Below are 229,207 nucleotides of genomic sequence, written 5' to 3'. Positions count from 1 at the left end.
ACGGGCCTGGCCTACACGGAGGCGAATCCGGCGGCCGTGCGCATGGCGAATATTTCCTACGTGGGTCCGGGCCGGCTGCGCGTGCGCCCGGAGCACGAGCCGTGCTGGCTGGAGGCCTGCGCCGAGGTCGTGCACACGGGCACGAGCAGCCGCTCGCAGTGCTATGCACCGGGCGTGCAGGGCTGGTACGACTTCTTCGTCTTCCCCGTCGGCGGACGCGAGAGCCCGCGCGTGGCGATCCTGTTCTACGACATCACGCTGCGCAAGCGGGCCGAGGATGCGTTGCGCGAAAGCGAAGGGCGGTTCCGCGCGCTGGCCGACGCCTCGCCGGCGCTGGTCTACCAGTTCGACGTGGACGGGCGCGTGATCTACCTGAACGAGCGCTGCACGACCGGCGGCTGCGCATTCGGCCCGAACGCCCAGGCCGCGCAGGGCGGGCGCGGCTGGAACGGCATCGTGCCGCCGGCCGACATGGACGGCTACCTGCGCGCCGTGTTCGACGGCGTGCGTGCCGACGGCGGTTTCACGCGCCGCATCGAGACCCCGGTGGCGGGCGGCGCCGGCCACTGGTTCGAGTCGCATGTCTCGCCATGGTTCTCGGGCGAGGGGGTGCAGCGCGGCTACGTCGGCATCTCGCTCGACATCACGGGCGCCGTGCAGGCCGAGGAAGCGCTGAAGGACGCCGACCGCCGCAAGGACGAGTTCCTGGCCACCCTGGCGCACGAGCTGCGCAACCCGCTGGCGCCGATCAGCAATGCCGTGCAATTGATGCGCCGTCCCGACGGCCGGCGCCAGTCCGACCGCGTGGTCGAGATGGTGGGGCGCCAGGTGCGCCAGATCGTGCGCCTGGTCGACGACTTGATGGAAGTGTCGCGCATCACGCGCGGCAAGATCGACCTGAAGCTGGAACGGGTGGCCTTCGCCGAGATCGTGCAGGCGGCCGTCGAGACCAGCCAGCCGGCCATCGACCGCTGCGGCCACCAGCTGTCCGTGGCGCTGCCGCAGGAGCCGCTGGTGCTGGAGGCCGACCGCGTGCGCCTGACCCAGGTGTTCGCCAATCTGCTCAACAACGCGGCCAAGTATACGGATGCGGGCGGACGGATCTGGTTCGACGCGCGGCGCGTGGACGGGATGGTGGTGGCGTCCGTGCGCGACACGGGCATCGGCATCCCCGCCGAGGCCCTGCCGCGCGTGTTCGACATGTTCGCCCAGGCGCACCGCAACGTCGGGCGCGGGCAGGGCGGCCTGGGCATCGGCCTGACGATGGTGCACAGTCTCGTCGAGATGCACCACGGCACGGTCGAGGCGAAGAGCGCGGGCAGCGGCCTGGGAAGCGAGTTCATCGTGCACCTGCCGCTGGCCGATCCCGCGGACGATTGGGAGCCCGCCGAGCCGTTCGGGCAGGCGCGCCCCACCGCGCCGCTGCACGGCCAGCGCATCCTGGTGGTCGACGACAACCGCGACGCGGCCGATACCCTGGGCCTGCTGCTGGAAGCGGACGGCGCCGAGGTCCGGATCGCCTACGACGGCCGCGGCGCGCTGGCGACGGCCGACAGTTTCCTGCCGCACAGCGTGTTGCTCGACATCGGCATGCCCGGCATGGATGGCTACGAGGTGGCTCGCCGCCTGCGCCAGGAAGGGCGCTTCGCCGCGACGCGCATCATCGCCCTGACGGGCTGGGGCCAGGACGCGGACCGGCGCCAGACCCGCAACCGCGGCTTCTCCCACCATCTGACCAAGCCTGTCAGCCTGGAAGACCTGCACCGGATCCTGGCGGACGTCCAGCGCTGATACAGCTTGATACAAATTCCTGACCGGCCGTTCACTGATTTGTTCCGCTGCGTGCGCCAGCTAACGTCAATGCATAAATCCCGCTGATAGAGTGAAATCACGTCTACCACTGTTGGGGGGCAGCCATGGCGTGGATTACGCATTTCGTGCGGTACTTGGGTGTGCTGGGAGAGCCCAGGCTGGAACCCGAAACGATCGAGGGTTTGCCCCCGTTCGCCCTGCGCCAGGCGCAGGGCGCGCTGGTCCGCCAGGGCTGGGTGACGACTTACGAGTACGTGGGGGAGGACGCCTGGGTCGACTATGCGCGCGTCGACCTGCGCAAGGGACGTTCCAAGCTGAAACTGGAATGGGACCAGGAAAGCGGTGGCAGCGTGGCCGGGCCCCGGGCGGTACTCGACGAACTACGCGTGCTCGATCCGTGGACCGATATGCAGATCAAGCACGGCCCTCATTGAGGGGCGTGCAGTAGGGTGGACGGCTTCGCCGTCCACGCGGCGATCGATAGCGGCGTCGATGTCCGGCACCGTCACGAAGCCGGAGGGTCGGACACCACGTGTCCACCGCACCTCAGAATACCTCGTCGGCCCCCAGGTAACGCCACTGTCCCGGCGGCAATTCGCCCAGCTTTACCCGCCCGATCCGCACCCGCTTCAGCCCGATCACTTTCAAGCCGACCATATCGCACATGCGCCGGATCTGGCGCTTGCGGCCTTCCTTCAAGGTAAAGCTGAGCTGGTCCTCGTTCTGCCAGCGCACCTTGGCCGGTAGCAGCGGCTTGCCGTCCATCCACAGGCCGTGGTTCAGCTTCTTGAGGTCGGCGTCCGGCAGGCGGCCCGGCTTCGTGTACTGCACGCGCACCAGGTATTCCTTCTCGATCGACGTGTCCTGCCCGATCAGCTGCTTGGCGATGCGGCCGTCCTGGGTCAGCACGAGCAGGCCGACGGAATCGATGTCCAGGCGGCCGGCCGGCACGAGCGAGCGCAGCTGGGTAGGGTGGAACAGTTCCGGCGACGGGTCGTCGGCCCAGCGGTTCTCCGGCTTGACCAGCACGACGGCCGGCTTGTAGCCGTCCTCGGCCTGGCCGCTGACGTAACCGACGGGCTTGTGGATCAGCACGGTCACGCGCTTGGACTGCTCGGCCGAGGCCTGGCGCTCGACGGTGATCTTCTGGTGCGGCAGCACCTTGCTGCCGAGTTCCGAGACGACTTTCCCATCGACGCGGACCCAGCCGCGGGCGATCCATTCATCGGCTTCGCGGCGGGAGGAGAGTCCCAGTTCGGACATGCGTTTGGACAGGCGTACGGGTTCGGTCATGGTAATGTTGAGGAACAATTAAATACGTCGTCCCTGCGCAGGCAGGGACCCATACTGAGCAACGGAACGCCGTATATCGAATACGCCGCGACAGTGCGACGCAGCGACTTCGGCGCTTCAGTATGGGTCCCCGCCTTCGCGGGGACGACGTGTTGGTGTTAACGATAGTAATTAAATCTTCAACGCATCCAGCAACTCGGTCTCCAGCTGCACCTGCACGCGCTGGTTGGCGAGCGCCGCCCCGTCGATGAGGAACACGTCTTCCACGCGCTCGCCCAGCGTCATGACCTTGGCCGTGTGCAGGTTGATGCGGTAGCGCGCCAGCACGCTGGCGATCGCGTACAGCAGGCCGTTGCGGTCGTTGGCGGCGATGGACAGCAGCCAGAACTGGCCGCGCTCGTCCGGGCGCAGGTCCACCGTCGGGGTGACGGGGAAGTTGCGCGACATGCGCGACAGGCGCGCGCGCAGCGGCGGCGACAAGGGTTCCTGGCGCGTCAGCACGTCGCACAGCTCGTGCTCGATCAGGTTGATGATGTCGCGGTAGTTGCCGGCGAAGTGTTCGTCCGTGATGAGGAAGGTGTCGAGCGCGTAGCCGCCCTTCGTCGTGTGGATCTTGGCGTCGAGGATGGAAAAGTTCTTGCGGTCGAAATAGCTGCAGATCCGGGCGAACAGGTCCGGCTGGTCCTTCACGTAGACGGTCACCTGCAGGCCTTCGCCGATCGGCGCCAGGCGCGATTTCACCACCGGCTTGTCGCGGCCCAGCTTGTCGTGCAGGCAGCGCGTCTGCCAGGCGATGTCGGACGCGTCGTGGCGCAGGAAATAGGCCATGTCGAGCTGCTTCCACAGCGCCTCGTGCTCGGTCGGGCCCAGGCCGAACAGGCGCAGCGTGGCCAGCGCCTCCTGCTGGCGCGCGCGCAGCTCGCGGTCGGCCGACGGCGGCTCGCCGCCCAGCACGCGCAGCGTGACCTTGTACAGGTCTTCCAGCAGCTTGGCCTTCCAGGCGTTCCACACCTTCGGGCTGGTGCCGCGGATGTCGGCCACGGTCAGCAGGTACAGGGCCGTCAGGTGGCGCTCGTCCTTGACCAGCCGGGAGAAGGCGGCGATGACATCCGGGTCGGACAGGTCCTGCTTCTGCGCCACCTGCGACATGGTCAGGTGCTGCTCGACGAGGAACACGACCAGTTCCGTGTCTTCCCCGGACAAGGCGTGGTCGCGGCAGAACTGCAGCGCGTCTTCCTTGCCCAGTTCTGAATGGTCGCCGCCGCGGCCCTTGGCGATGTCGTGGAACAGGGCGGCCACGTACAGCAGCCAGCGGTCGCGGAAGTTGGCGATCAGCTGGCTGCAGAACGGGTATTCGTGCGCGTGTTCCGTCATCGTGAAGCGGCGCATATTGCGCACCACCATCATGATGTGCTGGTCGACGGTGTACACGTGGAACAAATCGTGCTGCATCTGGCCGATGATGCGGCGGAAGTTGGGCAGGTAGCGGCCCAGGATGCCCAGGTCGTTCATGCGGCGCAGCGCGTGCACGAGTCCCACGGGCGCCTGCAGGATGCGCAGGAACAGGGCGCGGTTGGCGGGGCGCGCGCGGAATTCGTCGTCGATCAGCTTGCGCGCATGCCACAGCGCGCGCATGGTGCGCGCCGTCATGCCCTTGATGTCGGGGCGCTCCGTCATCAGCACGAAGATCTCGAGCACGGCCGACGGGTTGCGCTCGAAGGTGTCGTCGGCGGCGATGTCGATGAAGCCGCCGACCTCGTTGAAGCGCGGATTGATCGCGATGGGCTTGGACGGCGTGGGGAACAGCTGGGCCTCGATGTTCTGCAGCAGCATCGTGTTCAGCTGCGTCACCGTCTTGGCGGCCCAGTAGTAGCGCTGCATCAGGAATTCGCTGACGCGGCGCTCGGGCGTGCCTTCCAGGCCCAGGTTCTCGGCGATGGCCGTCTGCACGTCGAACACGAAGCGGTCCTCGCGCCGCTTCGTCTGCAGGTGCAGGCGGATGCGGATGTCCTTGAAGGCGCGTTCCTTTTCCATCAGCTGGCGCGCTTCCTCGCGCGTGATCAGGCCGCGCATCGCCAGCTGGCTCCAGGAATTGGCCAGGCCGGCCGCCTTGGCCACCCACAGGATCACCTGCAGGTCGCGCAGCGCGCCCGGGCTTTCCTTGACGTTCGGCTCCAGCGAGAACGGGGTGAACTCGTACTTGGCGTGGCGCAGGCGCATCTCGGCCGTCTTGGCGTGGAAGAAGGCTTGCGCGTCCATCGCCGCGTCGTAGCGGAACTGCAGCGTCTCGAACAGCGGCTGGCTTCCCGTCACGAGGCGCGCTTCCAGCAGGCTGGTCTGCACCGTGATGTCGGCCTTCGACTCGACCAGGCATTCGTCGACGGTGCGGATGCTGTGGCCGATCTCGAGCCCGAGGTCCCACAGCAGCTGCACGAAATTTTCCAGTCTGGCCTGGGTCAGCGCGTCGGCCGGCTGGCCCAGCAGGATCAGCAGGTCGACGTCGGAATAGGGGAACAGCTCGCCGCGCCCGTAGCCGCCCACGCCCACCAGCGCCGTGTCCTCGGGCAGGGCGGCCGTGCGCCAGGCGTCTTCCAGCACGCCGTCGACGCTCTGGCGCAGCCCGCGCAGCAGCTTCTCGGGCTTGCCGCATTCCTGGAATTCGGCGATCACGAGCTGGCGCTCGGCCTTCAGGCGCTGCTTGAGCTGCTGCTGCAGGCTGGGTTGCTGGTCGAGCTGGGAATCGGCGACGGTGCTGTTCATGGAGGCTGGCTTCGGTCAGGCGGCGACGGCGTCGTTCTGCTGGACGATGGCCGGCGGCGCCGGGGCACCGGCCGACGTGGTCAGGACCTCGTAGCCCGTCTCCGTCACGAGGATCATGTGTTCCCACTGGGCCGACAGGCTGCGGTCCTTCGTCTTGATGGTCCAGCCGTCCGGCATTTCGCGGATCTCGCGGCGGCCCGCGTTGATCATGGGCTCGATCGTGAAGATCATGCCGGCCTTCAGCTCCTCGCCGGTGCCGGGGCGGCCGTAGTGCAGCACCTGCGGCTCTTCGTGGAACACGCGGCCGATGCCGTGGCCGCAGAATTCGCGCACCACCGAGAAGCCGTTCTTTTCGGCGTGCTGCTGGATCACGGCGCCGATGTCGCCCAGGTGGGCGCCCGGCTTGACCTTGCTGATGCCCAGCCACATGCATTCGTAGGTGATCTCGGACAGGCGCCTGGCCTGGATCGACGGTTCGCCGATCAGGAACATGCGGCTGTTGTCGCCGTGGAAACCGTCCTTGGTGATCACGGTAACGTCGATATTGACGGAATCGCCGTTCTTCAAGACCTTGTCGCCCGGGATGCCGTGGCAGATCACGTCGTTGACGGAGGTGCACACGGCCTTGGGGAAGGGCGGATAGCCCGGCGGCGCGTAGTTCAGCGGGGCCGGCACGGTGCCTTGCACGTTGACCATGTATTCGTGGCACAGACGGTCGAGTTCGCCGGTGGTGACGCCCGCCTTGACGAAGGGGGTGATGTAGTCGAGCACTTCGGCGCCCAGGCGGCCGGCGATGCGCATGCCTTCGATTTCTTCCTGGGTCTTGATGGAGATGGACATGATTTTACGGTTCTGCAATCTTCGATCCGTCCATTATATGTGATCCGGCAGTGGCGCGGGACGGCGGCCGCCACCGCTGGCGACGCGCCTCCAAGAGCGAAATGACATGGGTTTCGGTTGCGCGGTGACGTAAATCCCGCTAGAATCTCGGGTTGCTCGTGTTCGTATCGAGCGATGCGGTAAAAACGTAGCAAACAAGCCTTTTTTAAATCGCGAATGCGGCCGACAAGGGTGCCCCGAAGGGGTGTACCGGCCGTCGTTCAAGAAACCAACCCTGGAGAATTACATGTCTGTCACTATGCGCGAAATGCTGGAAGCCGGTGTTCACTTCGGCCACCAGACCCGTTTCTGGAACCCGAAAATGGCCCCGTTCATCTTCGGTCATCGCAACAAGATCCACATCATCAACCTGGAAAAGACCATGGCGATGTACCAGGATGCGATGAAGACCATCAAGCAGATCGCCGCCAACCGCGGCACCATCCTGCTGGTGGGCACCAAGCGCCAGGCCCGCGACATCATCGCCGCCGAAGCGCAGCGCGCAGGCGTGCCGTACGTCGACCAGCGCTGGCTGGGCGGCATGCTGACCAACTTCAAGACCATCAAGACCTCGATCAAGCGCCTGAAGGACATGGAAGCCGCCATCGAGTCGGGTGAAGTCGAGAAGATGAGCAAGAAAGAAGCGCTGATGTTCTCGCGCGAACTGGAAAAGCTGCAGAAGTCGATCGGCGGCATCAAGGACCTGCAAGGCGTGCCGGACGCGATCTTCGTCGTCGACGTCGGCTACCACAAGGGCGCCGTCACCGAAGCCGGCAAGCTGGGCATCCCGGTCATCGGCGTGGTCGACACCAACCACTCGCCGGAAGGCGTCACCCACGTGATCCCGGGTAACGACGACTCGTCGAAGGCCATCACCCTGTACGCACGCGGCGTCGCCGATGCGATCCTGGAAGGCCGTGCCAACTCGACCGCCGAAATCGTCGAAATGGCCAAGTCGGCCGACGACTTCGTCGAAGTCAACGAGCAAGCGTAATTGAATGACGGCGGGCGTGCGTCCGCCGCTGGAAGAAGGGGCGCCGGGCGCCCCTTTTTTCAAACGGATTCGAATTCGGTAGTTTTCAGATACCAGATTAAAACTTAGGAGAATACACATGGCAGCGATTACTGCAGCGATGGTCGGCGAACTGCGCGCCAAGACCGATGCCCCGATGATGGAATGCAAGAAGGCACTGAATGAAGCCGAAGGCGACATGGCACGTGCCGAAGAGATCCTGCGCGTCAAGCTGGGCGGCAAGGCATCGAAGGCATCGTCGCGCGTGACCGCCGAAGGCGTGGTCTCGGCTTACATCAACGGCAACATCGGCGCGCTCGTCGAAATCAACAGCGAAACCGACTTCGTCGCCAAGAACGACGACTTCCTGGCCATGGCCAACCTGGCCGCCAAGCTGGTCGCCGAGCAGAACCCGGCCGACGTCGCCGCCCTGGCAGCCCTGCCGGTCGACGGCAAGACCTTCGACGACATCCGTACCGCACTGATCGGCAAGATCGGCGAGAATATGACCGTGCGCCGCTTCCAGCGCTTCGAAACCACCGGCAAGCTGGCATCGTACCTGCACGGCGCCCGCATCGGCGTGATCGTCGACTACGACGGCGCCGACGAGCAAGTCGGCAAGGACGTCGCGATGCACATCGCCGCCATGAAGCCGGTCGCCTTGTCGTCGGAGCAAGTGCCGGCCGACCTGATCGAGAAAGAGCGTTCGGTTGCTCAGCTGAAAGCCCAGGAAGACGCCGACAAGGCCGTCGCCGAAGGCAAGCAGCCGCAATCGGCCGACATCGTCGCCAAGCGTATCGACGGTTCGGTGCAGAAGTACCTGAAGGAAGTGTCGCTGTTCAACCAGGCATTCGTGAAGAACGACAAGCAGAGCATCGAGCAGATGCTGAAGGCCGCCAACACCACCGTGAAAGCGTTCACGATGTACGTGGTCGGCGAAGGCATCGAGAAGAAGGTCGACGACTTCGCAGCCGAAGTCGCAGCCCAGATGGCTGCCGTCAAGCAGTAATAAAGAAAACGGGCCGCAAGGCCCGTTTTTGCAGGAGCCCGCGATTGCGGGCTCCGGTAGGGTGGGCGGCTATGCCGCCCACGCAGTGATAGTTTGCAGCGTCGCCGTCGAGTGCGCGAGCGAAGGAAAGCGGCTTCGTGTTCGTGCCCGACAAGGCGGTCCCGGCTATCACCGCGTGGACGGCGGAGCCGTCCACCCTACGTCCCGGCGGCGACGCCAGGGGCGAAAACCGGATTCGAAACACATCACCATACAGGAGCCCCATTCATGACAAAACCAGCCTACCAACGAGTCCTCCTCAAACTGTCTGGCGAAGCGCTGATGGGTGACGATCCGTTCGGCATCAACCGCGCCACCATCGAGCGCATGGTCGCCGACGTGGCGGAGGTGTCGAAGCTGGGCGTGGAGCTGGCGGTGGTGATCGGCGGCGGCAACATCTTCCGCGGCGTGGCGCCGGGCGCGCAGGGCATGGACCGCGCGACCGCCGACTACATGGGCATGCTGGCAACCGTCATGAACGCATTGGCGCTGGCCGACGCGATGCGCCAGCAGGGCATCACCGCGCGCGTGATGTCGGCGATCGGCATCGAGCAGGTGGTCGAGCCCTACGTGCGCCCGAAGGCGCTGCAGTACCTGGAGGAAGGCAAGGTCGTCGTGTTCGCCGCCGGCACCGGCAACCCCTTCTTCACCACCGACACGGCCGCCGCGCTGCGCGGCTCCGAGATCTCGGCCGAGATTGTTTTGAAGGCAACCAAGGTCGATGGCGTCTATACTGCCGATCCGAAGAAGGATCCGCACGCGACCCGCTACGAGTCGATCTCGTTCGACGAGGCGATCGCCAAGCACCTGCAGGTGATGGACGCCACCGCGTTCGCCCTGTGCCGCGACCAGAAGCTGCCGATCAAGGTGTTCTCCATCGTCAAGCCGGGCGCGCTCAAGCGCGTGATCATGGGCGAAGACGAAGGTACACTCGTACACGTTTAACATCATTTGAAATACAGGAGAGCAGCATGTCTGTAGCTGACGTCAAGAAAAATGCCCAGGACAAGATGGCGAAGTCCATCGAGACCCTGCGCGCCAACCTGGCCAAGGTCCGCACCGGCCGCGCCCACGTTGGCATCCTCGACTCCGTCATGGTCGATTACTACGGTTCGCCGACCCAGTTGTCCCAGGTCGCCAACCTGACCCTGATCGACGCCCGCACGATCGGTGTCCAGCCCTATGAAAAGAAGATGCTGAACACCGTCGAGAAAGCCATCCGCGACTCCGACCTGGGCCTGAACCCGTCCTCGTTCGGCGAAATGATCCGCGTGCCGACCCCGCCGCTGACCGAAGAGCGCCGCAAGGAAATGGTCAAGCTGTGCAAGTCGGAAGCGGAAGACGCGAAGATCGCCGTGCGCAACGTGCGCCGCGACGGCAACGAACAGCTCAAGAAGCTGGTCAAGGACAAGGCGATCTCGGAAGACGAGGAGCGCCGCGCCCAGGACGACATCCAGAAGATGACCGACAAGGCCGTCGTCGACATCGACAAGCTGGTCGCCGAGAAGGAAAAGGAAGTCATGACGGTGTGACGCCGCCGCCGGCCCCTTGCGGCCGGCAATTCGTCATGGAAGGGCGGACCGGCTTTGCCGCTCCGCTCCCGTTGTTTTTGCGGTAAGGTAAAATTGCGATCTTTATTGCATTGTTGACGCCGCATCCGCGTGACCGACCCGGCTGGACCGGTCGGCCGCCTCTGGCCTGATTTATGATTTTCAAAAGCTCGACCGCCGCCGTACCCGACGCGCCCACGGTGCCCCGCCATATCGCCATCATCATGGACGGCAATGGCCGTTGGGCCACCAAGCGCCTGCTGCCGCGCGTGGCCGGCCACGTCAAGGGCGTGGATGCCGTGCGCAAGATCGTCGAGGCCTGCGTGGAGCGCGGTGTCGAATACCTGACGCTGTTCGCCTTTTCTTCGGAAAACTGGCGCCGCCCGGCCGACGAAGTGTCCTACCTGATGGGCCTGTTCGTCACCGCGCTCGAGCGTGAAGTGTCGAAGATGCACGCGAATAACATCCGCCTGAAGGTGGTGGGCGACCTGTCGCGCTTCGACCCGAAGCTGCAGGACATGATCGCCAATGCCGAGCGCCGCACGGCCAACAACAGCCGCCTCACCGTGACCGTGTGCGCCAACTATGGCGGCCGCTGGGATATCATGCAGGCGACGAGCAAGATGGTCGCGGCCAACCCCGGCACCACGGACTATACCGAAGAGATGCTGGCGCCGCACCTGGCGATGGCCTATGCGCCCGAGCCGGACCTGTTCATCCGCACCGGCGGGGAAGAGCGCATCTCGAACTTCCTGCTGTGGCAGCTCGCGTATTCCGAGCTGTATTTCACCGATACCTTCTGGCCGGATTTCTCGCCCGAATCGCTGGACACGGCGATCGCGTCCTACCAGAGCCGGGAACGCCGCTTCGGCCGTACCGGAGAGCAAGTAGCTAACAAGGCCAAGTAAAACGCATGCTGAAAACCCGTGTCATCACCGCCGTCGTGCTGTTGGCAGTCCTGCTGCCCATTCTTTACTTCAACAACTTCACGGCCTTCGCGGTGGTGGCAACCGTGTTCTTCGGCGCCGCGATCTGGGAATGCTTCCGGCTGTTCAATCCGGGCACCCAGAACGCCCACGTCATCGCCCTGTTGTGGACGGCCGCGTTCGCCGTCGCGGTCTTTACCGACCGCATCAATCCCTCGTTCTGGGCGGCGCTCAGCGTGGCCCTCTGGATCGCCCGCTTCGCCCCGTCGCTGAAGACGGGCCTGCCGCCGCTGGGCACGACGCCCAACACGATCCTGAGCCTCGTCTACGGCTTCGGCATCGTCGGCTGCTTCACGGCCATCGTCGCGCTGTACTCGTATTCGCCGCTGTTCCTGCTGTCCGTGCTGGCGATCGTCTGGGTCGCCGATATCGGCGCCTATTTCGCCGGCAAGGCCTTCGGCAAGCGCAAGCTGGCCCCGTCCATTTCCCCGGGCAAGTCCTGGGAAGGGGCGATCGGCGGCGGCATCGCCGTGCTCGTGCTGGCCTCGCTGTCGGTCGCCTTCGGCGGCCCGGCCTTCGCCAACACCTTCGCCGCCCGCGTGCAGGCCGCGTTCGGCTGGCCGGCGCTGCTGGCCATCCTGGTCCTGATGGTCGCCGCCAGCATCGTCGGCGACCTGTTCGAATCCCAGCTCAAGCGCCGTGCCGGCATGAAGGACAGCAGCAACCTGCTGCCCGGCCACGGCGGCGTGCTCGACCGGATCGATGCCCTGATTCCGGTTCTTCCGCTTGCCGCACTGATCGGCTCGCGCCTTTGAGCGGTCGGTTAAACATGGCCATGGCGTCGTTGCAGCTCCTTGCCGTGCAACAGCACTGTCTTCGTCGCTGCGCCTAGCCATGACCATGTTGAACCGACCTTATATGGAACTCACCATGCAACGCATCACCATCCTGGGCGCCACCGGTTCGATCGGCGCCTCGACCCTGGACGTCCTCGCGCGTCATCCCGACAAATACGCCGTCCACGCCCTGAGCGCGCATTCCCGCGTCGAGGAACTGGCGGCCCAGTGCCGCCGGCACCGTCCGCAGCGCGCCGTGGTCGGCACCCCGGAAGCGGCGGCGCGCCTGCGCGAACTGCTGGCGGGCCTGGACGTCGACGTCGCCCACGGCGAAGCCGCGCTGTGCGAGATCGCCGCCAGCAGCGAGACCGATACCGTGATGGCCGCCATCGTGGGCGCCGCCGGCCTCGCGCCGACGCTGGCCGCGGCCCGCGCCGGCAAGAAGGTGCTGCTGGCGAACAAGGAAGCCCTCGTCATGTCCGGCCAGCTGTTCATGGACGCCGTCAAGGAGCACGAGGCGACCCTGCTGCCCATCGACAGCGAGCACAACGCGATCTTCCAGTCGCTGCCGGCGCACTACGACCGTGACCCGGACGCCGCCGGCGTGGCCAAGATCGTCCTGACCGCGTCCGGCGGCCCGTTCCTGCATCGCGCCGTCGAGACGCTGGAAGCCGTCACGCCGGAAGAGGCATGCAAGCATCCGAACTGGTCGATGGGCCGCAAGATCTCGGTCGACTCGGCCACGATGATGAACAAGGGCCTCGAGGTGATCGAGGCGCACTGGCTGTTCGGCGCGCCGGCCGAGCGCATCGAGGTCCTGATCCATCCGCAGAGCGTCATCCACTCGATGGTGTCCTACGCGGACGGCTCCGTGCTGGCCCAGCTCGGCAATCCGGACATGCGCACCCCGATCGCCCACGCGCTCGCCTACCCGCAGCGCATCGCGTCCGGCGTGGCCCAGCTGGACCTGACCCAGTGGGCGGCGCTGCAGTTCCACCATCCCGACTTCGACCGCTTCCCCTGCCTGGCGCTGGCCTTCGACGCGCTGCGCGCGGGCGGTACCGCGCCGGCGCTGCTGAACGCGGCCAACGAAGTCGCGGTCCAAGCCTTCCTGGACCGCCATATCGGCTTCCGCGACATCGACCGCGTGGTGCGCCAGGTGATGGACGACAATCCGTGCGGCGCCGCCTCGAGCATCGACGCCGTGCTGGCCCAGGACGCGTGCGCCCGCGACGCGGCCTCGCGCATCGTGGGCGGGCTCCGACGAGGAGGTTGATATGAGCCTGATCACCACCGTGCTGGCCTTCCTGCTGGCGCTCGGTCCATTGATCGTCTTCCACGAGCTGGGCCACTACTGGGTCGCGCGCCTGTGCGGCGTGAAGGTGCTGCGCTTCTCGGTCGGCATGGGCCGCGTCGTCTGGTCGCGCCGCTTCGGCCCGGACCAGACCGAATGGGCGATCTCCGCGCTGCCGCTGGGCGGCTACGTCAAGATGCTGGATGCGCGCGATCCGACCACGGCACCGGCCAGCGAGAAGGACCTGGAACGGGAATTCACCCGCCAGAGCGTGTGGAAACGCATCGCCATCGTGGCCGCCGGCCCGCTCGCCAACTTCATCCTGGCCATCGTCGTCATGGCCGCGATCTACATGGGCGGCAAGGAAGAGCCGGGCACGCGCCTGCGCGGCATGGCCGAGACCTCGGCCGTGTACCAGGCCGGCATGCGCGGCGGCGACGCCGTCACGGCGGTCGACGGCCGTCCCGTGCAATCGTGGACCGAGCTGCGCTGGGAAATCGTGCGCGCCGTCCTGGACAAGCGCGCCGCCGAGCTGGAGCTGCGCGCCGCCGACGGCAGCAGCTACCGCGCCGTCATCCCGCAGCAGAAGATGGCGGCCCTGGACGTCGACGGCGACGTGATGGGCGCGCTGGGCATGCATATGTGGCGCCCGCGCGCGATCGTCGAGCGGGTGCTGCCGGGCGGCCCGGCCGAAAGGGCAGGGCTGCGCGCGGGCGACGTGGTGACGCACATCGACGGCAAACCCGTCGTGGACGGCATCGGCTTCATCGAGGCCGTGCGCGGCGCCGCCGGCCGCACGCTGCAGCTGGGCGTGACGCGCGACGGCCGGGAAGTGCCGCTGGCGCTGGCGCCGGAGCGCGCCCCGGCCACCGGCAACGGCATCGTCAAGCTGTACGTGGCCCAGTTGCCCGAGATGGTCGAGGTGAAATCGGGCCCGCTGGAGGCGCTGGCGCGCGGCGCGCACCGCACCTGGGAGACGGCGTCGATGACCGTCAAGATGGTCGGCAAGATGATCGTCGGCGAAGTCTCGCTGAAGAACGTGAGCGGCCCGATCACCATCGCCGACGTGGCCGGACAGACCGCCAGGGCGGGCGCGCAGCCCTTCCTGGAGTTCATCGCCTTCATCTCCATCACCCTGGGAGTAATGAATCTGTTACCAATTCCCGTTCTGGATGGGGGCCATTTGCTGTATTATTCGCTGGAAGTTTTGACCGGGCGTCCCGTATCGGCGCGCATCAACGAGATCGCGCAACGTGCCGGGGTAGGCCTGCTGTTCATGCTGATGGCGCTTGCCGTCTTCAACGACCTGGTGCGGCTGCTTTGAAGGGACTTCGCGCGAGGTCTTTTCTTCGAAGCGGCATAAGTACGGGCTGAGAACACGAAACGTTGTCCAATGACTGACCTGAATTAATCGATGAAATTACAACCTGATCGTCTTGCCCTGCCCAGCTTTGTCCTGTCTTCCCGACGCAGCCTGATCGGCGCCGCCGTGCTGGCCCTGTGCGCCGGCCATGCGGCCGCCGTCACGCCCTTCGTCGTGAAGGATATCCGGGTCGAAGGCATCCAGCGGACCGAGGCGGGCACGGTGTTCAGCTACCTGCCGGTGCGCGTGGGCGAGACCTTCGACGACGACAAGGGCACCGCCGCGATCAAGGCCCTGTATGCGACGGGCTTCTTCAAGGACATCCGCCTGGAAGAGGAAAACGGCGTGCTGGTGGTGCTGGTCGAGGAACGTCCGGCCATCGCCTCGGTGGATTTCACGGGCACCAAGGAATTCGAGAAGGACATGCTGGTCAAGGCCCTGCGCGAGATCGGCGTGGGCGAGACCAAGATCTTCGACAAGGCATCGGTCGACCGCGCCGAGCAGGAACTGAAGCGCCAGTACCTGTCGCACGGCCTGTACGGCGTCAAGATCACCACCACCGTCACCCCGATCGAGCGTAACCGCGTGAACGTCATGTTCAACGTGGACGAGGGCGACGTCGCCAAGATCCGCCAGATCAACATCGTCGGCAACAAGGCGTTCTCCGACAAGGAGCTGCGCGGCCTGCTGCAGCTGTCGACCTCGGGCTGGTTCACCTGGTACTCGAAGGCCGACCAGTACTCCAAGCAGAAGCTGACGGGCGACCTGGAAAACATCAAGTCGTGGTACCTGAACCATGGCTACCTCGAGGTGAACGTGGAATCGACCCAGGTGTCGATCACCCCGGACAAGAAGGACATCTACCTGACCATCAACATCACCGAGGGCGACAAGTACACCGTCACCGGCGTCAAGATGGACGGCGAGATGTTCGGCCGCGAGGAAGAGCTCAAGAGCCTGGTGCTGCTGAAACCCGGCCAGACCTACTCGGGCGACCTGCAGGAAGCGTCGAACAAGCGCATCGCCGACCGCCTGGCGAGCTTCGGCTACGCCTTCGCCAACGTCACCGCCAACCCGGAGATCAACCGCGAGAAGCGCGAAGTCGCTTTCACCTTCTTCGTCGACCCGGGCAAGCGCGCCTACGTGCGCCACATGACCATCTCGGGCAACACCATCACCCGCGACGAAGTCATCCGCCGCGAATTCCGCCAGTTCGAGAGCTCGTGGTACGACCCGAACCGCGTGAAGCTGTCGCGCGACCGCGTCGACCGCCTCGGCTACTTCAAGGACGTCACCGTCGAGACGCCGGAATCGCAGGGCACCACCGACCAGGTCGACGTGAACATCGCCGTGGTCGAGAAGCCGACCGGTAACTTCATGATCGGCGGCGCGTTCTCGCAGGCCGAGAAGTTCACCTTCACGGCCTCGGTCACCCAGGCCAACTTCGCCGGCTCGGGCAATACCGTCGGCATCGAACTGAACACCAGCAAGTACAACCGCACGATCTCGTTCGCGCAGACCAACCCGTACTTCACCGACGAAGGCGTCTCGCGCGCCTTCCAGGTCTACCTGCGCACCTCGCGTCCGCCGGCGATCAACCTGGGTTCCTACTCGGTGCGCCAGCTGGGCAGCAACATGACCTTCGGCGTGCCGTTCTCCGAGATCGACACCGTCTACTTCGGCGCCGGCGTGGAACGCACGGAACTGGAAACGGACGAGAGCTCCCCGACGCTGTACAAGCAGTTCGTGATGCAGAACGGCGGCCCGGCGAGCGGCGTGGGCACGGCGACCACCAACTCGATCCCGCTGACCGTGGCCTGGGGCCGCGACTCGCGCGACAGCGCGGTCACCCCGACCCGCGGCCGCTACCAGCGCGCCAACCTGGAAGTCGACTTCTTCGGCGACGCCAAGTACTACCGCGCGATCTACGAACACCAGTGGTACCGTCCGATCACGCGCTGGATGACGCTGGCGCTGAAGGGCGAGCTCGATTACGGCAAGGGCATGCAGGGCCACGCCTACCCGGTCTTCAAGAACTTCTACGGCGGCGGCATCGGTTCGGTGCGCGGCTACGAAAGCTCGTCGCTGGGCATCGTCGACCCGTACACCTACGACGCGCTGGGCGGCTCCAAGCGCATCATCGGCAATGCCGAGCTGCAGTTCCCGTTCCCGGGCAGCGGCCAGGACCGCTCGCTGCGCTGGTTCACCTTCGCCGACGCGGGCCAGATCTACCAGGAAAACCAGAAGATCCGACCGTCCGAGCTGCGTACCTCGGCCGGTATCGGCCTGTCGTGGATTTCGCCCGTGGGTCCGCTCAAGTTGAGTTATGCTAAGCCCTTGAACTCCAAGCCGGGCGACCGCCTGGAACGCTTCCAGTTCCAGATGGGTACCGGCTTCTGATCGGGTGCGCCGGCCGCGGCCGGCGCGCCAACCATAAGGAATGCGGAGAACTATGTTGAAAAATGTGATTGCCTCGCTGCCCAGGAATCTGGTGTTGGCCGCCGCGTGCGCCGGTGCGATGGCAAGCGCGCAGGCGCAGAACGCGCCCAGCCGCATCGGCTTCGTCTATACGGAACGCCTGATGACCGAGTCCAAGCTCGCCAAGGTGGCCGACGAAAAGATCCAGGGCGAATTCTCCAAGCGCCAGAAGCAGGTCGACGAGATGATCAAGCGCTACAAGTCGAGCCGCGAGAAGTTCGACGAGGACGCGCCCAAGCTCTCCGACGCCGACCGCGTGCGCCGCACGCGCGAGCTGCTCGACATGGAGAAGGACGTGCAGCGCATGCAGCGCGAGTTCAACGAAGACCTGATCCAGCGGAAGAACGAGGAACGCACGGCGATCGCCCAGAAGGCGTTCAAGCTGATCGAGCAGGTCGCCGAGCAGGAACACCTGGACGTCGTGCTGCAGGAGTCCATCTGGACCAGCCCGCGCATCGACATCACCGACAAGATCCTCAAACTGCTCGACAAATAATCGATCCGGCAGCTTGTCACGGGAAGCCGGCCCGCGAGGCCGGCATTTCTTTTTTCTTACTTTGATTGGACGACCAAGATGGCCACTCGACTGGGTGATTTGGTCGAACGCTTCGGCGGACAGCTGATCGGCGACCCGGACCTCGAGGTCCAGGGTATCGCGCCGCTGGACAGCGCCGATGCTTCGCACATCAGCTTTCTCAGCAATAGCAAACTGCGCGCCCTGGCGGCGCAAAGCCGCGCGGCGGCGTTGATCGTCGCGCCGCTGGACGACGCCACGGTCGGCGCCACCTACGAAGGCGCGCGCATCGTCACCACCAACCCGTACGCCTATTTCGCGCGCGCGGCCCAGTACTTCGTGTCGCTGGAGGAAACGGTGCCGGCACCCGGCATCCATCCGAGCGCCGTCGTGCACGAGACGGCGACGGTCGACCCGACCGCCCACGTCGGCCCCAACGTCACCATCGAGGCCGGCGCCGTCATCGGCGCCCACGCGGTGATCGACGCCGGCTGCTACGTCGGCCGCGAGGCCGAGATCGGCGCGGGCAGCCACCTGTTCGCCAACGTGACCTTCCATGCGCGCTGCAAGATTGGCCAGCGCGGCATCCTGCATTCGGGCGCCGTGATCGGCACCGACGGCTTCGGCTTCGCGCGCGAGAACGGCGTCTACATCAAGATCCCGCAGACCGGCCGCGTGCTGCTGGGCGACGACGTCGACGTCGGCGCCAACACGACCATCGACCGCGGCGCGCTGGCCGACACCATCATCGAGGACGGCGTCAAGCTGGACAACCAGATCCAGATCGGCCACAACTGCCACATCGGCGCCAACACGGCGATGGCCGGCTGCGTCGGCGTCGCCGGCAGCGCCAGGATCGGCAAGAACTGCACCTTCGGCGGCGCCGCCATGGTGCTGGGCCACCTGGAAATCGCCGACAACGTCCATATTTCATCGGGCAGCATGGTGTCGCGTTCGGTGCTCGAGCCGGGGCAGTACACCGGCTTCTACCCGCTGGCCAAGAATGCCGAGTGGGAAAAGAGCGCCGCAATCGTGCGCAACCTGTCCTCGATGCGCGAGAAAATCCGCGCGCTGGAAAAACAGATTAGAAACCTGACGGAAGTACACAACAAAAATGACTGACACCACCATCGACACCAACGCCGCCAAAGTCCTGGGCATCAACGAGATCAAGAGCTACCTGCCGCACCGCTACCCGCTGCTGCTGGTGGACCGCGTCGTCGACTACGAACTGGGCAAGACCATCACCGCCATCAAGAACGTCACCGTCAACGAAGAGTTCTTCAACGGCCACTTCCCGCACCAGCCGGTGATGCCGGGCGTGCTGATGATCGAAGCGCTGGCCCAGACCGCCGCGATCCTGTCGTTCATGACCATGGGCGTCAAGCCGGACGAGAATTCGGTCGTGTACTTCGTCGGCATCGACAACGCGCGCTTCAAGCGTCCGGTCGGCCCCGGCGACCAGCTCAAGATGGACGTCGAGATCCTGCGCACCTCGCGCGGCATCTGGAAATACAAGGCCCAGGCCAGCGTCGACGGCAAGGTCGCCGTCGAGGCGGAACTGATGTGCACCATCCGCGCCAACGAATCGGCGACCAACAGCGCAGGGCAGTAACATGAGCAAGATCCACGCGACCGCCATCGTCGATCCGCAGGCCGAGCTGGACAGCTCGGTCGAGGTCGGCCCGTACTCGATCGTCGGTCCCAACGTGCGCATCGGCGCCGGCACCGTGGTCGGTCCGCACGTCGTCATCGAGGGCCACACGACGATCGGCCGCGACAACCGCATCTTCCAGTTCGCGTCGCTGGGCGCGGCGCCGCAGGACAAGAAGTGGGCCGGCGAGCCGACCCGCCTGGAAATCGGCGACCGCAACACCATCCGCGAGTTCTGCACCTTCAACCTGGGCACCGTCCAGGACGAGGGCGTCACGCGCCTGGGAGACGACAACTGGATGTCGGCCTACACCCACCTGGCGCACGACTGCCGCGTGGGCAGCAACACGATCTTCTCGAACAATGCGCAGCTGGCCGGCCACGTGCACGTGGGCGACTGGGCGATCCTGTCGGGCTACTGCGGCGTGCACCAGTTCTGCAAGATCGGCGACCATGCCTTCATCGGCATGTACACGAGCCTCACGCAGGACGTGCCGCCCTTCGTGCTCGTCTCGGGCAACCCGGCCGAGGCCCACGGCATCAATATCGAGGGCCTGAAGCGCCGCGGTTTCACGCGCGAGCAGATCAACGGCCTGCGCGCCTCGTACAAGCACCTGTACCGTTCCGGCCTGACGCTGGAAGAAGCCAAGGCCAAGCTGGCCGAGGAAGAAGCCGCATCCGCCGAGGCGGCGCCGCACATCCGTGCGATGCGCGCATTCCTCGACACCAGCACCCGTGGCATCGTCCGCTGAGATGCGCGGACAGGCATCGTCCGGCACCACCCTGGCCCTCGTCGCCGGCGAGGTCTCGGGCGACCTGCTGGCGTCGCGCCTGATGGCGGGCTTGAAGCCCCGCCTGCCGGACGTGCGCTTCACGGGCATCGGCGGGCCGCGCATGCTGGAGCAGGGCCTGGCGTCCGACGTGCCGATGGACACGCTGACGGTACGGGGCCTGCTGCCCGTGCTGCTGCGCTACCGCGAGCTGAAGGGCATCCAGAACCAGCTGCGCGACCGCCTGATCGCCGAGCGGCCGGCCGCCTTCATCGGCGCCGACTACCCGGGCTTCAACCTGGGACTGGAAGAGCAGCTGCGCGCGGCCGGCATCCCGACCGTGCACTTCGTCGGGCCGCAGATCTGGGCCTGGCGCGGCGGCCGGATCAAGAAGATCCAGCGCGCCGTGTCGCACATGCTGGTCATCTTCCCGTTCGAGCAGGAACTCTACGAGCAGGCCGGCGTGCCCGTGACCTATATCGGGCACCCGCTGGCCGAGACCATCCCGATGGTGCCCGACGTGGCGGGCGGGCGCCGCGCGCTGGGCCTGCCGGAGGAGGCGACAGTCGTCACCGTCATGCCGGGCAGCCGCATGTCGGAGATCAAGTACCTGACCGAGCCCTACCTGGCCACGGTGAAGCTGCTGGCGGCGCGCGACCCTTTGCTCCACTTCGTCGCGCCGATGGCGGGAGAACGCCAGAAGGCGGCGTTCCGGCAGATCGCCGCCAGGGCCGGTCTGCAGGACGTGCCCTTGACGCTGGTGGACGGCCGGTCGCATGATTGCATCGCGGCGGCCGACGCCGTGCTGGCCGCGTCCGGCACGGCGACGCTGGAGGTGGCGCTGTTCAAGAAACCCATGGTGATCGCGTACAAGGTGATGCAGGCCGAATGGCTGTTGATCCGCAATATGGGATACCTGCCGTGGATCGGGCTGCCGAACATCCTCGCGCGCGAGTTCGTGGTGCCGGAATTCCTGCAGCACGCGGCCACGCCCCAGGTGCTGGCCGATGCCGTATGGTTCCAGCTGACGGACGAGAACAACCGCAAGCGGCTGCGGCAGCGCTTCACGGACATGCATCACGGCCTGCTGCGCGACAGCGCGTCGAAGAGCGCCGACGCCGTATTGCAGGTGATAGGTAAGTAAGTAAATGAGAAAGAAGAAGTTCGATTTCTATCCCGGCCTGCCGGCCAGGAACCGCCCGTTCACGATCGAGGACATCGTGTGCGGCGTCGACGAGGCGGGCCGTGGCCCGCTGGCCGGCCCCGTGTACGCGGCCGCGGTCATCCTCGACCCGGCGCGCCCCATCGAGGGCCTGCGCGATTCCAAGAAGCTGACCGAGGCGCGCCGCGACGAGCTGGCGCCCATCATCAAGGAACAGGCGCTGGCCTGGGCCATCGCCGAGTGTTCGCACGAAGAGATCGACACGCTGAACATCCTGCAGGCCACGATGCTGGCGATGCGCCGCGCCGTGGAAGCCCTGGCGACGGCGCCGACCATCGCCCTGATCGACGGCAACCGCTGCCCGCAATTCACGACGTCCGTGCGCGCCCATGCGGTGGTGGAGGGCGACGACAAGGTCCACGCGATCTCGGCCGCCTCGATCCTGGCCAAGACGGCGCGCGACGCGGCGCTGGTGGCATTGCACGAAGCGTATCCGCAGTATGCGTTCGACCAGCACAAGGGCTATTCGACGGCGCTGCACCTGGCGCGCCTGCGCGAGCACGGCCCGTGCCCCGTGCACCGGCGCAGCTTCGCTCCCGTGCGCGCCCTTATCGAACAACCGGACCTGTTCGCCGGGATGCCGGCATGAAGACGATCACCTCGCGCGACAACGCCTTCTATAAAGAACTGAAACAACTGGCCGGCAGCGCCCAGGCGCTGCGCAAGGCCGGCAAGTCACTGCTGGACGGCGTGCACCTGTGCCAGACTTACTTGGACCTGATCGGCCAGCCCGCCCACTGCATCGTCTCGGAAGGCGCGCTGGGCAATCCGGAAGTGGCGGCCATCGTCGGCCGTGTCGAAGCGGCCCAGGCCCACGTGACTGCGCTGCCGGACGCGCTGTTCGGCGCCCTGAGCCAGGTCGAGCACGGCGTGCACCTGCTGTTCCTAGTCGAGACGCCGCGCCCGGCGTCGGTGCCGGCGTTGACGACGTCGGCCGTGCTGCTGGACGGCGTGCAGGACCCCGGCAACGCCGGCTCGATCCTGCGCAGCGCCGGCGCGGCCGGCATCCGGCAGGTCTATTGCAGCCCCGGCACGGCATCGATCTGGTCGCCCAAGGTGTTGCGCGCGGCGATGGGCGCCCACTTCGTGCTGGAGATCTTCGAGCACGCCGACCTCGCCGCGCTGGTGCGCGCCGCCGCCGTGCCCGTGCTGGCGACCAGCGGCTACGCGGCCGAACGGCTGTACGACGTCGACCTGGTCCAACCGGTCGCCTGGATCCTCGGCCACGAGGGGCAGGGCGTCTCCGACGAATTGCTGGCGCTGGCCACGCGCCGCGTCGCCGTGCCGCATGCGGGCCAGGTGGAGTCGCTGAACGTGGCCGCCTGCGCCGCCGTCTGCTTCTTCGAACAGCTCAGGCAACAACAGTCGCCGCCCCGCTGACGAGGCTGTCGCAAAAGGTGCACGGCGAAGTAGCGACGCCTCTGACCCGGGAGGCATGGACGTGGCTCCGTTCCCGGGTTACGCTTCGGGCATGAATCATGGAGCCGCCCCGATGGACACCGCCCAGCAGTTACACAGCCTGCATTTCCTCGTCGCCGAGGCCGATCCGGTCCAGCGCCGCGCCCTCATCGAGGCGCTCGGCCACGCCGGCGCCTCCCGCGTCACCGACGTGCCCGACGGCCCGACGGCCCTGCGCACGCTGCAGGGCGGCTTCACGCCCAGGGTCGACGTCGCCGTCATCGACCTGGCGCTGGGCGGCATGGACGGCCTGGAACTGCTGCGCGCGATCGCCGCGCTGAAGTCGGCCGTGCGCCTGATCGTGGTCGGCGCCCAGCCGGCCGGCGTGCTGTTCTCCGTCGAGACGCTGGCCCAGGCGCACGGCGTCGACCTGCTGGGCACCATCGCCAAGCCCGTCACGACGGCGAAACTGAAGGCGCTGCTCGACCATTACCAGGCGCCGCGCCAGGCCGCCGCCCGCCCGGCCGTGCGCCGGTTCAGCTTCGCGGAAGTGGGCCTGGGCCTGCAGAAGCGCCAGTTCGAACCCTTCTTCCAGCCCAAGATCGAACTGGCCACCGGCCAGGTGAAGGGGCTGGAGACGTTCGCGCGCTGGCGCCATCCCGAGCACGGCGTGCTGGGCCCGGGTTCCTTCATCGACGCGCTGGAGCAGAACGGCCGCGTCGACTTCCTCGACTGGACCATGATCGAGACCTCGGTCGAGCGCTGCCGCCGCTACCACGACCAGGGCATCCCGATCTCGATCTCGCTGAACTTGTCGCCGGCGACGCTGGCGCACCCGAACTTCCTGCGCCAGGTAACGTCCTGCATGCAGCGCCACGGCGTGCTGCCCGACTACCTGACCTTCGAGATGACGGAGTCGTCGATCCTGGACTTCGACGCCGACTTCATCGAGCGCCTGGTGCGCCTGCGCATGTTGGGCTTCGGCCTCGCGATCGACGACTACGGCACGGGACGCTCGAACCTGCAACTGCTGGCCCGCATCCCGTTCTCGGAACTGAAGATCGACCGCTCCTTCGTCGACGGCGCCTCGAAGAAGCGCCCGCTCGGCACCGTGCTGAAATCCTGCCTGGGCCTGGCGCACAGCCTGGACCGCATGTCGGTGGCCGTGGGCGTCGAGACGCGCCAGGACTGGGATTTCCTGCAGGGCCTGGGCTGCACCTATGCCCAGGGCTACCACATCGCCAATCCGATGGCGGCCGACGCCTTCCCGGGCTGGCTCGAAGACTGGCGGCAGTTCTTCTGACCCCGCCTGTCCGCGCCGTCAGTACTCGCGTCGGTCCGGCTTGATCTCCTGCAGGATGGTGGTCGAGATCTCCTCGATCGACTTGGTCGTCGAGGACAGCCAGCGGATGCCTTCGCGGCGCATCAGCGCTTCCGCCTCGTTGACCTCGTAGCGGCAATTCTCCAGCGCCGCGTACTTGCTGCCGGCGCGCCGCTCGTTGCGGATCTGGGACAGGCGCTCGGGCGTGATCGTCAGTCCGAACAGCTTGTGCTTGAACTCGGGCAAGGCCGAGGGCAGGCGGCCGCGTTCGAAATCGTCCGGAATCAAGGGGTAGTTGGCCGCCTTGATGCCATATTGCATCGCAAGATAAAGACTCGTCGGCGTCTTGCCGGAGCGCGAGACGCCGACGAGGATCACGTCCGCCTCGGCCAGGTTCTTGTGCGACTGGCCGTCGTCGTGCGCCAGCGAGAAGTTGATGGCTTCGATGCGGTTCTTGTACTCCTCGGTATCGACCGTGTTGTGGATGCGGCCGATCGTGTGCGTCGACTTCACGCCCAGTTCCTGCTCCAGCGGCGCGACGAAGGTCTGGAACAGGTCCATGTGCATGCCTTGCGCCGCGCGGATGATGCTCGACAGGTCGTGCTTGACGAGGGTCGAAAACACGATGGGGCGCTGGCCGTCGCCGGCGGCCGCTTCATTGATGCGGCGCGCCGCCTCGTAGGCCTTCTCGATGGTATCGATGAAGGGCAGGCGGATCTGGCGGAAGCGCATCTCGAACTGGCTCAGCACCGCATGGCCGAATGTTTCCGCAGTGATACCCGTGCCGTCGGATACGAAGAACACGGTACGCGCGGCGCTCGGATTGGATGGGGTGCTTACTGGAGTCATGGTCTCTTTTCAATCATCAGATAACAAAGTTGCAGCAACCGCGCTGTCAGAATCAGGCGTACGGGGTAGAATGCTCTGCAACAGATTTCGGGTTGTGCCGTGCAGCATTTCAGAAGAATAACAAGAAACGCCGCTGTGCCGCCGACCGCACAGATTTCCATCATCAAAAAGGTGTTTTACCATGACTAACCTGTCTACTGCAGCATTGAAGGTAGCCGATCCAGCGGCGGGCGGCGCCGGCAACGGCGTCTACGTCGCTCCGTTCGAGCAATTGCGCATGACCGACGTCGAGTCGGTCGGCGGCAAGAACGCCTCGCTCGGCGAGATGATCAGCCAGCTGGCCGAGGCCGGCGTGCGCGTGCCGGGCGGCTTTGCCACCACGGCCGAGGCTTTCCGCGACTTCCTGCGCCACAGCGCGGACGGCGGCCCTTCGCTCGGCGACCGCATCGCCAAGCGCCTGGAAAGCCTGGACGTGGACGACGTGCGCGCCCTGGCCGCCGCCGGCGCCGAAATCCGCCAGTGGATCGTCGACACCCCGTTCCAGCCGCGCCTGGAGCAGGAAATCCGCGACTATTACGAACGCCTGGTCGCCGACAGCAGTACGGAAGTGTCGTTCGCCGTGCGTTCCTCGGCCACCGCGGAAGACTTGCCGGACGCCTCGTTCGCGGGCCAGCAGGAAACCTTCCTGAACGTGGTCGGCATCGACAACGTGCTGGAAGCGATGAAGCACGTGTTCGCCTCGCTGTACAACGACCGCGCGATCTCCTACCGCGTCCATAAAGGCTTCACCCACGCCGAAGTGGCGCTGTCGGCCGGCGTGCAGCGCATGGTGCGTTCCGACCTGGGCGCGGCCGGCGTCATGTTCACCATCGACACGGAATCGGGCTTCAAGGACGTCGTGTTCGTCACCTCGAGCTACGGCCTGGGCGAGACCGTCGTGCAGGGCGCCGTCAACCCGGACGAGTTCTACGTCCACAAGCCGATGCTGGAGCAGGGCAAGAAGCCCGTCATCCGCCGCAACATCGGCTCGAAACTGATCAAGATGGAATTCGCGCCGGAAGCCAAGGCGGGCCGCTCGGTGCAGACCGTGGACGTGCCGGTCGAGCTGCGCAACCGCTACTCGCTGACCGACGACGAGGTCGTCGAGCTGGCCAAGTATGCCGTCATCATCGAGAAGCATTACGGCCGCCCGATGGACATCGAGTGGGGCAAGGACGGCCGCGACGGCAAGCTGTACATCCTGCAGGCGCGTCCGGAAACCGTGAAGTCGCAGCAGAAGGCGACCGACACCCAGCAGCGCTTCCAGCTGAAGGGCACGGGCACCGTGCTGACTTCGGGCCGCGCCATCGGCCAGAAGATCGGCGCCGGCCCCGTGCGCGTGATCAACGACCCGTCCGAGATGGAACGCGTGCAGCCGGGCGACGTGCTGGTGGCCGACATGACCGACCCGAACTGGGAACCCGTCATGAAGCGCGCCTCGGCGATCGTCACCAATCGCGGCGGCCGCACCTGCCACGCGGCGATCATCGCCCGTGAACTGGGCGTGCCGGCCGTCGTCGGCTGCGGCGACGCCACCGAGGCGCTGAAGGACGGCACCTTCGTCACCGTCTCGTGCGCCGAGGGCGACGAAGGCAAGATCTACGACGGCCTGCTGGAAACGGAAATCTCCGAGGTCAAGAGCGGCGACCTGCCTAAGATCGCCACCAAGATCATGATGAACGTGGGTAACCCGCAACTGGCCTTCGACTTCCAGTCGATCCCGAACGGCGGCGTCGGCCTGGCGCGCCTGGAGTTCATCATCAACAACAATATCGGCGTGCACCCGAAGGCCATCCTCGAGTACCCGAACATCGACAACGACCTCAAGAAGGCCGTGGAATCGGTGGCCCGCGGCCACGCCTCGCCGCGCGCGTTCTACGTCGACAAGCTGGCCGAAGGCGTGGCGACCATCGCCGCCGCGTTCTGGCCGAAGCCCGTCATCGTGCGCCTGTCCGACTTCAAGTCGAACGAGTACAAGAAGCTGATCGGCGGTTCGCGCTACGAGCCGGACGAGGAAAACCCGATGCTGGGCTTCCGCGGCGCCGCCCGCTACATCTCCGACGACTTCGCCGAGTCCTTCGAGATGGAATGCATGGCCATGAAGCGCGTGCGCGAGGAAATGGGCCTGACCAACGTCGAGATCATGATCCCGTTCGTGCGCACGCTGGGCCAGGCCGAGAAGGTCATCGGGCTGCTGGCGAAATACGGCCTGAAGCGCGGAGAAAACGGCCTGCGCGTCATCATGATGTGCGAAGTCCCGTCGAACGCCATCCTGGCCGAGCAGTTCCTGGACTACTTCGACGGCTTCTCGATCGGCTCGAACGACCTCACCCAGCTGACCCTGGGCCTGGACCGCGACTCCGGCATGGAGCTGCTGGCCAAGGACTTCGACGAGCGCGACCCGGCCGTGAAAGCCATGCTGTCGCTGGCGATCAAGGCCTGCCAGAAGCAGGGCAAGTACGTGGGCATCTGCGGCCAGGGGCCGTCGGACAACCCGGACTTCGCGGAATGGCTGATGGAGCAGGGCATCGAGTCGATGTCGCTGAACCCGGATTCGGTGATCGAGACGTGGCAGAAGCTGGCGAAGCTGTAAGCGTCTGATGGACGCTGGCCGAGCGCGGCCGGTGTCATGCATTGTAAAGACCCCGGTGCCGATGGCCCGGGGTTTTTTATGGGAAAGCGCGGTTATCGAAATGCGCTCCGTATCGCCCCAAGCTCGGCAAACTTGGTTTTTAGATCTTCGACTTGCTTCGGGCCAAGCCCGACTTTGAGGTTCGTCCACGTCCCGTCGAAATTACTGACGTAGCTCCAAAGCCGCTTCACGATGAGCGTGGACCCGTCGAGTGTCGCATCGAGCAAGCTGATTTCGGTGGATCCGTTATCTTGAAACGCATATGTAGCGCTCGGTTCTCGTCGCGCGGCCGTTTGCCATTCCTGTGCTTGTCGCGATGACTCCGGGCAAATTTTCGTGACGAAAAAGGGATAGATGCTTTTGCTTACTTCCCTCACCTCATTCAAGAGAGCGTGGACCCGCTCATCTCCCGTGTCACGAAGTTCCTTGGAGTTCGCGGCATAGTCGAATGCCAGAATTGCGTCAAACAGCTCTTCCAGCGATCCTTGTCGATTGATGCGCTCGTGATAAGGATTTGACGAGATGTCATCAAGTGCCTTCGATAAACTCCGGAGTTCGAAAAGGGCATCGGCGAACTGGTTTTGACTGGTCATCTTTTTCCTTGCCGGATATAAGGCCTGCTGTGAAGATTGGTTTCCAGGCCATGATGCATTATGCTTAAAACAAGTCGGCGCTGCCGCTGAATCGATTATTGGAGTCCATATGCATCGCCTTGTCGTCATGATGGTCCTGCTCGGCATCGGGAGCGCCAGCTTCGCCAAAGAGCCTGCGTTCTGCAAATCCGTGTGCGGCTCAGAGAGGAACACCTGCCGTGCCAATGCGCAGGCCAGCGAAAAGTCGGAGGGCCTGTTGCCGACGAGTGTGCCGGAAAAAAATCCGTTTGCGCGGACGGCGCAGCTCCAGATGAGGTCCGACGACGGTGGCGCGCTGGAGAAGGCGGGGAACGACCAGCGCAGGATGTCGCGGGTCGGGCAGTGCGAACAGACCTACCAGCGCTGTACGCGCGGGTGCAGCAAGCCTGCCGAGCCCAAGGCAGGGTGAGCTCAGGCTGGCGGCATCACTGGGGAATCCGTTCCGTGACACGTTGGAGCAACTGAGCCGCTAATGCAAGGATTGGTCCAGCCGTATTATCCTCCTGGAGCGCCAAAAAAGGGCCTTCACCGAAGTACAGGCCATCCGACACGAGAAATGTAAGGCGAACGTTTCCTACTCTCGGCGGCGGCAATCGCTGTTCTTCCCACGGACCGATCTTCTCGATAACTGGTTGAGCGGCCGATATCAAACCCTTCGCCAAGTGCGCAACCGGATGTGCGTCACCCTCGAACACAGCCACTTTGCCCGACTGATTCAAATAGCGCACTCCGCCTTCATTGAATGCGGCGAGCACGTCCAAGCCCTGTGCGAAGCGAACCTCGACGATTACGCCCAGCAGGTTCTTCGCCGGGAGCACTTCACCGCGGGCGCGTAAGCGGTTAAAGGCAAGCGCACGTACCCTACCTTCATTGCTAATGTTGTTTGCGATCTCCAAAAGCGCGGCGCTATCCGCTTGAGCAGCCAACAACACTGGCCACAGACCATCGTCCGGCTCGTTCGTCCGGCTCTTGAACAGGTCCAGGTCGTCGCAGAAAAGCAGGTTGTATAAAAGATTGACGTGCGGCTCCGCATAAGGGGCGTGAAGTCCTGTCGTCTCTACTGCGCCGCTGGAACCCGAATTTTTGCCAAAAGCAGAAAATAATTTTTTGAGCATATCGATAACCCGCACACGGGATCTGTCAATGGAGAACCGTGAAACCATATCAAGAAAATCCAACACATTAGATCTGCAAAAGGACATCGCAGATCTGCATCAAAGTGACATCTTCACTTTACGTGTGGAGGATTGTCGTTGAAGTCATGAGTGACAAGACGTCAATGGTTGCAGAGCGATGACCGCCATCCCGACCAGCGCGATGCCGGCGCCCGCCACATCCCAGCGTGTCAATGCAACCCCATCCACGAACCGCAGCCACAGCAGCGCAACGGCGATATACATGCCGCCGTATGCCGCATACGTGCGTCCGGCTGCTGCGGGATGCAGCGTCAGCAACCAGGCGAACAGCGCCAGCGACAAGGCGGCAGGCAGCAGCATCCATGGCGTGCGGCCGCCTTTGACGACGAGCCACGGCAGGTAGCAGCCGACGATCTCGGCGACGGCGGTCACGGCGAACAGGGCGGCAAGCTTGGCGAAGGCAAACACGGGCGATCCGGCGAGGCAAAGCGGCCACCATACACGGCGCTTGAGCGAACGGCAATCTTGCAGAAAAGAATGTAACAAAAGGGATTGGCAGATTGACACACCGTACCGACGCGGTAGACTGGCCGTGTAGACCGACATAGATCACCTACAAACAATAAAAATCGCCATCGACGCACGGGAAACCCACGCAGAACCCTCGTTACCCGGGCCGGGCAGCGAGGGTTTTATCTTTTGAAACGCCTACATGGAGGAGACCGCCATGGCTGACTGGATGGGCTGGCTCGTAGCGGCCGGCTTGCTCGTGATCCTGGAATTGTTCACCGGGACCTTTTATCTCCTGATGATCGCCATCGGCCTGGCGCTGGGCGGCATCGTCGCGCTCGCCGGGGCCGGGCCGTCCGTGCAGGCGATCGTGGCGGGCATCGCCGGCGTGCTGGCGACGGGGCTGCTGCATCGATCGCGCTTCGGTCGCCGGCAACGGCATGACCCCAGCCGCGACCGCAACGTCAACCTGGACATCGGCCAGCGCGTCACCGTGCCCGCCTGGGACAACGGCCGCGCGCGCGTGATGTACCGCGGTGCGCTGTGGGACGTCGAGCTGGGCCACGGCGCTACGCCGCACGCGGGCGACTTCCGCATCGTCGAAGTCCATGGGAGCCGCCTCGTCGTGGCGAATCACTTATAGCAAGCAAGCGAGGATGAGCATGACGCACGCACATGGCATGGCAACGCCCGATCAACCGGCGGGGGAACGTCCCGCACTGACGCAGCGGCAGGTGCTCGGCCTGCTGCTGGCGCTGGCCCTGGCGGCCGGCCTGGCCGATCCGAGGACGATGGGACAGGTGTCGCACCTCGTCTCGGACATGGTCGTCGAGCTGTCGTTCAGCTTCCTGGCCTTCTACTGGTATCGCCTGGACAGCGACGCGCGCCAGTACCGGCGCTCGCTGCTGTTGAATGCCGCCGTGATCGGCCTGGGCACCGTCGCGGTGCCGTACTACCTGCTGCGCAGCCGCCCATGGGGCCAGAAGTGGCGTGCGGTGCTGCGCGCCTTCGGCTTCATGCTGTTGCTGTCGGCGACGCTGGCCGCGGGCCTGCTGATCCACGCCGCGCTGGCCTGAGCGGCGCGACCGGTTTCCACGATTTCCATCATCGACAACAGAAGGGATGTCCATGCAATTCTCGTTCGGTACGTTCGCGCTGGTGATCTTCATCATCGCGCTGGTGTTCGTCTTCAAGACCATCAACGTGGTGCCGCAGCAGCATGCCTGGGTCGTCGAGCGCCTCGGCAAATACCATGCGACGCTGGCGCCGGGCCTGAACATCGTCGTGCCCTTCATCGACCGCATCGCCTATAAACACAGCCTGAAGGAGATCCCGCTCGACGTGCCGCCGCAGGTCTGCATCACGCGCGACAACACGCAGCTGCAGGTGGACGGCATCCTGTACTTCCAGGTGACGGACGCGATGCGCGCGTCCTACGGCTCCTCCAACTACATCGCCGCCATCACGCAGCTGGCCCAGACCACGCTGCGTTCCGTGATCGGCAAGATGGAGCTCGACAAGACCTTCGAGGAGCGCGACCACATCAACACGACCATCGTCAACGCCATCGACGAGTCGGCCGCCAACTGGGGCGTGAAGGTGCTGCGCTACGAGATCAAGGACCTCACGCCGCCGGCCGAGATCCTGCATGCGATGCAGCGCCAGATCACGGCGGAGCGCGAGAAGCGCGCGCTGATCGCCGCGTCCGAAGGCCGGCGCCAGGAGGCGATCAATATCGCCAGCGGCGAGCGGGAAGCGCAGATCGCGCGGTCGGAAGGAGAGAAGCAGGCGGCGATCAACCGCGCGCAGGGCGAGGCGACGGCCATCGTGGCGCTGGCCGAAGCCAGTTCCTCGGCGCTGCGCCAGGTGGGGGATGCGATCCGTTCGCCGGGCGGCATCGATGCCGTCAACCTGCGCGTGGCGGAACACTACGTCGATGCGTTCGGCAAGCTGGCCAAGACGAACAATTCGATCATCGTGCCGGCGGACCTGGGGGACATGAGCGGCTTGATTGCCAGTGCGCTGCAGATCGTGAAGTCGCAGCGCTAAGCGGCGCGGGTGTGCGCGCGATGGTGGGCACGTGGTGCCCACCCTACGTGGATTCACAGGGTGATTGCACGCGTGGACGGGGGACTCGTCCACCCTACGGTTGCGGTAGGGTGGACGGCTTGCCGTCCACGCGTTCAACGGCGGTCGATCAGAAGTCGACCGTCGCCGACACCGTGAAGGTACGCGGCGCCGCCAGCACCAGGTAGCTGGAGCCCGGATAGCCGCCCGTCGAGGCCCAGTAGTCGCGGTCGAACGCATTGTCGACGCGGGCGCGGAAGGTCACGTCGCGGTCCATGATGCGGGTCGCGTAGTTGGCGCCCAGGTCCACGCGCGTCCACGACGGCAGGCGCTGCGTGTTGGCGGCGTCGGCGTACTGCTTCGACGTGTACACGGTGCGCGCGTTCAGCGACAGGCCCGGCACCTGGCGGACGTCCCACTCGGCGCCCAGGTTCAGCTGCGTTTCCGGCACGCCGATCGCGTCGTTGCCGGCGTTGATGCCGCCCTGGGTGCGGCGCTGTTCTGCGTCGAGCAGGGTCAGGCCGCCCAGCACGCGCACGCCCGGCGCGGCGATGCCGAACACGGACAGCTCGGCGCCGCGGTTGCGCTGCTCGCCGTTCAGGCCGAAGATGCGGTCCTGCACGAAACCCATCGGCTGCGAGGTGGTGAAGAAGGACAGGCTGGCGCCCAGCTTGCCGCTGTCGACCTTCACGCCTACTTCCTTCTGGCGCGAGGTGTACGGGGCGAAGATCTGGCCCTGGTTGACGACGTCCGGACCCGATGCCGTCGGGCCCTGCTGCAGCGCCTCGATGTAGTTGGCGTAGACCGAGACGTTCTTCAGCGGCTTGTAGACGAGGCCCAGCACCGGCGTGTTGGCGCTCTGGTCGTAGCCGGCATTCTGCGCGCCCGTGTTGTAGTCGTAGCCGTAGGCCTTGATGGTCTGGCGGCGGATGCCGACCGTGGCCAGGAAGCGGTCGTCGAACATCGACATGGTGTCGGCCACCGCGTAGCTGCTCAGGATCGTCTTCGCGGTCAGCAGCGGGTTGCTCATCGAGCCGCCGGTGAAGGCGGTGTTCGACGGCGCCGCGACGTCGACCGGGTTGTACAGATTCGACGTCCAGCCGGAGAAGTCGCCCAGCGCGTAGGCGTTGCGCGACTTCAGCTCCAGCCACGAGGCGGTGGTGCTGATCGTGTGCCAGACCGGGCCCGTGGTGAAGGCGCCGCGCAGGCCGATCTCGCCGGTGCGGTTCTGGTCCTTGCGGAAGTTGTCGAAGCGCGTCATCAGCAGGCCGCCGCTGGTGTTGGTGTTCGTCGCCTGGCCCAGCACATTGTATTCCTCGCCGTTGCGCGCGCCCGCCGCGGCCCAGGCCACGGCGTCCGGTCCCAGGTCGACTTCGGCGCGCACGTTGCCGAAGGTGTCGCGCTCGTTGGACTTGGTCCACGGCTGGGCGAAGTTCTTGTCGGCGTCCGGGGCGCTCGGCAGCGGCACGCCGGCGCTCGGCGTCACGCTCGGGCGCGGAGCGTCCAGGTTGTGCTCCTGGAAGCCGATGTCGGCCGACAGGCGGTAGTTGTCGCCGCGGTAGTCCAGGCCGATGGAGAGCACGTTCAGCTCGCGCTTCTCGCGGTCGACCGAGGTGTCGCCGTCGCGGCGCACGCCGTTGATGCGGATGCCGCCGCGGCCGTCGTCGAAGCGGCGCGCGACGTCGAAGGCGCCGTAGCCCTGGCCGCCGGATTCGACGCCCAGCGTGACCTGGTTCAGGTCCTTGTTCGGGGCGCGCTTGGGCACCAGGTTGATCATGCCGCCGATGCCGCCGCCGCCCGGGCCGACGCCGTTGACGAAGGTGTTCGCGCCATGGAAGACCTCCACGCGCTCGAGCAGTTCGGAGGCGACGAACTGGCGCGGCAGCAGGCCGTACAGGCCGTTGTAGGACAGGTCGTCCGAGTTGACCGGAAAGCCGCGGATCACGTACAGCTCCTGGTAGTTGCCGAAGCCGCGCGCCACGCGTACCGACGGGTCGTTCTGCACGACGTCGCCCACGCTGCGGGCCTGCTGGTCCTGGATCAGCGCGAGCGTGTAGTTGGTGGTGTTGAACGGGGTGTTCATGATGTCGACGTTGCCCAGCAGGCCCAGGCGGCCGCCGCGCGCCACCTGGCCGCCGGCGTAGGCGCCAGGCAGGCCCTGCGCCGAGGCGTCGGCCGAGGCGGTGACGACCACGGTCGACATCTTCTGGTCGGCCGGCGGCTGGCCGGCGTCGGCCGGCTGCGATTGCGCGAACGCGGCGCCGCTCGTCATGAGCAGGGCGGCCAGGGCGCACGGTGTCAACTTCGGCGTCAGGGGCAGGGTGGAGCGTACTGTCGTCTTCATGGAAACTCTTGTTGTTGGATGAGAATAATTATCATTATAGCGGCCGTCCTTGCCTTCGTAAATGAGAACCATTATTATCTGGTCTCGTTCGCAACGTAGGCCTGCTCCTGCCCGCTTTTCCATGTCGAATTCAACCCTGCGCGCGTGGTCCTGGATCCACAAGTGGAGCAGCCTGGTCTGCACCGTCTTCATGCTGCTGCTGTGCCTGACGGGCCTGCCGCTGATCTACCACCACGAAATCGGCCACCTGCTCGGCAACGAGATCGAGGCGCCCGCCGTCTCGCCGGAGCAGGCGCAGCAGCGCGCGAACCTGGACACCGTGATCGCCGCCGGCAAGGCGCGCTATCCGGACAAGGTCATGATGTACATGTCGCAGGACGCCGAGGAGCCCGCGTTCTGGTTCCTGACGATGGGCGCCCATGCGAACGACGAGAAATTCGTGTCGCTGGCCGTGGACGCGCGCACCGGCAAGTACGTGGCCGAACCGCCGATCGAGGGCGGCGGCTTCATGTCCATCATGTTCCACCTGCACGTCGACCTGTTCGCCGGCCTGTGGGGCAAGCTGTTCCTCGGTTTCATGGGCCTGCTGCTCGTCGTCGCCATCGTTTCCGGCGTCGTGCTGTACGCGCCGTTCATGCGCAAGCTCGATTTCGGCGCCGTGCGCCACGGCCGCACGGCGCGCCTGAAGTGGCTGGACCTGCACAACCTGCTGGGCATCGTCACGCTCGTGTGGGCGCTGGTCGTCGGCTGCACGGGCGTGATCAACACCCTGGCGGACGTGCTGCTGAAGGTATGGCAGGCCACCGAGATCGCCGAGATGACCAAGCCCTACCAGGGCCAGCCCATCCCGACCACGTTGGCGTCGATGGAGACCTCGGTGAAGCGCGCGGAAAGCGCGGAGCCGGGCATGAAGGTCGGCTTCATCGCCTTCCCGGGCACGCCGTTCGCCACGCCGCACCACTACGGCGTCTACATGCACGGCGACCAGGCCCTGACGTCGCGCCTGTACAAGCCCGTGCTGGTCGACGCGACCAATGCGCAGATCACCGACCGCCGCAACCTGCCGTGGTACCTGACGGCGCTGCTGGTCTCGCAGCCGCTGCACTTCGGCGACTACGGCGGGGCCGGCATGCAGTTCCTGTGGGCGCTGCTGGACGTCGCCACCATCATCGTGCTGGGCAGCGGCTTGTACCTGTGGGTCAAGCGCGGTCGCGCGGCGCAGAAGGCGGAGAAGGAGGCACGCCGCGCCGCTGGCCTGCGCGCGCCGGCGCTGGTGCGCGAAGGGGATGCGCGATGAAGACGGCAAGGCAGATCTGGCTGGCACCGGTCCTGCTGGGCATCGTGACGGTCGTGGGCCTGCTGTCGGCGCTGCTGGGCGACGGCGTGTGGGACATGGTGTCCGTCGTCGCGCTGGCCATTCCCGTGCTCACGATCGGCTGGTACTGGTCGCGGCCCCTGAAGTCACCGCACGAGCACGCGAAATAGCGTGCGAGACGGGCAGGGTGGACGGCTTGCCGTCCACGCGTCCAACAGGAGTCCGAATCGACGTTGCGGTCGCGCAGGGGACGGTCGGACGCGTGGACAGCGGAGCTGTCCACCCTACCGCATCGCCGACACCGACGTATGTATTGGTGCTTTAATCTTCTGTTAAGCATCGTCCCGCCCAACCCGCGTATAAATCCTGTTGAACCATAACGACAACAAGGAGTGCGCGGTGAAGAACCTGATCCGGAATAACAAAGGCTTTCTGGCGTTTCTCGTCCTGTTCGGCGTGTTCCGCACCGCGGTGGCCGACTGGAATCCGATCCCGTCCTCGTCCATGCATCCGAACCTGCTGGAAGGCGACGTGGTGCTGGTCAACCGCGTGGCCTTCGACCTGAAGGTGCCGCTCACCGACGTCGTGCTGGCCCGCCTGGGCGAACCGCAGCGCGGCGACATCGTCACCTTCCGCTCGCCGCGCGACGGCGAACTCCTGATCAAGCGCCTCGTCGCGCTGCCCGGCGACGTGGTCGAGATGCGCAACGAGCGCCTCTACATCAACGGCCGCGGCGCCGACTACCACGTCGTCGAGCACTCGATGGATTCCGTGGGCGGATCCGCCGTGCGCGCCGTGCAGCTGGCGGAATCGTTCAACGGCGCGCGCCGCCACATCCAGCTGATCCCGGACGTGATGGCGCCGCGCACCTTCGGTCCCGTCACCATCCCGCAAGGGCAGTACCTGATGCTGGGCGATAACCGCGACAACAGCGCCGACTCGCGCGTGATCGGCCTGGTGCCGCGCAAGCTGATCGTGGGCCGCGCCGAACGCGTGCTCGTATCGGCCGACTACCAGGGCAACTGGATGCCGCGCACGGAGCGTTTTGGCATGTCGCTGTACCGGCCGAATTGACCGCGAACGCGTGCGCCGTCGTCCCTGCGCAGGCAGGGACCCAATAGCGCGAATGCTGCCGTGGCGCCAATCGATTGGACCCCTGCCAGCGCAGGGGCGACGCGGTAGAATGCTGCCTTTCGGACTTGCATGGTGCAGTGCCGAGTTTTGAAAGGCATTCCTATGCAACGACTACTGACCGCCATCCTCGCCTGCCTCAGCATGGTGGGCCCGCTGGCGATCGATACCTACCTGCCGTCGATTCCCGCAATCGGCCAGGAATTCGGCGTCGGCGCCGTCGCCGTGCAGCAGACGCTGTCCGTGTTCCTGTTCACCTTCGCCTTCATGATGCTGTTCTACGGGACGCTGTCCGATTCCTTCGGCCGCCGTCCCGTGATCCTCGTCGCGCTGGCCGTCTATGTCGGCGCCTCGGCCGGCGCCGTGCTGGCGCCGTCGTTCGGCTGGCTGCTCGTGTGCCGCGCGCTGCAGGGCCTGTCGGCGGGCGCCGGTTCCGTCGTCGGCCAGGCTATCGTCCAGGACCGCTTCAACGGCGCCGACGCGCAGCGCGTCATGTCCCACATCCTGATGGTGTTCGGCCTGGCGCCGGCCATCGCGCCCGTGCTGGGCGGCTGGCTGCACGTGACCTTCGGCTGGCGCGCGACCTTCGTGTTCCTGTCGCTGTTCGCGCTCTTGATGATGCTGGTGGTGTGGAAGCTGCTGCCGGAAAGCCTGCCGCGCGAAAAGCGCCACGCCTTCCACGGCATGGCGATCCTGGCCAACTACGGCAAGGTGCTGCGCCATCCGCAGTTCCTGCTGCTGTCGCTGTCGGTGGGCCTGGCGTTCGCCGGCATCGCCATCTACATCGGCGCCGCCGCCAACTTCGTCATGGAGATCCTGGGCCTGCCGGAGACGGCGTTCGGCTGGATGTTCTTCCCGCTCGTGGGCGGCATGGTGGCCGGTTCGGCCTGGGGCGGCAAGCGCGCCACGAAGGTGCCGCCGGCGCGCCTGCGCCGCATCGGCTACGGCCTGATGGCGCTGGCCTGCGTGGCCAACCTGGGCTATGCGGCGGCCGTGTCGGACCGCGTGGCGGTGCCCTGGGCAGTGCTGCCCCTGATGGTGTTCACGTTCGGCCTGACGGTGGCGATGCCGGCGATCCAGGTGACGGCGCTGGGCCTGTTCCCGCACAATCGCGGCCTCGCGTCCTCGTTGCTGTCGTTCATCCAGATGATGTCGTTCGCGCTGGTGTCCGGGCTCGTGACGCCGCTGCTGTTCGGCAGTGCGACCAGGCTGGCGGCGGGACTGGCGGTGATGGTGGCGGCCAGCTTCGTGGCCTCGCTGCTGGCGGGAGCGGTGGAGCGCAAGGTGGACGGCTCGGCCACCGCGGCGTGATCCGGAGGCGGCCCGTGGCCGTCCGCACGTTTGCCGGCGCCCGCGTGACCGCGGCGCCGGTACAGTCCGTCAACGACGGTTGTTCTTCATCGCCTTTTCGATCTCGCGCTTGGCATCGCGATCGCGCTCGGTGTCGCGCTTGTCGTGCTGCTTCTTGCCCTTGGCCAGGCCCACTTCGCATTTCACGCGGCCAGCCTTGAAGTGCAGGTTCAGGGGCACCAGCGTGTAGCCGGAGCGCTCCACCTTGCCGACCAGCTTGTCGATCTCGGCCTTGTGCAGCAGCAGCTTGCGGGTGCGGATGGCTTCCGGATGGCTCCAGGCGGAGGCGGAAGAGAGCGCGCTGATGTGGGCGCCGAACAAGTACAGCTCGCCGTTGCGCACGACGACATAGGCCTCCTTGATCTGCACGCGTCCCTCGCGGATCGCCTTCACTTCCCAGCCTTCCAGCACCAGGCCGGCCTCGTAGCGGTCCTCGATGAAGTAGTCGAAAAAGGCTTTCTTATTATCAATAATACTCATGAAATAGCTAAAATGCGCGCGTCGGTTAAACTACGGTTGTCGCCCTCGCAGGGCAAACCACACCAACATCATAACAAACGGTTGACCAATGGCAGTAGTGCACAAATCAGTTTTCTTAGGCTATAGCGCCGAGCAGATGTTCGACCTGGTCGCAAAGGTCGAGGATTATCCCAAGTTCCTGCCCTGGTGCAGCGGCGTGAAAGTGATCGAACGCAGCGACGAGAAATTGACCGCCTGCCTGCAGATCAACTTCCATGGCGTGAAGCAGAGCTTCACGACGGCGAACCACAACCAGCGTCCGGCCCAGATGAAGATGCATCTCGTCGACGGACCTTTCAAGATGCTGGAAGCGACGTGGAGCTTCAAGTCGCTGCGCGAGGACGCCTGCAAGATCGACTTCGACATGCAGTACGAGTTCTCCAGCATCATCCTGGAACAGATCGTCGGCCCCGTGTTCGGCATGATCGCCAACACGATGGTCGATTCCTTCTGCAAGCGGGCCGAGGTCGTGTATGGCTGATACGGCCGGCGTCCAGGTCTGGGTGTCGTACGCAGCCGGCACGTTCGAATACCTGGAAGGCATGCAGGTGGCGCCCGGCACGACCATCGGCCAGGCCATCGAGCAGAGCGGGGTGCTGCAGGCCCATCCGGAGATCAACCTGGTGACGCAGCCCGTGGGCATCTACGCGAAGAAGAAGACGCTCGACACGGTGCTGCGCGAGCGCGACCGCATCGAGGTCTACCGGCCGCTGGTGGCGGATCCGAAGGATTCGCGCCGCAAGCGGGCGGCGAAGAAGGAAGCGGCGAAGTAACGCTGCCGTCGCTCCGGCGAAGGCCGGAGCCCATGCCGAAGCACCGAAGTCGCAACGTCGATAGCGTGCCGGAGTGTTTCAGGGATACGGGGTTCCGATGCTCGGCTTGGGTTCCCGCCTTCGCGGGAACGACCGTTGGTCTTGTTTTACGGGGTTACTGGCACTCGGCTCCCTGCATCCTGCGCGTCTCCGCCAGCCTGCGCGCCCGCTCTTCGTCCGAGACAAAACTCCGCTGTCCCTTTTCGTCGTACTCCGACAGGCGCGTTCCCGCCGTCAGCGTCATCTCGCGCCGCTTGAGGCTCTTGCAGCGCTCCATCTGCATCGTCTGCTTGTGCGCCGCCAGCTGCTCCTTCGTTTCCGCTTCGGCCTGCTGCGCCTGGCGTTTGCGGTAGTCCGCTTCGCGCTCGGCCAGCGTCGGCGCCGCCTTGGCGGGCTCGGCCGGGGCAGAAGCAGGGGCAGGGGCAGTGGCAGGTGCGGCGGACGGCGCCAACGCATCGAGCGTCCGAGGCTTTTTCAGGATGCGCGCCTCGGGCGTGCCGGCCGGGGGCGGGCGGTCGGAGAACACGCGTGTGCCCTTGTCGTCGATCCAGGAGTACTGTGCGAAGGCGGGGGCCGCCATCAGAACCAGCAGGAGAGGTAGGCCGGCACGCAGCCGCGGGAAAGTCGTCGGGGTCATCGAATTGTCGGTCAGTATTTCCTTGGATCACATACGCGATTTCGCCATGGTTGACCGGGCCTGTCAATTCATGGCTTTTTGCTATTTATGGCCTTTTTTGGCAATGTTGCGACGTTTTCCTGGAGTTTCTGTATAATTCGCTTTTGCGCCTATAGGAAATAAACTATGCGTCTCCTCCAGAAAGCACTCACGTTCGATGACGTGCTGCTCGTCCCGGCCTACTCCAACGTCCTCCCGGCCAACACGTCCCTGCGTACCAAGCTGACCCGGAATATCTCGCTGAACATTCCGCTGCTCTCCGCGGCCATGGACACCGTGACCGAAGCCCGCCTTGCAATCGCAATGGCGCAAGAGGGCGGCATCGGCATCATCCACAAGAACCTGCGCCCGGTCGACCAGGCCCGTGAAGTGGCCCGCGTCAAGCGTTTCGAAGCCGGCGTGTTGCGCGATCCGATCACCGTCCCGCCGACGATGAAGATCCGCGACGTCATCGCCCTGCAGCACCAGCACGGCTTCAGCGGCTTCCCGGTGGTCGAGGGCAAGCAGGTGGTGGGCATCATCACGAACCGTGACCTGCGCTTTGAAGAAGACCTGGATGCGGAAACGCGCACCAAGATGACCCCGCGCGAAGAGCTCGTGTACGTCAACGAAGACGCCGACACGGCCGAGGCGAAGCGCCTGATGAACAAGCACCGCCTGGAGCGCGTGCTGGTCGTCAACGACGCGTTCGAGCTGCGCGGCCTGATCACCGTGAAGGACATCCTGAAGTCGCACGAGCACCCGAACGCATCCAAGGACGCGCAGGGCAAGCTGCTGGTGGGCGCCGCAGTGGGCGTGGGCGAGAAGGACAAGGAACGCGTGGACCTGCTGGTCAAGGCCGGCGTGGACGTGCTGGTGGTCGACACCGCCCACGGCCACTCGCAAGGCATCCTGGACCGCGTGAAATGGATCAAAGAGAACTACCCTGAAGTCGACGTCATCGGTGGCAACATCGCCACCGCCGCCGCGGCCCGCGCACTGGTCGAGGCCGGCGCGGATGCGGTCAAGGTCGGCATCGGCCCGGGCTCGATCTGCACCACCCGTATCGTCGCCGGCGTCGGCGTGCCGCAGATCTACGCGATCTCGAGCGTGGCCGAAGCGCTGGAAGGCACGGGCGTGCCCTGCATCGCCGACGGCGGCATCCGCTACTCGGGCGACATCTCGAAGGCACTGGCGGCAGGCGCGCACACCGTCATGATGGGTTCGATGTTCGCCGGCACGGACGAGGCGCCGGGCGAAGTGATCCTGTACCAGGGCCGTTCGTACAAGTCCTACCGCGGCATGGGTTCGCTGGGCGCGATGGCGGAAGGCTCGGCTGACCGCTACTTCCAGGAATCGCAGTCGAAGGCCGAGAAGTTCGTGCCGGAAGGTATCGAAGGCCGCGTCGCCTACAAGGGCAGCGTGCTGGCGATCATCTACCAGCTGGTCGGCGGCGTGCGCCAGTCGCTGGGCTACTGCGGCTGCGCGACCATCGAGGAACTGCGTGCGAAAGCCGAGTTCGTCGAGATCACCTCGGCCGGCATGCGTGAATCGCACGTCCACGACGTGCAGATCACCAAAGAAGCGCCGAACTACCGTACCGAGTAAGCCACGAGACGCGGCCTGGTCGGCCGCGTTTTCGTATCGTAGGGTGGGCACCCCGTGCCCACCATGACGCGTGAATCATGTTGGCGCCAACGGGCGCCGACGAACATCCATTTCGCTCCATACATGCACTCCAAAATCCTCATCCTCGACTTCGGTTCCCAGGTCACGCAACTGATCGCCCGCCGCGTCCGCGACGCCGGCGTGTTCTCCGAGGTCTATCCGTACGACATCGGCGACGAGTTCGTCCGCAACTATGGCGCGTCCGGCGTGATCCTGTCCGGCAGCCACAACTCGACGCTGGAAGGCGACTCCCCGCGCGCCCCGCAAGCCGTGTTCGAGCTGGGCGTGCCCGTGCTGGGCATCTGCTACGGCATGCAGACCATGGCGGCCCAGCTGGGCGGCAAGGTCGAGAACGGTAAAGTGCGCGAATTCGGCTACGCCGAAGTGCGCGCCCGCGGCCATACCAAGCTGCTGAACGGCATCAACGACTTCGTCACCGACGAAGGCCACGGCATGCTGAAGGTCTGGATGAGCCACGGCGACAAGGTCCTGGAAATGCCGGAAGGCTTCAAGCTGATGGGCTCGACCCCGTCCTGCCCGGTCGCCGCGATGGCCGACGAAGAGCGCGGCTTCTACGCGCTGCAGTTCCACCCGGAAGTCACGCACACGACCCAGGGCGAAGCCATCATCGGCCGCTTCGTGCACGATATCTGCGGCTGCAAGAGCGACTGGAACATGCCGGACTACATCGGCGAAGCCGTCGAGAAGATCCGCGCGCAAGTGGGCACCGACGAAGTCATCCTCGGCCTGTCCGGCGGCGTCGACTCGAGCGTGGCCGCCGCCCTGATCCACCGCGCCATCGGCGACCAGCTGACCTGCGTCTTCGTCGACCACGGCCTGCTGCGCAAGGACGAGGGCAAGATGGTCATGGACATGTTCTCGAAGAACCTCGGCGTGAAAGTGCTGCGCATCGATGCGTCCGACCAGTTCATGGGCCACCTGGCCGGCGTGACCGACCCGGAACAGAAGCGCAAGATCATCGGCCGCGAATTCGTCGAAGTGTTCCAGGAACAAGCCAAGCAGCTGACCAGCGCGCGCTGGCTGGCGCAGGGCACCATCTACCCGGACGTGATCGAGTCGGCCGGCAAGGGCAAGAAGGGCCAGACCATCAAGAGCCACCACAACGTGGGCGGCCTGCCGGAAACCCTGAACCTGAAACTGCTGGAACCGCTGCGCGAACTGTTCAAGGACGAAGTGCGCAAGCTGGGCGTGGCCCTGGGCCTGCCGCACGACATGGTCTACCGCCACCCGTTCCCGGGCCCGGGCCTGGGCGTGCGCATCCTCGGCGAAGTGAAACGCGAATACGCCGACCTGCTGCGCGAAGCGGACGCCATCTTCATCGAAGAACTGCGCAACACCCCGTTCGTGGCGCCGATGGTGCCGGGCATCGACGCCGGCAAGGCGCCGGTGAACTGGTACGAAGCGACGTCGCAGGCGTTCGCCGTCTTCCTGCCGGTGAAATCGGTGGGCGTGATGGGCGACGGCCGCACCTACGAATACGTCGTCGCGCTGCGCGCCGTGCAGACGCTGGACTTCATGACGGCGCAGTGGGCGCACCTGCCGCACGATCTGCTGGGAAGGGTGTCGAACCGGATCATCAACGAGGTGCGTGGGTTGAATCGCGTTGTGTATGATATTTCGGGGAAACCGCCGGCGACGATTGAGTGGGAGTAGGGTTTCTAGGTGGAAATTCCGCTTGTGCGATTTTAAAAGGCTCGCTTCGGCGAGCTTTTTCATAGGCATCGACGTCCCAGGGACGGGTCAACTTGTGTCGGTTCAAAAATTGGCGCTCAACTCGGCTGGGGTTGGACGGTTGCCGTGGACCTCTGCGTTTGCCGGCCGCAAGAAAAGGTGCATCAGTGCAATTTAATGTTATCGATGTTATAGTTTTGCAATTGCCGTAGGCGAAATGCACTACTCCTTCAATACCACAAGGTTTTACATGACAGTGGCGCAGCAACCAGTCGACATCTCCGAATTTACACTCAATGACATCCATGTAGGCACCCGTCTGTACACGGCGCTCGTCGCGCATGCGCTTGTGACCCAAGGCGCTGCAGTGTTTTATTCGGACATTCTGGCGCAGGCGAAGGCACTAGATCCGCATGACGAAGAACTTCAACATGCCGTTCCGATCGGGATCGGCATGAAGCTATTGTTCGTTGAGAGTTTCTGCGTCGCGAGCGGATATCCGAATCTTGCCTGCCTGGCCGTAAGCAGGAGCACGGGCCGGCCAAGCGAAGGCTACAAGGGTGACTGGGAAACGGACCGGCGCTCCGTCGCAGCGTTCGACTGGTCGATCGCGCGGGCGAAGCTGGACGCTTATGTTCACGATGCGAAGCTCGTGGCCGCCCCGAAAAAGCGCCGCAGCTATCAAGAGGCGAAAGAAATGCGCTGGGAACATTATTCGGCCAATCGACCGACTTACGCGGACCTCAGCAACGATGAGAAGAGCGAAATCCTCAATCTCCTGATTGAAGGGTTTCAGCCAGAGCTTGCCTTGCAACGCGTTGTCGAGGCACGTAACTCGGTGTTGGGAGGGCAATGACCATGGCTGAAGCATCGATGGAGGCACGAGACGGCGACGCAGCGAGCCGCGACACCTTGCGGCGCGATTGGCACGAATTCAAGGGTAAGCGGCTGGATGAACGCGTCGCCGAGGAGTGGCGCTTGTTCCTCGACTGGAAGCGAAGCGATCCGGTAGACACCCTGGCGCTCGAGCGCTATACCAACCTGCTCCGGGACGGGGGCGGCATCTACTTCACCAATCTCATCGAACGCCGGACCACGCGTTGTGGGCGATTCCGGCCGGCCAGCAGCGCGGGCTATGGAATCTACCGCATCAAGCCTGAGAACGGCCAGCCGAACGAGGCGCTACGATTCTCGATCCCCGGGCCGAACAACGGCCGCGCAGCCCGGGCCGAGGTGGGGCTTCCGACGGCGAACGATTTCTTCGAAAAAAATGTCCGCCCTGTCCTGGTGGCCCTTGCGAACTACGACTCACGCCCGGACCTGCGGCCGCTCGAGACCAACTTCGCGCGCAAAGTCGCTTACATGTACAACCCTGGCCAGCTGCTGGCGCTGTACAAGAATGAAGTGATTGCCCGCATTGGCACCTTCCTGGGCATCCGCGACAAGTTGAAGGGCTACCGGGCGACCCAGGCGATCAAGGAACAGCTTACGGCAGAATGGAGCGTGAGTATCGAGGACGCGTGCTCCTGGAGCATCGACGAGCTTCGCGAATGGACCCTGGCCGATGGACGCAAGCTTGACGACGACGAGATTCGTCTGACTCGTGAGTTTGAGGTGAGCCAGAAGATGACTGGCTTTCTTTACCAGCGTTTCGGTCTCTCGCTCGACTTCGAGCAGAAGAACGTGGTGTACTACGGGCCGCCCGGAACCGGCAAGACGCACCGGGTCAACGAAGCGATCGAGCAACGCATACTAGCCGACGGCCACAAGTTCGACGATATGTGCGAGATCGTGCAGTTCCACCCGAGCTATTCGTATGAGGACTTTATCGAAGGCCTCAAGCCGGTCAATGTGGCGGGCGGTGGGATCGCACTGGTAGTCATGCCCGGCGTGTTCAGGCGCTTCTGCAAGAGGGCTACGGATGCTTTGCGCGAAGACCGGATGCGTGGGGAAAAGGAGCCGCGTACCTACTACTTCGTGGCGGACGAGATCAACCGTGCAGAACTGTCACGGGTGCTGGGGGAAGTCCTGGTATGTCTCGAGGAATCGAAACGCATCGATTTCGACTTGGAAGGCAACGAAACCGGCCTGCGCGTGACCACCCAATACGGCTACATGGCGGGCGAGGGGGAGGGAAGATTCGGCGTTCCGGCCAATCTGTACTTCATCGGCACCATGAATGACATTGACCGCAGCGTCGACAGTTTCGACATGGCCTTGAGGCGGCGCTTCGCCTGGGTCAGGACCGGCTGCGACTACGAGGTGATCCGCGAAGCGGTTGCCGGTGATAAGCATGCTTCCGCGTACGTGGCCATCTGCGAACAGCTGAACAAGTTCATACGCTTCACGTTGAAACTGGGGCAGGACTATGAAATCGGTCACGCCTACTTCATGACGATTGCGGGCCGCGGCGTCAGCGATACGTCGATGCGGCAGCTGTTCGACACGCGGATCGAGCCACTATTGTCCGAATACCTTCGCGCCGAATACAGTCCAGAGCAGATTGCAGCCCGGGTAAAAGAGGCGCGCAAGATCTTCTCGCTGAGCTCGGCTGCAAAGAAGGATGAGCCAGTGGCCGACGAATGATTGCATTGCACGACAATTGCCGCTCGCATCCGCTGGGCGGCCAAGTCAAGGTAAGAGATTTTCCAAAGAAGCCGGGCGTGTTGCCGCCCCTCACACTCGGCGGCTACCAGGCGGCCGGCAATTATCTGTTTTCGTTCCATGACGGGGATGAGGAAAAGCGCGGCAAGCGTAATCAGGACGACGCGTTGATCCTGGCCTTGACGGAGGAGGCCGAAGCCGGATGGGTGGCTCAGACCGGCAATTACGTCGGCAGTGTCACATACCACAAGCACCGGTTCGAGATCCGTTCGCGGTTCGGCGATGCATTCGTGCAGCGCATGCTGAATTTTTCGAACGATATCTACGTCGACGATTGGACCTCGCCAGCCGAACGAATCGACGCCAGCAAGCCGGATTACGCACGCGCCCTGATCTTCATGATGTTCGTGCAGGCGCTGGAAAAGGCCCACCTGCTCGGCTTGCCCAAAGCTTACCGCAGTATTCGGCATCACGAACATGTGGTCCGCGGACGAATCGACATTCCACGTTTTATCCGGGAGGACTTGCCGTTTGCGGGCCGGGTAGCGAGTGTGGCGCGCGAACAGCTGCCGAGCCAGTCTATCATCGACGTACTGGCCAAGGCGATCCAGGTCATCGACCGAAGCGGAGGCGCCGGGATGCTGCTGCGTATTGCTCATGTACGTATGAAACTGGTCAGCCTGCGTCGGAACAAGGCGGTCGATGCCGCCACCATTCGCCAAGCCAAAACAGAGAAAGCGTTGGCCAACCCGATCTTCGCACCGTACCGGAAAGTGCTCCGTCTTGCGGAGGTGATCATCCAGCTCGATAGCGCGCGCGACGCGCCCGACGGGAGCACGGGCATGGCGGGACTGCTGGTCAACGTCGCCGAGCTGTTCGAAATCTACGTGGGCAAGCTTCTGGCGCTGCATTTTCCTGAATGGAGCGTGTCCTCGCCTGCGATCCGGCTGCATGCGGGCCGCTTCTACGAGCGCAGCATCATTCCCGACATCGTCATGGCGCACGAGGACGGGCGCCGTGTCGTGGTTCTGGACACGAAATACAAGCGCATGAACTTTCTGGGGAGCGGTCGGTACGGCATGGGCGATGTGGACCGCGAGGACTTCTTCCAGATTGCGACCTACATGAGCCATTTCGAACACCGGCCCGGCAAGCAGCTGGTGGTGGGCGGGCTACTTTATCCGCTGGCTGAAGAGCCGGATATACAGCGCTGCCACGATCGTTGGATGGGGGACGAGACGCCCAAATTCATTGTCGACGGGATTGCGGTGCCGAAGGACGATGCCGGCGGGGCCGCCGATGTTCTCGCCAGCGAAGTGCGCTTCGTGGCTCGACTGGCGGCCCTGCTGGACATTCACTCGTGACTGCGTAATCCCTGCTTCCTGCTCGCAGGTCAGTGTTGCGCGACCCGCTACCGACCTGCCGAACCGCGCCGGCCTGAAGCCGCGGACAGGATTGCGGCGCGCTGCGCGGGTGGCGAAATGCGAAGTGGACCGCTTGAAGACCGTGGCGTCGCGCAGAACGACCAGCCCCGCCTTCGCTTCCATCAATGGCTTCGCACCGTATGGCGCCCGCACGATGATGTCGATTTCGCCGTGGGTGGAGCGTCCGCCGCGTAGCGTGTATCGCGAGATGTTGTGGACGGCGTCGAAGCCGTGCGGCGGTCAGCCGCGCAAGCGTTCGAGGATGTCGAGCTCGCGATATTGGCCACCGTCCCGGCAGAGCGGAGGAAGGGGGGGGGGAGGATCTCAGACTTGGAACATCGTTGCACGATGATATGCATTACTGCTTCAAGAGCAACCGCGACAGCAGGTTTACCTTGCGCATTTGTGCCGGATTGGCGACCTTGGTCGTGGCCAGCGCCGGATGCATGACGACCACGGCGAGGCTTTGCGCGCGCGACACTGCCACGTTCAAGCGCCGCTCGTCGAACAGGAAGTCCATGCCACGCGGCGCATCGTTGGCGTCGCTGCTGCACATCGACACGAACACGACGGGCGCCTCCTGGCCCTGGAACCGGTCCACCGTGCCGACCATGGCAGCAGCGCCGCCGGGTAGGCGGGACAAGCGGGCCCTGAGCTTATTGACTTGAAAGTTATAGGGCGCGACGAACAGCATGTCGTCCCAGCCGACCCGGCGTTCGTCCCCGCGCTTGTCGACCAGCGTACGCGTCAGCAGTTCGGCGGCCATGAGGGCGATTTCCTCGGTTTCTTCATCGCTGGCCTGGCTGTTGCCCGCGTGCCGTACCGGAACCACGACGATACCCGCCGGCTGGTCCAGGGGACCGGCATATCCCTCCGGCACGCGCACCACCTGGCGCTCATTGCCGTCGGCGGCTTGCAGGCGGCCGTCGTAAATCGCACTGGAGATAAATTTATTTACGGCCGGGTGCATGCGTACCGTGGTGTCCAGGAAGATGCCGCGATCGTTGGCAATCGTGGCCTGCTCACCCATCAGGTAGTCGAGCGCGGACTTGCCGCTGTCGCCCGGGTGCGTGCCTTGCATCGGCTGGCCCAATTGCATCTGGTCGCCGATCAGCACGATGTTTTGTGCAGCGTTGCTCATGCCGACCAGATTGGCGACGCTGACCTGGCCTGCTTCGTCGACGAACAAATAGTCGAATTGTTGTTCGAGCTCAGGACGGCAAAAACCCCATGCCGTCGTGCCGATCACACACCCGGGCTGGAGCCGACCAATCAGATCCTTGTTGGCGATGACCGCCACGCCGAGCTGCTGGATTTTGGGATCGGTGTCTTTTGTGCATGCAAACGTCGCTGCGATATTCTCTTCGGCACACACTTCCGCTGTTCGCAACACCAGATTGTTGATGGCTTTATGGCTGTTGCTGCTGATGCCGACCTTTTTCCCTTGACGCATCAGTTCGGCGATGACACGCGACGCCGTGTACGTTTTCCCGGTCCCTGGCGGTCCTTGAATGGTGAGGCAAGACTGCTGCAAGCCACTGACGGCAGCGATGATTTCCTTCAGCCGTTCGGCACCCGTGCTGGCGGTGACGAGTGCTTGCCCGGCGGTGATATGGCGGATGCGCGGCGGTCGGCGTAGCAGGAAGTCCCGGATGGCCGAGTCGCCGGTCCCGGCTGTGGCCACATAATGCGTCAGCACCGTCTCGATGGCGGCTGGGATAGGGTGCGGATTCACGAATTCGTCGGGGACCAGCGTCATGCGCGCGGGTGGCTCCGCCCTGGCTTTCACGAGTAGCAGTCCCCGGGCTGAATCCAGCAGTGCAACATCGACTTTGTCGCCGGCATCGAGCACGTGATATTTGCCGGACAGTCCCTTGCATTCCTGGTCGGGATCGAACTGGTACTCATAAACCAGATTCCTGTCCTTCGGTGCCAATTTGAATGGTGCGCGCCCGGTACGCAGGCATCCGGCAATGCAATCGAGGTCGTCGAACAACTCGGTTTCGGATTGGCCCATCCGGTCGAACAGGCGCCAGAACAGGGGCTTGCTTTCGCGCCGGTGGAATTCGACCAGCCACGCCAAGGTCTCGGCCAGCGGGACGTCGGTGGCATCGGCATCGGCAGCGCCCGCGCCCGCGGCCCGTTCGCGCATGGCCATCGCGAGCAGATCGACATGGACGCGGGGGGTGTCGTGCACCGGCTGCGCTTCCTCGCCCGCCGCGTCATCGTGCGGCGTCCGGTAGACGATGCCATGCACGTGCTGCTGCTGGCGCAACCAATCCACCAGTTCTTGCGTCGAGTCGCAGTCGTCCTTGTTGTAAGCGCGAATGTTGGCCAGTATGTCGTACTGTCGCCATGCATCCCGTGCGGGTGGAATGCCCGGGTGATCGAGCGCGAATCGTGTCCGCCACGCTTCGTAGGCGACGACCGAATCGCCGCCATTGGCAACTTCCGTGCTGCGCCGTTCGCGGTAAAGGTGCTCGACGTTCTTGATCGAATAGCGCGGCTCGCCGAGCAGCAAGCAGCCTTTGACGACCTTGTAGAGGTCGACGAAGACGTTGTTACGCAGCAGCTCATCGACTTCCATTTCGCAGATGCCGTACTGCCCCATCAGTTTGCGGCAGGCAGTGATTTCATAACTCGCGTAATGGTAGATGTGCATGGACGGATCCTGCTGCCAGCGCGCATACGCCCATCCGATAAAATCGGCGAAACACTGTTTCTCTTGTTCGGCGTTGTGCGCCCAGAAATCGATGAATTGCCGCTGTCGAGCGTCATCGAAAAAGGTGCAGCCCCAGAGATATTCCAGGCCGCCCCGTTCGAGCGGAAAGCCTTCGATATCGAAGAACACGTCCAGCGCCGACGGCGGCGGCAGCAATTCCAACCCTTGGTTCGGCGCCGTCAGGATTTCGAAAAGCGGCGTTGCGCGATCCGCACTGTCGCGCTGGATGCGGGCTTGTGCCCGCAGCTTCGCCAAGACTTGCGGATTGATGCCCCTTATCTCGGCCGTGGGCGATACATCCGCCAATTGGCTCATCGTCGTGATACCTGCAGCCGTCAAGCGTGCAATCTGGCTCTTACGAATATTTGCCACTTGAATCAGGTGGTCGCGTTCCAGTAACAAGCTATTCGCATGGTCCGACCAGCGCCCCCACGCATCGGAATCGGCTGGATCCGGTTGCGCAGCGCAGTCGAAATCGGCTTGTGCTTGCAAAAAGTCGGCTTTGATGCAGCGGTAGTAGGAAAAATAGTCAGCGGTCTTGAATGATACGTCCTTGCCGTTGCCAAGGGCCACGGTCAGCGTACCCGGCATACGCTGCTGGATCGATTCCAGCATCTCGGCGTAGCAGCACATCTGCAACAAATAATCGGGCTTGACGGTGGACGACAGCTTGGTGTCCCACACGACATAATGCCAATCGCCTAGCGCGGAAGAGCCCGGTACCTTGATCAGGAAATCCGCCACGCCGGCGAATGGCGCCAGCGCCAGGTAGGCCTGATAAACGACGTCGGCGCCCGATTGCAGGGCTTCGAGCGTCGCCGCAGCGCGGGCAGTGCGCGAACCGCTCGTCGCGATCTCGACGATGTTCAGTTCTTTTGCGCGCAAGAGCGACAGCTTGCTCTTCTCGTGCGCGAGGCCGCGTTCGGCGAGCAGTGTCATCAAGGCGTCCGGAGCGTCTTCCGGCGGCAGTTCGTCCTTATGTTCAAGCGCGAAGCGCGCCATCCAGCTGGCAAACGGACTGGCGACGAAGGTGGTCAAGTCGCTGGGAGAGTAAAGGAGTTCGGGACCGTTCTTTTGCATGACAGGCGCTGGCCGTAGGAGATGTTGAACACGCAATAGATTGAAGTATCAAGGATAGGCCGTCAACATGCAATTCCTTTATGGAAATGTTCATACGAGCAGTGTGGCTTCGGCGCCTTTCCGATGGCTCGTTGGTGGCAAGGGGGCCGTGACAGACGGGGAACGAGAAAGAAGAAACTGGCGCAAGGCTGCATGCACCCGATTCAGTTTGGCTTGCACGTCCCGGCGCGTTAACTCCAGCGGCGCGCGTGACTGCATCGGCAAGAGACGGAACCTCTGGCGCTGCAACAGATTCTTTCCCTGGATGTCGGCTACGCGATCGACCGGATAACGATCGATGAGCAAGGCCGTGCGATCCATTACGAGGCCATCGGGCGCGATGTGGCCGGCGCAAAATTGCACTTGGCACATTTGGTACCACGCACTGCCGGCGAAAAAATGCGCCTGAATGACGTCCTGCAACGCAGGATTTCCGTAGATGACCAGGCGATGCTGCTCGATGCGGCCAAGCAGGTCGACGATGACGCGGACATGCCGGCCGATCCGCGCCAGGCAAGCGTTGGCCGTAACGATGCGCGGCGTGTCGATCTTGCCGTTGACGTCGATGAAAGGACGCCCAAGGTGGCCAGTCGCTTGGCCGAGGTCGCGGCACAGCCGCCCGACTTGCACGTACACCATGTCGTACGCCGACCACTGCCTGACAGCCACGTCCGGTCCGGTCAGCATGTCGAATATCACGTCGGCCAGTTCGACCAATTCGTAAAACAGCGTCTGCGGCGCGGTCGCCGTCTCCAGCGCTGTCATGCCGGCAGCATCGCATCGATGGCGGTCAACGCCTGCAGCGCCCCGCCGGCGATCCCGACGCCGAGCAAGTGGCTGACATGCGGCTCGCGCGGGTTGATGCGGACGAGGGGCCCCTTATGCTGAAGCACGATCCGGTGCGCAAAGTGGCGGACCGTCGCGATATTGACGCCTGCGCCGATCTCGATGACGACCGGCCGTCGCACCTGCTCGAGCCAGCACTGGCGTCGCGCGGCTTGCGCTTCGCGCCTGGCGTCCACCCAGGCCCAGTCGTCGAACATGAGGATGTTCGGGCGCGCCAGGCCGCCGCAGTGTGGACACGTCGGCAACGCACCGAGCAATTCGCAGCGCGCCGCGTCGACCGTTGGCGTAAAACCGGTCGCCGGCCATGTCGCCTGGGAACATGGCGCCAGGCACTGCATGTGGTGGATCGAACCATGGCATTCATCGATGCGTAGCGGATCGAATCCAGCTTCCTGGAATTGACCGTCGACGTTGCTGGTGAACACAAAGCTGCCTCGCGCCATCGCATCGCCCCATTTGCGCAACAGTCCGAATCCGGCGTGCGGGATGGTGGCGCGATACAGCGCCAGCCGGTGTGCATAGAAGCCCCAGGCGCGGCGTGGCGTACGCTGGAACGCGGCCGGCGACGCGATATCCATGAAGGCAGTGCCTTCGGCCGCGAGCGCCGGGTACGCTTTCCAGAAGCCGGCGTTGCCGCGGAAATCGGGCAGGCCGGAATCGACCCCGATGCCCGCGCCGGCGGCGATTACAAGTGCATCAGCGCTGGAGATCAATGCGGCGGCCTGTTCGATGGCTTCGTGATCGAGAGGCACGGCGTCCATGTTCTGGCTGTGCCCGTCCCTGAGGGTCTGCTGGTTCATGCGTGTTCCTGTACGGGTTGGATGTATCCATCCTGCACTGGGCTGCGACAAGCGTCGTCGCACATAGTATGCAGTCCGGGGTTCGCGCCGGAACGGCCGTCCTCGACGTTCTGGCTCAGGAAAGGCTGCGTCGATCAGGCCTGCTGCCGTAACGACGCTTGGCCCTTACCCTGCGACATGAAATGTCGCAAGCGTCCTTATGATGAATTTCTCCAAGGAGATGTCTCATGAAAACCCAACGCCACCGTCCTTCCAAGCCTTCGCCAGTCCAGCAGATCGAGTCCATTTACCAGCTCTGGATGTTGCGCATCCTGGTCCCGTTGGCAGGTCATAAAGTCTTTGTCCTGCGTAACGGGTTTTCCGAAGATACGGTCGCCCGTTTTGTCGGTGTCGGCGACTGGATCGATAACGATGAACTCGACTTCGACAACGCGACCGTCCGCAGCCAGTTGCGCGAACTGCACGTCGCCGCCGAGGCCAGTGCGGCCAGGCTGGCGCCGCCATCCGGCCTGCGGGCCAATATGACGCGGCTTGCCCAGCTCGTGGGACTGTCGGACACCGACTGCCGGATCCTCGAGTTCGCCGCGCTGATCCACCATGACCGGGTCCTGGACGATTGCGCGGACACCCTCGGCCAGCTCAATTCGGTGAAAGTCGTCGATGTACTGGCAACCGTGCTGGACCTCGACCGCCGCTGCGTACAGACCGCCCTCGGCGCCCATGGGGTGCTTGCCCGCTCCGGCCTCCTGACGGTCGACCGCGGCGGCAGCGGCTACCTGCGCGGCAAGCTCGACCTGCTGTCCGACAGTTTCGCGGACCTGATCCTGGGCGCGGAAGCGGACGCGATGACGCTGCTGAGGGATACCGTCAGCCCCAGCGCGCCGGCGCTTCTCGAGCTGTCCGACTACGGGCATATCGACGATTCTCTTGCCTTGCTGACGCCTTACCTCGAGCAGGCGCTGACGACTGGCCGCGTGGGCGTCAACGTTTTCCTGCATGGCGCACCGGGCACGGGGAAAAGCGAGCTGGCGCGTGCGCTCGCCAAGGCACTGGGCTGCGAACTGTTCGACGTCGCCAGCGAGGACGCCGACGGCGATCCGGTCCTGGGCGAACGCCGACTGCGGGCTTTCCGCGCCGCGCAGAGTTTTTTTGGCCAGCGCAAGGCCATGATCCTGTTCGACGAGGTGGAAGACGTCTTCAACGACGGCGACCGCCTGTTCGGCCGCATGAGTACGGCGCAAAAGCGCAAGGCCTGGCTCAACCGCACGCTGGAACAGAATACCGTCCCGACCCTGTGGCTGTCGAACACGATCGAGAACATCGATCCGGCTTTCTTGCGCCGCTTCGACATGGTCATCGAAATGCCGGTGCCGCCGCGCAGGCAGCGCGAGCGGATGGTGCGCGAAACCTGCGCCGGCGTGCTCGACGAGGATGCAGTCCGGCGTGTCGCATCCTCGCCGCAACTGGCTCCCGCAGTGGTCAGCCGTGCAGCCGACGTGGTGCGTACCATCGGAGCCAGGCTCGACCCGGCACACGCCGCCCGCGCACTCGAATTCCTGCTCGACCGGTCGCTCGAAGCCCAGGGTCACGCGCCCTTGCGGCAAGGCGAGGCCGCGCGCCTGCCGCCCGAATACGATGCCGCGCTGGTGAATGCGGACACCCACTTGCTGGAGCTTGCCGACGGCATCGCCGCAAGCCGCTGTGCCAGGCTGTGTCTGTATGGTCCCCCCGGTACCGGGAAGACCGGCTACGGACGTTGGCTGGCCGAGCGGCTGGACATGCCGCTCCTGGTTTACAGGGTGTCCGATCTGGTCTCGAAGTGGGTGGGCGAAAGCGAAAAGAACATCGCCGCCGCATTCCAGCGGGCCGAAAGCGAAAACGGCTTGCTGCTGATCGACGAGGTGGACAGCTTCTTGCAGGACCGTGGACGCGCACGACAGTCCTGGGAAGTCACGATGGTCAACGAGATGCTGACCCGGATGGAGGTTTATTCCGGCGTATTCATCGCATCGACCAATCTGGTGGCCGGTCTCGATCCGGCGGCGCTGCGCCGCTTCGATCTGAAGGTATGCTTCGATTTTCTTTTGCCCGGGCAGGCGGCGCTGCTGCTCGGGCGCTACCTGGTCGGTTTGGAACTGGCGCCGGCGACCGAATCCGAGCTTGGCCGGCTGCGCGCGCTGCGCAATCTGACCCCGGGCGATTTTTCGGCGGTGGTTCGCCAGAACCGCTTCCGCCCGGTCCGCTCGGCGGCCGCCTTCGTGCAGGCGCTCGCGCAGGAGTGTGCTCTGAAAGTGCCTGTGTCGCCGCCGATCGGATTCCTGGGGTGATCCACCGTCGCCACCGGAAAAGCAGGCCGCGCGCCATGCAGGCGCAGGCCGGTGCGCGCGGCTTGCCGGGAGCGATGGCTACCTCGCACCGTGCAAGTGACCAGCCCGTGCGCACCTGGGCTGCGTTGTCGAGAGTCGAATTACCCGACGGGGTGCAGGCTGTAGACGTTGTTCTCGTCGATCTCGAAGAAGAGTTCGCCGGCATCGGGATCCGGCGTGCCCGTCCACAAAGTGACGAGGGCCGCCAATTCCTGCACGAGATCGCGAAGCGCGGCATTGCCTTCCATGGCGGCATGGAGTTCGTCGGGCGTCATCCCCGGGACGAACAGCGGCGCTAACGCGAGCTTGTCCTGGAGCCCGGCCGGGCCCAGGTCAGCCAATCTTGCGTGGACCACTTTTTGCAGTGCCTTGACGTCCGGGTGGTAACGGGCATCGGTGACCGACAACTGAAAGCATGTCGGCGGATAGCGGCATACGACACGGCAGGCAACGAAGCCGTCCTGTGCTCGACCGACGCCCGCTGCACCGTCCAGCGCCAATGAGGCGCTCGGGCTGGCATACACGCTCTTGCGGCGGGAAGGCATGCTGGCCGGCCTTGTGAACTCCCACAGGTTATCGACCAGATAGGGAACGTTTGCCGGCAGGCGCGTGCCGGGGTGCCGCGTGTGCAAGCGCGCCGGATCGAAGCCGGCGCGGGGCACGGCACGGAAGATATTCATTGGGTGTCCTGGCATGAACGTTCACGCTGCCTGGCGCCGCCGCGGTATGCCGAGTTCTTCGAGATATTGGCGGTACAAGTTGGCAGCGGCCTCGAACTGGCCCATGCCGAACTGCACACCATTGCGGTAATTGTGTTCCTTCGCATTGGTCTGGTAGCGGTCGACGGTGATCAGCAGTTCGCTGTCGAACGTCGCCTGCTCAAGGGTAAGCTGGGCCCCCTGGTTGTCAGCATTCTTGTAAGAGAGGTAGCGGCACAGGAATGCCGTGCCTGAAATCTCGTGTCCGCCGGTCTTGATATGGTTTTCCACCTTGTTCGCAGTGAAATCGAAGTCCGCTTTCAGCGCAATCGACAGGCGGGTCAGCACTTCCACCGCATATTCTTCCTTGGCGCCGAACAGGGAACGGGCGGCCTGAGGATACTCCTTGTACAGGCGGCTTTCGATAGCCTTCAATGCCCGTGGAGTTGCTCCGCGCGCTTTGATGTTCTCGTAATACGAAACCAGCTCGTCTTTCGAGAAGGCGTTGTTCTCGACCCTGTGAATGATTTTTGCTTCGTCGTGCGCGTTCATGGTTCCTGGTTCTCGATGGTTTGTCGTTCGGACGCGTGACGCCACGGCCCGCATCCGATGGGTTGCAAGGAAGAGGGCAGACCCCCGTCGTTCAGATCGAACTGCTAAGCGAGCCCAGCAGATCACGGACGAGCTGGCGGTTGGATAAATAAAACAGCAGCATTTCGGCCTCGACGAGCGAGCAAGGCTCCTCCTGGTCCAGCACGTCGCGAGTGCGCTGCATGACGAGCAGATAGTATTCGTAGGTCTCCGCTGCGGGTGCCAAAGCGGCCTCCATCCACCGGACGAGCTTCTTGTTGTCCATGGCCAGTCCGGGGACCTGCTCGCCGCGGCGTTTCAGGTAACCCAGTGCGGCCAGTGATTGGGTATCGATCTTGCTGAGCAGTGCGTCGCGTCCATCGGGGACGCGGAATGCGCGCGCGTCGACGCCTTCGCGAAAGTGGATCGCATTCAGTGCGAATCCGATGCGGGCATCGTAGATCAGCGCCCAGTCGCTCCAGACAAAATTCAGCCATTTGGACCAGCTGGAAATCCCCTTGAAGGGAAAGCCGCATCCCGCGTGGCTGCGCAGCTGGCGGGGCGACCGGATGTCCGACAGGTCGGGAGGGCAAGCGTCGAGGAACACCCTGGAATAGGCTTCGATGGTGTCGTCGCTATTGCTGGCAAGCCCTCCCCACACCCGGATCACGAAACCGCACAGTTCCGCCATGCGGGCGTCGCGCTGCACGCCGGACAAGCCGTGCACTTCCCGCACCCGCTGCGCGACAGCCTTGCGAAGCTCCTGCGTCGCCCGCGCACCGCCATCCTCGTCGCCGACTGGAAGCCCGTATTCGCGGGCCTTCTTCCTGGCCATGGGGGACAGCGGCCACGCATAGTTCTTCAATTCGTGCCTGTGCAGCCTCAGGTAGGCAGCAACAGCGTCCCCGAACCGGGTTGCTTCTTCTACGGTGGTCTGATTCATGTCTAGCTAAGTTACTAAATATGACTAATAGTATGGTTAATAAATTTCTTTATTGCAAGTATTTATGGCCTGAAGAAAAAGGCCGGTAGGGATTGGTATCGCTCCTCGCTGGTCTGATCCGGGACGGCCCTGAGATCGAGCCGCCATTCCCGCGCGACCCGCCCTGCCACGACCTCGAGTACGATCTCGTCATCCCAGAATTTGCGGGCAGTTGGGCCCGTGCGGCGCCCATCGCCACGCCAACCGCGAATGAAACCGCTGAACCAGGATGCCGCCACGGGTGCGCCGGCATGGGCAAACAGCATGGCGTGATCGCGGGATGTGATATCGCTCAGATACAGGGTACCCTCGTAGATCGTCCAGGTCGCGACATAGCCGCGTTGCGAGAACGGCGTAATCCGCCTTGGCGGCTGCGTGGAAAGCGAGGCCAGGTAGGGCTCGAGGGGAGCGCTGTCGATCGCGTACAGCAGGCCGGCAAATCGCAGGCAATCCGGAAAGACGTTGCTCATGCCTGCGCACGGGGGCAGGCGCAGCGCTTGCCGTCCTCGGTGAACTCGATGGTCCAGTGCCTGTCCAGCGCCAGCGCATCCACAAGGGCGCAGCTGCGCGAATAGCCGATCCTGAATTGCCGCTGCAGGCGCGAGATCGGGTACGGCAGGATCGTTTCGCCCTGATGGCGCAAGCCGTCGATCCAGGCGATCACCTCTGGCCAGAGGGGGTCGGCAGTGCCAAAGCGCTCGCCGGCTGCGTGCTGATGCGTGTGCATATTCGTCCTTTCGATGAAATCGTCCTGCCGAGCGCCGGAAACCGCTTCGTCACGGTGCCTGCCCAGCGCGGTCCGCGCTGCAGCGCGCCAAAAAGGCGTCGAACAGCTCACGCAACAGCGGAATGCAGGTGTCTAGCCTGTGATCCCCCTGCACCAAGTGCAAGCTGCAGTGGCGCAGGCGTGCGAAGCGGATCGCGTTTTCGCAAGGAATGACCTCGTCATCCCAGCCGTGCACGATCTCCGTGCGCCCAGCCGGCACTTGCGGGGCCTGGGTCGCATAACCGGGAACGAAAAGGGCGGGGGCGAGCAGGAACACCCCATGCGCCGAAAGGCGGGCCGCCGCTTCGGCCGCAACCCAGCCGCCCATGCTCGATCCCACGAGCAGCAAGGGCCCGCGTACGTCGGCGCAGGCCCCGAGCAGCTGGACGAGACGGGCGGCCGGATCGGTCGTATGAGAATAGTCGAGGATGGCGACATCCCAACGACGTGCCCTTGCCACCTCGGCCAGTGCCGTGATCTTGCTGCCGCCAGGGCCGCTCTCCTTGCCGTGCATGAAGTGAACCAGTCCATTCGTCATCGTGACATCTCCGTTAGCGGGAAGGAATCAGCGAAGCGAGCAGATTTCCGCGACCGACCATGTGGTGACGCGCATCGCGGGTGGTATCCGTGCGCGGGTCGTAATGACCGACCACGCGGTACCCTACGTCCCGCGCGGTCTGCTTGCCGTCCTTCGCTGTGTCGATGTAGCCGATGGTGTGGTAGCGCGCGTCGGTCAGGGTCTGCCTGTTCATTGTGGTGTCCTCCTCGTCCGGTGATACCGTTGACTGTATCCGGCGACACGACAAACGGCGTCGCATCGGCCTCGCGACATCGATTGTCGCGAGGCGCGCTTACACTGGCGCTCCCTCGAATCGATATGGAGCATGGATGGATGAAGTATTCCTGGCTGGCGACGGCTTCACGCTGATCTCCGGCGGCCAAAGCGGTGCCGACCGCGCTGCCCTCGACTGGGCAATGGAGCAAGGCATCCGCCACGGCGGCTGGTGCCCGCGGAGACGCAAGACGGAGGACGGGGTGCTGGCGGAGTGCTACCGTCTGCAGGAAACGCCGGACGCGGGCTATCTCCAGCGCACCGAATGGAACGTCAGGGACAGTGACGCGACCTTGATCTTCACGCTGACGGACCGGCTCGACGGCGGTTCCAAACGCACGAGCGCATTCGCGGAAAGCGTCGGCAAGCCTTGGCTGCACGTGCGGCCGGGCGTGCACCCGAAATACGTGGCGCGCTTCCTGAACCGCCACGGCGTGAGGACCCTGAACGTGGCCGGCAAGCGCGAATCGTCCGCGCCCGGCATCGGCGATCTGGTCCGTCAAACGCTGTCGCAAGCCGTGCGTCCCCGGCCAGCCATCCAATGATGGGCGCGGTAGTGTATTTTTGTTAGCGAAAAGGAGGCGCAGATGGCGCATATAGTCTTGATGGGGGACTCGATCTTCGACAACGCCCCCTACGTCCCCACCGGGACGTATCTGCAAGCCCAGTTGCAATCGCTGCTGGCGCCGCACGACCGGGTGTCGCTGCTGGCGCGCGACGGCGATGTGCTGGCGGACATGACGGCACAGGTCGCGCGCCTCGAGGCGCTGCCGGAAGCGCCCGACTGGCTGGTGGTCAGCTGCGGCGGCAACGATGTCCTGGGCCTGGTCGGCGCGATGCAGACCAAAGTAGGCTCGGTGATCGAAGCGACGACGCTGTTCGCCGGTTGGCAGGCACGATTCCGGCACGACTACCGACGCATGCTGAATGTGTTGCTGTCCAGGCGAACTCCGGTGGCGCTGGCGACCATCTACGATGCCGTGCCCAGCCTCGACCCGGGCCTGAAGCTGGCGCTGGCGCCGTTCAATGATGTGATCCTGCGCGAAGCGGTGGCGCACCGCCTGCCGGTGCTGGACCTGCGCCTGATCTGCGACGACGCGGGCGACTATGCCGCCGTTTCGCCGATAGAGCCGTCCGCGCAGGGTGGGGGCAAAATCGCGGCCGCGATCGCGCAATTGGTGCGCGAACAGGATCCTGGCGCACGCCACACCGTTGCATACGGATACACGAAATCGTGATACAGGAGTTTCTTTATGGAAATGACTTTGGTAACATGACATTTTGAACGCGCAGGTGGCCCTGGCCCAAGGTGCTGCCCGAGAAGACATGCCCCGCCACATCGAACACATCGACGCGATCGCCCGCCAGAAGAGGCGCGCCGTCCTCTACCTGGAATTTCATCCAAAGCCATTCAAACAGTGGCGCGACTATGAATTCGAGCAGGATCCGACGCGCGCGCTCGTGCTGGCCTGGTTCGATGGGAATGGCGTGCCCTGGGTGGAATGCGGCCCGTTCGCCAATCCGAACTTCATGGCACCCTACCTGGGGCAGGTCTATATCGACGTTCCTTACGACGACAGCCTGCCGGCCTACCGCGCGCTGTGCGATTACCTCGAGCATCCGGATGGATCGATACGCCATGAAGGCGTGCGTTTCCTCGTCATGCCCCTCGATCACGCGATGGAAAATGCGGCGCACGACGAACCGGGCTTCTGGGAGCGCTGGGCGGAGGGCTTCTGATGGCGACCAACCAGCAATCGCTGCTGCGGCAATGGCACATGCTGCGCATGGTGCCGCGCGCACCCGCCAAGGTGTCGGCAAAAGACTTGTGCGAGCGCCTCGCCGCCGCTGATTTCAGTGTGACCAAGCGCACCGTCGAGCGTGACTTGAAAGAGCTGTCGGAAGTGTTCCCGATCGTGGTCGACAGCCGCGACAAGCCGTTTGGCTGGAGCTGGCTGCGCGACGCTTCGAGTTTCGATCTGCCAGGCCTGACCGTGCCCGAGGCGCTGACGCTGACCCTGGTCGAGCAGCACCTGCGACATCACCTGCCGCCGATCACGGTCGATGCCTTGCAGCCGCATTTCCGCTCTGCGGCGCGTACCCTGTCGGCCGTCGAAGACTCCGCCCCGTCGCGGGCCTGGCTCGACAAGGTGCGCAGCGTGCCACCCCAGCAGCCGCTGCTGCCGCCGCGGATGGACGAGGAATGCCAGCGGCAGGTCTACTTGGCGCTGATGCAGGATCGCCAGCTGAAGCTCCATTACCGCAAACGCGACGCCGAGGCGCCGACCGTCTATGCCAGCGTCCACCCGCTCGCAGTCGTCCAGCGCGGTGGCCTGGTCTACCTGGCCTGCATGTTCGGCCATTACGATGACGTGCGCACGATCGCGCTACACCGCGTGCAGGAGGCGGAGGTGCTGTACGAGCCGGCGCGCAGGAAGCCCGGTTTCGACATCGACGCGTATATCGCATCCGGCCAGTTCGGGGTGATCGCCGGCGCTCCGATCAACCTGCGCGCCAGCTTTACGCGCGCGGCCGGCGAGCACTTGTTCGAAACGCCGCTTTGCGCCGACCAAGTACTTACCAGCGATATCGACGGCCGGCTGCATCTGGCGGCGACGGTACCGCATACCAAGGCGCTCGTATGGTGGCTGCTCGGCTTCGGCGACGGCGTGGTGATCCAGGAACCGGCCGGCTTGCGCGAGGAGGTGGGCGGCATCGCACGGCGCATGGCTGCGGCCTACGCCTGATCAGCGAGGGTCCCGGCGGCGGGCCTGCCAGTTCGTCGACGCCATCATCGTCAATGCCAACAAACAGGGAAGCCATGCGAATTTACCGTCACATCACCGTGAACGGCGTGCAGCTCGAAACGTTTCCGGTCAAGCGAGAACTATCGATGGAAGCCTATCTCATCGACAATGAGCAAGTGCTGGCGCTCGATGACGATGTGTTCAGTAATGTCGAGGTCATTGCTGCGGAAGTCCCGCTCGAACGGGTACGGAAGAACAAGGACGGAGAGGGACGCATTGACATACTCGCGAGCTACTCGGACCAGTATGTCGCCATCGTCGCGCTCAAACTGGGCGAGGTCGACCGGGCGGCGCTCGATCAGCTGGAAGAATACTTGTCCGAAAAGGCCCAGTTGGTGTCGACATACAAGGACACTTTCGGTGCCGATTCCAGTCCCAATCCTAAGTGGATCGGTGTCCTGGTCGGTTCCAGCATCGCTCCCGATTTCGCCAAACTCTTCAGAGATGGATATCAGACTGTCGTCGACCGCATTCCCGTCGCGGCGCTGACCCTGCAACGATTCCGGGGATGGGAGGGGTCCGTTCTGGTTACGACAGATTCCTACTTCAAGCTGCCTGGCGCGAAAGACCTGACCAAGTACCTGTGCGACGGAAAAACCTTGGGAAAAGGGCGTCTGGTTTTGGTGGTCGTGAAGCGCTATGTGGCCTCGCATCCCGAAATCACCTTCGCGCAACTGGAAAAAGCCTTCCCAAAATCGGTACAGGGGGCCCTTGGCGTGGTCTCGACGCTCGATCAGGCAAATGATATCTATGCAAGGGACGAACGGCGCCGTCATTTTTTGAACCCCGGCGACTTGATGGAACTGCGGGATGGACCGGCCGCCGTTTGCAGTCAGCGGGGAATTGGTAACATCGATGCTTTTATCGAGCGGGCGGCGGAACTTGGTTTCGCTGTTCGTCCTATAACTGGCTGATCATTATTTGGGAACCTCACATGCACGTCGAGCCTGGCGTTGTCGTCGTCGATCGCACCGATGACCCTTTGTCATTGCGCTGTCCTGCCCCGTTCAATGTCCTGCGCAATCGGTTCATGAGCGCGTGGCATTATTTGCTCTATATGAAAGCGACGCGTCTGCAGTTGTACGGCACCGCCGATCGTTTCCTGACACTGGACGATCCAGCGGAGCTCGAGGCGATGGCTGGTCCGCTGGAGCAGGGCGACCAGGAGAAGTGGCTGCAGTGCATCCGTTTCGATCTGTTGACGGCTCATTCCAACAAATTCCAGGCCAACCCCCAGATGCTCGATGTTCTGCTCGGCACCGGGACACAGCTGATCGTGTCGACGACCCATCCTGGCACCATGTGGAGTGCGCCCGTACTGGCGGACGGCGTGCAGTCTGGCGGCAAGGCCAACTGGGTTGGCTGCAACCTGGAAGGCATTTCTTTGATGAGAGCGCGGGAATTGCTGACGGCTTCCCACGATCCCGTCGTCGCACGCGAGCGATATGCGGAGCCGCTTTCGCTGCGCGCCAGGATCCGCGAATGCTGGGCATGGGATCCGGAAGTGTCGATGGTGAGCAAGAAGACCTACGAGGCCTGGCTGGCGCAGATCCGCGCCGCATCGCCACATGAGGTGATCGACGGACTGCATGCGTTGATGCGAAGCCGATTCTGGGACGTCGATATCCACGATCCGGCACGGGCCGGCTTCCTGCACTGGGTGCGATCAGAGTTCGGAATCGAACTGCCGCCGGACCCTGCGCTGCTCAGGCTTGGGCAAGGAATCTGATCCAATACGGCCAAGCTGGGCAGCGCGCTTGCATCCAGACCTGACCAATGCGGCTGCGATGGCCATGAGGAGGTAACATGGAATCGGGATCGTCGTCATCGCTCCCTGATACGTGCAACTGAACAAGCCGTTGATCATTCGATTCGAACGATCAACGGCTTTTCGCTTTTGTACGAGAACGAGGGCGTCAGCCCTCGGACACTGGCCGCACTGTTGCAGGCGGCCGCGCCGTACCCACTCACCCTTCCATCTGCTCCAATTCCTTGCCGCGCGTTTCGTGCACATAGCGCAGCACGAAGAAGATCGACACGATCGCAGCCAGGGTGTACAGGCCATAGGCGCCAGCCAGGCCGATGCCGGTCAGCAGGACCGGGAAGGTCACCGTGATCAGGAAATTGGCCGTCCACTGGGCTGCGCCGGCAACCGCCAGGCCGGAACCGCGGATCTGGTTCGGGAACATTTCGCCCAGCATGACCCACATTACCGGTCCCCACGACATGTTGAAGAAGATGACGTACAGGTTTGCCGCGACCAGGGCCAGCATGCCCATCGAGCCGGACAGGGCCAGCTTGCCGCCGGCGTCGAGCGTGGCGCTGGCGAAGGCGTACGTCACCAGGCCGAGCGTCGCCGCCATGCCGGTCGAGCCGATCCACAGCAGGGGCTTGCGGCCGATCCGGTCGATCAGGAAGACGGTGACGATGCAGGCGCCGATGCTCAGGCCGCCGGACAGCACGTTGATCAGCAGGGCATCGCTCTCGGAGAAGCCCACGGCCTGCCACAGCACCGCGCCGTAATAGAACACCACGTTAATGCCGACGAGTTGCTGGAAGGTCGCGAGGCCGATGCCGATCCAGACGATCGGACGCAGCTTGCCGGTCGCCTTGCTGACCAGGTCCGACAGGCGCGGACGGTGCTGGTCTTCCGACAGCGAAACGGTAATCGCGTTGAACTTCGTGCGCGCGGCGGCCGCGCCGTACAGGCGCTCGAGCACGGCCATTGCTTCGTCCTTGCGCTTCTTGACGACGAGGAAGCGCGGGCTTTCCGGGATCGTCAGCAGCAGCAGCAGGAACAGCACGGAGGGGAACGCCATCATCCAGAACATCCAGCGCCAGGCTTCTTGTCCCAGCCACAGCACGCCGACCGAGCCACCGGCCGACTGGGCCAGCAGGTAGTTGCTCAGGAACGCGCAGAACAGGCCGCTGATGATGGCGATCTGCTGCACCGTCGCCAGCCGGCCACGGTAGCGGGCCGAGGCCACCTCGGCGATGTAGGCCGGCGACATCACGCTGGCCGCGCCGACGGCAAAGCCGCCCAGCACGCGCGCGGCAATGAAGAAGGCCGAATTCGTCGCAAAGCCCGCGCCCAATGCCGACAGCAGGAACATCAGGGACGAGATGAGCAGCACGGTACGGCGCCCCCACAGGTCGCCCAGGCGGCCGGCGGAGAAGGCGCCGACGGCGCAGCCCAGCAGCATCGAGGCGACTTCGAATCCCAGCTCGGCGGCCGTCGAATGGAAGGTCTGCTTCAGGCCGTCGACGGTGCCGTTGATGACGCCGCTGTCGAAGCCGAACAGGAAGCCGCCGATGGTGGCGACGCAGCTGATCAGAATGATGAGACGGGTATTTTCCGTCTCCTGGATGGGGGTAGTTGTGTTGTCGACAGCAACTTGGTGCATCGTAGTCTCCTTGGTTTGTTATTGCATCCGTAATGGGGTGCCGTTTCAATCATGGTGGCGCGGCGTGTTCTGCGACACTTGCCGCCGTGGTGCGACCGGTTTCCTGGGCGGCCTCAACGGCGCGCCAATCTCTCCTTGTGCAACAGTGTATTGCCGAGACCGACGTTCCGGCCAGCGGTCGAGCCTGCCAGGCCATCCCTGCGGCCGCTACGGATCATGCGAAGGGGATGCCCGCCGACCGTGAACGTGGAATGGCCGCGGTCCTCGGCTCGGCGAGCGCCCGTGACGATGCCGGTGCCGCCGACGGGCGAAGGACAACACCCGACATGACCCGTCAGCAGCGCGCTGGCGAGGTGATGAGGCAGGTGAACAGAAGCGGCGACAGGGTGCATCGGTATCGGGCTGTTTGGTAACATCCTATATCACGAAAGATATAGCGCTAACATCAACAGTACCGAGTCTGGCCGATTTGCATTCTTGTGTCAATTGCATTGCGATACGGCACGTAGAAAGTTCGCGCACGCCGGTTCCGGCCAGCAGGGCAGTGGCGGCCGACAGACGGTCAAAGCTCGCCTTGGCGAGCTTTTTTTAAGGAATATTTCTTGGCGTTACGTCACCCCGGGCAGGTGGTCGGCGCATCACCGCCCGCCGCCCACCAGCCCGGCCCGCTTCGCCCATCAGAAGTAATAACGCAACGACGCACCCCCCTGCGTCCGCGGCACAGTCGACACCAGCAGCCCTGTCGCGGTGCCGTAGGCGATATCGCTGGCAAACTCGTGCGGCTGCAGCGTGAAGAAGACGGAACCCTGCAGCTTGCCGACGTCGTAGGTCGCCTTCACGTCGTAGCGCACGAAGGTGGGCATGTCGCGCCGGGCCAGCGGGCTGCCCATGTAGTAGGGGTTGCGCGCGGTGACGTACACGTCGCCGTTCACCGTCAGCATGCCGGGACCGAGGGCGCCGCGATGCTGCGCGCCGGCTTTCCACGTATGGGCGGGTACGGAGAGCAAGGCACCCGCGCCGGGTGCCGGGTTGTCCAGCTGCGCGCGCAGGATGCGCCCGTAGCTCAGGTAGCCGCTCCAGGCGCGGCTGGGCTGGTAGCGCACGTCGAATTCGACGCCCCGCCTCGTCGTGCGGCCCGAGGCCACGTAGACGTCGGGTGCCGTGTTGACGATCTCGTCGTCGTTCTTGATGGCGTACACGGCCCCGGACATCGTCCAGTCCTCGCCCAGGCGCGCGTTGAAGCCGGCGTCATGCGAGCGGACCTTGCTCGGCTCGATGCCGGTATTGCTCCTGCCGCCCGGGGCGCCCAGCGGCCCCAGGCTGCCGCTGGCGCTGATCTGCTCGGCGGCCGGGGAGCGGAAGCCCTGCGCCACGTTGGCGAACAGTTCGAGGTCGGGCATCGCGCTCCAGATGGCGCCGTACTTGGGCGTGACGACCGAGCTGCGGTAGCCGGTGCTGGCCGCCGGCAGCTTCAGGTTGGCGATGTCGTAGTCGAAGCGGTCGTAGCGGATGCCGCCGTGCAGCTTCAGGACCGGCAGCACGCGGTACTGGGCCTGGGCGAACGCGCCGTAGGTGAGCAGGTCGAGGTCCTGGCTGTTGATGTAGCGTGCCGTCGGCTGGTAGGACTGGTACTGGCGGCGATAGGCGATGCCCTTGTCCTGGCGCGCCTCGACGCCCGCCGTCAGGATGCCGTCGGCGCCGACGGTCCAGGTCGTGCCCAGGCGGGCGCCGAGGATGTCGCGGTCGTCGTAGCCGTAGGTATGCAGCACGGGGCTCGTCTGGATCGCGCGGCTGCGCTGGAAATCCTCGGCATAGGCGGTGGCGAACCAGCCCGCTTCGCCGGACGCCGGGCGGCGGTTGAACACGACCGTCTTGCGGTGGGCATCGCCGAAGCCGGGCAGGCCGTACATGGTCGCATGCGGGTCGAGCCCGGCATCCAGCGCCGGCAGCGACAGGTAGCCGGCGCCGGCGAAGTCGGATTCGTAATAGCTCGCGCGCAGGCTGTAGACGCCGTCGCCGATGGTGGTGGACAGTTTCCAGAACAGGTTCGCGCGCTTGTTGTTGGCGCCATGGCGAAAACCGTCGCTGAGGTAGCGGTCGGCCACCAGCAAGGAGCGCACCTTGCCGTGGTCGCCCGACAGCACCAGCGATGCGCGCCGCCCGCCATAGCTTTCCAGCGTCAGCGCGGCGCTGGACGGCGTCTCCGCGCCGCCCTCGCGGGTGGCGATCGCCACCGATCCGGCGCGGTTCTGGTCGCCGAACAGGGCCGAGACCGGCCCCTTGATGACGTCCACCGTGCCGACCATGTCCGCCGTCATCCATTCGAGGAACGCCGGACCGTGTCCCGCGCCGCCCTGGCTGGACGGGATGTTCTGCGGCACGCCGTCGATGTGGATGGCCGTGTCGGCGCCGTGCGTGCCCTGGGTCGCGAAGCCGCGCATGCGGAAGCCGTTGCCGGTGTCGCCCTGGTCGATGTTGTGCGCGACGACGCCGGGCACCCGCTTGAAGATGTTGGAAATATCGCGGCCGACATCCAGCGTGGCGATGTCCTGCGCCGTCACGGTGGTCACGCTGCCGGGCAGGGCGCGCGCGCCGATGCCCGGCGCCGTGCGGTCCTCGCCGTCGCGGCTGCCCCTGACTTCGACGACGTGCGCAGTGCCGTCGGATGCAGGATCGTCGTCGGCGTGGACGTGGCCGGCGGCGCAGGCGAGAAGGGCGGCCAGGGGGAGCGCACGCATGCGCGCGGGCGGGAAGGTAAAGCGGGAAGGAAACGTCATCGGTACTCCGGGTGCTCGAATGGTTGAATGAGTCGGGTTGTCATTGGGCGGGAGCGCTAGGCCGCGCGCAGACGGCCAAGGCGCGCGATCCCCCATGCGAACACCAGCACGGACAGGGCGCACAGCGCGGCGATGCCTCCGGCCGGATACGCCGCGGCGGCGGGACGCGCATCATAGACGGGGCGGCGCGCGTAATCGGCTTGTCTGAACGGGCGGTCGCGGAAAAGGTAGGGGTAGTAGAATTCCCGGATGCGGCGGTGGAAGGCCGCGATGCGGTCCTGGTAGGCCAGTTGCGCCGGCAGGTCGGTAGCGGCCAGGCGATGCAGGATCGCCTGGGCGCCCACGCCGGGGAGCAGCCAGCCGAGTCGATCGCTCCAGGCCTGGCGCGCGTCCAGTCCCGCGCGGTAGTCGCGCGCCTGCGCCGCCACGCTCTCGTCGCCGACCTGGTGGAAGGCGAAATACCATTTCCAGTGGAAGCGCGACGGCAGCGGCGCCGTGTCCCGCCACTCCGGATGCCCGGCGAAGAACCTGCGCATCGTTTCCTCGCGCGGGATTTCCCATGCGCCGTGCACGGCCTGGCGTTGCGCCATCATCAGGTCGACGCCCTGGTGGACGGGAACGGCGCGTGTCAGCATCACGTTGGCCAGCGCCGGCAGCACCAGCGTCAGCACGGCCCAGGCGCCCATCAGGGTGGTCGCATTGGCCACCGAGCGCCAGCCGCGCGTGGCGACCAGCAGCGAGATGCCCGTCCAGAAGGCGATGTAGGCGGCCGTGGTAGCCAGCACGATGCCCGCAACCGCCACGCCGGTCGACGCGGCCACCATCCCGGCGCAGGCGGGCAGCGCCAGGCAGGCGAACACCAGCACGCAGCGCAGCAGCACGCGCCGGCGCCAGGCCCGCGCGCCATGCGGCAGCGCCAGCAGCATCCGCAGGCGCCCGGCCTGCCGTTCGCCCGACAGCACGTCGTGCAGCAGCGCGATGACGAACAGCGGCGCGAGATAGATCAGCACGAACGCGAAGTCGAACCGTCCCGCCAGCGCCAGCTCGGGATTGAACGTCTCGCCGTCGTACAGCTGTGCCTGCAGGCCGAGGGCCCGCACGCGCAGCACGTAAGGGGCGACGTCGCGCATGCCGATCGCGAGGAAGGCGGCGTCGGAAGGCGGGTCGGCCGTGGTGTAGAAGGTGTAGTAGGCGACGTCGCCGCCGTTGGGACTGTCGGCATGCGTGCGCGCCACGGCCGCGACGTCCTGCTCGTTCAGGGGGCCGACCCGGGCGATCGTCTGGCGCTGGCGCGCGACTTCGTGCAGCCCCGACCAGACGGCGAGCGAGGACAGCAGCAACAGCAGCAGGAGCGCCGCCGCCATGGGGCGCGAGCGCATCAGGAGGCGCAGTTCGAAGGACAGGGCGCTCATCGCACGGCCCTCCCCAGGCGTGCCGCGAGCCACCAGGCCAGCGCGGCGGCCGCGCCGATCCAGGCCAGCAGCACCAGGCCGGCCGGCAGCGCCTTGCGCAGGGTATCCGCCAGCGGCGTCGGGGCGTAGTGGAATTCCGGGAATGCCTTCCAATGGATGCGTGACACGCGGTTCTCCTTGTCGGGGTTGGTGTCGTCCGCATAGCGCAACTCCTGCGCCTGCAGACGGTTCAGTCCTTGCACGAGGTCGTAGCGATAGCGCTCGGCCTGGTCGAGGAAGCGGCGGTAGGCCGCGAGGTCGGTTCCGGATGCCGTCATCGAAAGCCGGCGCAAGGCCAGCGTGGGGCTGATCCAGCCGAACGCGTCGACCACGGCGCCCTGTCGCTCCTGGCGGTCGAACGCGGCGTCCGCATAGCGGCCGAACAAGGCGCTGGACTGGCGTTCGCCCTCGATCCCGACGAGGCCCTTGTAGTTGACCGGCAGGTCCTCGATACGGGACACGCCGTAGCGCTGCAGCAGGCCGGCACGGAAGGCGGCGAATTTCGGGTCGCCCGGATCGTGGGCGTTGCCCAGGGCCAGATAGTCGCGCTGCACGTTGATGTTGTCCTCGACACGGCTGGGCAGGACGACGACGGCGTTGGCCACGTCCGGCGCCCAGCGGGGCACCATGACGACCACGAGCGCCCATGCGGTCAGCAGCGCCAGCAATGCATCGCGGCCGCGCCGGCAGAGCGTGGACACCGCGACCACCGCCAGCGTCCACAGGGCCAGCCAGCCGGCGTAGGCGGCGCCGAGCAGGAGCACGGGCGGCCACGCCGCCTGGCCGCTCGCCGCCAGCCAGGCCAGCCCCAGCAGCGCCGGCGCCAGCGCCAGGCCGGCGAAGCCCGCCAGGGCAAGCCATTTGCCCAGCACGACGTCGCGGCTGCGCACGCCTTGCGCGAGCAGCACGCGCAGCGTCCCGGATTCGCGCTCGCGCGCCACCCCGGCATGGCCGAAGAACACGAGCAGCAGCGGCGTCAGCACCTGCAGCACGAAGGCGGGCGTGAGCTGGCCGAAGCGCAGCAGCAGCGAATGCTGGCGCACGTCGCCGAAGTTCGCGCTGTTCTGGCGGTGCCCTTCGAGGAACATGGTGTTGCCGGTATAGCCGTCGATGCCGGGATCGAACGCCGCCAGGGGATTGAGGGGGCGGAACAGGAAGTGGCCGAAGTGCACCATGCGGTGCGGATGGCGGTCCGGCTGCGCTTCGAACGCGCGGTTCGCCTCGGCCTGGTAATGCGCGCGCTCGGCGGCGACGCTGCGCTGGTGCTCGCGGGCGTTCAGGACGGCCAGCAGCGTGAGCACGACCAGCAGCACGAGGCTCGAGACGGCGGCGCGGTCGCGGAACAGGCAGCGCCATTCGTCGCGGGCGATGCGGATGGCGATGTTCATGCGGCTTGCCCTCCGTAGCGGCGGTGCAGGGACCGCACGTCGAAGCGGTCGGCGCCCGTCGCGGCCACTTCCTCGACCAGGCGCCCTGCGTCCAGGAAGCCGATGCGGTCGGCGACGTCGGCCGCGCCCAGCAGGTCGTGGGTGACCATCAGCACGGCCACGCCTTCGCCGCGCAGCACGCCGAGCAGGCGGTTGAATTCCGCCGTCGCCTGCGGGTCCAGTCCCGACGTGGGTTCGTCGAGCAGCAGGACGGGGACGCGGCGCGCAAGCGCCAGGCCGATCGCCACCTTCTGGCGCATGCCTTTCGAGAAGCCGGCGACACGGCGGTCGAACGCGTCCGCGGCCAGGCCCGCCGCCGCCAGCGACGCATCGATCGGCGCATCCGCCGCCGACTGGCCGGCGAGGGCGAGCAGGTAGGCGACGTTCTCCCGCGCGCTCAGGTGTTCGTACAGCGCGACGTTTTCCGGGATGTAGGCGAGGCGCCGGCGCGCTTCCTCGGGCGACGCGGCCGGGTCCGCGCGGTGCACCCGCACCTGGCCGGCGGACGGGGCGACGAAGCCCAGGAACAGGCTCAGGGTCGTGGTCTTGCCGGCGCCGTTCGCGCCGAGCAGGGCGTAGATCTCGCCGGCGCGCACGTGCAGGTCGAGGCCGTGCAGGATGGTCTTGCGGCCGTAGCCGGCGACGACGCCTGTCGCTTCGAGGACGGCGTCGGTGTGGGTTGCAGTAGTCAAGCAGGTCTCCATGTCGAGAGTCGGTAGTGGGATGCGGTGGCGGGATGACGCCGCTCGCGTGGCGGGGCGGCCGCGCCGTCGGCAAGGACGGGCGCGGCGATGCAGCGCGCCGTGCTGGCGCGCGATGGATCGAAGCTCATCGTGTTCAGGCGTTGTTGGTGCGCGCGAAGACGCACCCGATGCGCCGTGCGGCGGCGCGTCGGGTCATGCGAATGGGGGGCACCGCCTGGATGTCCGGCACGAATGCGCAGGCGAGCGGCCACCGTCCGGTTCGAGGGCGAACCGTAACGGCGGCAGAAGGCCTACGAGCGGTGCTCGTACTGGAACGGCGCGAGCGTCAGCGCCGGCGAACCAGGGTGGTGCGGATCAGGAAAGCGAGGAGAGGAGCGATGGCGGCCCTTGGCCGGGCGGCATCAGGTAGGCGGGCGCAACGACGACGATGGGAGCAGGCGCACGCGCGAGCAGGTAGACGGCTGCAAGGAAGACGGCGAGCAGCAAGGGCGGCGTGGCCGGGACATCTCCCAGTACCGGCGCCGCCGTATGGCAGGCCGCGCAATGGTGCTTGACCTTGCCGTCCTCATGGTGGTGCGCGGCGGCGGCCACCAATTGGAACGCGAACAGGGCGATGCAGGCCATCACCACGAAACGGGTCAGCCGCGACAGGGCGCGTGCAGGCGTGACGGCTTGTTCGATGGCGAGATGCATGGCCCGTTGATGGAAAGACGCAGGCGCGCGAAGCGATGAAGTCGCTTCAATGTGCGCGCAAGCAGTATGCGACGATGACGTACGGCTGTCGGTTCGGCCTTCGTGATGCAAAGGCATTGCCAAATCATAGCGCATCAACGACATGATGGGCAAGACAAGACCGCCGCCGCGCGCGTGCATGGAACGGCTCGCGTCGGCGAGCCATCCGGTCGCGCATCAGCGCCGCGCCGCCGCCCGCGCCTGCGCGATCCACCCGTCGAACAGCTGCTGGTGAAACTTGATCCACCCCGCCGTATGCCGCGCGATGTCGGCCTGCGTGTTCTCCCCGCTGCGCATGCGCTCGTTCTGCGCATTGATGTCCGCGATCGGCAAGCGCATGACCTCGAACAGCTTGACGGCCGCCGGATTCTTTTCGGCCCAGGCGCGGTTCACGACGATGCGCGTCGTGTTGACGGAAAAGCCGTAGTCGCTGCCGTCGGCGAGCCGGGTATTGGCGTGCTGCGGGTTCGCCGAGAACGGCACCTGCAGCCACACGACGTCCTTGCCCGGTACCAGCACGCCGCTGACCCAGTAGGGCGTCCACGTGTAGTACAGGATCGGCTCGCCGCGCTGGTAGCGGCCGATGGTGTCGGCGATCAGCGCCGTATAGCTGCCCTGCACGTGCTGGACGGTGGCGCGCAGCTGGTAGGCATCCATGTGGTGTTCGATCATCGCCTCGCAGCCCCAGCCCGGATTGCAGCCCGTCAGGTCGGCCTTGCCGTCGCCGTCGTGGTCGAACAGCCTGGCGATCTTCGGGTCGCGCAGCTGGGCGATATTCGTGATGTGGTACTTGTCGGCCGTCGCCTTGTCGATCAGGTAGCCTTGCGCGGCCGGGCCGGCATAGGCGCCCGTGCGCAGCAGCTTGGCGTCGCCGCCCGCGTGGTCGTAGTAATCCTGGTGCAGCGGGTCCCAGTGCACGGCCAGGAAGGTCGCGTCGCCGTTGGCGATGGCGATGTGGGCGGTCGGGTAGTCGACTTCCTTGATCGGCTGCGGCGCGTAGCCCAGTTGTTCGAGGGCGCGGTCCACGAGCATGGTCTGGAACGTCTCCTCGCCGATGGGGCTTTGCAGTGCCTGCACCTTGACGCCCTTGCCGGGCAGGGCGGCGTCCGGCGTCTGCGCCATGGCCACGCTGGTGGTCAGGACGAGCGCGAGGAGCGCCAGGACGGAGCCGAGCTTGAAGTTGCGCTGCGCTTTCTGGGTGATGTGGTAGTGGTCGAGTCGATGCATGAAGATCCTTTTTCTTGTTCATTCGGTGACGGGCGTGGTCGGCGCGGCCGCTTCACGGCGTTCCTGGCTGCCGCGCACCAGGCGCAGGATGAAGCCGGCGGGTCCCGTCTGGTACCAGTGGCGCACGCCGCGGCGCGGTTGGCCCATCGCCTGCGTCAGGCGGTCCAGCGTGATGGCGAGCAGCACGATGCCGAGGCCGCCCACGGTGGCCAGGCCCATGTCCAGGCGGCCGATGCCGCGCAATACCATCTGGCCCAGGCCGCCCACGGCGATCATCGAGGCGATGACGACCATCGACAGCGAGAGCATCAGCGACTGGTTGATGCCGGTCATGATGGACGGCATCGCGAGCGGAAACTGCACGCGGGTCAGCAGCTGCCAGGGCGAAGCGCCGTAGGCGCGGGCCGCTTCGATGAGGTCGGGGCGGACCTGGCGGATGCCGAGATCGGTCAGGCGCACCAGCGGCGGCAGGGCGAAGATGATGGTCACGATCACGCCTGGCGCATTGCCGATGCCGAACAGCATGACGACGGGCACCAGGTAGACGAAGGCGGGCGTCGTCTGCATGGCGTCCAGCAGCGGGCGCAGCATGTGTTGCGCGCGGTCGCTGCTGGCCAGGAAGATCCCCAGCGGCAAGCCGATCGCCAGGCAGAAGGCCAGCGAGGTCAGCACCAGCGACAGCGTGATCATCGCTTCCGGCCAGACGCCCAGCATGGAGACCACGAGCAGGGCCACCACGGTGCCGATGGCGAGTGCGCTGCTGGTAGATTGCCAGGCGAGCAGGCCGATGATGGCGATCACGACCAGCGACGGCGCCGCCTGCAGCAGGTGGGCCACGCCGTTCAGCGTGGCGTCGATGGGCGCGCGGACGGCCTGGAAGAACGGACGGAAGTGCTCGACGACCCAGCCCAGGCCCTCGTTGATCCAGGATTGCAGCGGCAGGGCGCCGTCGACGATGCGCGTCAGGTCGACGCCGCCGGCGTGCGCGGGCGTGGCGGCCGGCGCCGCCGCGTCCAGCCAGGACGTGTCGGCCGGCGGGGTCGGCAGCCATGGGTTGGCCTGGGTCGCTTGCTCGACGGCCGGCGCTGCCGGCGCCGCCGGGGTTGTGGTGATGGCGGTAGTTGGATTCATGCTTGTCCTTTCTGTGTGTGTTGCTCGGCAATGGCTGGCGTGTCGCGGTCGAGGAACTTCAGCAAGGTGGTCTTGCTGATGGCGCCGCGAAAGCTCCCGTCGCCCGCCACGACAGGGACGGCATACGGCAGCTGCGCCACCTGGCCGAACAGGCCGGCGACGGGTTCGTCGGCACTGATCGCCTGCACGTCCGGCAGGTAGGCGTGCGCGAGGCCCAGCGGACCCGTATGGCCTTCCAGCGCGGTGCGCAGCGAATCCACCGACACCAGGCCGAGGAATTTGTTGGCCGGCGTGACGACGTAGGCGTACGCGCGGTCCTGCTCTTCCAGCATCGACAGCGCGGCGCGCGAGCCGCGGGTCGGCGATTCCGACACGACGATCTGGCTCCTGCGGGCGATATCGCCGGCCTTGAACACGGCCGCCGTGTCGACCCCGCGCACGAAGTTGCGCACGTAGTCGTTGGCGGGCTTGCGCAGGATGTCTTCCGGCGTGCCCACCTGCACCACGTGCCCGTCCTTCATGATGGCGATGCGGTCGCCGATGCGCATCGCCTCGTCGAGGTCGTGCGAAATGAAGACGATCGTGCGGCGCTTGATCTGCTGCAGGCGCAGCAGCTCGGATTGCATGTCCTTGCGCATGATGGGATCGAGCGCGGAAAACGCCTCGTCCATCAGCAGGATCGACGGGTCGCAGGCCAGCGCCCGCGCCAGTCCCACGCGCTGCTGCATGCCGCCGGACAGCTCGTCCGGATAGCTGGCGCCGTAGGCGGCCAGGCCCACCTGTTCCAATGCCTGCCGGGCCAGCGCATGGCGCTCCGCCTTCGGGATGCCGGCCAGCTCCATGCCGAATGCCGTGTTGTCGAGCACGGTCACATGGGGCAGCAGCGCGAACGACTGGAACACCATGCTGATGTCCTTGCGCCGCAGCGCGCGCAGCTGGGTGTCCGGCAGGGTATTGATGTCGTTGCCGTCGATGAGGATGCGGCCCGCCGTCGGCTCGACGAGGCGGTTCAGCATGCGCACCAGCGTCGATTTGCCGGAGCCGGACAGGCCCATGATGACGAAGATTTCTCCCGCTTCGATGGTGAAGCTGGCGTCGTAGACGCCGATGGTGCATTCGGTGCTGGCCAGGATGTCCTGCTTGCTGGCTCCTTGCCGGACGAGCACCAGCGCTTCCTCGGGCTGGTCGCCGAATACTTTGAAGACTTGGTCGATGACGATTTGTTTTGCCACGTGATGGTTCTCCTTCGGTTTGGCGGTGCCATGACGCTCCGCGGCCGACCGCTCGATGGGAGCCGGTCGAACCGGCGCCATCGTCGATGCGATGGCGCGGCGGCGCATGCGAGCGGCAAACGGCGGCGAAACACGCTCGTTCGGCAGGCGCATGCCGGTGGCAGGGCGTCATGTGCGCGTCGAAAGAGGCTGGGTTTCAGGACTTTCGACCACGCGGGCGCCATGTAAAAAATGGCGCCAAGGTGTTTGACGAAGCATTCGAAGAAGACTTCGCCAAGCGATTAATGATGTGGGCGCAGGGCCCGAGAATGATTTCCCGTTCACTGCCGGGAAATCGTGCGCGAATGCTCCCGCTGTTCGATGGTGCGGTGTGCATCCCGTGCTGGAAGCCGGCCGAGGCCAGCTCCGGGGTGGGTTGCTATTATAAAACAAACATCTACATTTGTCCAAACTTTTCTGAGGCGGTAGAATAACCGGCCGTCGCATCCCGTACAGCGCCTCCCGCGCCCCGGCTCCGCCGTCCCCATGGCCACGTTCCCGCATGGCTTGTCGTTGCCGTAATGCTATCCGCCGATCCCCGACCCTTACCGATATGGAGGAACACCCGATTTGAGTTTGCACATCCGTACACTTCCCCTTGTTTCCACTTCAATCACGACGTGTGACACAGAAAGACGCCGCATGCACCCGCTACGCGGCTTGTGTGCCATCCTGGCGGTCGCCGGCGCACTGGCCGGCACGCCCGTCCACGCCCAGGAAACATCCGCGTCGCCGCTGACGGTGGGCGGGGCGATACGCTTCAATTACGTCCACAAGAGCTGGCAGGACGACTATCGCAGCGGCTTCTTCGGCCTGGATACGGCGCGCGTCGACCTGAACTACGACGACGGCAGCCTGATCGGATCGGCCCAGTACCGCTACAACCGGTTTCCGAAAGGGCAGGGCGGCTACTGGCAGCATTTCCTGCATCATGGCTGGGTCGGCATGCGTTTCGCCGACAAGAGCGAAGTGCACGTGGGGCTGGACCAGAACCTGTTCGGCCTCCAGCCGCTGGCCTCGAACAACTTCTACGAATCGATCGCCTTCTATGCCGGCTTCGAAGACAAGTACGACCTGGGCGTGACCTATAAAAGCCGTCCCGGCCCGTTCGAATGGCAGTTGGGCTTCTATCCGCGCGATGGCGGCTCCTACGGCGGCGGCGGCAACACGGCCGGCGCATCGAACCGCTACTCCTACAACATCGTCCCCGACGACGACGCGCACGGCTACGGCACGGGCCAGCATGACCGCGAGCGCGACACGCTGATCGCGCGCACGGCCTGGCATGTCGGTCCCGGCGGACGGCACGAGGTCGGCCTCTCCGGCTTGACGGGGACGATCGACAACGGCAGCGGTACGGATACCCGGCGCCATGCCGTGGCCGTTCACTACCGGGGCACGGTCGGCCCGTTCAAGCTGATGCTGGAATCGCTGCGCTATCGCTACCGGACCGCGCACGGTCCGACCCAGACCTACGGCGGCCTGGACCCCAACAGCTTCGTGATGCTGGGCGGATTCGGCTATCCCTATCCGGTGGCGGCGAACGGCGACATCCATATCGCCAACGTCAGCTACGACATCCCGGGCCGCCTCGGCCCGTTCGGCGGCTTCAGGCTCTACAACGACTACAGCGTGCTGCACAAGCGCACGCGTGGCTACAAGGACTCCGTGCAGAACGTGACGGGCGTGACCTTCTCGTCCGGAAAGTGGACGTTCTACATGGACTTCATGCTCGGCAAGCACCACCCCTATCTGTCACCGGACGGCGGCGGACTCGCGTCGACCTCGGCCGCGCACGACGGTTTCACGCGCAGGATCAATCTGCAGGCGGGGTATTACTTCTAAGGCAACGCCAGGCTTTCAGCGCCGCGCCTTCGTCGCCAGCAGGTAGCCGATGCCGGCCAGCGCCAGCCCTGCGAGGGAGAACGGCAGCTCGTTCATGCGCACGCCCGCCACCCTGGGGGCAAGCCTCGGGTTTTCCGCCTCGATGCCCCTGGCCCCCGGATAAAGGAACGCCAAGGCCTGCGCGCCGAAGAACAGTGCCGGCATCAAAGCGCCCAGCGCCGTATTCACGCGCGCCTCGAACGGCTGGCGCGCGAGGAAGTACAGGCCTGCCGCGCCCGTCAAGCTGGCGAGGCTGATGGTGATTCCGTCGTGGAACTTCGCGTGCGGCGGCCAGGTGGGATTGAACATATGCGTCCTGTTCATGTCGGCCGCCCAGGCACTTGCCGCGACGATCACGTTCGCGGCATACAGGGCTTTCAGTCCGGCATGCGATCCAGCATGCGGCGTGGCGGGAAGGGGAGCGTGCATGCTTTCTCCTGTCGTCGATGAAACGGTGCCGTCATGCGCCTGCATGGGGCGATGGTCGCCGCAGGCAGGACGGCGAGGCGAGCCATCGCACGGCGGCGTGGACACGCCAGCATCCGCTATTTGCCCGGCGGCGTGCGCACGGTTGGCGTCCGCGCCGGGGAACGACCTGCGCTAGCCGCCGATCGCGCCGTCCGGCTTTGATCCGGCGACGAGTCGTGGCATACTGGCCGGCTTTTGTATTGCAGGCGAGTGCCATCATGGAAATCAAGGTCAACTTTCTCGACAAGCTGCGTCTCGAAGCCAAGTTCGACGACTTCACGGTCATTGCCGACCAGCCGATCCGCTACAAGGGCGACGGCTCGGCGCCCGGTCCTTTCGATTACTTCCTGGCCTCGTCGGCCCTGTGCGCCGCGTACTTCGTGAAGCTGTACTGCGATACGCGCGACATCCCGACGGAGAACATCCGCCTCTCGCAGAACAATATCGTCGACCCGGAAAACCGCTACCAGCAGATCTTCAAGATCCAGGTCGAGCTGCCGCCGGACATCTCGGAAAAGGACCGCCAGGGCATCCTGCGCTCGATCGACCGCTGCACGGTCAAGAAGGTGGTGCAGGCGGGCCCGGAATTCGTGATCGAGGAAGTCGCGAACCTGGACGCCGATGCGCAGGCGCTGCTGACGCTGCAGCCGGCAGAGGGCGCCCATACCTACATTCCGGGCAAGGACCTGCCGCTGGAGCAGACCATCGCCAACATGTCGGGCCTGCTGGCGAACCTGGGCATCAAGATCGAGATCGCGTCGTGGCGCAATATCGTGCCGAACGTGTGGTCGCTGCACATCCGCGATGCGCATTCGCCGATGTGCTTCACCAACGGCAAGGGCGCGACGAAGGAAAGCGCGCTGGCGTCGGCCCTGGGCGAATACATCGAACGCATCAGCAACAACCACTTCTATGCCGGCGCCTACTGGGGCGAGGAATTCGCCAACGCGCCGTTCGTGCACTATCCGAACGAGCGCTGGTTCAAGCCGGGTCCGGACGATGCCGTGCCCGAGGAGATCCTCGACGCCTACTGCATGGCGATCTACGATCCGGACGGCGAGCTGCGCGGCTCGAACCTCGTCGACACCAACTCCGGCAACGTGGAGCGCGGCATCGTGTCGCTGCCCTTCGTGCGCCAGTCGGACGGCGAGACCGTGTACTTCCCGTCCAACCTGATCGAGAACCTGTATGCCAGCAACGGCATGAGCGCCGGGAACACGCTGGCCGAGGCGCAGGTGCAGTGCCTGTCCGAGATCTTCGAGCGCGCCGTCAAGCGCGAGATCCTGGAAGGCGAGATCGCGCTGCCGGACGTGCCGCAGGACGTGCTGGCGAAATACCCGGGCATCGTGGCCGGCATCCGGGGCCTGGAAGAGCAGGGCTTCCCCGTGCTGGTCAAGGACGCGTCGCTGGGCGGGCAGTATCCGGTCATGTGCGTGACGCTGATGAACCCGAAGACGGGCGGCGTGTTCGCTTCCTTCGGCGCGCACCCGAGCTTCGAGGTGGCGCTGGAGCGCAGCCTGACGGAACTGATGCAGGGCCGCAGCTTCGAAGGCCTGAACGACCTGCCCCAGCCCACGTTCGAGAGCAACGCCGTCACCGAGCCGTACAACTTCGTCGAGCACTTCATCGATTCCAGCGGCGTCGTGTCGTGGCGCTTCTTCAGCGCCAGGGCCGACTACGACTTCGTCGAATGGGATTTCACCGCCGAGGGCGAGAACGCGAACGCCGAGGAAGCGGCGGCGCTGCTGGGCATCCTGGCCGGCATGGACAAGGAAGTCTACGTGGCCGTCTACGACCAGCTGGGCGCAACGGCCTGCCGCATCCTGGTGCCGGGGTATTCGGAAGTCTATCCCGTCGAGGACCTGGTCTGGGACAACACCAACAAGTCGCTGCTGTTCCGCGAAGACATCCTGAACCTGCACCGCCTGGACGACGATGCGCTGGCCGCGCTGCTCGACCGCCTGGAGAACAACGAGCTGGACGAGTACTCGGACATCGCCACGCTGATCGGCATCGAGTTCGACGAGAACACGGAATGGGGCCAGCTCACCGTGCTCGAACTGAAGCTCCTGATCAACCTGGCCCTGCAACGCTTCGAGGACGCGCACGACCTCGTCGGCGCCTTCCTGCAGTACAACGACAACACCGTCGAACGCAAGCTGTTCTACCAGGCGATGAACGTGGTGCTGGAAGTGGTGCTCGACGAGGAGCTGGAACTGGACGATTACGTCGTCAACTTCCGCCGCATGTTCGGCGATGCGCGCATGGACGCGGCGCTCGGCTCGGTGGACGGCAGCGTGCGCTTCTACGGCCTCACGCCGACCAGCATGCAGCTGGAAGGCCTGGACCGCCATCACCGCCTGATGGACAGCTACCGCAAGCTGCACGCGGCGCGGGCGAAGGCGGCTGCGGCAGCGCGCTGAAGCTTGTTGAAATAACTGGCAAAAACCGTCGCCCCGGCGCAGGCCGGGGCGACTTGCTTGTCCCGCACCCCGCGCTCAGCGGGCCTGCCCCAGCAGCGGCAAATCATGCCGCCGGATGCCGGTCGCCTGCGCCAGCGCATTGGCCAGCGCCGCCGCCATCGGCCCCTGGGCCGCCTCCGCCACGCCCAGGAACGGTTGCCCCGGCTGGTCCAGGATGTCGACGTCGATGTTCTCGGGCACGCGGGAAAAGCGCAGGATCGGATAGCTGCTCCAGTCGAAGCTGCCGATGCCTTGCGGGCCGTAGCGCAGGTGTTCGTACAGCGTCCAGCTGGACGACTGGATGATCGCCCCCTCGAGCTGGTTGCGCGCGCCGTCCGGGTTGACCACCTGGCCGCAGTCGGCGGCGCAGGAGACGCGCAGGATGCGCACGTCGTTGCGGTCCGGGTCGTATTCCAGCTCGACGGCGATGGCGACGTAGGCCATCAGGTTCTTGTACTGGCCGAAGCCGAAGCCGACGCCGCGGTTGCGCGCCAGCCTGGCGCCGGGCTGCCAGCCGAACATCTCGGCGGCGCGCCGCACCACGGCCTGCGCGCGCGGCTGGCTGGCCAGGTGGTCGATGCGGAACCGCACCGGATCGACGCTGGCCAGTTGCGCCAGCTGGTCGAAGGTGCTTTCGATCGTCACGATGTTCAGGTGCGCGCCCAGCGAACGCATGGCCGAGGTGCGCAGCGGCGTCACGGGCAGGAAGTGGTTGACCACGTGGGCGTTCGGGATATCGTACAGGGGCAGCGCGTTGCGGTCGCCGCCGCCCTCGGGCTGCAGCATGGGTTCGGAGGGCGAGGGCGCGATGGGCTTGGCGAGCAGCCAGGCCGGCACCAGCTTGCCCGCATTGCCCGGACGCTCGTTGTGCGAGCCGCTCCACAATTCGTACCGCCACTGGTCGACGCGCCCGTTCGCGTCGAGGGTCGCATGCACGTTCGTCACCATGGCCGGCGCATACGGCTCCCACAGGTTTTCCTGGTCGCGCATCAGCTGCACGCGCACCGGCGTGCCGGGAACGGCGCAGGCCAGCAGGGCCGCGTCGGCCGCGACGTCGTCGGCGCCGTTCTGGCCGTAGCATCCCGACCCTTCCGTGTGGATGCAGCGCACCCGCTCGATGGGCATGCGCACCAGCTCCGCCAGCGCCGCGCGCAGCGGATACACGCCTTGCGTGTGGGTCCAGATCGTGAGGACGCCGTCGGCCAGGTGGCCTACCGAGCACGAAGGGCCGATCGCGCCGTGCATCACGTACTGCTTGGTGTAGCGCGCGGCGACGCCGCGGCCCGCGCTCGCGCGGATGCGGCCGCGGTCCAGGATGACCAGGTCTTGCGCCGGCAGGTGTTCCAGCGTCGCGTGGATATCCTCGGGCTTCGGCAGCACCGTGCCGCCTTCCCAGCGCGCTTGCGCCGCCAGGGCGTTCATCGCGCTCACCGCGCGCCATTCGTCGTCCGCCAGCACGGCCAGGTAGCTGCCGTCGCGCACGACATGGCGCACCCCGGGCAGGCGCCGCACCGCCGCCAGGTCGGCCGCGGCCAGGCGCGCGCCCAGGCGGGGCGGACGCACGACGCGCGCATGCAGCATGCCGGGCAGGCGCATGTCCTGCACATAGGCGACGCCCCCGGTTACCTTGGCCGGGATGTCCACGCGCGGGACCGGCTTGCCGATCAGGCGGTAGCGCGCCGGATCGCGCAGGGGCGACGTGGCGGTGGCGCTGCGGTGCAGGCCGGGCGTGCGCAATCCCTTGACGGCCTCGCCGTAGTGCATGCTGCGGCCATCCGTGGCGACGGCGCGTCCGGCGCGCAGCACGACGCTGTCCGCATCGACTTGCCACTGCGCGGCCGCGCCGGCGCGCAGCAGGGCCGCGACCTGGGCGGAGGCGTGCAGCAGGGCGGTGCCGCCGTCGGCCACGCTGTGGCTGCCCGCCGTAAAGCCTTCGTTGGGCGTGAGCAGGGTGTCGCCGGCGATGAACTGGATGTCCGCCGGCGCCAGCTCGAGCTGTTCGAGGGCGATCTGCATCATCGCCGTGCGCAGCCCGGTGCCCAGTTCCACCTTGCCGCTGCAGACGGTGACCTTGCCGTCCGCCGCCACGCGGATCCAGGCGTCGAGCATCGGCGTGTTCTTCAGGCTGCCGGGCAGGCGCGCATCGACGAGCGGCGGCAGTCCCAGCGCATTCAGTTCCGCATGCGCCGCCGGCAGCAGCGAGAAACCGAGTACCAGGGCGCCGCCCTTCAGGATCGCGCGGCGGTGCATGTCCGGGCCGCTCATGCCTTGCCTCCGTCCGCCACGTCGCGGATCGCCGCGAGGATGCGATGGTGGGTGCCGCACGGCACAGGTTCGGCTGCATGTGCTTGCGGATCTGGTCGTCGGTGGGATGCGGTACCTTGTCCAGCAGGGCCTGGGCGCGCATGATCATGCCGGCGATGCAGTAGCCGCACTGCGCCGCCTGGTGCTTGATGAAGGCCGCCTGCAGCCGGCCCGGCTGCTGCGCCGTTCCCAGGCCTTCCACCGTGCGCACGGCGCGGCCTTCGAGCGCGCCCAGCGGCGTCACGCAGGAAAACACGGGTTTGCCGTCGACGATGACGGTGCAGGCGCCGCACTGGCCCATGCCGCAGCCGAACTTGGCGCCGTTCAGGCGCATCTCGTTGCGCAGCACGTACAGCAGCGGCGTGCCGGGTCGGATTGCAGGGCTTGCGCCTTGCCGTTGAGGGTGATGCGGGTACTCATTGCTGGTTCTCCTTGCGCGCCTTGGCGCTGGTGGCGGCGACGTCGTTCCAGGCCGGCTTGGCGGCGATGCCGGTACGGACGTAGGCGGCGAGCTGGGCGATCTGCTGGTCGTCGAGGGTGTCGGCGAACGGCGGCATGTAGACGTTCGACCCGCTCTCCCACGGGATGCCTTGCAGGACCGTCTGCACGAAATTGGCGGGATCGCTGCCCAGCACGGCGCTGCTGCGCGCCAGCCCCGGGCGGTCCGCGATGCGCATCATCGGCGCCTGCGCCGCGTGGCAGCCGGCGCAGGCCGCGGCGAACAGCTGCGCCCCTGGGCCTTCGCCGGCAACGACGGCAGCGGCAGGCCTGGTCGCAGGCGCGGGGGCCGGCTTGGCCTGCGGTGCAACCTGGATCGATATCAGGTAGGCGGCGATCGCCTCCACGTCCTCGCGCGGCACGCCTGCAAGGCGCTCGGTCACGGGACGCATCGGTCCCTTCGCCGCGCCGTGCCCCGGCGCGAGGCCGCCGCGCAGGTATTCGACCAGGTCGGCCTGCGTCCAGGGCGCGTCGCCCGCAGTCAGGCGCGTCAGCGCGGGCGCATTCCAGCCGTCGATGCGGCCGCCCTGGAACGCGGGCGAGCGCTCGCCGCCCATCAGGTTCAGGCCGCTGTGGCAGGACGCACAGTGGCCGAGTGTATCGACCAGGTAGCGTCCCCGCTCGATGGGCGTCGCCTGCCGCGCCGGGATGTCGCTGCCGCCGGGGCGCAGGTACAGCATGTTCCAGAACGCGAGCACGGGACGGAAGCTCAGCGGGAACATCAATTCGTTGGCCGGTGCCGGAGCGTGCACGGGCGTGCGCGTCATCAGGTAGCGGTAGGCCAGCTCGATGTCGTTGTCCGACATGCGCGTGTAGTGGATATAGGGGAAGGCCGGGTACAGCAGGTGGCCGTCGCGCGACGTGCCTTCGCGCAGCGCGCGCCGGAACGCGTCGAGCGTCCAGCGGCCGATGCCTGTTTCCGGGTCGGGCGTGATGTTGGTGCTGTAGATGGTGCCGAACGGCGTGCGCAGCCCGAGTCCGCCCGCGTAGGCGGGGCCGTCGCCGGCCGTGTGGCACACCATGCAGTCGCCCAGCGCGACGACGCGCGCGCCGGCGGCCAGGACTGCCGGCGGAGGCGGCGCCGGCGGCGCGTCGGCGGGCGCGATCGGCGCCGCCCGGGTCCAGGCGTACAGGCCGCCCAGCGCGGCGGCGGCGATGGCGGCGACGGCAGCGCCGCCGAAGAGAGTCCGCAATTGCATGGTCGTTCCTCGTGATCGGATAAGCGATTGTCGCGAGCGGCGCCTGTCGGCGTCTAGCTATCTCAAAGGATACGAGGGCGCGCACCGTCCAGTGTCGGATAATCCAGGTAGCCGGCCGCTCCGCCGCCGTAGAAGGTGAACGGATCGGGCTCGTTGTAGGGCCCGCCCTGGCGGATGCGCGCGACCAGGTCGGGGTTGGCGATGAAGCGCCGGCCGAACGACACCATGTCCGCGCGGCCCCGCGCCAGCAGCGCGGCGCCGCTGTCCGGATCCAGGCCCCCGTTGGCGATGATCGCGCCGTTGAAGTTGGGGCGCAGGATGTCGAGGATGCGTTCCATGTCCGGCGCGCCGCCCCAGGCATTCGTGTCGGCCGCGTGGATGTAGGCGATGCCGGCGCCGTCCAGCAGGCGTGCCACGCAAGCGTACGTCGTTTCCGTATCGGGATCGGGCGCGTTGTTGTAGGCGGCGAACGGCGACAGGCGCACGCCAACGCGGCCGGCCGGGATCTCTTCGAGGACGGCCCGCAGCACCAGCTCCAGGAAGCGCACCCGGTTGGCGAGGCTGCCGCCGAACGCGTCGTCCCTGCGGTTGGTGTGGGGCGACAGGAATTGCTGCGGCAGGTAGCCGTTGGCGGCGTGGATCTCGACGCCGTCGATGCCTGCCTGCGCCGCATGCCGCGCGGCGCTGCGGAAGGCGGCGATGGCCTGGTCGATGTCGGCCGCCGTCATGGCGCGCGCCGGCGAGGCGGCGATGCGTGTGTAGAAGCCATTGGCGAGCGCGCCGTAGGCCTGCAGCAGGTGCAGGTCGTCGTTCACGGCGGACGGCGCCAGCGGCGCGCGGCCGTCCAGCAGCGCGTAGGAGCTCACGCGGCCGCTGTGCCACAGCTGCGCGAACAGGGTGCCGCCGGCGCCATGCACGGCTTCCATCACGCGGCGCCACCCGCGTATCTGGGCCTCGTCGTACAAGCCCGGTGCCAGTTCGAACGCGGCCGAGTCGATCGACACGTTGGTCGCTTCGCTGACGATCAGGCCCGCGCCGGCGCGCTGCGCATAATAAGCGGCGGTGTCGGACGTCGGTATGCCGTCGCGGCCGGAACGCGCGCGCGTGACGGGGGACATGGCGATGCGGTTCGGCAGTATCAGGTCGCCGAGGTGGATGGGGTCGAACAGGTTCGTCATGGTCGTGCTCCTTGTGGAGAGGTGGTCGTGTCGTGGCGGAGGGGCTGGCGCTACGCGGGGCGGTCGATGCCCATGATGCGGTCGCCCATCGCGCGGCCCCGGTCGGTCATCGCCCGGCCGGCGCGCAGTTGCTCGGCTTCCCAGGCCTGCAGGCGCCGCTCGATCGGGGCCTCGGTACGCTGCAGCGCCTGCGCCAGCGCCAGGGCGTTCGCCGCCGCCTTGGCGGTGCCGCCGGCGGTATGCGGCCGCGGCACGGAGGCGGCGTCGCCGAGCAGTACGATGCGCCCGAACACCATGCGCGGCGCGGCCAGGTCGAGGATGGCCTGGATGAAGGGCTCGGTGGTGCCATGTACCAACGCGCGGAACGGCGGCGCCAGGTGCGCGTCGGCGTCGGCGCGCAGCGCCCGGGCGCGCGCTTCGGGCAGGGCGCCGGGAGGCAGCGAGAATGCGTGGGGGTGGCCGTCGCGGTCGGTCAGCAGGGCCGGCAGCAGGGCCGCATCGACCTTGCGGTACCACACCCAATTCCAGCGCCGCCGGCCGGCCTGGGTGGCGCCGTCCTCGCCCGGCACCAGGTATTCGAGCAGCATATGGTCGTCTCCCTGCTGGAACGCGAATACGCCGGCCAGCAAGGCGCGCGACGCCGGGTCGAGGTCCGGCTCCGGCACCAGGCCGCGCCAGGCCACGTAGCCGGCATAGGCGGGCGCCAGGTCCGGCAGCAACTGGGCGCGCACCGTCGAGCGGGCGCCGTCGGCGCCGACCAGCAGGTCGCCGGCTTCGCTGCGGCCATTCGCGAAATGGGCGCGCACCTGGTCGGCGGCCTGCTCGACGCGCGCCAGCGCCGCGCCGGGATGCACGCAGTCGTCGGGCAGGGCCCGGCGCATCGTCTGGTACAGCATGTTCCAGGACGTCTGTGTCTGCGGCTGCCAGGTGCGCTGCAGCACGTCGCCCGCCTGGTCGAGGAAGATGCGGTCGCCGGAGGCTACTCCCAGCGTGCCGTGCCGGATGCCGGCGAAGCGGAAGGCGTGCAGCACGTCGGCCTGCAGGACGATGCCGCCGCCGCGGCTGTCCAGCGCGTGCGGCGAGCGCTCGAACACATCGACGCGCCAGCCGATGGCGCGCAGCAGGATGGCGCTCAGCAAGCCGCCGATCGAGCCGCCGATGATCAGCGCGCGCGGTGTGCTGCCCGGGTTCACGGCGCGCTCCGCGACAGCGCCGGCTGGCCGCGCAGTTCGCCGGCCCAGTAGAGCAGGGCCGCGGCCGGGAAGGCCATGCCGGTCAGCAGCGCGGCATGCCAGCCGTGGTGCGCATACGTCCAGGCGCCCAGGGCGGATCCGAGCGCGCCGCCACCGAAGAACAGCGCGAAATAGATGCCGTTCAGGCGACTGCGAACCTCGGCGCCGAGCGTGAAGATGGCGCGCTGGCCCAGCACCAGGTTGGCGGCGACCGCCATGTCCAGCACGATCGATGCGACGACCAGCACGCCGATGGCGACGGGGCGCGAGGCCGGCTGGAACAGCTGCAGCGCAAAGCCCGCGATGCCGAGCAGGAGGGCGGCGGCCGTCGCCGTCAAGGTATGGCCCGCATCGGCCAGGCGCCCCGCGACCGGGGACGCGACGGCGCCCGCCATCCCCACCAACGCGAAGATGGCGATGCCCGTTTGCGACACCTGGAACCGGGGGCCCGCCAGCACGAGCGGCGTGACGGTCCAGAACAGGCTGAACGCGCCGAACAGGCCGGCGTGGTAGGCGGCGCGCCGGCGCAGCAGGGGCGTCGTCGCCAGCAGGTGCCACAGCGACGCGATCAGCCGGCCGTACGAAAGCTGGTGCGCCGGCATCCGCGGCGGCAGCTTGGCGCGCAGGACGAAGGCCAGCACGAGGATCGCCAGCGCGGCGGCGCCGAACACGACGTGCCAGCTCGCGTGGCCGGCGACCAGGCTCGCGGCGGGACGCGCCAGCATGATCCCGAGCAGGAGGCCGCTCACGACCTTGCCGACCACGTGGCCGCGGTTTTCCTCGCGCGCGAGATGCGCGGCGAACGGCACCAGGATCTGCGCCGCGACGGAACCCAGGCCGATGGCCAGCGACGCGGCCAGGAACAATCCCGCGCTGTCGCTGAGCGCCGCGGCGGCCAGCGCGGCGGCCGTCGCGAGCAGGGAGACGAAGACGAGCCGGCGGTTTTCCACCAGGTCGCCGAGCGGCACGATGAACAGCAGGCCGAGCGCGTAGCCGACCTGGGTCAGCGTGACGATCAGGCCCGCCGCGGCGGCGGACAGCCCGGTGGCGGCGCTGATCGGGCCGACCAGGGTCTGGGCGTAGTACAGGTTGGCGACGATCAGGCCGGCGGACGTCGCCAGTAGCCGCACCATGCCCGGCGCGATGTCCGGGCCATGTTTGGGAAACGCGTTCATGCAATCCTCCTCTTGGGCGGGACCGTGCGACATCGACGGGCCCCGATAGGCCCCGAATGTACGGAAGCATCCCGTTCCGGGCCACTGACTTTGGATCTGGCGCGGCGCCCATGGCGCCGTCCATGCAATCCGGGTGGCCGCCCCTCCGCCTGGGAGGTCCCGTCTCCGCGCCTTCTCGGCAGAATACGCATATCGATATACGCAGGACGTTGGAGACGATGACGAACATGAAGCACGGATGGGCCACTGTCGTTGCGGCGCTGCCGGGCCTGCTGCTGTGCGCCGGCGTGACCGTGCTGGCCTGCCTGGTGGAGCGGGCGGAAACCATGCTGCTGGGCCGCGCCTGGCTCGAGAGCCTGGTGCTGGCGATCCTGATCGGCACGGCGATCAGGACGCTGGCGCGCATCGACGCGCGCTTCGATCCCGGCATCCGCGTCGGCGCCCACCTGCTGCTGGAAATCGCCGTGGTGCTGCTGGGCGCTTCGGTCAGCGCGCGCACGCTGCTGTCCGACGGCGTCGGCCTGGTCGTCGGCATCGCCGCCGTCGTCGTGCTGGCGCTGGCGTTCAGCTACGCGATCGGGCGCCTTGCGGGCCTGCCCCGCAAGATGGCGATCCTGATCGCCTGCGGCAATGCGATCTGCGGCAACTCCGCGATCGCGGCGGTGGCGCCCGTCATCGACGCCGACGGCAAGGAGGTGACCGCCGCCATCGCGTTCACGGCCGTCCTCGGCGTCGTCGTGGTGCTGGTCCTGCCCTTGCTGGTCGGCGTGCTGTCGCTCACGGCCGTCGAATACGGCGTGCTCGCCGGCCTGACCGTGTACGCGGTGCCGCAGGTGCTCGCGGCGACGGCGTCCGTGTCGAGCGCCAGCGTGCATGCCGGCACGCTCGTCAAGCTGGTGCGCGTCCTCATGCTCGGCCCGGTGGTGCTGGTCCTCTCGCTGTTCGGCCAGGGCGATGGGCGCGCGCGTCCAAGCCTGTCGCACCTGGTGCCGTGGTTCATCGTCGGCTTCGTGGTCCTGCTGGTCCTGCGTTCCCTCGGCTGGATACCGCAGGCGGCGCTGGGGCCGGCGCATGCCGTGGCCAACGTGCTGACCATCATGGCGATGGCGGCACTCGGCCTGGGCGTCGACGTGCGCGCCGTGCTGCGTGCGGGCGGCAGGGTCGCGGCGGTCGTGGTCGTGTCGCTGCTCGGCCTCGCGGCGGCTAGCTACGGACTGATCCGGCTGCTAGGCATGTAGCAGCCCGCGCCGGCCTGTCCCACGCTTGTTCAACTCGTTTCTTAGCCAAAGGTGATCGATGAACCATCCGTCCTTGTCCGCGCGCTGCACGACCGTGCTGCGCGCTTCCTTCTTCGCTGCACTAGTCATCGCGGGCGCCTCCACGGCCGCCGCGCAGGAGATCCGTACCATGAAACTCGCCAGTCCCTATTCCTTCGACGACACCCTGACGCGCCTGCGCACGACGCTGGCCGGCAAGGGGATGACCATCTTCGCCACGATCGACCACCAGGCCGGCGCGCGCGACGCCGGCCTGGCGATGCGGCCCGCCACGGTCGTCGTCTACGGCAATCCGAAAGGCGGCACGCCGCTGATGCAGGCGGCGCCCGACTTCGCGCTGGAGCTGCCGCTGAAGGTGCTCGTGCGCGAGGACGAACAGGGCAAGACCTGGCTGGTGTACGAGCCGGTCGCCAGCCTGGAAGGGCGCCACGGCCTGCCGGCCGGGATGACGGAGCGCCTGGCACCCGCGGAAAAACTGCTCGCCGCGGCGGTGCAGCCGCCGGCGGCGCAGTGAAGCAACCCGATTTTTTTTATCCTGTGGAGACCATCGATGACAATCAGTGACAAGGAAAAGCAGGCGCTCCTGGGCGCCAGCGCCGTCCTCACGCGGCGCAAGTTCCTGGGCGCCGCGGGCGCCGGCATGATCGCGGCGCCCGCCCTGGCCGAGACCCTGGCCGACGTGCCGCAACGCGCGCTCGGCGCCCCGGTCGGGCCGGTGAGCGACCGTTCGCAGTACGTGCACCTGGACCGCGTGCTGGAGGCCGCGCCCGGTAAGCTGAAGGTGGACCTTGGCCTGGCGATCAATTCCAAGACGCCGCTCGACAAGCTGTCCGGCACCATCACGCCGTCGGACATGCACTACGAGCGCAGCCATTCGGGCTCGCCGGACCTGGATCCGTCCAAGCACCGCCTGCTGATCCACGGCATGACGAAGAAGGAACTCGTGCTGTCCGTGGACGACCTGCGCGCCATGCCGTCCGTGTCGCGCATCCATTTCATGGAATGCTCGGGCAACGGCTGGGAGAACTGGAAGAAGGCGGATCCCGGCCTGACGGTCCAGGACACGCATGGCCTCGTGAGCATGCACGAGTGGACGGGCGTCAAGCTGGCCTACCTGATGGACCTGGTCGGGGCCGATCCGAAGTCCACCTGGATGCTGGCCGAGGGCGGCGACGCGGCGGGTGTCGCGCGCAGCATTCCCCTCACCGACGAGATCCTCGACGAGGTCTTCGTCGCCTATGCGCAGAACGGCGAGCCGCTGCGTCCGGCCCACGGGTTCCCGATCCGCCTGTTCGTCCCGGGCATGGAGGGGAACCTCAGCATCAAGTGGCTGCGCCGCCTGAAGTTCGGCGACCAGCCCACCATGACGCGCTGGGAAACGGACCGCTATACCCAGCTGCTGCCGAGCGGGAAGGCGCGCCAGTTCCAGCTGTACCAGGAAGTCAATTCGGTGATCACGGCGCCGTCCGGCACCATGCGCATCCGCCCCGGCTACAACCGCATCACGGGCCTGGCCTGGAGCGGCCGCGGCAAGATCGTCAAGGTCGAGGTCAGCATGGACGGCGGCGCCAGCTGGCGCGAGGCGCGCATCAACGCGCCCGTGCTGCACAAGGCCCAGGTGCGCTTCGACGCGGACTGGAACTGGGACGGCAAGCCGGCCCGCATCGCCAGCCGCGCCACCGACGACAAGGGCTTCGTGCAGCCCACCCGCGAGGCGTTCGTCGCCATGATGGGCGAAAACGCGCTGTTCCACTACAACGCCCAGCAGACCTGGGGCATCGATACGGAAGGGAAGGTGACCAATGTCCTCGCCTAAGCATTTGCTCGCATGCGCCGCGCTGGCGATCGGCGCGCACGTCCATGCCGCCGCACCCGACGCGGCGGCGCAATTCGGCCGCGCGGCGACGCCGGCCGAGGTCAAGTCGTGGAATATCGACGTGCTGCCCGACGGCACCGGGCTGCCCGACGGGAAGGGCAGCGTCGCCCAGGGCAAGAAGCTGTTCGAGGCGAACTGCGCCGCCTGCCATGGCGCGGGCGGCGTGGGCGGCACCAACGACCGCCTGGTGGGCGGCGTGGGCAGCCTCGCCACCGACCATCCGATCAAGACGGTGGGCAGCTACTGGCCGTATGCCACCACGCTGTACGACTACATCCGCCGCGCCATGCCCTACCAGGCGCCGGGATCGCTGTCCGACAGCGACTACTACGCGCTCGCGGCCTACCTGCTGAACGCGAACGGCGTCGTGCCGGCGAACACGGTGCTGGACCGGCACACGCTGCCCAAGGTGAAGATGCCGAACCGCGACGGCTTCGTGCCCGAGCCGGAGTTCCGCACCATTTCCAATGCCCGCATGAAGAAGTAGCGGCCCGGCCGGCTGCCCGCGTCGGTTGGCGCAGGGTAGCCGGCGAACGTCAGCCTGCGCAGGTCAGCCGGCGCAGGTCAGCCGGCGCGCGCAGCCGGCGCGACCGGTTCGCCCAGTTCGCCCGCGATCGTGGGAATCAGTTCGGACACGGTCGGGTGGATCGCCACCACGTGGGTCAGCTGGCGGCTCGTCATCTTCGCCGCCATCGCGGCCAGCACCATGTGCACGGCCTCGTCGCCGCCCGGTCCGAGGATGGCGGCGCCCAGGATCTCGTCGGTGTGCGCATCGGCGACGATGCGCATCGAACCCTGGCGCTCGCCCTTTTCGACGGCGCGGCCCACGCGCGTCATCGGGCGCTTGCCGACGCGGACCGTGCGGCCCTGCGCCAGCGCCTGTTCCTCCGTCATGCCGACGCGCCCCAGCGGCGGATCGGTGTACAGCGCGTAGACGGGAATGCGGTCGTTCACCGAGCGCGGCTCGCCGTCCAGCAGGTTGGCGGCGACGATCTCGTAGTCGTTGTAGGCCGTGTGGGTGAACGCGCCGCGGCCGTTGCAGTCGCCCAGCGCCCAGATGCCGGGGACGTTCGTCGCCAGGCGCTCGTCGACCTCGATGTGGCCGTGCGGGCCCGTGCGCACGCCGGCCTTGTCCAGGCCCAGGTCGTCCGTGTTGGGCACGCGGCCGGCCGCCACCAGCACGTGGCTGCCGACCGTTTCCTCCTTGCCGCCGTGCGTGATGACGGCCGCGCCTTCCGGATGCGGGCGCACGCGGATGCATTCGGCGTCCAGCTTGAAGACGACGCCTTCGGCCTCGAGGATGGCGCGGATCTCGTCGGAGACTTCGCCGTCCTCGCGCGGCATCAGGCCAGCGCCGCGCTCGATTACGGTCACTTGCGCGCCGAAGCGGCGGAACATCTGCGCGAACTCCAGGCCGATGTAGCTACCGCCGATGACGACCAGGTGGCGCGGCACCTCGCGCAGCGCCACCATGTCGCTGCTGCTCAGCCAGGAGACCTGGTCGAGTCCTTCGATGTTCGATGCCGAGGCGCGTCCGCCCACGTTGATGAAGACCTTGTCGGCCTCGAGCAGCCTGCCGTCCACCCGGACCGTGCGCGCGCTCTCGAAGCGCGCATGGCCGCGGATCAGCGTGACGCCAGGGAGGCCGCCGATCCAGCGCTCCAGGCCCGCGCGGCTCTTGCCGACGATGGCGCTGGTGCGGTCGTTCACCGCCCCCATGTCGACGACTGGCGTGCCCGGGATGGCGACGCCGTACTCTCCCGCACGCGCGGCCAGGCGCGCGACGCGGGCGCTCGCGACCATGGACTTGGTGGGCGTGCAGCCCACGTTGACGCAGGTGCCGCCGACCGCGCGGCGTTCGATGACGGCCACGGTCATGCCGGCGGCGGACAGGCGGTTGGCCAGGGCGGAGGCCGCCTGGCCCACCCCGATGATGATGGCGTCGAATCGTTCCCTTGCGTTGGACATGCTGTTCTCCTGGTAGGCGCCGGTGCGGAGTGCCCGGCCGCGCCGCCCTATTGTAGGGCGCGGACGGGCAATCGGCACCGCCCGGAAGGCGGGCGGCCGCGGAGCATGCGGCATGCGCGGCCTGCGGCGTACGCCATGTGCCGGCGGCCGTTATCGCAGTCTGAAGTTTCTTCTGCGAAATTTATCGTTGCCATCAAAATATTTTTGTGGCAATGTTAAATGTCACGCGCGAGGAGCACAGCGCTCTCCGTGTATTGATGCACTCGATAAAACGGGGAGAATTCCATGCAGGGACAACACCTGTTGCGCGGCTTCGCAAGCGCGGCGCTTGCAATCTGCATCGCGCCCGCGGCACTGGCCGCGCCGAAGGCGACGGCGCCGTCCACGACGACCATCGCCGGCGCCCCGAGCGCCTACAATCAGCCGCCCAAGGAGATCCTCGACGTGATGCGCGCGCCCCCGCCGCCGACGCCGTCGCTGAGCCCCACGCGCGACAGGCTGATGCTGGTGACGATGGACGATTATCCCTCGATCGCCAAGGTCGCCGCGCCGTTCCTGCGCCTGGCCGGGGTGCGCATCGAACCGGCCAACCGCGCCCAGCACGACACGCCGGGCGGCTACGGCATCCCGCCCTGCGTGAGCGCGATCGACCTGGTGCAGGTCGCCGACGGCAGGCAGACATCCGTCAAGCTGCCGGCGAACGCCTGCCCGCGCCGCCCCGTCTGGAGCGCCGACGGCGAGCGCTTCGTGTTCGAGAACATCGCCGCCGACGCGGTGGAACTGTGGGTGGGCGACGCCAGGACGGGCGCCGTGCGCAAGCTGCCGGGCGTGCGCCTGAACCAGATGTTCGGCGACCAGGTGCAGTGGATGCCGGACCAGAAGACGCTGCTGGTCAAGCTGGTGTCCGCGCACAAGGCGCCGCCCGAGGCACCGCCGGGCTCGGACGGTCCGGGCATCCAGGAATCGCTGGGTACCAAGGGCCAGAGCAGCACCTATGGCCAGAGCAGCACCTATGAAAACCGCGACACGCTGCGCAACCGTCACGACGAAGCACTGTTCGACTACTACGGCACGTCGCAGCTGGCGCTGGTGGATGTCGCCAGCGGCAGGATCACGCCGGTCGGCAAGCCCGGCCTGTACGAGGAACTGGACGTCGCGCCGGACGGCAACCACGCGGTGGTGACGGAGATCCGCCCGCCGTATTCCTACGTCACGACCTTCGACCGCTTCCCGAAGCGGGTCGACCTGTGGGACCTGAAGGCGCCTGCTAAAGCCGGGAAGGCCGCCAACCCCGTCGTACGCGAGATCGCCGCGCTGCCGCTGGCCGACCGCGTGCCGAACCGCGGCGTGCCGACGGGTCCGCGCGGCTTCACGTGGCGTCCCACCGAGGCGGCAACGCTGGTCTGGGCCGAGGCGCTGGACGGCGGCGACCCGAACGTCAAGGCGGCCGAACGCGACAAGCTGATGATGCTGAAGGCGCCGTTCGACGGCGCGCCCGTGGAAATCACGCGCACCGAACAGCGTTACGCGGGCCTGGCCTGGAGCGAGAAGCCGGGCGTGACGCTGCTGGGCGACTACGACGTCAACCGCAAGTGGCGCCGCACCTGGCAGATCGACGTCGACCATCCGCAGGACTCGCGCCGCCTGATCTGGGACATGTCGAGCGACGAGCATTACGCCAACCCGGGCACGCCGGTGCGCCGCCTGCTGGCCAACGGCTTTTCCGTGATCCGCGTCGATGGCGACGCGATCTACCTGTCCGGCATGGGCGCATCGCCCGACGGCGACCGTCCGTTCCTCGACCGGTTCGACCTGAACACGCGGCAGGGCGAGCGCCTGTACCGCAGCACCGCGACGTCGTACGAACAGTTCATCGGCTTCGCCGGCAACGACACGCGGCGCTTGCTGACCTGGTATCAATCGGCGACGGAAACCCCGAACGCCTTCGTACGCACGGTGGGCGCCGCGACGACGGCGCCGGCCGGCGAGCCGAACTATGCATCGAGCAGCGTCGCGCTGACCCACCTCGTCGATCCGGTGCCGCAGGTACGCCAGATCAAGAAGCGTCTCGTGAAGTACAAGCGCGCGGACGGCATCGACCTGTCGTTCACGCTGTACACGCCTCCGGGCTACCAGGAGGGAACGCGCCTGCCGACGATCCTGAACGCCTATCCGCTCGACTATGCGGACGCGTCGAAGGCCGGCCAGACGACCGGCTCGCAGGCGACGTTCACGCGCCTGCGCCAGTACCGCCTGCTGCTGCTGTCGGGCTACGCCATCATCGACAGCGCCGCCTTCCCCATCGTCGGCGACCCGCGCAAGGCCTACGACACCTACACGGAGCAGCTGGTCGCGAACGCCAGGGCGGCCGTCGACGAGGCCGTGCGCCTGGGCGTGACGGACCCGAACCGCGTGGGCGTGACGGGCCACAGCCACGGCGCGCTGATGACGGCGAACCTGCTGGCGCACTCGGACCTGTTCCGCGCCGGCGCCGCTACCAGCGGCTCGTACAACAAGTCGCTGACGCCGTTCGGCTTCCAGAACGAGCGCCGCTCGGTGTGGGAAGCGCCGGACGTCTACACCAAGGCCTCGACCTTCTTCTATGCCGACAAGCTCAAGACGCCGCTGCTGATCGTGCACGGCGCCGACGACGCCAATCCGGGCACGACCCCGCTGCAGTCGACCAAGCTGTACGAGGCGATCCGCGGCAACGGCGGCACCACGCGCCTGGTGATGCTCCCGCACGAGCCGCACTGGTATGCGGCGCGCGAGTCGAACGAGCAGCTGGTGGTCGAGATGCTGCGCTGGTTCGACAAGTACGTGAAGAACGCGGCGCCGGCCTCGCCGGCCGCCGTTGCGAAGGCGGCTCCCTGAGCGCTTCACGTGGCAAGAAAAGCTCGCTTCGGCGAGCTTTTTTTTCGTATGCGGACCGCTACGCCCCGATCGGAAGTGATATTTGGTGAGCAATCGGGTGCAGTGGATATGCTACGGTAGCGCGGCACTGCATTCTTCCGCCAGCATCGCGATTGCCCACGCAAGGAGCCGCCCAGTGAAGACCCTTTCGGTGACATCCATCCCAGCAACGTGCCTGCATGCCTGCCTGCTGGTCGCATGTGCCGCCGCGCTCGCCGCCTGCCATGGCGACGATCCATCGGGCGACCCCACGCGCGCGCCCGACCTTGCCCATACGGCGGCCGGCGACGTCGTGGCCGTCGACCGGGCCGGCATGCGCAGCTATTTCGCCATCCCGTTCGCCGCGCCGCCCGTGGGCGAGCTGCGCTGGGCGCCACCGGCGCCGCCGCAAACATGGACGGCGCCGCTGGCCCGGACCGCCTCCGCCGCGCCCTGCCTGCAGACCAGCGAAAGCCCGTACCGGCTGGCCGGCGACAGCGAGGATTGCCTTTACCTCGACGTCCATGCGCCCGCTGGGCAGGGGCCGTTTCCCGTCATGGTCAATATCCACGGCGGCGCATTCAATACGGGTGGGCCGATCGCCTACATGGATCCGTCGCCGCTGGTGACGAAGGGCGTGATCGTCGTGAACGTCGCCTACCGCCTGGGCGCGATGGGCTTTCTCGCGCACCCGGCGCTGGCGGCCGGCGGCAGCGCGGGCAACTACGGCATCATGGACCAGCAGGCGGCATTGACCTGGGTGCGCGACAACATCGCGCACTTCGCCGGGGACCGCAACAACGTGACGCTGTTCGGCGAATCGGCCGGCGGCTTCAGCGTGATGGCGCACCTCGCCGCGCCCGGCTCCAGGGGCCTGTTCCAGAAGGCGATCGTGCAAAGCGGGAACTACGGCAACGACCGCCAATTGACGGGGCCACAGATGGGCAGCGCGAGCGCGGCGATCGTCGACGATGCGATCCGCGCCGCGCAGGCGGCCGGCGTGCAGGGGATCACCTGCGCGCCCGGCGCCGTGACGGCGGCCTGCCTGCGCAGCCTGCCGGAACCGGTGGTGCGCACCTACCTGGCGCAGGCGATCTACGCGGCCTTGCCGGTCATGGTGCCGTCGGTCGACGGCAGCGTGCTGCCCAAGTCGGTGAAGGCGGCGTTCGCCGCCGGCGAGAATCTCAAGGTCCCGCTCATCAACGGCACCAACCGGGACGAGTACACGCTGTATATCGCGATCGCCGAGGCGGCGCGCCGGGCCGCCGCCGCGCCGCCGAATCTCGATCCGGGCGATACCCGCTTCGCCCTGCCGGCGGCGGCCTATGCGCCGACGGTCGCGGGCCTGACGGCGGGCGCGGACGTGGCGGCGTCCGACCTGGTCGCGACCTGGTATCCGCTGGCCGCCTATGGCGCCGATCCGGCGCTGCAGCCCAGCCTTGCCGTCAGCGCGCTCGGCACCGACCTGGGTTTCGCCTGCCCGGCGCTGCGGGTCGCCCAGCGCGTGGCAAGCCAGAAGTCGCCCGCCTGGATGTACGAATTCCGCGACCGGACGGCGACGCCGCTGGTGGGCGTCGACCAGGGCAAGTACTACCTCAGCTTCCCCCAGGGCGCCGGCCATTCCTACGATTTCCAGTACCTGTACAACCTGGGGCCGCTCGCCAACGACGAACAGCGCCAGCTGCAGGCGGCGATGACCCGCTACTGGACCAATTTCGCGCGCAGCGGCGATCCGAACCGCGGCGCCGACGTGCCGGCCGCCTGGCCCCCGTTCACGGGCCCGGACCGGGTACTGGGCCTGGACGTGGCCTCCAGCGGCGGGATCAAGGCGCTGGCCAGCTTCGAGGCCGACCACAAATGCGCCGATCCCTGGAGCGCGGTGACGTTCTGAACCTCCCGCGGTGTCAGGTCGGCGCCGCCGCCCCGAAATCCACCAGGCCAGAGCGCGCCGCCAGGTGCATCAGCTTGAAGTCGTTGTCGGCACCCAGCTTCTGCCGGATCGCCGTCAGGTAGTTCAATACCGTCTTCGGGCTCAGGTGCATCGCGGTGGCGATGTCCTGCACGGATTCCCCCTGCACGAGCAAGCGCAATAGTTCGAATTCGCGCGGCTTCAGGTCGTGCAGCGCCTCGTCGCCGCCCTCGCGTGCCGCGTCCCGCATGTCGCGCGACAGCACGCGCCGTCCGCGCACCACGCCGCGGATGCCGTCGATGACTTCCTCCGGTTCGCTGCACTTGGTCAGGTAGCCGTGCGCGCCGGCCTTGAGCGCCTGGGCCAGGTGGCCGGCGCCGTCGTGCATCGACAGTACCAGGATGCGCAGTTGCGGCAGGCGCGCGGCCATCCCGGCAATGGCCTCCAGGCCGCTGCTGTTCTTCAGGCTCAGGTCGACCACGGCGACGTCGGGATGGACACGCTGCAGGAGGGCATTCGCTTCCTGCACGGTGGCCGCTTCGCCGACGACGTCGAAATCCGGCTCCGCGCACAAGAGGCGCCGATAGCCGCTGCGCACGACGGCGTGGTCGTCGACCAGGATGATGCGGATCATGGATGGACTCCTTCGGCGGTGGCGGACGGGGAATTGGCGGGGGCCGGCAAGGGGAAGGTGGCGCGCAGGCGCAGCCCGCCGGACGGATTCGGCACGGTGTCCAGGCGGCCGCAGGCCATGGCCACGCGCTCGCGCATCCCCAGCAGGCCGCCGTGGCTGGCGACGCCGTCGGGCAGGCCGCGGCCGTCGTCGGCCACTTCCAGCAGCAGGCCAGGACAGGCGGCCGCCAGCCGGATGGCGCAGTGGCGCGCCCCGCTGTGGCGCACGACGTTGGTCACGGCTTCCTGCACCACGCGGTAGACGGCCAGCGCCGTCGCATCGTCGATGTCGGGCAGCGCGTCGGGGACATCCAGCGCGAACGCGACCTCCGTGTGGCGCCCCTGCCAGCCCCGCACCAGTTCGCGCAGCGTCTGCGCCAGGCCGCTCGCGTGCAGGCCGTGCGGACGCAGCATGCGCAGCATCGCGCGCAGGTGCTCGCTGCAGCTGCGCAGGTCGCGCCGCAGGTCGGCCGCGCATTCGGCCACCGCGGCGCTCGTCAACCGCCCGGCATTGCGCCCCAGGTAGGCCGCCGTCACGTTCAGGGCGGCCAGCGACTGGCCCATGTCGTCGTGCAGTTCGCGCGCCAGGGCGCGCCGCTCGTCTTCCTGCACGGTGATCAGGCGCTGCGCCAGGCCGCGCTGGGCGGCGCGCGCCTCGGCCAGCGCGCCGGCCAGGTGCTCGATGGCGCGCGCCACGCGGCCGAATTCGCGCAAGGCGAAGGCGGGCAGGGCAGGGTCCGGTTCGCCCCGTGCCAGCCGGTGCAGGCTGGCCTCCAGTTCGCGCACGGGCGCCAGCGCGCGGTCGGCGCACCACCAGGTGACGAGCAGGGTTGTTCCGAAAAAGAACAGCAGGGTGTTCCAGATCCGGACAGTGTCCTGCAGCCGCTCCCCGATCTCGGAATGGGGATTCGGCGCGATGTACAGCACCTGGCCGCCGATGCGGATTTCCTGCTCGGGCCATGCCGGTGGCCCCAGTCCGAGCCGGGCGAGCAGCGGGTGGGGCGCGTTCGCGGGTGCCGGCTGCGCCGCCGTGCGGATGCTCAGGTGGCGCAGCCGGGCCCGGGCCAGGCGCTCGTCCAGGCCCGGCTGGGCATTGCCGGCGGCGAGCAGCACGTTCACCAGTTCCGCCGAGGCGCCGACTTCGGCGTCGATGTCGCTGCGCAGCGACAGCAGCTGGATGACGGCGGTCACGGCCAGCAGGCAGCCCAGCAGCAGGCCGACGGAGCCGATCAGGCGGCGGCGCAAGTCCATGGTCTCCTCGCATCGTTGTCGTTTGTGGACATCGATGCAAGCCTCGTGCCACGCGGACGCGGCGCACGTCGGGAATTTTTCCCTAGCGGCGGCGCGGGCGTTCTTGGAATAATCGGCACAATAGCGGACCGGAGCGCGGACCTGAGCGCGGACCGGCGCGTCCGCAGGGCAGGCATGCCGAACAAGAACAGGAGACCCCGCCATGACGTTTCGCACCACCGCCCGCCCGCGGCCCGCCGCGACGCTTGCCGCCATCGCCGCCGCGATCGCCGTCCCCATCGGGGCCGGCTGGCCCGGCGGCCCGGCATGGGCGCTGGACGATCCGGCGGGCACGACGGCGGCGCCGCACGTCGTCGAGATCATCGGCCTGACGCCGCTGCCCGGCGTGGGCCTGGCACGCGAGAAGATCCCCGCCAACGTGCAGACACTGGACGGCGCCGCCGCCACCGGCACGGACGGCGCCAACCTGCCGGACGCGCTGAACCGCCGGCTGGGCAGCGTCTTCGTCAACGACATCCAGGGCAACCCCTTCCAGCCGGACGTGAGCTTCCGCGGCTTCACCGCCTCGCCGCTGCTCGGCACCCCGCAGGGACTGTCCGTCTACCTGGACGGCGTGCGCGTGAACCAGCCGTTCGGCGACGTCGTCAGCTGGGACCTGATCCCGCGCGTCGCCATCGGCTCCGTGCACCTGATGCCCGGGTCGAACCCCCTGTTCGGCCTGAACACGCTGGGCGGCGCCATCGCCATCCGCACCAAGGACGGCCATCGCGATCCCGGCACGTCCGTGCAGCTGCAGGCCGGCCGCTACGGCCGCAAGGACGTCGAGGTCGAACACGGCGGCGGCAATGCGCGCGGATGGCACTGGTATGTCGCCGGCACGGGCTACCGCGACGATGGCTGGCGCGACGCCTCGCCGTCGCGGCTCGGCCAGCTGTTCGCCAAGGTCGGCTGGCAGGACGGCCGCAGCGATATCGCGCTCGGCGTCGCCTACGCGCGCTCGAAGTTGACGGGCAACGGCCTGCAGGACGGCCGCCTGCTCGCACGCGACTACGCCAGCATCTACACGTCGCCGGACCAGACCCGCAACCGGTCGCTGCTGCTGAACCTGTCGGGGAGCCACCAGGCGACGGACGACGTCCAGTTGTCCGGCAACGTGTATTACCGCCGGATCCGCACGGCCACGCTGAACGGCGACATGAACGACGATGCGTTCGACCAGTCGGTCTACCAGCCGGGCGCCGCGGAACGGGCGGCGCTCGCGGCGGCCGGCTACACGGGTTTCCCCGCGAGCGGCGCGAATGCGGCGAACACGCCGTTCCCGTTCTGGCGCTGCATCGCCAACGTCCTGCTGGACGACGAGCCGGCCGAGAAGTGCAACGGCATGCTCAATCGCAGCGACAGCCGCCAGCAGCAGTACGGCGCCAGTGCGCAGGCCACCTGGTCCGGACAGCTCGGCGGACGGCGCAGCCAGTTCGTGGCCGGCGCCGCCTTCGACGCGAGCCGCGTCGACTTCCTGCAGTCCGCGCAATTCGGCTACCTGAACCCGGACCGCAGCGTGACGCCGGTCGATTTCTTCGCCGACGGCAGCGCGTTCGACGACGACGGCGTCCCGATCGACGCCCGCGTCGACCTGCGCGGCCGCACCCGCACGGCCAGCGCGTTCGCGAGCGACACGGTGAGCATCGGCGCGCTGGACCTGACGCTGTCCGGCCGCTACAACCGCACGACGGTGCACAACCGCGACCGCATCCAGCCCGGCGGCGGCCCCGGCTCGCTCGACGGCGACCACCGCTTCAGCCGCTTCAACCCGGCCGTCGGCGCCACCTGGGCGGTGTCGCGCGCGCTGAACCTGTATGCCGGCTACAACGAGGGCAGCCGGACGCCCACCGCGATCGAACTGGGCTGCGCCGACCCCGAGAATCCGTGCAAGCTGCCCAACGCGATGGCCGGCGATCCACCGCTGCGCCAGGTGGTCACGAAGACCTGGGAAGGTGGCCTGCGCGGCACGCTGTCGGGCGGCACGCACTGGAGCGCCGGCGTGTTCCGCGCCGATAACGTCGACGACATCCTGTTCGTGGCGGACGACGCGGCGGGCTTCGGCTACTTCCGCAACGTCGGCAGGACCCGGCGCCAGGGCATCGAGCTGGGGCTGGATGGGCATGCCGCAGCGCTGTCCTTTTCCGCCCACTACACGTACCTGGACGCCACGTTCAGGAGCGGCGAGCTGCTGGGCGGCGCCGCCAACAGCAGCGCCGACGAGGACGGCAATATCGCGGTCCGCGCGGGCGACCGCCTGCCCCTGGTCCCGCGCCACGTGTTCAAGGCGCGTGCCGACTGGCAGCTCACGCCCGCCTGGTCGGTGGAGGCGGGCATGCTGGCGCTGTCGGGGGCCACGGCGCGCGGCAACGAGAACGGCGGCCACCAGCCCGACGGCATCTACTACGTCGGCAGTGGGCGCACGGGCGGCTACGCCGTATTCGACCTGGGCACCACCTACGAGGCGGCGCCGCGCCTGCGCTTGTTCGCCCAGGTGGACAACTTGTTCGACCGCCGCTATGCGACGGCGGCGCAGCTGAACGCGACGGGTCTCACGCCCGAGGGCAACTTCATCGCGCGGCCATTCTCGGCCAGCGGCGACAATGCCACGGTAGTCAACGCGACCTTCTTCGCGCCGGGCGCGCCGCGCACCTTCCGCGCGGGCGTGCGCTACGCCTTCCGCTGACGCCTACAGGAGCAGGGGCGGTGCACCGTCCGCCGTCGCGACGCGGTCGTTCGTGTTGTCCGTCTCGTCCTTCAGCGCGACGCCGGACAGGCCGCGCCGGCGCGCCTCCGTCATCAGGTAATGCAGCCTGGTGGCCGCCTCGTCGTAGCCCAGCCCCGCCGCGTGGATGTTCGAGATGCAGTTGCGGCGCTCGTCGGTCAGGCCGCGGCGCGGCGCCCAGGTCAAGTACAAGCCCATGCTGTCGGGCGAGCTGAGGCCGGGCCTCTCTCCGATCAGCACGAGGACGATCCGCACGCCCAGCAGTTCGCCGATCTCGTCGCCGATGGCCACGCGTCCCTGGCGCACGACGACGGGCGGCGCCAGCGTCCAATCGTCGGCCGCCAGGCGGCCGCGCAGCGCCGCCAGGAACGGCGCCGCGTGGCGGGCGACGGCCGGCGCCGACAAGCCGTCGGCGACGACGATGCCCAGGTCGCGGCTGCCGCCGAGCGATGCCAGCGCGGCCAGCGCGGCGTGCGAGGCAGCGTCGAGCCGGCGCCCCAGGTCGGGCCGCTGCAGGTAGACGTGGCGGTCCGCGGCCGCGCTGTGCGCAATCACGGGCGGCGATGGCGACGGCGACGCGGGCCAGGCAGTGTGCAGCGCGCGCTGCAGTGCCTTGGCATCGAGGGGCACGTGGACGGCGTCGCGGGCGCGGGCGTGCGCCAGCTGGAAGTCGAGCTGGGTCGCCGTGCGCTGGCTGATGCCGGTATGACCCAGGGCGATGCGAGCCGGCGTGAAGCGGCGCAGCGCTTCCCAGGGACTGGCCGCGGCAGGCATGTCGTGCATTTCGTCCATGTCGTCTCCTTCAGGATGCGAGCAGGTGGCGGAACGGTGGCGGCACCGTCCTCCCCAGCGTGACCCGGTCCTCGTCCGTGAAGATACCCAGGTCGCGCAGCCAGGCGAGGAATTCCGGCGCCGGCTGCAGGCCCAGCGCGCGGCGCGCGTACAGGGCGTCGTGGAAGGACGTCGTCTGGTAGTTCAGCATGACGTCGTCCGCGCCCGGCACGCCCATCACGAAGGTCACGCCGGCCGTGCCCAGCATCGTGAGCAGCACGTCCATGTCGTCCTGGTCCGCCTCCGCATGGTTGGTGTAGCACACGTCGCAGCCCATCGGCAGGCCCAGCAGCTTGGCGCAGAAATGGTCTTCCAGGCCGGCGCGGATGATCTGCTTGCCGTCGTACAGGTATTCCGGCCCCATGAAGCCGACCACGCTGTTGACCAGCAAGGGCTGGAAGGCCCGCGCCACGCCATAGGCGCGCGCCTCGCAGGTCTGCTGGTCGAGGCCGTGGTGGGCATTGGCCGACAGGGCGCTGCCCTGGCCCGTCTCGAAATACATGACGTTGTCGCCGACGGTGCCGCGGCCCAGCGACAGGGCGGCGGCGCGCGCCTCGCGCAGCAGGGCCAGGTCGATGCCGAAGCTGGCGTTGGCCGCCTGCGTCCCGGCGATCGACTGGAACACGAGGTCCACGGGCGCGCCCCGTTCGATGGCGGCGATGGTATTGGTCACGTGGGTCAGCACGCAGGACTGGGTCGGGATCGCGTGGCGGGCGATGATCTCGTCCAGCATGCCGACCAGCTTGACGACCTGCTGCACGTTGTCGGTGGCGGGATTGACGCCGATGACGGCGTCGCCGCTGCCGTACATCAGGCCGTCGAACAGGCTGGCCGCGATGCCGGAGGCGTCGTCGAACGGATGGTTCGGCTGCAGCCGCGTGGACAGCGTGCCGGGCAGGCCGATCGTGTTGCGAAAGCGCGTCACGACGCGGCATTTCCTCGCCACCAGCACGAGGTCCTGGATGCGCATGATCTTCGAGACGGCGGCGGCCATCTCCGGCGTGATGCCCGGTGCGATGCGTGCCAGCGCCGCCGTGTCGGCCGTGTCGCCCAGTAGCCAGTCGCGCAGGGCGCCCACGGTCAGCGAACGGATGGGCGCGAACGCGGCGGCGTCGTGGGTATCGAGGATCAGGCGGGTGACCTCGTCCGTTTCGTAGGGCACGACGGCGTTGTCCAGGAACGCCGTCAGTGGCAGGTCGGCCAGCGCCATCTGCGCGGCCACCCGTTCTTCGCTGCTCGCGGCCGCCACGCCGGCCAGGTAGTCGCCGGAGCGGGCCGGCGTGGCCTTGGCGAGCAGGTCGCGCAAGTCCGGAAAGGTGTAGGTACGGCTGCCGACGAGGTGGGTGATCTGGCCCATGGCGCGCTCCGTTTGGCTCGGTGGTGTCGTTCCGTTTGTTGCCGATCATACCGCATCCGTGTGCGCGAAAGATCCCTCCCAGCGTGGGGTACTTAACAAACACGCCCCGCGCGGTCTGCCAAGCTTGGGCGGTGGCGAACGTCCGGCATGCCGCTCCTTGCCGTTGCATCCCGGTACTGCTTCGCAAGACAGATGGCGCCAGGGCAAGCCCGCGCCGACCACCCACTCACCGATACCGGAGGACGCAATGACGACGACGGCAGACGAAAACCTGAACGACTGGCTGCGGGACGCGCACGCCATGGAGCAGCAAGCGGAAAAAATGCTCAAGGCGCAAGCCGATCGGCTCGAACACTATCCGGCCCTGCGCGAGCGCATCGTGCAGCACATCGAGGAAACCCGCTGGCAGCAAGGGATGCTGGACGAGATCCTGGGCCGCCGCGACATCAGCAATTCCGTCGTCAAGGACCTCGGCGGCAAGCTGATGGCGATGGGCCAGGCGATCGGCGGCATGACGGCCAGCGACGAGGTCGTCAAGGGCGCCATGGCCGGCTACGTGTTCGAGAACATCGAGATCGCCACCTACACGACGCTGATCGCGGCGGCCCAGGCGGTCGGCGATACGGCCACGCAGAGCGCATGCGAACAGATCCTCGTGCAGGAAAAGGCCATGGCGGCCTGGCTGCTGGAACACATGCCGGAAGTCACGCAAGCCTTCCTGGGACGTTCGGCAACGCCGGGTGCGACGGCGAAAGTCTGACGACCGCAGGACGGCAACAAAAAAGCCGCGGCCCGTTCCGAGAACGGCCGCGGCTTTTTTTATCTGCCAGGACTCAGCAGGCGGTCGGCTTGACGCGCTCGACCTCGAGCCCGAACAGCGGACGCAGGCGCGTGCCGAAGACGTTGCCCAGGAAGGCCGCCACCAGCCACAGCCAGCCGTGCAGGCTGCCCGATACGATGCCGCTGAAATACGCGCCGATATTGCAGCCGTAGGCCAGGCGCGCGCCATAGCCCAGCAGCAAGCCGCCGACGACGGCCGCGACGAAGGAGCGCAGCGGGATGCGCCATACCGGCGCGTAGCGGCCGGCCAGCGCCGCCGCCAGCATGGCGCCCAGCACGATGCCGATGTCCATCACGGACGTCACGTCCTGCGAGATGGGCGCGGCCAGCGCGGCGGCGTTCGCCTTGGTCGACCAGTAGGTCCAGCTCGCGGTGTCGATGCCGACGGCGGCGGCGGCCTTCGCGCCCCACAGCGCGAACGCCGAGGTCACGCCCCAGGGACGGCCCGACAGCGCCAGCGTGGCGAAGTTCAGCACGACGAGGGCGAGGGCGCCTGCGGCCAGCGGCCACGGGCCGTGCAGCCAGGGCGACACATGCTTCGGCTGCGCGTGCGAGGCGACCAGGCGGCCATGGCGGCGCTTCTCGACGACGACGGTCACGGCCACGATCAGCGCGAACACGGCCCAATTGAGCACCAGTGCGGGGGCCAGGCCCAGCGTGCTGACGAGCGAGATCGGCTTCAGTTGCGGCAGCGCCGTCCAGAACGGCATGTGCGCCGTGCCGATCAGGGAGCCGACGATGAAGCCGATCAGCGTGACGATCATGCGGGTGCTGCCGCCGCCGACCGTGTACAGCGTGCCGGAGGCGCAGCCGCCGCCCAGCTGCATGCCGATGCCGAAAATGAAGGCGCCGACGATCACCGAGGTGCCGGCGGGCTGCACCAGGCCGGTAACGGGATTGCCGAACAGCGTGCCGGCCGACAGGGCCGGGAAGAACAGGGCGACGCCGACGGCCAGCATCAGCATCTGTGCGCGCAGGCCGGCGCCGCGGCCGTCCGCGATGAAGACGCGCCAGGCCGAGGTGAAGCCGAACGCCGCGTGGTACAGGGTGACGCCGAGCAGGGCGCCGACGACGTACAGGGCGGCCTGGCGCGGGCTGACGGCCTGCGCGAGGTACCAGGCCCCGAGCACGATCAGGAACAGCGACACGCCCAGCGGCTTCGGCGTGATGTCGACGCGCGGACGCAGGGAGGAATAAGCGGAATTGGACATGAGGATGACAGCAAAAATAACGTAAGTCGTTATTTTCCCTCGTTTTTTCCTTTTCTGCTGGCGGACCCTTCGATTTGCCCCGGGGCCCGCAGGGACGGGTGCTTGCCCCCGCTTGCAGCGGGCCGAACGTTACAGCTTGTCCATCATTGGCGCCGACCCGGCCCCTTGGCCTACAATGGTGTTGACGTCGAGCACTATCTGGAAATGGAAAGAATGCGCGGAGCAATGCGGGAACCAATGCCTTACCTGCAACACAGACGGCTGGCGCGAGCGCTGGCATGCGTTCTCGCGCTGGCGGTATCCGGCGCGCAGGCCGGCGCCGGCGCCGCCAGCGTGTACGTGGAAGACCTGACCTCGCCGGAACTGGCCGCGCGCATCGCCGCCGGCGCCACCACCGTGCTCGTGCCCATCGGCGGCACCGAGCAAAGCGGCCCGCACATGGCGCTGGGCAAGCACAACGTGCGCGCCCGCGTGCTGGCCGGGCGCATCGCCGAGCGCCTGGGCGACGCCGTCGTCGCGCCCGTCATCGCCTATGTGCCGGAAGGGGCGATCGCGCCGCCGCAGGGCCATATGCGCTACCCCGGCACGATCTCGATTCCCGCGGCCGCGTTCGAGGCGGTGCTCGAGGGGACGGCCAGGAGCTTCTGCGCGCACGGCATCCGCGACGTCTTCTTCCTGGGCGACCACGGCGGCTACCAGGCCGGCGAGGAAAAAGTGGCCGCGCGCCTGGCCCGCGGCGGCAGCGCCGGCCCCGCATGCCGGGTGCACGCGCTGGACGCCTACTACCAGGCCACGCAGGACGCCTACGTGGCCGACCTGAAACGGCGCGGCTACGGCGACGCCGAGATCGGCCTGCACGCCGGCCTCGCCGACACCGCATTGTCGCTCGCCGTCGACCCGTCGCTGGTGCGCCAGGACCAGCTGGCGGCCGGCGCCAGGGCCGGGGCCGCTGGCGGCGTGCGCGGCGACCCGACCCGCGCCACGGCCGCGCTCGGGCAACTGGGCGTGGCGCGCATCGTCGATGCCTCCGTCGCCGCGATCCGCGCCGAGCGGCAAACCAAGTCACCCGAACACCCGTCCAAGCAACCGTGAACAAGTCCATCGTGTCCATCAAGCGTACCGCCGGCGCCTGCCTGGCGCTCACCCTGGCCGCCGCCGCCGTCGCCGCCGCCATCGGCGCCAGCACCGCGGCGACGCCCTCCGCCGCCACCAAGCCCGCCCCGGTCGCCACCGTGCCGGGCATGCCGCCCGTCGTCGACGCCCGCAACCTGTACAGCGAGATCGGCGCGGCGCACCTGTCCGCCGCCGTGCGCGGCGACCTGGAACGGGTCTACGTGCCGAACCTGCGCACCAACGACGTCAGCGTCATCGATCCTGCCACGCTCAAGGTGGTCGACCGTTTCAAGGTGGGCGAGGCGCCGCAGCACGTGATCCCGTCCTGGGACCTGCGCACGCTGTGGGTCGCGAACAATGCCGAACGGCGCAACGACGGCAGCCTGACGCCGATCGACCCGCGCACGGGCAAGCCGGGCAAGGCGCTCGCCGTCGACGATCCCTACAATATGTACTTCACGCCGGACGGCCGCTCGGCCATCGTGGTGGCCGAGGCGCGCCACCGGCTGGACTTCCGCGACCCGCACACGATGGCGATGCAGTACGCGATCGACGTGCCGCAGTGCGGCGGCATCAACCACGCCGAGTTCTCGATCGACGGCCGCTACGCGCTGTTCACCTGCGAGTTCGACGGCGGCGTGGCCAAGATCGACATGGTGGCCCACAAGGTGGCCGGCTACCTGAAGCTGGCCATGCCGCAAACGCGCCTGCGCGAAGGTTCTGCGCCCGGCATCCCCGGCGCCGACGAGGTCTGCTCGGCCAGGAAGGGCATGCCCCAGGACGTGCGCATCTCGCCGGACGGCAAGCGCTTCTACGTCGCGGACATGGATGCCGACGGCGTCCATGTGATCGACGGCGCCAGCTTCCGCCAGGTCGGCTTCATTCCCGCCGGCCTGGGCACCCACGGCCTGTACCCGAGCCGCGACGGCCGTTTCCTGTACATCGCCAACCGCGGCACGCACCGCATCCACGGCAAGCGCCACGGACCGGGCAGCGTGGCCGTGATGGACTTCGCGAGCGAAAAGATCGTGGCGCGCTGGACGATCCCGGGCGGCGGCAGCCCCGACATGGGCAACGTCAGCGCAGACGGCCGCTGGCTGTGGCTGTCGGGCCGCTTCGACGACGTCGTCTACCGCTTCGACACGCAGGATGGCAGCGTGCGCCAGGTGAAGGTGGGCGGCGAACCGCATGGCCTGACAGTGTGGCCGCAACCGGGGCGCTATTCGCTGGGGCACACGGGCAATCTGCGCTGACGCAGGGCCGCGTCAGCGCCGTTCTGCAGCGTCGGCGTCCGCCGCCGCCTGCCCGGACGCGCGCGCGACGGGCAGGTGCCAGTCGTAGCGGATCGCAGCCAGGCGCAGGCCGAAGCACAGCGCCGCGCCGGCGCAGGCGCTCGCCGTGCTGGGCAGGCCGAGGGCGGCGCCGGCCACCACGACGCTGGCGCCGGCCAGCGCAGCCACCGCGTAGATTTCCGCGCGCAGCACCGCCGGGATCTCGGACAGCAGCACGTCGCGGGCCACGCCGCCGCCCACCCCCGTCAGCATGCCCAGCAGCGCCGCCATTACCGGTTCCAGGCCGAACACGAGGGCCTTCTGGGCGCCGGCCACGCAGAACAGCGCCAGGCCGGCCGCGTCGAACAACAGTACGGGATGGCGCAGGCGCTTGATGACCGGATACCAGAAGAAGATCAGGCCGCCGGCCAGCAGCGAGACGGCCAGGTAGCGCCAGTCGCGGATGGCGGCCGGCGGCGTGGCGCCGATCAGCAGGTCGCGCACGATGCCGCCCGAGTTGGCGGCGACGAAGGACAGCACGAGCACGCCGAACAGGTCGAGCCGGCGGCGCACGCCGGCCACGGCGCCGCTGAGGGCGAACACGAAGGTGCCCAGCAGGTCGAGCGTCAGCACGAGCGTCTTGAGGGCGGCGGCGACGTCGAGGGAGGGGACGGCGAACATGGACGGGAGCGGAATCGAAAAGGGCGCAGTGTACCGCAAACGTCGGGGTTGCTCTTCGCTGCAGGCACAGGCGGCGGGGGCGTTGGCCACCCGAATCCCTTTGATGTGTCCTTGCCCGAACGACGGCGCTTGCTCCATGCCGCCTGCCGGCTGGCGCCGGGCCGGCCAAGAAGGGAAACATCGCCCTTGTGCGAAGGCTCCTACGTTGCGGCTGCATCCAGTCCTATTGGAAATCACGCAAGTCGATCCGATATGACAAGCTCACCAAGCCGAGGAGATCACGATGAGCAAGGACAATCGACAGGACCAGCAGCAGGACAATCAGCAGGACAATCAGCAGAGCGGCAACGGCAACCACCAGCAGGCCACGTCCGGCATCCACAGCAATTTCGCCCACGCTTCGCCGGAGAGCAACGTCAACCCGCCGGGCAAGCCGCTGAACAGCCATGGCAGCGCCGTCGAACCGGTCGCCGGCGGCACGGAAGGCGGGTTCGAAGCGAGCCGCAACGCCCAGCAGGCGACGCTCGACGGCGACAGCACGAACTACGCGCCCGGTAGCCGCCAGGGGACGGAGGCGAGCGACGAGCAGACGCTGCAGCCGGCCAACGCGGACCAGGACCAGAGCCGCCGCGACAGCTGAGGAGCGCTCGGCCGTTACGCGGCGTGGTGCTCGGCCGGCAGGAACCAGTTCAGCACCAGCGCGCAGATGCCGCCGGTGGCCACGCCCGACTCCAGCACGTGGTACAGCGCCGCCGGCATGTGCACGAGGAATTCGGGCACCTGCGATACGCCCAGGCCCAGCGCCAGCGACACGGCGATGATCAGCAGCGCCCGCCGGTCGAGCGTGACGCTGGCGAGGATGTTGATGCCGGCCGCGGCCACCGCGCCGAACATGACCATGGCCGCGCCGCCGAGCACCGGTTCCGGCACGGCCTGGATCACGCCGGCCACGCCGGGGAACAGGCCCAGGACGACGAGGAACAGCGCGATCCACATGCCCACGTGGCGGCTGGCGATGCCCGTCAGCTGGATCACGCCGTTGTTTTGCGCGAAGATCGAGCTGGGGAAGGTATTGAAGACACCGGCCAGCAGCGAATTGGCGCCGTTCACCAGCACGCCGCCCTTGATGCGGCGCATCCACACGGGACCTTCCACGGGCTCGCGCGACACCTTGCTCGTGGCCGTCACGTCGCCGATCGCTTCCAGCGAGGTGACGAGGTAGATCACGATCATGGGCACGAACAGCGACCAGGAAAAGCCCAGCCCGAAATGCAGCGGCACGGGCACCTGGAACCAGGCCGCTTCGCGCATGCCCGTGAAGTCCAGCCGGCCCAGCGCGGCGGCGAGCGCATAGCCGGCGAGCAGGGCGATGACGATGGCGCCGCTGCGCATCCACACCACGGGCATCCGGTTCAGGACCACGATGATGGCGAGCACCACGCCCGACAGCAGCAGGTTCTCGCCGTTCGCGAACGTTCCGTTGGCCATGGCGCCATAGCCGCCGCCCATGCTGATCAAGCCGACCTTGATCAGCGTGAGGCCGATCATCAGCACGACGATGCCCGTGACGAGCGGCGTGATCATGCGCTTCACGAACGGCAGCACGCGCGACACGGCCATCTCGATGAACGATCCGGCCACCACGACGCCGAAGATCGCCGCCATCACGCCTTCCACGGGCGTGCCCTGCTTGACCATCAGGCTGCCGCCCGCGATGAGGGGACCGACGAAGTTGAAGCTCGTCCCCTGCACGATCAGGAGCCCCGCGCCGAACGGGCCGATGCGGCGGCACTGCACGAAGGTGGCGATCCCCGAAATGACGAGCGACATCGACACGATCAGGTTGGTGTCGCGTGCCGGCACGCCCAGCGCCTGGCAGATCAGCAGGCCCGGCGTGACGATGGGAACGATGATCGCGAGCAGGTGCTGCAGGGCGGCCAGCATGCCGACCGGCGGGGCGGGGCGGTCGTCGAGGCCGAGGACCAGTTCGGGATGCGGGGTTTCCGGTGGCGAGGAGCGCGGATGCATGGGAGTCCGTTTCGGCAAAAGGCCGATTCTACCTTGCCGCTTCTCTGCCGTGCGCGGGAGGCGCCCGGCGCGATGCTAGTATCGGCACCGTCCCGTTGTCCGCCATGAGGTTCCGATGCCATCGCGAAGGAAGCTGCTCGCCCTGTTCGCCGTACTGCCCCTGACTGGCGCCTGGCCCGCCGTGGCCGCGGCTGGTGCGGCGTCCAATGCCCAGGTCACCGTCCTGCAGGGCGGCCGCATCATCGACGGCACCGGGGCCGCGCCCATCGAGAACGGCAGCATCGTCGTCAAGGGCGGCCGCATCGAGGCGGTGCAGGGACCGGGCAGCAAGCCGCCGGAGGACGCACGGATCGTCGACGTGCGCGGCAAGACCTTGATGCCGGCGCTGATCGCCGGCCATGCCCACCTGGGCCTGACGAACGGCACCAGCGCGGGCGTGGGCAATATGACCGAAGCCAACGTCATGCGCCAGCTGCAGAAATACATGCGCCACGGGATCGGCACGGTGGCCGTGTTCGGCACCGACCACGATTTCATCTACACGCTGCGCGCGGCCCAGCGCAAGGGCAAGCTGGCGCTGCCGACGATCCTGACGGCCGGCCACGGTTTCGGCGTGCGCGACGGTGTGCCGCCGGTGTCGATGGGCATGGACCAGGTCTACCGGCCGACGTCGGTGGCGCAGGTGCGCGAGGACGTCGGCCAGCTCGCCGCGCACAAGGTCGACCTGATCAAGATCTGGGTCGACGATGCCGGCGACGGCAAGGCGAGGAAGATGGACCCGGCGCTGTACGGGGAGGTGATCCGCCAGGCGCACCGGCACGGCATCAAGGTCGCCGCCCACGTGTTCTACCTGGAGGACGCCAAGCGCCTGGCGCGCGACGGCATCGACATCTTCGGCCACAGCGTGCGCGACCAGCCCGTCGACGAGGAACTTGTCGCCCTCATGAAGAAGAACGACATCGCCTATATCCCGACGCTGGACCTGGACGAAGCCTCCTTCGTGTACGGAGACCGGCCGGACTGGATGCAGCAGCCGTTCTTCCGCCAGTCGCTCGACCCGGGCGTGTGGGAATGGCTGCGCAGCCCGGCCTACAAGACCAAGGAGCAGGCGCGCAAGGATTTCGCCATGGCCCAGGCCAATGTGCGCACGCTGCACGAGGCGGGCATCCGCGTCGGCCTCGGCACCGATTCGGGCGCCACGATCCCGCGCATCCAGGGCTTTGCCGAGCACCGCGAACTGGAGTTGCTGCTGGGCGCCGGCTTGAGCCCGATGCAGGCGCTGCAGGCGGGAACGTCCGTGAACGCGGCCATCTTCGGCATCGACAAGGAGCGCGGCGTGCTGGCGCCCGGCAGGCAGGCCGACATCCTCGTGCTCGATGCCGACCCGCTCGAGGACATCCGCAATACCCGCAAGATCCATGGCGTGTGGCTGCGCGGCGTGCTGGTGTCGGGCGCGCGCTGAGCGCGGCCATCGCGTATACTTTTGCAGCCACCAACATCACAGGAGAACATGATGCAGAACGAAATCGGCGAGATTCCCTTCCGCCTGATCGACGGCACGGAGTCGACGCTGTCGGCCTACCGCGGCAAGGTCGTGCTGGTGGTGAACGTTGCCTCGCAATGCGGCCTGACGCCGCAATACGAAGGTCTCGAGCGCCTGTTCGAGGACAAGCGCGATGCCGGCCTGGTGGTGATCGGCTTCCCGGCGAATAATTTCGGCGCCCAGGAACCTGGCAGCAACGAGGAGATTGCCGCGTTCTGCGCATCGAAGTTCGGCGTCGCTTTTCCGATGGCCGAGAAGCTGTCGGTGAAGGGCGCCGACCGTCATCCGCTGTACGGTGCGCTGACCCGTGCCCGGCCGCAGGCGCTGGACCCCAGCGGCGGCGCGTTCCGCACCAAGCTGGCCGGCTACGGCTTCACGTCGGACGATCCCGCCGACGTGCTGTGGAACTTCGAAAAATTCCTGATCGGGCGCGACGGCATGGTGGTCACGCGCTTCAATCCGGACGTGGAACCGAACGATCCGGTGCTGGTCGAGGCGATCCAGCGCGAGCTGGACAAGCCGCCCGCTTGATTGTCAGTGCTGCATCGGCCGCAGCAGCGCCGCCAGGCCCATGTCCGGGCATTGCTGCGCCGATTGCCCGCCGTGCGTGGAGGGGACGTCGCCGTTTGCCGACACCGCAAAGAAACCGAGTCCGGCGAGTACGATTGCCAAGAGTCCTTTGGTCAACATGATTGCCTCCAGCCAGTTTTGCTACCGCTGTTGTGAGATGAAGCCGTCAATACCAGTCTAAGCCGTATGCATAGTTTGTCAATCGAGTTCGATTGCGCGCCGCACCATGGGAGCAGCCCTGGAGCCGCGCGAAGAGGCGCAGTGCGTCCCGTTCGGGATGCATGGATGAGGGACTTGGATCGATGAATCGCTTTTTCGTCGTCGCCTGGGCCTTTGCCGGCCGTTTTCCCGCTTCCGGGCATGCCGCGACGCTCGACTGCCGCGAGGCCGGGACGGCCGTCGGGTAGACCATTTGTGCCGACCCGGCCCCGTCCCGCCTGGAATACCGACGGCAAGCTGGACTTCGACTACCGCGTCATCCGACAGCGCGGCAATGTGCTGCATCTCGAAAACGCCGCGACGGGCGACGCGGCGACGTACCGGCGCGAGGCGATCCGCTGAGCGATGATCAGTCCGATGGCGCCGGTAGATCCAGGTAGAGCAGCGTCTTGCCGTACAGATACGCTTGGCTCCCGAACCGGATATAACTGTTTCCGTCCCGTAATACATGCTGTATACTTTCCCTCATGTTATGCTAATGACGGTGCCGCGCCTCGCCCCGCGCGATGGATCCGAGCCGACTCCGCAACCCGAGTCTCCTGCGGCGAGCCCATGCCTCGTCGCGCCACCGTTCCACCATTGCGCGCCACATACATGAGCCCGACAGCTGAAAATTCCGATCCGATGTACCGACTGCTGGTCGAGAAGACCGTCGACTATGCGATCTACATGCTGTCGCCGGACGGCATCGTCTCGAACTGGAACGCGGGCGCGCAGCGCGCCAAGGGCTATGTCGCGTCGGAGATCGTCGGCCGGCACTACTCCGCGTTCTACCGGCCGGAAGACGTCGCGGCCGGCCTGCCGGACATCAACCTGTCGATCGCGCGCGAGCATGGGCGCTTCGAGGACGAGGGCTGGCGCCTGCGCAAGGACGGGACGGCGCTGTGGGCCCACGTCGTCATCGATGCGATCCACGACGACGATGGCCGCCTGGTCGGCTTCGCCAAGATCACGCGCGACTGCACCGAACGGCGCCGCCAGGAACTGAAGCTGCTCGAGGCCAAGGAACTGGCCGAGAAGTACAGCCAGCAGATGGCTTCCCTGTCGCGCTTCCTGGACTCCGTGATCTCGAACATTCCCGCCAGCGTGCTGGCCCAGGATTGCTCGGGCAAGGAAATCCTGCTCGCCAACCAGCAGGCGCAGCGCCTGTTCGGCGGCGTCCATGCGGACCTGACGGGGAGAAGCGTGCGCGAGTGCCTTAGTCCCGCCGTGGCCGACTACATCGAGCGCCAGGTCGCCTGCGTCGGCCGCGACGCCGAGATGCTGACCGACGAGAGCGTGGTCGACACGCCGCTGGGCGCCCGCACGCTGCGCAGTCGCTCGGTGCGCGGCTCGCGTCCGGACGGCGAAGGCGACTACATCCTGACCATCACCGAGGACGTGACGGAGGCGCTGGCCGCCTACGCCCAGATCCATCACATGGCCCAGCACGACGGCCTGACTGACCTGCCGAACCGCGCCTTCTTCCACGACCGGCTGGAGGCGGCGATCGCGGACGACGCGGCCAGCCGCGGCATCACGGCGATCCTGTGCCTGGACCTGGACAACTTCAAGAACATCAACGACGCCCTCGGCCACGCCTACGGCGACAAGCTGCTGCTGGCGCTGGCCCAGCGCCTGCGCCAGCAGCTGCGCGAGCAGGACACGCTGGCGCGCCTGGGCGGCGACGAATTCGCCGTGGTGCTCCCGGGCCTGCGGCGACTGGAGGAGGCGAAGCTGGCGGCCCAGCGCATGATCGACGCCACCGGCGAATCGTTCCTGATCGACGAGCACGGCCTTTCCGTGGGCCTGTCCGTGGGGATCGCCTCGACCAACTCGGGCAGCACGGCGGAAGAGCTGCTGCGCTTCGGCGACATGGCGCTGTACGAAGCCAAGCGCAACGGCCGCAACCGCTACGAGGTGTTCCGCCCCGAGCTGGAAGAGGCGGCGCGCGTGCGGCGCCAGATGGAGACCGACCTGCGCCGCGCGCTGCACCTGGGCCAGATCGAGATGGCGTACCAGCCGATCATGGAGAAGGATGGCCGCCGCATCGCCGGCTACGAGGCGCTGATGCGCTGGAACCATCCGGTGCGCGGCCAGATCCTGCCTCTCGACTTCATTCCTCTGGCGGAGGAGACGGGCCTGATCCACGACCTCGGGACGCGCGCGCTGAATCTGGCCTGCCAGGAAGCGATCACGTGGAACGACGGCGAATCCGTCGCCGTCAACCTGTCACCAGTGCAGTTCAAGAGCCCGGGCCTGGTCGAGACGGTCGCGCTGGCGCTGGCCGACTCGGGCCTGGATCCGGCGCGCCTGGAGCTTGAGATCACCGAATCGGTGCTGCTGGACGACAGCGACGGCAATCTGCGCACGCTGCGCGCGCTGAAGGACCTGGGGGTGGCCATCTCGCTGGACGACTTCGGCACCGGCTATTCCTCGCTCAGCTACCTGCGCTCCTTCCCGTTCGACAAGATCAAGATCGACAAGTCCTTCGTGCAGGACATCGGCCAAAGCCGCGAGGCGCTGGCGATCATCCGCGCCATCACGGGCCTGTCGAACAGCCTGTTGATCCACACGACGGCCGAAGGCGTCGAGACCCGCGAGCAGTTCCTGCGCCTGCAGGCCGAAGGCTGCTCGCACTTCCAGGGCTATCTGTTCGGCCGGCCGCAATCGTCGGACCGGCGGCTGCAGGCCGTGGACGACGCCGCCTGATCGGGCGGCGCGCGCCATCCGCAGCGGTGCTCCGCGTCTCGCGGGACGCCGCTACACTGGCTGCTCGCATTGCAAGCAAGGAGCAGCCATGAACAAGCAAGAACGCATCGCCATCGTCACCGGTGCCGCCGGCGGCATCGGCCTGGCCGCCGCCCGACGCCTGCTGCAGGCGGGCGGCGGCGTGACGCTGGTGGGGCGCCACCAGGACACCCTGGACGAGGCGCGCGCCAAGCTGGCGCAGGACGGCGCGCAGGAGCACATCCTGACTGCCGTCTGCGACGTCGCGCGGGAGGAGCAGGTCAAGGCCAGCGTCGACGCCACCATCGCGCACTTCGGGCGCTGGGACGCGGTGGTCAACAACGCCGGCCTCATGACCTTCAAGCCCATCGAGGAACAGAGCGCGGACGACTGGCGCGGCACGCTCGACGTCGACCTGCTCGGCGCCTTTTTCTTCATCAAGCAGGCGTTCCTGCGGATGGAGCGGGGCGGGGCGGTCGTCAATGTCGCCAGCGTGCACGCCTACGCCACCGAGGCCCTGGTCGCGCCCTACGCCGCGGCCAAGGCCGCGCTGCTGTCGCTCACGCGTTCGGCCGCCATCGAAGGCAAGCCGAAGGGGATCCGCGTGAACGCCGTGGTGCCCGGCGCGATCGACACGCCGATGTTGTGGGACAACCCGAACGTCAAGTCGGGCGCGGAAAAGATCGACAAGGAGGACGTGGGCTCGCCCGACGAGGTGGCCGCCGCCATCGCCTTCCTGGCCGGCCCGGACGCGACCTTCGTCGACGGCGCGGCGCTGCTGGCCGATGGCGGGCGCCTCGCCCGGCTCTAGCCCGGGTGCTGGTGGCGCGTCGACCCGCGCAGGACCAGCCGCGGGGCGATCCGGGTGCACCGTTCGACCGGTTCGCCGCGCACGAGCGCCAGCAGCTTGTCCATGGCCGTCGCGCCCATGTGCCGGCTCTGCAGGTCCACCGTGGTCAGCGCCGGCGTCGTGTATTTGCCGTAAGGGATGTTGTCGAAGCCGACCACCGACAGGTCGCGCGGGATGGCCAGGCCGAGGTTCGCCACTTCCTTCATGAAGCCGAGCGCCAGCAGGTCGTTGTAGCAGATCACGGCGTCGTGCCTGCGGCTGCCCAGCACGAGGCTGGAACACAGGCGCTCGCCTTCCGCGAGCGAGGGACTGTCGGCGTCGAACACGGCCAGCTCGAGGCCGGCGGCGTCGAGGCAGGCGCGGATGCCGCCGATCCGCTGCGCATCGCGGCGCGAGGCCGAGCAGCCGAGATAGGCGATGCGGCGGTGCCCGAGCATCTGCAGGTGCCGCGCCAGCATGCCCCCGCCCGCATGGTCGTCGCCGGCGACGGTCGGCAGCGGCAGCTCGGCCAGGCTGCCGAGGAAGACGAGCGGCTTGCCGATGTCGGCCATCCAGCCCATGTCGGCCTCGCCCAGGCGCGAACACACGATCATGCCGTCCACGCGGCGGCTCAGTGCCTCCAGCGTGCGCCGCTCGCGGTCGGGCGCGTGCGCGCCGTCGACCAGCAGCACCGAGTAACCGCGTTCGGCCGCGACCTTGCCGGCGCCTTGCAGGATGCAGCTGAAGTGCGGATTCGCGATGTCCGGCAGGCACAGGCCGATGGTATCGGTGCGCCCCGTGATCATCGACTTGGCCATCGGGTTCGACTTGTAGCCCAGGCGGACGACGGCCGCGTCGATCGCCGCTTCAACCCGCGACGAAAAGCGTTGCGCGCCGTTGATGTACTTGGACACGGTGGCGGTGGACACCTGGGCGGCGGCGGCGACGTCGCGGATGGTCGGGGCGGACTTTTTCATCGCAGGTAGGTGGGAGCTCGACCGTGGATCTTATCACGTGCGCCGATGCCGCCCTGCCTTTCGGCAGGGGCGGGGCCGCCGCGCTCGCGCTACCGTGAAGGGCCGGTGCCGCCGGTGCCGCCGGTGCGCGCCGCGCCGGAAGAAGCGGCGCGCAGCCGCAGCAGCGCCTCGAGGAAGTAGTAGTCGGCGTAGTTCAGCGGGACGTCGATCTCGGTCCCGGCCGGTTTGTGTCCGGTCGCGTGCATCAGAAGGAAGCCGCCGTTGGTTCCCGGCGCCGCCAGGTAGGCCGGGGAGGACAGGCTGCGCAGCGTCTGCTCGGCGAAGTCGCGGTAGCCGCGCGCCAGCGCGGGCTCGGACCGGCCCGCCAGTTCGAGCAATGCCGCGCTGGCGATGGCCGCCGCCGCCGCGTCGCGCGGCGCCGACGGAATCGCGGGGTCGTCGAAGTCCCAGTAGGGCACCTTGTCGGTCGGCAGGCGCGGATGGCCCATGTAGAACGCCGCGATCTTCTGCGCCTGGCGCAGGTAGGCATCCTTTCCCGTCTCGCGGTACATCATCGTGAAGCCGTACAGGCCCCAGGCCTGGCCGCGCGCCCACGCCGACCCATCAGCCTTTCCCTGGACCGTGACGCGCCCGCGCACGGCGCCCGTCTGCGGATCGTAGTCGACCAGGTGATAGCTGGAGCCGTCGGGCCTGAAATGGTGCTTCAGCGTCGTGTCGGCGTGCGCGATGGCGACCTCGCGGTAGCGCGCCTCGCTGGACGCGCGCGCCGCCCACATCAGCAATTCCAGGTTCATCATGTTGTCGATGATGACGGGATAAGCCCAGGTGCTGCCGGGCCACAAGTCCCAGGACTGGATGCTGCCCACCTTCGGATTGAAGCGGGTCAGCAGCGTGGTGGCGCCGGCCAGCATGGCGTCGCGGTAGGACGCGTCGCCGGTCAGGCGCAGGCCGTTGCCGTAACCGCTGCCCAGCATGAAGCCGAGGTCGTGCTGGCTCTTGTCGAACTTGGCCGGCGCCGTGTCCGCCGTGTAGCGGGTGGCGGCGCTGCGCCAGCGCGCTTCGCCCGTGGCTTCGTACAGGTACCACAGCGTGCCGGGAAAGAAGCCCGCGGTCCAGTCGAGCGGGCCGACGGTGACGACCTCGCCCTTGGCGACGCTGCGCGGGAAGCCGGGCTGCCCGCGCAGGCGGTCCAGCAGCTGGCCGTACTGCGCTTCGGCGACCTGGATGTCGCGCGCGATCATCGCGTCGACCGTTTCGGAAACCTGGGCGGCGGCGGCCGCGCAGGCGAAAGCGAGCGTGCAGGCGAGGACCTGGTCGGCGCGCAGCGGGCGCCGGACGGGATGGGCGATCATGGGACCTTTCTCCTGTGAATTCTTGTTCTGCGAACCATCCTAGCGAGGGCGATCGAGCCCGTCAATCGCCCGGCGGGACCGCAGCCGATCTCAGGATTTTTCGAAGCCGCCGGCACGCGGCCCGCGCTAGAATTCGCTCTCATAGGGAGGAGTGCAGATGCATATCGAACGGATCCCGATCGACCGCGTGTTCGATGCCCAGGCACGCGGCGCCTTCAGCTTCCATAGCGGCGGCAGCGTCACCTACGGCGTGGAACTGCCTGGCAAAATCGTGCCGCGGGCGGGGGCGGTGCTGGTCGTCGCCTTCGCGCGGCCGGGCGACTGGTCGTCGGTGCTGGGCTGGCGGGATGCGGCGGGCGGCAAGGTGGTGCTGGACGATCGATGGTGGATCGAGCTCGATCTCGTGTACACCCTCGCGCCGCTACCGCTGGTCGCCGGGCTGGTGCTGGGCGGTGCGGCGGGCGGGCTTGCCGCCCTGGTCGCAGTTGCCGCCGCGGTCGCCTGGCTGGTGGCGTGGGTAATGCGCCGCAACCGTCGGGTGCGCGCCGCGCTGCTGGGCGCGCCTGCACCGGCTTGGAGCGCCTGACAAAACCCGCATGGCTGCGTTGCATCGTCTCGCCGTACAGGCGTACTGTCTTCGACGATGCGCCTTGCCCTGCAGGTTTTTAGGCGCTCTTGGTCAGAACCCGCGTCCACCGCCGTTGAAGCCGCCACCGCCGTCGTTGCCGCCGCGGTCCCCACGGCCGTTCCCCTGCGGTCCGCGGAACATGCCCGGTCGGCCGCCGTTGCGGACCCGGTCGTCGCCCGTGACGCCGCCCCACTGGTAACGCAGGCCGACGGTGAACACGCGCTGCTGGGGCGTGCCGAGCGTGTGCAGGCGCAGCACCTCGTTCTCGACGTAGCTTTCGTTGTTCCCGGTCCGGAACACGTTGTTGACGTTGACGTTCAGCGAGAATTGGGGCGAGAAGCGGTGCATCCAGGTGAAATTGGCGATGGTGACGGCGCCGTTCACGCCCTGGCCGTTCAGCGTGCGGCCGTTGCGGTTGACGGACAGCTGCAGCGACTCCTGCAGGAACTGGTAGGCCAGGCGCAGCTTGGCGTTCTCGCGCCGGTTCTTCTGCTCCTCTCCCGTGTCGCCGGCGCCGAAGTTAGATATGCGCATGCGCTTCTCGTTCGCCAGCGTGACGCCGAGGTTGGCCGACAGGCCGCGCAGGAACAACTGGCGCACGTTGAAATTCATGTCCATGCCGACGGAATCGTTGGCGCCGAAGTTGATCGGCGAGGTGACGATGACGTTCGGGTCCGTGCCCAGCGCGTAGCTGCGGTTGCCGATCACCGGCGACTCGCGCCGCTTGAATGCCGTGAAGCTGGCGTCCACGCCGAAGAAGCGGTCGCGATAGGCGAGCTCCATCAGGTCGTTGTCGACCGGCTCCAGGTCCGGATTGCCCTGGCGCGCGCTGAAGTCGCTCAGGTAGACGAGGTTCGGGTTCAGGTCGCGCTCGTTGGGACGCGCGATGCGGCGGCTGGCGCGCAGCTGCAGCTGTGCCGTATTGCTCAGGTCCTTGGTGGCGTAGAAACTGGGCAGCCAGTTCATGTAGTGGTAGGTGTCGCGTTCGGCGAGCAGCGGCTGATGAACCTCCAGGTCCGTGTATTCGCCGCGCAGGCCGGCCAGCACCTGCACGTCGGAGAACAACTTGGTGGACAGCGTGCCGTAGACGGCGCCGGTGCGGTCGTTCGAGGCGAACTGGCTGATGCGGCTCGGTACCGGGACGTAGGCGCCGCTGGCCGGATCGAGGGCCCGGTAGTCGGTGCCGTTGTCGCTCCGGTTGTCGGCGTACTTGGCGCCGGCCTTCAGTTGCCAGCTGCCCCACAGCAGGCGCTGGTAGTCGACCGACACGTCGAGGATGCGCGTGCGGCGGTCGGTGATGCGGATGCTGTCCGTCGTGTAGCGGTCCGGGCGCATGCGATAGTCGTAGAACACGTCGTTGCGCGCATCGTTGGTCTGGCCCGTGTAGCGCAGGTCGAACTTCAGTTCCTCGCCCGGTTCGCCGCTCTTGTGGCTGTACGAGGCGCCCAGGCCGAAGTTCTCGGCCGGCGAATCGCTGTGCGAGCGGCTGGCGAAGTCCGCGGTCGGCGCCATGGCCGGACCGAAGCGCAGGGTATTGCCCGTATTGTCCGTGTCGTTCTTCAGCCTGGAATAGCTGACGGTGGCGCCGGCCTGGTCGCGGTCCCCCACGTTGTAGGTCAGCGTGGAGGCGAGGGTGACGGAGGTCGAGCCGAAGCGGCCGTCGCCGCTGGACTCGTTGCCCCCGACGACGTCGCCCGTCCGCGGGTCGAGGTCCTGGCGCTGGCTGGCGCGCTGCGTGCTGCGCGCGTTCCTGCGCACGCCCACGTTGCCGCTGATCGAGTAGGGGCCGGCCGCATACTCGCCGTTCAGGTAGCTGTTGTAGCGGTCCTCCGTGCCCTTGTTCAGGCTCAGGGTCGCGCGCGAGCCGGGCTTGCGGTTGCGCTTGAGGACCAGGTTGATGATCGGGCCGCTGCCGCCCTCGTTGCCGAATTCCGCGCCCGGCACGTTGATCACCTCGATCGATTCGATCGCCTCGGCCGGGAAGGCGTTCAGGGCGTCGCCCCGGTTCTGGCCCTGGAACTGGGCGTCGCGCTTGCCGTTGACCATGATCTGCACGTTCGGGTTGCCGCGCAGGGCCACCGAGCCATCCTGGTCGACCGTCACGGAGGGCACGTTGTTGAGGACATCGGACGCCGACGCATTGCTGACGCTGATGTCGTTCTTCAGGTCGTAGACGTCGCGGTCGACCTTGTTCGTGGGGCGCGAGGCGACCACTTCGACGGTTGCCATGTCGTCGGTGCCGGACTGCGGGGCGGTCTGGCCCGTACCGGTCGCGGCGGTGCTTGTCGCGGCGGTGCTCCTCGTGGCCGCGGCGGGAGCGGCCTGTGTCGTCCTCGCGGGTCCCGCCGTCGCCGTCGCGGGCCCGGATGTCTGCGCATGCAAGGGCTGGAAGGCGAAGCAGCCCAGCACCAGGGCGGGCAGCAGCTTGAGGGCGGGGTGGCTGCAGCCTGGGCGGCCGTGTGCGCGAGACGGGTTGGGCATGAACGGGCAGTGATGTGGTCGCGGTGTTGTCGGGATATGTCGCCGGCTTGATGCGCCGGCTTGATGCGCCGGCGCGCGACAGGATGACATCAACGGGACCGAATCACAAGCGCGGGCCACTGGCGGACTGATTGTACATACGGAGTCGTCACGGTGGTGCGGGGTTGTCCCGCGCATCAGCGCAGCGCGTCCGCGAGCGCCGCCTTCGCGCCCACGATGTCGCGGCGTGGGCCGGCGCGGTTGATCGTGTCCGACAATGCCTTTTCGGCCGCGATCCTTCCGCCTGCGCCGACGGACATGACGGCGACGGGCTGCCGGCCGCCGTCGGACGCGAACATCGCAAGATAATACGTGGTGCCGGCCTTCTGCAGGCGCGTCGAGGCGAGGACGCCGGTGCAGCGGGCGCCCGGCACGATATCGTCCAGGCGGATGGCCAGCGGCGCCTCCCCGGCTTCGGCGACGACATGACATTCGCGTGCCTTGCCGTCCTCGAAGATGGCGAAGGATCCGTGCTCGTCCGCGATGAAGTCGCGCTCCCGCATTGTCCAGCGGGGATAGGCTTTCGTCAGGAAGTCCATGCGCGCATTCCGGATGCCGAGCCCGGGCCGGGCGGCCGCGCCGACCCGTACGCCGCCGTCTTCTCCGCCACTGGCCATGCCGTCGTCCACGGCGAAGCCCTTGGCCGGCTCCTGTCGCAGGTAGGCGAACTGGCGATACAGGTCGTCGCGCGTATCGCGCGCCAGGTATTCGACGGCGATGGTCTGGCGGCCACCCAGCTTGAACGGCGTCATGGACAGGATGCCAATGCAATAGGGGAACTCGGATGTGTCGTCCGGCCCCGTCAATTCGACGAATTCGGCGGCCGTGCTCCCCGGCCGCGCGAGGAGGAGGCCGCAGGTCGGCGTGGCACGGCCCTTGTCGATGAAGGAGAGCGGCGTGACGTCCGCGCTTGGCGACGCTGCGAGCTGGCGCAATCCCGCATCTTCCGCCCCGCGCCGCGCCAGGAAGCGGGCGACATCCGGCGAGGCGGCATGCGCGGCGGCGCACGCGAGATGGATCAGCAGCGTGCCGATGCAAAACATCGTGCGCCAGGGGCGGTTCTTCTTGCTATCCAATGCGACCCTCCGAAAGACGGCGACCGGCGCAATGCATCCGCTGGGCGACGAGATCGTTTTTAATTGGGCAACATTACAGCCTAGAAACTAAATCTCGGCAAGAGCGATTCGATTGAAACGGGCGGCCGCGCCGTTCACGGCGGCGTTACCCCCATCAGCGCCGCCACGACGACGAGCGTCACGACGGAGGCGACTGTCGTCACCAGGATCACGTTCGAGATCAGCGCCCCGTCGCGCCGGTAGTACTCGGCCAGCATGAAGGGTCCCGTCCCGGTCGGCAGCGCGGCCAGCAGCACGGCCATGTGGCGCAGCTGCGGCGGCAGGGCGAACACGTGGGTAGCCAGCAGCCAGGTGAGGGCCGGCTGCGCCGCCAGCTTGATGGCGACGATGGCGGCCAGCGGGCCGCGGCCGGGTTGCGCGGCGTTCGATGCCGGCGTGCGTCCTGCCTGCGTCCGTTCGCGCCGGGCCAGCTTCTGGTTCGCGAGGAACAGGCCCAAGCCGACCAGCGCACAGGGGCTGGCCGCCCCGCCCAGCAGCTTGAGGAAGGTCTCGGCGCTGGCGGGGATCGCCACGCCGGCGCCGGCGCACAGCGCGCCCAGCAGCGGTGCCAGCACCAGGGGATTCTTAAGCACGGCGCCGGCGACCTTGGCGGCCAGCTTGCGCGGGTGGCGTTCGGCCTGCAGGCCGGCCTCGATGAGCGCGATGGCGACGGCGAAGAATACGCAGGCGACGATGATGGTGGCGATCGTCGTCGGCGTCAGGCTGTCCTTCCCGAACAGGAGGAGCAGCAGCGGGAAGCCGACGTAGCCCGTGTTGGGGTAGGACGCCGCGACGGCGTCGATGCTGGCGTCGGCCAGCGGTTTCCTGGCCAGCAGGCGCCAGGCCAGCACGGCGCCGAACATCAGGCCCTTCGCGAGGACGAAGGTCCAGACGAAGCCGGGCTGCCAGATCTCGCGCCAGGACGTGTGCGCCATGATGTCGAACAGCAGGGCAGGCAGGGCCAGCCAGACGACCAGGCGATTGACTTCGCTGGCCGCGCCGGCGCCCATCACGCCGCGCAGGCGCACGGCATAGCCGGCCGCGATCAGGCCGAAGATCGGAAGCAGGATCAGGAACGTGGAAAGCATGGCGCGACTATAGCCGCTGCGCCGATGCATTTCCAATGCTAGTTTACGCTAGGATCGATACCTTTCCTGCATCAATGCGCCTATGCTCGACATCAAACCGCTGCGCTACTTCGTCGCCCTGGCCGAGACGAGGAATTTTCACCGTGCCGCCGCCCGCCTGCACCTGTCGCAGCCGCCGCTGAGCCGCCAGATCGCCGCCCTCGAACGGGAGCTGGGCACACCCCTGTTCGAGCGCAGCACGCGCGTCGTGACGCTCACGCCCGCCGGCGAGAGTTTCTATCGCGACGCCGTCGCCATCCTCGAGGCGGTGCAGCGCGCCCAGGTGCAGGCACGCGCCACCGCGGCGGGCGAGCGGGGTATGCTGCGCATCGGCTTCACGATGGCGGCCGCCTACTCCGTGATCCCGCGCTATGTCCGGTCGATGCGCACGGCCTGGCCCGACGTGCGCGTGGAGCTGAAGGAAGTCGTATCGGACGAATTGCCGGAGCGCGTGATGGCGGGCGAGATCGACCTGGGCGTCATGTTCGACAATGGCGCGCGTCCCGGCCTGGCGCGGCGCCGCGTGCTGTCCGAGCCCCTGTGCGTGGCGCTGCCGCGCACCCATCCCCGTGCCAGGGCGCGCCTGCTGCGCATCACGGACCTGAAGGACGATCCCTTCGCCATGACGGCCGCGGACGCCGGCAGCCGCCTGAACGCGGACGTGCTGGATTTCTGCCGCCGCCACGGCTTCGAACCGCGGGTCAGCTTCGAGGTGCGGCTGCAGCAGACCATGCTCAGCCTCGTCAACGATGCCCATTGCGTCGCGCTGGTGCCGGACTCGATGCGGCGCGTGCACATGCAGGACATCGCGTTCAAGCGCCTGCGGGATGCGCCGGCCGTCGACCTGTTCCTGGCGTGGAACGAGGCGAACCGCAATCCCTGCCTGCCTGGCTTCTTCGACGCATGCGGGGTGCCGCCCGCGTGAGCGTTGCGAACGCGCGAGCGCGTGTGGCTAGACCTGGCCCGTCCAGGTGGCGATCAGTTCGCGGTAGGCATGGCCGACAGGCCGCACGCGTCGTTCCAGGTCGACCAGGCCGCGCGGATTGACCTTGCCGCGCCGCTCGCGCAGGTGGATGTCCCAGTCGACCTGGTCGGCCAGCGCATACCAGGTGAAGCCGACCATGGGCACGCCGCAATGCATCAGGCTGCGCACCAGCATCCATTGGTGGCGCAGCCAGGCGCTGGCTTCGTCGCCCGTGTCGCCCTGGTCGCGGTTGGTCTCCGTGTGCATCAGCGGCAGGCCGTAGCGCTGCCAGTATTCGTGGGCGATGGCGGCATAGCCGAGCAGGCCGTCGGGCAGGCCCATCGTGCCGTCTTCCGCGACGTGGTGCTCGTTGCTCTCGTAGTAGTCGGTACCGAGGATGCAGCAGTGGCGCAGCGCATGCCGCTCGAAGAAGCGCAGGTCCTCTTCCCGCATGCCGTTGTCCAGCACGTACTCGCGCAGCGCGCCTTCGAGCGGGCGGCCGTAGTTCAGGTCCAGCGACAGGAAGCGGCGCTCGTTGCGGGTGTTGGACAGCGCGACGGCGCCCGGCACGGCGGCATGGAAGTACTCGGTCGATTCGCTCTGGACGAACAGGGCGTCGCGCCGGTGGTCCAGGATCTCGTGCATGGCCAGCACGCTGGCGCGGGCCAGGTGGTGCAGGGCGCGCACGTAGGCGGCGTGGCTGCTCTGCTGTTCGTTCCACCAGCCGTACAGTGCCGACGAGCGCGCGCAGATATAGATCTCGTTGACCGGCGTGTACTGGCGCACCCAGGGATAGCGCCGTGCGAATGCGCCCGCATAGTCCTGGAACAGGGCGGGGAAGTCGGGATTCTGGAAGTTGCCGATCCAGTCCGGCACGCAGAAATGGCACAGGTCGACGATGGGCTCGATGCCCAGGCGGCGCAGCTCCGCGAAGGCGAGGTCGGCGAATTCCCAGTCGTAGCGGCCGGGGCCCAGCCAGGTACGGTACAGCGGCACGCCATAGCGCAGCCAGCGCAGCCAGCGCACGCCGAGCGCCGCGCTGCGGGCGAAGTCCGTCTTCCAGTGATCGTAATGGCCGCACTCGGCCATCAAGTCGCGGCGCAGCTTGCCGCCCTCGACCGTCGGGGCACTGTTCTCGATGCCCGTGGCGAACATGAAAGGAAGCGCTTCGCGGTGGCAGCCTGCGCTTTCCCGGCGCTGATTCGGCATCGCATGTCCATGAATGTTGTCGAATGGTCAGCTTAGCATCCACGCCTGCGTGGCCGCGCCCGATTCGGCCTCCCGTGCTCGATGGACATTTTGTCCTCCCCCGATCAGCGGAGCGGCACGGGATGTCGGTTTGGCTATAATGACGCCATGGGCACATCACTCGGACACCGCTGCGTCACCGCCTGGATCGCCATGCTGGCCGTCCTGTTCGGCGTGCTCGCGCCGTCGGTGTCGCATGCGCTGCCCGCGCCGCAGGCCGTCCAGGACGTCGTCGAGATCTGTACCGCGCACGGCATCCAGCTGCTGCAGCAGGACGCCGCCATCCCGGGCGACGACGATGCGCTCGCCAAGCATGCGGGTCATTGCGGCTACTGCCTCACCCATGCGAATCCGGTGGCGATGACGCCGCCGACGCCCTTCGTGCTTGCCGTCCTGCGCGGGCACGACGACTATCCGCCGCTTTACTATCGTTCCGCGCGGCCGCTATCTGCCTGGATCGCCGCGCAATCGCGCGCGCCGCCCGCCTTCCTCGCCTCCCTCGCCTGATTTGCACCGCCGCCGGTTTTCCGGCAAGACGCCGCCTCGTGCCCCCACGTCCGTTCGCAGCACGCGCTCCCGCGCGCGCTGGAGCCGCGTGCGCGCCGCGGCGACCGCCGCCGCCCGCCGCCGTCACGTCACGGCCGCCGCGGCCCACCAGAACGATAGAAAAAGAACCATGCAACCCACGCGCGTATTCACCGCCACCCCTTCGTCCTTGCCGCGCAAGGCCCTTCATGTCTGCTGCCTGCTGGCCTGGTGCGGCGCCCAGCCGGCACACGCCGTCGACGATGCCGAGCCGGGCCCCGTCGCCAAGGTCGTCGTCACCGGCAGCGCCCAGGACGGCACGCTGCACGACCGCACCGCCACCGGCTCCTACCTGGACCTGTCGCGCCTGGAGACGCCGGCCAGCATCGACGTCGTCACCCGCAAGCAGCTGGAGGAGCGCGGCGACGTCAACCTGACGGACGCCATCGTGCGCGCTCCGGGCATCAGCAGCCTGCCGCATCCGGGCAATTCGTCCTCGTCGCTGTCCGCGCGCGGCTTCACCGACACCACGTCCGTGATGCGCCTGTACGACGGCCTGCGCCAGTACGGCGGCGCCGGCCTGTCCTTCCCCTTCGATACCTGGGCCGTCGAGCGCATCGAGGTGCTGCGCGGACCCGCGTCCGTGATCTATGGCGAGGGCGCCATCGGCGGCGTCGTCAACGTCGTGCCGAAGCAGCCGGGCCGCGGTCCCGTCACGAACGAGATCCAGGCCGCCATCGGCAACGAGGACACGCGCCGCCTCGCGTTCGGCAGCGGCGGGGCGATCGGCGAACACTGGTCCTACCGCGTGGACGCCAGCGCCGACCGCTCGAGCGGCTGGGTCGACATGGGCGACTCGCGCAACCGCGCCTTTTCCGGCGCGCTGCGCTTCGACGTTTCCCCTGAGCTGTGGTTCAAGCTGTCGATGGCCTACGGCTACCAGAAGCCGATGCGCTACTTCGGCACGCCGCTGGTCGACGGCCGGCAGCTGGAAGCGACGCGCGACCGCAACTACAACGTGGCCGACAGCGTCATCACCTACAAGGACCGCTGGCTGGGCCTGGACGCCAACTGGCAGCCGAATGCGGCGACGACGGTGCGCTCGCGCTTCTACCTCGTCACCAGCGACCGCCACTGGCGCAATGCCGAGTCCTACGTCTACAACCCGGACACGCGCCTCGTCGACCGCTCCGACGATACGGAGATCCTGCACGACCAGGCGCAGAACGGCAACACGACGACGGCCACGTTCAAGGGCAGCCTGTTCGGCCTGAAGAACGACGTGGCGGCCGGCTTCGACGTCAATGCGACGTCGTTCACCCATATCAACAACACCTATGCCGGCTCGCCGGGACCGGTGGACTTGTTTGATCCGGTACCGGGCCTGTTCGTGAGCGATGTCCCGACCATTCCGCGCTACCGCATCCGCGCGCGCCAGTACGCGCTGTTCATGGAGGACCGCCTGGCGCTGGACGAGCGCTGGTCGCTGCTGGGCGGCCTGCGCTACGACCATGCGAAGCTGGAGCGCACCGACCTGGTGGCGCGCCGGCTCGCCTACGACAAGGTGTTCGCCGATACGGGCTGGCGCGTCGGCACCGTCTACGAGGCCGCGCCGGGCCTCGCCCTGTATGCGCAGTATGCGCGCGCCGCCGATCCCGTGAGTTCGCAGCTGTTCCTGTCGCCCGCCAACAGCAATTTCAAGAACGCGACGGGGCGCCAGGTTGAAGCCGGCGTCAAGCAATTGCTGCTCGACAAGCGCGGGGAGTGGACGCTCGCCGTGTACGACATCCGGAAGGACAACCTGCTGACGCGCGATCCGGCCGATCCGTCCCGCAGCATCCAGGTCGGGCGCCGTTCCTCGCGCGGCGTCGAAGGCACGTTGAACCTGCTGCTGGCGCCGGGTTGGACGCTGGACGCCAATGCGTCCCTGCTGCGCGCACGCTACGACGACTTCAGCGAGAGCGTCGGCGGCGTGCCCGTCTCGCGCGCCGGCAAGCTGCCGCCGGACGTGCCGCGCCGCCTGGCCAACCTGTGGCTGCACTGGCAGCCGCTGCCCGCCTGGAGCGCCAGCGCCGGCATGCGCTACGTGGGCGAGCGCTATGCCGACAACGCGAACACCCTGCGCATGCCCGCGTACACCACGACCGACCTGTCGCTGCGCTGGAAGGTCGCGAGCCAGACCAGCCTGACGCTGCACGGCACCAACGTGTTCGACAAGCGCTACTACCAGACGGCCTATTACACGCCGACGCAGTGGCTGGTCGGCCCGGACCGCCGCGTCGAGCTGGTGCTCGACCACCGGTTCTGACCGGAGCGCCGGCATGAGTACCGGATTCAAGCGCGGCGCCTTCCTCGTGCACCGCTGGACGGGCGTGGCGATGTGCGTGCTGATGGTGCTGTGGTTCGCCAGCGGCATGGTGATGCTGTTCGCCGGCTACCCCAAGCTGACGCCGTGGGAACGGCTGGCGGGGCTGCCGACGCTGCCCGCGCAAGGCTGCTGCGTGGACCCCGGGGACCTGCCGGGCGTGCAGGATGCGCGGCGCCTCGTGCTGACGTCGATCCGCGGCGCACCGCACTACGTGCTGACCGATGGGCAGGGCGCCATCGCGTCGTTCGACGCGGCGAGCGGCCGGCGCGAGGAGGCCGTCGACCGCGCCGGCGCGCTGCAGGCGGCGCGCTCCTTCCTGCCCGGCGCCAGCGCCACCTACGCGGGCACCGTCGGCGAGGACCGCTGGACCCACTCGCGCGCGCTGGACGTCCACCGTCCGCTGCACGTGGTCGAGATGGGCGATGCCGCCGCCACCCGGCTGTATGTCTCGTCGCGCACGGGCCAGGTGATGCTGGACGCGCCGCGCGCCCAGCGGCTGTGGAACTTCGTCGGCGCCTGGCTGCACTGGCTGTACATGTTCCGCAACCAGCCGTCCGACCCGGTCTGGACCTGGCTGGTGATCGCCTTGTCGGCGGTGGGCACCGTGTCGGCGTTCACGGGCGCGCTGAACGGCATCTGGCGCTGGCGCTTCGGCGGCCGCTACAAGTCCGGCGCGAAGACCCCGTTCCGCGAGACGGCGATGCGCTGGCACCACGTGCTGGGACTCGCGTTCGGCGCGATGGTGCTGGCCTGGATCTTCAGCGGCCTGATGTCGATGAACCCGCTCGGCGTGTTCGACGCGCACGGGCCAGAGCCCGACCTGGCGGCCTACGCGGGCGGCACGCCGGGCGCGCGGCGCCCGGACATTCGCGTGCCGCGGGCGCTGGCGCTGCTGCGCGAGGCCGGATTCGCGCCGCGCGAACTGGAATGGCGCGTGCTGGACGGTGAACCCTTCCTGCTGGCGCGCGACGGCGCCGACCGCACCCGCATCGTGGTGGCGAACGGCGCCGGCTTCGCCGTCCTGGCGCGCTGGCCGGACGCGCGCCTGCTGGCGGCCGCGCGCCACCTGATGCCGGGCGCGGCGCCGGCCCCGGCGCGCGTCGACCGCTACGACGCGTATTACTATGCGCGCCAGGAGCAGTCGATGTACGGCGCCGACGAGCGCCGCCTGCCCGTGCTGCGCCTCGTGTACGACGACGCCCACGCGACCTGGGTCCATCTCGATCCGTGCACGGGCGAGGTCGCCTCCAGCATGGACCGTTCCCAGCGCCTGGGCCGCTGGCTGTTCAACCTGCTGCACAGCTGGGACCTGCCGGCGATGCTGGACGCGGGCTGGCTGCGCGAGGCGGTGTTGCTGCTGCTGGGCGCGGGCGGCCTGCTGTTTTCCGGGACGGCCGTCGTCATCGGCGCGCGGCGCCTGCGCAAGCGCGCGGCGGCGCGCTCCGGCGTCACGCGGCCGGATGGGGGAAGGACGCCGCGATCTTCTGGAACTGGTGCAGGGTGACGCCGCGCGCCGGCATCTGGGCCGCCAGCCTGGCCATGTCCGCTTCCAGGCGCATGCGCATGGCGGCGGGCAGGGCGCGCGCGAAGGGCGACGCCGGCTGGTCCGGCGGCCAGACCGTCAATGCCGTGAAGTCGAGGCGCTCGGAAAACGGCCGGAACACGAGTCCCGTTCCCAGGTAGTCGCAGGCGGTGACGGGGTTGACGATGGCGATGCCGATCCCGCTGCGCACCAGTTCGCACAGGCTGATCGTGTAGGTGCTCTCGATCGCCGTCCGCAGCTGCACGCCGTGGGCGCGGCAGATGGCATCCAGGCGCACGCTGACCGTGTCGCCGGGGTTCAGCGAGACGAAGGGATAGCGCGCCAGCTGGCGCGGCGTGACCACGTCCTGCGCCGCCAGCGGGTGGCCCGCGGGAAGGGCGACGACGCCGAAATAGTGCGCGAACAGCGCGTGTTCGAGGCCGCCGACGGACACGTCGTCCGCCACCAGGCCAAATTCCGCCTCGCCGCGCAGCACGCAGTCGCGCACGTCCTGCGAGCCCATCACCTGCAGCGACACCAGGCTGCGCTCGCGCTGCGGCCCCAGGTCGGCCAGCACGCGCGGCATGAAGCCGATGCCCAGGCCCGGGAAGCTGGCGATGCGCACGCGGCCGGCGCCGAACTGGCTCAGCGTGCGGATGCGGTGCTCGATCAGGTCCATGCCCACGTAATGGCGCTGCACTTCCGCCAGCAGCGCGTGCGCCTCCTGGTTCGGCCGCAGCTTGCCGCCGGCGCGCTGGAACAGGTCGAGCCCGGCATGCTTTTCCAGCCGGCGCAGCGCCAGGCTGACGGCCGGCTGGGACAGGCCGAGCAGGCGCGCCGCCTTGGTGGCGGAGCCGGAAGTCATCACGGTGCGGAAGATGTCGATGTCGCGCTCAAGCATGGTCGATGCATTATGGCCCAGCCGGGCCGCAGGCGGAAGCACGGGGCATAAGCGCCGCTGATGGGGCGATCACCGGGCGCCGCGCCGGCCGCGGGCGCGTACCCCCATACTGGACGGCGTTTCCACTGCCGAGGCCACGCCATGACCATACCGAACCTGAACCGCAGGACCCTGCTGTGCGGCGCCGCCGGCCTCGCGCTGGGCGCGCACGGCGCCGCTCCCGCCGCTCCCGCCGCTCCCGCCGCTCCCGCCGCCGCCGCCGCGGCGGGAGCCGGCGCCGCCGACTGGGACGCGCTGGCGCGCCACTACGACGTCGCCCCGGAATTCGTCAACCTGGAGAACGCCTACCTCGGCATCATGGCGCGTCCCGTGCTCGAGGCGTTCAAGCGCAACGTCGACCTGGTGAACCGCGGCAGCTCGCAGTACCTGCGCACGCGCTTCGACAGCGTGGAGAAGGAGGCGATCCGCGCGCGCGTGGCCGCGCATACGGGCGTGGCGCCGGGGGAGCTGGCGCTGACGCGCAACGCCTGCGAGTCGCTGCAGAACCTGATCGGCAACTACCGCCTGCTGCGCCCGGGCGACGTGCTGATGATGGGGGATCTCGACTACGACGTGGTGCAGGATGCGATGGCCGCCGCCGCGCGCCGCGGCGGCCACCAGCTCGTCACCGTGCGGACGCCGGAGCCGGCCACGCGCCAGAACGTCATCGACGCCTACGAGGGGGCCCTGCGCCAGAATCCGCGCACGCGCCTGCTGCTGCTCACGCACGTCAACAACCGCACGGGCCTGGTGACGCCGGTGGCGGAAATCGTGCGCATGGCGAAGAGCCGCAACGTCGACGTGATCGTCGACATCGCCCAGTCCTGGGGCCAGCTGGACTTCTCCATCCCCGACCTGGGCGCGGACTTCGTCGGCGCCAACCTGCACAAATGGGTCGGCGCGCCGCTGTGCAGCGGCTTCATGGCGATCCGCGCTTCGCGCCTGCAGGACATCGCGCCGCAGGCCGGCAATACGCTGTATCCGGACACGGACATCCGCGCCCGCGTGCACCCCGGCACGATGGACGTGCCGGCCGTGATGACGATACCCGCGGCCATCGACTTCCATGGCAGCGTCAAGCTGGCCGACCGCGCCGCGCGGCTGCGCGCATTGCGCGACCGCTGGGTGCACCAGGTACGGGAGCTGCCCGGCGTGCAGGTGCTCACGCCGGAGGACCCCGCGATGTACGGGGCGCTGACCTCGTTCCGCCTGCGCGGCAAGACCAGCTACGAGGACAACGTGGCGCTGGCGCGGCGGCTGGCCGAGGAGTACGGCATCTTCACCGTTGCGCGCAAGGGGCCCGTCGGCGGGGCCTGCATCCGCGTCACGCCGTCCTGGTTCACCCGCGACGAAGACCTGGACCGGCTGGCGGCGGCCATCAAGGCGCTGGCGGCGTAGGAAAGATCAGCGCGGCCGCTGCAGGCGCAGCAGCACCCACGCGATCGTCCCCGTCACGGCGGCCGTGAAGCCCAGCACGATCCAGAACCCGTGCGCATGCTGCGACAGCGGCACGCCGCCCACGTTCATGCCCAGCAGGCCGGCGATCAGGTTGATCGGCAGCGCCATCACGGTGACGATGGTCAGCAGGAACAGGCTGCGGTTGTTGTCCTCGTTGACCTGGGCCGCGATCTCTTCCTGCAGCAGCTTGATGCGTTCCTGCAGCGCCGCCAGGTCGCGCAGCACGACGGCGAATTCCTCGGTCGCCTGGCGCAGCTCTTCGCGGTCCTCGCGCTCGACCCAGGCGGGCGGGCGCTGCAGCAGGCGGAACAGGGCGGCCGGCTCCGGCGCCAGCAGCCGCTGCAGCCGCACCAGCACGCGGCGCAAGGCGCCCAGGTCCTCGCGCCGGCGCGTCAGGCGGCCGGCCAGCAGCTGGTCCTCGGTGGCGTCGACGCGCGCCACCGCCTCGCGCACGATGTTGACGAGGATGTCGGCCTGGTCGCGCAGCAGGTGCACCAGCAGTTCGGCCGGCGAGCGGATCGGATTGCCCTGCAGGACGTCCTGGCGCAGCCGTTCGATCGATTCCAGGGGCTTCCTGCGCGCGCTGATCACGCCGCGCGGCGTCACGTGCACCCACAGGGTCGAGATGTCGGCGCTGTCGAAGGAAAAATTATGCTGGACGTCGTTGACGACGGCGATCAGGGCGTCTTCGGCCACCTCGATGCGGGTGGAGCGTGAGCCCTGGTGCAGGATCTCGTAGAACTCGTCGGGCAGGCCGGCGTGGGCGCGCAGCCAGCGCTCGCTGGCCGCGTTCGACAGGTTGAAGTGCAGCCAGGTGAAGCGTTCCCGCTCCGGATGCGCCGTCCACGCCGCCGCCTCGGCCGCGTCGACCTGCCGCGTCGGCACGCCGTCGCCCATCAGGAAGCCCCAGACCAGTCCGGAAACGTCGGATCCGTAGCTGAACGCCGCTGTCGCCATGTGCCGCCCTATGCAGATGAAGATGCGGCATTGTAGAGCAACAATATGACAAGCGCGGCGCTACCGACGCTCACTTGGCGATCGCCAGCGCTCCCTGCGCGGGGCCGTGTCCGGCGCCGGCCCCATCCTCGATCCCGTCCAGCCACCCGAAGATCGCCGGCCATAGCGTCGCGTGGGCGTTGCGCCCCACCAGCACTCCCACGTGCTGCAGGTTCACGCCGACGTCGCCGCGGTAGTGCAGCAGCAGCTTGTCGTCGCTGCCGGCGGCCTCGTGGAAGGGCAGCACGGCGTCCAGCGGGATCACCTTGCTGCGCGGGTCGGCCACGCTGGCCAGCGGGGCGCGCAGGTCGCCGGGGCCGACCGTGCGGCCGCTCACCCGCAGTTGGCCGCGCATGAGCTCGTCGTTGCGGTACAGGCGCTCGACGATGTCGGTGAACAGGCGGCCAGGCAGGGGGAACTCGTCGTGGGTCCAGCGCTCCACGCGCATGTAGTTGGCCAGCGCCTGGCGGTCCGGATCGAGCATGGACAGCCAGCGGTCCGTCATGCGCTCCCACTGGAAGGCTTGCGGTTCGGCCATCGCGCTCATCATGTTGAGGAACACGCCGGGCACCTGGCCGAAGGCGTCGGCGATCGCCTTGGCGTCCGAGACGGCGCGCACCAGCGGGTTGAAGCAGCAGGACGCCGGTTCGAAGTGCAGCGGCGCTTCCAGCAGGATCGTGGCGCGGACCTCGTCGGGATACAGCGCGCTGTGGATGGCCGTCAGGATGCCGCCCAGCGAATGGCCGGCGATGACGGGCGGCTCCTGCGCGCCGTCGGCCGCCATGGCGCGGCGGCAGGCGGACAGCAGGCCGTCGGCGTAGGCGTCGAAGCCGAAGTCGGCGCCGTCGCCCCCGTCGACGGGCACCCATTCGGCCAGGTAGACCCGCCAGCCCCGTTCCAGCCAGCGCCGCACGACGCTCACCTCGGGGGCCAGGTCCCAGATGTAGGAGCGCTTGATCGGCGCCGGCACGATCAGCACGGGCCGCGTGCCGGTATCGCCGTAGCGGCGCAGCTTCAGGCCGGGCGCCTCGTACAGCGCGGTGTGCGGCGTCTCCTGCGGGCCGTAGCCGGCACGGTCCAGCATCTTGCCGCGGGCCTGGCGGCTGCGGTCCATGTTCTTCAATGCCTGCACCCCCAGCGGCCCGAGGGCATTCCAGTTGCTCGTCGTCATGGCGTTCTCGTCTGAGTCGGGACAAGGCACTCTACGCCAGCGGCCGGCCGCTTCCAAGCGTGTTCCAGCACAACGCAGCACACGTTTGCGACGCGCCAAAGCACGCGGGCATGCTGCGGTGCAGCGAAACCGGCGCACGCGCGCACTGGATTCTCTTCGCGAACGGGACTATATTGACAGCAAGAGGAGGGGACATGCCATGACGAATATATTCCACGGCTTCGAATCCGACATCGCGCTGCAGGCGACGCTGCTCGTCCTCGGCTGCGCGACCTTTTTCGGCGTGCTCTGGTGCAGCCGCTGCCCGGACTGCAACTGGCTGGAGTGGATCGGCGGGCGCGACCAGGAATAGCGCCGAGCGATCGGCGCCGGGTGCCGCGCCCGTCCGTGGCGCGCCTTACTCGACCCAGTGGAAGCCGTCGCGCGCCAGCAGCGTGAACGCTTCCGCCGGGCCCCAGGAGCCGGCCGCGTACGCGTGCGGCTTCTCGTTCAGCGTCTGCCAGCCTCCGATGATGGGGTCGGCCCATTCCCAGGCCGCTTCCAGCTCGTCGCGGCGCATGAAGTGGGTCAGGCGGCCGCGCACCACGTCCACCAGCAGGCGTTCGTAGGCTTCGGCGCGGCGCTGCTGGAAGGCGGACTGCAGGTCCAGGTTCAGCGCCACCTGCTGCATCTGCATGCCGCTGCCCGGCTGCTTGGCCATGATCTGCAGCTTGATCGCTTCTTCCGGCTGCAGTTCCATCACGAGGCGGTTGGCGACGCCGCCCGGCATGTCCGGGAACAGCGGGAACGGCGGGTTGGCGAATTCGATGACGATCTTGGACGAGCGGCGCGCCATGCGCTTGCCGGTGCGCAGGTAGAACGGCACCTTGGACCAGCGCCAGGTGTCGATGAAGGTGCGCAGCGCCACGAAGGTCTCCGTCTTGCTGTCTTCCGGCACGTTCTTTTCTTCGTGGTAGCCCGGCACTTCCTGGTTGCCCGACACGCCCTGGACGTACTGGCCGCGCACGGTGTCGCGCGCGATGTCGGCCAGCGTCGGGCGGCGCAGCGAGCGCAGCACCTTCAGCTTCTCGTCGCGCACGGCGTCCGGCGACAGCGAGGTGGGCGGCTCCATCGCGACGATGCACAGCAGCTGCAGCAGGTGGTTCTGGACCATGTCGCGCATGGCGCCGGTGCCGTCGTAGAAGCCGGCGCGGCTGCCCACGCCCACTTCCTCGGCCACGGTGATCTGCACGCTCGAGATGTTCGGCGCGCGCCACAGCGGTTCCAGGATCGAGTTACCGAAGCGCAGCACCATCAGGTTCTGCACGGTTTCCTTGCCCAGGTAGTGGTCGATGCGGTAGATCTGCGATTCGGCGAAATGCTTGCCGACCGCCTCGTTGATCTCGATGGCCGAGGCCAGGTCGTGGCCCAGCGGCTTTTCCAGCACCACGCGGGAATGGTCGTCCACGAGGCCGGCGGCCGCCAGCTTTTCGCAGATGGTGGTGAACAGCGACGGCGCCGTCGACAGGTAGTACACGCGCTGGGCGCCGGCGCGCGAGGCCTGGGCCAGGGCGCCGAAGTCGGGCGCCTGCTGGACGTCGAGGCGGACATACTCGAGCAGGTGCAGGAAGCCGTCCCAGGTCTTGTCGTCGAAATTGTCCTTCGGGATGAAGGTGCGCGAGTGCTCGCCCACGTGGGCCAGATACGCTTCCCGGTCGAAATCCTGGCGGCCCGTCGAGATGATCCGGGTCGAGGCCGGCAGGTTGCCGTGCAGGAAGGCCGAATACAGCGCGGGAAGCAGCTTGCGCATGGCGAGGTCGCCCATGCCGCCGAAGATGACCATGTCGAGGGGAAGGCCGGTATCTTGCTCTGTCGTGGATTTCATTCTGTCTGAAGGCTCGAATAAGTGGATGAAGTCGTCCGCCGGCGGCGCGTCGATGCACTGCGCCGGGCCCATAGCTTACACCGTGGACAGTGATTAGCAAATATGGCCCTGTCTTCCGGTCCGGAGACAGCGGTCTGTTGCCATGTAGAATGAGGGTGGAGACTGACAGCGCAGACAGGCCGCAGAGCCCGGCGCCGCCCCACGAACCGATGTACCAGGACCCGATGTACCAGGACCATGAATACCGCCTACACCAGTCTCAGTCACGCCCAGCGCGTCCCGCTCGCCGCCGAGATCCATTCGCGCCCCTTCCTGCAGGTGGAAGCGCCGGAAGCGATCACCCATCTCGCCGTCTACCGCCCCAACGAATCCGGCTCGCGCAGCAACAACGGCCCGGAGCAGCACGCGCTGCTGGTCCAGCTCTGCGCCCACTTCGGCGTGGCCGCGCCGAACGCCGCCGCCAACCACTTCTACCACGACTTCGGCCGCTTCCGCCTGAAGTGGGAATGCCATACCGAGTTCGCCAGCTATACCTTCACCGAGAAGATCGCGTCGAAGCTGCCCCTGCAGGAGGCGTTCGGCAAGGTCCCGCTGGCGCACCTGCCGCAAGCCTGGATCGAGGCGCTGCGCGGCCGGCTGATGGCCGCCGTGCACGTGGTGCTCGACCGCGGTCCGGCCGACCAGGCGCTGCTGCAGGATGCCTTCAGCGCGGCGACCCTCGTCGGTTCGCGCGTGATGCAGGGCGGCGAGGTCTGGACCGATTTCGCGATCCAGGCCGACGGTTTCTCGCGCTTCGTGCTGCGCGACGTCGACATGCGCGCCCAGCAGGCGCCGCGCCTCGTGCAGCGCGTGCTGGAGATCGAGACCTACCGCATGATGGCGCTGCTCGGGCTGCCGACGGCGCGCGTGGTCGGCGCCGCCCTCGACGACATCGAGGCCGAGCTGGCGCTGCTGGCCGCCCGCATGGTCGACGGCAACCACCCGGAGGGCGCCGACCAGGAATTGCTGGACCAGATCACGCGCCTGGCCGCGCGCCAGGAAAAACTGTCGCTCGACCACGGTTACCGCTTCTCGGCCTCGAAGGCCTACCATCGGCTGGTCAAGTCCCGCATCGAGGAATTGCGCGAGGCCCGCATCGAGGGCGTACCGACGGTGGGCGAATTCATGGACCGCCGCCTGTCGCCCGCGATGAGCACCTGCGAATCGACGGCCGTGCGCCTGGACGCGCTGGCGCGCCGCATCGGCAACGTCAACGACCTGCTGCGCACGCGTGTCTCGATCGTCCACGAGAACCAGAACCGCCAGATCCTGCAGTCGATGGACCGCCGCGCGGCCCAGCAGCTGCGCCTGCAGCAGGCCGTCGAGGGGCTGTCGGTGGCCGCGATTTCCTACTACGTGATCGGCCTGCTGGGCTATGCCGGCAAGGCCCTGCACGGCATCGGCGTCCCCATCGATCCGGAGGTGACGACGGGCGTGCTGGTGCCCATCGTGTGCGGCACCGTGTGGCTCGGCCTGCGCCGCATGCACCACCGCATGCAGCGCCGCGCCCAGCACGCCCGCCATTGAGCGGCGCGATGGCGCGCGTCCGCATGTAGGCGTGTACGCGATGGTATGATGCGGCCATGGCGACCGACCCCACCGACGAAGACCTGGCCTTGCGCTACCGCGATGGCGACCTGGCCGCCTTCGAGGAACTGTACCGCCGCCACAGCGGCGGCCTGTACCGGTTCATCGCATGGCGTTCGCCGCGCCGCGAATGGGTCGACGAGATCGTGCAGGACAGCTGGGCCGCGTTGCACCAGGCGCGCGGCCGCTACGTGGCGAGCAGCTCGTTCCGCACCTACCTGTACCAGATCGCGCGCAACCGCCTGGTCGACCTGATGCGGCGCGACCCGCGCATGGTGCTGGCCGGCGACAGCGCGGCCGCCGGAGAGGCGCTCGACGGCGCCGACGCCGACGAAGGCACGCCGGAACGGCTGCTCGACGCGCGCCAGCAGACCGCGCGCCTGCACCGCGCCATCCGCACGCTGCCGGACGAGCAGCGCGAGGCGCTGGTGCTGCAGCAGTTCAGCGGGCTGGCGCTGGAGGAGATCGCCGTGTTGTGCGGCACGTCGCCAGAAACGATCAAGAGCCGGCTGCGCTACGCGATGCGCAAGCTGCGCGAGCAACTCGCCACCGAGACTTCCAGGGAGGCAGGAACATGAGCAGCCGGGACCAGGACCGCCACGGGCACGGGAACGACGACCGCGAACTCGACGCCTTCCTGCGCGGCGAGGACGATCTCGCCGCGGCCTTGCGCGGCATCGAGCAGCCGGCGCCGCCGCCGGCGCTCGACGAGCGCATCCGCGCCCAGGCGCGGGAGGCGCTGGCCGCACCGGTGGACGCGGCCAATGACGCCGGCGACATCGACGAGGAGGAAGAGCGCGCCCTGGTGGCGTCGCCGCTGGGCCGCTGGCGCGTGCCGCTGGCGGTGGCGGCGACCGTCGTGATCGGCGTGTCGCTGGCGCTGCAGTGGGATGACGGGCACCGGGATACGGCGCCGGCGGCGCTGGCGGACACGGCGCCGCCAACATCGGGAGCGCGGGCGCCCGAATCGTCAACCGTCCCCGCGCCCGAGGCGGCGGAGCAGCAGGAACCCGCGCCGCCCATGGTCGAGAAGGCGGCGCCGGCGACGGGCGCCCGGCAACGGCGCGAAGCGCGTACGACGCCCGCCGAAGCGGTGCAGCCGCCGCCGCCACCTCCGCCTCCGCCCATGCCCGTGCCGGCGGCAAGCCCGGCACCCGCGCTGCCCGCACCTGCGCCCGCACCTGCGCCCGCAACTGCGCCCGTCGCCGCACCAGCGTTCCCCATGCAGCACTTCGCCGCCCCGCAAGGCGCCGAGGACGACGCCGGCGGCTGGGCGGTACAGCGCCGCAGCGCCCCGGCCACGACCCATGTCGAGGTGGCGGGCAGCCGCGCGGCGGCGGCCGACGAGCGCCGTCCACGCGAGTGGCTCGTCGTGCTCGGCCAGCTGCTGGACCACAAGCTCGACGACGACGCGCGTACGTCCTGGGCCAACTTCCGGCGCGACTATCCGGACTACCCGGTACCGGAAGCGTTGCGCCGGCGCCTGGACAGCCTGCCGGCGCCGCCCTGATCAGCGCGCGGCGGGCACGTCGAACTCGCCGACGAACACGGTGTCGCCGCGCCCGCGCAGCCGCAGCGTGACCAGTTGCTCCTTCGCCCTCGGCGTGCCGAACCCCGTGGTCAGCCTGGCCTGCAGCGTCGTGACGCCGGCCACCACCTGGCGGCGGCTGCCGAAGAAGTTCGCTTCGACCTTGTACTTGCCCGGCTTGGCCTCGCGCAGCGAGAATTCCTCGGGGCCATAGCCGCCGGTGGCGTCCTGCGACAGGCGGCCGCCCAGCCAGGTGCGCGGATGCGAATACATGCAGCGTTCGCCGTTCGGATCCGTCACCCACAAGTCCATGTCGCTGTTGTCGGCATCCCAGGACAGCACCACGCGCAGGTCGAGCGGCAGGTTGCGCAGCAGGCGCGGATCGATGCGGCGGGTATCGACCTTGCCCCGGTTGGCGGCCGCGATCGCGTTCATGTCGGCCAGCGCGATCAGCTCGACCTCGGCGAAGCGGGCGTTCCAGTCGCGCACGGCCACCTGGTACAGGGTGTCGACCGCCTGCTGCGGCCTGCCGGCGGCGGCGTACGCCAGGCCCAGGTCGCGCCACGACTGCGGCTCTTCCTCGGCCAGGCGCAGCACTTCCTCGAACACGGGCACGGCCAGTTCCGGGGCGCCGGCCTGCAGCAGGCGGTAGCCGAGCACGCGCAGCACGTGGCGGTTCTCCAGGTCCATCTCGGCCAGGTTCGACAGCACGCGCAGGGCCAGCACGCGGTCTCCCTTGTCCAGCAGCGTGTCGGCCACGTCCAGGTAGAACGCCGTGCTGTTCGCATGGTCGGGCTTCTCGTCGAGGTAGATGGCGTAGGCCTGGCGTGCGTCGGCCCGGGCCATGCGGTCGACGTGGCGCGCGTCGGGCGTCCACGGCCGCAGCGCGATGCCGGTGGTGGGCGACGCTGTTGCCGGTGCCGGTGCCGGTGGGGCGCCGGTGACGCGGCGCTGGACAGCCTCCGGCGCGGGCGCGGCAAGAAAGGAAGAGGCGAACGACGGCGGCGGTGGCGGTGGCAGTGGCGGCATGACCGCGCCGGGAGCGCGCACGGCGCTTCCCTGCACCGTCACGGGGATGGACTTGCCCGACGGCGCCACCGCGTCCGGCGGCGGCGCGTCCTTCGGGAAGCGGTAGGCCCACCAGGCCTGCTTGGCCTCGAAGTCGCGCACGACGCGCTCCAGCTGCATGGCGCGGCCTTGCGCCGCGCGTGCCGCGCCGCCGGCTTTCAGGCGCTCGACTTCCGCACGCAGGGCGGGTGGCGGCGCGATGTCGTAGCGGGCATAGTCGGCCGCCAGCTCCAGCACGATCAGCGAGGTGTCGCCGGTGGCGATGCCGAAGCGGCGGCCCAGGCGGGCGATCTCGCCGCGGTTCTCCTCGCGCCGGTCCTGCAGCGCATCGATGCGCCAGCCGGCCCACAGCAGGGGCGCCAGCGGCTGGACGGGGCTGGCCGGCGTCACCGGCACGGCCAGCATGCGGCCATCGTCGAGCGTCACGCGCAGCATGCCGTCCGGCCGCAGGCGGCGCCCGGCCACGCGCAGCACGCCGCCGCGCACGTCCGGCGCCTCGGCCTGCAGCGCGTCCAGGCCATCGCCGGCCAGCGCGGCGATGCGCACGGCATCCTGCAGCAGGCCGGCCGCGGCGGCTTCGATATCGCCCGACCCGAGGTCGACCAGATGGCCGCCCGTGCGCCGGGCCAGCGCGTCCAGGCGCGCCGTGCCGGCGCCCGCCGCGGCGTTCACGGCGAACAGGCGCTGGTGCGGCGCCAGCGCGGGGAAGGCATGCGTGCCGTAGTTGTCCAGGCCATCGGAAAACAGCAGGTAGTCGCCGGCCCGGCCGTCCGGCCGCCAGCCGCCCAGTGCGCTGGCGCCGTCGTACACGGTCGCTTCCAGCTCGCGGCGCAGCACCGACCAGTCGCCGCCGCGCACGCGGAAATCGTGCGGCGCCTCGGCGCGGTCGCGCAGCCGCACCAGGCGCACGTCGAGGTCGCCGGCCGCGCGCAGGTAGCGCTCCAGCAGCGCGAACTCCAGGTCGTGGCGGCGCGCCGCGCCGGAGCCCGAGCTGTCCCACAGCAGGACGAGGCTGGATGGCAGCCGGCGCGGGCGCGGCGCCGTCGCGACGGGGATCTCGGCGACGAAGTAGCCCGTATCGCCGTGCATGCCGGTGAAGGCGCGGACATTGTCGTCGGCCCGGCCCTGGATGGCGAGCTGGCCGTTCGCGAGCGCCGTGCGCGGCAGCTCGGCCGCGAAGCCGTCGCCTTCGCGGCGCAGCGCGCTCGCCTCCGTGGCGCCGACCACGTGCGGCGCGCTGTCCGCGCCGTGCACGCGCACGCTGGCATGCCATGCCGCGGCGCCGGCAGCGTCGGAGAGAGACGGCGGCAGGGGCAGGCGATAGTGCCAGCCGCCGCCGCCGCGCGCCAGGGGCTGGGCGATGCGCAGGCGCACGCGGCGCTCGCCGCCGGCCGGGATCGGGTAGATGCGCAGCTTGAAGTTGTCCCCCTGCGTCGCTTCCAGCAGCCCGGGATCGACCCCGCGCCGAGCGATCTCTTCGAACACCTGGCGGCCCCTGGCCTTGTCGACGGGGACGGCGGGTCGCATCTCGCCGCCGATGTCGAGCGCGAAGCCGACGATCTTCTGTCCCGGCGCTAGCGGAAATTGCAGCTCGCCTTCCAGCACGCGGGCGTTGGGGTTGCGAAAAGCGAGCTCGATCGTCGTGTCGGCCATGCCGGCGCCGATATCGACGGCAATGCTGGCGGCCTGCAGGCGCACGGGCGTCTCGGCGCCCTGCACGGCGAGCAGCGGAGGGGGAAGGGCGCGGGGGAGCGGGCGCGCCCCGTCCTGGGCCAGGACGGGCGCGAGGCCGGGCAGGGCCAGCAGGCAGGCAAGTGCCAGGGCGGGGCCGCGGGCGGAGAAACGGTACGGCATGGGAGACTCCCGGTAGTGTCGATGGCCATGAAACGGCCGGACCGGCATTCCGGGGTCGAATCCCGCAAGATAAATGCGCCGCCCGGGTCAGCCGGCCGCGCGCAGCGGCCCGTAGGTCGCCGCGTAATTCTTGGGGCCCACGAACGGCAGCAGCAGGTTGCGGAGGAACGCAGGCAGGCGCGCCGCCTTCGACATCTTGTCCGTCATCGCCTGCACGTGGCCGACGCGCTCGCGGCGGGCGGCGTCGAAGCGCGCGCCCGCGTCGGACCAGTCGCCGCCATGCGCGAGGATGGCGCCCAGCGCCTGCGCGTCCTCGAACGCCAGTGCGCCCCCCTGGGCCCACACGGGGGCCGTGGCGTGCGCGGCGTCGCCGATCAGCACGATCCGCTCGCGGCTCCAGGCCGGCATGCGCACTTCCGCCAGCGGCGAATGGTGGATGTGGTCCGGGTGCCGCATCAGGAAGTCCACCGTCTTCGTCACGGCCGCGGGGAAGCCGGCGAAGACGGCGGCCAGGTCGCGGGTAGCGTCGCCGGCGCCGGCCGTGTCGCTGGCCCAGCCGTACACTTCGCCGTTGCCGAGCGGGATCAGGAGGAACAGCGCCTGCGGGCCGGCCCAGACCTTCCAGCAGTCGACGCCGGGATCGGGGGCGATGAAGCGCCAGCTCGACGTCGACAGCACGGCGGAGCGCACGGCCGTGTCGGGGAAGGCGCAGGCGCGGGTACGCGAATGCACGCCGTCCGCGCCGACGACGAGGCGCCCGTTGAAGACGCGGCCGTCAGGGGTGGCCACGGTGGCCGCGCCGGCGCCGGCGACGATCGATTCGACCGGGCTGGCCAGCTGCAGCGTGTCCGCCGGCAGGCCCTCGCGCAGCAGCGCCATCAGCTCGCTGCGCTTGACGCAGCGCGGACGGTGGCGCGGCCCCCAGAACGCGTCCTCGTCGACCTCGAACAGCAGGCGGTCGCGGTGGTCGCGGTATTCGCGGCGCCGGGTCGGCGCGCCGAGCCGGGACAGCGCCTCGCCGACGCCCAGCGCGTCCAGCGCAGCGATCGCGTTGCCGGGCAGGTTGATCGCGAAGCCCTCGTTGGACACGCTGTCGCGCCGTTCGAGGACGATGTGGTGCACGCCCTGGCGGTGCAGGGTGCGGCTCATGGCGAGGCCCGCCAGGCCGCCGCCCACGACGATGGCGTCGTAGTCGTTCGCGTAGTCGTTCGCGTAGTCGTTCGCGTGGTTGTTCGGTGGTGTCATTCCGTATGGCTTTCCGTAGCATGATGATGAACATGTAATCATGCCACAGCTTGCGGCCACCTGCCCGGCAGCGCGTGTCTACAGGCCGCCGAGCCCCAGCGCCCGGGCGTGCGCGCGCAGGAACGCGAGGTGGCCTTCGCGCGTGGCGGGGCCGCCGTAGGGCAGGATCGTCCACAGCTCGTGCGCCTGCATCGCCTCGCGCGGCGCCAGGCGCCGGTAGGGCGCGTGCACTTCCATCTCCAGGATGCCCTCGTCCGGACGGCCGGGCACGACGTCGTGGTACAGCTCGACCTGGCCCTGGTCCGGGTGGATGGCGCTGCGCGGCTGGTGCGGGAACTGGATGACCAGCGCCTGGCCGGCGCGAAAGCCCGCCATCCAGCCGGCGGCGGGCTGCAGGAAGATCTTGCCCTTGCGTGCGGCATCCGCGGCGCCGGGCGCCGGCAGGTCGAGGGCGAACAGGCCATCCTCCAGCGCGAAGCGGGGCGCGGGCCGGTCCTTTTCCGCAGCCTCGACGCGCACGTCGGCGCGCGCGGCCACCGGCACGTAGACGGCCGTGTCGGCATGGGCGCGCGTATTGAACCAGATGTCCCAGGCGACCCGGGTATCGCGCCGGTTGGTGGCGCGCACGTCCAGGCGCAGGCTGTTCGGCCGTCCCGCGACGAGGGAATAGCGCTTGTCGAGGGACACGCCGCTCACGGGGCTGGCCGGTCCGCGCAAAGCCACGGCCGCCGGCGAATCCTCGACGACGACCGTGTTCGACAGCCCCAGCCAGGGATCGGGCGGCCAGACCGCCCCGTCCGCCGCGCGGCGCGGGTTGAGGCGCTGGTGCACCCACCACTGCTTCTGCGGCCCGACCCAGACTTCATGGCCGAGGTAGCCGATGTTCTCGCCGAACGCGTCGACCCGCGGCTCGGCCGCGCCCGCGTCCGCGTCGAAGCGCAGGAAGCTGGGCCGGCCCGCCAGGCCGAACGCGAGCAGGCGTCCGCCGATGCGCTCGGCGACGGTCGCCTGCACGGTGCCGTTGGCCAGCGTGTGGACGCGCAGCGCCGCGGCCGATTCGGCGGCATGGGATGGCGGGAGCATGGGCAGCATGGAAGCGGCGAAGAGCGCGGCGAAGAGGACGGCGGTGCGGACACGGGTCATGGCGGACGCGAACGGTGGCAAGGGGACCACAGCATAGCGCAAAGCTCAGCTTTCCTGGCGCCGGTAGTCGGCGAACGACGTGGGTCGCTCCAGGAAGCCGGGCCGGCTCTCGAACAGCGCCCAGTAGTAGCGCTGCCGCCCCTCGCAGACGCGGGCCGGGGCCGTCCAGCGGTACCAGTCCTTGCTGAAGGCGGGCGAGTACATGCCGTCCCCCTCGCTGAAATTCGGGATCACGACGCGCCGCTCGAGCGCCTCCAGCAGCGAGGGCGGCGCGCCGCTGTCGCGCGCCACCTCCAGGTGCGCCGCCATGGTCTGGTCGGTTTCCACGACCAGCGTCCAGCACTTGCCGTCGCGGTCCAGCATCAGGAAGCCGGCCGGGTCGTGCACCAGGTAGTGCTCGACGATGCCGCAGCAGGCGACGGTCTGCTCGACCAGGGTGGCGACGGCGGGATCGTCGATGAAGCCGTAGCCGTGCAGCGGCAGCAGCTCGCGCAGGGCGTCGGCCTGTTCGAGGAAGTAGCGCCGCTGCAGCGTCTCGAGCTCGGCGTCCAGGCGGTCGAGCGCGTCGTGGTCGCTCTTGCGGATGTAGCGGTCGATCAGGCCGCGGTTGAAGGCGTCGATGGCGATGCGCTCGTCGGCCGCGCCCGTGAGCAGGATGCGCCGGCAGGGCAGGCCGCGCACCGCCTCGCACACCTGGATGCCGTTCAGGCCCGGCATCGAATAGTCGACCACGAGCACGGATGGCGTGGCGAAGCGCTGCGGGTCGCTGACGACGCGGCAGATGCGCTCCACGTGCAGCGCCACGTTGAGCGGCTGGGCCGCGAAGGTATCGATGCCGGGCGAGAAAAAGTGCGCGGGGGCGCTGGCGCGGCTGCGTTCGCGCAGCCAGGCGATGGCCGCGAGCGCGTCGCCGAAGGTGCGGGCAGGCAGGTGCTCGCCCAGCTGGAAGCGCACGCTGTCGAGGAAGCTGGTGTTGTCGTCCACGAGGACGACGGTGCTCGGATGCTGGTAGAGGGGGAGTGCCATGATGGTCGTTCAGGGAGCGGCCGCGCGCGGGAACGCGACGGCGAAGACGGTATAGGTGCGCTCGCGCGAGCGGCAGCGGATGGTGCCGTGCCAGGCGCGCACGATGTCGCGGCACAGCGCCAGGCCGATCCCGGCGCCGGAGCCGGGCGGGTTCGAATGGAAGCGTTCGAAGATCAGCGGCAGCTCGCGCGCCGGGATGCCGCAGCCGCTGTCCATGACGAGCAGGCGCGGGCGCGCGCGGGCGCCGTCGATGACGATCCTGACGCGGCCGGCGGCGCTCCCGCGGCCATCCGCGCGTTCGGCCCGCTGCAGCGCCTTGAGGGCGTTGCGCAGCAGGTTCAGGAGCAGCACCGCGCACAGGTCGTCGCGGCCGGCGAAGCAGAAGTCGCGACGCACCACGACTTCGACCATGCCGCGCTGGGCGCCGCTGGCGAAGGGATAGCGGTCGATGGCGGCCTGCACCACGCTTGCCATCGACAGCGCCTCGGTGGGCGCCAGCTCGCGCTCCAGCGCCGTCGCCGACTCCAGGAACAGGTCGATCAGGCGGTTCATGTGGCGCACGTCGTAGCGGATCCGCTCGAGGGCGGCGTCGACGCCGGGCTCCTGCCCCTGGCTGCCCGGGCGCTGCGCCACCCGCTCGATGCCGCGCACGTTCGCGGCCACGCCCATCAGCGGCGTGCGCAGCTCGTGCGACACCAGGGCCAGCGCCTGCGCCATCCCGGACAGCTTCTCGCGCGCCAGCACGCGCCGTCCCAGCTTGGTCACCGACACCACCACGATGGTGAACAGGTAGATCGGCGCCTGTTCGACCATGTGGGTTTGCGCGAGCGGCGTGCCGTCGCCATGCGCGGCGAACATGCCGGCGGCGGCCAGCGTGCCGGCGGCGAACGAGGCCAGCGCCCACCACCAGTCGAAGTGGAACAGCACGATCAGCGCCGCCAGCAGCGACTGGGCCCACACGGCGGATCCGCCGTTCATCAAGAACATGTAGGTGAAAAAGAAGGGGAGCACATACGTGACGCCGACAAATTCATAGGCGCGCAGCAGCGTATTGTCCTTGACGTGGTGGGCGAACAGAGCCGGTACGCACAGCGCCATGCCGAGGGCGCGCAGCAGCGGGCTCTCGTAGGGCTGGGGGAACCACGCCGTCCACACCAGGTAGTAGGCCGGCATGCCGAGGAAGCCGATCCAGGCCAGCAGGCGCAGGCGTGTGGCGACCATTGCATGCTGCTGCTCCTGGACCAGCAGCCATTTGAGCAGCAGGTGCTTGAACTGGCCGGAGCGCACGGCGCCGGCGATACCGCTCGCGAGGGAGTTCATTGTGACTTTGCATCCACAAAATTGATCTGACGCAACCTCAGCCGATGGTGACGCAAATTAGATACGTGACGTTGATCTCGATCAACAGTGCGCGCATGACTTATCCGCCCGTAAATAGAAATTGCAAAATGACTACTTTTTTGGAGGAAAAAATGATCATCGATCTCGCATACCAGTCGGGCACCCCATCCACCGCGCGCCCCGGCCGTCCAGCCAGCCACGAGCTCCCGTCCTTCGTCACCCGGCGCATGGACGAGCATTACGTGACCCGCGTCGAGCAACTGCTCGGCGGCGAGCACATGCACGTCTGGAAGCGTCCCGGTCCCGGCGCCGTCATGCTGGCGGGGAACGACTACCTGTGCATCGCCAGCGAACCGGCGCTGGTGCGGGCGCAGGTGGCCTGCCTGGAGAACAATGCCGGCCAGGCGCTGATGTCCTCGGTGTTCCTGCAGGCGGGCAGCGCCCAGCACCGGCTGGAGGCGAAATTCGCCGAGTACCTGGGCGCCGAGGACACCGTGCTGGCCCAATCCGGCTGGGCCGCCAACGTCGGCCTGCTGCAAAGCCTGGCCGAACCGGGCGTGCCGGTCTATCTCGACATGATGGCCCATGCCTCGCTGTGGGAAGGCGTGCAGTCGGCGCAGGCGCTGGGCGTGCCCTTCCTGCACAACGACGCCGGCCACCTAACGCGCCAGGTCGCCAAGCACGGGCGCGGCGTGATCGTCATCGACGCGCTGTACAGCACCAACGGCAGCGTCGCGCCGCTGCGCGAGGTGGTGGAGATCGCGGAGCGCAGCGGCAGCATCCTGGTGGTGGACGAATCGCATTCGCTCGGCACGCACGGGCCGGAAGGCGCCGGCATCGTGGTCGCCATGGGACTCGAGGACCGCGTGCACTTCCGCACCGCCTCGCTGGCCAAGGCCTTCGCCGGACGCGCCGGCCTGATCACCTGTTCGAGCCGCTTCAAGGGCTACTTCCTGTCGGCGTCGCGGCCGGCCATCTTCAGCTCCTGCCTGCTGAACCACGAACTGGCCTTCTTCGACGCGGCCATCGACCTGGTGCGCGGCGCCGACGCCAGGCGCGAGGCGCTGCGCCGCGTCACGGCCGAGGTGCGCGCGCGGCTGGCGCGCCTGGGCTACTGCATCGACGACGGGACCGAGCAGATCGTGGCGCTGGAAGCGGGGCCGGAGCCGAAGACGCTGGTATTGCGCAAGGCGCTGGAAGAGCGCGGCATCCAGGGCGCCGTGTTCTGCGCGCCGGCGACGGCCAAGAACCGCTCGCTGGTGCGGCTGACGCTCAATTGCGGCTTGGGGGGAAGGGAGATCGACAAGCTGGTGGAAGCCTGCGCGGACATGCGGGAGGAGGTGGATCTGGAGAACTGGAGTTCGTCGGTGCGGCGGCGACGGGTGCACTGAGCGGGGCCGCGCGGAAGGCATCGCGCGCGCAATACACCGTCGCCCCTGCGAAGGCAGGGGCCCATACTGAATGACTGGAATCGCTACGTCGAAGTCAAGGCGGCATGCTTGACGCCTCGGCTTGGGAAACTCGGCATGGGTCCCTGCCTTCGCAGGGACGACGGAGGGATCAGCGCACGCCGGCGACAGCCAGCGCCGTCATGTTGACGATGCGGCGCACGGTCGCGCTCGGGCTCAGGATGTGCACCGGCTTGGCCGCGCCCAGCAGGATCGGGCCGACGGTGACACCCTTGCCCGACGTGACCTTGAGCACGTTGAACAGGATGTTGGCCGCGTCCAGAGACGGCATCACGAGCAGGTTGGCCGCGCCGGCGAAGCCGCCTTCGGCTTCCTGCGGCTGGTACAGGCGGCGGATGTCTTCCGACAGCGCGGCGTCGCCGTGCACTTCGCCGATCACCTGCAGCTGCGGGGCGCTCGCGGCGAGCAGGGCGCGCGCTTCGCGCATCTTGACGGCCGACGGACGCTCGGACGAGCCGAAGATCGAGTGCGACAGCAGGGCGGCCTTCGGCTCGACGCCGAAGTGCACCATCGCGTCGGCGGCCAGGCGGGTGATCGCCGCCAGCTCCTGCGCGTTCGGGTTGTCGTTGACGTAGGTGTCGGTGATGAACAAGGTCATCTTGTCCAGCACCAGCGCGTTCATCGCGGCCAGCGTCTCGGCGCCCGGCGCCAGGCCGATCTCGTTCTTCACGTGGGCCAGGTGGCTGTCGTAGCTGCCCTTCATGCCGCACACCAGCGCGTCGGCCTGGCCCGCGTTGACGAGGCGCGCGCCCTGCAGCGTGGCGTCGACGCCCGCTTCCGGCTCGACCAGCGCGTAGTCCACTTCGCGGCGCAGGCGCAGGCCCGAGGCCTTCACGGCGGCGTCGATCTCGGCGGCGGCACCGATCAGCACCGGACGGGCCAGGCCCTGGTCCACCACGGTCTGCACGGCGCGCAGCACGCGCTGGTCGGTCGCCTCGGCGTAGGCCACGCGGCGCGGCAGCGCCTTGGCCTTGGAAAACACGGGCTTCATGAAGAAGCCGGTGTGGTAGATCATTTCGCCCAGCTTGTCGCGGTAGGCGTCCATGTCCTCGATCGGGCGGGTCGCGACGCCCGACGCGGCGGCGGCGGCGGCCACGGCCGGGGCGATCGCCGCCATCAGGCGCGGATCGAACGGCTTCGGGATGATGTAGTCGGGGCCGAACGTCAGGTCCTGGCCGGCGTAGGCGGCGGCGACGGCGTCGTTGGCTTCCGCCTCGGCCAGCGCCGCGATGGCGGTCACGCAGGCGAGCTTCATCTCGTCCGTGATGCGGGTCGCGCCGCAGTCCAGCGCACCGCGGAAGATGTAGGGGAAGCACAGCACGTTGTTGACCTGGTTCGGGTAGTCCGAGCGGCCGGTCGCGACGATGCAGTCCGGACGCGCGGCCTTCGCCACTTCCGGACGGATCTCCGGTTCCGGGTTGGCCAGCGCCAGGATGATCGGGCTGTCCGCCATGGTCTTGACCATCGCGGCCGTCAGGACGCCGGCGGTGGAGCAGCCCAGGAAGACGTCGGCGCCGTCGACGATGTCGGCCAGGGTGCGCGCGTCGGTCGCCTGCGCGTAGCGCGCCTTGTTGGCTTCCATGTTCGCTTCGCGGCCCTGCCAGATCACGCCCTTGGAGTCGGTGACGTAGATGTTCTGCTGCTGCACGCCCAGGCTCACCATCATGTCCAGGCAGGCGATCGCCGCGGCGCCGGCGCCGGAGCACACCAGCTTCACATTGCCGATGTCCTTGCCCACGACCTTCAGCGCGTTCAGCAGGGCGGCACTGGAGATGATCGCGGTACCGTGCTGGTCGTCGTGGAAGACGGGAATGTTCATGCGCTCGCGCAGCTTCTTCTCGATGTAGAAGCATTCCGGCGCCTTGATGTCCTCGAGGTTGATGCCGCCCACGGTGGGCTCGAGCATCGCGATGGCCTCGACCAGCTTGTCCGGATCGTTCTCGGCCAGCTCCAGGTCGAACACGTCGACGCCGGCGAATTTCTTGAACAGGCAGCCCTTGCCTTCCATGACGGGCTTGGAGGCCAGCGGGCCGATGTTACCGAGACCCAGGACGGCGGTGCCGTTCGAGATCACGGCGACCAGGTTGCCGCGCGACGTGTATTCCGCGGCCATGGCCGGGTCGGCGGCGATTTCTTCGCAGGCATAGGCCACGCCAGGCGAATAGGCCAGCGACAGGTCGCGCTGGTTGGACAGCGGCTTGGTCGCGACGACCTCGATCTTGCCGCGCACGGGGCTGCGGTGGTATTCGAGCGCATCCGCGCGCAACTGGGTGTCCCTGGATTCGTCCTGACTGCTTTCGATGCTCATTCTTGCTCCTATGCCGGCGTTCCGGCCGATGGTTAAACGATGCTGCTGAGCCGGGCGGGCGGCGGCGCTGCGGCGGTCTTGTTGTTCGTGCGCGCGCCATGCCGCCGGCCGCTTGCCCGGCTCGGGGCAGCCATCATACGTGATCGCGGCGTTTTTGGTGACTGAACGATCGTGCTATTAAATGGCGCGCTTGCAGGCTCAGGATTTCGCACCGGGGCGGAACATGTGAAAAAGCTGCTCCGGACCGATGGCGAAGTAGTCGGAAGGTCCGCCGCCGCGCAGGATGTGGCCGGCGTTCGCCGTGTCGTAGACGCCGTCCTTGAGCAAGCCGCGGTCGATGTGCACGCCGACGACTTCGCCCAGCACCAGCCATGCCTGCACCGCCTGTCCGTCCTGGCCCTGCAGCTGGATCAGCTGGGTGCAGCGGCATTCGAACGACACGGGACTTTCCGCCACGCGCGGCGCCGCCACGATGCGCGACGGGGCAGGGGCGAGGCCGGCCAGCGCGAACTCGTCCACCTCCGGACCGACGGCGGCGGAGGTGGCGTTCATGCGTTCGGCGAGGGGACGGGTGACGAGGTTCCACGTGAATTCGCGCGTGGCCTCGATGTTCCTGACGCTGTCCTTCAGGCTCGTGCTGGAGAAGCCCACGATCGGCGGCGTGTAGTTGAAGGCGTTGAAGAAGCTGTAGGGGGCGAGGTTCGGCACGCCGTCGGCGGACAGCGAGCCGATCCAGCCGATGGGACGCGGCCCCACGATGGCGTTGAACGGATCATGCGGCAGGCCGTGGCCCAGGCGCGGTTCGTAGAAATGGATGGCTTGCGGCATTGATGCTCCTGTCGTGCTCCTGTAGATGAGGCGGCAACGATACCGCATCCGCGCGCCGCGCGGTGACTGTCCGAAGATTGCAACTAACCGACATGCGCCGACGGAAGATACCGAACGGCGCGCCATCAGCGCGCGTGGGTACTCAGCCGTGCGTGGCAATGCTGTTCAATTTGCTATGATGCCTTTATTGCAACTTCTTGTCGGCATTCCATCGCCATGCGCGACGCATCCCCCTTCCTCTCAGCCTCCCTGGAAGCCTGCTTGCTCCGGCTCGACGGCGAGCATCCGGGCGCGGTCCTGCGCCGCCTCAACGACGAAGGGCTGGACAGGCCGCCTTTGCCGGGAGGCGGCTCCACCCTGGAGCGTTGGCGGGCCCTTGCGGCCGTCGGCGCCCATGACTTGAGCGTCGCCAAGCTCTATGAAGGCCATACCGACGCGCTGGCGATCCTGGCCGAGGCGGGCGCCCCGCACGACGACCAGTCGGCGACCTGGGGCACCTGGTGCGCGGAACCGACGGACGCGCGCGTGCTGCTGCGCCGGGAAGGGGACGGCCGCTACCTGCTGGATGGCCGCAAGGCCTGGTGCTCGGGCGCGCACGACGTCAGCCACGCCGTCGTCAGCTGCTGGAACGCCGCGGGGGAAGCCGTGCTGGCCGCCGTCGACCTGCGCCAGTCGGGCGTACGCGTGACGGACGATGGGTGGGCCGCCGTGGGCATGGCCGGCTCGCGCAGCGTGGACGTGCTGTTCGACCGTGCCCGCGCCGTGCCGCTGGGCGGGCCGGGATTCTACGTCGGCCGCGCCGGCTTCTGGCACGGCGGCGCCGGCGTCGCCGCCTGCTGGTTCGGCGCGGCGACGGCGCTGGCCGGGGCGCTGCGCGCACGCGTGGCAGGGCAGGCGGATCCGCACCGGCTGGCCCAGCTGGGCGAGGTGACCGTGGCCCTGCAGGGCAGCGCGGCACTGATGCGCGAAGCGGCGGCGGCCATCGACAGGGCGCCGGGCGCGGATGCGATGGCCCTGGCCCTGTCCGTGCGGCTGAGCGTGGAAGCGTCGGCCGCGCTGGTGCTGGCCCAGGCGGGCCGCGCGCTGGGGCCGGGCCCCATGTGCAAGGACCCTCGCATGGCGCGTCTGTTCGCCGACCTGCCCGTGTTCATCCGCCAGAGCCATGCGGAACGCGACCAGGCGGCGCTCGGGCGCCTCGTCGCCGACACCCGGGAGGCGCCATGGACGCTGTAGACCGGTCGCGCCATATCGCCGGCCTCGGCACGCCGGCACAGGCCTGGCTGGACGACCCGGCGCTGGCGCAGGTGCCGGCCGTCGGCCTCGACGCACTGGTACCGGAAGGCCGCCGCGCCGTCGTGGTGGCGCCCCATCCGGACGACGAGATCCTGTCCTGCGGCGGCCTGCTGCATCTGCTGGAACTGCATCGCCGACCCTTCGTCGTCGCCGCCGTGACGGACGGCGAGGGCAGCCATGCCGGTTCCGCCGAATGGCCCGTCGAACGGCTGCGCGCAACGCGGCCGCAGGAAACGCTGGGGGCGCTGGACAGCCTGGGCATCGCGGCGCCGCAGGTGGTGCGCCTGCGCGTGCCCGATGGGGGCGTGACGGCAGCCGAGGAAGCACTGGCGCGGCGCCTGGCCGGCCTGCTGGCGCCGGGCGACGTCGTCGTCACCACGTGGCGCTACGACGGCCACCCGGACCACGAGGCGACGGCGCGCGCCTGCGCCGCGGCGGCGCGCGCAGCCGGCGCGGCCCTGCTCGAAGTGCCCGTCTGGGGCTGGCACTGGAGCGCGCCGGGCGACGGCGCGATCCCCTTCGCGCAGGCGCGCAAGCTGCCCTTGCCGCCGGCGCTGGTAGCGCGCAAGCGCGCGGCGATGGCCTGTTTTCGCAGCCAGCTGACGGAAGACGCCAGCACGGGCGCCTTGCCCATCGTGTTCCCGCAGGCGCTGGAACGCCTGCTCAATCCTTACGAACTGTATTTGCATGAACCTCGACCAACCGAGCCGGCAACGGCATTTTGAGGCCCTGTACGCGGCCGACGACGACCCCTGGCATGTGCGCGACAAATGGTACGAGCGGCGCAAGCGCGCCATCCTGCTGGCATCGCTGGGCAAGTCCCGCTACCGCAACGCCTTCGAGCCAGGTTGCGGCAACGGCGAGATGAGCGCCGCGCTGGCGCAGCGTTGCGACCAGCTGCTGGCCTGCGATGGCTCCGCCAGCGCCGTGGCGGCGGCGCGCCGGCGCGTGGCGCAGGCGGGTGCGGAGCGGGGCCGGGTGCGGGTCGAGCGGCGCAGCCTGCCCGCCGATTGGCCGCGCGCGGCGGCCTTCGACCTGGTCGTCGTCAGCGAGCTGGCCTATTATTTCGAGCCCGCCGCGCTGGTGTCCCTGCTGTCGCTGGCCGGCGCCAGCGTCGAAGCCGGCGGCGAGCTGGTGCTGTGCCACTACCTGCACGACTTCGACGACCGCGCCGCCTCGACGGAGCTGGTGCACGCGGCGGCCGGCCGCCTGCCGGGCTTCGTGCGCACGCTGCGCCACGCGGACGAGGATTTCCTGCTCGAGGTCTTCCGCAAGCAGGGAGGCAACACATGATCGGCGTCGCCATTCCCGCCCACGACGAGGAAGCCGCGCTGGGAGACTGCCTGGACGCGATCCTTGCCGCGGCCGTCCATCCGGCGCTGCGGGGCGAGGCGGTGCGGGTGTGCATCGTGCTCGATGCGTGCGGAGACGGCAGCGCGGACGTCGTGCGCCGTCAACGCACGGCATTCGCCGCGGCGGGCGTGCTGCTCGACATGCTGGAAGTGGATGCGCGCCAGGTCGGCGTCGCGCGCGCGGCCGGCGCGCGCCATCTGCTGGACCATGGGGCGCGCTGGCTGGCGTTCACCGATGCCGACACGCGCGTTTCGCCGCAATGGCTGGCCGAGCAGCTGGCGCTGGGTGTCGACGTCGTGTGCGGCTCGGTCGCCGTCGACGACTGGTCCCCGCACGGCGCGAACGCCCGGCGCCTGCGCGAGCACTTCGCACGCAACTACCACGACCGCGACGGCCACCGCCACATCCACGGCGCCAACCTCGGCGTCAGCGCCGATGCCTACCGCGCCGCCGGCGGTTTCCAGAGCGTGTCCTGCCACGAGGACGTGTTGCTGGTGAAGGCGCTGGAAGCGATCGGCGCGCGGTTCGCCTGGAGCGCGCAGCCGCGCGTGTACACGAGCGCCCGCACGGATGCGCGCGCCCGCGACGGCTTCGGCGACACGCTGCTGCGGATGATCGCCGCCGCCTGACCCCATGGACGCCGCGCGCTGCTACAGTGGAGCTTTTGCTGAACGGAGCGAACGATGAAACGCGTAACGGGTATCGGCGGCATCTTCTTCCACGCGAAAGATCCGGTCGCGCTGCGCGGCTGGTACAAGCGCCACCTGGGCATCGACGTGCAGGACTGGGGCGGGGCCGTGTTCGGCTGGTCCAACGACGCCGGCGAGCCGGCGGGCGGCACGACGACCTGGTCCATCGGCGCCGCCGGCAGCGACCATGTCGCGCCCGGCCTCGCGTCCTTCATGATCAACTACCGCGTCGCCGACCTGGATGCCCTGCTGAAGCTGCTGCGCGCCGAAGGCTGCCATGTGCTCGACAAGACCGAGGACTCGGAGTTCGGCAAGTTCGGCTGGGTCATCGACCCGGAAGGCAACAAGGTCGAGCTGTGGCAGCCGCCGGCGGGGCAGTAGCCTCGTCGCGACGGGCTTAGTCGCCGGGCCCTTCACCCGGCATCGTGTCCGCCATCAGGCGCAGCTCTTCCGGCGTCAGCTCGTCCGGCTTCTTGTCCTTCAAACCGTCGAAGTCGCTCGGTTGTGGCTGTTGCTGCGCTTCGTTTTCCTTCTGCTGCTGGCCATCCTGCGCCTGCGCGGTGCTGTGCAGTTCCGTGCTCATGTCGTGCTCCCGGCAAGATTCGTCGGGCCAGTGTGGCACAGGACACGCGCGCACGGCGCGCGCCTACGCACAGGGCATCAGGCACAGGCAAGCGAGGCGGCTGGATCGGCGCTCAGTGCTGCGACGTCGACGCCGGCCCCTCGGCCAGCGACTGCACGGGCGCCGACGGCTCGGCCGCGATCATGCCCGGCGGCAGCGCGATGCGCACGGGACGGTTGCCGGCGTTGGCCGATGACAGCACGTTTTCCGTGGCACCGGGAGCCGCGTTCCACACGGGCGCGTCGATGCCTTCGAACACGGTCTTGAGTTGCTGGCCCCAGCTGTTGCGCAGCTGGCTGAAATACTGGTTCTGCTCGTCGATGGACACGAAGCGGGTGACGGCCAGCGCGCCGTCCTCGTAGACGAGCAGGTCGAGCGGCAGGCCCACCGAGATATTCGAGCGCAGCGTCGAATCCATCGAGATCAGTGCGCACTTGGCGGCATCGTCCAGCGTCGTGTGCGGCGTGACGACGCGGTCCAGGATCGGCTTGCCGTACTTCGCCTCGCCGATCTGGAAATACGGGTTCTCGTCGTGCGATTCGATGAAGTTGCCGGCCGAATAGACGTAGAACAGGCGGCAGCGTTCGCCCGCGATCTGGCCGCCGAAGATCAGGCTGACGTTGAAGTCGACGCCGTATTCGGCCAGCTGCGCCGCTTCCTGCCTGTGGACGGCGCGCACGGCGTCGCCGACGATGCGGGCGGCGTCGTACATGTTCGTCGCGTTCCAGATCGTCGCGCCTTCGGGGCTGATGTAGGTGGAGACGACCTGGCGGATCGCCTGCGAGATCGACAGGTTCCCGGCCGTCATCAGCACCATCATGCGGTCGCCCGGGTTCTCGAACACGCTCAGCTTGCGGAACGTGCCGACCTGGTCGACGCCCGCATTGGTGCGCGAATCGGCCAGGAAGACCAGTCCCGCGTTCAGGCGCATGCCTACACAATAAGTCATTGGCGTATTTACCGATAAAGAGTGCCGCTATTTTACTGGACCGGCACGATCGTCGCCTCGACGCGCATGGTTTCCTCGCCGCCGCCGCGGCGCATGCCGCGCACCGGCGCCGCCGATTCGTAGTCCCTGCCGATCGCCAGGCGGCAGTAGGCATCCGTCATCAGGCGGTTGTGGGTGACGTCGATGCTGACCCAGCCCGCGTGGTCGCCGTCCTCGACCCACACGTCGACCCAGGCATGGCTGGCCGCGTGGCCGGTCGACTCCGGATCGATGTAGCCGGACACGTAGCGGGCCGGCACGCCCCGCGCATGGCAGCAGGCCAGGTAGATGTGGGCATGGTCCTGGCAGACGCCGGCGCCGAGGACGATGGCCTCGCCCGCGGTGCTGAAGACGTCCGTCGCACCGCTACGGTACTCGACCGCACCGAAGATGTGCGCGGCCAGGTCCATCGCGGCGGCGGTGTCCACGCGCATGCCGGCCGGCGGCAGGCAGCGGGCGGCGAAGTCGGCCAGCAGCGGCGAGGGCTGCGTGAGCCGGGTCGGCACCGTGAAGATCAGAGGCGACAGGCTGTCGACGGCCTCCAGCCGGCCGTTCCTGAGCGGCGTGGTGGCGACGAGGCCCTCGACGACGATGCGGACGGTGTCGTGCGGCTCGTTCAGCGTCATCATGTGCGAATGGTTGCCGTAGGCGTCGACATAGGGCGCGCCGTTGCCGGGCATGGCGATCTTCCAGGACAGCACCTGCTGCTGCGGCTCGGTGCGCGGCACCAGGTGCAGCTGTTCGATGCTGTAGGCCTGCGGCTGGGTGTAGCGGTACAGCGTCTCGTGGCGGATGGAGAGGTGCATGGTCAGGCTCCGAGGGGAACGAGGAAGTCGCGGCTGATGCCGTTGCCGAGTTCATAGACGTTTTCCATGAACCGGCTCAGGGTGTCGTCCAGCCCGGCCTCCAGGATATCCTCGATGCGCGCGAACTGGAGCTCGGCATGCATCTTGCCGGCCAGGCGCTCCGTCTCGCGCGAGACGTCGTTGCGCACCGTTCGCAGGTTGGCCACCACCTGCTCCATGCAGGCCAGCAGGGAGCGCGGCATGTCGGCGCGCAGCATCAACAGCTCGGCCACGCGCGCCGGCGTGATGGCGTCGCGGTAGACCTTGCGGTAGATCTCGAAGCCGGCGACGGAGCGCAGCAGGGCGACCCAGTAATAGAACTCGCGCTGCGACAGCACCTCGCGGGTGGCATCGGATTCCGATCCTTTCTCGTTCTTGTCCCTGGCGCCGTGGTACTTCACGTCGAGCAGGCGCGCCGTGTTGTCGGCCCGTTCGAGGAAGGTGCCGAGGCGGATGAAGACCATCGCCTCGTCGTCCAGCATGGTGCCGAAGGTGACCCCGCGCCACAGGTGGCAACGGTACTTCACCCATTCGAAGAATTCGCCCGGGTCGCCGTCCAGCCTGGCGCGCTCGCGCAGGCCGATCCAGGTGGCGTTGTGGGTCTCCCAGACCTCGGTGGTGAGCACGCCGCGCACGGCGCGGGCGTTCTCGCGCGCCGCCGTCAGGCAGGACACGATCGCCGAGGAGTTGCCGCTGTCGTGCGCCATGAAGGACAGGACGCTCCTGGCGTCCAGCACCTCGTGGCGCGCGTCGTAGGCTTCGCGCAGTTCCGAGATGCCGAGCATGGCGCGCCAGGCCTGTTCGGTGTCGTGCTGGGACTGTGGCAGCATCGAGGTCTGCAGCGCCACGTCGAGCATGCGCGCCGTGTTCTCGGCGCGCTCGGTGTAGCGCGCCATCCAGTACAAGTGGTCCGCGGTGCGGCTCAGCATCATGCCTCCAGAATCCAGGTGTCCTTGGTGCCGCCGCCCTGCGACGAGTTCACCACCAGCGAGCCCTCCTGCAGCGCCACGCGTGTCAGGCCTCCGGGCACCATCGAAATGGTCTTGCCGGACAGGACGAAGGGCCGCAGGTCGATGTGGCGCGGCGCGATGCCGCTCTCCACGTAGGTGGGGCAGGCCGACAGGGCCAGCGTCGGCTGGGCGATGTAGCCGTCCGGCCTGGCCACCAGGCGCCGGCGGAAGTCCTCGATCTGCGCCTGTGTCGACGCGGGGCCGATCAGCATGCCGTAGCCGCCGGCGCCGTGCACTTCCTTGACCACCAGCTGGCCGAGGTTCGCGAGCACGTAGGACAGCTCGTCCGGCTTGCGGCACTGCCAGGTGGGCACGTTGTTCAGCAGCGGCTCCTCCGACAGGTAGAAGCGGACCATGTCCGGCACGTAGGGGTAGATCGACTTGTCGTCGGCCACGCCGGTGCCGATGGCGTTCGCCAGCGTCACGCGCCCGGCGCGGTACACGGACAGCAGGCCGGGCACGCCCAGCGTGGAATCGGAGCGGAACGCGAGCGGGTCGAGGAAGTCGTCGTCCAGGCGGCGGTAGATGACGTCCACGCGCTGGGGGCCGCGGATCGTGCGCATCCAGACGGCGTTGTCGTTCACGTACAGGTCCTTGCCCTCGACCAGCTCCACGCCCATCTGCTGGGCGAGGAACGCGTGCTCGAAGTAGGCGGAGTTGTACATCCCCGGCGTCATGACGACGATGGTCGGGTCGAGCACGCCGGTCGGCGCCACCGAGCGCAGGTTCTCGAGCAGCATGTCGGGGTAGTGCTCGACCGGCGCGATGCGGTGGCGCGCGAACAGTTCCGGGAACAGCCGCATCATCATCTTGCGGTCCTCCAGCATGTAGGACACGCCGGACGGCACGCGCAGGTTGTCTTCCAGGACGTAGAATTCGCCCTCGCCGGCGCGCACGATGTCGACGCCGGCGATGTGGGCATAGATGTCGGACGCGACGGCGATGCCCTGCATCTCGGGCCGGTACTGGGCGTTCTGGTAGATCTGGCGCGCCGGGATGATGCCGGCGTTGATGATGTTCTGCTCGTGGTAGATGTCGTGCACGAACATGTTCAGCGCCCGCACGCGCTGGGCCAGGCCGGCCTGCAGCGCCGTCCACTCGTGGGCCGGAATGATGCGCGGGATCGTGTCGAAGGGGATCAGGCGCTCGGTGCCGGCGCCGTCGCCATACACGGCGAACGTGATGCCGACGCGGCGGAAGGTGAGGTCCGCCTCGGCGCGCTTGCGCTCGATGCGCTCGCGCGGCTGCTGCCGCAGCCAGCTGTCGAATTCGCGGTAATGGTCGCGCACCGGGCCGGCGGCACCATCCGTCATCTCGTTGTAGAAGTCCCTCATGGTCGCTGTCCTCGTTCTTGACACTGACGCATGTATCAAGAACCGTGCCAGAGGGAATACGGAGTGGCTTGCCCCTTATTGGTGCACGTCCCGGCGCGGAAAAGAAGAACTGCCGCTTGCCCTGAACAACGTCGTCCCTGCGCAGGCAGGGACCCAAGCTCTGCAAGCGCAGCCGCTGCGCAAGCGACATCAGGCCCCTGCCTGCGCAGGGGCGACGGCCTTAACGCTTGCGTGCCGCCTGCAACTGCGCGCGCAGGTCCGCGTTCTCCGCCTCCAGCGCCGACCGCGCCGTCGTCGCGCCCACCAGTTCCATCTCGGCGGCCAGGCGGCGGTCCGATTCGGCGGCCTGGGCGGCGACGTTGCGCTCGATCTCGGCGCGCAGGGCCGTCAATTGCGCTTCCTTGCCGTCGATCGCCAACTGGTCCTTGGCCTTGCTGACCAGCGCGTCCATCGCCACCTGGCGCGCGTTGCGCAGCTCGGCGTTCAGGCGCTCGATGGTCTCGTCGCGGTCGGCCAGCTCGACGCGCAGGGATTCGCGTTCGGCTTCCAGCGCGTCGCCGGCCGCCAGCAGGGCGTCGCGGTCGGCGTCGGACTGGGCCAGGGCTTCGCGTTCCGCGGCGCCGGCATCGTGCGCGAACTGGCGCGCCCAGGCGGCCAGGTCGGCGACGAGCGATTCCGGCAGCGTGGCCGGCGGCGGTTCGACCGGCTTGCTGTTGCTGGCGCGCCACGCCGCCAGGTGCTTGTAGACGGCGTTCGGCGACCCGTTCCCCACGACGGCGCGCACGGCCTCGAGCGTCACCGGCTGGCCGTCGCCCTGCAGGCCTGCAGCGGCCGCGGCGACTTCGTCGTAGGTGATGTCCTGGTCTGCCATGTTCTTGATCCGTTGCTGTAGTTGAAGTGGCGCATATGATACGCGAGGCGGGTGCAGTTGCGACAGTGTGCGCCGGCCTCGACCGTGGCTCGTTACACTATTGACATGAATGTCTACCACCGCTCATCCGGCGCGGGCTTGCCGGTCGACGCCGCGACGCTGGACGAAGCGCGCGCCTTCAACCGCAAACTGGCCTATGCACCACGCTTTCGTCTCGGTAACGACTTCGTGTTGCGGCTGGGGCAGGGCCTGCTGCGCCTGTCCCAGATCGGCGCCGACCGCAAGCTGGCGCGCCGCCGCCTGGCCGTGCAGGAAACCCAGGCCGTCGCGGACGGCCTGCGCGTGCCCGTGCGCATCCTGCGTCCGCCCGGGATCCCGCGCGCCGTCGTGCTGGACGTGCACGGCGGCGGCTGGGTGATCGGCAATGCGCGCATGGACGACGACCGCAACGCGGCGCTGGCGCTGGAGTGCCAGGCGCTGGTCGTCTCGGTCGACTACCGCCTCGCCACCGACGCGCCGATGCGCGACATCATGGACGACTGCCTGGCCGCCGCGCGCTGGACGCTGGACGGCGGCCTGGCCGAGGGCGCCGGCCTGCCCGTGTTCCTGGTGGGCGAATCGGCCGGCGGGCACCTGGCGGCGGCCACGCTGCTGCGCCTGAAGGCCTGGCCCGGACTGCTCGCGCGCGTCAAGGGCGCGGTGCTGTTCTACGGCGTCTACGACCTGGCCGGCACGCCCAGCGTGCGCGCGGCGGGCCCGGACACGCTGCTGCTGGACGGCCCCGGCATGGTGCCCGACATGGCGCACCTGACGCGCGACGTCGACGACGCCGGCCGCCGTGCTCCTCCTCTGTCCCCGCTCTACGGCGACCTTGCCGGCATGCCGCCGGCGCTGATGTTCGCCGGCGAACTCGATCCGCTGCGCGACGACACGCGCGAGATGGCCGCCCGCTGGGCTGAAGTGGCCGAGGTCGAGGTGCACATGCTGCCGGAAGCGCCGCATGGCTTCATCCAGTTCCCGACGCGGATGGCGCGGCTTGCGCTGGAGCGGGCAAGGCAGTGGATCGCGGAGCGGATCGGCTAGCGAGCAGAAGCACGTCGATCCGACCGGGTATCGATAGAAAACTATCGAAATTGTCGTAAGTGCACGACAGTCAATCCCGATTAGCTGGGACTATTGATTCCATAGGGAAATAGAAATTGACGAAATCGCGAAATGACGGCATCATTATTCCGTAGAGAAACTAGTTTCACCCGCCGGTTCCGCCGGTTCAACTTACGGATATGCCATGACCACCATTCGCACCGCTGTACTTGCCCTGCTGCTCGGCGCAGGTTCCCTGGGATCGGCCGTTGCCGCCGAAGCTGGCCAGGCGGCCGCCCAGCCGGTGCGCACGCTGTCGTCTCCGGCCGCCGTCGTGCACGGCGATGCCGAGCTGCGGGCCGACATGGACGAGCGCCTCGACCCGCGCGCGATCGCCTTGATCGCCCTGGGCATCGGCGTGGCGGGCGTCGTGGCTGGCGTCCGCCGCCGCAAGGCGCTGGAGGCGCTGCCGGAACCCGTGTGAGACACTGACTCGCCGATAAAAAAAGCGCCCGCGGGCGCTTTTTTTTATTGCCCGCCGCGTTCAGGCCTCGGCCTGCGCGTTCCCCAGCTTGGTCAGGCAGCGCCGCTGGAAGTTGTCCAGTCCATCCGTGACGAGGCTGTCCTGCTCGGACAGCACGTTGCCGTCGATGAGCAGGCGCAGCTTGGCGATGCGGTCGCCCAGCGCCAGGGCGCGCGCCAGCGGCAGGTCGCCCGGGTCTCCGGCATGGGCGATGCTCTCGCACACCTCGGCCGGGAAGTCCCAGTGGGCGGCGATGTGGGACGACAGGCGCCGGCTGAGCGCCTGCAGTTCCTGCCCGAAGGCGCGCGAGCCGGGAATGCGTCCGTCCTCGCAGATGTCGTCCGAGACGCGGAAGGCGACCATCAGGCCGACGTTCTGCAGCAGGCCGGCGAGATAGGCTTCGAAGGCGCCGGCCGTGACGCCGGGCGCCATCAGGCTGGCGGCCAGCGCGCAGCGTTCCGACTGGTTCCACACGTTGGGCGCGGCGATGCGGGCGAAGCCCCCGGCCTGCATCTTGATGATCGGACGGAAGGCCAGGCGCGCCAGCAGCATTCGCAGGCCGTCGTGGCCCAGGCGCATGATCGCCGCCTCGACCGTGCTGACCGGATCGAGCGAGCGGTAGTAGGCGCTGTTCGCTTCGCGGATCAGTTCCGCCACCAGCACCACGTCCTGCGACGCCTGGCGTCCCATCTCGACGTGCGATATGGAGTCGTCGCTCAGGCTGGCCAGCAGTTGCGGGATCACTTCCGGCACCCGCGGCACCAGGTGCGCGGCCGCGCCCGGATCGTCCGCCATGGCCGTGACCTCGCCCAGGATGCGGCGCTCGGTCTCGGCCGGCGCGTGGAAGCCGTTCGATGCCGTCAGCCAGCGGTAATAGGCGGCGTCGATTTCCGCCCCCGTGTCCACGTGGGCAGCGCCGGCCGCCGCCGCGGCCGCCATGGCGGCGGCCGCGGCACCGTCGCCATGCGCGCCGCCGAGCAAACGATTGAACCAGTTCTTCATCTTGTGTCGCCTCGAAATCCCGCTCAGGCCGGCTGCGTGGAGCGCCGGAGGAGGCCTGTTGGTGCCCTCATGCGATCCGGGTAGTTTCTGGCCGGCAATACATCAGCGTAGCACGCAGGCGCGCGCAGCGCTAGCCCGACGAGTAGTAATGCTGACCCAGATACCGATCAGGCGGGCCGTCATGCCGCCTGGCCGGTGCCGGCGCGGGCCAGGTGCATGCCGAGCCGCTTGCCCAGGCACAGCAGGGTCAAGGTCGGCGGCAAGCCCCATGGCGCGGGAATCACGGACGCATCGCACACGTACAGGCCCGGCGCGGCGGTGCGCAGGTCGGCGTCGACGACGTCGCCGATGCGCGCGCCGCCGCCCGGGTGGGCGGCGAAGTGGTGGCTGGAGAACAGGTGGCGGGCGCCTGCTTCCTTGAGGATGGCGCGGGCGATCTCGGTGCCGTGGCAGAAGCGCGCGCGGTCGCCCTCCGTCAGCTTCTTGTCGACCCAGCGTGGGCCGATGGCGCCGCCGATCGCGTCGCGGATCTTGACCATCACGGACAGCGTGCGGCCGTGCGCGAACAGGCGGTCGACGCGGCCGGCCTGGGCGGCGAAGGCCTGGTACATCGGGCGCGGCAGCGTCAGGTCGGCCAGCGCGATGCCGTCCCCGTGCCAGGTGGCGCCGGCCGCCATCGGCACCTCGGCGCCGCCGGGTCCCCCGGCCCCGTCCAGGTCGTCGACGCTGCCCATCACGGCGATGACCGGGTCGCTGAAGAAGGGGACGGGTCCCCGTATCAGTCCGGAGGCCCGCAGCAGGCGCGGACTGCCGATGCCGCCCGCCGCCAGCACGACGAGGGGCGCCAGGAAACGCTCCGGCGCGCCGTCGACGGTCGCTTCCACGCCGGCGGTGCGGCCGTCCTCCAGCAGCACGCGCTCGACCAGGACGCCGCTCCTGACCGCGAGGCCGGCGCGGCGCGCCTCGTCGACGAAGTCGCGCGCCGTCCACTTGGCGCCGGTCGGGCAGCCGTACACGCAGCGCCAGCAGCCGGCCTGGCAGGATTGCGGACGGATCATCTTGTCCAGCTTGCGCCAGGGCAGGCCCAGCGTGCGCGCCGCGCCCATGATGCGCCGCGCCATCGGCCCGACGAGGCCATCCGGCAGCGGGGCCATCGGCAGCTCCGCCCGCAGTTCCTCCAGCGCCGGGGCGAGGTCGATGCCGTGCGCGGCGAACATGGCGGCCGGCGGCGGGGCCGCGGTGGCGAAATTGACGGTCGAGGTGCCGCCCAGCGTCAGCGCGCGCACCAGCAGCGAGGCGTCGCGGTGCAGGAACGCGCCCTTGCCTGGCACCGCCGCCATGCCGGCCATCTGGCCCAGCGTGCCGGCCAGCGGCGCATCGCCGCCCCGTTCGAGCAGCAGCACCCGGCCGCCGCGCCGCGCCAGTTCGCGCGCCGTCGCGGCGCCGGCGGGGCCGCTGCCCACGACGATGGCATCGAAATGACGGGATGGTTGGGCTGGCATGGGAAGAAGGAGTGGAAGCGGGTCTGCGATGCTACCACGGCACGCCCGGCGCGCGCCATTTCCTGGGCAAGTCGATCGCATGCGGCAGGCTCGGCCAGCCCGGCCATATCGTGCAGGGCCAATTCCGGTGCCGGGCTATACTGGATCGCAGCAAGAATGGCGCCGCGTAGAGCGCCGTATTGACAATAAAGACCAACGTGTCGAACCCAAGCATTCCATATCGATGGCAGCACCGTTTTCCCGATCGGCCGTCCTGTACGTCAAGCTGGCCCTGCTCGCCGTGCTCGGACTGTGCGCGAGCGGCATCGCCCTGGCGTGGTGGGTCATGACGCCGGCCTACGGCACCATGGAACCGGTGGAGCAGCCGATCCCGTTCAGCCACAAGCACCATGTGGGCGACGACGGCATCGATTGCCGCTACTGCCATACCTCGGTCGAGAAGTCGCGCTTCGCGGGCATGCCGTCCACGTCCATCTGCCTGAGCTGCCATTCGCAGCTGTTCGTCGATTCGCCGCTGCTCCAGGCCCTGCACGAGAGCGAGCGCACGGGCCGGCCGATCCGCTGGGTGCGCGTGCACGACTTGCCGGACTTCGTCTACTTCGAGCACGACATCCACGTGAACAAGGGTGTCGCCTGCGTCGAGTGCCATGGCCGCGTGGACCAGATGCCGCTGACCTGGCGCACCGCCTCGCTCGAGATGCAATGGTGCCTGAACTGCCACCGCGAGGCGCCCAGGCACGTGCGGCCGCTGGACAAGGTGCTGTCGATGGAGCCGGCCAAGCAATTGAGCCCGGAGGAAGTGCGCCAGCTGACGCGCATCTACCGGTTGCGCGACGCGCAGACGCTCACCAACTGTTCCACCTGCCACCGATGAGCGCGCCCGGCCACCGTCCCGTGTTCCCCATCACGCGCGCCGACGCCGCCGCGCGGCGCCGCTTCCTGAAACTGATGGCGGCGTCGACGGCGCTGGCCGGCGCCGGCTGCAAGGGACCGCCCGGCGAAACCATCGTGCCCTGGGTGCGCATGCCGGAGAGCGCCGTGCCGGGCCGGCCGCTGTTCTACGCCAGCGCCTTCGTGCGGCGCGGCCATGCCCACGGGGTGCTGGTGGAGACGAATACGGGACGGCCGACCAAGGTCGAGGGCAACCCCGACCACCCGATCGCCGGCGGCGCCACCGACGTCTTCACGCAGGCGTCGATCCTGCAGCTGTGGGACCCGGACCGCTCGCAGACCGTGCAGCAGGGGACGGAACTCTCGACCTGGCCCGCCTTCGAGGCCGCCCTGGCCGCGCGCCGCCCGGCCTGGACGCGCGACGGCGGCGCCGGCCTGCGCATCCTTTCCGGCCCCTCCAGTTCGCCGACGCTGGCGCGGCAGCTGGACGCCGTGCGCGCGCGCTGGCCGGAAGCGCGCGTCCACTTCTGGGATCCGCTGCAGGACGACGGCGCGGCGCAGGCGTCGCGGCTGGCGTTCGGCAGGGTGCTGGAACCGCAGTATCGCCTGGACCGGGTGTCCGTGCTGCTGGCGCTGGACGCGGACCTGCTGGGCAGCGGCCCGGCCGGCCTGCTGCATGCGCGCAGCTGGGCCGACGGCCGGCGCCTGGGCGAGCATGCGGGCGAGCGTCGCCTGTATGCGCTGGAATCGACGCCGACGCTGACGGGGGCGCATGCCGACGAGCGCCTGGCGCGCAGCCCCCGCGAGATCGCGGCGAGCGTGTGGCGCATCGCGGCGCTGCTGCGGACGGGCGCCGACGCCGGACAAGCGCCCGATGCGCGGACAGCGCGCTGGGAAGCTGCCGTCGCCAAGGCGCTGGACGGCGCGCGCGGCCGGGCCCTCGTCGTGGCCGGGCCGACGCTCGATCCGGCCAGCCGCGCGCTGGTCCACCTGCTGAACCAGCGCCTGGGCGCACCGGTCGACCATATCGCGCCGACGACGCTGGGCGACGCGGCGCACGCGGCCTCGATCGCCGCGCTGGCCGCGGACATGCATGCCGGGCGCGTCGACACGCTGCTGATGCTGGACGCGAATCCCGTCTACACGGCGCCGGCCGACCTCGACTTCGCCAGGGCGCTCGCGCGCGTGCCCCTGAGCGCCCACCTGGGGTTGTACCGCGACGAGACGGGCCATGCGGCGCGCTGGCACCTGCCGCTGGCGCACGGCTACGAGACGTGGAGCGATGCGCGTGCGGCCGACGGCACGGCCAGTATCGTGCAGCCGATGATCGCGCCGCTGTACGCGGGACGCTCGGCGCACGAGGTGCTGGCGCTGCTGGATGGCGAGGGTTCGCGCGACGGCCTGGCCCTGGTGCGCGCGACCTGGCGCGAACGGGGCCTCGCGAGCGACGATGCCTGGCGCGAGGCGCTGCGCATCGGCTTCGTCGCCGGCAGCGCGGCCGAGCCCGTGGCGGTGCCCACGGTGCCGCTGCCGCGGCCTCCGGCGCCGGCGAAGGCAGCGGCCCTGGTGGCCGTCTTCGCCGCCGATCCATCGGTCGACGACGGCGCGTTCGCCAACAACGGCTGGCTGCAGGAATTGCCGCGGCCCCTGACGTCGATCAGCTGGGACAACGCCGCGTTCATCGGTCCCGCCAGCGCCGCCCGTGCGGGTATCGCCAGCGGCGACCGGGTGCGGCTGCGCGTGGGCGGCCGCACGGTGGACGCGCCCGTGCTGGTGCTCGCGGACCAGGCCGAGGGCGTCGTCACGCTGCCGCTGGGCTATGGTCGGCGCGCCGCCGGTAGCATCGGCAACGGCGTCGGCTTCGATGCCTACCGCCTGCGTACTGTCGACACCTTCGCGGCGGCGCCCGCGCTGGCCGTGGAGCGGCTGGCAGAAAAGCACGACTTCGCCATGCGCCAGCGCGAATTCGACATGCACGGCCGCGCCCCGGTGCGCGTGGCGGAGCTGCGCCGCGGGAGGGCCGTGCCGACGGAAGCGCCGGAAGAACCGGTGCCGAAGGTGTCGATGTACCCTGAGCGCAGCTACGACGGCTACAAATGGGGCATGGCGATCGACCTGAACGCCTGCATCGGCTGCGGCGTCTGCACCATCGCCTGCCAGGCCGAGAACAATATCCCCATCGTGGGCAAGGAGGAGGTGATGCGGGGCCGGGCCATGCACTGGATCCGCGTCGACCGCTATGTGGAGAGACGCCGCACGCTGTTCCAGCCCGTGCCCTGCATGCATTGCGAGCATGCGCCCTGCGAGGAAGTCTGTCCGGTCGGCGCCACCGTGCACGATGGCGACGGCCTGAACGTCCAGGTCTACAACCGCTGCGTGGGCACGCGCTTCTGCTCGAACAACTGCCCGTACAAGGTTCGCCGTTTCAACTTCCTGCAGTATTCGAACGAGCAGTTCGAGAGCCTGAAGGCCTTGCAGAATCCCGAGGTCACGGTGCGCCGGCGCGGCGTGATGGAGAAGTGCACCTACTGCCTGCAACGCATCACGCGCGCCCGCATCGACGCGGAGCGGGCCGGAAGGCGCGTGCGGGACGGCGAGGTCGTCACCGCCTGCCAGGCCGCCTGTCCCACGCGGGCGATCCGGTTCGGCGACCTGAACGATCCGAAGAGCGACGTGGTCGCGGCCAAGGCGTCCGCCCACGACTACGTGCTGCTGGAAGAATTGAACACCCGTCCGCGCACGAGTTATATAGCGCGGGTGGTGAATCCCGATCCGGAGGCGGGATGAGCGGGCCAACGACGACCGGGCGCGAGCCGCCCCGCTCGCAGGGCAGCGAGATCCTCGGCGCCGGCTGGAGCTACGCGGGCGTCAGCGACGGGATCGCGGACATCGTGCTGGCGCACCGCTTCGGCTGGAAGTGGTGGACCGCCTTCCTGGGCGCCAGCGCGGGCGTGTTCGGCCTGCTGGTGGCGCTGGTCTGGCTGCTCGTGAAGGGCGTGGGTATCTGGGGCATCGACATGCCTGTCGCCTGGGGCTTCGCCATTGCCAACTTCGTCTGGTGGGTCGGCATCGGCCACGCGGGCACCTTCATCTCGGCCGTGCTGCTGTTGCTGCGCCAGCGCTGGCGCACGTCGATCAACCGTTTCGCCGAGGCGATGACGCTGTTCGCGGCCAGCATGGCCGGCATCTATCCGATCATCCACCTGGGCCGCCCCTGGTTCTTCTACTGGCTGGTGCCCTATCCGAACAAGATGGACTTGTGGCCGCAGTGGCGCAGCCCATTGCTGTGGGATTTCTTCGCCATCGCGAGCTACATCCTCGTCTCCGCGCTGTTCTGGTACGTGGGCCTGATCCCGGACCTGGCGACGCTGCGCGACCGCGCGGGACGGGCGGGGCAGCGGGTGCGCCAGGTCGTCTATGGCCTGCTGGCCCTGGGCTGGCGCGGCGAGGCGCGCCACTGGGAGCGCTACGAATCGGCCTACCTGCTGATGGCGGGCCTGGCCACGCCGCTGGTCGTGTCCGTGCACACGATCGTGTCGTTCGACTTCGCGGTGGGGAACACGCCGGGCTACCACTCGACGATCTTCCCGCCGTACTTCGTCGCCGGCGCGCTGTTCTCCGGCTTCGCCATGGTGCTGACGATCGCCATCCCGCTGCGCGCCGCGTTCGGCCTGCAGGATTTCATCACGGGGCGCCACCTGGCGAATGCGGCCAAGGTGCTGATCGCCACGAGCTGGCTGGTGGGCTACGGCTATGCGGCCGAGGCGTTCACCGCCTTCTACAGCGCCGACCGCTACGAGCAGTACATGATGGTCAACCGCTGGACGGGTCCGTACGCGCCCATCTACTGGAGCATGCTGGCCTGTAACATCGTGCTGCCCCAGCTCCTGTGGCTGCGCCGCGTGCGCCACAACGTGCTGGCGCTGTTCGTGCTGAGCCTCGTCGTCAATTGCGGCATGTGGATGGAGCGGGTGCTGATCGTCGTGTCCTCGCTGCACCGCGACTACCTGCCGTCGTCCTGGGGCATGTACTACCCGACGTTCTGGGACTGGCTGACCTTGTTCGGCACGGTGGCGCTGTTCGTCTGGCTGTTCCTGCTGTTCGTGCGCTTCCTGCCCCTGATCTCGATCGCCGAGATGCGCGAGCTGGTGCGCGACAGCGCGAAGGGGGAGGCATGAGCGGGAACGGCGAGCGCCCCTGCGCCGGCATGCTGGCCGAGTTCCGCGGCGAGGGGGCGCTGTGCGCGGCCGCGCGGGCCGCGCGCGAGCACGGCTATACCCATGCCGAGGCCTACGCGCCGTTCCCCGTGGAGGGCCTGCCGGACATCCTCGGCATGCGGCGCCGCTGGATCGCGCCGGCGGCGCTGGCCGGCGGCCTGCTGGGCGGGGCCGCGATCTACTTCCTGCAATGGTATGCGGCGGTGGTCGACTACCCGCTGAACATCGGGGGACGGCCGCTGCACAGCTGGCCCGCCTTCATTCCCGCGACCTTCGAGGTGGCGATCCTGGGCGCGGCGTTCGGCGCGGCCATCGCGATGCTGTGGCTGAACGGCTTGCCGCGGCTGTACCACCCGCTGTTCGAGGTCGAGGAATTCGAGCTGGCCAGCCGCAACCGCTTCTACCTGTTCCTGCCGGAGCGCGACCCCGTGTTCGCGGCCGGGACGGCGCGCGACCTGCTGGAGGAGCTGGATCCCCTGTTCGTGTGCGAGGTGCCGGGATGAGGGGGACGATGCTGATCCTCTGCGCCTTGATGGTGGCCGGCTGCGAGCGCGCCAAGCAGGACATGTACGACCAGCCGCGCTACGGCACCTTCGCGGCCAGCCCGCTGTTCGCCGATGGCGCCGCGGCGCGCATGCCGCCGGCCGGCGTGCAGGCGCGCTCGCGCGGCGATTTCGCCGGCAGTTCCAGCGGCCGCCAGGGCGCCGGCCAGGTCGAGGACGATCTCGCGGCGGAACGGGCGCAGGCGAATCCCTATCCGGTCGACATGCGCCTGCTGGAAAAAGGGCGCGAACGCTACACGATCTATTGCATGCCCTGCCACAGCCCGGCCGGCGATGGCGACGGCCTCGTCGTGCGGCGCGGCTTCCCGGCGCCGCCCACGTTCCATCAGGACCGCCTGCGCGCGGCCGGCGACCGCCATTTCTACGACGTGATCAAGAACGGCTATGGCGTCATGGTGCCGTATGGCGACCGGATCGAGCCGCACGAGCGCTGGGCCATCGTCGCCTTCATCCGCGCGCTGCAACTGAGCCAGCACGCGCCGGCCGCCGCGCTGCCGGAGGCGGTGCGTGCCCGGCTGCCGGCGGGAGGCCAGCCATGAGGGCGCCGGTGGTCATCATCGCCGCCATCGCCGCCGCCGCGCTGGCCTGGGCCGGCTGGCGAGTCGACCTGCGCGGCCTGCTGGCCGGCTGGCTGGCGGCCTGGTGGTTCGCGACGGGCGCGCTGCTCGGCGGCCTGGCCAACGTGTGGCTGCACCAGCTGACGGGCGGCGCATGGGGCGACGCCATCCGCGCGCCGCTGCTGCGCGCGGCGCGCTGGCTGCCGCTGGCCTGCCTGCTGTTCCTGCCCGTGCTGCTGGGGATGCATGCGCTGTATCCGTGGGTGGACCACCAGCCGTCCGGCAAGCCGGAAGAGGCGTTCCGCGACTGGTGGCTCAGCCCCGGCTTCTTCGTGGCGCGCAGCATCGGCTACCTGATGCTGTGGAGCGCGCTGGCGTGGGTCGAGACCCATGCACCCCGGCGCAGCGCCGGCCGCGCCGCCGCATTCCTGCTGTTGTACGGGGTGTCGGTGGGCCTGGCGGCCGTCGACTGGATCATGTCGCTGCAGCCGCACTGGTATTCCAGCGTCTTCGGCTGGCTGGCAGGCGCGGGCCAGTTGCTGGCGGGGATGGCGCTGGCCGTCCTGCTGGCCGACCGCGAGGCCATCCGCGCGCGCCTGCCGGACCTGGGCAACCTGCTGCTGATGTACGTGCTGGTCTGGGGCTACCTGTCGTATTCGCAGTTCCTCGTCATCTGGGCGGCCGACTTGCCGCACGAGATTTCCTGGTACCTGCGCCGCAGCAGCGCACTGTGGCAGACGGTGGCCTGGCTGCTCGCGGCGGTCCACCTGGTCGCGCCGCTGGCCTTGCTGCTGGCGCGCCGCGCGAAAAAGGCGCCGCGGATCATGGGCATGCTGTCTGGGGGACTGCTGGGCGCCCACCTGCTCGATTGCTGGTGGCTCGTGCTGCCCTCGGTCGAAGGCCTGCGCTTGCGTGCGCTGTGGTTCGCGCCGGCGACGGCCCTGGTGCTGGCGGCGCTGGCCATGGCCGTCCGCCGGCCGGGAGCTGCGCGCGAGGAGGGCAGCCATGCCTGAATCGACACGGCTGGACGTGCGCAAGATCGGCTGGGGCGCATGCGCGATCCTGTGCGGGATCGCCTTCGCCGTCGCGGGCGCCTGGCTGCTGCTGCGCGCGACGGGCCCAGCCGCGAATACGCCGCCGCACGCGATCACGGCGCCGGCCCCGCGCCTGCAGACCGCGCCCGTGCCCGAGCGCGCCGCCTATTTCGCCGAGAAGGAACGCCTGACGAGCGGCTATGCCTGGGTCGACCGCGAAGCGGGCATCGCCCGCATCCCGCTGGCCGAGGCGATGCGCATCACGGCCGCGCGCGCCGCGAAGAAGGAGGACGGGCGATGAAGCCGCGCGCCCTCGCCGCCGCCTGGCTGCTGGCGTGCGCCGCGCTGCCGCCGGCCGCCGGCGCCCAGGCGTTGACGCTGCCGCCGCCGCCCGACGTCGCCTTCGACCCGCAACCGGGAACGCGGCTGCCAATCGACGCCATGCTGCGCGACGAGGCGGGCCGCGACGTCCCGCTGGGCGCGAAGTTCGGCCGCGCGCCCGTGGTGCTGGTGCCGGGCTACTACCGCTGCAGGAGCTTGTGCGGCACGGTGTTCGAGGGCGTGCTGCAGGCGCTCGCGCTGTCCGGCCTGAAGGCAGGCGACTACGTGCTGGTGGGCGTATCGATCGATCCGCGCGAGGACGGCGCCGCCGCGCGCGAGCGCCTGCCGCGCTATGCGGCGCTGCTGCCCGGCGGCGCGGCCGACATCGCGCTGCTGACGGGCGCGGCGCCGCAGCTGGCGCGCATCGAACAGGCGCTGGGCTACCGCGCCGTTCCGGACGCCGGCGGCGGGCAGATCGCCCACGCGGCCGGCTTCGTCGTGGCGGCGGCCGATGGAAGGATCGTGCGCTTCTTTCCCGGCGTGCGCTTCGATCCGGCCGGCGTGCGCGCCGCCGTGCTGGCGGCAGGCGCGGGCCGGATCGATCCGGCGCCGTCGTTCGGCCAGCGCCTGGCGCTGCTGTGCGCCCACTTCGACCCCGCCGCAGGGCGCCACAGTGGCGCCGCGCTGGCCGCCGTGCGCGGCGGCGCCGTGCTGGTGCTCGTGCTGCTCGGCGCCTGGATCTGGCGCCGGCGCCTGCGTGGAGACACCGCATGACATCCAGCACAAGCCCGCATTTCTACCTGCTGCCGGCGGATGGCGCCGCCACGGCCACGCGCCTGGACAGCCTGGCGCTGGCCCTGCTGTTGCTGACCGGCGCGGTGGCCCTGGTCGTGCTGGTGCTGACGATCGGCTTCGCCGTGCGCTACCGCGCCGGTTCCGACGCGGACCGCAGCAACGCGCCCAGCCAGGGCCGCGGCATCGAGATCGCGTGGACGCTGACCCCGCTGCTGCTGTTCCTCGGCATCTACGCCTGGGCCGCCATCGACTATGTCAAGCTGTACCAGCCGCCGCCCGATGCGATGCCCGTGTTCGTCGTCGCCAAGCAGTGGATGTGGAAGGCCCAGCACCGCAACGGCCGGCGCGAAGTGGGCGAGCTGCACCTGCCGCTGGGCCGTCCGGTGCGTCTCGTGATGACGTCCGAGGACGTGATCCACAGCTTCTACGTGCCCGGGTTCCGCATCAAGCAGGACGTGCTGCCTGGACGCTATACCAGCATCTCGTTCACGCCCAGCCGCGCCGGCGAATACCACCTGTTCTGCACGGAGTTCTGCGGCACCGATCACGCGCTCATGCTGGGCAGGATCGTCGTGCAGCCGCCCGGCGACTTCGCGCGCTGGCTCGCGGAAGGGCCGCGCCAGCCGGGGATGGCGCAGCGCGGGTTCGCGCTGTACCGCGACTATGGCTGCAGCGGCTGCCACGCCGCCGGCTCCACCGTGCATGCGCCGTCCCTGAATGGCCTGCTGGGGCGCCGCGTGCACCTGGCCGACGGGCGCGAGCTGCGCGCCGACGAAGCCTATGTGCGCGATTCGATCCTGGTGCCGGACAAGGACGTCGTCGCCGGCTACGCCCCGATCATGCCTTCGTTCGCCGGCAAGATCGGCGAGGAAGACCTGCTGGCGATCATCGAATACATCAGGGAGACCGGCCATGCCGACACCGCAGAACGACGCTAGCGTGATGGCGGAAACGCCGCCCGTGGGCGGCTACCTGGCCGAGGGCTTCACGCTGCGCTCCTGGCTGCTCACGCGCGACCACAAACGCATCGCCGTGCTGTACGGCTTGTCGATCACGCTGTTTTTCTTCCTCGGCGGGATCGCCGCCGCGCTGATCCGCCTCGAGCTGGCCACGCCGCAGGGCGACCTGGTCAGCGCGGACACCTACAACAAGCTGTTCACTGCCCACGGCGTGATCATGGTGTGGCTGTTCCTGATTCCGTCGATCCCCTCCGTGCTGGGCAACTTCCTGGTGCCGCTGATGATCGGCGCGCGCGACCTGGCGTTCCCGCGCCTGAACCTGCTCAGCTGGTACCTGTACATGGCGGGCGGCGTGATGGTGCTGTGGGCGCTGCTGGCGGGCGGGGTCGACACGGGGTGGACCTTCTACACGCCGTTCTCGACGATGTTCTCGAACTCGCACGTGGTGCTGACGCTCGCCGGCATCATGGTCACGGGCTTCTCCTCGATCCTGACGGGCCTGAACTTCATCGTCACCGTGCACACGATGCGCGCGCCGGGCATGACCTGGTTCCGCATGCCGCTGTTCGTGTGGGCCAACTACGCGACGTCGGTCATCCTCGTGCTGGCGACGCCGATCCTCGCGATGACCCTCGTGCTGGTGGCCATCGAGCGCCTGTTCCAGCTGGGGATCTTCGACCCGGCGCTGGGCGGCGACCCGCTGCTGTTCCAGCACCTGTTCTGGTTCTATTCGCACCCGGCCGTGTACATCATGGTGCTGCCGGCGATGGGCGTGGCCAGCGAGATCATCCCGTGCTTTGCGAGAAAACCCGTGTTCGGCTACCGCTTCATGGCCTATGCGATCCTGGCCATCGCCGTGATCGGCTTCCTCGTCTGGGGCCACCACATGTTCGTCAGCGGCCAGTCCGTGTACGCGGGACTCGTGTTCTCGCTGCTGTCCTTCCTCGTCGCGGTGCCGTCGGCGATCAAGGTGTTCAACTGGACGGCGACGCTGTACAAGGGCCGCATCCACTTCACGGCGCCCATGCTGTACGCGCTCGGCTTCGTGGGCCTGTTCACGCTCGGCGGGCTGACGGGCCTGTTCCTGGCGGCGCTGGCGCTGGACGTGCACCTGTCCGACACCTATTTCGTCGTCGCCCACTTCCACTACATCATGGTGGGCGGTTCCGTGATGGCCTACCTGGGCGGCATCCACTTCTGGTGGCCCAAGGTGACGGGAAGGATGTATTCGGAAGCCTGGGGCAGGGTGGCGGCGCTGGTGATCTTTGCCGGGTTCAATCTCACGTTCTTCCCGCAATACCTGCTCGGCTATGCGGGCATGCCGCGCCGCTACCACAGCTATCCGGAAGAATTCCAGCTATTGCACGTGCTGTCCTCGGCCGGGGCCGTGCTGCTCGCCATCGGCTACCTGATGCCGCTCGGCTACCTGGCGTGGTCGCTGCGCTTCGGGAAGCTGGCCGTGGCGGACCCGTGGCAGGCCACGGGCCTGGAATGGCAGACGGATTCGCCGCCACCCGTCCACAACTTCAGCCGCCAGCCGGAAGTCACGCGCGGCCCCTACGCCTATACGCCATGACGACGCGAATGCCTGCCGGGATGCCGCAAGCGGAGCTGGACGAACAGTTCTCCAGCCTGGCGCAGCAGGACCTGGCCCGCAGCTTCGGCATGTGGGTCTTCGTGTCGAGCGAGCTGCTGTTCTTCGGGCCGCTGCTGCTGGGCTACCTGTACCTGCGCACCCACTATCCGCAGGCCTGCGCACTGGCCAGCCGGCACACGGATATCTGGCTCGGCACCCTCAACACGGCCGTGCTGCTCACCAGCAGCCTGGCCATCGCCCTGGCCGGCGCCGCGGCGAAGGCGGGCGACCGGCGCCGCACGGTGCGCCTGCTGGCGCTGACCATGGTGCTGGGCCTGGCCTTCCTGGCCGTCAAGGGCATCGAATGGCACAAGGAAGTCGGCGAGCACCTGTTCCCCGGCGCCGGCTTCCGGCCGGACGAAGCACCCGGCCCCGAGACGCTGCACGGCATGCTGCTGTTCTTCCTGCTGTACTTCGCGCTCACGGGCATGCACGCGCTGCACATGTGCGTGGGGCTCGGCACCTGCGCCGTGCTGGCCTGGCGCCTGGCGCGCCGCGGGGAGGAGGGCCCCAGTGCGGAATCGGTCGAGCTGGCGGGCCTGTACTGGCACTTCGTGGACGTCGTCTGGATCTTCCTGTATCCGCTGCTGTACCTCGTCGGCAGGGCGGGAGGCTGAATGGACAAGGAAGCCAAACCGCTGCTGCTTGCGTGGGCCGCATTGATGGTGCTGCTGGCGCTGAGCGCCGGCACGGCCTTCATCCCGCTGGGCTGGGTCAACACGGCGCTGGGCATGGCGATCGCGCTGGCCAAGGCCGTGCTGGTGGCGCTCGTGTTCATGCGACTGCGCCGTTCCCCCGCGCTGCTGCGCATCGCGGCCGTCGTCGGCGCGGTGACGATGCTGGTGTTGTTCGGCCTGTCCGCGACGGACTATGCCACGCGCAGCGTGCTGCCGGCCGTCTGGCAGCAGCCGGCGACGGTGCCGGCGCGGGCCGGCGGCAGCTAGGTCAGAACTTCCACTGCAGCGTGGCGCGCACGCTGCGGTGCGACGGCACCAGCGTGCGCGCGCTCTGGCTGCCGTCCGCATCGAACACGAAGTCGCTCGCGCCGATGCGGTCCTGGGCCAGCAGGTTGGCGGCGGTGACACGGAGCTGCAGCTTGGGATCGAACTGCCACGCCGCATACAGGTCGAGGTCGCGCCGCACCGACTGGTACGAGGTCTGGTTGGCCAGCACGCGTACCAGCCCGCCGTTCTTGAAGACGTAGGAACCGCCTACGGTGAGTTGCGCGCGCGTGTAGTCCGCGCCCAGCGTGGCCGACAGCGGCGTCTGGGCGTCCAGCCGGTTGTCCGGACCCGGCACCTCGTCGACGTGCGACCAGTTGCGCGACAGGCTGGCGCGCAGGTCGAGCGGCAGCGTCGTGTCGAAGGCCGCCTTCAGCGGGAACTTGGCTTCCAGTTCCAGCCCGTAGGTCTTCGCGTTGCCGGCGTTGATCGGGATCGAGGTCCACGTGGCGCCGTCGAACGTCAGCTGGCGGCGCGTATAGTCGGAGATCCTGCGTCCGGAGACGGTGGCCGACAGCAGCGCGCCCTGTGCCCAGTAGTGCTCCCAGGCGGCGTCGAAGCCGAACGCGAGTTCGGGCTGCAGGTTCGGGTTGCCGAGCATGTCCGGATTGGTCTGGGTATTGTTGCCGGACTTGAAACGCAACGGCAGCAGGTTCAGCAGGTCGGGCGCCTTGTAGGTGCGGCTCAGGGCGAAGCGCACCTGGTCGCCCTTCGTTCCCGGCAGCTTGTACAGGGTCTGGAACAAGGGGCTCCAGACGGCCGAGCGCGAGTGGGCCGTGGGGAAGGTATTGCCTTCGGTCCGGATCAGGATGCCTTCCCAGCGCACGCCGAAGTAGGCCGACCAGGCCGGCGTGATGGTCCAGTCGTCCTGGGCGTACAGCTCGAGGCGCGAGACGGCGACGTCGTAGTCCTGGTCGGCGTCCAGCAGCACGTCCGGCTGCAGGGTGTCGCGGTCGCGGCGGTAGGCGTCGAGCGTGGAGCGGCCGGCATCCCAGCCGACGGCCAGCGTATGGCCTGCGCGCGCCGTCGTGCTCAACTTGCCCATCGTGGTGACGCCGCGCTCGTCGCCGCCGGCCGGGATGTTCTCGTGCAGCGGCGGCACGTCCGGGTTGCCGCTGCCGGTACGCCGGATCCATTCCGAGATGCGGCTGGCCAGGCCCGATACATTGGCGTCGAGCTTGGCGCCGCCGTCGAACTTGTGGATCCAGTCGAGCTCTTCGCGCACGATGTGGAAGATCGTCTTGCGGTGCCGGTCGATCGATGGGTAGTCGTCCAGGGGGCCGAGCAGCGTGCCGACGCGGCCCGCCGTGTCGAACTCGTAGTCGTTGAAGTTGAAGAAGGTCTGCGAGGTCAGCGTGTCGCCGCCTGCGAAGGTCCAGGTCAGTCGTGGTGTGACGTTCAGCATCGTCACGTGGTCGACTTCCGGCTCGCTCGACAGCCGCGCGCCGAGCAGCTGGCCGCCGGGACCGAAGCGCTGTTCCAGCGTGCCCGTGTCCAGCGTGTTGCGGGTGCGGCTCGCGCTCGCGGCCAGCGAATAGGACAACTGGCCGCGCCGGTCCGACAGGTTCAGGCTCGCGTTCGGGTTGTCGGTGGCGCTGCCGTGCGCGTAGCCCAGCTTGGCCGTGCGCTGGCCGGCCTTGACCGCCTTTTTCAGCACGATGTTGATGGTGCCGGCGATCGACTGCGTGGAAAACTCCGCGCTGGCCACCCGCAGCACCTCGATGCGCTCGATGACGTCCGGCGAGAGCGACTCGATGGAAAAGTTGGCCGGGGCCCGTTCGCCGTCGATCAGGATCTGCGTGTAGCCGTTGCCCAGGCCGCGCATGCGCACCTCGGTACCGCGTGCGCCGCTGCCGACGCTCACGCCTGGCACCCGCTTGAGCGCATCGACGACGCTGGTGTCGCCGTATTTCGCGAGCTCGTCGTGGCCGACGACGATCTTGGCGGCGGTATCGTCGCGGCGCGGGTCGTAGGCATCGGCCGCGCCGCGGATCTCGACTTTCTGCATGCTGCCGTCCTGGGCAGCGCCGGTCTGCGCGGCCTGCTGGGCGTGCACGCAGGCCGTGGCGGCGATGGCGGCGGAGAGGAGGGTCAGGCGCAGCAGGGGATGCGGACGGCCGTGAGCGGCTGGAGCGAATGGTCGGCGCTGATGGGTAGCGTTGCGTGGTGTCATGACATCGTCGGATTGAGAGAATTCGTTACTATTGGCGTTTCCACGCCGGGAGGCATCCCCCATTCGGTTGATCCAGGGAAATACGTGCACACTCACCTGTCGGATGCGTGGTCACACGGCCGCGCCTGGCCGGCGACGCACAGGGACAAAACACTGGACAATGGCTCCGAGACGGGATGCCGGCTGCCTGGAGAGACAGGCCGCGGGCGCAACCCGGCCGCGCATGATAGCTACCCGACCGCATGCCCGCCCATGACGAACGATTTCGCCGACCACTACATCGCCGCCCCCAACCCGCCAGCCCACGTGGCGCCGCGCATCGTGCGCCTTGCCAGCATCCAGTTCGCGTTCGCCGAAGACATTCCCGCCGCCGTGCGCACATGGGAGCGGCAGGGGTTCGTGCGTGTCGGCGCCAGCGCGCCGGAGGACGGCCGGCAAGACTTCCCGCACCGTGCCGCCGCGATGGGCGCGTCGCTCGTCGTGCAAAGCGCCGCGCCGGCGCCGCCGCAGGCCGCCTACCTGGCCGCCGTGTCGCGCCAGGTACGCGACAACGCGCCGATGGGACGCGGCGAAGGCCGTTCGACGATCGAAGTGCCCGACAAGCCGGTCGCCGTGCCGGGACGCGTGGGTCCGATGGCCTACAAGGCGGCACGGATCCAGCTCGGCATGACCGACGACCTCGATGCGGCGCTGGCACGGTGGAAGCGCGACGGTTTCGTCACGCTGGGCTGGGCCGATGCCGGCGGAAAGAACGATGTCATGACCGGGTATCCGGATCCGATGGCGCGGCTGGCCGCGGGCGCCGGGGCTGCGCTGGTGCTGTATCGCATCACCCCGGCCAGGCAGCGAGCCGTGCGCCGCCTGCCGAACGGCCGCATCGACATGGACGCCGTGCGCGCCGATCCGCCGGCCGCCAGGTCGCCCGGCGGCTACAGCGTCACGCAAGCCGTGTTCCTGGCGCCCGCCACGAACGCAGCCTGGAAAGCGGCGGATGCCTCGAACGAACTGCAGAACCAGTACGTGCCGATCGCCCCTGACGATTGACGGCGCCTATTCCGCCTTGGCGCCGCTGTCGTGCGAGTCCACGCGCATCAGCAGGCGCCGCAGGTTGTCGATGACGGCTTCCGTGTCCGGCCGGTGGTTGGCGCCGACCTGTGGATCCGGCTCCAGCTCGTCGTAGGGGCCGATGCGGTCGCGCCAGTCCGCCAGCAGCTTGCGGTACTCGCAGCCGGCCTTGCGGATCTGGCGGTCCAGGTCGTACAGGCCGCGCGCGTTGACGTGGCCGCGGTTGAAGCGCAGCGAGTCGTCCCAGTCGACCTGGTCGGTCAGCGAATACCAGGTGAAGCCGACCATCGGCACGCCCGTGTGCATGAGGCTCAGCATCATCGACCACTGGCGCCGCAGCCAGGACGACGCCTCGTCGCCCTGCGGACCCTCGTCGCGGTTGGTCTCGGTGTGCATCAGCGGCAGGCCGTAGCGCTCGTAGTACTGGCGCGCGATGGTCGTGTAGCCCAGCAGCTCCCCGGCCGCCGTGCGCGTGCCGTCCGGCTCGATGTAGTGTTCGTTGGTGACGTAGTAGTCGGTGCCGATGACGCAGTTGCGGCGCATGCCTTGCTGCTGGAAATAGCGCAGGTCCGCCTCCGTCATCCCGCAGTCGAGCACGAAGGCCCTTGCCGACGGGTCCAGCGGATGGCCATAGTTCATGTCCAGCGACAGGAAACGGATCTCGTTGAGCGCTTCCGCGAATTCCACCGCCTGCGGGGTGCAGGGATGGAAGTATTCGGTCGATTCGCTCTGGATGAACAGGGCGTCCGGACGGCGGCGTGCGATTTCCTGCATGGCCATCACGCTCGCCTGGGCCAAGTGCTTGGCCGCGGCGACGTAGGCGCGGGGGCTGCTCTGCTGCTCGTTCCACCAGCCGTACAGCGCGGAGAACCGGGCGCACACGTACATTTCGTTGACGGGCGTGTAGAAGCGGATCCACGGGTAGCGCGCGGCGAAATCGGCGGCGTACTGGCGGAACAGCGCGGGGAACTCCGGGTTCTGGAAGTTGCCCACCCAGTCCGGCACGCCGAAGTGGCACAGGTCGGCGATGGGCTCGATGCCCAGGCGCCGCAGTTCGCCGAAGGCCTCGTCCGAGAACTCCCAGTCGTAGCGGTCAGGGCCGAGCCAGACCCGGTGCAGCGGCACCCCGTAGCGCAGGTAGCCGATGCCCATCTCCTTCACCAGCGCGAAGTCCTGCCGCCAGTTGCGGTAGTGACCGCATTCCTCCATCTGATCGCGGCGCACGCGGCCGTTCTCGATGGTCGGGTAGCTGTTCTCGATGCCGGTGGCGAACATGAATGGGATCATCGCGGACTTCCTTTCGACGGATTACTTCTTTTCGCCCGGCAGGATCGAGCTCAGCACCTGCTTGGCCACCCCCGCCAGCATCGATCCCTCGTTCGGGTCGCCCTTGGCGATGGCGCTCATGAAGGACTTGGCCTGGTCCAGCGTGATGTGCGAGGGCAGCGGCGGCACCTCGGGGTCGGTCTTGAACTCGAGGACGACGGGACGGTCGGACTTGAGCGCGTCGCGCCAGGCCTCGGCGACCATGTCCGGGTCGGCGCAATAGATGCCCTTCAGGCCGATCAGCTCGGCGAAGCGGTGGTAGGGCACGTCCGGGATCGTCTGCGTGGCCTCGAACTTCGGGTTGCCTTCCATGACGCGCTGTTCCCAGGTCACCTGGTTCAGGTCCTCGTTGTTGAACACGCAGACGATCCAGCGCGGATCCTTCCACTGGCGCCAGTACTTGGCCACGGTGATCAGCTCGGCCATGTTATTCATCTGCATGGCGCCGTCGCCGACGAGGGCGATCACGGGACGTTCCGGATGGGCGAACTTGGCGGCGATGGCATAGGGCACGGCCGCGCCCATCGACGCCAGGCCGCCGGACAGCGAATACATCTGGCCGCGCTGCACCTTCAGGTCGCGCGCGTACCAGTTGGCGCAGGAGCCGGAGTCGCTGGTGACGATGGCGTCGCGCGGCAGCAGCGGCGACAGCTCCCACGCCACCCGCTGCGGGTTCACGGGCGTGGCCTTGGCCATCGCGCGCTGTTCCAGCAGCGCCCAGGAATCGCGCACGTCCTGCTCGATCTTCTTGCGCCAGGCGCCGTCCAGCTTCTTTTCCTGCAGCAGCGGCAGCAGCAGGCGCAGCGTCTCGGCGGCGTCGCCGTGCAGGTTGACCTCGGTGGGGTAGCGCGCGCCCAGCATGGTCGGGTCGATGTCGATCTGGACGGCGCGCGCCTTGCCCTCCTTGGGCAGGAATTCGGCGTAGGGGAAGCCGGTGCCGATCATCAGCAGGGTGTCGCACTCGTTCATCATGTCCCAGCTGGCCTTGGTGCCGAGGATACCGATCGAGCCCGTGCACCACGGCAGGTGGTCGGGCAGGGCGGCCTTGCCCAGCAGGGCCTTGGCGGCGCCGGCCTGCAGGCGCTCGGCCACGGCGATGACCTCGTCGGTGGCGCCGAGGGCACCGGCGCCGACGAGGATCGCGACCTTGCCGCCCGCATTCAGTACCTCGGCCGCGCGCGCCAGGTCGGCGTCGTAGGGCACGATCTTCGGACGGGTGTAGCCGATGCCGGAGAACACGGAGCCGTGCTTGCGCGGCGGGTCCTCGTACGGCAGTTCCTGCAGGTCGTTCGGCAGCACCAGCACGCTGATGCCGTTCCGGCCCAGCGCCGTGCGCATGGCGCGGTCGACCAGGTGGCGCACCTGGGCCGGCACCGCCGCCTCGTGCACGTAGTCGGCCACGTCGGCGAACATGCGTTCCAGGTTGACTTCCTGCTGGTAATGGGCGCCGCGGGTGGTGCGCGCGGCCTGGCCGGCGATGGCGAGGACGGGCATGTGGTCCAGCTTGGCGTCGTACAGGCCGGTCACGAGGTGGGCGGCGCCGGGGCCGCCGGTGGACAGGCACACGCCCGGCTGGCCGGTGAACTTGGAATGGGCCGAGGCCATGAAGGCGGCCATTTCCTCGTGCCGGACCTGGATGAAGTCGATCTTTTTGTCCGAGCGGTCAAGTGCGCCGAGCACGCCGTTGATGCCGTCGCCCGGATAGCCGAAGATGGTCCGCACGCCCCAGTCGTGAAGACGTTCGACGAAAAAGTCACCGACGGTTTTGCTCATGGTTCGCTTCCTTGCTGTGCTGTGCTGGGTTGGCGGGAAGGGCGCAGCGCTGCCTGCATGCCGCGGGCGCGCTGCGCCGTACATGAGCCAAGAGTAGCACCGCTGCGCTCAGCTGCCGGGCACGTTATGCCTGTGAAACTCTTCTTGTCGCCGTGCAGGATCGGCGTGTCCATACGTACCGGTGCGGCGGCGAAAATCCGTCCCGCCCGCACGGGATCCCCGAATTTCTGGCACAGTAGCGGATGCGGCGCCCGGCCACTCCCACGATCCGGGTGCGCATCGCTTTCTACGACAACGTACAACGGACACATAGCCATGACGACTTCGAACTATCCCGACATCCGCCTCCTGATCGCCAACGAATGGGTCGACGCCACCGGCGGCAAGACCATTCCCGTGCTGAACCCGGCCAGCGGCAAGACCATCGGCACCGTGGCCCATGCGGCCATCGCCGACCTCGACCGCGCGCTGGAAGCAGCCCGGAAAGGCTTCGAGGCCTGGCGCGCGATCCCGGCCGCGGAGCGCGCCGCCACCATGCGCCGTGCCGCCACCCTGCTGCGCGAGCGCGCCGGCGACATCGCCCGCCTGATGACGCAGGAGCAGGGCAAGCCGCTGGCCGAGGCGCGTGTCGAGGTCATGGCCGGCGCCGAGATCATCGACTGGTTCGCCGCCGAGGGCATGCGCGTGTACGGCCGCATCGTCCCGGCGCGCAACCCGGCCGCCCAGCAGCTGGTGCTGAAGGAGCCGGTCGGCCCCGTGGCCGCCTTCACGCCCTGGAACTTCCCGATCAACCAGGTGGTGCGCAAGCTGGCCGCGGCGCTGGCCACCGGCTGCTCCTTCCTGTGCAAGGCCCCCGAGGAGACCCCGGCATCGCCGGCCGCGCTGTTCCAGTGCTTCGTCGACGCCGGCGTGCCGGCCGGTACCGTGGGCCTCGTATTCGGCGACCCGGCCGAGATTTCCGGCTACCTGATCCCGCACCCGGTGATCCGCAAGGTCACCTTCACCGGTTCGACCCCGGTCGGCAAGCAGCTGGCCGCGCTGGCCGGCGCCCACATGAAGCGCGCGACGATGGAGCTGGGCGGCCACGCCCCGGTCATCGTGGCCGAAGACGCCGACGTGGCGCTGGCCGTCAAGGCCGCCGGCGCCGCCAAGTTCCGCAACGCCGGCCAGGTGTGCATCTCGCCGACCCGCTTCCTGGTCCACAACAGCATCAAGGCCGAGTTCGTGCGCGCCATGGCCGCCCACGCCGAAGGCCTGAAGCTGGGCGACGGCCTGGCGGAAGGCACGACGCTGGGCCCGCTGGCCAACGACCGCCGCCTCGCCGCCATGGCCAAGGTCGTCGAGGACGCGCAAGCCAAGGGCGCGCAAGTCGTCACCGGCGGCAAGCGCGTCGGGAGCGAAGGCAACTTCTTCGCGCCGACGATCCTGTCCGACGTGCCGCTGGAAGCGAGCGTGTTCAACGACGAGCCGTTCGGCCCCGTCGCCGCGGTGCGCGGCTTCGATACGCTGGAAGAAGCCATCACGGAGGCCAACCGCCTGCCGTACGGCCTGGCCGGCTATGCGTTCACCCGCTCGATCAAGAACGCCCAGCAGCTGATGAACCGCCTCGAAGTGGGCATGCTGTGGATGAACCAGCCGGCCACGCCGAGCGCCGAGCTGCCGTTCGGCGGCGTCAAGGACTCGGGCTACGGTTCGGAAGGCGGTCCGGAAGCGCTGGAAGCCTACCTGAACACCAAGGCCGTCTCGATGGTCGGCGTATAAGGCGGCGCTACGCCATGCGGCGCAGCGCCGCGATCACCGCGACGTCGTTCGCGTGCACGGCCACCTCCGTCAGCAGCGCGAACGGCACCAGGTGCACGGCTTGCGTCTCCCATCCCATCAGCGCGGGATCGCCGCCCACGCGGCGCGCCACGTAGTAGCGGGTGTAGGTCTGCGTGCGCGGCACGTCGGCCAGGAAGGCGACCAGTTCGACGGCCAGGCCGGATTCCTCGAAGGCTTCGCGCACGGCGGTGGCCTGCAGGTCCAGGCCGCCGTCGACGCGGCCCTTCGGGAACGTGGCCGCATAGCCGCCGAAGCCATTGGTCGGCGCCACCAGCCACACGCGGCCGTCGTCTTCCACGATGACGGCGCCGGCCGCCGCGCGCATGCCCGCGGGCAGCGCGTAGGGGGGCTCGCCGATGCGCGCCTCCACGAGCGGCAGGGAGGCGGGGGCGATGGGCGTGCCGTTCAACGCGGTGGGCATGGCGCCGCCCGGCACGACGGTGGCCATGCGGGCCGGATCGTGCCAGGCCGCGGGATCGCCGGGCAGGCTGGGGTTGGCGATGCGCACGGGCAGGCCGTGCTCGTCGGGACAGGGATGGTACATGGCGGACGAGGTGCGGACGGTGCGCAACGATACCATGCCGGGTCCGCACGTTACGCGAATCGGGCCATGATGCGGACCCGAACGTGGTACAGTCCTTAAATTCGATACATTTCTATTGCGCCGGACAGGTCGTCGTCGCAAGCGGCGCTGGCGATGAAAAAGATATTGGTGGTCGACGACCTGGGCATCGACCTGATGCTGACCCGGCTGGCGCTGGAACGCTGCGGCTTCCCGCACCGGCTGGTGACCGCCGGCGACGGCGAGGAAGCGTATCGCCTGGCCCAGGAAGACCGGTTCGACCTGCTCCTGCTCGACATCAAGATGCCGCGCGTGGACGGTTTCGAGCTGCTGGAAAAGCTGCGCGCGCAACCGGACGGCCACCAGCTTCCCGTGATCGTCGTGTCCGGCTCGGGCCTCGAGGCCGACCGCCGGCGCGCCGACGAGCTCGGCGCCATCGAGTACATACAGAAGGCCGTCGACTACGGCAGTTTCAAGGAAGAGCTCGGGGCGGCCCTGAAGCGCCACGGCTTCTGCTGACCCGCGCCGGCCTGCCCGGCATTTCCCAGAGATAACGTACGCCGCCGAGATCGCGCCCGGGTCTACACTGGGCGGATGAAGATCACCCGCTTGTCCACGTACCGCGTGCCGCCACGCTGGATGTTCCTGAAAATCGAGACCGACGAAGGCATCCACGGCTGGGGCGAGCCGATCGTCGAAGGCCGCGCGCGGACCGTCGAGGCGGCCGTGCACGAACTGGCCGACTACCTCGTCGGGCGCGACCCGTCCCACATCAACGACTTGTGGCAGACCATGTACCGCGGCGGCTTCTACCGCGGCGGCCCCGTCTTGATGAGCGCCATCGCCGGCGTCGACCAGGCGCTGTGGGACATCAAGGGCAAGCGGCTGGGCGTGCCCGTCTACGAACTGCTGGGCGGCCTGGTGCGCGAGCGCATGAAGACCTACAGCTGGGTCGGCGGCGACCGCCCGCACGACGTCATCGACGGCATCGCGGCGCGCCAGGCCGTCGGCTTCGATACCTTCAAGATGAACGGCACCGACGACCTCGGGCTGATCGACAGCGCGCGCAAGATCGGCGAGACGGTCAAGCGGGTGGCGAACATCCGCGAGACCTTCGGCGACGCCATCGAGTTCGGCCTGGACTTCCACGGCCGCGTGTCGCTGCCGATGGCCAGGGTGCTGCTGCGCGAACTGGAGCCGCTGCGTCCCCTGTTCGTCGAGGAGCCCGTGCTGCCCGAATACGGCGACGGCTTCCGCCAGCTAGCCGACGCCACGTCGATCCCCATCGCAGCCGGCGAGCGCCTGTTTTCTCGTTTCGATTTCCGCCGCGTGTTCGAACAGGGCGGCCTGGCGATCGCCCAGCCCGACCTCTCGCACGCGGGCGGCATCACCGAATGCGTACGCATCGGCGCCATGGCCGAAGCCTACGGCGTCGCGCTGGCCCCCCATTGCCCGCTCGGCCCGGTGGCGCTGGCCGCCTGCCTGCAGGTCGACTTCGTGTCGCACAACGCCGTGCTGCAGGAACAGAGCATGGGCATCCACTACAACAAGGGCGGCGAAGTGCTCGACTATGTCCTCAACAAGGAGGATTTCGCGATCGTGGACGGCTACATCAAGCCGCTGCCCAGGCCCGGCCTGGGCGTCGAGATCGACGAGGCGGCCGTGATCGCGGCGACGGAGCGCGCGATCGACTGGCGCAACCCGGTATGGCGCCACCCCGACGGCAGCATCGCCGAATGGTGACGGACATGCGGCTACTCGGCATCGACTGGGGCACCAGCAACCGCCGCGCCTACCTCGTGGGCCCGGACGGCGCCTGCCTGGACAGCCGCAGCGACGACCAGGGCATGCTGGCCGCGCGGCCGGACTTCGGCCCGTCGCTGGTGGCGCTGCTGGCCGGCATGGGGATCGGCGCGGACGTGCCCGTCGTCGCGTCCGGCATGATCGGCAGCGCGCAGGGCTGGAAGGAGACGCCCTACCTCGATGCGTCCGTGCCGCTGGAAGACCTGCCGCGGCACCTCGTGCGCGTGCGCGACGAGGCATCCGGGCGCGCCTGCCTGCTGGTGCCGGGCTACCGGGAACAGGGCAGCGACGGCCGCGTCGACGTCATCCGCGGCGAAGAGATGCAGCTGCTGGGCGCCCTCGCGATGGGGCGGCGCGACGGCTGGTTCGTCCTGCCCGGCACGCACAGCAAGTGGGTGCGGCTCGAGGGCGGCGTCATCCGCCATATCTCGACCTTCATGACGGGGGAGTTCTTCGCCACACTGGGCAAGCAGGGCACGCTGGCGCCCTTGATGGATGGCCCTGATGTCGATGCCGCGTTCGACGCCGGCGTCGCCGAGGCGCGCCGCCGCGCGCTGCTCACCAATGCGCTGTTCGGCGTGCGTGCCCGCGTCGTCACGGGCGCGATGCCGGCGGCGCATACCCGTTCCTTCGTCAGCGGCCTCCTCATCGGCGCCGAGCTGCTGGCTGCCCTGGATCTGACCGGCGACGCACGCGGCGAGGTCGTCTCCATCGCCGCGCCCAGGCTGCACGGCTACTATGCGCGCGCCGGCGGGCAGCTGGGCATCGCGCTCGCACCGCTCGACCCGGATGCCGTCTACCGCGCCGCCCTCGGCTTTTTCCTGGACAGGATGCCCCCGCCATGAACCTCGACCGCATCGACCTTCCCCTCGTCGCCATCCTGCGCGGGCTCGATCCCGCCGATGCCGCTGCCGTCGGCCGTACCTTGTTCGACGCCGGCTTCCGGCTGATCGAAGTGCCGCTCAACCGTCCCGGCGCGCTGGAGGCGATGGGCATCATCCGCGACCTGGCCCCACCGGACGCGCTGGTCGGCGGCGGCACGATGCTGACGCTGGCCGACGTGGACGCCGTCGCCGACGCGGGCGGCCGCATCTTCGTCGCCCCCAACTGCGACCCGGCCGTCATTGCCCACGCCCGTGAACGGGGGCTGTTGTGCGCTCCGGGCGTGGCGACGCCCAGCGAAGCGTTCGCGGCGCTGGCCGCCGGCGCCCACATCCTCAAATTGTTCCCGGCCGAGACCATCGGCCCGGCCGGCCTGAAGGCGATGAAATCCGTCCTGCCCGAGGGGACGCCGCTGTGGCCCGTGGGCGGCGTGGCGCCGGAGCAGATCGGGGCCTGGAAGGCGGCGGGGGCCACCGGTGCCGGGATCGGCAGCCAGCTGTTCACGCCGGGCGTGGCGCCGGCCGAGCTGGCGCGCCGCGCGCAAGCGTTCGCCAAGGCGTGGCAAGCGGCCTGACGCCATGAAGCGCGCGCTCCTCGTCCTGGCGCTATTGCTCGCGCAAGGCGTGGCGGATGCCGCGGTCACCGTCCACTTCGTGGCGCCCGAGCGGTTCACCGACTTGCCGCGCACGCCCGCGCAGCGCCAGCAGGTCCTGGACGACATCGCGGACCACTTCCGCCGGCTGGGAGAAGGACTGGGGCCGCGACAGGACCTGGTGATCGACGTGCTCGACATCGACCTGGCCGGACGCGAGCGTCCCGGCACGCCGTCGTTCGACAGCGTGCGCATCATGGACGGTATCGGCGACCGGCCGCAACTGCGCCTGCGCTACCTGCTGACGGACGACGGCAAGGAAGTCGCGCGCGGCGAGGCCGAACTCTCCGATCCCGGCTACCGCGAGCGCGTGGGCACGTACGGCGGCATGGAAAGCCTGCCGTATGAAAAGCAGATGATCGACGACTGGTGGCGCAAGACGATGCCGCGGCAGGGGCGCTGATGCCGTCGCGGACCGCGCGAACGGGGCGATCCCGCGAGGACCCTCACGCGATCCCGGTGCCGGCGATCCGCCCGTTGCCGGCGGCATCCGTCTCGATCCCCCACGCCTGCGTCGCCTTGTGCAGCAATGCCACTTCGGCATGGGCGAACTGGTCGTCCGCATAGGCCAGCTGCCACATGGCTTTCCATACGCGCAGCCGCAGGTCTGGCCGGACGATTTCTGCCAGACACTGGTCAATCGCGTCGGCATCGACCTTGACCAGTCCGTCCGGCGTTGCGGGAAGATCGGCGGTCAATTCGCGCAGGACTTGATCGAAAACCTGTTCTTCGATTCCGGCATGGCCGAGGATGCTCGGTCGATACGTCGCGGCGATTTCGGACGGTGATCCACCGCCGTCGCTGATGACGGTCAACGCCAGCAATCGGGAAATGGCTTGTGGGCTATCGGTCGGATAGGAACGCATGGTGTTGTCCTTGCTGGGCAGGTATTGGCAGTCCTGGCGATACCCTTTCGTCCCTCGGACTCGGCGAAACGGCTCGCACGCTTGGCTGCCATGGTAGACCGATGCACGCATTCAAGGCACACCGTTGACTGCTGTGTTCCGGCCGGTCCCGGCCATGCGGAACCGCACGGCTGTGGGTCGCCCATGGCCGCCACAGGGCGCCACGGCCGGACGGCGCACGACGATCGCCCGTGCCAGGGCAAGGGCGATCTCGGTGACGCGAGGGACTTCAGGAGGGGCTTACCACCACACCCCGTAGATCGTCGCGACCAGCACGCACACCACGGCCGAGCCGAAGGCGAACGCGCCGTCGACGCGGAACAGCTGGCGATCGACGACCAGGGCCTTGATCCCCGAGGAGTCGCCCATCTTGCTGATGACGACCATGCCGGCGACCACGGCCCAGAACACGATGAACATGCGGTCCAGGAACGGGATCTCGTAGACCCCCTGGCCATTGTCGGCGGCGAAGCCGATCGGGGCCAGGAAGGACAGGTCCATCATGTCGGGCAGGAACTTCAGGATGATCGAGAACACGAGGCCGCCGATGGTCGCGAACATCGCGGCCGGCGCGGTCGTTTTCTTCCAGAAGAAGCCCAGCAGGAACATGGCCAGGATGCCCGGCGAGACGAAGCCCGTGTATTCCTGGATGTACTGGAAGCCGCCTTTCTTGTCGATGCCGAGGAAGGGCGCGATCAGCACGGCCAGCACCATCGCCACGACGACGGAGACGCGGCCGATCCACACCATCTTCGTCTCGGCGGCGTCCTTGTTGAAGTTCTTCTTGTAGATGTCGAGGGTGAAGATGGTGGCAATGGAATTCGCCTTGCCGGCCAGCGAGGCGACGACGGCCGCGGTCAGGGCGGCGAAGGCGACGCCCTTCAGGCCCGCCGGCAGCATGGCCAGCAGCGTCGGGTAGGCGCGGTCGGGATTCAGCTCGCCGCCCACGCGCATCGCGTCGCCCAGCACGCCGGCGCGGTCCAGCGCGAACGCGGCGATGCCGGGCAGGACGACGATGACCGGCATGAGCAGCTTCAGGAAGGCTGCGAACAGCAGGCCCTTGCGCGCGGTCTGCAGGTCGGCGCCGAGGGCGCGCTGGGTGATGTACTGGTTGCAGCCCCAGTAGTTCAGGTTGACGATCCACATGCCGCCGATCAGCGTGCTCAAGCCCGGCAGGTCCATGTAGTTCGGGTCGTTGCGGCCCAGGACCATGTTGAAGTGGTCGCGGGTGCTGCGGAACAGTTCCGTGGCGCCGCGGATGGCGCCGTTGCCCTGGCCCAGCGTCGCCACCAGGTCGAGCGCGATCCAGGTCGTCACCAGGCCGCCGATCACGAGGCACAGCACCTGGATCACGTCCGTGTAGCCGATCACCTTCATGCCGCCCAGCGTGATGACGGTGGCGAAGACGGCCAGGAACAGCATGCAGGGGAAGACGCCGATGCCGACGATGCTGCCGATCGCCAGCGCCCCCAGGTACAGGATCGAGGTCAGGTTGACGATCACGTACAGGCCGAGCCAGAACAGCGCCATCGTCGTGGCGACGGCCTTGCCGTAGCGCTGCTCGAGGAATTGCGGCATCGTGTAGATGCGGTTCCTCAGGTACACGGGCATGAAGAACACGGCCACGATGACGAGGGTGGCGGCGGCCATCAGCTCGTACACGGCGATCGCCATGCCGATGCGGTAGCCGGAGCCGCTCATGCCGATGAACTGCTCGGCCGAGATGTTGGAAGCGATCAGCGAGGCGCCGATGGCCCACCAGGTCAGCGATCCCTCCGCCAGGAAGTAATCGTGCGAGGCGGTCGTCGAAGCGCTTTTCTTGCGCCGGTGGACCCACAGTCCGTAGCCGGCGACGACCACGAAGTAGACGAGGAAGACGAAGGTGTCCAGGGAGGTAAAAAGGTTCATGGTGTGTCTCGTGTCGCGGACCGGGGGCCGCTGATTGTTATGTGGTCGGCCGGTGCCAGGCCGTTTGTTGTCTGCTGTTTGCGCAAACATTTTGCATCCTATCATTCTTGGCAACTTTTTTGGAATCGTTTTCGGCACGACGTGATATGTGCATGTAAACATTCCAAGAGGTAAGGAACTGAAGGATGCTGTGCAAACGACTATACTGGCCTCAAGCCTGATGTCACCTTGACAATGTCTCGCCGGGGTGACGCAAGGCACCGGAGGGCCTGCGCCAGAACGGCGTGGCCCAGTGTGGCTCACCAAGCATCACGTCAGGAGGCTCCTATGAAGACCAAGACCCCACTGCTGCGCAGCATCGTCGTTGCCTGCACCCTGTGCGTCGCTGCCGCCGGTTCCGCGCTGGCGCAGTCGCAGACCGCCAAGAAGCCGGGCGATCCCGCCCGCTGGTACACCAAGCAGCAGACCAGCACGACCCTCAAGAAGGAAATCAACGCGGCGTATGCCGAGCAGAAGTCCGCATGCAACCGCGGTGCGAAGTCCGAACGTGCCGGCTGCCTGGCCGACGCCCGCAAGACCTACCAGGACGACATGAAGAACTTGACGCAGCTGGCGCAGAACACCCCGGCCGGCGGCGTGAGCGAGCGCGTCGTCACCACGACGGAAGCCGGCGGCGCCAGCGCCATGGGCAGCTCGCAGGGAGGCGCGACGGCGTCGGGCGGCATGGAAGCGGGGGCCGCGGCCACGGGCAGCACCGGCAGCACCGACACCAGCACGGGCAGCAGCGGCAGCGGCATCACCGCATCGGGTACCGCGCAGTCGGATGCCGAGGCGGCCACCAGCGCCAGCGGCCACCCGCAGGTGCCGCAAACCCAGCCGATGCAGCCGCCGCCGGTGACCACGCCGCCGCGCAGCGAGGACACGCCGATCCAGCGCTGAGCGGACTCGTGTGGCGTCGTCCCTGCGCAGGCAGGGACCCAGGTTCTGCGCGCGTCGCCGCCCTGCAGGCAACATCGGGGTGATGGTGCAGGGCCGACGTCGTCTGGCAGCGTGGGTGATACACTACCGGCCTTTCCGTTTCAGCTGTACAGGATGCCTTGATGACCACCCCGGCGCGCGCGCCAACACTGCGCACCCAGGCCTTGCTGTGCCTGGTCGAGACCGATCCCGCCACCAAGGCCGCCGGCGTGGCCGCGCTGGTGGCCGCATCAAGGGCCGGCACCCTCGCCATCGATTCCGCCGCCGTGCTCGCGCCGCAGGGCGAGATTCCCGGCCGTCCGGCCCGTCCCGAACTCGTGCCGCCGCGCCTCGTGGGGCGCCGCTCGATGGCCACCGTGGAGGGGCGCGCGATGCTCGTGCATGCGCTCGCCCACATCGAATTCAATGCCGTCAACCTGGCGCTGGACGCCATCTGGCGCTTCCCCGGCATGCCGGAGGCCTATTACACGGACTGGCTGCGCGTGGCCGGCGAAGAGGCGCATCACTTCGAGCTGCTGGCCGCGCACCTGCGCATGCTCGGCTGGTCGTACGGCGACTTCGCCGGCCACGACAGCCTGTGGGAGATGGTCGCGAAGACCAGCGGCGACGTGCTGGCGCGCATGGCGCTGGTGCCGCGCACGATGGAGGCGCGCGGCCTGGATGCGATCCCGCCGCTGCGCGCCAAGCTGGCCCAGGCCGGGGACGAGGCGGCCGCGCGCATCCTGGACGTCCTGCTGCGCGACGAGGTGGGCCACGTCGAGATCGGCAACCGCTGGTACTTCCACCTGTGCCGGGAACGCGGCCTCGAACCCGTGTCCACCTACGATCTGCTGACGGTGCGCTACAAGGCGCCCGTGCTGAAAGGGCCCTTCAACGTCGAGGCGCGGCGCCTGGCCGGCTTCACGGAAGCCGAGCTGGCGCGCTACATCGGCGACGGGCTGGCCAGCGCCGGGTGACGCCTTGAGCCACGAGACGGCGGGGCCGGGCTTCCTGCTGACGCGTCACTGGCGCGATACGGACGCCGGCGTGGAGATCGCGTTCTGGCTGGCGACCGACGCCGGGCCGCGGCTGGTGCGCCTGGCGCCGCAGCAGGCCGTCGCCTTCGTGCCGGCCGAGCAGGGCGACATGCTGCGGCGCCTGCTGGCGCGCGAACGGGGCGTGGAAGTGCGCGAGCTGGCCCTGCGCGACTTCCGCAACCGCCCCGTGCTGGGCGTGTACTGCCGCCAGTACCGCCACCTGCTGCGCCTGGAAAAACGCCTGCGCGAGCACGGCATCGACGTCTACGAGGCGGACGTGCGGCCGCCCGAACGCTACCTGATGGAGCGCTTCATCACGGCGCCCGCCGCCTTCACCGGCACGCCCTCGGGCGACGATCCGCGCCTGCTGGCCGATGGCCACCTCAAGCCCGCGCCCGGCTACCGGCCGCGCCTGTCGACCGTCTCCCTCGACATCGAGACGACGATGCAGGGCGAGCTGCGCTCGATCGCGCTGGAAGGCTGCGGCCAGCGCCAGGTCTACATGCTCGGCCCAGCCAACGGCGACGCGTCGACGCTCGACTTCGACTACGAGGTGTGCGCCACGCGCCGCGCGCTGCTCGAACGGCTGGAGAGCTGGATCCAGCGCCATGACCCGGACGCGATCATCGGCTGGAACGTCGTGCAGTTCGACCTGCGGGTACTGCAGGAACACGCGGAGCGCCTGCAGCACCCTCTGCGCCTGGGCCGCGACGGCAGTCCGATGGAATGGCGCGAGCACGGCAAGCAGGAACATTATTTCGTCTGCGTCGCCGGCAGGCTGGTCATCGACGGCATCGAGGCGCTGCGCTCGGCCACCTGGAGCTTCCCCTCGTTCAGCCTGGAGCACGTGTCGCAAAGCCTGCTGGGCGAGGGCAAGGCGATCGACAATCCCTACGACCGCATGGCCAGCATCGACCGCATGTTCGAACAGGACAAGCCGGCGCTGGCGCTGTACAACCTGCGCGACTGCGAACTGGTCACCCGCATCTTCGACAAGGCCGGCCTGATGGCCTTCCTGCTGGAGCGCGCCAGCGTCACGGGCCTGGCCGCCGACCGCAGCGGCGGCTCCGTCGCCGCGTTCGAGCATTCCTACATGCCGCTGATGCACCGGCTGGGCCGCGTGGCGCCGAACATCGGCGACGTGCCGGGTGCCGACAGCCCGGGGGGCTTCGTGATGGATTCGCGCTCCGGCCTGTACGATTCCGTGCTCGTGCTGGACTACAAGAGCTTGTATCCATCCATCATCCGCACCTTCCTGATCGACCCCGTCGGCCTCGTGGCCGGCCTGGAAGGGGACGAGGCGGACACGGTACCGGGTTTTCGGGGCGGCAGGTTCTCGCGCACGCAGCACTGCCTGCCCGGGATCGTCGCGCGCGTGTGGCAGGAGCGCGAGGCGGCCAAGCGCGAACGCAACGCGCCGCTGTCGCAGGCGCTGAAGATCATCATGAATGCCATGTACGGCGTGCTGGGCACGACGGGCTGCCGGTTCTTCGACCCGCGCCTGGCGTCGTCGATCACGATGCGCGGCCACGAGATCATGCACCGCACGCGCGAGCTGATCGAGGCGCAGGGCTACCAGGTGATCTACGGCGACACCGATTCGACCTTCGTCTGGCTGGGCCGCGCGCACGAGGAAGACGAGGCGGAGCGCATCGGCCGCGGCCTCGTGGAGCACGTGAACGGCTGGTGGCGCGCCCGGCTGCAGGAGGAACTGGGCCTGGAATCGGCGCTGGAGCTGGAGTACGAGACGCACTTCCGGCGTTTCTTGATGCCCACCGTGCGCGGCTCCGACGAAGGCAGCAAGAAGCGCTACGCGGGCCTGGTGCGGAAACGCGACGGCAGCGAGGAGATCGTCTACAAGGGCCTGGAATCCGTGCGCACCGACTGGACGCCGCTGGCGAAGGAATTCCAGCAGGCGCTGTACGGGCGCGTGTTCCGTGGCGAGCCGTACGAGGACTACGTGCGCGACTACGTGGCCAGGACGATGCGCGGCGAGTTCGACGAGCTGCTGGTGTACCGCAAGCGCCTGCGCCGTCCGCTGGAGGAATACCAGCGCAACGTGCCGCCCCACGTGCGCGCGGCGCGCAGCGCCGACGAGTTCCACGCGCGCCAGGGCCGTCCCCCGCAATACCGCCGCGGCGGCGGCTGGATCCGCTACGTGATGACGCTGGCGGGACCGGAGCCGATGGAAGTCGTGGAGGCCGGGCGCGCCGCGGCCATCGACTACGAACACTACCTGACGCGCCAGCTGGAGCCGGTGGCGGACGGCATCCTGCCGTTCATCGGCGACAGCTTCGGGCGGCTCACGAGCCGGCAGGGGGCGTTGTTCTGAGCGCGTGGCTCGCGAGCCCTTACATCCCCGGCGCCGGCGTCACGGGGATCTGGTTGCGCAGCGACAGGTTGATGGCGTTCCACCCGCGGATGACGGCGATGGCGTAGCCCAGTTCCGCGACCTCGGTGTCGTTGAACTGCTCGCGCAGCGCGGGCCAGGCGGCATCCGTGTCGTCGCGGCCGGGGAGGGCGTTGACGGCGTCGGCCCAGGCCAGAGCGGCGCGTTCGCGCGCATCGAAGAACGGCGACTCGCGCCAGCCGGCGACGGTGTTCAGGTGGCGCGGATCGCAGCCCTGCTTGACGAGGTCGCGCCAGTGCATGTCGACGCAGACGCCGCAGCCGTTCACCTGCGACACGCGCAGGTTGACCAGCTCGACGAGCTTCGGTCCGAGCGAACTTTGCTTGGCCGCTTGCGACAGGCCGATCATGGCTTTCAGGGGAGCCGGGGCGAGGGTGAACAGGGGAAGGCGGGCGGCGTGCGACATGGTCGTTCCTTTCAGGTCGATGGCGGGGCCGCGGATCGCGGCCCTCATGCCTCTTAGACGAACGGGCGCCGCCGGCCGTGACAGCCGGAGCGTTTTTTCGACGGGGTCAGGCGGCGAGCTTGCGGTGCACCGTCACGGGCACTTCCTTGGGCGGGGGCTCCGGCAGCAGGTCGGCCAGCGTGTGGCGGTCCAGCTCGGCGAGATAGGCCGAGGTGGCGTCCTTGAGCACGCCCTTGAGGCGGCAAGCCTTGGTCAGGCCGCAGGGATTCCCTTCGGGATTGAAGCACTCCGCCATGTAGAAGTCGCTTTCGGCCATGCGCACGACGGCGCCCACGTTGATGTCCTTCGGCTCGTGGTTCAGGCGAAAGCCGCCGTTGCGGCCGCGCACGGTCTCGACGACGCCGTTGCGGCCCAGCTCATGCACGACCTTGGTCAGGTGGTTCTTCGAGATGCCGTGCAGGTCGGCGATCTCCTGGATCGTGACGAGGCGGTCTCGGTTGCTGCCGAGGTGCAGCAGGGTCCGCAGCGTATAGTCGGTGAAGGAAGTCAGGCGCATGAGGCCTCCAGTATACAAGATGCGCGCGTCGACGACGCGGCGCCCCGCGGCACCCTCTCATCGGCCTGGTTTGTGTCGCGGACGTCGGCCGGGAACGCGGGTTCTCCATGCTTGTCGTTACATGTTTCAGCCCTGTACAAAATTCCCGCGTGGTGCACTGCAAAAAATCTAGCCTTACGTTAATATTTCGCGCATATTAGCGCCTTCGCACGCGGTTGGCGGCAAAAAGACCTGTCTTTACAGGGAGTTGCTGCAGTTTGCAATCATCTGCCGGCAGATGATACGGCGTGCGACGCTGTTCATTCTTGGAGTTCAACAATGCTGCTTGGCCTGGTCCGCGTCGCGCTGCGCCGCCCCTATACCTTCGTCGTGCTGGCCCTCACGCTGCTGATCATCGGTCCGCTGGCCGCGATGCGCACGCCGACCGACATCTTCCCCGACATCAAGATCCCAGTGATCGCCGTCGCCTGGCAATACACGGGCCTGCCGCCCGACCAGATGGCGGGGCGCGTGTCGACGCTGTTCCAGCGCGCGTTGACCACCACCGTCAACGACATCGAGCACATCGAGGCGAATACCTATCCGGGCGTCTCGGTCGTCAAGATCTTCTTCCAGCCGGACGTCAACATCGCCGTCGCGAACGCGCAGGTGACGGCCATTTCGCAGGCGCTGCTCAAGCAGATGCCGGCCGGGACGACGCCGCCGCTGATCCTCAACTACAACGCCGCCACGGTGCCGATCCTGCAGCTGGCGCTGTCCGGCGTGGGCATGTCGGAACAGCAGCTGTACGACTTCGGCTTGAACACGCTGCGCATCCCGCTCGTGTCGGTGCCGGGCGCCGCGATCCCGCTGCCGTTCGGCGGCAAGCAGCGCCAGGTGCAGATCGACGTCCGCCCGGACGCCTTGCAGGCGCGCGGACTGTCGGCGCAGGACGTGGCGAATGCGCTGGCGACCCAGAACATCCTGACGCCGGTCGGCACCCAGAAGATCCACGACCTCGAATACACGATCCAGCTCAACAGCGCGCCGTCGGCGGTCGAGGACCTGGGCCGCATTCCCGTCAAGGTCGTCAACGGCACGACGATCCTCATGCGCGACGTCGCGGACGTCCACGACGGCAACGCGCCGCAGACCAATGTCGTGCACGTGGACGGCGGCCGCTCGGTGCTGATGTCGGTGCTGAAGAACGGCACCGCATCCACGCTGGCCATCGTCGACGGCGTCCGCGCGCGCCTGGCCGGCATGCAGGGCGTGTTGCCCGACGGGCTGAAGGTGAAGCCGATCAACGACCAGTCCGTGTTCGTGCGCGCCGCCGTCAAGGGCGTGGCCACCGAAGGCGTGATCGCGGCCGCGCTGACGAGCATCATGATCCTGCTGTTCCTGGGCAGCTGGCGCTCGACCGTCATCATCGCCGTGTCGATCCCGCTGTCGATCCTGGGCGCCCTGATCGCGCTGGCCGCCACCGGCGAGACGCTGAACCTGATGACGCTGGGCGGCCTGGCGCTGGCGGTGGGCATCCTGGTGGACGACGCCACGGTCACCATCGAGAACATCAACTGGCACCTGGAGCACGGCAAGGCCGTGGAGCCGGCCATCATGGACGGCGCCCAGCAGATCGTGACGCCGGCCCTCGTCTCGCTGCTGTGCATCTGCATCGTGTTCATCCCGATGTTCTTCCTCGAAGGCGTGGCCGGCTTCCTGTTCGTGCCGATGGCCAAGGCCGTGATCTTCGCGCTGGTGTGCTCGTTCATCCTGTCGCGCACCCTGGTGCCGACGATGGCCAACTGGCTGCTCAAGCCGCACACCCCCCATGGGGAAGGCCATGCGGCCAGGCTGAACGCGGCGCAGCGCTTCCAGCGCGGCTTCGAGGCCCGCTTCGAGCGCATCCGCCACGGCTACCGCGGCATCCTGGACAAGGCGATCCTGCGCCGCCGCCCGTTCATCTCGGGCTTCCTCGTGTTCGTACTGGCGTCCTTCCTGCTCGTGCCTTTCCTGGGCAGTAACTTCTTCCCGGCCGTGGATTCGGGCCAGCTGCTGATCCACGTGCGCGTTCCCGCCGGTACCCGTATCGAGGAAACGGCGGCGCGCTTCGCCAGGATCGAGCAGGTGATCCGGCGCGAGATTCCCGGCAAGCAGATCGCCACGATGGTCGACAATATCGGCTTGCCGGCGTCGACGATCAACATCACCTACAACAATACCGGCGTGTCCGGTTCCCACGACGGCGACTTCCAGATCGCGCTGGGCGAGGAGCACGCGCCAACGGCGGACTACGTGCGCCGCCTGCGCGAGGTGCTGCCGCGCGAATTCCCGGACACGACGTTCTCGTTCCCGCCGGCCGACATCGTCAGCCAGATCCTGAACTTCGGCTCGCCCGCGCCGATCGACGTGCAGGTCCGCGGCCGCGACATCGACGCCAACTTCGCCTACGCGCAAAAGCTGTACAAACGCATCCGCGCCATCCCGGGCGTGGCCGACGTGCGCATCCAGCAGAACAACCGCGCGCCCCAGTTCAACGTCGACGTCGACCGTACCCAGGCCCAGCTGCTCGGCCTGACCACGCGCGACGTCGCCAACAGCATGGTCGTCAACCTGGCCGGCAGCAGCCAGGTGGCGCCGACCTTCTGGCTGAATCCGGACAATGGCGTGAGCTACCCGATCGTGATGCAGACCCCGCAGCACCAGCTCGATTCGCTGGCGGCGCTGCGCGACCTCCCGATCGGCAACGGCGCCAGCGGCACGACGGCGGCCACGCTGGGCGCCATCGCCAGGATCGAGCGCGGCAACGCCAGCGCGCTGATCAGCCAGTACGACGTGTCGCCGATGGTGCAGATCCACGCCACCACGCAGGACCGCGACCTGGGCGGCGTCGCCGCCGACATCCGCAAGGCGATCGCCGACACCGCGGCCGACGTGCCGAAGGGCTCGAAGGTCGAGATGCTGGGCCAGGTGCGCACGATGGAGCGCGCGTTCTCGGGCCTCCTGTTCGGCCTGCTGGGCGCCGTCGTCCTGATCTACCTGCTGATCGTCGTGAACTTCCAGTCCTGGACCGACCCCGCCGTCATCGTGTCGGCGCTGCCGGCCGCGCTGGCGGGCATCGTCTGGATGCTGTTCGCCACGCACACGACGCTGTCCGTGCCCGCGCTCACGGGCGCCATCATGTGCATGGGCGTCGCCACCGCGAACAGCGTGCTGGTGATTACCTTCGCGCGCGAGCGCCTGGAAGAATTGAAGGATGCCAGCGCCGCCGCGCTGGAGGCGGGCTTCGTGCGCTTCCGCCCCGTCTTGATGACGGCGCTGGCGATGATCATCGGCATGCTGCCGATGGCGCTGGGCCTGGGCGAGGGCGGCGAACAGAACGCCCCGCTGGGCCGCGCCGTGATCGGCGGCCTGATCTTCTCGACCTTCGCCACCCTGGTCTTCGTCCCTGTCGTCTTCAGCCTGGTCCACGGCCGCCGCGCCTCGCGCGCCGCCGGCGACCAGACGCCCCAACCCGGAGTTCCCGTCCATGCAAACTAATACCTCGTCTTCCGCCAAGTCGCCGCGCGGCCTGCTCGTGGCCGGCATCTTCGTCGTCGGCGCCGGCGCCATCGTCGCCGGCGGCCTCGTGACCCGCCATTCGCAGGCGGAGCAGCTGCGGGAGGGCGCCAGCGCCCGTTCCGTGCCGACCGTCGCCCTCGTGTCCATGAAGGACGTGCCCAGCGCCCCGCTGGACCTGCCCGCGCGCATCGAAGCCTGGTCGCGCGCCCCGATCTATGCGCGCGTCAGCGGCTACCTGGGCGCCTGGAAGGAAGACATCGGCGCCCACGTCAAGGCCGGCCAGGTGTTGGCCACCATCGAGACGCCGGACCTCGACCAGGACCTGAGCCAGGCCCAGGCCCAGCTGGCGGTCGCGCGCAGCGACCTGGCGCTGTCGGAATCCACGGCCAAGCGCTGGCAGCTGCTGGTGGCGCAGAACGCCGTCTCCAAGCAGGAAGCGGACGAGAAGCAGAGCGACTACATCGCCAAGAAATCGACCGTGGCCGCGCTGCAGGCCAGCGTGGACCGCCAGCAGGTGCTGAAGCGCTACACGCGCCTGGTGGCGCCGTTCGACGGCGTCGTCACGGCGCGCAACACCGACGTGGGCGCCCTGGTCACGGCCGGCAGCAGCGCCAGCGGCGCCGAGCTGTTCGTCGTGTCCGACCTGCGCAAGCTGCGCGTGTACGTGCAGGTGCCGCAGCGCCAGGTGGCCCTGATCAAGCCGGGCAGCGTAGCCGTGCTGACGGTGCCGGAGCGCGCCGACCAGCAATTCAAGGCGACCGTGCAGTCGCTGTCGCAGGCGATCAACACGGGCACCGGGTCCATGCTGGTGCAGCTTGCGGTGGACAATACCGGCGGCGAACTGCTGCCGGGCGCCTATGCCAACGTGCGCTTCGACGTGCCGGCCGACGCCGGCGCCGTGGTGGTGCCGCCGGGCGCCGTCATCCTCGGCAAGGCCGGCCCGCAGGTCGCCACCATCGACGGATCCGGCCGCGTGCAGCTCAAGAAGGTCGCCATCGCGCGCGACCTGGGCAGCGCCATGCAGCTCGACGGCGTCACCCGCAACGACCGCATCATCGACAGCCCGCCGGACGGCATCGCCAACGGCGACACCGTGCGCGTCGCCCAGGCCGCGCCGGCGCCGGCCCGCAAGGCCGGCTGATTGCGCTTCAGCGGCGGCACCTGCGCGCTTGTGACAAAGCGCGTATTTGCCGCCGCAATCTTTTGGTAGAGTTGCGGGGCCGCGCGGCACCGCCGCGCCCACTCTTCCAAAGGATGAACATGAAGCGTCTGCTCGGTTGGCTGTTCCTGGCGTGCCTGGTCGTGGCATGCGGCGATCCGGATTCCGGGCCGCCCCTCGGCGACTTCCCGGCCATCAGCAAGACCACGGTGGATGCGCCGTTCGCGCTGACGGCACCCAGCTCGCGCAGCCCGGCGCCATTCACCTTCACCAGCAGCAATCTCTCCGTCGCCACCATCGAGGGGGGCCACCGTGACCATCAAGGGACCTGGGACGAGCACCATCACGGCGTCCCAGGAGCGTACCGGCAGCTTCGGGCCGACGTCGAAGTCGACCACGTTGACCGTCACCGAGGCGTCCTGCCCATCGGGCCAGACCCTTGTCAACGGTACCTGCCAGGCGAACCGCAGCTGCATCGAGCCGGCCACGGTGCAAGGCGACGACTGCGTGGCCACGCTGCAGCCTACCGTTGCCGTGAACAATGCGACCTGGGCCGCGATCACCCTCAACGACGTCTTCGCCGACGCGCGCGATTTCTGCGCGCGGACCAGGATCAACGGGGAGACCGGCTGGCGCCAGCCGACCGTCGACGAACTCACCGGCTTGTACGCATCCGGGACCATTCCCCGTTCCGGCTGGACGCTTGGCGAAACCTGGAGCGCAACGGCAGGAGCGCGGGCATCGACGCATGCCACCCTCGACCTGCGCACCGGCACGCGCGCCGACCGTGCGGACACCGCGAATGCCGCTGTCGGCTGCGTTCGGCCCAATTGACCACCACGGGAGCCACCATGATGAAGCCATCGATGCGCCGCACTGCCTGCTCGGCGCTCGCACTGACCTTGCCCGTGTTCGTCCATGCCGCGGCGCAGGCGGATTCCGCCGCCTTCGCCAAGCCCGGCCAGCTGGTCGACATCGGCGGCCGCAAGATCAACCTGCATTGCAGCGGCAGCGGTCCCGTGACCGTCGTGTTCGACGCCGCGTCGGGCGAGGCCGGGTGGAACTGGCACCGCGTACAGCCGGAGGTCGCGAAGCAGGCGCGCGCCTGCACGTTCGACCGCGCCGGCATCGGCTTCAGCGATCCGGCCAAGCGTCCGAACACGTCGGAAAACGTCGTCGCGGACCTGCACAAGGCGCTCGGCGCGGCGGCCATCAAGCCACCCTATGTGCTGGTCGGGAATTCGCTGGGCGGCGCCAACGTCCAGGTATTCGCCTACCGCTATCCGGCCGAAGTGAAGGGCCTGGTGCTGGTCGAGCCGCAGACGGAACACGAGACCGAGCGCCTGGACAAGGCGGCCGGCGGGCGCATCAAGGGCATGTATGCGATGGTCAAGCAGCAGGACCAGTACTGCCTGGCTGCCGCGAAGAAGGGTTTCAAGGCGGGTAGCGAAGAGTTCGGCAACTGCGTGGGCAAGCCGCAGGATTACTACGGCCCCGTGCTGGGCGCCCAGGTGCAGGCCATGTACATGAAGCCGGCCTACTGGGGCGTGCGCGCCACCGAGTTCGTGGCGATCGACACCAGCGACGCCCAGCTGCGCGCCTTGCGCAAGCCCTTCGGCGACCTGCCGCTGGTCGTGCTCACGCGCGGTGTCAGCCCCTACGCGGTGCCCGGCCAGCCGCAGAGCGCCGTCAACAAGGCCGTCGAGGACGAAAACGAGAAGATCCACAAGGAGCTGGCCGCGTTGTCGACGAAGGGCTCGCAGCGCGTGGTGCCCGGCGCCGGCCACATCATCCAGGACGAGCAGCCGGCGGCCGTGGTGCAGGCCGTGCTCGAGGTGCTGCGCCAGGTGCCGCCAGCCGCCCGCTGATCGCTCCTCGCCGGCGCCTCAGCCCGAGGCGTGCGCGGCCAGCGCCTCGGCCAGCGCGTCGAACGTGACGCGGCAGCGCGGGCTGTCGCGCAAGTCCTCGTGCATCGTGATCCAGGTGTCGAACACGAGGTCGAACTCGCCGGGCAGCACGCGCACCAGCGCCGGCGCGCGGCGCGCGAGCGGCGCCTGGCAGAAGCCGATGCCGGCGCCGGCGCGGATCAGGGCCAGCTGGGCCACGTCGCTGTCGATGCGCAGCGCGAAGCTGCGCCGTTCCAGCTGGGGCCAGCGCTTCAGGCCCGCGCGTACCAGCGGCGTCATGCGGTCGTAGCCGATCAGCGTGTGGCCGGCCAGCTCCCCGCCGCTGGCGGGCGTGCCGCGGCCGCCGGCTGCGCCGTCATCGTCCACGCCGTCAACCCGCCCGGCTACCGCGACTGGGACAAGCTCGTGCTGCCCATGGTGCGCAACGCGATGGCGGCCGCCGACGCGGCCGGCGCGCTGGTGGCGGTCGCGGGCTCCGTCTACAACTACGGGCCCGACGCGCCATCGCCCATCACGGAGGGCGCGCCGCAGCATCCCGCCACGCGCAAGGGCGCCGTGCGGGTGCGGGTCGAAGAGGAGCTGGAAGCGTGGTGCGCGCGTGGGGGCAGGACACTGGTCGTGCGTGCCGGCGACTTCTTCGGCCCCCATGCCGGCAACAACTGGTTCGTCCAGGGCCTCGTCAAGCGGGGGCGGCCCGTGACGCGCATCGCCAACCCGGTCCGCGGCGGCGCCGGCCACCAGTGGGCCTACCTGCCGGACGTGGCGGCGGCGATGGTCGCGCTGATCGCCCGCCGCGCGGGGCTGGCGCCGTTCAACGTGACGATGCGCGAGCTGGGTGAGATGCGCTACCTGTGGGAGCGGGCGGTGCGGCTGGACAATGCGAAGCTGGTGGCGGTACTGGGCGCCGAGCCGCACACGCCGCTGGACGACGGTGCGCGCGACGCTGGCGGGCGTCGGCTGCCTGCCCGCCGGCGCCGCGCTGCGTCAGGCGTTGGCGTAGACGCGGTGGAAGCGGCTGCCCAGGCGCGTCAGCACCTCGTAGCCGATCGTGCCCGCCTGCGCCGCCACTTCGTCCACGTGCTGGTGGGGACCCAGCAGCTCGACGGCCAGGCCCGGCGCGATGCGCTCGCGCGGGATGGCGCTCACGTCCAGCGTGATGCTGTCCATCGAAACGGTGCCGGCGACCGGCACGCGCACGCCGTCGACGAACGCATGGCCGCGATTGGTCAGCGCGCGCAGCCAGCCGTCCGCGTAGCCGACGGCGATGGTGGCGATGCGGCGCGGGCCGTCCGCCGTGAAGCGGGCGCCGTAGCCGACGATGGCGCCGTCTTCCACGTCGCGCACCTGCACGATGCGCGCCTGCAGCGCCGCTACGGCGCGCATCGGATTGATACTGCCCGGGTGCGGGTTGATGCCATACAGCGCGGCGCCGGGGCGCACGATGTCGTAGTGAAAGGCGCTGCCGAGGAACACGCCGGAGGAATTGGCCAGGCTGCAGGGCAGGCCCGGGAACCGGGCGCGCAGCGCCTCGAAGCGGGCCAGCTGGGCCGCGTTCATCGGGTGGACCGCTTCGTCGGCGCAGGCCAGGTGGCTCATCAGGAAGGCCGGCGCGATCTCGCGCAGCCACGCGGCCGGGGCGCCCAGCGCCTCGAGGTCGGCCGGGGACATGCCCATGCGCGACATGCCCGTATCGACCTGGATCGCGGCGGGCAGGCGCCGGCCGAGCCGGCGGCCGGCGGCGATCCATTCGCGCGCCTGGCCGGCGTCGTTCAGCACGGGCGCGATGCCGTGCGCGACGAAGTCGTCGGCCGTGCCCGGCATGGGGCCGTGCAGCACGTAGATGGCGCGGTCGGCGGGGATCATGGGACGCAGGCGGATGGCCTCGTCCAGGTGGGCCGTGAAGAACACGCGGCAGCCCTCGGCCGCCAGCACGGGGGCGATGCGCGCCATGCCCAGGCCGTAGGCGTCCGCCTTCATGATGCCGGCGACCAGCGCGCCGCCGGCCTGCGCCCGCAGCAGGCGGTAGTTGGCGCGGATGGCGTCGAGGTCGACGGTGAGCAGGGCGCCGGCGCGGTCGTACGCGCCGGCCACGTCGGCCGCGGGCAGGCTGGAACCCAGCGCGGTATCGGTGGAACGGTCCATGTCAGGCACGCGCGATGGCGGGACGGGCGGCGGCATTGCCGGCGCCCGCGTAGCGGAACACGGCCAGGTCGTCGGCCGGGATCGCCGGCGTGCGGCCGCCGACCAGGTCGGCGATCACGCTGGCCGAGCCGCAGGCCATGGTCCAGCCCAGCGTGCCGTGGCCCGTGTTCAGGAACAGGTTGCGCAGCGGCGTCGCGCCGACGATCGGGGTGCTGTCCGGCGTCATCGGGCGCAGGCCGGTCCAGAAGGTGGCGTTCTTCAGGTCGCCGCCACCCGGGAACAGGTCGTTCACGACCAGTTCCAGCGTCTCGCGGCGGGCCGGGTTCAATGCCTTGCTGTAGCCGGCGATCTCCGCCATGCCGCCGACGCGGATGCGGTCGTCGAAGCGGGTGACGGCGATCTTGTAGGTCTCGTCCAGGATCGTCGAGACGGGCGCCTTGGCGGCGTCGACGATGGGCACCGTGAGGGAATAACCCTTGAGCGGATAGACGGGGACCTTGAACTGGTCTTGCAGCAGCAGGCGCGAATAGCTGCCCAGCGCCAGCACGTAGCGCTCGGCGCCGAACATGCCCTTGCTGGTCTGGACGGCGGCGATCTCGCCGTCCTTGATCTCCAGGCGCTGGATCTCGGTGTCGAATTCGAAGCGCACGCCCAGCTCGCGCGCCATCTGCGTCAGGCGCGACGTGAACAGCTGGCAGTCGCCCGTCTCGTCGTTCGGCAGGCGCAGGCCGCCCACCAGCTTGCCGCGCACGTGGGCCAGGGCCGGCTCGGCCTGGGCCAGGCGTTCGCTTTCCAGCACCTCGAACGGCACGCCGGCGTCGCGCAGCACCTCGATGTCCTTGGCGGCGCCGTCGAACTGGGCCTGGGTGCGGAACAGCTGCAGCGTCCCTTGCTGGCGGCCCTCGTAGGCGATGCCCGTGTCCGCGCGCAGCTGGCGGATGCAGTCGCGGCTATACTCGGCCAGGCGCACCATGCGTTCCTTGTTGACGGCGTAGCGGCTGGCGTCGCAGTTGCGGTACATCTCCCACATCCATTGCAACTGGAACAGGCTGCCGTCGGGGCGGATGGCCAGCGGCGCGTGGCGCTGGAACAGCCACTTGAAGGCCTTGAGCGGGATGCCGGGCGCGGCCCAGGGCGAGGCGTAGCCGGGCGAGATCTGGCCGGCATTCGCGAAACTGGTCTCGAGGGCCGGACCGGGCTGGCGGTCGATGACCGTCACTTCATGGCCGGCTTTCGCCAGATAATAGGCGGTGGTCACGCCGACCACACCGCTGCCCAGCACCAAAACGCGCGTCGCTCGCATAGCTCTTCCCGGATTCCCCTAAACGGAGACGATATTAGTAAAGATTGCCATATTACAGCGAGTATTGCGATAATTGATTCGGTAATTGCATCCCTTTTTGGTGAAACTTCATGCGCGTACAAAAGGAGTCGAGCCGTGTGCTCGACCGTATCGACCTGCACATCCTGACGATCCTGCAACAGGACGGCAGGATCGTGATGAAAGACCTCGCGGAACAGGTCGGATTGTCGCTCACGCCCTGCATCGAACGGGTCAAGCGCATGGAGCGCGACGGCGTCATCGCCGGCTACCATGCGCGCGTGACGCCCCAGGCGCTCGGGCTGCAGATCCTCGTGTTCGTCGAGATCACGCTGCGCCAGAAATCGGAAGGGGCGTTCGAGCGGTTCCGGCGCGCCATGCTGGCGATTCCCGAAGTGCTGGAATGCCACCTCGTCTCCGGCGACTTCGACTACCTGATCAAGGCGCGCATCCCCGAGATGACGGAATACCGGCGCCTGCTGGGCGAGATCCTGCATGTGGCCGACGGCGGCCAGTCGAAGAGCTACGTCGTGATGGAAGAGGTGAAGGAAACGCTGGCGCTGGCGGTACAGCGCTGATGGCGCGGGCGGCCAGGACCGGCGCGCGGCGGGCGACGGCGACCGGCCTGCTGGCCATCGTGCTGTGGAGTTCGGTCGTCGGCCTGATCCGCAGCGTGAGCCTGGGGCTGGGCGCGACGGGCGGCGCGGCCATGATCTATACGGTCGCCTCGATCCTGCTGCTGGCGACGGTCGGCACGGGCGGGATCCGCACCTTCCCGCGCCGCTACCTGCTGCTGGGCGGCGCGCTGTTCGTGTCCTATGAAGTGTGCCTGGCGCTGTCGATCGGCTACGCCGCCACGGACCGCCAGGCCATCGAGGTCGGCATGGTGAACTACCTGTGGCCGGCGCTCACGATGGCGTTCGCCATCCTGTTCAACGGGCAGAAATCCGGCCCCTTGATCGTCCCCGGCTTCGCGCTGGCGCTCCTGGGGGTATGCCGGGTGCTGGGCGGGGAGCAGGGACTCGACGCGGCGGCGATGCTGGCGAACGTGCGCACCAACCCGCTGAGCTACGGCCTGGCGTTCGCGGGCGCGCTGATCTGGTCGACCTATTGCACGGTAACGGCGCGGATCGCGGAGGGCAGGAACGGCGTGACGCTGTTCTTCATGCTGACCGCGCTCGTGCTGTGGTCGAAGTACCTCGCGTTCGGCGGCGGCACGCTGGCGTTCGACACGCGCACGACGATCTGCCTGCTGCTTGCCGCCGCCGCGATGGGCTTCGGCTATGCGGCGTGGAACGTCGGTATCCTGCACGGCAACGTCACGGTGCTCGCCGGCGCCTCCTACTTCATCCCCGTGCTGTCGGCCGCCCTCGCGGCGCTCGTCCTGGGAGCGCCGCTGCCGCCGGCGTTCTGGCAGGGCGCCGCCATGGTCTGCGCGGGGTCCATCCTGTGCTGGCTGGCGACTCGCGGCCGGCGCTAGCCATTGGCCTCCCTCACTCGTTCTCGTACAGCGGCTGTTTCATGCGGATGGGCTTCACGTCCAGCCGTACGCGGTAGACGGAGTAGGTGTCGGCGCGGTTTGACTCGTAGGACTCGCTTTCCGGGACTTTGCTGAACGTGAATTCGAAGCCTCGTTCCGGCGCCGCGCTCGCGGGCCCGCCGAAGGCGATGCCCGTCGCCTTCGGCAGCTTGCCCGCACCCAGCTTCCACAGCAGGTCGACGACGGCCTGGTTGCCGAGGATGTCCGGCGTGAACCACGCGCCGGACGCCGCGGGGCCCGCGTCCTCGATCTTCTCCTTGTCGCCGCCCGGCTTGAAGGTGGCGCCCGCCGTCTCGTAGCGGTCGCCCGCGTCCATATAGCTGATGCGCGCATTGGCGATGTTGAAGGCCGGCCGCGCCGCGTCGACCGTGGCCTGGCCCAGATCGAGCAGGATCGCGCCCTTGTAGCCGATGACCTGGATGGACAGGCCCGGCTTGCCGTCCGGGTGGGTGACGACGGCCGCCGTGTTCTCGTCGATGCCCAGGCCCAGCCGGTACTTCCTGGCCAGCATCGCGGGCAGCATGCGGGCGAAGCGGCCGCGCACGAGCAGGTGCTGGTCGACGAACACCTCGTCGCCGATGAAGCCCAGGCCCGGCGCGATGTCGCGTCCTTCCGTGATGCCGCTTTTCAGCGTGGGCAGCGGGGCCTGGCCCTCGTAGAACATGGTGCTGCTCATGATCGCCGCGCCCGCGCTGGTGCCGGCGATGACGCCGCCGCGGCGGTACATGGCCCACAGCGCGTCCAGCACGGCCGTGCTGGTGCCGTCGGGCCGGCGCAATGCCGCCGTGATGCGGCCCTGGTCGCCGCCCGTGAAGAAGGCCCCGCCGGCGCCGGCCACCTGCGCGGCCAGCTTCGCGTCGTCGGCCGCCTTGCGCACGTCGCTGTCCTTCAGGCGGGGCGCCAGCGGCACGATGAACGGTTCGGCGCCGGCGCCGCGCAATACCTCGGCGACGAACCTGGCCGAGCGTTCCGGGTTGCCGGCCGCCGTCGCGAACACGGCGATGCGCGCGCCGCGGCCGCCGGCCAGGTCCACGATCGTCTTCCAGACGGTGGCATTGTCGGCGCGCAGGGCGCCGCCGGCGATCACCAGCGAGCCCTTGGGGACGGCCGGCGCCGGGCCGGCGGCACGGGCGGACATGCTCGGGCCGATGGCGAGGCCGATGAGCAGGCCGACGGCGGGGAACAGTGAAGGACGGGGCAGGAACGTCGCGGCCAGGCGTTGGAACATGCGGACTCCGATGGTGGCGGTTGAGCGGGTGCGGCGCATGGATGATACCGGTTCGTGCGCTCTGTGCGCCATGCCCGCTACGAGAAAGCACGGCGAACCGGTATCATGCGGGTTCGAGCCGTACTGCCGAACGAATTGGAGAAAGCATGTTGATAGCCACCCACGGGGGCAAATTCCACGCGGACGACGCGTGGGCCGTCGCCGTATTGAAGATCCTGTATCCCGACGCCGGCCTGGTGCGCACGCGCGATGCGGCCACCATCGACGGGGCCGATTTCGCCATCGACGTGGGCGGCGTGTGGGACCCGGCCACGGGCCGCTTCGACCATCACCAGAAAGGGTTCGACGGCGCGCGCAGCAGCGGCGTGCCGTACGCGAGCGCCGGACTGGTATGGAAGGAATACGGCGCGCGCTGCGTGGCCGCGCTGGCGCTGCGCCACGCGGGCCAGGTGCTGAACGGCGAAACGGCGCAGCAGATCGCCTGGGCCATCGACGGCGACATCGTCCAGTATCTAGATTTGTCCGACGTGGGCGCGGCCAAGAACGCGCCCGGCGGCTACGGGCTGTCGGCCGTCGTCTCCGGCTACAACCTGAACTGGATGGACGAGCAGCGCCTGGGCTACGGCGAAGCGGCCGAGGCCTACCGCACCGCCCAGTTCGAGCGCGCGATGGCCGTCCTCACGGACATCATGGCCAACGCCGTCAAGTACCGCGTGGGCGCCTTGCTGGCGCTGGAACAGGTGCGCGGCGCGGAAGTGCTGGAGGGCGGCCGGGTGCTGTTCCTGAAGAACGGCGCCATGCCCTGGGCCACCGTGGTGCGCAAGGAGATGCCGGACGTGCTGTTCGTGATCAGCCATAACCTGGCCGAACAGCGCCATATGATCCATACGGTGCCCGTCAGCACGGAGAACTTCGATGCCCGCGCCGACCTGCCCGAAGCCTGGGCCGGCCTGCGCGACGCCGACCTGGCGGCCGTCACCGGCGTGCCCGATGCCGGTTTCTGCCACAACGGCCGCTTCATCGCCGCTGCAAAATCCTACGACGGCATCCGCACCATGGCGCGCCTGGCGCTGGACGAGGTCGACCGACTGGCCGGAACGTCTGTTTGATCGACTGTTCGTAAAGTCGTTTCGGCAATTCTGTGGTTTTTTTGAACCAGTAGTGTCAAGAATTTCCCGAAATCGGTGGCGGTCTTTACACAGGACCGCCATTCGCGACTAGAATTTCCTCAAAGAATCATACCTTGGGGTGACACAATGAAATCGGTTCAGCAGGAAGTCGACGAGCGCAGCAACCTTACCAGTAACAACAAGTTCGAGCTGTTGCTGTTCCGCCTCGGCGGTGACGAACATGGCAGCTCCAGCGAGCTGTTCGGCATCAACGTATTCAAGATCCGCGAGATCGTCGCCATGCCGGCGGTCACCAAGGTCGCCGGCGCGCCCGACCACGTGCTGGGCGTGGTCAACCTGCGCGGCCAGATCATCCAGGTGCTGGACCTGCCGGGCATCACCGGCGTCATCCCGCGCACTGGCCTGAACATCATGCTCGTCACGGAATTCGCCCGCACCACGCAGGCATTCGCCGTCGAGAGCGTGGAAGAGATCGTGCGCCTGGACTGGAGCCAGGTGATGTCGGCCGAGCACAGCGCCGGCAGCGGCATGGTGACCAGCATCGCGCGCCTGCCGGAAACCGACGAGCATCCGCCGCGCCTGGCCCAGGTGCTGGACGTGGAAACCATCCTGCGCGAGCTGAACCCGGAATCGTCCGACGACAACATCGCGACCTCCGTCGGCGACAAGATCCAGCTGAAACCGGGCTCCGTGATACTGGCGGCCGACGATTCCGTCGTCGCGCGCTCGCTGATCGAACGGGGCCTGGAGGCAATGGGCCTGCCGTTCGTGATGACCAAGACCGGCAAGGAATGCTGGGAGCAGTTGAACATGATCGCGACGGCCGCCGAGGCCGAAGGCAAGAGCGTGCACGACCGCGTGGCGCTGGTGCTGACCGACCTCGAGATGCCGGAAATGGACGGCTTCACGCTGACCCGCAACATCAAGAACAACGCCCGCTTCGGCAACATGCCGGTGGTGATCCACTCCTCGCTGTCGGGCACCACCAACGAGGAACACGTCAAGAACGTGCGCGCCGACGCCTACGTGGCCAAGTTCTCGGCCGAAGACCTGTCGCGCACGCTGCGTTCGCTGCTGCGCGCCTGATTCGCGTCGGCGTACGCGGCCGACGGGCCGTCAGGCCTTTTCGCACGGCCCGGCCCGGATCATCCGGCCCGGGCCGTTCTCGTTCCGGGCGGCCGCCGCAGGGGGAGGCACCATGTTAGCGCAACCGCCTATGTTAAGATGATGAAAACACAGCGGCGCGCCCTGCGCCCGATAACACGTCATACAGGACCCCCGAGCGATGAGCAAAGCCAACGATGAAGCCACCCAGGACGACCTGGAGCGGCGCGGCCAACCCACGATGGCCGATGTCGCCAAGCTGGCCGGCGTCTCGGCGATGACCGTCTCGCGCGTCATGAACGGCAAGGGCCTGGTGCGCGACAGCACGCGGCGCAAGGTGGCCGAAGCCGTCGCCGCGCTGAACTACACCCCGAACCAGGAAGCGCGCAACCTGGCCGGGTCCAAGCCGATCCGGGTCGGCTTCCTGTACAGTAATCCGAGCGCCGCTTACCTGTCCGAATTCCTTGTTGGCCTCCTGACCCAGTCGGGCCTGAACAACGTCCAGCTGTTCGTCGAGAAGTGCGAGGCGGGCGAGCAGGAGGCGGAGCATGCGCGCCGCCTGATCGGCAATGGCCTGGACGGCATCATCCTGCCGCCGCCCCTGTGCGACAGCGAGGCGATCGTCGGCGCCATCGCCGGCGCCGGCATCCCCGTCGTGGTCGTCGCGTGCGGCTCGCCCGATGCGCGCGTGGGCGCCGTCAGCATCGACGACTACGAAGCCGCCTACCACATGACGCACCACCTGGTGGCGCTGGGCCACCAGCGCATCGGCTTCGTCGTCGGCCACCCGAACCAGACGGCGAGCAGCCGCCGCCTGGAGGGCTACCGCGCCGCCATCGCCGACAAGCATGCCGACGCGTCGAAGGAACTGGTGGTGCAAGGCATGTTCACCTACCGTTCCGGCCTGGACGCGGCCGAACAGCTGCTCGCCCTGGACGAGCGTCCCACCGCCATCTTCGCCAGCAACGACGACATGGCCGCCGCCACCGTCGCCGTCGCCCACCGCCTGGGCCTGGACGTGCCGGGCGACCTGACCGTGACGGGCTTCGACGATACGGCGCTCGCCACCACCATCTGGCCCGAACTGACCACCGTGCGCCAGCCCATCGCCGAGATGGCACGCGAGGCCGTGCAGGCGCTGGTGCGGCGCGTGCGCGCCCAGCGCGAGGGCGGCGCCGCCGAGCCGGAACAGGTGCGCATGGACTTCGAGCTGGTACGCCGCCAGTCCGACGCCGCGCCGCGCATCCGGCCGCCGGCGCGCCTGCCCGCGCGTAGTGCCAAGCAGGACCGCGCCCGCTGAGCCAGTGCGCGTCGCCATTGCTGGAGCGGCGATGCGCGGTTTCTCCCTGCCGGAATAATTCGTTGACAACGCCTCGCCCAGCCGTATAGACTCGAATGGTTGCGGTAACATTCCTGTTATCCAGATGTTGGAATCGGCCGCGACACATAAAAACGACAGGAGACATTCCATGCTTCACCCGACCTATCGCGACGGCGTCGCAGGCGCACGTCCGTCGTGCATGCCTGTCCCCGCCGTTCCCAGCGATCCCGGGCGGACTGCCTCCTGCGACTGACTAAAAGAGCAGGGAGACAACGATGGCATTGAAACGCAGGGAATTCCTGGCCTCGGTCGGCGGCATCGCCGGCCTGGCCGTCGTACCAGGCGGCGCCTTCGCCGCCGCGGCAGGCGCAACGCCCCTCTACAAGCAATCCGGCGCCCCCGTCGGCGCCCGCGTCGACGACTTGTTGAAGCGCATGACGCTGGAAGAGAAGATCGCCCAGATGCAGTGCGTCTGGATCGGCAAGGGCGCGCTGCAGCACCCTGACACGAGCTTCGATCCGGCCAAGGCGGCCGCCGCCTACCCGCACGGGATCGGCATGTTCGCGCGCCCGTCGGACCGCCAGCTGGGCGCGGCCAGCGCCGCCGGCAACGATGGCTCCACCGCCAACCGCGGGCCGAAGGAAACGGCCGACTACGTCAACGCCGTGCAGAAGTGGGCCATGGAACGCACGCGCCTGGGCATTCCCGTCTTCATGCACGAGGAAGCGCTGCACGGCTACGTCGCGCGCGACGCGACCAGTTTCCCGCAGGCGATCGGCCTGGCTTCCAGCTTCGATCCCGACCTCGTCACGAAGGTGTTTTCCGTGGCGGCGCGCGAGATGCGCGCGCGCGGCACCAACCTGGCGCTGGCGCCCGTCGTCGACGTGGCGCGCGAGCCGCGCTGGGGCCGCATCGAGGAAACCTACGGCGAGGATCCGCACCTGTGCGGCGTCATGGGCAAGGCCGCCGTCATCGGCTTCTCCGGCGAGACGCTGCCGCTGGCGCCGGACAAGGTGTACGCCACGCTCAAGCACATGACGGGCCACGGCCAGCCGGAGAGCGGCACCAATATCGGCCCGGCCAACGTGGGCGAGCGCCTGCTGCGCGAGGACTTCTTCCCGCCGTTCGAGAAGATCGTGCGCGAGACGAAGATCGCCGCCGTCATGCCCTCGTATAACGAGATCGACGGCATTCCCTCGCACGCCAACCGCTGGCTGCTGACCGACGTGCTGCGCAAGGAGTGGGGCTTCGAGGGCGTCACCGTGTCCGACTACATGGCCGTCGACGAACTGGTCACGCGCCACCACCTGGCGGCGGACGTCAAGGAGGCAGCGCGCCAGGCCGTCAAGGCCGGCGTGGACGTCGAGACCCCGGACCCGAAGGGCTATGCGAAGCTGGGCGAGCTGGTCGCCGAGGGCAAGGTGTCCGTCGCCGAGATCGATGCCGCCGTGCGCCGCATCCTGAAGCTGAAGTTCGAGGCCGGCATGTTCGAGAACCCGTACGCCGATGCCGGCCGCGCCGACGGGCTGACGGCCACGCCGGACGCCGTCGCGCTGGCGCGCCAGGCAGCGGTGAAGAGCGCCGTGCTGCTCAAGAACGAGCGCAACCTGCTGCCGCTGGACGGCAAGAAGGTCGGCAAGGTGCTGCTGCTGGGCACCCATGCGAAGGACACGCCCATCGGCGGCTATTCGGACGTGCCGCGCCACGTCGTCTCCGTGTACGAAGGCCTGCAGGCCGAGGCGAAGGCGCAGGGCTTCCAGCTGGCTTATTCGGAAGGCGTGCGCATCACGGAAGGCCACGTCTGGGGCAAGGACGAGATCGAGTTCACCAAGCCGGAAGTCAACGCGCGCCTGATCGCCGACGCCGTCGAGGCGGCCAAGTCGGCCGACACCATCGTCATGGTCCTGGGCGACAACGAGCAGACCTCGCGCGAGGCCTGGGCCGACAACCACCTGGGCGACCGCACGACGCTGGACCTGATGGGCCAGCAGAACGACCTGGCGCGCGCCATCTTCGCGCTGAACAAGCCCACCGTCGTGGTGCTGCTGAACGGGCGCCCGCTGTCGGCCAACCTGCTGGCCGAGCGCGCCGGCGCGCTGCTCGAATGCTGGTACCTGGGCCAGGAAACGGGCCATGCGGTGGCCGACCTGCTGTTCGGCCGGGCCAACCCGGGCGGCAAGCTGCCCGTGACGATCGCCCGCAACACGGGCCAGCTGCCCATGTACTACAACCGCAAGCCGAGCACCCGGCGCGGCTACATCGACGGCGTCACGACGCCGCTATACCCGTTCGGCTACGGCCTGTCCTATACCCGTTTCGACATCTCCGCTCCGCGCCTGGAGCAGGCACGCATTGCTGCCAACGGCAGCACGCGCGTGCAGGTCGACGTGAAGAACGTCGGCCGCGTGGCCGGCGACGAAGTCGTGCAGCTTTACATCCGCGACGACGTCAGCTCCGTCACGCGGCCGCTGCTGGAACTGAAGGGTTTCGCGCGCGTGACCCTGCAGCCGGGCGAGCAGCGCACCGTCACCTTCGACATCAAGCCGGGCGACCTGGCCTTCTACGGCGCGGACATGAAACGCGCCGTCGAGCCGGGCACCTTCACCATCTTCGCCGGTCCGGACAGCGTCAACCTCAAGAAGACGACGCTGACGGTGGCATAACCAAGAGAGACGACATGACAGCACATCAAGCCAATCCGCTGCCCGAGGACCTCGAGCAAGCCTTGCTGGTCGGCCGCGTCTGGCGCGGCGCGCCCATCGACGGCCCCGCCGTGGTCGCCGTGCGCAAGGGTCGCGTGGTCGACATCACCCGTCACGCCCCGACCGTGTCCGCGCTGTTCGAGCGCGCCGACCTGCTGGCCATCGTGCGCGACGCGGACGGCGAGGACCTGGGCCTGGCCGCGGACCTCGCGAATGGCCAGGGCGGCGCCGTGCGCCTGCTGGCCCCGTGCGACCTGCAGGCCATCAAGGCCGCCGGCGTCACCTTCGCCGTCAGCCTGCTCGAGCGCGTGATCGAGGAACAGGCCAAGGGCGACCCGTCGCGCGCCGACGCGCTGCGCGCCCAGCTGCAGACCTCGATCGGCACCGACCTCTCGGAGCTCGAGCCGGGCGGCGAGGCGGCGATGCGCCTGAAGGCCGAGCTGACGGCGCGCGGCCTGTGGTCGCAGTACATGGAAGTGGGCATCGGCCCGGACGCGGAAGTGTTCACCAAGTCGCAGCCGATGTCCTCCGTGGGCCACGGCGTGCCCGTCGGCCTGCACCCGAACTCGCACTGGAACAACCCGGAACCGGAAATCGTGCTGGCCGTGAACAGCCGTGCCGAGGCCGTCGGCGCCACGCTCGGCAACGACGTCAACCTGCGCGACATCGAAGGCCGTAGCGCGCTCCTGCTGGGCAAGGCCAAGGACAACAACGGCTCCTGCGCGATCGGCCCGTTCATCCGCCTGTTCGACGGCACGTTCACCATCGACACGGTGCGCGAACTCGAAGTGCGCATGCTGATCGAAGGCGTCGACGACGGCTTCGAACTGGCCGGCGCGAGCTTCATGCGCGAGATCAGCCGCGATCCGCTCGACCTCGTCGCCCAGACCTGCGCCCGCCACCACCAGTACCCGGACGGCTTCATGCTGTTCCTGGGCACGATGTTCTCGCCGATCAAGGACCGCGACGCGCAGGGCGGCGGCTTCACCCACCACATGGGCGACCGCGTCAGCATCTCGACCCCGTCGCTGGGCACGCTCGTCAACACCGTCGAGCGCAGCGACGCCATCGAACCCTGGACCTTCGGCGTGCGCGCCCTCTACGAGAACCTGGCGCGACGCGGCCTGCTGGCCGCCGCATCCTGAATCAGCCCCCATTCGAGACCAATACATTCCATGTCCCACTCCAAGCAAGAAGCATTCGTCTACGCCACCTATCCGGACCTGAAGGGCAAGCGCGTCGTCATCACCGGCGGCGGCAGCGGCATCGGCGGCGAGCTGACCGCCGCCTTCGCCGCCCAGGGCGCCCGCGTCTGGTTCCTCGACATCGCCGAGGAAGCCTCGCGCGCACTGGAGCAGTCGCTCGCCGGCAGCGCCGCCGCCCCCAAGTTCGTCCGCTGCGACCTGACCGACATCGACGCGCTGAAAGCCACCTTCGCCGCCATCGAGGCGGAGGCGGGCGGCGTCGACATCCTGCTCAACAACGCGGCCAACGACGACCGCCACGAGATCGAGGACGTGACGCCGGCCTACTGGGAAAGCCGCATGAACGTCAACCTGCGCCACCAGTTCTTCTGCAGCCAGGCCGTGATCCCCGGCATGAAGCAGCGCGGCCACGGCGTGCTGCTGAACTTCGGCTCCATCTCCTGGCACCTGCCGCACACCCAGCTCGACCTGTACATGACGGCCAAGGCGGCCATCGAGGGCATGACCCGCGGCATGGCGCGCGAACTGGGCAAGTTCGGCATCCGCGCCAACACCATCGTCCCGGGCGCCGTGCGCACGCCGCGCCAGGAAAAGCTGTGGCACAACCCGGAAGAAGAGGCGCGCATCCTGGCCGGCCAGTGCGTCCCGGCGCGCGTGGAGATGCAGGACGTGGCAGCGCTGGCGCTGTTCCTGGCGTCGAACAATGCGCGCGCCTGCAGCGGCCGCGAATACTTCGTCGATGCGGGATGGTACGGCGCATGAGCATCGAACCCACCTGCATCTGGGACGTCCAGGCGCTGCTGGGGGAGGGCGTGCTGTGGGATGCGCGCGGCCCCTGGGTCTGGTTCGTCGACATCAAGGGCAAGCGCATCCTGCGCTGCGCTCCGGACGGCAGCGGCCGCCGCACCTGGCCGGCGCCGGGCCAGGTGAGCTTCATCGTGCCTTCCGCCGACGGCGGCATGGTGTGCTCGCTGGACGACGGCCTGTACCGCTTCCTGCCCGAGAGTGGCGACTTCGTGCCGCTGGCGAAGGTCGAGGCGGACCTCGAACACAACCGTTTCAACGACGGCCACGTCGATGCCCAAGGCATGCTGTGGTTCGGCTCGATGCACGACGCCGAGGAGGCCGCCAGCGGCGCGCTGTACCGCTTCGACGGCGCGCACGTGCGCACCATGGACGACGGCTACGTCATCACGAACGGCCCGGCCGTGAGCCCGGACGGCCGTACGCTGTATCATACGGACACGCTCGACAAGCGCGTGTACGCGTTCGACGTCGCGCCGGACGGTGCGCTGTCGAACAAGCGCGTGTTCGTCGAGATCGCCGACGGCGGCTATCCGGACGGGATGGCCGTCGACGCCGAAGGCCACCTGTGGGTGGCGACCTTCGGCGGCTGGCGCATCGACCGTTTCGATGCGCAGGGCCGCAAGGCCGGGGAGGTGCGCTTCCCGTGCGCCAACGTCACCAAGCTGGCGTTCGGCGGCGACGACCTGCGCACGGTGTACGCGACGACGGCGCGCAAGGGCTTGTCGCCCGACGAACTGGCCGCGCAACCGCTGGCCGGCGGATTGTTTACGTTCCGGCTCGACGTGGCCGGATTGCCGCAGCATGCGCTGCGGCTGCAGCAGTGAGCAGGAGTAAATGAGCATGACCCAGCAAAAGACCCCCCGACGTTTCCGCTCGCAGGACTGGTTCGACAACCAGGAGCGCATCGACATGACGGCGCTCTACCTGGAGCGCTTCATGAACTACGGGATCACGCCCGACGAGCTCCGTTCCGGCAAGCCGATCATCGGCATCGCCCAGAGCGGCAGCGACATCAGCCCGTGCAACCGCATCCACCTGGAGCTGGCCAAGCGCGTGCGCGAAGGCATCCGCGACGCCGGCGGCATCCCGATGGAATTCCCGCTGCACCCGATCTTCGAGAACTGCCGCCGCCCGACCGCCGCGCTGGACCGCAACCTGGCCTACCTGGGCCTGGTCGAGATCCTGCACGGCTATCCGATCGACGCCGTGGTGCTGACCACGGGCTGCGACAAGACGACGCCGGCCCAGATCATGGCCGCGTCCACCGTCGACATTCCCGCCATCGTGCTGTCCGGCGGGCCGATGCTGGACGGCTGGTTCGAGGGCGAACTGGTGGGCTCGGGCGCCGCGATCTGGAAAGGCCGCCGCCGCCTGGCCGCCGGCGAGATCGACGAACAGAAGTTCATCGACATCGCCACCGCATCGGCCCCATCGGCCGGCCACTGCAACACGATGGGCACGGCATCGACAATGAATGCCGTGGCCGAGGCGCTGGGCATGTCGCTGCCCGGCTGCTCGGCGATTCCCGCGCCCTACCGCGAGCGCGGCCAGATGGCCTACGAGACGGGCAAGCGTATCGTCGGCATGGCGTTCGAGGATCTGCGTCCGTCGCAGATCCTGACGCGCGACGCCTTCCTGGACGCCATCGTCGTGAACGCCGCCATCGGCGGCTCCAGCAACGCCCAGCCGCACATCGTGGCGATGGCGCGCCACGCGGGCGTCGAGATCACGCCGGAAGACTGGATGGACGTGGGCTACGACGTGCCGCTGCTGCTGAACATGCAGCCGGCCGGCAAATACCTGGGCGAACGCTTCCACCGCGCCGGCGGCACCCCGGCCATCATGTGGGAGCTGGAACAGAAGGGCAGGCTGCGTTCGCAACGCCAGACCGTGACGGGCCGCACGATGGCGGAGAACCTCGTCGGCAAGGAAAGCCACGACCGCGAAATGATCCGCCCGTTCGACGATCCGCTGAAGGAAAAGGCCGGCTTCATGGTCCTGAAGGGCAATCTGTTCGACTTCGCGATCATGAAGACCTCGGTGATCTCGCCGGCCTTCCGTGCGCGCTACCTGTCCACGCCCGGCGCGGAAAACCGTTTCGAGTGCCGCGTGGTCGTGTTCGACGGTTCGGACGACTACCACCACCGCATCAACGACCCGTCCCTGAACATCGACGAGCAGACGATGCTGGTGATCCGCGGTTCCGGCCCGATCGGCTGGCCCGGCTCGGCGGAAGTCGTGAACATGCAGCCGCCCGATGCGCTGATCAAGAAGGGCATCATGGCGCTGCCGACGCTGGGCGACGGCCGCCAGTCCGGCACCTCGGACAGCCCGTCGATCCTGAACGCGTCGCCGGAAAGCGCGGCCGGGGGCAACCTGGCGCTGCTGCGCACGGGCGACGTCGTGCGCGTGGACTTGAACACGGGCCGCTGCGACGTGCTGCTGGACGACGCGGAACTGGCAGCGCGCCGCAAGGACGCGCCCCCGTCGATCCCGCCGAACCAGACGCCGTGGCAGGAAATCTACCGTTCCACCGTGGGCCAGCTGCACACGGGCGGCGTGATGGAACTGGCGCTCAAGTACCGCGGCGTGGCGGACGACATGCCGCGCCATAACCACTAAAGCGCAACTCATCAACACCGTCGCCCCTGCGCAGGCAGGGGCGACGTTATGATCGAGCGGTTGGGTGGGCACCTCGTGCCCACCGCAGCAACCCCGTCAAGCCAGCTTCAACTCCCCATCCACCACCCGCACCAGTCCCAGCGGATTCGCATCCTGCAGCTCCACCGGCAGCAGTTCCGCCGGCACGTCCTGGTAGCACACCGGGCGCACGAAGCGTTCGATCGCCGACGCGCCCACCGAGGTCGAACGGCTGTCCGACGTCGCCGGGAACGGGCCGCCGTGGACCATCGCGTGCGATACCTCGACGCCGGTCGGGAAGCCGTTGAACAGGATGCGGCCGGCCTTGCGCTCCAGTACCGGCAGCAGTTGCGCGGCCAGCGCGCGGTCATCCGCGTTCGCATGGATCGTGGCCGTCAGCTGGCCCTCGACGTGGCGCGCCACCTGCAGCAGCTCGGCCTCGTCGCGGCAGACGACGATCAGCGAGGACGGGCCGAAGATCTCGTCTTCCAGCGCCGGATTGGCGACGAAGGTGGCGGCGTCCGCCTGGTACAGCGCGGCGCGCGCGGCGCAGCCGCTGCCGTCGGCGCCGCCCTGGGCGACCAGCTCGACACCGGCGATCCCCGAGCGGCGTTCGATGGCGCCGGCATAGGCCTGGTGGATGCCGGCGGTGAGCATGGTGCCGGCGCCCTTGGCGGACAGCGCATCGATGGCCGCGGCGCGGAACGCGTCGAGGTCCGGGCCGGCCATGGCGATGACGAGGCCCGGGTTGGTGCAGAACTGGCCGACGCCCAGCGTCAGCGAGTCGACGAAGCCCTGCGCCAGCTTGGCGCCGCCGGCCGCCAGCGCGCCCGGCAGCAGGAAGAACGGGTTGATGCTGCTCATTTCCGCATACACGGGGATCGGTTCCTTGCGCGCATTGGCCGCGGCCACCAGCGCCAGGCCGCCGCCGCGCGAGCCCGTGAAGCCGACCGCCTTGATGGCGGGGTGCGTCACGAGGTCCTGGCCGATCTGGTTGCCTTCGCCGATCAGCATCGAGAACACGCCTTCCGGCATCTTGCTGTCGATGGCGGCCTGGCGGATCGCCTTGCCGACCAGTTCCGACGTGCCCAGGTGGGCATTGTGGGCCTTCACGACCACGGGGCAGCCGGCCGCCAGCGCCGATGCCGTGTCGCCGCCGGCGACGGAGAACGCAAGCGGGAAGTTGGACGCGCCGAACACGGCGACGGGACCCAGCGGGATCTTGCGCAGGCGCAGGTCCGGACGCGGGGGCGTGCGCTGGGGCAGGGCGCTGTCCAGGGTCGCGTCGAGGAAGCGGCCGTCGCGCACGACCTTGGCGAACAGGCGCAGCTGGTTCATGGTGCGCATGCGCTCGCCCTCCAGGCGCGCCGCGGGCAGGCCCGATTCCGCGCTGGCGCGCTCGATCAGCAGCGGGCCGATCTCGAGGATGCGCTCGGCGATCGCCTCGAGGAAGGCGGCGCGCGCTTCCAGCGGCACGGCGCGGTAGGGGTCGACGGCGCTTTCCGCCAGGCGGCAGGCGGCGTCGACGTCCTCGCGCGTGGCCAGGCCGAAGCTCGGCTCGAGTTCGGCGTGGGTCGCCGGATTGAAGGCGCGGGCGCTGCCTGCGCTGCCGCGCACGATGCGCTGGCCGATGATCATGTCGCCCTGGATGGTCATGGTGTCTCCTTGGTTGAGGTGTTGTGGTCACGACGACGCCAGGCGGTGCCTCCTGGCGCGGAAAGCGGAAAGTGTAGACATTAACACCATTTGTTAAGCGCTACCATAGGGAAGAGGGATGTTGGTGATGCGCATCGGGATCCTGCATCGATTTTGAAATCGATTGCACGATTTCGGCGAGCATCCGGTGCGGAAACCGTCCGGTCCGTAAAGGAAGCTCACGAAATCTCGCGTTTCCGGGCACTTCCTATGTTGATGTCAGGTAACTTACTCGCAAACATACGCGTCTCATGTCACTTAAATACAACAACTTAACGGGCACTGGCGGGTAATTTGATGTGCTGAACTCGATTTCACCGTTTTTTGTTAAGCAAATGCACGAAGTTAACGACATTCCATGCGTCGCGGTTGTTAGCGCGAACATTTCGCTTGCCACGATTACGGCCGTTCGCTTAGCATTCTCCGTATATACATAACAACAAACTAACAAAAAATCACGCCAGGAGACCCATGCGCATGCCGACCACCCGTCCTCGCGGGCCAGCCTTTTCCCTCTCTTCTTCTTGCTCGTACGCCGTCCACGGCTGCGCCGCGCGCCATCCGGCCGCGTGAAGAAGTGCTGGGAATGCCAGTGAAGCTCCGTCGTATCGCTGCCGCCATGGGCGCAGCGCTGGCCCTGGCCGGCGGCGCGGCCGTGGCCGACGCGCCGCCCGCGCGCGCCGCCTATGTCTGGGACAGCGTGGCGGTCGGCGGCGGCGGCTTCGTCACCGCCGTGATCCCGAGCCGCGCGTCGCCCGGCGTCGCCTACGCCCGCACCGACGTCGGCGGCGCCTATCGCTGGGACCCGCGCGCGCAGCGCTGGATCCCGCTGCTCGACTGGGTCGCCGAAGACCAGACCGGATTCCTCGGCATCGACGGCCTGGCCATCGATCCGCACGATGCGAACACCGTCTACCTTCTCGCCGGAATCAAGTACCTGAACGATGGCCGCACTGCCATCCTGCGCTCGCAGGACGGCGGCAAGACCTTCGAGACGATCGACGTCGGCGCGCAGTTCAAGACCCACGGCAACGGCATGGGCCGGCAGAACGGCGAGCGCCTCGCGGTCGACCCGGCCGACGGCAGGCTGCTGTACCTCGGCTCGCGCCGCGACGGCCTGTTCAAGAGCGCTGACAGCGGGCACACCTGGACCCGCGTGACGGGCCTGCCCGTGACGGCGACGCCGAACGACGTGGGCATCAATCTCGTGGTTCCCGATCCGGCCAGCGTCGCCGGCGGCCGCGCCCGCCGCGTGTTCGCCGGGGTGTCGCGCTTGCCCTCCGTCGGCGCGAACCTGTACCGCAGCGACGACGGCGGCGCCACCTTCACGCCGGTGACGGGCGGCCCGGACGGGCTGATGCCGCAGCGCGCCGCGCTCGACGGCGCCGGCAACCTCGTCGTCACCTACGCCAACGGCGCCGGCCCGCATCCGGACCGCGAAGGCAAGGAGCCGACGAACCGGGGCGCCGTCTTCAAGTACGCCATCGCGGCCGGCACCTGGACCGACATCACGCCGCGCGGCTGGACCACGCCGTTCGCGGGCGTCGGCGTGGACCCGAAGAACCCGCGGCGCCTCGTCGTCTCCACCATCAATACCTTCCTCGCGCAGGGCGACGCCAAGGGCGACCGCATCTTCACGACCACGGACGGCGGCAGGAACTGGACCGACGTGATCGGGCGCGGCTTCGTCAAGGAAGCTGCCGGCGTGCCCTGGCTGAAGGGCCACGGCATCCACTGGACCGGTTCCGTGGCATTCGACAGCGGCGACGGCAAGGCCGTCTGGGTCACCTCGGGCAATGGCGTGTTCCGCGCCGCCGACATCGACGCCGCGCCGGCCGCCTGGACCTTCACCGTCGCCGGCATGGAGGAGACGGTGCCGCTGGGCCTCGTCAGCATCCCCGGCGGGCCGCTCGTGTCGGCCATCGGCGACATCGACGGATACCTGCACGACGACCCGACCCGCCACGGCCGCATCCACGCGCCGCAGATGGGCACCACGACGGGCCTGGACGTGGCCGCGCGCGCGCCGCGGATCATGGCGCGCCTGGGCGACAGCATGTACGTCACGCGCGACGGCGCCGCCACCTGGACGAAGACGGTCGCGCTGAAAGGCCGCCGCGGCCAGCTCGCGCTGTCGGCCGACGGCGCCGTCATCCTGCACATCCCTGAGCGTGCGGCGACGACCTGGCGCTCGGCCGACGGCGGCGCCAGCTGGACCGAGGTGCAGGGGCTAACGCGCGCCAACCTGCGTCCCGTGGCCGACCCCGTCGATCCGGCGACCTTCTATGTGTACGAAGCGGCGACGGGCGCGCTGCTGGCCAGCAGCGACGGCGGTGCCAGCTTCGCACGGCGCGCGTCGCTGCCGGCGGGCGGTGCGCTCCTGCTGCGCGCGGCGCCCGGCCGCAAGGGCGAGCTGTGGGTGCCGCTCAAGGACGGCGGCCTGGCCCGCTCGCGCGACGGCGGCGCGCACTTCGACGACGTGGCGGGCGTGCGCTGGTGCGGCGCGCTCGGCTTCGGCAAAGCGGCGCCCGGCAAGGACGTCCCGGCGGTCTATATCTGGGGCACCGTGGGCGGCGTGCGCGGCATGTACCGCTCCATCGACGACGGCGTGTCGTGGGTCCGGATCAACGACGACGCCCACCAGTACGGCGGCCCGGGCGATGCCCAGCTGGTCGTCGGCGACATGAACCGCTACGGCGTGGTCTACATGACCACGGCCGGGCGCGGCATCGTGTTCGGCAAACCCGCCATACCCTGACAGGAAAGACCCGCGATGACGACCTTTAGCGGTGCGCGTAATCGATTTCATGCCCGGATGGGCATACGACGAGGGGCATGCGACGGCGGGCGAAGGAATTCGAGAATCATCATCGATGAAGCCGGCCCGCCAGTGGCCGGCGATTTGAAGTAGAGAGGCATCCGCGCACGAACGTGGATGCGATTGACAGCCGATAGGAGACAGTATGAAACAGTTCCAGAAAACCGCGATCGCCGTCGCCGCAGCGCAAATCGCGCTGCTCGCCAGCGGCGCCGCACTGGCGCAGAGCGCCAACGAGCAGCAGGTGGGCGCCCAGGGTGCCCAGAATGCGCCGGCCCCGCAGCAGGCAGGCAACGTGGTCGTCGTCACGGGCCAGCGCGCCGCGCTGAACTCGGCCCAGAAACTCAAGCAGAACTCCGACGAGATCGTCGATTCGATCGTGGCCGAGGACATGGGCAAGCTGCCGGACCGCTCGGTCACCGAAGTGCTGCAGCGCGTGGTCGGCGTGACCATCGACCGCACGATGTCCAAGGGCGACCCGGAGCACTATTCAGTCGAAGGCTCGGGCGTGAACATCCGCGGCCTGACCTACGTGCGCTCCGAACTGAACGGCCGCGATTCGTTCTCGGCAAACGGCGGCCGCTCGCTGAACTTCGAGGACGTCCCGCCGGAACTGATGGCCGGCGTCGACATCTACAAGAACCCGTCGGCCGAGCAGATCGAAGGCGCCATCGGCGGCCTGGTGAACCTGCGCACGGCGATGCCGTTCGACTTCAAGGGCCGCAAGGTCGCCGTCTCGCTGCAGAACACGTATTCGGAACTGAAGAAGGGCAGCTGGTCGCCGTCCGGCTCGGTGATGTTCTCGGACCGCTGGAAGACGGGCTTCGGCGAGATCGGCGCTTTGGTCGACCTGGCCTACTCGGAAAGCGCGACCCGTACCGACGCCTTCCAGGTCGAGCCCTACTATCCGCGCACGAACATCGAGCCGGGCCGCACCGTGTGGATACCGAAGGGTTCGCAATGGCGTACGCTGAACTTCGACCGCAAGCGCGAAGGCGCCTATGCGGCCCTGCAGTGGAAGAAGGATGCCACGCTGAGTTCCTCGCTGACCTACTTCAAGTCGA

Annotated in this window: 198 protein-coding genes and 2 pseudogenes (2 of these 200 running past the window's edge); 117 read left to right on the top strand and 83 right to left on the bottom strand. The window is 68.1% G+C overall.

Annotated elements, in window-relative coordinates:
- Both QPK32_RS01720 and QPK32_RS01715 read left to right on the top strand, forming a co-directional pair.
- Positions 1-1,791 carry the 3' portion of a PAS domain S-box protein gene (locus QPK32_RS01720; protein ID WP_290411052.1) on the top strand. It extends 1,587 nt beyond the left edge of the window, so 1,791 of the gene's 3,378 nt are visible here — the last part of the coding sequence; its start codon lies beyond the left edge, outside the window; its stop codon occupies positions 1,789-1,791.
- 203 nt (positions 1,792-1,994) lie between these two features.
- A complete protein-coding gene (locus QPK32_RS01715; RefSeq protein ID WP_290411051.1) occupies positions 1,995-2,246 on the top strand; it encodes a hypothetical protein in 252 nt (83 codons plus the stop codon).
- Positions 2,247-2,358: 112 nt separating this feature from the next.
- Here QPK32_RS01715 and QPK32_RS01710 read toward each other — a convergent pair whose 3' ends face one another.
- From QPK32_RS01710 to map, 3 genes are all read right to left on the bottom strand, one after another.
- Entirely contained in the window at positions 2,359-3,105 is a 747-nt protein-coding gene (locus tag QPK32_RS01710; RefSeq protein ID WP_290411050.1) for a pseudouridine synthase, read from the bottom strand.
- A gap of 171 nt (positions 3,106-3,276) precedes the next feature.
- Positions 3,277-5,865, bottom strand: coding sequence for a [protein-PII] uridylyltransferase (locus QPK32_RS01705; RefSeq protein ID WP_290411049.1), 2,589 nt, complete (start codon positions 5,863-5,865; stop codon positions 3,277-3,279).
- Between the two features lie 15 nt (positions 5,866-5,880).
- On the bottom strand, positions 5,881-6,708 hold the full coding sequence (map, locus tag QPK32_RS01700; RefSeq protein WP_290411385.1) for a type I methionyl aminopeptidase: 828 nt from the start codon (positions 6,706-6,708) through the stop codon (positions 5,881-5,883).
- 283 nt (positions 6,709-6,991) lie between these two features.
- Between map and rpsB the strand changes: the two genes are divergently transcribed.
- The 17 genes from rpsB to QPK32_RS01615 all read left to right on the top strand — a co-directional run bounded on the left by rpsB (position 6,992) and on the right by QPK32_RS01615 (position 24,111).
- Positions 6,992-7,738, top strand: coding sequence for a 30S ribosomal protein S2 (gene rpsB, locus QPK32_RS01695; protein WP_290411048.1), 747 nt, complete (start codon positions 6,992-6,994; stop codon positions 7,736-7,738).
- 118 nt (positions 7,739-7,856) lie between these two features.
- Positions 7,857-8,765, top strand: a complete 909-nt coding sequence (tsf, locus tag QPK32_RS01690) for a translation elongation factor Ts (RefSeq protein WP_290411047.1) — start codon at positions 7,857-7,859, stop codon at positions 8,763-8,765.
- Between the two features lie 267 nt (positions 8,766-9,032).
- Positions 9,033-9,749, top strand: a complete 717-nt coding sequence (gene pyrH, locus QPK32_RS01685) for a UMP kinase (protein WP_198119855.1) — start codon at positions 9,033-9,035, stop codon at positions 9,747-9,749.
- A 26-nt stretch (positions 9,750-9,775) separates the two neighbouring features.
- On the top strand, positions 9,776-10,336 hold the full coding sequence (gene frr, locus QPK32_RS01680) for a ribosome recycling factor (RefSeq protein ID WP_290411046.1): 561 nt from the start codon (positions 9,776-9,778) through the stop codon (positions 10,334-10,336).
- A 173-nt stretch (positions 10,337-10,509) separates the two neighbouring features.
- Positions 10,510-11,262: a polyprenyl diphosphate synthase gene (uppS, locus tag QPK32_RS01675; protein ID WP_290411045.1), complete on the top strand. Its 753-nt coding sequence runs from the start codon at positions 10,510-10,512 to the stop codon at positions 11,260-11,262.
- 5 nt (positions 11,263-11,267) lie between these two features.
- On the top strand, positions 11,268-12,095 hold the full coding sequence (locus QPK32_RS01670; protein WP_290411044.1) for a phosphatidate cytidylyltransferase: 828 nt from the start codon (positions 11,268-11,270) through the stop codon (positions 12,093-12,095).
- 115 nt (positions 12,096-12,210) lie between these two features.
- Positions 12,211-13,392, top strand: a complete 1,182-nt coding sequence (gene ispC, locus QPK32_RS01665) for a 1-deoxy-D-xylulose-5-phosphate reductoisomerase (RefSeq protein WP_290411043.1) — start codon at positions 12,211-12,213, stop codon at positions 13,390-13,392.
- A 1-nt stretch (position 13,393) separates the two neighbouring features.
- Positions 13,394-14,734, top strand: a complete 1,341-nt coding sequence (rseP, locus tag QPK32_RS01660; protein ID WP_290411042.1) for an RIP metalloprotease RseP — start codon at positions 13,394-13,396, stop codon at positions 14,732-14,734.
- Between the two features lie 90 nt (positions 14,735-14,824).
- Entirely contained in the window at positions 14,825-17,173 is a 2,349-nt protein-coding gene (bamA, locus tag QPK32_RS01655) for an outer membrane protein assembly factor BamA (protein WP_290411041.1), read from the top strand.
- 91 nt (positions 17,174-17,264) lie between these two features.
- The gene (locus QPK32_RS01650; RefSeq protein WP_290411040.1) at positions 17,265-17,747 is read left to right on the top strand and encodes an OmpH family outer membrane protein; all 483 of its coding nucleotides are present in this window, start codon (positions 17,265-17,267) and stop codon (positions 17,745-17,747) included.
- Between the two features lie 78 nt (positions 17,748-17,825).
- Positions 17,826-18,887, top strand: coding sequence for a UDP-3-O-(3-hydroxymyristoyl)glucosamine N-acyltransferase (lpxD, locus tag QPK32_RS01645; protein ID WP_290411039.1), 1,062 nt, complete (start codon positions 17,826-17,828; stop codon positions 18,885-18,887).
- Entirely contained in the window at positions 18,880-19,380 is a 501-nt protein-coding gene (gene fabZ / locus QPK32_RS01640; protein ID WP_290411038.1) for a 3-hydroxyacyl-ACP dehydratase FabZ, read from the top strand. The genes lpxD and fabZ overlap by 8 nt, the downstream gene beginning before the upstream one ends.
- Position 19,381: 1 nt before the next feature.
- Positions 19,382-20,170 carry an acyl-ACP--UDP-N-acetylglucosamine O-acyltransferase gene (gene lpxA, locus QPK32_RS01635; RefSeq protein WP_290411037.1) on the top strand — a complete coding sequence of 263 codons (789 nt, stop codon included), beginning with the start codon at positions 19,382-19,384 and terminating at the stop codon, positions 20,168-20,170.
- Between the two features lies 1 nt (position 20,171).
- Positions 20,172-21,332, top strand: a complete 1,161-nt coding sequence (gene lpxB, locus QPK32_RS01630; protein ID WP_290411384.1) for a lipid-A-disaccharide synthase — start codon at positions 20,172-20,174, stop codon at positions 21,330-21,332.
- A 4-nt stretch (positions 21,333-21,336) separates the two neighbouring features.
- Positions 21,337-21,999 (top strand): ribonuclease HII, encoded by a 663-nt coding sequence (rnhB, locus tag QPK32_RS01625; RefSeq protein ID WP_290411036.1) that lies wholly within the window; start codon positions 21,337-21,339, stop codon positions 21,997-21,999.
- Positions 21,996-22,790 (top strand): RNA methyltransferase, encoded by a 795-nt coding sequence (locus QPK32_RS01620; protein ID WP_290411035.1) that lies wholly within the window; start codon positions 21,996-21,998, stop codon positions 22,788-22,790. Before rnhB ends, QPK32_RS01620 begins: the two co-directional genes overlap by 4 nt.
- Positions 22,791-22,902: 112 nt before the next feature.
- A complete protein-coding gene (locus QPK32_RS01615; protein ID WP_290411034.1) occupies positions 22,903-24,111 on the top strand; it encodes an EAL domain-containing protein in 1,209 nt (402 codons plus the stop codon).
- A gap of 18 nt (positions 24,112-24,129) precedes the next feature.
- On the opposite strand, the gene QPK32_RS01610 is transcribed toward QPK32_RS01615, so the two are convergent.
- Positions 24,130-24,978, bottom strand: a complete 849-nt coding sequence (locus tag QPK32_RS01610) for a pyruvate, water dikinase regulatory protein (protein WP_290411033.1) — start codon at positions 24,976-24,978, stop codon at positions 24,130-24,132.
- Between the two features lie 277 nt (positions 24,979-25,255).
- Between QPK32_RS01610 and ppsA the strand changes: the two genes are divergently transcribed.
- Positions 25,256-27,610: a phosphoenolpyruvate synthase gene (gene ppsA / locus QPK32_RS01605; RefSeq protein ID WP_290411383.1), complete on the top strand. Its 2,355-nt coding sequence runs from the start codon at positions 25,256-25,258 to the stop codon at positions 27,608-27,610.
- Between the two features lie 92 nt (positions 27,611-27,702).
- Here the strand turns inward: ppsA and QPK32_RS01600 are convergent, their stop codons facing one another.
- Positions 27,703-28,242 carry a hypothetical protein gene (locus QPK32_RS01600; RefSeq protein WP_290411032.1) on the bottom strand — a complete coding sequence of 180 codons (540 nt, stop codon included), beginning with the start codon at positions 28,240-28,242 and terminating at the stop codon, positions 27,703-27,705.
- 109 nt (positions 28,243-28,351) lie between these two features.
- Here QPK32_RS01600 and QPK32_RS01595 point away from each other — a divergent pair, with 109 nt between their 5' ends.
- Positions 28,352-28,690 (top strand): hypothetical protein, encoded by a 339-nt coding sequence (locus QPK32_RS01595; RefSeq protein ID WP_290411031.1) that lies wholly within the window; start codon positions 28,352-28,354, stop codon positions 28,688-28,690.
- Positions 28,691-28,706: 16 nt separating this feature from the next.
- Here the strand turns inward: QPK32_RS01595 and QPK32_RS01590 are convergent, their stop codons facing one another.
- Both QPK32_RS01590 and QPK32_RS01585 read right to left on the bottom strand, forming a co-directional pair.
- Positions 28,707-29,462 (bottom strand): hypothetical protein, encoded by a 756-nt coding sequence (locus QPK32_RS01590; RefSeq protein WP_290411030.1) that lies wholly within the window; start codon positions 29,460-29,462, stop codon positions 28,707-28,709.
- A 78-nt stretch (positions 29,463-29,540) separates the two neighbouring features.
- Complete coding sequence (locus QPK32_RS01585) at positions 29,541-29,885, bottom strand: YnfA family protein (RefSeq protein ID WP_290411029.1); 345 nt, start codon at positions 29,883-29,885, stop codon at positions 29,541-29,543.
- 259 nt (positions 29,886-30,144) lie between these two features.
- On the opposite strand from QPK32_RS01585, the gene QPK32_RS01580 reads away from it, so the two are divergent.
- Genes QPK32_RS01580 through QPK32_RS01570 form a run of 3 tightly spaced genes read left to right on the top strand, consistent with a single transcriptional unit; the run spans position 30,145 to position 31,976 of the window.
- Positions 30,145-30,570 carry an NfeD family protein gene (locus QPK32_RS01580; protein WP_290411028.1) on the top strand — a complete coding sequence of 142 codons (426 nt, stop codon included), beginning with the start codon at positions 30,145-30,147 and terminating at the stop codon, positions 30,568-30,570.
- 19 nt (positions 30,571-30,589) lie between these two features.
- On the top strand, positions 30,590-31,003 hold the full coding sequence (locus tag QPK32_RS01575) for a hypothetical protein (protein ID WP_290411027.1): 414 nt from the start codon (positions 30,590-30,592) through the stop codon (positions 31,001-31,003).
- Between the two features lie 52 nt (positions 31,004-31,055).
- Positions 31,056-31,976, top strand: a complete 921-nt coding sequence (locus tag QPK32_RS01570) for an SPFH domain-containing protein (RefSeq protein ID WP_290411026.1) — start codon at positions 31,056-31,058, stop codon at positions 31,974-31,976.
- Positions 31,977-32,124: 148 nt separating this feature from the next.
- Here QPK32_RS01570 and QPK32_RS01565 read toward each other — a convergent pair whose 3' ends face one another.
- Positions 32,125-34,338, bottom strand: a complete 2,214-nt coding sequence (locus QPK32_RS01565) for a TonB-dependent siderophore receptor (protein ID WP_290411025.1) — start codon at positions 34,336-34,338, stop codon at positions 32,125-32,127.
- 121 nt (positions 34,339-34,459) lie between these two features.
- Here QPK32_RS01565 and QPK32_RS01560 point away from each other — a divergent pair, with 121 nt between their 5' ends.
- The 4 genes from QPK32_RS01560 to QPK32_RS01545 all read left to right on the top strand — a co-directional run bounded on the left by QPK32_RS01560 (position 34,460) and on the right by QPK32_RS01545 (position 38,095).
- Complete coding sequence (locus tag QPK32_RS01560) at positions 34,460-35,635, top strand: PepSY domain-containing protein (protein ID WP_290411024.1); 1,176 nt, start codon at positions 34,460-34,462, stop codon at positions 35,633-35,635.
- Positions 35,632-35,823 carry a hypothetical protein gene (locus tag QPK32_RS01555; protein ID WP_290411023.1) on the top strand — a complete coding sequence of 64 codons (192 nt, stop codon included), beginning with the start codon at positions 35,632-35,634 and terminating at the stop codon, positions 35,821-35,823. The genes QPK32_RS01560 and QPK32_RS01555 overlap by 4 nt, the downstream gene beginning before the upstream one ends.
- A gap of 229 nt (positions 35,824-36,052) precedes the next feature.
- Positions 36,053-36,727: a signal peptidase I gene (gene lepB, locus QPK32_RS01550; RefSeq protein WP_290411022.1), complete on the top strand. Its 675-nt coding sequence runs from the start codon at positions 36,053-36,055 to the stop codon at positions 36,725-36,727.
- Between the two features lie 162 nt (positions 36,728-36,889).
- Positions 36,890-38,095, top strand: coding sequence for a multidrug effflux MFS transporter (locus QPK32_RS01545; protein ID WP_290411021.1), 1,206 nt, complete (start codon positions 36,890-36,892; stop codon positions 38,093-38,095).
- A 69-nt stretch (positions 38,096-38,164) separates the two neighbouring features.
- Here QPK32_RS01545 and smpB read toward each other — a convergent pair whose 3' ends face one another.
- Entirely contained in the window at positions 38,165-38,614 is a 450-nt protein-coding gene (gene smpB, locus QPK32_RS01540) for an SsrA-binding protein SmpB (RefSeq protein WP_290411020.1), read from the bottom strand.
- An 88-nt stretch (positions 38,615-38,702) separates the two neighbouring features.
- On the opposite strand from smpB, the gene QPK32_RS01535 reads away from it, so the two are divergent.
- Positions 38,703-39,134 (top strand): type II toxin-antitoxin system RatA family toxin, encoded by a 432-nt coding sequence (locus QPK32_RS01535; protein WP_290411019.1) that lies wholly within the window; start codon positions 38,703-38,705, stop codon positions 39,132-39,134.
- Positions 39,127-39,426 (top strand): RnfH family protein, encoded by a 300-nt coding sequence (locus QPK32_RS01530; RefSeq protein WP_290411018.1) that lies wholly within the window; start codon positions 39,127-39,129, stop codon positions 39,424-39,426. Before QPK32_RS01535 ends, QPK32_RS01530 begins: the two co-directional genes overlap by 8 nt.
- A 154-nt stretch (positions 39,427-39,580) precedes the next feature.
- Here QPK32_RS01530 and QPK32_RS01525 read toward each other — a convergent pair whose 3' ends face one another.
- The gene (locus tag QPK32_RS01525) at positions 39,581-40,102 is read right to left on the bottom strand and encodes a DUF4124 domain-containing protein (RefSeq protein ID WP_290411017.1); all 522 of its coding nucleotides are present in this window, start codon (positions 40,100-40,102) and stop codon (positions 39,581-39,583) included.
- A gap of 165 nt (positions 40,103-40,267) precedes the next feature.
- Between QPK32_RS01525 and guaB the strand changes: the two genes are divergently transcribed.
- The 5 genes from guaB (at position 40,268) to QPK32_RS01500 (ending at position 47,448) form a co-directional block, all read left to right on the top strand.
- Complete coding sequence (gene guaB / locus QPK32_RS01520) at positions 40,268-41,728, top strand: IMP dehydrogenase (protein ID WP_290411016.1); 1,461 nt, start codon at positions 40,268-40,270, stop codon at positions 41,726-41,728.
- A gap of 123 nt (positions 41,729-41,851) precedes the next feature.
- Positions 41,852-43,462: a glutamine-hydrolyzing GMP synthase gene (gene guaA, locus QPK32_RS01515; RefSeq protein ID WP_290411015.1), complete on the top strand. Its 1,611-nt coding sequence runs from the start codon at positions 41,852-41,854 to the stop codon at positions 43,460-43,462.
- A gap of 235 nt (positions 43,463-43,697) precedes the next feature.
- A complete protein-coding gene (locus QPK32_RS01510; RefSeq protein WP_290411014.1) occupies positions 43,698-44,336 on the top strand; it encodes a hypothetical protein in 639 nt (212 codons plus the stop codon).
- 2 nt (positions 44,337-44,338) lie between these two features.
- Entirely contained in the window at positions 44,339-46,066 is a 1,728-nt protein-coding gene (locus QPK32_RS01505; RefSeq protein WP_290411013.1) for an McrB family protein, read from the top strand.
- Positions 46,063-47,448, top strand: a complete 1,386-nt coding sequence (locus tag QPK32_RS01500; RefSeq protein ID WP_290411012.1) for an McrC family protein — start codon at positions 46,063-46,065, stop codon at positions 47,446-47,448. The genes QPK32_RS01505 and QPK32_RS01500 overlap by 4 nt, the downstream gene beginning before the upstream one ends.
- Positions 47,449-47,866: 418 nt before the next feature.
- On the opposite strand, the gene QPK32_RS01495 is transcribed toward QPK32_RS01500, so the two are convergent.
- The 3 genes from QPK32_RS01495 to QPK32_RS01485 form a co-directional block, all read right to left on the bottom strand.
- Complete coding sequence (locus QPK32_RS01495; RefSeq protein WP_290411011.1) at positions 47,867-51,268, bottom strand: TM0106 family RecB-like putative nuclease; 3,402 nt, start codon at positions 51,266-51,268, stop codon at positions 47,867-47,869.
- A 132-nt stretch (positions 51,269-51,400) separates the two neighbouring features.
- Complete coding sequence (locus tag QPK32_RS01490; RefSeq protein ID WP_290411010.1) at positions 51,401-52,114, bottom strand: hypothetical protein; 714 nt, start codon at positions 52,112-52,114, stop codon at positions 51,401-51,403.
- Positions 52,111-52,995: a Sir2 family NAD-dependent protein deacetylase gene (locus QPK32_RS01485; RefSeq protein ID WP_290411009.1), complete on the bottom strand. Its 885-nt coding sequence runs from the start codon at positions 52,993-52,995 to the stop codon at positions 52,111-52,113. Before QPK32_RS01485 ends, QPK32_RS01490 begins: the two co-directional genes overlap by 4 nt.
- A 227-nt stretch (positions 52,996-53,222) precedes the next feature.
- On the opposite strand from QPK32_RS01485, the gene QPK32_RS01480 reads away from it, so the two are divergent.
- Positions 53,223-55,322 (top strand): ATP-binding protein, encoded by a 2,100-nt coding sequence (locus QPK32_RS01480; RefSeq protein ID WP_290411008.1) that lies wholly within the window; start codon positions 53,223-53,225, stop codon positions 55,320-55,322.
- Between the two features lie 140 nt (positions 55,323-55,462).
- Here the strand turns inward: QPK32_RS01480 and QPK32_RS01475 are convergent, their stop codons facing one another.
- The 7 genes from QPK32_RS01475 to QPK32_RS01445 form a co-directional block, all read right to left on the bottom strand.
- Complete coding sequence (locus QPK32_RS01475) at positions 55,463-56,041, bottom strand: hypothetical protein (protein ID WP_290411007.1); 579 nt, start codon at positions 56,039-56,041, stop codon at positions 55,463-55,465.
- Between the two features lie 21 nt (positions 56,042-56,062).
- Positions 56,063-56,611: a hypothetical protein gene (locus QPK32_RS01470; RefSeq protein WP_290411006.1), complete on the bottom strand. Its 549-nt coding sequence runs from the start codon at positions 56,609-56,611 to the stop codon at positions 56,063-56,065.
- A gap of 91 nt (positions 56,612-56,702) precedes the next feature.
- Positions 56,703-57,572: a hypothetical protein gene (locus QPK32_RS01465; protein ID WP_290411005.1), complete on the bottom strand. Its 870-nt coding sequence runs from the start codon at positions 57,570-57,572 to the stop codon at positions 56,703-56,705.
- A gap of 62 nt (positions 57,573-57,634) precedes the next feature.
- Positions 57,635-58,081 (bottom strand): hypothetical protein, encoded by a 447-nt coding sequence (locus QPK32_RS01460; protein WP_290411004.1) that lies wholly within the window; start codon positions 58,079-58,081, stop codon positions 57,635-57,637.
- Complete coding sequence (locus QPK32_RS01455) at positions 58,078-58,338, bottom strand: hypothetical protein (protein WP_290411003.1); 261 nt, start codon at positions 58,336-58,338, stop codon at positions 58,078-58,080. The genes QPK32_RS01460 and QPK32_RS01455 overlap by 4 nt, the downstream gene beginning before the upstream one ends.
- A 49-nt stretch (positions 58,339-58,387) precedes the next feature.
- Complete coding sequence (locus QPK32_RS01450) at positions 58,388-58,915, bottom strand: YqiA/YcfP family alpha/beta fold hydrolase (protein WP_290411002.1); 528 nt, start codon at positions 58,913-58,915, stop codon at positions 58,388-58,390.
- Between the two features lie 13 nt (positions 58,916-58,928).
- Positions 58,929-59,129 carry a hypothetical protein gene (locus QPK32_RS01445; RefSeq protein WP_290411001.1) on the bottom strand — a complete coding sequence of 67 codons (201 nt, stop codon included), beginning with the start codon at positions 59,127-59,129 and terminating at the stop codon, positions 58,929-58,931.
- 136 nt (positions 59,130-59,265) lie between these two features.
- Between QPK32_RS01445 and QPK32_RS01440 the strand changes: the two genes are divergently transcribed.
- The 6 genes from QPK32_RS01440 to QPK32_RS01415 all read left to right on the top strand — a co-directional run bounded on the left by QPK32_RS01440 (position 59,266) and on the right by QPK32_RS01415 (position 63,745).
- Complete coding sequence (locus QPK32_RS01440) at positions 59,266-59,754, top strand: putative molybdenum carrier protein (protein ID WP_290411000.1); 489 nt, start codon at positions 59,266-59,268, stop codon at positions 59,752-59,754.
- Positions 59,755-59,796: 42 nt separating this feature from the next.
- Positions 59,797-60,447, top strand: coding sequence for an SGNH/GDSL hydrolase family protein (locus tag QPK32_RS01435; RefSeq protein WP_290410999.1), 651 nt, complete (start codon positions 59,797-59,799; stop codon positions 60,445-60,447).
- An 88-nt stretch (positions 60,448-60,535) separates the two neighbouring features.
- Positions 60,536-60,949, top strand: a complete 414-nt coding sequence (locus QPK32_RS01430; RefSeq protein WP_290410998.1) for a hypothetical protein — start codon at positions 60,536-60,538, stop codon at positions 60,947-60,949.
- On the top strand, positions 60,949-61,956 hold the full coding sequence (locus QPK32_RS01425; protein WP_290410997.1) for a YafY family protein: 1,008 nt from the start codon (positions 60,949-60,951) through the stop codon (positions 61,954-61,956). Before QPK32_RS01430 ends, QPK32_RS01425 begins: the two co-directional genes overlap by 1 nt.
- Before the next feature lie 74 nt (positions 61,957-62,030).
- Positions 62,031-62,930 (top strand): hypothetical protein, encoded by a 900-nt coding sequence (locus QPK32_RS01420; RefSeq protein ID WP_290410996.1) that lies wholly within the window; start codon positions 62,031-62,033, stop codon positions 62,928-62,930.
- Positions 62,931-62,950: 20 nt separating this feature from the next.
- Positions 62,951-63,745, top strand: a complete 795-nt coding sequence (locus QPK32_RS01415; protein WP_290410995.1) for an NADAR family protein — start codon at positions 62,951-62,953, stop codon at positions 63,743-63,745.
- A gap of 238 nt (positions 63,746-63,983) precedes the next feature.
- Here the strand turns inward: QPK32_RS01415 and QPK32_RS01410 are convergent, their stop codons facing one another.
- The 9 genes from QPK32_RS01410 to proV all read right to left on the bottom strand — a co-directional run bounded on the left by QPK32_RS01410 (position 63,984) and on the right by proV (position 76,101).
- Positions 63,984-65,420, bottom strand: coding sequence for a sugar porter family MFS transporter (locus tag QPK32_RS01410; RefSeq protein WP_290410994.1), 1,437 nt, complete (start codon positions 65,418-65,420; stop codon positions 63,984-63,986).
- Between the two features lie 677 nt (positions 65,421-66,097).
- Positions 66,098-68,197, bottom strand: coding sequence for a TonB-dependent receptor (locus QPK32_RS01405; RefSeq protein ID WP_290410993.1), 2,100 nt, complete (start codon positions 68,195-68,197; stop codon positions 66,098-66,100).
- A gap of 56 nt (positions 68,198-68,253) precedes the next feature.
- Positions 68,254-69,609, bottom strand: a complete 1,356-nt coding sequence (locus QPK32_RS01400; protein ID WP_290410992.1) for a DUF3526 domain-containing protein — start codon at positions 69,607-69,609, stop codon at positions 68,254-68,256.
- Positions 69,606-71,036: a DUF3526 domain-containing protein gene (locus QPK32_RS01395; protein WP_290410991.1), complete on the bottom strand. Its 1,431-nt coding sequence runs from the start codon at positions 71,034-71,036 to the stop codon at positions 69,606-69,608. Before QPK32_RS01395 ends, QPK32_RS01400 begins: the two co-directional genes overlap by 4 nt.
- Positions 71,033-71,767, bottom strand: a complete 735-nt coding sequence (locus tag QPK32_RS01390) for an ABC transporter ATP-binding protein (protein WP_374046681.1) — start codon at positions 71,765-71,767, stop codon at positions 71,033-71,035. The genes QPK32_RS01395 and QPK32_RS01390 overlap by 4 nt, the downstream gene beginning before the upstream one ends.
- Before the next feature lie 366 nt (positions 71,768-72,133).
- Entirely contained in the window at positions 72,134-72,472 is a 339-nt protein-coding gene (locus QPK32_RS01385) for a hypothetical protein (RefSeq protein WP_290410989.1), read from the bottom strand.
- A 216-nt stretch (positions 72,473-72,688) separates the two neighbouring features.
- Positions 72,689-73,738, bottom strand: a complete 1,050-nt coding sequence (gene proX, locus QPK32_RS01380) for a glycine betaine/L-proline ABC transporter substrate-binding protein ProX (RefSeq protein WP_290410988.1) — start codon at positions 73,736-73,738, stop codon at positions 72,689-72,691.
- Between the two features lie 18 nt (positions 73,739-73,756).
- Positions 73,757-74,869, bottom strand: a complete 1,113-nt coding sequence (gene proW / locus QPK32_RS01375; protein WP_290410987.1) for a glycine betaine/L-proline ABC transporter permease ProW — start codon at positions 74,867-74,869, stop codon at positions 73,757-73,759.
- A complete protein-coding gene (gene proV / locus QPK32_RS01370) occupies positions 74,866-76,101 on the bottom strand; it encodes a glycine betaine/L-proline ABC transporter ATP-binding protein ProV (RefSeq protein ID WP_290410986.1) in 1,236 nt (411 codons plus the stop codon). Before proV ends, proW begins: the two co-directional genes overlap by 4 nt.
- Before the next feature lie 681 nt (positions 76,102-76,782).
- On the opposite strand from proV, the gene QPK32_RS01365 reads away from it, so the two are divergent.
- Entirely contained in the window at positions 76,783-77,985 is a 1,203-nt protein-coding gene (locus QPK32_RS01365; RefSeq protein WP_290410985.1) for a hypothetical protein, read from the top strand.
- 15 nt (positions 77,986-78,000) lie between these two features.
- Here the strand turns inward: QPK32_RS01365 and QPK32_RS01360 are convergent, their stop codons facing one another.
- The gene (locus tag QPK32_RS01360) at positions 78,001-78,453 is read right to left on the bottom strand and encodes a DUF6640 family protein (RefSeq protein WP_290410984.1); all 453 of its coding nucleotides are present in this window, start codon (positions 78,451-78,453) and stop codon (positions 78,001-78,003) included.
- A 257-nt stretch (positions 78,454-78,710) separates the two neighbouring features.
- On the opposite strand from QPK32_RS01360, the gene QPK32_RS01355 reads away from it, so the two are divergent.
- Positions 78,711-80,915 (top strand): OsmC domain/YcaO domain-containing protein, encoded by a 2,205-nt coding sequence (locus QPK32_RS01355; protein ID WP_290410983.1) that lies wholly within the window; start codon positions 78,711-78,713, stop codon positions 80,913-80,915.
- A gap of 75 nt (positions 80,916-80,990) precedes the next feature.
- Here QPK32_RS01355 and QPK32_RS01350 read toward each other — a convergent pair whose 3' ends face one another.
- From QPK32_RS01350 to QPK32_RS01325, 6 genes and pseudogenes are all read right to left on the bottom strand, one after another.
- Positions 80,991-83,219 carry a molybdopterin cofactor-binding domain-containing protein gene (locus QPK32_RS01350; protein WP_290410982.1) on the bottom strand — a complete coding sequence of 743 codons (2,229 nt, stop codon included), beginning with the start codon at positions 83,217-83,219 and terminating at the stop codon, positions 80,991-80,993.
- Positions 83,216-83,678: pseudogene (locus QPK32_RS01345) on the bottom strand ((2Fe-2S)-binding protein). Before QPK32_RS01345 ends, QPK32_RS01350 begins: the two are co-directional and overlap by 4 nt.
- The gene (locus QPK32_RS01340; RefSeq protein ID WP_290410981.1) at positions 83,675-84,955 is read right to left on the bottom strand and encodes a cytochrome c; all 1,281 of its coding nucleotides are present in this window, start codon (positions 84,953-84,955) and stop codon (positions 83,675-83,677) included. Before QPK32_RS01340 ends, QPK32_RS01345 begins: the two are co-directional and overlap by 4 nt.
- A 62-nt stretch (positions 84,956-85,017) precedes the next feature.
- Positions 85,018-86,133 (bottom strand): alkene reductase, encoded by a 1,116-nt coding sequence (locus QPK32_RS01335; RefSeq protein WP_290410980.1) that lies wholly within the window; start codon positions 86,131-86,133, stop codon positions 85,018-85,020.
- A 50-nt stretch (positions 86,134-86,183) separates the two neighbouring features.
- Positions 86,184-87,326 carry an FAD binding domain-containing protein gene (locus tag QPK32_RS01330; protein ID WP_290410979.1) on the bottom strand — a complete coding sequence of 381 codons (1,143 nt, stop codon included), beginning with the start codon at positions 87,324-87,326 and terminating at the stop codon, positions 86,184-86,186.
- Complete coding sequence (locus QPK32_RS01325; protein ID WP_290410978.1) at positions 87,323-88,540, bottom strand: MFS transporter; 1,218 nt, start codon at positions 88,538-88,540, stop codon at positions 87,323-87,325. The genes QPK32_RS01330 and QPK32_RS01325 overlap by 4 nt, the downstream gene beginning before the upstream one ends.
- Positions 88,541-88,758: 218 nt before the next feature.
- Between QPK32_RS01325 and QPK32_RS01320 the strand changes: the two genes are divergently transcribed.
- Genes QPK32_RS01320 through QPK32_RS01305 form a run of 4 tightly spaced genes read left to right on the top strand, consistent with a single transcriptional unit; the run spans position 88,759 to position 92,180 of the window.
- On the top strand, positions 88,759-89,778 hold the full coding sequence (locus tag QPK32_RS01320) for a YeiH family protein (protein ID WP_290410977.1): 1,020 nt from the start codon (positions 88,759-88,761) through the stop codon (positions 89,776-89,778).
- Positions 89,779-89,836: 58 nt separating this feature from the next.
- Complete coding sequence (locus tag QPK32_RS01315; RefSeq protein WP_290410976.1) at positions 89,837-90,331, top strand: DUF302 domain-containing protein; 495 nt, start codon at positions 89,837-89,839, stop codon at positions 90,329-90,331.
- A gap of 36 nt (positions 90,332-90,367) precedes the next feature.
- Positions 90,368-91,633, top strand: coding sequence for a sulfite dehydrogenase (gene soxC, locus QPK32_RS01310; RefSeq protein ID WP_290410975.1), 1,266 nt, complete (start codon positions 90,368-90,370; stop codon positions 91,631-91,633).
- The gene (locus tag QPK32_RS01305) at positions 91,620-92,180 is read left to right on the top strand and encodes a c-type cytochrome (RefSeq protein WP_290410974.1); all 561 of its coding nucleotides are present in this window, start codon (positions 91,620-91,622) and stop codon (positions 92,178-92,180) included. Before soxC ends, QPK32_RS01305 begins: the two co-directional genes overlap by 14 nt.
- A gap of 77 nt (positions 92,181-92,257) precedes the next feature.
- On the opposite strand, the gene QPK32_RS01300 is transcribed toward QPK32_RS01305, so the two are convergent.
- Positions 92,258-93,661, bottom strand: a complete 1,404-nt coding sequence (locus tag QPK32_RS01300; protein WP_290410973.1) for an FAD-containing oxidoreductase — start codon at positions 93,659-93,661, stop codon at positions 92,258-92,260.
- Positions 93,662-93,946: 285 nt separating this feature from the next.
- Between QPK32_RS01300 and QPK32_RS01295 the strand changes: the two genes are divergently transcribed.
- Both QPK32_RS01295 and QPK32_RS01290 read left to right on the top strand, forming a co-directional pair.
- Entirely contained in the window at positions 93,947-96,535 is a 2,589-nt protein-coding gene (locus QPK32_RS01295; RefSeq protein ID WP_290410972.1) for a S9 family peptidase, read from the top strand.
- Positions 96,536-96,710: 175 nt separating this feature from the next.
- Positions 96,711-98,444, top strand: coding sequence for a carboxylesterase family protein (locus tag QPK32_RS01290; protein ID WP_290410971.1), 1,734 nt, complete (start codon positions 96,711-96,713; stop codon positions 98,442-98,444).
- Positions 98,445-98,457: 13 nt separating this feature from the next.
- Here QPK32_RS01290 and QPK32_RS01285 read toward each other — a convergent pair whose 3' ends face one another.
- A complete protein-coding gene (locus QPK32_RS01285) occupies positions 98,458-99,096 on the bottom strand; it encodes a response regulator transcription factor (RefSeq protein WP_290410970.1) in 639 nt (212 codons plus the stop codon).
- On the bottom strand, positions 99,093-100,385 hold the full coding sequence (locus tag QPK32_RS01280; protein WP_290410969.1) for a sensor histidine kinase: 1,293 nt from the start codon (positions 100,383-100,385) through the stop codon (positions 99,093-99,095). Before QPK32_RS01280 ends, QPK32_RS01285 begins: the two co-directional genes overlap by 4 nt.
- 202 nt (positions 100,386-100,587) lie before the next feature.
- On the opposite strand from QPK32_RS01280, the gene QPK32_RS01275 reads away from it, so the two are divergent.
- Complete coding sequence (locus QPK32_RS01275; RefSeq protein ID WP_290410968.1) at positions 100,588-103,107, top strand: TonB-dependent receptor; 2,520 nt, start codon at positions 100,588-100,590, stop codon at positions 103,105-103,107.
- A 3-nt stretch (positions 103,108-103,110) separates the two neighbouring features.
- Here the strand turns inward: QPK32_RS01275 and eutC are convergent, their stop codons facing one another.
- Complete coding sequence (eutC, locus tag QPK32_RS01270; RefSeq protein ID WP_374046690.1) at positions 103,111-103,929, bottom strand: ethanolamine ammonia-lyase subunit EutC; 819 nt, start codon at positions 103,927-103,929, stop codon at positions 103,111-103,113.
- Positions 103,930-103,948: 19 nt separating this feature from the next.
- Positions 103,949-105,334 (bottom strand): ethanolamine ammonia-lyase subunit EutB, encoded by a 1,386-nt coding sequence (locus QPK32_RS01265; RefSeq protein ID WP_290410966.1) that lies wholly within the window; start codon positions 105,332-105,334, stop codon positions 103,949-103,951.
- Positions 105,335-105,581: 247 nt separating this feature from the next.
- On the opposite strand from QPK32_RS01265, the gene QPK32_RS01260 reads away from it, so the two are divergent.
- Entirely contained in the window at positions 105,582-106,094 is a 513-nt protein-coding gene (locus tag QPK32_RS01260; RefSeq protein WP_290410965.1) for a ferritin-like domain-containing protein, read from the top strand.
- A gap of 73 nt (positions 106,095-106,167) precedes the next feature.
- Here QPK32_RS01260 and QPK32_RS01255 read toward each other — a convergent pair whose 3' ends face one another.
- Positions 106,168-107,385: a YeeE/YedE family protein gene (locus QPK32_RS01255; protein WP_290410964.1), complete on the bottom strand. Its 1,218-nt coding sequence runs from the start codon at positions 107,383-107,385 to the stop codon at positions 106,168-106,170.
- A 237-nt stretch (positions 107,386-107,622) separates the two neighbouring features.
- On the opposite strand from QPK32_RS01255, the gene QPK32_RS01250 reads away from it, so the two are divergent.
- Positions 107,623-108,477 (top strand): creatininase family protein, encoded by an 855-nt coding sequence (locus tag QPK32_RS01250; RefSeq protein WP_290410963.1) that lies wholly within the window; start codon positions 107,623-107,625, stop codon positions 108,475-108,477.
- Entirely contained in the window at positions 108,474-109,751 is a 1,278-nt protein-coding gene (locus tag QPK32_RS01245; RefSeq protein WP_374046680.1) for a hypothetical protein, read from the top strand. The genes QPK32_RS01250 and QPK32_RS01245 overlap by 4 nt, the downstream gene beginning before the upstream one ends.
- A 12-nt stretch (positions 109,752-109,763) precedes the next feature.
- Here the strand turns inward: QPK32_RS01245 and QPK32_RS01240 are convergent, their stop codons facing one another.
- A complete protein-coding gene (locus QPK32_RS01240; protein WP_290410962.1) occupies positions 109,764-110,450 on the bottom strand; it encodes a trimeric intracellular cation channel family protein in 687 nt (228 codons plus the stop codon).
- A gap of 283 nt (positions 110,451-110,733) precedes the next feature.
- Here QPK32_RS01240 and QPK32_RS01235 point away from each other — a divergent pair, with 283 nt between their 5' ends.
- Entirely contained in the window at positions 110,734-111,090 is a 357-nt protein-coding gene (locus QPK32_RS01235) for a hypothetical protein (RefSeq protein WP_290410961.1), read from the top strand.
- Between the two features lie 14 nt (positions 111,091-111,104).
- Here QPK32_RS01235 and QPK32_RS01230 read toward each other — a convergent pair whose 3' ends face one another.
- Entirely contained in the window at positions 111,105-112,478 is a 1,374-nt protein-coding gene (locus QPK32_RS01230) for a nucleobase:cation symporter-2 family protein (RefSeq protein WP_290410960.1), read from the bottom strand.
- 115 nt (positions 112,479-112,593) lie between these two features.
- On the opposite strand from QPK32_RS01230, the gene QPK32_RS01225 reads away from it, so the two are divergent.
- The gene (locus tag QPK32_RS01225) at positions 112,594-113,940 is read left to right on the top strand and encodes an amidohydrolase family protein (protein WP_290410959.1); all 1,347 of its coding nucleotides are present in this window, start codon (positions 112,594-112,596) and stop codon (positions 113,938-113,940) included.
- Positions 113,941-113,988: 48 nt separating this feature from the next.
- Positions 113,989-114,552, top strand: coding sequence for a glutathione peroxidase (locus QPK32_RS01220; RefSeq protein WP_308632407.1), 564 nt, complete (start codon positions 113,989-113,991; stop codon positions 114,550-114,552).
- A 3-nt stretch (positions 114,553-114,555) separates the two neighbouring features.
- Here QPK32_RS01220 and QPK32_RS01215 read toward each other — a convergent pair whose 3' ends face one another.
- Entirely contained in the window at positions 114,556-114,711 is a 156-nt protein-coding gene (locus tag QPK32_RS01215) for a hypothetical protein (RefSeq protein ID WP_290410958.1), read from the bottom strand.
- Positions 114,712-115,005: 294 nt separating this feature from the next.
- On the opposite strand from QPK32_RS01215, the gene QPK32_RS01210 reads away from it, so the two are divergent.
- From QPK32_RS01210 to QPK32_RS01200, 3 genes are all read left to right on the top strand, one after another.
- On the top strand, positions 115,006-115,152 hold the full coding sequence (locus QPK32_RS01210; protein ID WP_290410957.1) for a hypothetical protein: 147 nt from the start codon (positions 115,006-115,008) through the stop codon (positions 115,150-115,152).
- A gap of 282 nt (positions 115,153-115,434) precedes the next feature.
- Positions 115,435-117,501, top strand: coding sequence for a bifunctional diguanylate cyclase/phosphodiesterase (locus QPK32_RS01205; RefSeq protein ID WP_290410956.1), 2,067 nt, complete (start codon positions 115,435-115,437; stop codon positions 117,499-117,501).
- Between the two features lie 88 nt (positions 117,502-117,589).
- Complete coding sequence (locus QPK32_RS01200; RefSeq protein ID WP_290410955.1) at positions 117,590-118,330, top strand: SDR family NAD(P)-dependent oxidoreductase; 741 nt, start codon at positions 117,590-117,592, stop codon at positions 118,328-118,330.
- On the opposite strand, the gene QPK32_RS01195 is transcribed toward QPK32_RS01200, so the two are convergent.
- Positions 118,327-119,325 (bottom strand): LacI family DNA-binding transcriptional regulator, encoded by a 999-nt coding sequence (locus tag QPK32_RS01195; protein ID WP_290410954.1) that lies wholly within the window; start codon positions 119,323-119,325, stop codon positions 118,327-118,329. The genes QPK32_RS01200 and QPK32_RS01195 overlap by 4 nt on opposite strands.
- A gap of 89 nt (positions 119,326-119,414) precedes the next feature.
- On the bottom strand, positions 119,415-120,677 hold the full coding sequence (locus QPK32_RS01190) for a glycoside hydrolase family 88 protein (RefSeq protein ID WP_290410953.1): 1,263 nt from the start codon (positions 120,675-120,677) through the stop codon (positions 119,415-119,417).
- Between the two features lie 157 nt (positions 120,678-120,834).
- On the opposite strand from QPK32_RS01190, the gene QPK32_RS01185 reads away from it, so the two are divergent.
- Positions 120,835-121,263: a hypothetical protein gene (locus QPK32_RS01185; RefSeq protein WP_290410952.1), complete on the top strand. Its 429-nt coding sequence runs from the start codon at positions 120,835-120,837 to the stop codon at positions 121,261-121,263.
- Positions 121,264-121,356: 93 nt separating this feature from the next.
- On the opposite strand, the gene QPK32_RS01180 is transcribed toward QPK32_RS01185, so the two are convergent.
- The 3 genes from QPK32_RS01180 to QPK32_RS01170 form a co-directional block, all read right to left on the bottom strand.
- Positions 121,357-123,786, bottom strand: coding sequence for an outer membrane beta-barrel protein (locus QPK32_RS01180; RefSeq protein ID WP_290410951.1), 2,430 nt, complete (start codon positions 123,784-123,786; stop codon positions 121,357-121,359).
- Positions 123,787-123,962: 176 nt separating this feature from the next.
- A complete protein-coding gene (locus tag QPK32_RS01175; RefSeq protein WP_290410950.1) occupies positions 123,963-124,901 on the bottom strand; it encodes a hypothetical protein in 939 nt (312 codons plus the stop codon).
- A 134-nt stretch (positions 124,902-125,035) separates the two neighbouring features.
- Positions 125,036-126,028: an AEC family transporter gene (locus QPK32_RS01170; RefSeq protein WP_290410949.1), complete on the bottom strand. Its 993-nt coding sequence runs from the start codon at positions 126,026-126,028 to the stop codon at positions 125,036-125,038.
- 82 nt (positions 126,029-126,110) lie between these two features.
- Between QPK32_RS01170 and QPK32_RS01165 the strand changes: the two genes are divergently transcribed.
- Entirely contained in the window at positions 126,111-126,992 is an 882-nt protein-coding gene (locus tag QPK32_RS01165) for a LysR family transcriptional regulator (RefSeq protein ID WP_290410948.1), read from the top strand.
- A gap of 27 nt (positions 126,993-127,019) precedes the next feature.
- Here the strand turns inward: QPK32_RS01165 and QPK32_RS01160 are convergent, their stop codons facing one another.
- Positions 127,020-128,240, bottom strand: a complete 1,221-nt coding sequence (locus tag QPK32_RS01160) for a family 1 glycosylhydrolase (RefSeq protein WP_290410947.1) — start codon at positions 128,238-128,240, stop codon at positions 127,020-127,022.
- 147 nt (positions 128,241-128,387) lie between these two features.
- Between QPK32_RS01160 and QPK32_RS01155 the strand changes: the two genes are divergently transcribed.
- The 3 genes from QPK32_RS01155 to QPK32_RS01145 all read left to right on the top strand — a co-directional run bounded on the left by QPK32_RS01155 (position 128,388) and on the right by QPK32_RS01145 (position 132,676).
- Positions 128,388-128,786 carry a DUF2946 domain-containing protein gene (locus tag QPK32_RS01155; protein WP_290410946.1) on the top strand — a complete coding sequence of 133 codons (399 nt, stop codon included), beginning with the start codon at positions 128,388-128,390 and terminating at the stop codon, positions 128,784-128,786.
- A gap of 169 nt (positions 128,787-128,955) precedes the next feature.
- A complete protein-coding gene (locus tag QPK32_RS01150; protein WP_290410945.1) occupies positions 128,956-131,112 on the top strand; it encodes a TonB-dependent siderophore receptor in 2,157 nt (718 codons plus the stop codon).
- A gap of 13 nt (positions 131,113-131,125) precedes the next feature.
- Positions 131,126-132,676, top strand: a complete 1,551-nt coding sequence (locus tag QPK32_RS01145; protein WP_290410944.1) for a PepSY domain-containing protein — start codon at positions 131,126-131,128, stop codon at positions 132,674-132,676.
- Here the strand turns inward: QPK32_RS01145 and QPK32_RS01140 are convergent.
- Positions 132,621-133,595 (bottom strand): LysR substrate-binding domain-containing protein, encoded by a 975-nt coding sequence (locus QPK32_RS01140; RefSeq protein WP_290410943.1) that lies wholly within the window; start codon positions 133,593-133,595, stop codon positions 132,621-132,623. The genes QPK32_RS01145 and QPK32_RS01140 overlap by 56 nt on opposite strands.
- Before the next feature lie 141 nt (positions 133,596-133,736).
- Here QPK32_RS01140 and QPK32_RS01135 point away from each other — a divergent pair, with 141 nt between their 5' ends.
- Entirely contained in the window at positions 133,737-135,032 is a 1,296-nt protein-coding gene (locus QPK32_RS01135; RefSeq protein ID WP_290410942.1) for an aminotransferase class V-fold PLP-dependent enzyme, read from the top strand.
- 6 nt (positions 135,033-135,038) lie between these two features.
- On the opposite strand, the gene QPK32_RS01130 is transcribed toward QPK32_RS01135, so the two are convergent.
- On the bottom strand, positions 135,039-136,049 hold the full coding sequence (locus QPK32_RS01130; RefSeq protein ID WP_290410941.1) for a transporter: 1,011 nt from the start codon (positions 136,047-136,049) through the stop codon (positions 135,039-135,041).
- A gap of 70 nt (positions 136,050-136,119) precedes the next feature.
- The gene (locus QPK32_RS01125; protein ID WP_290410940.1) at positions 136,120-137,259 is read right to left on the bottom strand and encodes an alpha/beta hydrolase; all 1,140 of its coding nucleotides are present in this window, start codon (positions 137,257-137,259) and stop codon (positions 136,120-136,122) included.
- A 199-nt stretch (positions 137,260-137,458) separates the two neighbouring features.
- Between QPK32_RS01125 and QPK32_RS01120 the strand changes: the two genes are divergently transcribed.
- Complete coding sequence (locus QPK32_RS01120; RefSeq protein ID WP_290410939.1) at positions 137,459-137,611, top strand: hypothetical protein; 153 nt, start codon at positions 137,459-137,461, stop codon at positions 137,609-137,611.
- 45 nt (positions 137,612-137,656) lie between these two features.
- Here the strand turns inward: QPK32_RS01120 and zwf are convergent, their stop codons facing one another.
- Positions 137,657-139,123, bottom strand: a complete 1,467-nt coding sequence (gene zwf, locus QPK32_RS01115) for a glucose-6-phosphate dehydrogenase (RefSeq protein ID WP_290410938.1) — start codon at positions 139,121-139,123, stop codon at positions 137,657-137,659.
- Between the two features lie 237 nt (positions 139,124-139,360).
- Between zwf and QPK32_RS01110 the strand changes: the two genes are divergently transcribed.
- From QPK32_RS01110 to QPK32_RS01100, 3 genes are read left to right on the top strand one after another with little or no spacing between them, the layout of a single operon-like run.
- A complete protein-coding gene (locus QPK32_RS01110) occupies positions 139,361-140,689 on the top strand; it encodes a DUF3422 family protein (protein ID WP_290410937.1) in 1,329 nt (442 codons plus the stop codon).
- Between the two features lie 56 nt (positions 140,690-140,745).
- Entirely contained in the window at positions 140,746-141,327 is a 582-nt protein-coding gene (locus tag QPK32_RS01105; RefSeq protein WP_290410936.1) for a sigma-70 family RNA polymerase sigma factor, read from the top strand.
- A complete protein-coding gene (locus QPK32_RS01100; RefSeq protein WP_290410935.1) occupies positions 141,324-142,259 on the top strand; it encodes a hypothetical protein in 936 nt (311 codons plus the stop codon). The genes QPK32_RS01105 and QPK32_RS01100 overlap by 4 nt, the downstream gene beginning before the upstream one ends.
- Here QPK32_RS01100 and QPK32_RS01095 read toward each other — a convergent pair whose 3' ends face one another.
- The 5 genes from QPK32_RS01095 to QPK32_RS01075 all read right to left on the bottom strand — a co-directional run bounded on the left by QPK32_RS01095 (position 142,260) and on the right by QPK32_RS01075 (position 149,933).
- The gene (locus QPK32_RS01095) at positions 142,260-145,199 is read right to left on the bottom strand and encodes a VIT domain-containing protein (RefSeq protein ID WP_290410934.1); all 2,940 of its coding nucleotides are present in this window, start codon (positions 145,197-145,199) and stop codon (positions 142,260-142,262) included.
- An 87-nt stretch (positions 145,200-145,286) separates the two neighbouring features.
- Positions 145,287-146,444, bottom strand: a complete 1,158-nt coding sequence (locus QPK32_RS01090; RefSeq protein WP_290410933.1) for an NAD(P)/FAD-dependent oxidoreductase — start codon at positions 146,442-146,444, stop codon at positions 145,287-145,289.
- 78 nt (positions 146,445-146,522) lie between these two features.
- On the bottom strand, positions 146,523-147,587 hold the full coding sequence (locus QPK32_RS01085; RefSeq protein WP_290410932.1) for a DUF4380 domain-containing protein: 1,065 nt from the start codon (positions 147,585-147,587) through the stop codon (positions 146,523-146,525).
- A gap of 45 nt (positions 147,588-147,632) precedes the next feature.
- Complete coding sequence (locus QPK32_RS01080) at positions 147,633-148,613, bottom strand: two-component system response regulator (protein ID WP_290410931.1); 981 nt, start codon at positions 148,611-148,613, stop codon at positions 147,633-147,635.
- Between the two features lie 9 nt (positions 148,614-148,622).
- Positions 148,623-149,933: a sensor histidine kinase KdpD gene (locus QPK32_RS01075; protein WP_290410930.1), complete on the bottom strand. Its 1,311-nt coding sequence runs from the start codon at positions 149,931-149,933 to the stop codon at positions 148,623-148,625.
- A gap of 152 nt (positions 149,934-150,085) precedes the next feature.
- On the opposite strand from QPK32_RS01075, the gene cqsA reads away from it, so the two are divergent.
- Positions 150,086-151,345, top strand: coding sequence for an alpha-hydroxyketone-type quorum-sensing autoinducer synthase (gene cqsA, locus QPK32_RS01070; RefSeq protein ID WP_290410929.1), 1,260 nt, complete (start codon positions 150,086-150,088; stop codon positions 151,343-151,345).
- A 169-nt stretch (positions 151,346-151,514) separates the two neighbouring features.
- Here cqsA and QPK32_RS01065 read toward each other — a convergent pair whose 3' ends face one another.
- Positions 151,515-153,731: an NADP-dependent malic enzyme gene (locus QPK32_RS01065; RefSeq protein ID WP_290410928.1), complete on the bottom strand. Its 2,217-nt coding sequence runs from the start codon at positions 153,729-153,731 to the stop codon at positions 151,515-151,517.
- 198 nt (positions 153,732-153,929) lie between these two features.
- Entirely contained in the window at positions 153,930-154,559 is a 630-nt protein-coding gene (locus tag QPK32_RS01060) for a flavin reductase family protein (protein WP_290410927.1), read from the bottom strand.
- A 261-nt stretch (positions 154,560-154,820) separates the two neighbouring features.
- Between QPK32_RS01060 and QPK32_RS01055 the strand changes: the two genes are divergently transcribed.
- The 5 genes from QPK32_RS01055 to QPK32_RS01035 are packed head-to-tail and all read left to right on the top strand — an operon-like array spanning position 154,821 to position 158,275.
- Complete coding sequence (locus tag QPK32_RS01055) at positions 154,821-155,792, top strand: acyl-CoA dehydrogenase family protein (protein WP_290410926.1); 972 nt, start codon at positions 154,821-154,823, stop codon at positions 155,790-155,792.
- Positions 155,780-156,577: a PIG-L deacetylase family protein gene (locus QPK32_RS01050; RefSeq protein WP_290410925.1), complete on the top strand. Its 798-nt coding sequence runs from the start codon at positions 155,780-155,782 to the stop codon at positions 156,575-156,577. The genes QPK32_RS01055 and QPK32_RS01050 overlap by 13 nt, the downstream gene beginning before the upstream one ends.
- Entirely contained in the window at positions 156,540-157,145 is a 606-nt protein-coding gene (locus tag QPK32_RS01045; RefSeq protein WP_290410924.1) for a methyltransferase domain-containing protein, read from the top strand. The genes QPK32_RS01050 and QPK32_RS01045 overlap by 38 nt, the downstream gene beginning before the upstream one ends.
- The gene (locus QPK32_RS01040; RefSeq protein ID WP_290410923.1) at positions 157,142-157,834 is read left to right on the top strand and encodes a glycosyltransferase family 2 protein; all 693 of its coding nucleotides are present in this window, start codon (positions 157,142-157,144) and stop codon (positions 157,832-157,834) included. The genes QPK32_RS01045 and QPK32_RS01040 overlap by 4 nt, the downstream gene beginning before the upstream one ends.
- Before the next feature lie 54 nt (positions 157,835-157,888).
- Positions 157,889-158,275, top strand: coding sequence for a VOC family protein (locus QPK32_RS01035; RefSeq protein ID WP_290410922.1), 387 nt, complete (start codon positions 157,889-157,891; stop codon positions 158,273-158,275).
- Positions 158,276-158,291: 16 nt separating this feature from the next.
- Here QPK32_RS01035 and QPK32_RS01030 read toward each other — a convergent pair whose 3' ends face one another.
- From QPK32_RS01030 to QPK32_RS01005, 6 genes are all read right to left on the bottom strand, one after another.
- Entirely contained in the window at positions 158,292-158,477 is a 186-nt protein-coding gene (locus QPK32_RS01030) for a hypothetical protein (protein ID WP_290410921.1), read from the bottom strand.
- 112 nt (positions 158,478-158,589) lie between these two features.
- Positions 158,590-159,465, bottom strand: coding sequence for a peptidase (locus tag QPK32_RS01025; protein WP_290410920.1), 876 nt, complete (start codon positions 159,463-159,465; stop codon positions 158,590-158,592).
- A gap of 32 nt (positions 159,466-159,497) precedes the next feature.
- Complete coding sequence (locus tag QPK32_RS01020) at positions 159,498-160,310, bottom strand: transglutaminase family protein (protein WP_290410919.1); 813 nt, start codon at positions 160,308-160,310, stop codon at positions 159,498-159,500.
- Positions 160,311-160,312: 2 nt separating this feature from the next.
- Positions 160,313-161,278, bottom strand: coding sequence for an alpha-E domain-containing protein (locus QPK32_RS01015; protein WP_290411380.1), 966 nt, complete (start codon positions 161,276-161,278; stop codon positions 160,313-160,315).
- Positions 161,278-162,693, bottom strand: coding sequence for a circularly permuted type 2 ATP-grasp protein (locus QPK32_RS01010; RefSeq protein ID WP_290410918.1), 1,416 nt, complete (start codon positions 162,691-162,693; stop codon positions 161,278-161,280). The genes QPK32_RS01015 and QPK32_RS01010 overlap by 1 nt, the downstream gene beginning before the upstream one ends.
- 220 nt (positions 162,694-162,913) lie before the next feature.
- On the bottom strand, positions 162,914-163,564 hold the full coding sequence (locus QPK32_RS01005; protein ID WP_290410917.1) for a DNA-binding protein: 651 nt from the start codon (positions 163,562-163,564) through the stop codon (positions 162,914-162,916).
- A 105-nt stretch (positions 163,565-163,669) separates the two neighbouring features.
- On the opposite strand from QPK32_RS01005, the gene QPK32_RS01000 reads away from it, so the two are divergent.
- Together QPK32_RS01000 and QPK32_RS00995 are read left to right on the top strand one after the other, a co-directional pair.
- Positions 163,670-164,647, top strand: coding sequence for an alpha/beta hydrolase (locus tag QPK32_RS01000; RefSeq protein WP_290410916.1), 978 nt, complete (start codon positions 163,670-163,672; stop codon positions 164,645-164,647).
- A 205-nt stretch (positions 164,648-164,852) separates the two neighbouring features.
- Positions 164,853-165,131 (top strand): hypothetical protein, encoded by a 279-nt coding sequence (locus tag QPK32_RS00995; RefSeq protein ID WP_290410915.1) that lies wholly within the window; start codon positions 164,853-164,855, stop codon positions 165,129-165,131.
- Positions 165,132-165,191: 60 nt separating this feature from the next.
- On the opposite strand, the gene QPK32_RS00990 is transcribed toward QPK32_RS00995, so the two are convergent.
- Both QPK32_RS00990 and QPK32_RS00985 read right to left on the bottom strand, forming a co-directional pair.
- Positions 165,192-166,172: an HDOD domain-containing protein gene (locus QPK32_RS00990; RefSeq protein WP_290410914.1), complete on the bottom strand. Its 981-nt coding sequence runs from the start codon at positions 166,170-166,172 to the stop codon at positions 165,192-165,194.
- Between the two features lie 179 nt (positions 166,173-166,351).
- Positions 166,352-167,674 carry an FAD-dependent oxidoreductase gene (locus tag QPK32_RS00985; protein WP_290410913.1) on the bottom strand — a complete coding sequence of 441 codons (1,323 nt, stop codon included), beginning with the start codon at positions 167,672-167,674 and terminating at the stop codon, positions 166,352-166,354.
- Between the two features lie 223 nt (positions 167,675-167,897).
- Here QPK32_RS00985 and QPK32_RS00980 point away from each other — a divergent pair, with 223 nt between their 5' ends.
- From QPK32_RS00980 to QPK32_RS00925, 12 genes are read left to right on the top strand one after another with little or no spacing between them, the layout of a single operon-like run.
- Positions 167,898-168,548 carry a cytochrome c3 family protein gene (locus tag QPK32_RS00980; protein ID WP_290410912.1) on the top strand — a complete coding sequence of 217 codons (651 nt, stop codon included), beginning with the start codon at positions 167,898-167,900 and terminating at the stop codon, positions 168,546-168,548.
- Positions 168,545-171,352, top strand: a complete 2,808-nt coding sequence (locus QPK32_RS00975; RefSeq protein WP_290410911.1) for a 4Fe-4S dicluster domain-containing protein — start codon at positions 168,545-168,547, stop codon at positions 171,350-171,352. The genes QPK32_RS00980 and QPK32_RS00975 overlap by 4 nt, the downstream gene beginning before the upstream one ends.
- On the top strand, positions 171,349-172,743 hold the full coding sequence (gene nrfD, locus QPK32_RS00970) for an NrfD/PsrC family molybdoenzyme membrane anchor subunit (protein ID WP_290410910.1): 1,395 nt from the start codon (positions 171,349-171,351) through the stop codon (positions 172,741-172,743). The genes QPK32_RS00975 and nrfD overlap by 4 nt, the downstream gene beginning before the upstream one ends.
- A complete protein-coding gene (locus QPK32_RS00965) occupies positions 172,740-173,285 on the top strand; it encodes a DUF3341 domain-containing protein (protein WP_290410909.1) in 546 nt (181 codons plus the stop codon). Before nrfD ends, QPK32_RS00965 begins: the two co-directional genes overlap by 4 nt.
- Positions 173,286-173,293: 8 nt before the next feature.
- Positions 173,294-173,884, top strand: coding sequence for a cytochrome c (locus QPK32_RS00960; protein WP_290410908.1), 591 nt, complete (start codon positions 173,294-173,296; stop codon positions 173,882-173,884).
- A complete protein-coding gene (locus QPK32_RS00955; protein ID WP_290410907.1) occupies positions 173,881-174,915 on the top strand; it encodes a hypothetical protein in 1,035 nt (344 codons plus the stop codon). Before QPK32_RS00960 ends, QPK32_RS00955 begins: the two co-directional genes overlap by 4 nt.
- The gene (locus QPK32_RS00950; protein ID WP_290410906.1) at positions 174,908-175,237 is read left to right on the top strand and encodes a hypothetical protein; all 330 of its coding nucleotides are present in this window, start codon (positions 174,908-174,910) and stop codon (positions 175,235-175,237) included. Before QPK32_RS00955 ends, QPK32_RS00950 begins: the two co-directional genes overlap by 8 nt.
- Positions 175,234-176,031 carry an SCO family protein gene (locus QPK32_RS00945; RefSeq protein WP_290410905.1) on the top strand — a complete coding sequence of 266 codons (798 nt, stop codon included), beginning with the start codon at positions 175,234-175,236 and terminating at the stop codon, positions 176,029-176,031. Before QPK32_RS00950 ends, QPK32_RS00945 begins: the two co-directional genes overlap by 4 nt.
- Complete coding sequence (gene coxB, locus QPK32_RS00940) at positions 176,028-176,990, top strand: cytochrome c oxidase subunit II (RefSeq protein ID WP_290410904.1); 963 nt, start codon at positions 176,028-176,030, stop codon at positions 176,988-176,990. The genes QPK32_RS00945 and coxB overlap by 4 nt, the downstream gene beginning before the upstream one ends.
- The gene (gene ctaD / locus QPK32_RS00935; RefSeq protein WP_290410903.1) at positions 176,965-178,587 is read left to right on the top strand and encodes a cytochrome c oxidase subunit I; all 1,623 of its coding nucleotides are present in this window, start codon (positions 176,965-176,967) and stop codon (positions 178,585-178,587) included. The genes coxB and ctaD overlap by 26 nt, the downstream gene beginning before the upstream one ends.
- Positions 178,584-179,264 carry a cytochrome c oxidase subunit 3 gene (locus QPK32_RS00930; protein WP_290410902.1) on the top strand — a complete coding sequence of 227 codons (681 nt, stop codon included), beginning with the start codon at positions 178,584-178,586 and terminating at the stop codon, positions 179,262-179,264. Before ctaD ends, QPK32_RS00930 begins: the two co-directional genes overlap by 4 nt.
- Complete coding sequence (locus QPK32_RS00925; protein WP_290410901.1) at positions 179,265-179,591, top strand: cytochrome C oxidase subunit IV family protein; 327 nt, start codon at positions 179,265-179,267, stop codon at positions 179,589-179,591. It begins immediately after the preceding gene.
- A gap of 1 nt (position 179,592) precedes the next feature.
- Here QPK32_RS00925 and QPK32_RS00920 read toward each other — a convergent pair whose 3' ends face one another.
- Complete coding sequence (locus tag QPK32_RS00920; RefSeq protein ID WP_290410900.1) at positions 179,593-181,821, bottom strand: TonB-dependent siderophore receptor; 2,229 nt, start codon at positions 181,819-181,821, stop codon at positions 179,593-179,595.
- 252 nt (positions 181,822-182,073) lie between these two features.
- Here QPK32_RS00920 and QPK32_RS00915 point away from each other — a divergent pair, with 252 nt between their 5' ends.
- Positions 182,074-182,865, top strand: coding sequence for a hypothetical protein (locus tag QPK32_RS00915; protein WP_290410899.1), 792 nt, complete (start codon positions 182,074-182,076; stop codon positions 182,863-182,865).
- Between the two features lie 6 nt (positions 182,866-182,871).
- On the opposite strand, the gene QPK32_RS00910 is transcribed toward QPK32_RS00915, so the two are convergent.
- Positions 182,872-184,173: a family 1 glycosylhydrolase gene (locus tag QPK32_RS00910; RefSeq protein WP_290410898.1), complete on the bottom strand. Its 1,302-nt coding sequence runs from the start codon at positions 184,171-184,173 to the stop codon at positions 182,872-182,874.
- Between the two features lie 21 nt (positions 184,174-184,194).
- Positions 184,195-185,985 (bottom strand): thiamine pyrophosphate-requiring protein, encoded by a 1,791-nt coding sequence (locus QPK32_RS00905; protein ID WP_290410897.1) that lies wholly within the window; start codon positions 185,983-185,985, stop codon positions 184,195-184,197.
- Positions 185,986-186,300: 315 nt separating this feature from the next.
- Between QPK32_RS00905 and QPK32_RS00900 the strand changes: the two genes are divergently transcribed.
- The gene (locus QPK32_RS00900; protein WP_290410896.1) at positions 186,301-187,746 is read left to right on the top strand and encodes an NAD-dependent succinate-semialdehyde dehydrogenase; all 1,446 of its coding nucleotides are present in this window, start codon (positions 186,301-186,303) and stop codon (positions 187,744-187,746) included.
- A gap of 7 nt (positions 187,747-187,753) precedes the next feature.
- Here the strand turns inward: QPK32_RS00900 and QPK32_RS00895 are convergent, their stop codons facing one another.
- Positions 187,754-188,386 carry an NUDIX hydrolase gene (locus QPK32_RS00895; protein WP_290410895.1) on the bottom strand — a complete coding sequence of 211 codons (633 nt, stop codon included), beginning with the start codon at positions 188,384-188,386 and terminating at the stop codon, positions 187,754-187,756.
- A gap of 117 nt (positions 188,387-188,503) precedes the next feature.
- On the opposite strand from QPK32_RS00895, the gene QPK32_RS00890 reads away from it, so the two are divergent.
- The 5 genes from QPK32_RS00890 to QPK32_RS00870 all read left to right on the top strand — a co-directional run bounded on the left by QPK32_RS00890 (position 188,504) and on the right by QPK32_RS00870 (position 192,108).
- Entirely contained in the window at positions 188,504-188,887 is a 384-nt protein-coding gene (locus QPK32_RS00890; RefSeq protein WP_290410894.1) for a response regulator, read from the top strand.
- A 75-nt stretch (positions 188,888-188,962) separates the two neighbouring features.
- Positions 188,963-190,111: a galactonate dehydratase gene (gene dgoD / locus QPK32_RS00885; RefSeq protein WP_290410893.1), complete on the top strand. Its 1,149-nt coding sequence runs from the start codon at positions 188,963-188,965 to the stop codon at positions 190,109-190,111.
- A gap of 5 nt (positions 190,112-190,116) precedes the next feature.
- Positions 190,117-191,016 (top strand): 2-dehydro-3-deoxygalactonokinase, encoded by a 900-nt coding sequence (locus tag QPK32_RS00880; RefSeq protein ID WP_290410892.1) that lies wholly within the window; start codon positions 190,117-190,119, stop codon positions 191,014-191,016.
- Positions 191,013-191,627 carry a 2-dehydro-3-deoxy-6-phosphogalactonate aldolase gene (locus QPK32_RS00875; protein WP_290410891.1) on the top strand — a complete coding sequence of 205 codons (615 nt, stop codon included), beginning with the start codon at positions 191,013-191,015 and terminating at the stop codon, positions 191,625-191,627. The genes QPK32_RS00880 and QPK32_RS00875 overlap by 4 nt, the downstream gene beginning before the upstream one ends.
- A 4-nt stretch (positions 191,628-191,631) precedes the next feature.
- On the top strand, positions 191,632-192,108 hold the full coding sequence (locus tag QPK32_RS00870) for a DUF3016 domain-containing protein (RefSeq protein WP_290410890.1): 477 nt from the start codon (positions 191,632-191,634) through the stop codon (positions 192,106-192,108).
- A gap of 43 nt (positions 192,109-192,151) precedes the next feature.
- On the opposite strand, the gene QPK32_RS00865 is transcribed toward QPK32_RS00870, so the two are convergent.
- A complete protein-coding gene (locus QPK32_RS00865; RefSeq protein WP_290410889.1) occupies positions 192,152-192,571 on the bottom strand; it encodes a TerB family tellurite resistance protein in 420 nt (139 codons plus the stop codon).
- Between the two features lie 279 nt (positions 192,572-192,850).
- On the bottom strand, positions 192,851-194,518 hold the full coding sequence (locus QPK32_RS00860) for a sodium/solute symporter (RefSeq protein ID WP_290410888.1): 1,668 nt from the start codon (positions 194,516-194,518) through the stop codon (positions 192,851-192,853).
- Positions 194,519-194,845: 327 nt separating this feature from the next.
- Here QPK32_RS00860 and QPK32_RS00855 point away from each other — a divergent pair, with 327 nt between their 5' ends.
- From QPK32_RS00855 to QPK32_RS00845, 3 genes are all read left to right on the top strand, one after another.
- A complete protein-coding gene (locus QPK32_RS00855; protein ID WP_290410887.1) occupies positions 194,846-195,457 on the top strand; it encodes a hypothetical protein in 612 nt (203 codons plus the stop codon).
- 161 nt (positions 195,458-195,618) lie between these two features.
- On the top strand, positions 195,619-196,452 hold the full coding sequence (locus QPK32_RS00850) for a ferritin-like domain-containing protein (RefSeq protein ID WP_290410886.1): 834 nt from the start codon (positions 195,619-195,621) through the stop codon (positions 196,450-196,452).
- 4 nt (positions 196,453-196,456) lie between these two features.
- Positions 196,457-198,844 (top strand): DNA polymerase II, encoded by a 2,388-nt coding sequence (locus QPK32_RS00845; protein ID WP_290410885.1) that lies wholly within the window; start codon positions 196,457-196,459, stop codon positions 198,842-198,844.
- A gap of 19 nt (positions 198,845-198,863) precedes the next feature.
- On the opposite strand, the gene QPK32_RS00840 is transcribed toward QPK32_RS00845, so the two are convergent.
- Positions 198,864-199,328, bottom strand: coding sequence for a carboxymuconolactone decarboxylase family protein (locus QPK32_RS00840; RefSeq protein ID WP_290411379.1), 465 nt, complete (start codon positions 199,326-199,328; stop codon positions 198,864-198,866).
- A 106-nt stretch (positions 199,329-199,434) separates the two neighbouring features.
- Positions 199,435-199,884, bottom strand: coding sequence for an Rrf2 family transcriptional regulator (locus QPK32_RS00835; protein WP_290410884.1), 450 nt, complete (start codon positions 199,882-199,884; stop codon positions 199,435-199,437).
- Positions 199,885-200,205: 321 nt separating this feature from the next.
- Here QPK32_RS00835 and QPK32_RS00830 point away from each other — a divergent pair, with 321 nt between their 5' ends.
- The 4 genes from QPK32_RS00830 to QPK32_RS00815 all read left to right on the top strand — a co-directional run bounded on the left by QPK32_RS00830 (position 200,206) and on the right by QPK32_RS00815 (position 206,451).
- Positions 200,206-203,403, top strand: coding sequence for an efflux RND transporter permease subunit (locus QPK32_RS00830; protein ID WP_290411378.1), 3,198 nt, complete (start codon positions 200,206-200,208; stop codon positions 203,401-203,403).
- Positions 203,393-204,565: an efflux RND transporter periplasmic adaptor subunit gene (locus QPK32_RS00825; protein ID WP_290410883.1), complete on the top strand. Its 1,173-nt coding sequence runs from the start codon at positions 203,393-203,395 to the stop codon at positions 204,563-204,565. The genes QPK32_RS00830 and QPK32_RS00825 overlap by 11 nt, the downstream gene beginning before the upstream one ends.
- A 330-nt stretch (positions 204,566-204,895) precedes the next feature.
- On the top strand, positions 204,896-205,417 hold the full coding sequence (locus QPK32_RS00820) for a hypothetical protein (RefSeq protein ID WP_290410882.1): 522 nt from the start codon (positions 204,896-204,898) through the stop codon (positions 205,415-205,417).
- Positions 205,418-205,434: 17 nt separating this feature from the next.
- Positions 205,435-206,451: an alpha/beta fold hydrolase gene (locus QPK32_RS00815; protein ID WP_290410881.1), complete on the top strand. Its 1,017-nt coding sequence runs from the start codon at positions 205,435-205,437 to the stop codon at positions 206,449-206,451.
- Positions 206,452-206,469: 18 nt separating this feature from the next.
- On the opposite strand, the gene QPK32_RS00810 is transcribed toward QPK32_RS00815, so the two are convergent.
- Entirely contained in the window at positions 206,470-206,856 is a 387-nt protein-coding gene (locus QPK32_RS00810) for a LysR substrate-binding domain-containing protein (protein ID WP_374046679.1), read from the bottom strand.
- Between QPK32_RS00810 and QPK32_RS00805 the strand changes: the two are divergent.
- A pseudogene (locus QPK32_RS00805) lies at positions 206,827-207,490 on the top strand (NAD-dependent epimerase/dehydratase family protein); the annotation flags it as partial. The gene QPK32_RS00810 and the pseudogene QPK32_RS00805 overlap by 30 nt on opposite strands.
- Here QPK32_RS00805 and alr read toward each other — a convergent pair.
- Together alr and QPK32_RS00795 are read right to left on the bottom strand one after the other, a co-directional pair.
- Positions 207,475-208,632, bottom strand: coding sequence for an alanine racemase (gene alr / locus QPK32_RS00800; protein ID WP_290410880.1), 1,158 nt, complete (start codon positions 208,630-208,632; stop codon positions 207,475-207,477). The pseudogene QPK32_RS00805 and the gene alr sit on opposite strands and share 16 nt — an antisense overlap.
- A gap of 1 nt (position 208,633) precedes the next feature.
- Positions 208,634-209,935 (bottom strand): D-amino acid dehydrogenase, encoded by a 1,302-nt coding sequence (locus tag QPK32_RS00795; protein WP_290410879.1) that lies wholly within the window; start codon positions 209,933-209,935, stop codon positions 208,634-208,636.
- A 110-nt stretch (positions 209,936-210,045) separates the two neighbouring features.
- Here QPK32_RS00795 and QPK32_RS00790 point away from each other — a divergent pair, with 110 nt between their 5' ends.
- Both QPK32_RS00790 and yddG read left to right on the top strand, forming a co-directional pair.
- A complete protein-coding gene (locus QPK32_RS00790) occupies positions 210,046-210,531 on the top strand; it encodes an Lrp/AsnC ligand binding domain-containing protein (protein ID WP_290410878.1) in 486 nt (161 codons plus the stop codon).
- Positions 210,531-211,433, top strand: coding sequence for an aromatic amino acid DMT transporter YddG (yddG, locus tag QPK32_RS00785; protein WP_290410877.1), 903 nt, complete (start codon positions 210,531-210,533; stop codon positions 211,431-211,433). Before QPK32_RS00790 ends, yddG begins: the two co-directional genes overlap by 1 nt.
- 13 nt (positions 211,434-211,446) lie before the next feature.
- On the opposite strand, the gene QPK32_RS00780 is transcribed toward yddG, so the two are convergent.
- On the bottom strand, positions 211,447-212,721 hold the full coding sequence (locus QPK32_RS00780) for a cyanophycinase (protein ID WP_290410876.1): 1,275 nt from the start codon (positions 212,719-212,721) through the stop codon (positions 211,447-211,449).
- A 146-nt stretch (positions 212,722-212,867) separates the two neighbouring features.
- Between QPK32_RS00780 and QPK32_RS00775 the strand changes: the two genes are divergently transcribed.
- The 8 genes from QPK32_RS00775 to QPK32_RS00740 all read left to right on the top strand — a co-directional run bounded on the left by QPK32_RS00775 (position 212,868) and on the right by QPK32_RS00740 (position 223,612).
- Complete coding sequence (locus QPK32_RS00775; RefSeq protein ID WP_290410875.1) at positions 212,868-213,830, top strand: MYG1 family protein; 963 nt, start codon at positions 212,868-212,870, stop codon at positions 213,828-213,830.
- Positions 213,831-213,977: 147 nt separating this feature from the next.
- The gene (locus QPK32_RS00770) at positions 213,978-214,937 is read left to right on the top strand and encodes a chemotaxis protein (RefSeq protein WP_290410874.1); all 960 of its coding nucleotides are present in this window, start codon (positions 213,978-213,980) and stop codon (positions 214,935-214,937) included.
- Positions 214,938-215,136: 199 nt separating this feature from the next.
- Positions 215,137-216,255: a LacI family DNA-binding transcriptional regulator gene (locus tag QPK32_RS00765; protein ID WP_290410873.1), complete on the top strand. Its 1,119-nt coding sequence runs from the start codon at positions 215,137-215,139 to the stop codon at positions 216,253-216,255.
- Between the two features lie 296 nt (positions 216,256-216,551).
- Positions 216,552-218,939 (top strand): glycoside hydrolase family 3 N-terminal domain-containing protein, encoded by a 2,388-nt coding sequence (locus QPK32_RS00760; RefSeq protein ID WP_290410872.1) that lies wholly within the window; start codon positions 216,552-216,554, stop codon positions 218,937-218,939.
- Between the two features lie 14 nt (positions 218,940-218,953).
- The gene (locus QPK32_RS00755; RefSeq protein WP_290410871.1) at positions 218,954-220,123 is read left to right on the top strand and encodes a fumarylacetoacetate hydrolase family protein; all 1,170 of its coding nucleotides are present in this window, start codon (positions 218,954-218,956) and stop codon (positions 220,121-220,123) included.
- Positions 220,124-220,153: 30 nt separating this feature from the next.
- Positions 220,154-220,945, top strand: coding sequence for an SDR family NAD(P)-dependent oxidoreductase (locus QPK32_RS00750; RefSeq protein ID WP_290410870.1), 792 nt, complete (start codon positions 220,154-220,156; stop codon positions 220,943-220,945).
- The gene (locus tag QPK32_RS00745; protein ID WP_290410869.1) at positions 220,942-221,814 is read left to right on the top strand and encodes an SMP-30/gluconolactonase/LRE family protein; all 873 of its coding nucleotides are present in this window, start codon (positions 220,942-220,944) and stop codon (positions 221,812-221,814) included. The genes QPK32_RS00750 and QPK32_RS00745 overlap by 4 nt, the downstream gene beginning before the upstream one ends.
- A 16-nt stretch (positions 221,815-221,830) precedes the next feature.
- Positions 221,831-223,612: an IlvD/Edd family dehydratase gene (locus QPK32_RS00740; protein WP_290410868.1), complete on the top strand. Its 1,782-nt coding sequence runs from the start codon at positions 221,831-221,833 to the stop codon at positions 223,610-223,612.
- A gap of 96 nt (positions 223,613-223,708) precedes the next feature.
- On the opposite strand, the gene QPK32_RS00735 is transcribed toward QPK32_RS00740, so the two are convergent.
- Complete coding sequence (locus QPK32_RS00735; protein ID WP_290410867.1) at positions 223,709-225,286, bottom strand: aldehyde dehydrogenase (NADP(+)); 1,578 nt, start codon at positions 225,284-225,286, stop codon at positions 223,709-223,711.
- 625 nt (positions 225,287-225,911) lie between these two features.
- On the opposite strand from QPK32_RS00735, the gene QPK32_RS00730 reads away from it, so the two are divergent.
- Entirely contained in the window at positions 225,912-228,083 is a 2,172-nt protein-coding gene (locus QPK32_RS00730; protein ID WP_290410866.1) for an exo-alpha-sialidase, read from the top strand.
- A 205-nt stretch (positions 228,084-228,288) separates the two neighbouring features.
- Positions 228,289-229,207, top strand: partial view of a TonB-dependent receptor gene (locus QPK32_RS00725; protein ID WP_290410865.1) — the beginning only. It continues 2,168 nt past the right edge of the window; the window shows 919 of its 3,087 coding nt (coding positions 1-919); the start codon lies at positions 228,289-228,291; its stop codon lies off the right edge, out of view.

This window comes from Massilia sp. YIM B02763 (assembly GCF_030412015.1).
Classification (GTDB): domain Bacteria; phylum Pseudomonadota; class Gammaproteobacteria; order Burkholderiales; family Burkholderiaceae_D; genus Telluria.
The sequence above is the reverse complement of the archived record's forward strand: the minus strand, read 5'-3'. Positions and strand labels throughout refer to the sequence as shown.

Bases quoted from the DNA above. Each gene is read 5' to 3' on its own strand.
- QPK32_RS01710 (WP_290411050.1), bottom strand. From the start codon at position 3,105: ATGACCGAACCCGTACGCCTGTCCAAACGCATGTCCGAACTGGGACTC.
- QPK32_RS01705 (WP_290411049.1), bottom strand. From the start codon at position 5,865: ATGAACAGCACCGTCGCCGATTCCCAGCTCGACCAGCAACCCAGCCTG.
- rpsB (WP_290411048.1), top strand. From the start codon at position 6,992: ATGTCTGTCACTATGCGCGAAATGCTGGAAGCCGGTGTTCACTTCGGC.
- tsf (WP_290411047.1), top strand. From the start codon at position 7,857: ATGGCAGCGATTACTGCAGCGATGGTCGGCGAACTGCGCGCCAAGACC.
- pyrH (WP_198119855.1), top strand. From the start codon at position 9,033: ATGACAAAACCAGCCTACCAACGAGTCCTCCTCAAACTGTCTGGCGAA.
- frr (WP_290411046.1), top strand. From the start codon at position 9,776: ATGTCTGTAGCTGACGTCAAGAAAAATGCCCAGGACAAGATGGCGAAG.
- uppS (WP_290411045.1), top strand. From the start codon at position 10,510: ATGATTTTCAAAAGCTCGACCGCCGCCGTACCCGACGCGCCCACGGTG.
- QPK32_RS01670 (WP_290411044.1), top strand. From the start codon at position 11,268: ATGCTGAAAACCCGTGTCATCACCGCCGTCGTGCTGTTGGCAGTCCTG.
- ispC (WP_290411043.1), top strand. From the start codon at position 12,211: ATGCAACGCATCACCATCCTGGGCGCCACCGGTTCGATCGGCGCCTCG.
- rseP (WP_290411042.1), top strand. From the start codon at position 13,394: ATGAGCCTGATCACCACCGTGCTGGCCTTCCTGCTGGCGCTCGGTCCA.
- bamA (WP_290411041.1), top strand. From the start codon at position 14,825: ATGAAATTACAACCTGATCGTCTTGCCCTGCCCAGCTTTGTCCTGTCT.
- lpxD (WP_290411039.1), top strand. From the start codon at position 17,826: ATGGCCACTCGACTGGGTGATTTGGTCGAACGCTTCGGCGGACAGCTG.
- fabZ (WP_290411038.1), top strand. From the start codon at position 18,880: ATGACTGACACCACCATCGACACCAACGCCGCCAAAGTCCTGGGCATC.
- lpxA (WP_290411037.1), top strand. From the start codon at position 19,382: ATGAGCAAGATCCACGCGACCGCCATCGTCGATCCGCAGGCCGAGCTG.
- lpxB (WP_290411384.1), top strand. From the start codon at position 20,172: ATGCGCGGACAGGCATCGTCCGGCACCACCCTGGCCCTCGTCGCCGGC.
- rnhB (WP_290411036.1), top strand. From the start codon at position 21,337: ATGAGAAAGAAGAAGTTCGATTTCTATCCCGGCCTGCCGGCCAGGAAC.
- QPK32_RS01620 (WP_290411035.1), top strand. From the start codon at position 21,996: ATGAAGACGATCACCTCGCGCGACAACGCCTTCTATAAAGAACTGAAA.
- QPK32_RS01615 (WP_290411034.1), top strand. From the start codon at position 22,903: ATGGACACCGCCCAGCAGTTACACAGCCTGCATTTCCTCGTCGCCGAG.
- QPK32_RS01610 (WP_290411033.1), bottom strand. From the start codon at position 24,978: ATGACTCCAGTAAGCACCCCATCCAATCCGAGCGCCGCGCGTACCGTG.
- ppsA (WP_290411383.1), top strand. From the start codon at position 25,256: ATGACCGACGTCGAGTCGGTCGGCGGCAAGAACGCCTCGCTCGGCGAG.
- QPK32_RS01600 (WP_290411032.1), bottom strand. From the start codon at position 28,242: ATGACCAGTCAAAACCAGTTCGCCGATGCCCTTTTCGAACTCCGGAGT.
- QPK32_RS01595 (WP_290411031.1), top strand. From the start codon at position 28,352: ATGCATCGCCTTGTCGTCATGATGGTCCTGCTCGGCATCGGGAGCGCC.
- QPK32_RS01580 (WP_290411028.1), top strand. From the start codon at position 30,145: ATGGCTGACTGGATGGGCTGGCTCGTAGCGGCCGGCTTGCTCGTGATC.
- QPK32_RS01575 (WP_290411027.1), top strand. From the start codon at position 30,590: ATGACGCACGCACATGGCATGGCAACGCCCGATCAACCGGCGGGGGAA.
- QPK32_RS01570 (WP_290411026.1), top strand. From the start codon at position 31,056: ATGCAATTCTCGTTCGGTACGTTCGCGCTGGTGATCTTCATCATCGCG.
- QPK32_RS01565 (WP_290411025.1), bottom strand. From the start codon at position 34,338: ATGAAGACGACAGTACGCTCCACCCTGCCCCTGACGCCGAAGTTGACA.
- QPK32_RS01560 (WP_290411024.1), top strand. From the start codon at position 34,460: ATGTCGAATTCAACCCTGCGCGCGTGGTCCTGGATCCACAAGTGGAGC.
- QPK32_RS01555 (WP_290411023.1), top strand. From the start codon at position 35,632: ATGAAGACGGCAAGGCAGATCTGGCTGGCACCGGTCCTGCTGGGCATC.
- QPK32_RS01545 (WP_290411021.1), top strand. From the start codon at position 36,890: ATGCAACGACTACTGACCGCCATCCTCGCCTGCCTCAGCATGGTGGGC.
- smpB (WP_290411020.1), bottom strand. From the start codon at position 38,614: ATGAGTATTATTGATAATAAGAAAGCCTTTTTCGACTACTTCATCGAG.
- QPK32_RS01535 (WP_290411019.1), top strand. From the start codon at position 38,703: ATGGCAGTAGTGCACAAATCAGTTTTCTTAGGCTATAGCGCCGAGCAG.
- QPK32_RS01530 (WP_290411018.1), top strand. From the start codon at position 39,127: ATGGCTGATACGGCCGGCGTCCAGGTCTGGGTGTCGTACGCAGCCGGC.
- QPK32_RS01525 (WP_290411017.1), bottom strand. From the start codon at position 40,102: ATGACCCCGACGACTTTCCCGCGGCTGCGTGCCGGCCTACCTCTCCTG.
- guaB (WP_290411016.1), top strand. From the start codon at position 40,268: ATGCGTCTCCTCCAGAAAGCACTCACGTTCGATGACGTGCTGCTCGTC.
- guaA (WP_290411015.1), top strand. From the start codon at position 41,852: ATGCACTCCAAAATCCTCATCCTCGACTTCGGTTCCCAGGTCACGCAA.
- QPK32_RS01510 (WP_290411014.1), top strand. From the start codon at position 43,698: ATGCACTACTCCTTCAATACCACAAGGTTTTACATGACAGTGGCGCAG.
- QPK32_RS01505 (WP_290411013.1), top strand. From the start codon at position 44,339: ATGGCTGAAGCATCGATGGAGGCACGAGACGGCGACGCAGCGAGCCGC.
- QPK32_RS01500 (WP_290411012.1), top strand. From the start codon at position 46,063: ATGATTGCATTGCACGACAATTGCCGCTCGCATCCGCTGGGCGGCCAA.
- QPK32_RS01490 (WP_290411010.1), bottom strand. From the start codon at position 52,114: ATGACAGCGCTGGAGACGGCGACCGCGCCGCAGACGCTGTTTTACGAA.
- QPK32_RS01485 (WP_290411009.1), bottom strand. From the start codon at position 52,995: ATGAACCAGCAGACCCTCAGGGACGGGCACAGCCAGAACATGGACGCC.
- QPK32_RS01480 (WP_290411008.1), top strand. From the start codon at position 53,223: ATGAAAACCCAACGCCACCGTCCTTCCAAGCCTTCGCCAGTCCAGCAG.
- QPK32_RS01475 (WP_290411007.1), bottom strand. From the start codon at position 56,041: ATGAATATCTTCCGTGCCGTGCCCCGCGCCGGCTTCGATCCGGCGCGC.
- QPK32_RS01470 (WP_290411006.1), bottom strand. From the start codon at position 56,611: ATGAACGCGCACGACGAAGCAAAAATCATTCACAGGGTCGAGAACAAC.
- QPK32_RS01465 (WP_290411005.1), bottom strand. From the start codon at position 57,572: ATGAATCAGACCACCGTAGAAGAAGCAACCCGGTTCGGGGACGCTGTT.
- QPK32_RS01460 (WP_290411004.1), bottom strand. From the start codon at position 58,081: ATGAGCAACGTCTTTCCGGATTGCCTGCGATTTGCCGGCCTGCTGTAC.
- QPK32_RS01455 (WP_290411003.1), bottom strand. From the start codon at position 58,338: ATGCACACGCATCAGCACGCAGCCGGCGAGCGCTTTGGCACTGCCGAC.
- QPK32_RS01450 (WP_290411002.1), bottom strand. From the start codon at position 58,915: ATGACGAATGGACTGGTTCACTTCATGCACGGCAAGGAGAGCGGCCCT.
- QPK32_RS01445 (WP_290411001.1), bottom strand. From the start codon at position 59,129: ATGAACAGGCAGACCCTGACCGACGCGCGCTACCACACCATCGGCTAC.
- QPK32_RS01440 (WP_290411000.1), top strand. From the start codon at position 59,266: ATGGATGAAGTATTCCTGGCTGGCGACGGCTTCACGCTGATCTCCGGC.
- QPK32_RS01435 (WP_290410999.1), top strand. From the start codon at position 59,797: ATGGCGCATATAGTCTTGATGGGGGACTCGATCTTCGACAACGCCCCC.
- QPK32_RS01430 (WP_290410998.1), top strand. From the start codon at position 60,536: ATGCCCCGCCACATCGAACACATCGACGCGATCGCCCGCCAGAAGAGG.
- QPK32_RS01425 (WP_290410997.1), top strand. From the start codon at position 60,949: ATGGCGACCAACCAGCAATCGCTGCTGCGGCAATGGCACATGCTGCGC.
- QPK32_RS01420 (WP_290410996.1), top strand. From the start codon at position 62,031: ATGCGAATTTACCGTCACATCACCGTGAACGGCGTGCAGCTCGAAACG.
- QPK32_RS01415 (WP_290410995.1), top strand. From the start codon at position 62,951: ATGCACGTCGAGCCTGGCGTTGTCGTCGTCGATCGCACCGATGACCCT.
- QPK32_RS01410 (WP_290410994.1), bottom strand. From the start codon at position 65,420: ATGCACCAAGTTGCTGTCGACAACACAACTACCCCCATCCAGGAGACG.
- QPK32_RS01405 (WP_290410993.1), bottom strand. From the start codon at position 68,197: ATGACGTTTCCTTCCCGCTTTACCTTCCCGCCCGCGCGCATGCGTGCG.
- QPK32_RS01400 (WP_290410992.1), bottom strand. From the start codon at position 69,609: ATGAGCGCCCTGTCCTTCGAACTGCGCCTCCTGATGCGCTCGCGCCCC.
- QPK32_RS01395 (WP_290410991.1), bottom strand. From the start codon at position 71,036: ATGAACATCGCCATCCGCATCGCCCGCGACGAATGGCGCTGCCTGTTC.
- QPK32_RS01385 (WP_290410989.1), bottom strand. From the start codon at position 72,472: ATGCATCTCGCCATCGAACAAGCCGTCACGCCTGCACGCGCCCTGTCG.
- proX (WP_290410988.1), bottom strand. From the start codon at position 73,738: ATGCATCGACTCGACCACTACCACATCACCCAGAAAGCGCAGCGCAAC.
- proW (WP_290410987.1), bottom strand. From the start codon at position 74,869: ATGAATCCAACTACCGCCATCACCACAACCCCGGCGGCGCCGGCAGCG.
- QPK32_RS01365 (WP_290410985.1), top strand. From the start codon at position 76,783: ATGCACCCGCTACGCGGCTTGTGTGCCATCCTGGCGGTCGCCGGCGCA.
- QPK32_RS01360 (WP_290410984.1), bottom strand. From the start codon at position 78,453: ATGCACGCTCCCCTTCCCGCCACGCCGCATGCTGGATCGCATGCCGGA.
- QPK32_RS01355 (WP_290410983.1), top strand. From the start codon at position 78,711: ATGGAAATCAAGGTCAACTTTCTCGACAAGCTGCGTCTCGAAGCCAAG.
- QPK32_RS01350 (WP_290410982.1), bottom strand. From the start codon at position 83,219: ATGAGCGGCCCGGACATGCACCGCCGCGCGATCCTGAAGGGCGGCGCC.
- QPK32_RS01340 (WP_290410981.1), bottom strand. From the start codon at position 84,955: ATGCAATTGCGGACTCTCTTCGGCGGCGCTGCCGTCGCCGCCATCGCC.
- QPK32_RS01335 (WP_290410980.1), bottom strand. From the start codon at position 86,133: ATGACGAACCTGTTCGACCCCATCCACCTCGGCGACCTGATACTGCCG.
- QPK32_RS01325 (WP_290410978.1), bottom strand. From the start codon at position 88,540: ATGAACGCGTTTCCCAAACATGGCCCGGACATCGCGCCGGGCATGGTG.
- QPK32_RS01320 (WP_290410977.1), top strand. From the start codon at position 88,759: ATGACGAACATGAAGCACGGATGGGCCACTGTCGTTGCGGCGCTGCCG.
- QPK32_RS01315 (WP_290410976.1), top strand. From the start codon at position 89,837: ATGAACCATCCGTCCTTGTCCGCGCGCTGCACGACCGTGCTGCGCGCT.
- soxC (WP_290410975.1), top strand. From the start codon at position 90,368: ATGACAATCAGTGACAAGGAAAAGCAGGCGCTCCTGGGCGCCAGCGCC.
- QPK32_RS01305 (WP_290410974.1), top strand. From the start codon at position 91,620: ATGTCCTCGCCTAAGCATTTGCTCGCATGCGCCGCGCTGGCGATCGGC.
- QPK32_RS01300 (WP_290410973.1), bottom strand. From the start codon at position 93,661: ATGTCCAACGCAAGGGAACGATTCGACGCCATCATCATCGGGGTGGGC.
- QPK32_RS01295 (WP_290410972.1), top strand. From the start codon at position 93,947: ATGCAGGGACAACACCTGTTGCGCGGCTTCGCAAGCGCGGCGCTTGCA.
- QPK32_RS01285 (WP_290410970.1), bottom strand. From the start codon at position 99,096: ATGATCCGCATCATCCTGGTCGACGACCACGCCGTCGTGCGCAGCGGC.
- QPK32_RS01280 (WP_290410969.1), bottom strand. From the start codon at position 100,385: ATGGACTTGCGCCGCCGCCTGATCGGCTCCGTCGGCCTGCTGCTGGGC.
- QPK32_RS01275 (WP_290410968.1), top strand. From the start codon at position 100,588: ATGACGTTTCGCACCACCGCCCGCCCGCGGCCCGCCGCGACGCTTGCC.
- eutC (WP_374046690.1), bottom strand. From the start codon at position 103,929: ATGCACGACATGCCTGCCGCGGCCAGTCCCTGGGAAGCGCTGCGCCGC.
- QPK32_RS01265 (WP_290410966.1), bottom strand. From the start codon at position 105,334: ATGGGCCAGATCACCCACCTCGTCGGCAGCCGTACCTACACCTTTCCG.
- QPK32_RS01260 (WP_290410965.1), top strand. From the start codon at position 105,582: ATGACGACGACGGCAGACGAAAACCTGAACGACTGGCTGCGGGACGCG.
- QPK32_RS01255 (WP_290410964.1), bottom strand. From the start codon at position 107,385: ATGTCCAATTCCGCTTATTCCTCCCTGCGTCCGCGCGTCGACATCACG.
- QPK32_RS01250 (WP_290410963.1), top strand. From the start codon at position 107,623: ATGCCTTACCTGCAACACAGACGGCTGGCGCGAGCGCTGGCATGCGTT.
- QPK32_RS01240 (WP_290410962.1), bottom strand. From the start codon at position 110,450: ATGTTCGCCGTCCCCTCCCTCGACGTCGCCGCCGCCCTCAAGACGCTC.
- QPK32_RS01235 (WP_290410961.1), top strand. From the start codon at position 110,734: ATGAGCAAGGACAATCGACAGGACCAGCAGCAGGACAATCAGCAGGAC.
- QPK32_RS01230 (WP_290410960.1), bottom strand. From the start codon at position 112,478: ATGCATCCGCGCTCCTCGCCACCGGAAACCCCGCATCCCGAACTGGTC.
- QPK32_RS01225 (WP_290410959.1), top strand. From the start codon at position 112,594: ATGCCATCGCGAAGGAAGCTGCTCGCCCTGTTCGCCGTACTGCCCCTG.
- QPK32_RS01220 (WP_308632407.1), top strand. From the start codon at position 113,989: ATGATGCAGAACGAAATCGGCGAGATTCCCTTCCGCCTGATCGACGGC.
- QPK32_RS01215 (WP_290410958.1), bottom strand. From the start codon at position 114,711: ATGTTGACCAAAGGACTCTTGGCAATCGTACTCGCCGGACTCGGTTTC.
- QPK32_RS01205 (WP_290410956.1), top strand. From the start codon at position 115,435: ATGTACCGACTGCTGGTCGAGAAGACCGTCGACTATGCGATCTACATG.
- QPK32_RS01200 (WP_290410955.1), top strand. From the start codon at position 117,590: ATGAACAAGCAAGAACGCATCGCCATCGTCACCGGTGCCGCCGGCGGC.
- QPK32_RS01195 (WP_290410954.1), bottom strand. From the start codon at position 119,325: ATGAAAAAGTCCGCCCCGACCATCCGCGACGTCGCCGCCGCCGCCCAG.
- QPK32_RS01190 (WP_290410953.1), bottom strand. From the start codon at position 120,677: ATGATCGCCCATCCCGTCCGGCGCCCGCTGCGCGCCGACCAGGTCCTC.
- QPK32_RS01185 (WP_290410952.1), top strand. From the start codon at position 120,835: ATGCATATCGAACGGATCCCGATCGACCGCGTGTTCGATGCCCAGGCA.
- QPK32_RS01180 (WP_290410951.1), bottom strand. From the start codon at position 123,786: ATGCCCAACCCGTCTCGCGCACACGGCCGCCCAGGCTGCAGCCACCCC.
- QPK32_RS01170 (WP_290410949.1), bottom strand. From the start codon at position 126,028: ATGCTTTCCACGTTCCTGATCCTGCTTCCGATCTTCGGCCTGATCGCG.
- QPK32_RS01165 (WP_290410948.1), top strand. From the start codon at position 126,111: ATGCTCGACATCAAACCGCTGCGCTACTTCGTCGCCCTGGCCGAGACG.
- QPK32_RS01160 (WP_290410947.1), bottom strand. From the start codon at position 128,240: ATGCCGAATCAGCGCCGGGAAAGCGCAGGCTGCCACCGCGAAGCGCTT.
- QPK32_RS01155 (WP_290410946.1), top strand. From the start codon at position 128,388: ATGGGCACATCACTCGGACACCGCTGCGTCACCGCCTGGATCGCCATG.
- QPK32_RS01150 (WP_290410945.1), top strand. From the start codon at position 128,956: ATGCAACCCACGCGCGTATTCACCGCCACCCCTTCGTCCTTGCCGCGC.
- QPK32_RS01145 (WP_290410944.1), top strand. From the start codon at position 131,126: ATGAGTACCGGATTCAAGCGCGGCGCCTTCCTCGTGCACCGCTGGACG.
- QPK32_RS01140 (WP_290410943.1), bottom strand. From the start codon at position 133,595: ATGCTTGAGCGCGACATCGACATCTTCCGCACCGTGATGACTTCCGGC.
- QPK32_RS01135 (WP_290410942.1), top strand. From the start codon at position 133,737: ATGACCATACCGAACCTGAACCGCAGGACCCTGCTGTGCGGCGCCGCC.
- QPK32_RS01130 (WP_290410941.1), bottom strand. From the start codon at position 136,049: ATGGCGACAGCGGCGTTCAGCTACGGATCCGACGTTTCCGGACTGGTC.
- QPK32_RS01125 (WP_290410940.1), bottom strand. From the start codon at position 137,259: ATGACGACGAGCAACTGGAATGCCCTCGGGCCGCTGGGGGTGCAGGCA.
- QPK32_RS01120 (WP_290410939.1), top strand. From the start codon at position 137,459: ATGACGAATATATTCCACGGCTTCGAATCCGACATCGCGCTGCAGGCG.
- zwf (WP_290410938.1), bottom strand. From the start codon at position 139,123: ATGAAATCCACGACAGAGCAAGATACCGGCCTTCCCCTCGACATGGTC.
- QPK32_RS01110 (WP_290410937.1), top strand. From the start codon at position 139,361: ATGAATACCGCCTACACCAGTCTCAGTCACGCCCAGCGCGTCCCGCTC.
- QPK32_RS01105 (WP_290410936.1), top strand. From the start codon at position 140,746: ATGGCGACCGACCCCACCGACGAAGACCTGGCCTTGCGCTACCGCGAT.
- QPK32_RS01100 (WP_290410935.1), top strand. From the start codon at position 141,324: ATGAGCAGCCGGGACCAGGACCGCCACGGGCACGGGAACGACGACCGC.
- QPK32_RS01095 (WP_290410934.1), bottom strand. From the start codon at position 145,199: ATGCCGTACCGTTTCTCCGCCCGCGGCCCCGCCCTGGCACTTGCCTGC.
- QPK32_RS01090 (WP_290410933.1), bottom strand. From the start codon at position 146,444: ATGACACCACCGAACAACCACGCGAACGACTACGCGAACGACTACGCG.
- QPK32_RS01085 (WP_290410932.1), bottom strand. From the start codon at position 147,587: ATGACCCGTGTCCGCACCGCCGTCCTCTTCGCCGCGCTCTTCGCCGCT.
- QPK32_RS01080 (WP_290410931.1), bottom strand. From the start codon at position 148,613: ATGGCACTCCCCCTCTACCAGCATCCGAGCACCGTCGTCCTCGTGGAC.
- QPK32_RS01075 (WP_290410930.1), bottom strand. From the start codon at position 149,933: ATGAACTCCCTCGCGAGCGGTATCGCCGGCGCCGTGCGCTCCGGCCAG.
- cqsA (WP_290410929.1), top strand. From the start codon at position 150,086: ATGATCATCGATCTCGCATACCAGTCGGGCACCCCATCCACCGCGCGC.
- QPK32_RS01065 (WP_290410928.1), bottom strand. From the start codon at position 153,731: ATGAGCATCGAAAGCAGTCAGGACGAATCCAGGGACACCCAGTTGCGC.
- QPK32_RS01060 (WP_290410927.1), bottom strand. From the start codon at position 154,559: ATGCCGCAAGCCATCCATTTCTACGAACCGCGCCTGGGCCACGGCCTG.
- QPK32_RS01050 (WP_290410925.1), top strand. From the start codon at position 155,780: ATGGACGCTGTAGACCGGTCGCGCCATATCGCCGGCCTCGGCACGCCG.
- QPK32_RS01045 (WP_290410924.1), top strand. From the start codon at position 156,540: ATGAACCTCGACCAACCGAGCCGGCAACGGCATTTTGAGGCCCTGTAC.
- QPK32_RS01040 (WP_290410923.1), top strand. From the start codon at position 157,142: ATGATCGGCGTCGCCATTCCCGCCCACGACGAGGAAGCCGCGCTGGGA.
- QPK32_RS01035 (WP_290410922.1), top strand. From the start codon at position 157,889: ATGAAACGCGTAACGGGTATCGGCGGCATCTTCTTCCACGCGAAAGAT.
- QPK32_RS01030 (WP_290410921.1), bottom strand. From the start codon at position 158,477: ATGAGCACGGAACTGCACAGCACCGCGCAGGCGCAGGATGGCCAGCAG.
- QPK32_RS01025 (WP_290410920.1), bottom strand. From the start codon at position 159,465: ATGACTTATTGTGTAGGCATGCGCCTGAACGCGGGACTGGTCTTCCTG.
- QPK32_RS01020 (WP_290410919.1), bottom strand. From the start codon at position 160,310: ATGCACCTCTCCATCCGCCACGAGACGCTGTACCGCTACACCCAGCCG.
- QPK32_RS01015 (WP_290411380.1), bottom strand. From the start codon at position 161,278: ATGCTGAGCCGCACCGCGGACCACTTGTACTGGATGGCGCGCTACACC.
- QPK32_RS01010 (WP_290410918.1), bottom strand. From the start codon at position 162,693: ATGAGGGACTTCTACAACGAGATGACGGATGGTGCCGCCGGCCCGGTG.
- QPK32_RS01005 (WP_290410917.1), bottom strand. From the start codon at position 163,564: ATGGCAGACCAGGACATCACCTACGACGAAGTCGCCGCGGCCGCTGCA.
- QPK32_RS01000 (WP_290410916.1), top strand. From the start codon at position 163,670: ATGAATGTCTACCACCGCTCATCCGGCGCGGGCTTGCCGGTCGACGCC.
- QPK32_RS00995 (WP_290410915.1), top strand. From the start codon at position 164,853: ATGACCACCATTCGCACCGCTGTACTTGCCCTGCTGCTCGGCGCAGGT.
- QPK32_RS00990 (WP_290410914.1), bottom strand. From the start codon at position 166,172: ATGAAGAACTGGTTCAATCGTTTGCTCGGCGGCGCGCATGGCGACGGT.
- QPK32_RS00985 (WP_290410913.1), bottom strand. From the start codon at position 167,674: ATGCCAGCCCAACCATCCCGTCATTTCGATGCCATCGTCGTGGGCAGC.
- QPK32_RS00980 (WP_290410912.1), top strand. From the start codon at position 167,898: ATGGCAGCACCGTTTTCCCGATCGGCCGTCCTGTACGTCAAGCTGGCC.
- QPK32_RS00975 (WP_290410911.1), top strand. From the start codon at position 168,545: ATGAGCGCGCCCGGCCACCGTCCCGTGTTCCCCATCACGCGCGCCGAC.
- nrfD (WP_290410910.1), top strand. From the start codon at position 171,349: ATGAGCGGGCCAACGACGACCGGGCGCGAGCCGCCCCGCTCGCAGGGC.
- QPK32_RS00965 (WP_290410909.1), top strand. From the start codon at position 172,740: ATGAGCGGGAACGGCGAGCGCCCCTGCGCCGGCATGCTGGCCGAGTTC.
- QPK32_RS00960 (WP_290410908.1), top strand. From the start codon at position 173,294: ATGCTGATCCTCTGCGCCTTGATGGTGGCCGGCTGCGAGCGCGCCAAG.
- QPK32_RS00955 (WP_290410907.1), top strand. From the start codon at position 173,881: ATGAGGGCGCCGGTGGTCATCATCGCCGCCATCGCCGCCGCCGCGCTG.
- QPK32_RS00950 (WP_290410906.1), top strand. From the start codon at position 174,908: ATGCCTGAATCGACACGGCTGGACGTGCGCAAGATCGGCTGGGGCGCA.
- QPK32_RS00945 (WP_290410905.1), top strand. From the start codon at position 175,234: ATGAAGCCGCGCGCCCTCGCCGCCGCCTGGCTGCTGGCGTGCGCCGCG.
- coxB (WP_290410904.1), top strand. From the start codon at position 176,028: ATGACATCCAGCACAAGCCCGCATTTCTACCTGCTGCCGGCGGATGGC.
- ctaD (WP_290410903.1), top strand. From the start codon at position 176,965: ATGCCGACACCGCAGAACGACGCTAGCGTGATGGCGGAAACGCCGCCC.
- QPK32_RS00930 (WP_290410902.1), top strand. From the start codon at position 178,584: ATGACGACGCGAATGCCTGCCGGGATGCCGCAAGCGGAGCTGGACGAA.
- QPK32_RS00925 (WP_290410901.1), top strand. From the start codon at position 179,265: ATGGACAAGGAAGCCAAACCGCTGCTGCTTGCGTGGGCCGCATTGATG.
- QPK32_RS00920 (WP_290410900.1), bottom strand. From the start codon at position 181,821: ATGACACCACGCAACGCTACCCATCAGCGCCGACCATTCGCTCCAGCC.
- QPK32_RS00915 (WP_290410899.1), top strand. From the start codon at position 182,074: ATGACGAACGATTTCGCCGACCACTACATCGCCGCCCCCAACCCGCCA.
- QPK32_RS00910 (WP_290410898.1), bottom strand. From the start codon at position 184,173: ATGATCCCATTCATGTTCGCCACCGGCATCGAGAACAGCTACCCGACC.
- QPK32_RS00905 (WP_290410897.1), bottom strand. From the start codon at position 185,985: ATGAGCAAAACCGTCGGTGACTTTTTCGTCGAACGTCTTCACGACTGG.
- QPK32_RS00900 (WP_290410896.1), top strand. From the start codon at position 186,301: ATGACGACTTCGAACTATCCCGACATCCGCCTCCTGATCGCCAACGAA.
- QPK32_RS00895 (WP_290410895.1), bottom strand. From the start codon at position 188,386: ATGGTATCGTTGCGCACCGTCCGCACCTCGTCCGCCATGTACCATCCC.
- QPK32_RS00890 (WP_290410894.1), top strand. From the start codon at position 188,504: ATGAAAAAGATATTGGTGGTCGACGACCTGGGCATCGACCTGATGCTG.
- dgoD (WP_290410893.1), top strand. From the start codon at position 188,963: ATGAAGATCACCCGCTTGTCCACGTACCGCGTGCCGCCACGCTGGATG.
- QPK32_RS00880 (WP_290410892.1), top strand. From the start codon at position 190,117: ATGCGGCTACTCGGCATCGACTGGGGCACCAGCAACCGCCGCGCCTAC.
- QPK32_RS00875 (WP_290410891.1), top strand. From the start codon at position 191,013: ATGAACCTCGACCGCATCGACCTTCCCCTCGTCGCCATCCTGCGCGGG.
- QPK32_RS00870 (WP_290410890.1), top strand. From the start codon at position 191,632: ATGAAGCGCGCGCTCCTCGTCCTGGCGCTATTGCTCGCGCAAGGCGTG.
- QPK32_RS00865 (WP_290410889.1), bottom strand. From the start codon at position 192,571: ATGCGTTCCTATCCGACCGATAGCCCACAAGCCATTTCCCGATTGCTG.
- QPK32_RS00860 (WP_290410888.1), bottom strand. From the start codon at position 194,518: ATGAACCTTTTTACCTCCCTGGACACCTTCGTCTTCCTCGTCTACTTC.
- QPK32_RS00855 (WP_290410887.1), top strand. From the start codon at position 194,846: ATGAAGACCAAGACCCCACTGCTGCGCAGCATCGTCGTTGCCTGCACC.
- QPK32_RS00850 (WP_290410886.1), top strand. From the start codon at position 195,619: ATGACCACCCCGGCGCGCGCGCCAACACTGCGCACCCAGGCCTTGCTG.
- QPK32_RS00840 (WP_290411379.1), bottom strand. From the start codon at position 199,328: ATGTCGCACGCCGCCCGCCTTCCCCTGTTCACCCTCGCCCCGGCTCCC.
- QPK32_RS00835 (WP_290410884.1), bottom strand. From the start codon at position 199,884: ATGCGCCTGACTTCCTTCACCGACTATACGCTGCGGACCCTGCTGCAC.
- QPK32_RS00825 (WP_290410883.1), top strand. From the start codon at position 203,393: ATGCAAACTAATACCTCGTCTTCCGCCAAGTCGCCGCGCGGCCTGCTC.
- QPK32_RS00815 (WP_290410881.1), top strand. From the start codon at position 205,435: ATGATGAAGCCATCGATGCGCCGCACTGCCTGCTCGGCGCTCGCACTG.
- alr (WP_290410880.1), bottom strand. From the start codon at position 208,632: ATGGACCGTTCCACCGATACCGCGCTGGGTTCCAGCCTGCCCGCGGCC.
- QPK32_RS00795 (WP_290410879.1), bottom strand. From the start codon at position 209,935: ATGCGAGCGACGCGCGTTTTGGTGCTGGGCAGCGGTGTGGTCGGCGTG.
- QPK32_RS00790 (WP_290410878.1), top strand. From the start codon at position 210,046: ATGCGCGTACAAAAGGAGTCGAGCCGTGTGCTCGACCGTATCGACCTG.
- yddG (WP_290410877.1), top strand. From the start codon at position 210,531: ATGGCGCGGGCGGCCAGGACCGGCGCGCGGCGGGCGACGGCGACCGGC.
- QPK32_RS00780 (WP_290410876.1), bottom strand. From the start codon at position 212,721: ATGTTCCAACGCCTGGCCGCGACGTTCCTGCCCCGTCCTTCACTGTTC.
- QPK32_RS00775 (WP_290410875.1), top strand. From the start codon at position 212,868: ATGTTGATAGCCACCCACGGGGGCAAATTCCACGCGGACGACGCGTGG.
- QPK32_RS00770 (WP_290410874.1), top strand. From the start codon at position 213,978: ATGAAATCGGTTCAGCAGGAAGTCGACGAGCGCAGCAACCTTACCAGT.
- QPK32_RS00765 (WP_290410873.1), top strand. From the start codon at position 215,137: ATGAGCAAAGCCAACGATGAAGCCACCCAGGACGACCTGGAGCGGCGC.
- QPK32_RS00760 (WP_290410872.1), top strand. From the start codon at position 216,552: ATGGCATTGAAACGCAGGGAATTCCTGGCCTCGGTCGGCGGCATCGCC.
- QPK32_RS00755 (WP_290410871.1), top strand. From the start codon at position 218,954: ATGACAGCACATCAAGCCAATCCGCTGCCCGAGGACCTCGAGCAAGCC.
- QPK32_RS00750 (WP_290410870.1), top strand. From the start codon at position 220,154: ATGTCCCACTCCAAGCAAGAAGCATTCGTCTACGCCACCTATCCGGAC.
- QPK32_RS00745 (WP_290410869.1), top strand. From the start codon at position 220,942: ATGAGCATCGAACCCACCTGCATCTGGGACGTCCAGGCGCTGCTGGGG.
- QPK32_RS00740 (WP_290410868.1), top strand. From the start codon at position 221,831: ATGACCCAGCAAAAGACCCCCCGACGTTTCCGCTCGCAGGACTGGTTC.
- QPK32_RS00735 (WP_290410867.1), bottom strand. From the start codon at position 225,286: ATGACCATCCAGGGCGACATGATCATCGGCCAGCGCATCGTGCGCGGC.
- QPK32_RS00730 (WP_290410866.1), top strand. From the start codon at position 225,912: ATGCCAGTGAAGCTCCGTCGTATCGCTGCCGCCATGGGCGCAGCGCTG.